Here is a 230,686-nt window from a genome sequence, read left to right on the forward strand (position 1 = left end):
CTTATATGCGGCCCGCCCCAAACCGCGCAAGCACTTTTTTCAGTGCCATGTCGATTTTTCGAGCGACCCGCTCAGAAGGCGGCCGATGGGATCTCGTCGTCGTGCCAGGTGCGGCCGTCGCGTTCGATCAGGGCGATGGACTGCGAGGGCCCCCAGGTACCGGCGATATAGGGCTTCGGCATCTCGTGCCGGGCCGCCCAGCCGTCGATGATCGGCTCCGCCCACTGCCATGCAGCCTCGACCTCGTCGCGGCGCATGAAGAGGGTGGAGTTGCCGCGCACCACATCCATCAGCAGCCGTTCATAGGCATCGGGGAAGCGGCCGCCGAAGGTCTGGGCGAAGCTGAGGTTGAGAGCGGCCGGACGCAGACGCATGCCGCCCGGTCCCGGCTCCTTCGTCATCAGGTGCAGGCGGATGCTCTCATCGGGCTGCAGCCGGACGATCAGGCGGTTGGCCTGCAACTCGCCCGCTGCCTGTGGGAAGATCGAATGGCGGATCGGGCGGAACTGGATGACGATCTCCGACATCTTGGCCGGCAGGCGCTTGCCGCTGCGCAAATAGAAGGGCACGCCGGCCCAGCGCCAGTTGTCGATCTCCAGCTTCAGCGCGACGAAGGTCTCGGTGCCGCTGCCGGGCGGGATGCCGGGCTCGTCGAGATAGCCGGGCACCGCACCGCCGGCTACCGCACCGGCGCGATATTGCCCGCGGACGGTGCAGCCGCCGATCTCGTCGGTCCCGATCGGCTTGAGCGAACGCAGCACCTTCAGCTTCTCGTCGCGCACCGATTCCTGGGCCAGCGAGATCGGGCATTCCATGCCGACCAGACAGACGAGCTGCAGCAGATGGTTCTGCACCATGTCGCGCAGGGCGCCGGACTGGTCGTAGTAACCGCCGCGCTCCTCAACGCCGACAGTCTCGGCGACGGTGATCTGCACATGATCGATATGGCTGGCGTTCCACAACGGCTCGAACAGGGAGTTGCCGAAGCGCAGAGCCAGCAGGTTCTGCACCGTCTCCTTACCCAGATAGTGGTCGATGCGGTAGATCTGCTGCTCGGAGAAGACGGCGCCGACCTGATCGTTGATCTCCTGCGCCGAAGCGAGGTCGCGACCGATAGGCTTTTCCAGAACGACGCGGGAGTCCGCGGTGGCCAAACCGAAGGCACGCAGCTGATCGCAGATCGGGCCGAACAGGCCGGGCGAGGTCGCGAGATAGAAGATGCGCACCGCGCCGGCGCGTTGGGCCGGCGGGTTTTCCAGCCGTTCCGCCAGTTCGCGCCAGCCGTCGTCGGAGGTGGCATCGACCGGAACATAATCCAGCCGTTCCAGGAAGCGCGCGATCAGGGCGATGTCGCGCTCGTCGGCGTGGACATGCTGTAGGATCGCCTGCTCCGCCTTCGCGCGGTAGTCGGACGGGCTCAGCGGGCTGCGCGAGACACCGATGATGCGGCTGCCGTCGGCCACCTGCCCCGCCTTGTCGCGGAGATAGAGTGCCGGCAGCAGCTTGCGCAGGGCCAGATCGCCGGTGCCGCCGAACACGGTGTAGTCGAAGGGAGGCAGTGCGGGAGCGGCGACGGTGGAGCGGGGTTGCATCTTCGGACCTCTCGACATCGGTGGCACGGTGCCTCACGCAACCCGTGCGTCATGGTGCCACAGGGATGGGCCGGTCACAATCCGGGCCGGCATGGCCCGGCGCCGGCCCGAACGTCCATGGAATTCCGCCGGATCAGCCCAGCAGGTTGAGAACCGAGGCGCCGCTCTCCGCTGGGCCGGCATTGTGGCGGAACAGGGAGAACAGCTCGCGACCGCAGCCGTGGGAGGCATCCTCGCTCGGCGGCGGTGGGGCGCCGCGGCTTTCCCACTCCGCAGCGTCGACCAGGGCGTCGAGCGTCCCGGACTCCGCGTCCAGTCGCAGCATGTCGCCGTCGCGCACACGGCCGAGCGGGCCGCCGCCCTGCACTTCCGGCGTGACGTGGATGGCGGCCGGCACCTTGCCCGAGGCCCCGGACATGCGGCCGTCGGTCACCAGCGCGACCTTGAAGCCCTTGTCCTGCAGCACGCCCAGCGGCGGCGTCAGCTTGTGCAGCTCCGGCATGCCGTTCGCGCCGGGCCCCTGGTAGCGGACGACCACGATCACATCGCGGTCGAGTTCGCCGGCACGGAAGGCAGCCTGGACGGCTTCCTGGTTGTCGAAGACACGGGCCGGGGCCTCGACGACGCGATGTTCCGGCTTGACCGCCGAGGTCTTGATGACGCCGCGGCCGAGATTGCCGGTCAGCACGCGCAGGCCGCCTTCGGCCGCGAAGGGTGCCGCGGTGGTGGCCACGACCGTCGGGTCGCCGCTCTGGTCGGTGCCGGCACGGGTCCAGGTCAGGGCGCCGCCCTCGTCGAGGTCCGGCATGCTGCGGTAGGGCTCCAGCCCGCCCTCGCCCAGGATGGTGGAGATGTCGGTGTGGACGAGGCCTGCGTCGATCAGCTGGCCGATGACGAAGGGCATGCCGCCTGCCTGATGGAAGCGGTTCACGTCGGCGCTGCCGTTGGGATAGACGCGGGTCAGCAGCGGCACGACCGCCGACAGCTCCGAGAAATCCTCCCAGTTCAGCTCGATGCCGGCGGCGGCAGCAATGGCCGGGATGTGCAGGGTGTGATTGGTCGAACCGCCGGTCGCGAGCAGCCCGACGATGCCGTTGACCAGCGCGCGTTCGTCGACGATGCGGCCGATCGGCGTGCCGGCGCCGGGGGCCGTCATCGCCACCACCCGGCGGGCGGCGGCGTCGGTCAGCGCATCGCGCAGCGGCGTGTTGGGGTTGACGAAGCTGGCGCCCGGCAGGTGCAGGCCCATGATCTCCATCAGCATCTGGTTGGTGTTGGCCGTACCGTAGAAGGTGCAGGTGCCGGGCGCGTGGTAGGACTTGGACTCGGCGTCCAGCAGCTCCTCCCGCCCGACCTTGCCCTGAGCGTAGAGCTGGCGCGCCTTTGCCTTGTCGGCATTGGACAGGCCGGACGGCATCGGGCCGGCGGGCACGAAGATCGTCGGCAGATGGCCGAAGGCGAGCGAGCCGATCATCAGGCCGGGGACGATCTTGTCGCAGATGCCCAGGCACAGCACGCCGTCGAAGGTGGCGTGGGACAGCGCCACGCCGGTCGCCAGCGCGATGACATCGCGGCTGAACAGCGACAGCTCCATCCCCTCATAACCCTGGGTGACCCCGTCGCACATGGCGGGCACGCCGCCGGCGACCTGCGCCACGCCGCCGGCCGCACGCACCGACTCCCGGATCATGGCGGGATAGCGCTCGTAGGGCTGGTGGGCGGAGAGCATGTCGTTGTAGGCGGTGACGATGCCGATCGACGGCTGCTTCTCACCCCGCAGAGCCGCCTTGTCGTCCGCCGCGCAGGCGGCGAAGGCGTGGGCGAGATTGGCGCAGCCCAGGCGATGGCGGCGGGGCTTCCCGCCGGCGCTTTCCAGCCGGGCCAGATAGGCCGCACGGCGGTCGCGGCTGCGTTCGGCAATACGCTCCGTCACGCGGGCGACGACAGAATTCAGGGGGGCGGGCTTGCTCATGATCGCGTCTCGACCGTTAGAGGGAGGCGATGATTTCCGGACCGGACCATACGCCAGGGGCGGCAGCGTGTGAAGAAAATTTTTTTCATACATGGAGTTCCGGCACTGGATTTCTCGCCATGTGCGGAAAAATTCTTCATAGTGAACGCCGCCTTCCGGCAGGGATGCCGTCCCCCGCGGGGCTTTCCAGGAAAGTAACTTTACGCCATGCCACCCCCGGTCAACAGCGCTGCCGCCATCACTGCACCATTGGATATACTGGATGAGATCCGCCGGCTGCGAGGCGCGTTGAAGCGGTCGGAGGGACAGATCGCCGATCTGGTGCTGGCCGAACCGCGCCGGGTGCTGGATCTGAACGTCACATCGCTCGCTCAGGCGGCGGAGGTGAGCGAGGCTACGGTGGTGCGCTTCTGCCGCAGCGTCGGCTGCGCCGGTTTTCCGGATTTCAAGCTGCGTCTCGCCGAATGCCAAGCGCGCGACGCCCTGCGCGACGAGGTGCGGAGCGGAACGCCCTATGTCAGCCAGGATGTGGCGCCCGACGACGATGTCGGCACGCTGGCGCGAAAAATTTTTTCATCGAGCGCCGCGGCACTGACGGCCGCCTCCGCCACGCTGGACGAACAGGCGCTGGATCGGGCCATCGCCCTGTTGGCGGCGGCACCGCGGGTGCTGTGCGTCGGCACCGGCGGGTCCAACGCGTTGGCCCAGGATGCGGCGCACAAGCTGCTGCGCTTCGGCGCCGATGCCCAGCCCTGCGCCGACCCGGTGCTGGCGCGCATGCTGCTGGTCAACATGGGAGCCGGCGGGGTGCTGCTGGCGCTGTCCAACACAGGGCGCAGCGGGGCGATCAACGAGTTGGCGGCGGCGGCGCGGGCACAGGGCACGGCGGTGGTCGCGATCACCGCCCCGCGGTCTCCGCTGGCCAGCATGGCGAGCGTGGTCATCGCCAGCCAGCCGGTGGAGGATACGGAGATGTACACGCCGATGGCGTCGCGGCTGGTCCACCTGACGCTGATCGACGTGCTGTCGACTGGCGTGGCGCTGCGGCTCGGCGATCCGGCGGTGCGGCAGCTGGCGAAGGTGAAGGCGGCGATCAATGCCGGGCGGCTCCCGCCACTGGCGTGACCGGAGCGCGCGACCCTGCCGCATGCGTCATCCGACCATCGTTCAGGTTGCCGCCGGACGGTTCGGCCGGGCTTGAGCATGGCGGCGCCTCGCGGTCTTGTACCATTGTCGAATAATTAAGCGAACGAACGATTGCTATCCTCGGCCGCAATCCGGCCTTGCAACCGTCCCGCATGCCCGCAAATCCTTGGACAACGGGCGATCGGACTGCGGCGGGGCCACAAGCAAGGATGCAGGAAGAGGACGCACCGATGACGCTCAGCCCCGCCACGCCGCCTCCCCTCCCCCGTCGCCGTCCGGCACTGCATGCCGCCGCCCTGGCCGGAGTGCTGGCACTGGCGCTGCCCGGTCCGGTCCATGCCCATGGCGATGTCGTCCCGCAGGCGGTCGACACCAGCGGACTCGAGAAGCTGGGCGACAAATGGCGCGACAGCAATCCCTACCGCAGCAACCAGCGCGCCATCGAGATCGGGTCCTCCGCCTTCAACCAGAATTGCGCACGCTGCCATGGGCTGGGCGCCGTGTCCGGCGGCATCGCACCCGACCTGCGCTATCTCGAAAAGGGCGATGCCGGCGACGAATGGTACAAGGAGCGCGTGATCAACGGCTCGATCCGCAACGGCGTCACCTACATGCCGGCCTTCGGCGAGGCGCTGGGGCAGGAGGCGCTGTGGGCCATCCGCTCCTGGCTGGAAACCGTGCACGAGGAGTGATCACAGAGGCCGGGACCGAAGGGAGTAACACTGATGGCGGTGCGGCATGTTCGCGCACAAAACAATTCGTGTCATTCGCGGTGTTGCGCCCCCCCATTTCGGTCTGACACAATGAGCGAGAGACTTTTTACCATATCCCGCCCCGCCCGCCGCTGCACAGGGAACCGCAGGCCATGACCCGGATCCTGATTGCCGATGATCACCCGATGGTGCGCGACGCTTTGCGCAGCGCGGTTCTCTATTCCTGCCAAGCCACCGACGTGATGGAGGCGGACCGCCTCGACAGCGTCATGCAGGCGCTGGAGGAGCGCGGCGACCTCGACCTCGTGCTTCTCGACGTCAACATGCCGGGCATGAACGGGCTGGGCGGGCTGCGCACGCTGCGCCAGCGCTTTCCGGCGACGCCGGTCGTCGTCGTGTCCGCCCATGAGGAACGGCGCTGGGTTCGCGAGGCGATGGAGAGCGGAGCCGCCGGCTTCATCCCCAAATCGACCCCGCGCGATGCCATTGCAGCGGCCCTGCGGCAGGTGTTGAACGGCGAGCTTTACGTTCCGCCGTCCGCCGGGGAAGAGACCGCCGCAGAAGAGGCGGAGGACGCCGAAACCGCGGAGATCGCGCGGCGCATCGCCACCCTGACCGCACAGCAGCTGCGGGTGCTGGAGTTGCTCGGCACCGGCAAGCTGAACAAGGAGATCGCCTTCGACCTCAGCATCACCGAAACGACGGTGAAGGCGCATGTCTCCGCCATCCTGCAGAAGCTGAAGGTCTACAGCCGCACCCAGGCGGTGGTGATCGCCAACCGCGTGCTGGCCGAGCGGCGGTGAGAGTCGACGACGAATTGCCCCCACCCCGACCCTCCCCCGCTGGGCGGGGGAGGGAGATTGGCGCAGGAGCGGCGGAGTTCCCTCTCCCGCCCAGCGGGGGAGGGTTAGGGTGGGGGTCTAACTTCTCAAAGATCACCGCACTCCTTCTTCTCCTCGCAGTCTCCACCCCCGCCCTCGCCGCCGGTATCCCCCAGCCCGACGGCTACCGCCTGTCCGACTACCGGTCCCCCACGCCGGACGGCATTGCCGGCGGCGAGACGGTCGACACGCCGGCGGTGCAGACCCTGCTGTCGCAAGGCCGCGTCATCCCGATCTTCGTACAGCGGCTGGAGCGCAGCACGCTCCCCGGTGCTCCCTGGCTGCAATCCAAGCCATACCGCCAGATTCCCGGCAGCGTGTGGTTGCCCAATGTCGGCATGGGTGCGCCCGACGATGCGACCCTGGCCTGGTTCGAATCACAGCTGGAGCGGCTGACCGCAGGCGACCGGACCCGCGATCTGCTGTTCTATTGCCTGTCCGATTGCTGGCTGTCGTGGAACGCCGCCAAGCGTGCGGTGTTGCTTGGCTATGCCCGTGTCCATTGGTACCCGACGGGCATCGACGGCTGGATGGAGGCCGGTCTGCCGACGGAGGAGGCGCATCCGCTGCCGCCCCCGCCGCCCGGCGCCGCACGCAACCCGTCCGCGCCCTGACTCGCCTGCGGACGGTGTCGCCGAAAGGGGTGGCGGATTGCACCATCGTAGCATGGCGGTCCTCCGCCCCGGCCCGCTACTCTTCATCTCGCCAACCATCTTGGTCAGCAACAGTCAGCAAGCAGGAGCATCACGCAATGAAGACCTGGCGCAAACCGAAGACCACCGAGATCGCCGTCGGCACCGAAATCAACGCCTACGCCTGCGCCGGTCTCTAAGCCGGTCGATGCGGAGCCGGGGGGACGGGGTGCTCGCATCCCCTCCCCGGCATCCAATCCAAGAAACCGCGGCAAGACGGTTTTCAGATAAGACGTGAAGGCAGTGGCGATGAAGATTCTCGTCCTCGGATCGGCGGCCGGCGGGGGCTTCCCGCAATGGAACTGCGCCTGCGAGGGCTGCCGCCGCGCCCGCACCGGCGATCCGGCGGCCAAGCCGCGCACCCAATCGTCGCTGGCGGTGAGTGCCGATGGCGAGCGCTGGCTGCTGCTGAACGCCTCGCCCGACCTGGGCGCGCAGCTGCTCGCCAACCCGCAGCTTCACCCGAAGGAGGGCCTGCGCGGCAACCCGATCGCCGCGGCCCTGCTGACCAACGCCGACATCGACCATGTCGCGGGTCTGCTGACCCTTCGCGAATCCCATCCCTTCGCCGTCTATGCCACCCCGCGCGTCCATAGCGTGCTGGCCGCCAACAGCGTCTTCAACGTGTTGAGCCCGGAATTCGTCGCCCGCCGTCCGATGGCGCTGGGCGAGCCGTTCCACCCCGCCGGAGCCGACGGCCGCCCGCTGGGGCTGGAGGTGGAGGTCTTCGCCGTGCCGGGCAAGGTTGCGCTTTATCTGGAGGATGCCTCGGCCGGTCCCGGTTTCGGTTCCGTCGCCGAGGACACGGTGGCGCTGCGCATCCGACCGACCGACGGGTCGAAGAATGGCTCCAATGAGGGCTTCTTCTACATCCCCGGCTGCGCCGGCATGCCCGGCTGGCTGGCCGACCGGCTGCATGGCGCGCCGCTGGTGCTGTTCGACGGCACCACCTGGACCGACGACGAGATGATCCGCAGCGGCACCGGGGTGAAGACGGCGGGGCGCATGGGTCACATGCCGATGTCGGGGCCGGCCGGCAGCATGGCCGCCTTCGCGCCGCTGAACGTCGCCCGCAAGATCTACATCCACATCAACAACACGAACCCCGCCCTGCTGGAGGATTCGCCCGAACGGGCGGAAGCCGAGGCGGCCGGCTGGCGCATCGCCCATGACGGGCTGGAGCTGACCCTATGACCGACCATGCAACTGCCCCGATGTCCGGCGCCCTAATGTCCCATGAGGAGTTCCGCGCCGCTCTCTATGCCATCGGCGAGCGGCAGTATCACGACCTCCACCCCTTTCATCAGCTGCTGCACGGCGGCGTGCTGAAGAAGGGGCAGATCCAGGCCTGGGCGCTGAACCGCTTCTATTATCAGGTGTCGATCCCGCGCAAGGACCTGACCATCATGTCCCGCATGGACGACCCGGCGTTGCGCCGCGCCTGGCTGCAGCGGGTGCTGGACCATGACGGGCTGACCCAGTCCGGCGAATTGGACGAGACCAGGGTCGGCGGGATCGAGCGCTGGCTGCGGCTGACCGACGGTCTGGGGCTGGACCGCGACTACGTGAAGTCGCTGGAGGGCATCCTGCCCGCCACCCGCTTCGCAGTGGACGCCTATGTCAACTTCGTCCGCGACCATTCCCTGCTGGAAGCGGTGGCGTCCTCGCTGACCGAGTTGTTCGCGCCGTCGATCCATCGCGAGCGCATCGCCGGTTTCGAGCGCAACTACGCCTTCGCTAACGACAGCACCCTGTCCTACTTCCGCAAGCGGCTGGACGAGGCGCCGCGCGATGTGGAGTTCGGGCTGGAATATGTGCTGACCAATGCCCATACAGCGGAACAACAGCGCCAGTGCCTGCGCGCGCTCCGTTTCAAGACGGAACTGCTGTGGGCCCAGCTGGACGCCCTGCATCACGCCTATGTCACCCCCAACCTGATCCCGCCCGGCGCCTTCGTGCCGGAGGACATGGAACCGACACGGTACAGCCGGTGAACGCACTCACTCCCCATATCAGCCCCCATATCGGCGAAACCGACCGGCTGCGGCTGGCGCCCGGCGTCATGCTGCGCAACGACCGCCGCCGCGGCGAATGGATGCTGATGGCGCCCGAACGGCTCCTGGTGCTGGACGAGATGGCGCTGGCGGTGGTGCGTGCCTGCGTCGGGGCGGAGGTCGCCGACGTGGCCGCCGGAATCGACCGGCTGACGGCGGAATACGACGCCCCGCGTGGGGAGGTCGCCGCCGACGTGCTGGAGATGCTGACCGACCTGCGCAACAAGGGCTATGTCGTCACATGAGGTGCCCCAGGAGGCGCGTCCCCAGGAGGTGTTTCCAATGAGCTGCGCCCTGCCCGCCTTCGCCGCCGCGAACCAAACTGACCCGGCACCGCCCTTCGCCGTGCTGATGGAGCTGACGCATCGCTGCCCGCTGCGCTGCCCCTACTGCTCCAACCCGGTGGCGCTCGATGCCGCCAGCGCGGAACTGGACACCGCCACCTGGAAGCGGGTGCTGGACGAGGCCGCCGATGTCGGCGCCCTCCAGGTCCATTTCTCCGGCGGCGAGCCCTGCGTCCGCAAGGATCTGGAGGAGCTTGTCGCCCATGCGACGGAAATCGGGCTCTACAGCAACCTGATCACCTCCGCCGTCCTGCTCGACCAGCCTCGGCTGGAACGGCTGCAGCGCGCCGGGCTTCAGCATGTGCAGATCAGCCTGCAGGATTCGGAGGCCACCGGCGCCGACCGCGTCGGCGGCTTCAAGGGCGGTCATGTGAAGAAGCTGGAGGTGGCACGCGCGGTGGTGCGGCAAGGCTTGGCGCTGACCATCAATGCCGTGCTGCATCGCCACAACATCGACCGGGTCAACGACGTCATCGATCTGGCGATGGAACTCGGCGCCGGTCGGATCGAGATCGCCAATGTGCAGTATTACGGCTGGGCGCTCGCCAACCGGGCGGCGCTGATGCCGTCGCGCGAACAGCTTCTGGCGATGGACGCCGCGGTGCGTGCGCGCCTGCCGGAACTGGCCGGGCGGATCGTCGTCGATTACGTCGTGCCCGATTACTATGCCCGCCGGCCGAAAAGCTGCATGGGCGGCTGGGCCCGGCGTTTCATGAACGTTACCCCGCGCGGCCGCGTCCTACCCTGCCATGCCGCCGAGACCATCCCGGGATTGGAGTTCGAGACGGTCCACGACCGCAGCCTGTCCGACATCTGGCGCGACGGCCCGGCCTTCGCCCGCTACCGCGGCACCGCCTGGATGCCGGAACCCTGCCAATCCTGCGACCAAAAGGAAGAAGACTGGGGCGGCTGCCGCTGCCAAGCATTGGCGCTCGCCGGCAGCGCGGACGCGGCCGACCCGGTCTGCGAACTGTCTCCGGCCCATGCGGAGGTCGCCGTCCTGCGCGACCGCGATGCGGCGGCGCTGGAGGCGGAGTGGCGGTATCGGGGGGTTTGAGGGTCGTCGGTTTCGATTGCCCCAACTCCAACGCTCCTCCGCTCTCAGCGGACCTGCGGTCCGCCTGCCGCGTCAGCACATGGCGGAGCTTTGTGCGAGAGCTGGGCGGGAGGTTAGCTGGGATCTAACTGGGCACAAGCACACACTCCCCCTCAATCCACCATCGGTTCGTCGCCCAGCAGCAAATCGATGCGGCGGCGCAGGCTGATCAGTTCGCGGCGCTGCATGTCGTCGACATAGGCGCGGTGCTCGCGCGGATCGCCCAGCTTGGCGGTGGCGCGGCGCAGCGCGTCGAGGAAACGGCCGACCGCCGACATGGTGCGCAGCGACGGCTCCTTGGCGGCATCCTTGCGGCTGCGGGCGGCCTGGACGGTGCCGTCACCGGCCTTCACCTGCTCCCACAGCGCCATCTGCTCTTCCAGGTCCTTGATCCAGGCGATCTCGATCAGGGTGGAGCGGGAGACGTCGTGGTGGGCGGCGGCATATTCCTGCTTGATCGTCTCCGGCAGGCTGTTCAGCCGCAGGGTATGGCTTATGTTGCTCTGGCTCTTGCCGATGATGCGGCCCAGCTGCTCCTGGGTGTAGCCGAAACGGTCGATCAGCCGGGCCAGCGCCTCCGCCAGTTCCAACGCGTCCAGGTCGACGCGCTGCACATTCTCCACCAGCGACAGCTCGTCCGGATTGCCGGAGGTGACCAGCGCATAGATGGTCGCCAGCCCCAGCATCTCATGGGCGCGCAGCCGGCGTTCGCCGGCGACCAGCCGGTGACCGCCCACCGTCTCCTGCACCAGAATCGGCTGTTTCAACCCGTAATGCGCGATCGAGTCGGCCAGCCCCTGCATTTCCTCCGGGTCGAAATGGCGGCGCGGCAGATGCGGGTTGCGAAGGATCCGTGAAACATCGAGTTCCAGCAGCCGGGGCGGTTTGCCCGCATCGTCGAACAGGTCCGAATGATCGGGCGCGAGCGTCGGCATGTCGTGTTCTGGTCCCTTGGTTCCCAGTCCTTCCGGTTCCGCAACGGTGCCCCGGCGATCCCGGCCATGTCAACGGTGGAGTGGAAGAAAAGGAGAACATTGCAGCGGCGATTCGCGAATGGAACGGCTGTTGGCGGCCCCGCGTCGCCACGGAGTACCCCTTTCGGCCAAGCGTACCGAAATACTCGACGACCATAATGCTTCATGGCTTCGTCACGGTTTTGTTAAACGATCATTCAAAATCCATTCGGCTGGCGCAACGAAACGTAACTCAGTAGAAAGGGTTGAAGCAGAGCCGAGGAATTGATCCGGCGTCTGTTGGGAGGTCGGTCGATGTCACTTGCTGAACGCAAGCTTTTTGTCGAGCGCTGGATTCGCTCACCCCTTAAGGTCGCATCGGTAACTCCAAGCGGTCCCGAACTGTGCCGTGCCATGGCGAAGGCCGCCCAATGCGGTCCCGACCGCCGCGTGGTTGAGCTTGGCCCCGGAACCGGCCCCGTCACCTCCGCCCTGCTCGGCCATGGCGTCATTCCCGGCAATCTGCTGATGGTCGAGTTGGACCCCGCCTTCGTCGACCATCTGTCGGTGCTGCATCCGGATGCGACTGTGGTGCGCGGCGACGCGACGCGGGTGCATCGGATCGTCCAGGCCCATGGTTGGGAGACCTGCGACGCGGTGGTGTCCGGCCTGCCGCTGATCGCCATGCCGCTGTCGGTCCAGGCGCGGATCGTGCGCGGCGCCTTTTCCGTGCTGGCGCCCGACGGGGTTTTCGTGCAATTCACCTACGGCCCCTTCGCCCCGGTGAACCCGGAGTTGATCCGGCGGCTGCGGCTGAAGCCGCGGCGCCATGCCTGGATCGCCCGGAACCTGCCGCCGGCGTCGGTGTGGACCTTCCGCCGGCTGCCCCAATGAGTCATTTTGACCGCTGAACCTGTCCTGGTATCCAACCTGTTGGACGAGGCGCGCGCCCTGATCGACGCGCGCCGTTACCGCCCCGCCCTGCGCCTGTTGCGCAGCGACGCCATTCCCACCGGTCTGGAGCGGCTGCATCTGTTGGGGCTGGCCCTTCTCGGCCACCGCGACGCCCCGGCGGCCATCGCCTGCCTGCGCCGGGTGCTGGCGGACCGTCCGGACGACGTCGATCGCCTCGCCGCCTTGGCGCAAGCCCATCAGGCTGACAACGCCCCCTTCCCCGCCGTCCGCTGGTTCGAGCGTGCGGTTCGAGTTTCCCCCGGCTGCCCACCCCTGACGGCGGCACTGGCCGGCGCGCTGCGCCGCGACGCCCGTTATGACGACGCGCTCGTCCTGGCGCGCAAGGCGCTGGCAAGCGGCGATACCTCCCCGGACATCCGTTACGAGGCGGCGATGGCCGCCGCCTATCTCGGCCGCGACGGCGTATCGCTGGCCCATTTCGATGCGCTGCTGGCCGACGATCCCGAACATGCGGCCGCGTGGTTCGGCAGCCATGCACAGGCGCTGCACGGTCACGGCTCCGACGAGGCGCTGCGCCGCCTGCGCCGTGCGACGCGCTGCGGCGGGGCCAATGGGAAATACTGGGGCTATCTCGCCGCCACCCTGCGACTGCTCGGCCGCGATGCCGAGGCGGATGCGGTCGAGGCCGCGGAGATCGGCGACAACCCGAAGCGCCGGCCGCTGCCGGACGGGACCAGGGCGCTGCTGCCGAAGCTCTCATCCGACTTCCGCCTGTTCGGCAACAGCGGCCGTCTGCTGCGCCATGCGCTGGCCTGCGCCGGCACGCCCGGTCTGGTGCTGGAGTTCGGCGTGCGGCGCGGCACCTCGCTCGACCACATCGCCGACGCCGCCGGCCAGGAGGTCCACGGCTTCGACTCGTTCGAGGGGCTGCCGGAGGGCTGGGTGAACTCCCCCCGCGGCGTGCTGACCACCGACAGCCAGCTGCCGCCGGTGCGCGACAACGCCCGCCTGCATGTGGGGTGGTTCGAGGACAGCCTGCCGCCCTTCCTGGCGGGTCATGCGGGGCCGGTGCGCTTCGTGAATGTGGACAGCGACATCTACGCGTCGGCCCGCACGGTGCTGTCCGCGCTCGCGGACCGGGTGCGGCCGGGGACCGTCATCGTGTTCGACGAGTATATCGGCAATCGCAGCTGGCGCGACGACGAGTATCGGGCGTTCCAGGAATTCGCCGTGGAGAATGCGGTCCAGTACGAGTATTTCGCGGCCAGTCCCTACACCAAGCAGGTGGCGGTGCGGGTGTTGGGAGTTGGTGGGAAGCGACGTTAGACCCCCACCCTAACCCTCCCCCGCTGGGCGGGGGAGGGGATAAGTGCCGATGCGGGAGAGCAGCGGCAGTCCCTCCCCCGCCCAGCGGGGGAGGCTAGGTGGGGGTCTAACTGCTCCTTAACTCAGCCCCCTCACTCACCCCGCCGCCTTCACCTGACGGCGGCGCGCATGCAGGACCGGCTCGGTGTAGCCGTTCGGCTGGACACGGCCCTTGAACACCAGATCGCAGGCCGCCTGGAAGGCGATGCTGCCGTCGAAGTTGCCGGCCATCGGCTTGTACAGCGGGTCGCCGGCGTTCTGCTTGTCGACGACGGCGGCCATGCGCTTCATGACCTCCATCACCTGGGCCTCGGTGCAGATGCCGTGATGCAGCCAGTTGGCGATGTGCTGGCTGGAGATGCGCAGGGTGGCGCGGTCTTCCATCAGCCCGACGTCGTGGATGTCCGGCACTTTGGAGCAGCCGACGCCCTGGTCGATCCAGCGCACCACATAGCCGAGGATGCCCTGGGCGTTGTTCTCCAGCTCCTCCCGGATCTCGTCCTCCGACCAGTTGGGGCGGTCGGCGAGCGGGATGGTCAGGATGTCGGACAGGGCGGCGGCCTGACGCTTGGCCAGCTGGTCCTGCACCTCGGCCACATTCACCGAGTGATAGTGGGTGGCGTGCAGGGTGGCGGCGGTCGGCGACGGGACCCAGGCGGTGTTGGCGCCGGCCTTCGGGTGGCCGATCTTGGCGACCAGCATGTCGGCCATCAGGTCGGGCATCGCCCACATGCCCTTGCCGATCTGCGCGCGGCCCTTCAGACCCGCCTTCAGGCCGACATCGACGTTGTTGTCCTCATAGGCCGAGATCCACTTGGTGGCCTTCATCGCCGCCTTGCGGACGACCGGGCCGGCCTCCATGGAGGTGTGGATCTCGTCGCCGGTGCGGTCCAGGAAGCCGGTGTTGATGAACACCACGCGGTCCTTGGCGGCGCGGATGCACTCCTTGAGGTTGACGGTGGTGCGCCGCTCCTCGTCCATGATGCCGACCTTGAGGGTGTTGCGGGCCATGCCCAGCAGGTCCTCGACGCGGCCGAACAGCTCGTCGGTGAAGGCGACCTCTTCGGGGCCGTGCATCTTCGGCTTCACGATGTAGACCGAGCCGGCGCGGCTGTTGCGCAAGCCCCCATCAGCCTTCAGATCGTGCAGCGCGATCAGCGAGGTGAAGACGCCGTCCAGGATGCCTTCCGGCGCCTCGCTGCCGTCGGACAGCTTGACCATGTCGATGGTCATCAGGTGGCCGACGTTGCGGACCAGCAGCAGGCTGCGGCCGTGCAGGGTGACGCTGCCGGTCGGCGTGGTGTAGGTGCGGTCCGGGTTCAGCTTGCGGATGACGGTCTTGTCGCCCTTGGGGAAGCTGGCCTCCAGCGTGCCCTTCATCAGGCCCAGCCAGTTGCGGTAGGCGACGACCTTGTCCTCCGCATCAACGGCGGCGACGGAATCCTCGCAGTCCTGGATGGTCGACAGGGCGGCTTCCAGTACGACGTCGGCGACGCCGGCCGGATCGTCCTTGCCGATCACGCTGCTGCGGTCGATGCGGATCTCGATGTGGGTGCCGTTCTGCACCAGCAGCACGGCCGACGGCGCCGAAGCCTCGCCCTGCCAGCCGACGAAGGCGGCCTTGTCCTTCAGCCCGGTCTTGCCGCCGCTCTTCAGCGTGACCGCCAGCGCCTCGCCCTCGACCGCATAGCCGGTGGCGTCGGCATGGCTGCCCTCGGCCAGCGGAACGGCGTCGTCCAGGAACTTGCGCGCCCAGGCGATCACCTGCGCCCCGCGGGCGGCGTCATAGCCGCCGGCCGCCGGAGTGCCCGGAATGGCGTCGGTGCCGTACAGCGCATCGTACAGGCTGCCCCAGCGCGCATTGGCGGCGTTCAGGGCATAGCGGGCGTTGGTGATCGGCACCACCAGCTGCGGGCCGGCGAGATAGGCGATCTCCGGATCGACGTTGCCGGTGCCGACGGCGAAGTCGCCACCCTCGGGCACCAGATAGCCGATCTGGCGCAGGAAGGACTCGTATTCGGCCTGATCGAAGACCTTGCCGCGGCGGGCGGCATGCCACTCGTCGATCTGGGCCTGCAGGCTGTCGCGCTTGTCCAGCAGAGCCTTGTTGCGCGGCGCCAGCTCGTGCAGGAGTTGGTCGAGGCCGGTCCAGAGACGGTCGGCGTCGACACCGGTCCCCGGCAGCGCCTCGTCATTGATGAAGTCGTACAGCGGTTGGGCGATTTCGAGGCCGCCACGGCGGATCCAGTTGCTCATCTCGTTGCGTGTCCCATTCTCTTGCGCTCGGTTCGCAGACTCCTCTCCGGGAGTCTTGGTTCATCGGTTATCGCGTCTTCCGCGCGAGCCGGTCAACACAATGTCGCACCGCAGCGTATGGAGAAATGGTAGCAGACGGCTGGTGTCCGCCGGGCCCGGTCAGGCGAGCAGATCGAGGGCCGCAGCCGGCTGGGCAATGGAGGCGACCGGCGACGACACGCCCGGGATCTCCGCCGCGTCCGCATCGCCGCCGCCCAGCAGCCCGGCCGCGCCGAGCGCCTCGCCGGACCCGAAGGCGGCGGCGCGCAGGGCGTTCACCTCCTTCTGGGCGGCTTCGACCATCTTGTCGTCCGCCTTGAAGCCTTCGCGCCGCTCCCGCCGCCGTTTTTCCGATTCCTCCAGCATGTTGGCGGCCTTGGCCTCACCGATGATGCGCTTGGAGGTGGCAAGCACGCCTTCCACCCGCTGGCCGAAAGCATCGGCCTCGCGATAGCGCGACATCTTCATGGCGTTGTCGGCCATCATCTGCTGGATCATCGGACCGTGGCCGCTGATTGGTCTGCCGGCGGCCACGCCATGTCCGGTCATCCCACCGGCGCCCAGCCCGGACAGAACATCCTCGACCAGCCGGGCAATGTCGTCGGGCAGTGCGCCGTCCTGGGACGCGGTTTGGGCAGCGGACTCGGCATCGGCCGCGGCACCGGCTGCCATCAGGTCGGCGGTTGTTTCGGCCGCGTTTTGGACGGCGCTTTGGGCCGGAACCCCCTCCCCCGCCGAAATGTCGATGGTCAGCGTCAGTTCGGTCTGCTGCAGGGTCAGGCTGGTGGTGCTGCGCGTGATGGTGGTCTCGCTGGACAGCATCGTTCCGCCGGCCGCGGCGGCGCTGTCGCCGGGCAGACCCAGTTCCGCCGCGGCCTTGATGCCGGCGCCGTACTCCTTGGCAGCGCGCCCGGCCTCACGCGCCAGCAACGCGGCTTCGCGCGCCAAGGCCGCCAGCTTCTGCGCATCGCCCTGGGCGAAGCGCATCGCCAGCTTCAATTGCTCAATTTTGCGTTCGACCTGCTCCAGCCGGGCCGCTGCGGCCTCCTTGGGCCCGCCGACACGCCGCGCCTCCTCCAAGGCGGCCCTGGCGGCGGAGTTGTCGCTCTGCCATTTGGCCGATGGCTGGGTCATGGCATGCGCACGCTCCGCCTTCTGGGCGAGTTGGCCCTTGGCGTCCTTCGCCTCCAGTTCCTTCTCCCAGGGCTTCTTCGCCTGCTGCAGCCGGAAAAGGCCGGACTGGCCGTCCGCCACCACGCTGAAGACGCTCATGCCGCCACCCTCCGGCCCGGCCGAACCAAGTTGTTCGCGGCAAAGTTTAGCACAATCGCCGCAACTGTCCATTTCGCGCAGGCCCTGCGTGGAACCCCAAGGCTTGGCTGGTGTTTCACTTCCCGACACCCGATTCCGCAACGGGCGGTGCGAAACCGCAGGCGCGGAGCCGCGGAATACCGGAATCCCGAGGAGGAAAGACACGATGCCGAACCGCGACATGACCGGCACCGGCGGAACGACCCCGACCGGCTCCACCACTGGACATTCGACCGCCGGCAGCAGCTCCACCACCGCCAACACCCCGTCGGGCGGGCGCGGCAGCGTCGAGGACATCAAGAAGACCGTCAACCGTGCCGCCGACGACGCCATGGAGACCGGCCGCGAAACGCTGGGCCAGGCCCAGGGCCGCATCCGTTCGCTGCTGGAGCAGCAGACCGGCCGCGCCGCCGACCAGTTGGGCGGCGTCGCCAACGCCCTGCACAAGGCCGCCGAGCAGCTGAACCAGGAGAATGGCGGCGTGGTCGCCGATTACGCCGTGCAGGCGGCCGACCGTGTGGAGCGCGTCGCCGACATGCTGCGCGACGCCACGGTCGACGACATCGTCGGCGAGGTGGAAGGCTTCGCCCGCCGCCAGCCGGAGGTGTTCATCGGCGCCGCCTTCGCCGTCGGCTTCCTGGCCGCACGCTTCATCAAGAGCTCCGGCGAGCGCCGGATGCACCGCGCGTCCACCTCGTTGCGCGGCAACGCCCACCCGTCGCAGTCCGTGCGCAGCACCCGCGGCACCGCGTATGACGTCGGCCGCGACCGCGGCCGCGACATGAACCGCGATTCCGACCGCACGCCGAGCCGCGGCATGGCCGGCGGCATCGCCGAGTCCGTCAGCCGCGGCACCCCGTCCCACAGCGCGGACACCCCCACCACCGGCTCCACCAGCGTCAACACCGGCAGCCTCGCCGGTCGCATGGAGTCGGAACGCGGAGCGGAGCGCCTGGGTGAGCCGAAGCCGGCTGCCGCCGGCCGCATCGGCATGCCGCTGTCCACCGCGCCGGCCTCCGTCACCGGCCGCACCGCGTCGCCGTCGGCCGATACGGCGCTCGGCACCAGCACGGTCAGCACGCCCGCCGGAGTTTCGGGCGCCACCGGCAGCGCCGGCAGCTCCGTGAATGCCGGCACCACCGGCGTCGGCACCACTGGAGTCGGCGGCACCGGCAACACCACCGGCACCAGCGGAACCCAGGGCGGGGCCGCCGGCACCACCTCCTCCACCTCCAAGCCGCAGGGACAGCGTCCATGAGCGCCGCCGAGAACCGCTATGACGAGCCGCGGGATCCGCGGCAGGACCGGCCGCTCGCCGGCCTGTTCGCCGATCTCGCCCGCGAATCCGCCAACCTCGCCCGATCCGAGATCGCGTTGGCGAAGGCCGAGCTGACCGACAAGGCCACCGAGGCCGCCGGCGGCGTGGCCTTCATCGCCGTCGGCGGACTGGTCGCCTTCGCCGGCGTCCTGGTCCTGCTTGCCGCTGCGGTTCTCGGCCTGTCCAACGTCCTGGCCCCATGGCTGTCAGCGCTGATCGTCGGCGTGGTGGTTCTGGCGGTGGGAGGCATCCTGGCTTACGTCGGCAAGAACCGGCTGAGCCCCGCCAACCTCCGCCCCCGCCGCACCATGAACACGCTGGAAGACGACAAGCGTTGGGCCAAGTCCCAGCTTGCCCGCTAGGGGCCGGCCGATGGCGGACGACAAAAGCACTCCCGCGGCCGGGCAGGCAGCCACGCCGCAGGATCTCGACGCCCTGGAGGGCGACATCCGCGCCAGCCGCGCGCGCATCGGCGGCACCGTCGATGCGCTGCGCGACCGCACCGCACGTCTGCGCGGCAGTCTGGCGCGGTGGTCGCCCCAATCCCTGATGGAGAACACCATGAAGCACACCTACACGCCGGCGACGCCGGAAACCCCGTCCCAGCGTTCCCACCAGCATCAGTCGGACCGTTACGAGAGCGGCCAGACCGTCCACTACAAAGGGTCGCGCTCGCGCTCCGCTTCGGACGGCTCGATGCTGAGCAGCGTCACCAGCAACCCGATCCCGCTCGCCCTGGTCGGCATCGGGCTGGGCTGGCTCGCCCTGTCCAGCACCGGCTACGACCGCCGCATCGCCCGGTCCAGCACGGTTCGGTCGGCCCGCCACCGCATGGGCGACGCCGTCGATTATGCCCGCGAGTCGCTGAGCAGCGCCTCCGACAGCGTGCGCAGCGCCGCCAGCTCCGCCTATGACAGCGCGTCGGGCGCGGTCGGTTCTGCCTACGACAGCGCCTCGGGCACCGTCAGCGGGATGATGGGTGGCTCGGACGACGATCATGCGTCGGGCCGGGGCGACATCCATGGCCAGCGGCAATCGCAGGGCAACGCCGGCCGCGGCATGTCGCGTCTCTCCTCCATGGCGCCGTCGACCGATCATCTGCGCCACCGCGCCCATGACATGACGACCGGCTTCTGGGACCTCGTGGAGGATCACCCGATCGTCGCCGGGGTCATGGGTGTCGCACTGGGCGCGGCCATCGGCGCCGCCCTGCCGGGCACCCGCTATGAGAAGCAGTGGGTCGGCGAGTATGCGGACGAGGCGACCGAGCGCGCCAAGGCGATCGCGATGGACGCGCTCGACCGCGGCACCCGCGCCGCCCAGGCCGCGGCCCAGACCGTTGTCGAGTCGGCCAAGGAGGACGTCCGCGAGGTCGTTTCGGAAGCCACCAACGCCGCCCGCGAGGAAGTCAAGAAGCCGGGCTGACCCCCGCTTCCCAACTGAATCGGACCGACCCCGCGCCCTTCCGGCGCGGGGTTTTCCGTTTCTCCACCCAGATTGCGACAAACCGCCGCACCATCGCCAACGGGCGCCGCCTTGGCTGTAGCGTGATGGATGGAGCGACGCTATAACCAAGTAGGCTTGATGGGTATTCCCGGCGGATCAGCTATGCATAGGCGCCAAAGCCGCGGAAACCCTGCACTTTAATCGACAAACGCCCCTTGCCCCCCGGATCAATCAGGACTAAATTGGTCCTGTATTCGAAACCGGGGTGAAACGGGGTGCGGTCATGATCCGGCTGAGCAAGCTGACCGACTATGCCATCGTCGTGTTGAGCGAGATGGCGCGGCAGGTGGGTGCGGTCCATACCGTCGCCCATCTGGCCGATCGCACCGGCGTGCCCGCCCCGACCGTCGCCAAGCTGATGAAGGCGATGACGCCGGCGGGCCTCACCACCTCGCAACGCGGTGCTGCCGGCGGTTATGCGCTGAGCCGCCCGGCCGATGCAATCTCCATCGCGGAAATCATCACGGCGCTCGACGGTCCCATCGCGCTGACCGCCTGCGTCGACGGCGCCGACAGCCAATGCGGGGTGGAGCAACTTTGCCCCATGCGCGGCGGTTGGGAAAAGGTGAACCGCGCCATTCGCGGCGCGCTGGAGGAGGTGACGCTGGCCGACATGATGGCCCCCATCACCTTCCCGGCCCCGGCAGCCGCAACGAATTCCACTGCCGCCCAGCCGGCCCGCCCTGCGCATTGAACGGCGCGCACCGAACAGCATTCTTGAGAAGGACGAGGCAAAGCCATGGCCGCCCAACCGGAAACCGTCGAGCAGGTCCGCGCCGTCACGGAGCAGAAGTACAAGTACGGCTTCACGACCGACATCGAATCCGACGTCGCGCCGAAGGGCCTGAACGAGGACATCGTCCGCTTCATCTCCGCCAAGAAGGAGGAGCCGGAGTGGCTGCTGGAATGGCGCCTGAAGGCTTTCCGCGTCTGGCAGACGATGGAGGAGCCGCAATGGGCCGCCGTCAGCTTCCCGCCCATCGACTATCAGGACGCGCATTACTATGCCGCGCCGAAGCAGAAGGTCGGGCCGAAGTCGCTGGACGAGGTCGATCCGGAACTGCTGAAGACCTACGAGAAGCTGGGCATCCCCCTGCGTGAGCAGGAGATCCTGGCCGGCGTCGAGGGATCGGAGGGCAAGAGCCCGGCCATCGCCGTGGACGCCGTGTTCGACAGCGTGTCGGTCGCCACCACCTTCAAGGCGAAGCTGGAGGAGATGGGCATCATCTTCTGCGCGATCTCCGAGGCGGTGCAGAAGCACCCGGAACTCGTGAAGAAGTATCTCGGCTCGGTGGTGCCCTACACCGACAACTACTATGCGACGCTGAACTGCGCAGTGTTCACCGACGGCAGCTTTGTCTACATCCCCAAGGGTGTGCGCTGCCCGATGGAGCTGTCGACCTACTTCCGCATCAACCAGGCCAACACCGGCCAGTTCGAGCGGACGCTGATCATCGCCGACGAAGGGTCTTACGTCAGCTATCTGGAAGGCTGCACGGCACCCCAGCGCGACGAGAACCAGCTGCATGCCGCGGTGGTGGAACTGGTGGCGATGGACGACGCGACGATCAAGTATTCGACCGTCCAGAACTGGTATCCCGGCAATGCCGAGGGCGTCGGCGGCATCTACAACTTCGTCACCAAGCGCGGCGCCTGCCGCGGCAGGAACTCCAAGATCTCCTGGACGCAGGTGGAGACCGGCTCGGCGATCACCTGGAAGTATCCGAGCTGCATCCTGCAGGGCGACAATTCGGTGGGCGAGTTCTATTCGGTCGCCATCACCAACAACTTCCAGCAGGCCGACACCGGCACCAAGATGATCCACATCGGCAAGAACACCCGCTCGACGATCGTGTCGAAGGGCATCTCGGCCGGCAAGGCGCAGCAGACCTACCGCGGGCTGGTGAAGATCCTGCCCAAGGCGGAGGGTGCGCGCAACCACACCCAGTGCGACAGCCTGCTGATCGGCGACAAGTGCGGCGCCCACACGGTCCCCTACATCGAGAGCCGCAACCGCTCCGCCCGCATCGAGCATGAGGCGACGACGGCCAAGATCAGCGAGGACCAGCTCTTCTACTGCCGCCAGCGCGGCATCTCGGAGGAGGACGCGGTGTCCCTGATCGTCAACGGTTTCTGCAAGGAGGTCCTGAAGGAACTCCCCATGGAATTCGCCGTGGAGGCGCAGAAGCTGGTGGGCATCAGCTTGGAAGGCAGCGTGGGGTAAGAGCGTGCCCTCCCCTCTCCCTCGTGGAGAGGCGGAGGACAGAGTGAAGCCACCGGACGGCGTGCCGGCAGCCAGAAGACGACAACGAGGCGAAGACGATGATCGAAATCAAGAACCTGCACGCCACCGTGGACGGCAAGGAAATCCTCAAGGGCGTCGACCTGACCATCCGCCCGGGCGAGGTCCACGCCATCATGGGGCCGAACGGCGCCGGCAAGAGCACCATGTCCTACGTGCTGGCCGGCCGCGACGGCTATGAGGTCACGGAGGGTTCGGTCACCTATTACGGCAAGGACCTGCTGGCGATGGAGCCGGAAGAGCGGGCGGCCGAAGGCGTCTTCCTGGCCTTCCAGTATCCGGTGGAAATCCCCGGCGTCGGCAACACCACCTTCCTGAAGACGGCGATCAACGCCATCCGCAAGCATCGCGGCGAGAAGGAACTGGACGCCATGCAGTTCCTGAAGCTGATCCGCGCCAAGACCAAGGCTCTCGGCATGTCGGACGAGATGCTGAAGCGCGCGGTCAATGTCGGCTTCTCCGGCGGTGAGAAGAAGCGCAACGAGACGCTGCAGATGGCGGTGCTGGAGCCGAAATTCGCCATCCTCGACGAGACGGACAGCGGCCTCGACATCGACGCGCTGAAGATCGTTGCGGAGGGCGTCAATGCGCTCCGCTCGCCGGAGCGGTCGATGCTGGTCATCACCCACTACCAGCGCCTGCTCGACTACATCGTTCCCGACTATGTCCATGTGCTGGCCGCCGGCCGCATCGTGAAGTCGGGCGGCAAGGAACTGGCGCTGGAGCTGGAGAAGAACGGCTACCGCGACTTCGGCGCGAGCGAGGCGGCGTGATGACGGTGCAACATCCCTCCCCCCTTCACCCTATGACCTACTCGACGCGCGGTGCCGATCCGGCGACGGCGCCGGCCTTCCTGGCGCCGCTCGACGAGATGGGCGCCGGCCTGCCCGGCAGCGGTCTGTCCTGGCTGAACGAGCTGCGCGCCGCGGGGCGTGAGCGCTTCGCCGCCGTCGGCCTGCCGACGATCAGGAACGAAAGCTGGCGCTACACCAACCTGCGCGACCTCGCCAAGGTCAGCTTCCAGCCGGCGGCCCCGGCGGCGGCAGCCATCGACCTGCTGCCGACCGTGCGGGCCGAAGGGCAGGACGGTCCGCGTCTGGTGTTCGTCGACGGCCGTTTCCGCGCCGACCTGTCCTCGGTCGAAAGCTTGCCGCCGGGTGTGGAACTGCTGAGCCTCGCCGCCGCGCTGACCAGCCATGCGGACCTGTTGGCCGACCACATCGGCCGCCTCGCCGCTGCCGACGACCGGCCGCTGGTGGCGCTGAACAGCGCCTACCTCGCCGACGGCCCGGTCCTGCATGTGCCGGCCGGCGTCCGGGTGGAACGGCCCATCGAGCTGGTCTTTGTCTCCGTCGGGTCCGAGGCGCAGGCGACCACCTGCCATCCGCGCATGCTGCTGATCGCGGAGGCCGGATCGAAGGCGGTGGTTGTCGAACACCATGTCGGCCGCGGCGCCGGCACCACGCTGTCGAACCACGTCACCGAGGTGTTCGTCGGCGAAGGCGCCATCCTGCACCATTACAAGTCGCAGCGTGAGGGCGCCGGCGCCATCCACCTGTCGCACATCGCGGCGACGGTGGCGACCGGCGGCTGCTACGACAACTTCATCCTGACGACGGGCGCCAAGCTGTCGCGCAACGAGGTGGTCAGCCGCCTCGACGGGACCGAGGCGCGGACGCATGTCAGCGGCGGCTATCTGGTCCGCGGCACCCAGCATGCCGACACCACCACGGTGATCGTCCACGCCCAGCCGAACGGCACCAGCCGCGAGGTCTACAAGGGCGTCATCGACGACACCGCCCGCGCGGTGTTCCAGGGCAAGATCACCGTCTGCCCGGATGCGCAGAAGACCGACGGCTACCAGCTGAACCGGGCGCTTCTGCTGTCCGACGGGGCCGAGATCGACAGCAAGCCGGAGCTGGAAATCCATGCCGACGACGTGAAGTGCAGCCACGGCTGCACCGCCGGCGAGTTGGACGACGACGCGCTGTTCTACCTGCGCGCCCGCGGCATCGACCGCGACACCGCCCAGGGCCTGCTGATCGGCGCATTCCTGTCGGAATCCCTTGAGGAGATCGCCGAGGAGTCGATCCGCGACGCCTTCCAGGGGATCATCGCCGGCTGGCTGGAGGAGCAGAAGTAACCATGTCCGATGCCATCCTGAACCAAGCCTACGACGTGCAGCGGGTGCGGGAGGATTTCCCGATCCTCGCCCGCAGCGTCCACGCCAGGAAGGGAAAGCCCGGCAAGCCTCTCGTCTATCTGGACAGCGGGGCGTCCGCCCAGAAGCCGCGTCAGGTCATCCAGGCCATGACCCGCTTCCTGGAGGAGGACTATTCCAACATCCACCGCGGCGTTCATTTCCTGTCGCAGACCGCCACCGACCAGTTCGAGGCGGTGCGCACCAAGGTCGCGCGCTTCCTGAACGCGCCGAGCGACCGCTGCATCGTCTTCACCCGCAGCTCGACCGAGGCGATCAACCTCGTGGCCGCCAGCTATGGCCGCACCTTCCTCAACGAAGGCGACGAGGTCATCCTGTCGATCATGGAGCATCACGCGAACATCGTTCCGTGGCAGTTGCTCCAGGCCGAGAAGAAGATCGTCATCAAGGTCGTGCCCTGCGACGAGGACGGCGTCCTCGACATGGACGCATACAAGAATCTGCTGTCCGACCGCACGAAGCTGGTGGCGATCACCCACTGCTCCAACGTGCTGGGCACCGTCACCCCGGCCAAGACCATCGCGAAGCTGGCGCATGAGCGCGGCGTGCCCGTCCTGTTCGACGGCAGCCAGGCGGTGGTGCATGGCACGGTGGACGTGCAGGACATCGACGCCGACTTCTACGTCTTCACCGCGCACAAGCTCTATGGCCCGACCGGTCTCGGCGTGCTGTACGGCAAGTACGACCTGTTGAAGAAGATGCCCCCCTACCAGGGCGGCGGCGACATGATCGAGAGCGTCAGCTTCGAAGGCACCACCTTCAAGGCGCCGCCGTCGCGCTTCGAGGCCGGCACGCCGCCGATCACCGAGGTCATCGGGCTGGGCGCCGCCATCGACTATGTCGAGGCGCTGGGCCGCGACGCCATCGCCGCGCACGAGCACGATTTGCTGCAATACGCGACGCAGCAGCTGTCGCAGATCGACGGCCTGCGCATCGTCGGCACCGCGCCCGGCAAGGGGCCGATCATCTCCTTCGCGCTGGAGGGCGTGCACCCGCACGACGTCGGCACCATCGTCGACCAGTATGGCGTCGCCGTGCGCGTCGGCCGCCATTGCGCCGAGCCGCTGGCCGAGCGGTTCGACGTCGGGCCGACCGTCCGCGCCTCTTTCGGCCTGTACAACACGCGGGAGGAAGCCGACGCCCTCGTCCAGTCCCTCCAGGCGGTCAAGGAGTTCTTCGGAGCATGATGGACGATCTGCGCGAGCTGTATCAGGAAGTGATCCTGGACCACGGCAAGAATCCCCGCAACTTCCGCCATCCCGACGACTCCAACCGCGAGGCGAAGGGCGAGAACCCCATGTGCGGTGACCGCTTCATGGTCTATCTGACCCTGAAGGACGGCGTGGTCGACGACGTGGCCTTCCAGGGCCGCGGCTGCGCCATCTCCACCGCAAGCGCGTCGATGATGACGGAGCTGGTGCGCGGCAAGACGGCGGCGGAGGCGGAGACGCTGTTCCACGCATTCCATGAACTGTGCACTCAGGACGAGCCCGACATCCCCGATGGTGTCGATGACGAGACCATGGAAAAGCTGATGGTCATGTCCGGCGTGCGCCAGTTCCCGGTGCGGGTGAAGTGCGCGACGCTGGCCTGGCACGCGATGAACGCGGCACTCCACGGCGAGGCTGCGGCCTCCAGCGACCAGTATTGAGGGAAGGGGGATCGAAATGCCCGATGAAACCCTGACGCAGCGCCCGATCGCTCCGAACCCGGCCGAAGCCGAGGCGCAGTTGAAGGCCGACGCGGCGACCGAGGCTTCCGAGTCCAAGGACTTCGCCCCGATGCCCCAGCCGCCCGAGGGCTACGACCCGCGGGAGGAGATCATGGATCGCGTCGTGGCGGCCATCAAGACCTGCTACGATCCCGAGATCCCGGTCGATATCTGGGAACTGGGCCTGATCTACCGTGTGGACATGGATGGCCAGCGCAATGTCGAGATTGATATGACGCTGACCAGCCCCATGTGTCCGGTGGCCGGCGAACTGCCCGAGCAGGTCCGTCAGGCCGTGCTGGGCGTCGAGGACGTCAACGAGGTCAAGATCGAACTGGTGTGGGAGCCCCCCTGGCACCAGGGCATGATGTCCGAGGAAGCCCGCCTGCAACTGGATATGTTCTGAGCCGTATTGAGCCGTATTTAGGAGACCGTCACCATGGCCCGTTCCCTGCCCAAGGCGCTCACGATCACCGACGCCGCCGCGGAGCGCGTCAAGGCGCTGATGTCCAAGGCCACCGACGACATGGTCGGCCTGCGCATCGGCGTGAAGGCGCGCGGCTGCTCCGGCCTCAGCTACGACGTTCAGTATGCCAAGGAGAAGATGAAGTTCGACGAGGTGGTGGAGGACAAGGGCGTCACCATCCTGATCGACCCGGCCGCCGTCATGTTCCTGATCGGCAGCGAGATGGACTATGTCGACGACAAGTTCCAGACCGGATTCGTCTTCAAGAACCCCAACGAGAAAGGCCGCTGCGGCTGCGGCGAGAGCTTCCACGTTTGAGGTCGGCAGAGCCTCCACCGCTGCTCGCGGCGGTGGAGGAAACATCGTTATAAATCCCGCGCAATTTTTACTCATATCCGCGCTTGCGCTATGGTGATCGCATCGCCACGCAAGGTTGGGGATGTGAGATGGTGCAGAGCGTTTACAGCAACGCCTGGGCGGCGCTGACCGGCAAGTCCACCACAACCGCAGCGACCCAGCTGTTTTCAAGCAAGGCCGCACCCTCCCCTTCGCCAGCCGCACCGGCAGCCGCGGCCGGCGATACCGTCTCCGTCAGCAAGCTTGGCAAGGCTCTGACCGGCATGGCGGCGAAAGCCTTCGAACATCTCGACTCCGACAGCAAGAAGCAGTTGGAAAGCTTGGTGGAATCCGGCCGCGTATCGGCGGATGACGCGGTGAAGGGCCTGCGATCCCTGGCGAAGAATGCACTGTTCAATCGCTTCGTAACCGAGGGCGGCCATAGCGCTGAAGAGCAGCAGATGGCTGAACGCATGAAGGTACTGCGCGAACAGAACGCCGCCGCGGCCAAAGCGGCCGAGAATCCGGACCATTGGGCGGCGCTTGAGGATCTCGACCGGTTGGGCGAAGCCTGGAAAAGCGGATCGGTCAGCCAGGAGGAAGTGAGCGCCATGCACCGATCGATCTCCGAGCGCCTCAAGGGATTTGGACAATCCGGTAAGCTGCATTTCTCCCAAGAGGAGGGCGCTTTGATGGGGTCGGTCTTCACAAGCAAAACCAACCGCTTCGCCGATCTCGACCTTGGCGAAGACGATCACGAAACCAGCGCGACGACCAACAAGATCCAGAGCGACGATGAGATGGCGGCCGCTGAACGGCTCTTCGCCGCCGGCTTCAAACTCGAGAACAACGCAATGGCGCGCTTTGCCGCCGATTACGACATTCCAGGCCTGGGCAAGGGAACCATGCCGGCATGGCACAGCTTCACGCCGATCAGCCGGTGAGCGTCCCCAACTCAGTTTCTGGAAATAAGAATCGTTCGCGTTCTAAGGTCAGTGCGGCTATACCGATGTAACTGGCATCCCAGGCGATGAGCCCACGGATGCCGGTTCCTTCGCATCCGCCATTCCGCGCACCCGTGACCGATACGCTCCGCCCTGCCCTAGTCAACGACCTCTGTTCCTGGCGCGCCCGATGACCGGCGCTGTCGGAACCTGGGCGCGCAGGATCGCGGAGCTGTTCGATGCACACCGGCTGCGGGTGGAGCGTGCCATCGCCCGGCGGACCGGCGATCCACAAACGGCTGGCGATCTGGCACAGGATGCCTTCCTGCGGCTGGCCCGCCTGTCCGATGGCGAGGCGGTGCAGAACCCGGCCGGTCTGCTCTATGTGGTGGCCGACCGCATCGCGCTCGACCATTGCCGCGCCGCCAAGCGCCAGCGCCTGCGCGAGGCAGGGCCGCCCGACGACGATCTGCCCGCCGCCGGCCCCGGCGCCGATGCGGTGGTGGAGCGGAACCAGACCATGGCCCGGCTGCGTGGCGCCATCGATGCCCTGCCGCCCAAAACCCGCGAGGTCTTCCTGCTCTACCATGTGGAAGGCCTGCCCTACCGCGCCATCGGCGAGCGGCTCGGCATTTCCCCGCGCACCGTGGAGTACCATCTGCGCACGGCGCTGGAACAGTGCCGCGCCCACATGAGGCGGCGCCCGCCGCGATGATCGGCAGAGCCCATTTCCCGGCAGGTCATTTTCTTTGAGGGATCGGCCTCCGCAGGTCGTCTTATCAGACACGAGGCAACAGGAGCTTGCGGCAAGACACGATGGATCACCGGGATGAACAGCACAGGAAGCCGGCAGACGGCGGACCGGATGAGGACCGGCTGTTCTCGGAAGCCAACGCGTGGTTCTTCCGCCTTCAGTCCGACGACCTCAGCCCGGCAGAGCGTACCGCCTTCGCCGAATGGCTGGCCCGCAGCCCGGCTCATGCCCACGCCTGGAGCGAACTGCGAACCCTCCTGCACGACCTGAAGGAACCCGCCCGCGCCGCCTATGCCGAAACCCGCATCGCGGCACCCCGACGCCCGGCGGCCGGCGTGCGGCGCTTCGCGGCGGCGATGGCGGTCATGCTGCTGGTCGGCGGGTTCGGCGTCTGGCGCGGACCGGTGCTCTACCAGAATGCCGTTGCGGATCAGGTGACCTCGACCGGGCAGAGGCGGACATTGACCCTGCCCGACGGCTCCACCGCTGAGATGAACGGCGACACCGCTCTGGCACTCGACTTTCATGACGGGGCAAGGCGGGTCCGGATCCTGCGCGGGGAGGCATGGTTCCGCGTCACCCGCGATCCCGATCATCCCTTCGTCGTCGAAGGCGGGGCGGGTGCCGCCCGTGTGCTGGGCACCCAATTCAGCGTCCGGCGCGAGGACGACCGCACCACTGTCACGGTCGGCGAAGGGCTGGTGGAGGTCGCTGCCCATCCGAACGCCGACAACCACGCACCTTGGCCCGGCAGCGTCCGCCTGCGCCCCGGTGAAAGCGCGGAGGCCGGCCCCCGCGGCCTGACCGGTCCACGGGCGGCGGATCCCGCCGTCGCCTTCGCATGGCGCCAAGGCCAGATCGTCTTCCGCCAGCAGTCGCTCGCCTCGGTCATCACCGCGCTGAACCGGCAATGGCCGGGCCGTGTGGTCCTGCTGAACGACGAGGCGGCGGAGCGCGTGGTCTCCGGCGTCTTCGCGCTCGACCGGCCGGATGCCGTGTTCGATGCGCTGGAGCGCGGCCTCGGCGTGCGCGCCACCCGCATCACCCCCTACCTGACACTGCTCCGCTGAAAAAAACTTGGTGGACTGAAAAATACTTCCCAGGGATCTCCGTCCGCCCATCGTCATGTCCGGGAAAGAAGAGAATGAGACGCAGTCGCAGAAAGCGGCGCGGTCTCTCACCGGATGACAGAGGCGAGCGATGGCATCGGCAAAGTTTGGAATGACGGGTGTGACGACCGGGCGCCGGGGCAGCGTCCAAGGCGGCTTGTTCGGCCGCAGGTTCCTGGGGCGGCTTCTTGCGACGACGGTGCTGATCGCGCCCGGGCTGCTGCTGTCCACCGTCCCCGCGGCGATGGCGCAGACGAACCCGGCGGGCGCGGTGACCTTCGCCATCACGCCGCAATCGGTGGACGGGGCGCTCGCCGCCTTCTCCGCCGCCACGCGCATCCAGGTGCTGAGCCCCGGCGCGGTGACGCAGGGCGTCAACTCCCCCGGCGTCAGCGGCTCGATGTCCGCGCGCGAGGGGCTGAACCGCCTGCTGTCGGGCACCGGGCTGACCGCCCGTTTCCTCAACACCGACACCGTGACGGTCGAGCGCGTGGCTGCCGGCGGCGCCGTCCAGCTCGACCCGGTGCAGATCGAAGGCAGCCGGGCTGCGACCGGTCCCGGCGCCCTGCCCCCTGCCTATGCCGGCGGTCAGGTGGCGCGCGGCGGGCGCATCGGCGCGCTGGGCAACCAGGACGCGATGGATGTTCCGTTCTCCGTCACCGGCTACACCGCCGAGACGATCCGCAACCAGCAGGCGGATACCATCGCCGACGTGCTGGCCAACGACCCGGCGGTGCGCAGCAGCCTCGGCTACGGCAACTTCGCGGAGAGCTTCGTCATCCGCGGCTTCCAGCTGGCGGGCGAGGACCTGTCGATCGACGGACTCTACGGAACCGCACCGCGCCAGATCGTCGCCACCAACATGTTCGAACGGGTAGAGGTGCTGAAGGGTGCCAACGCCTTTCTGAACGGTGCGGCCCCCAGCGGGTCCGGCATCGGCGGCGGCGTGAACCTGGTGCCCAAGCGGGCGGAGGATGAACCCCTGACCCGCCTGACCGCCAGCTATGCCATGGACAGCCGCTTCGGCCTGTCCGCCGATGTCGGCCGCCGGTTCGGCGACGCCAACCAGTTCGGCGTGCGCGTCAACGCCGCGGTCCGCGGCGGCGACACCGCCATCGACGACGAGGAGCGGACGCTGAAGCTCGGCTCCCTGGCGCTGGACTATCGCGGCGAGCGCGCCCGCGTGACGCTTGACGTCGGCACCCAGACCCAACGGGTGGAGCAGGGCCGCCCCGTGGTCTATTTCGGCAGCTTCGTCCCGGCGGTGCCGTCGGCTTCGCAGAACTACGCGCAGCCCTGGAGCTATTCGCAGATGCGCGACACCTTCGGCCAAATGCGCGCCGAATACGACATCCTGCCCAACCTGACCGCCTATGGCGCCTTCGGCATGCGCAGCATGCGCGAGGACGGCGACTATGCATCCCCCACCATCACGCGGGTCGACGGCACCGGCACCGTTAGGCGCCTGACCGTCCCGCGCGAGGATTTCACCAGCACCGGTCAGGCCGGCATTCGGGCCGACCTGCACACCGGCCCGGTCAGGCACCAGTTGAATGCCGGCGCCTCCGCGCTGCGGACGACGAACAACAACGGCTTCGAATTCGGCACGATCACCGCCGTCAACCTCTACAACATGGTCGGCTTCCCGCGCCCGGCGACCACATCGGCCAGCGGCATGGTCGGTGATCCGCCGAAGGTCAGCGAGTCGGTGCTGCGCAGCGTCTATGCGTCGGACACGCTGTCGATCCTGGACGACCGGGTGATGGTGACCGTGGGCTTGCGCCAGCAGAACATCCAGGTCCGCGGCTACAACAGGGCCAACGGCGCCCGCACCTCCGATTACGACCAGTCGGCGCTGACGCCGGTGGTCGGGCTGGTGGTGAAGCCGATCAAGGAATTGTCGCTCTACGCCAACCGGATCGAGGGGCTGGCGCAGGGGCCGACCGCCCCCTCCACGGCGGCCAATGCCGGAGAAATCTTCGAGCCCTACCGCTCGGTCCAGTACGAGGTCGGCGGCAAGCTGGACTTCGGCGGCTTCGGCGGCTCGCTGTCGCTGTTCCAGACCACCCAGCCCAGCGGCGTCACCGACGCGTTCACCCGCATCTACAGCGTGTCCGGCGAACAGCGCAACCGCGGCATCGAGCTGATGCTGTACGGCGAACCGGTGCAGGGCGTCCGGCTGCTGGGCGGCGCCACCTTCATCGATCCGGAGCTGAGCGACACCGGCAGCGCCGCGACCGAGGGCAAGGATGCCGTCGGCGTGCCGCGCCACCAGTTCAACGCCAACGTCGAATGGGACCTGCCCTTCCTCCCCGCGTCATTCCCCACCGTGACGCTGACAGGCCGTGTGATCCACACCGGGTCTCAGTATCTCAATACCGCCAACACGCTGAAGATCCCCAGCTGGACCCGCTTCGACATCGGCGCGCGGATGATCACCGACATCCAGAACCGTCCGGTCACCATCCGGGCGGCGGTGGAGAACGTGACCGACAAGGCCTATTGGGCGTCGGCCTATGGCGGCTACCTGAGCCAGGGCGCTCCGCTCACGGCCAAGCTGTCGTTGTCCGTCGATTTCTGAACGGCGGATGTCTGATCTGCCATGGCATGACGGCGGCATGAGGGGCTCCCGATGACCAATCGAACCATCCGGATCTGGACGCTGATCCACAAATGGACCAGCCTGATCTGCACGGTCTTCATGCTGCTGCTGTGCCTGACCGGCCTGCCGCTGATCTTCCATGACGAGATCGAGGCGCTGACGGAGGAAGACAACCTTCCGCCCATGCCGGCCGATACGCCCTTGAAATCCTTGGACGACGCCGTTGCCTCGGCACTGGCCACCTATCCCGGCGAGCGCCCGTTGTTCCTCAGCTTCGATGTTGACCGGCCGGTGGTGAACGTCACGACCGGACCCGGCGCCCGCCCGCCGGTGTCGCAGATGCACATCTCCGCCATAGATCTGCGCACCACGCGGATTCTGGCCGACCTGAACGACGACCAGGGCTTCATGCATGTGATGCTGCGCCTGCATGTGGACATGTTCGCAGGCCTGCCCGGCGAGCTGTTCCTCGGCTTCATGGGGTTCCTGCTGTTCCTCGCCACCCTGTCGGGCGTGGTGATCTATGCCCCCTTCATGCGCAAGCTGTCCTTCGGCACGGTGCGGGCCGGGCGCAGCAGGCGGCTGAAATGGCTCGACCTGCACAACATGCTGGGCATCGTCACGCTGATGTGGGTGGTGGTGGTCGGGCTGACCGGCGTCATCAACACCCTGTCGGTGCCGCTGGTCGCCTATTGGCGCGCCAACGAACTGGCGGAGATGATCGCCCCTTATCAGGGCAAGCCGGTGCCGGCGCGCTTCGCCTCCGTCGACGCGGCCGTCCGCACGGCCATGGAGGCCGCGCCCGGCATGCGCCCGCAGTTCGTCGCCTTCCCCGGCGTTCGCTTCTCCAGCAACCATCATTACGCGGTGTGGCTGAAGGGAGCCACGCCGGCCACCAGCCGGATCCTGACCCCCGCCCTGATCGACGCGGAAACCGGGGCCTTCACAGACATGCGCTCCATGCCCTGGTACATGCTGGCGCTGCGGCTGTCGCAGCCGCTGCATTTCGGCGATTACGGCGGGCTGCCGATGAAGATTCTGTGGGCGGTGCTGGACGTACTGACCATCGTCATCCTCGGCAGCGGCCTGTATTTGTGGGTCGCGCGCCGCCGCGGCGCCCAGGATCAGGCCGGCGCGGCCCACAGCCTGCGCGCCGTCGCCGGGGAGGCCGCGGAATGAAGCCGCGCACTCGCCTCCCCCTAATGGCGATCTTCGCCATTCCCACAGCAATCGCGCTCGTCACCGCCGCCGGTTTGGTCACCGCCCTGCTGGACGACGGACTGGTGGACGCCGTGTCCTGGGCGGCTCTGTCCGTCCCCGTGCTCGCCGCTGCGTGGTGCTGGCGGAGACGCGAGCGTTGAAGCGGCCATCTACGACATGGGGTTGGCGGGCGGCTTCGGTATTTCCGGCAGGGGGATGAATTCGCCGCTGTCCAGGTCCGGCAGTTTCATCCGGCCGGCGCGCCAGTCGGCCTTGGCCTGCTCGATCCGCTCCTTCGACGACGACACGAAGTTCCAGTCGATGAAGCGCTGCCCCAGTGGTTCGCCGCCGACGGCCATGACGATGGAGTGCGTGGAGGCGGTCAGCACCGCCGGATGGCCGGGCGCGAAGACGGCCATCCGTCCCGCCTCGAAGCGCTGCCCCTCGGCCTCGACGGAGCCTGCCACCACATAGGCGGCCCGCTCCCATCCGTCGGCCGGCAACTCCACCCTGGCGCCGGGGGCGAGATCCCAATGGATGTAGAACAGCGGCGAATGGGTCTTCACCCCCGCCCTGGCCCCGAACGCCTCGCCCGCCACCAGCCGGCCGCGCACGCCGCCCTGTTCGAAGACCGGCAGGTCGCCGGTGCCGTAATGGCTGAAGGCGGGGTCGGTCTCTTCATCCGATTCGGGCAGGGCGACCCAAGCCTGGATGCCGTGCATCCATCCACCCTCCATCCGGGCGCGCTCGAAGCGTTCGGAATGGGTGATGCCGCGGCCGGCGGTCATCCAGTTCACCTCGCCCGGCCGAATCGCCTGTTCGGAGCCCACGCTGTCGCGGTGCATGATCTCGCCCTCGAACAGGTAGGTGACGGTGGACAGCCCGATGTGTGGGTGGGGACGCACGTCGACGTCGCGCGGCAGGCCCGGCTGGAAATCGACCGGCCCCATATGGTCGAAGAAGACGAAGGGGCCGACCATCCGCCGCTGAACGAAGGGCAGGACCCGCCCCACCTCGAATCCGCCCAGGCTCTTTCGGCGTTGATCGATGACCAGTTCCAGCATCGGATTCCCTCCCGGCGAATGGTGTGGCGGCCCGATTTGCGTTCAGGCGTTCGGATTGCGCGGCACGGTCTGGATGACTTCGAATCCTTCGAATTCCGGCGGCCCGACATACAGGGGCTTGCTGGTGCCGGCCTTGCCGTGGGCGGCGCGGAAGGCCTCCGACCGCGTCCAGTCCTGGAAAGCGGCTTCCGAGTCCCAGACGGTGTGGGAGGAGTAAAGCCTGTATTCCTCCCGGTCGGGTCCGCGCAGCATGTGGAATTCCACGAAGCCCGGAACCTTGTGCAGATGGACCTCGCGGTTCAGCCAGACCTCTTCGAAATCCTGCTCCGCCCCGTGGCGGACCTTGAAGCGGTTCATCGCGATGAACATGCGGATTTCCTTCCCGGCATTGTCTGTAAGCATGGCCTTGGCCCCGGCCTTGACCAGGATAGAGGTTGGGACCGCCGCCCGGCAATCAACCCGGCCTGACACCGACAGTCTTCCCGATTGCTTACGATCCGTTAATGCAAAGAAGCTCTAATATGAGAAAAGAGGTATAATGGCTGCCGGCCGGATCGGCCGAGCACGCAGCCCCGGGGGAACGGCATGACCGGAACAAGCGTAGCGCAGACGGCGGCGGACAGGTTCCGCTCCAAGCCGCCCGGCACCATTTCGACCATTCTCACCCTGGCCGTTCCCTTCCTGCTGGTCCTCGAAGCGACGTGGCTGACCGGCCCGGTCGATCTTGCCCATTACCTGCCTCTGCACACCTTCTTCGAGATTTTCGCCATCGCCGTGGCCGCCTTGGTCTTCGCGATCGGCTGGCATTCCCACACGGACGAAACCCCGCCGGCCCTGCTGGCCCTGTCCACCGGCTTTCTCGGGGTCGCGCTTCTGGATTTCGGACATCTGATGTCCTATGCGGGAATGCCCGATTTCGTCACCCCGTCGGGGCCGGAGAAGGCGATCGCCTTCTGGCTCGCCGCCCGTGGGATGGCGGCCGCGGCACTCCTGCTCGCCGCCGTCCTGCCCTGGCGCCCCGGGTCGGCGGCGTTGCGCTTTCCGCTGATCGGTGCGGTGCTTGCGATCACCGCGGCGGTCTATTGGATCGTGCTTTGGCATCCCGGCCTGCTGCCGCGCACCTTCATCGCCGGCGAGGGGCTGACGCCGTTCAAGATCGCGGTCGAATACGGACTGGTCCTGCTCTATGGCGGTGCCGCCCTGGTCTTCCACAGGCGGCGGCGCGAGGCCCGCACGCTGGACGTCCACCGCATGGTGATCGCCGCCATCGCCATCGCGATCAGCGAACTGTGCTTCACGCTCTATTTCAGCGTCTACGACCTCGCCAACGTGGCCGGCCACATCTACAAGGTCATCGGTTATTGGTCCCTGTACCGGGCGGTGTTCGTCACCGCGGTCCATCACCCCTACGAGGCGCTGCACCAGTCCGAGCGCGACCTGTGGCGGGAGAAGGAGCGGGCGCGCGTCACCCTGCTGTCGATCGGCGACGGGCTGATCGCGACCGACACCGCCGGGCGCGTGACCCTGATGAACCCGGTGGCCGAGCGGCTGACCGGCTGGAGCGGCGGCGAGGCGGCCGGCCGGCCGGTGACCGACGTCTTCGACATCGAGAATGCCGAAACCGGAGAGCGGGTTCCGGTGCCGGTCCAGGAGGTGTTGGAGAATGGCCAGCTGGTCGGGCTCGCCAACCACACGGTGCTGGTGGCGCGCGGCGGACGCCGCAGCCACATCGCCGACATGGCCTCGCCGATCCGCGACCGCGACGGGACCCTGCACGGCGTGGTCATGGTCTTCCAGGACGTGACCGAAACCTATGCCAGCCGCGAGGCGCTGAAGGACAGCCTGTCGCTCAATACCGGCATTCTCGAAAGCGCCGCCTGCGGCATCATCGCCACCACGCTGGACGGCATCATCCGCGTCTTCAACCGCGAAGCGGAGCGGATCTTCGGCTATCCGGCCGACGAGATGGTCGGCACGGCGTCCCTGCCGCGCCTCTACGACGGGGAGGAGCTTCGCGCCCATGCCGACCGGCTTGCCGCAGAGCTGGGGGGCGCGACGCCCGCGGGCTTCGAGGCGCTGGTCGCCCGCACCCGCGACGGCGGCCTGCCCGATTCCGGCGAATGGACCGGACTGCGGAAGGACGGCGCCCGCGTCGCCCTTTCCGCCGCCACCAGCGTTCTGCGTGACAGCGGTGGGGCGGTGCGCGGCTATCTGACCGTGGTGATGGACGTCACCGAGAGGAAGCGGGCGGAACGGCAGATCGAAAGCCTCGCCTACTACGACCCGCTGACCAACCTGCCGAACCGGCGCCTGCTGCTGGAACAGCTGGACGGCCAACTGCGCACGGCACGGCAGAACGGACGGTGCGGCGCCTTGATGTTCCTCGACCTCGACGACTTCAAGGGGCTGAACGACGCCCGCGGCCATGTCGCCGGCGATACGCTGCTGCGCGAACTGGCGGCCCGGCTGAACGCCACCCTGCGCCGGGACGATCTGGTCAGCCGCCTGAGCGGAGACGAGTTCGTCATCCTGCTGCCCGACCTGGGTGCGACGCCGGAAGAAGCCTCCAAGGTCGCATGGCGGGTGGCGGAGAAACTACGACTGGCCGTCGCCCAGCCCTTCCGCCTGGACCGCTATGAACACAGCATCTTTGCCAGCATCGGCCTGACCGTCTTCCCCAAGACGGCGGAGGAAACGGTCGAGGACCTGCTGAAACAGGCCGACACCGCCATGTATGCCGCCAAGGACGGCGGACGGAACACCATCCGCGACTATGATCCCGCAATGCTGGTGGACGCCCAGGCTCGCTTGGCGCTGCAGCAGGATCTGCGCAAGGCGGTGGATGCCGGAGAGTTCACGCTGTTCCTGCAGCCGCAGACCGGCGCCGACGGCACCCTGGTCGCGGCCGAGGCGTTGATCCGCTGGCAGCATCCGCAGCGCGGCTTCGTGGCGCCCGGCGCCTTCATCGCGGTGGCCGAGGAATCGGGCCTGATCCTGCCGCTGGGCGACTGGATCCTGATGGAGGCCTGTCATGTCCTGCGCCGTCTGGCCGATGCGGGCAGCAGCTGCCACCTGTCCATCAACATCAGCCCGCGCCAGTTCCGCCAGCAGAACTTCTGCGCCGGTGTCATCGCCGCGGTCCGCGCCAGCCGCATCGACCCGCGCCTGCTGACGCTGGAGATCACCGAGGGGATCGCCATCGACGACTGTGCCGACACCGTCGCCAAGATGTCGGAACTGGCGGCGGTCGGGATATCCTTCTCGTTGGACGATTTCGGCACCGGCTTCTCGTCACTGTCCTACCTGAAACAGCTGCCGGTGGGAGAGCTGAAGATCGACCGTTCCTTCGTCCAGGATGTGGACCGCAACAGCCACAACGCCGTGCTGGTGGAAACCATGCTGTCGATCGCCAGCCGGCTTGGACTGAAGGCGGTGGCGGAGGGGGTGGAAACCGCAGCGGAGCGGGATTTCCTGCGCGACCACGGCTGCGCGATCTTCCAGGGCTACTACTTCGACCGGCCGATGCCCGTCGACGACTTCATGCGCAAATATATCCAGCCAGCCGAGCGGGCCGTTAACGAAGAGCCGGCGCTCGCCTGAAGCCGTGACGCGTGAAGAGGCGGGGGGAAGCCGCTTGGACCTCCCCCCGAACCGGCATATCGGTTACTTCTGGGCGACCATCTTGGGCTGGCCGTTGCTCCAGACATACATCACGTAGTTCGGCTTGGTGATGTCGCCCTTCTTGTCGAACTCGACCGGGCCGACGACGGTGTCGTAGCTGCCGGAATGCAGCGCGGTCGACAGCTTCTTCCCGTCAGGGCTGCCGGCCTTCTGCAGGCCCTGCGCGATCACCTGAACCGCGGCGTAGCTGTAGAAGGCGAAGTTGCCCGGCTCCGGCAGGCCGGCCGCCTTGAAGGAAGCGATCAGTTCCTGCGCCTTGGGATCGCTGGCGGCCGACGGGCTGTCGGTGTACAGCGTGCCCTCGCCCGTCTGGCCGGTGATCGCCCAGTATTCCTGGTTGTTCAGGCCGTCGCCGGCGATGAACTGCGGCTTCAGCCCCTGTTCCTGCGCCTGACGGACGATCAGCCCCAGTTCCGGGTGATAGCCGCCGTAATAGACGGCGTCGATCTTCTTGTCCTTCAGGCTGGTGATCAGCGCCGAGAAGTCGCGCTCGCCGGCCGTGACGGAGCCGCGGTAGGCGACCTTGCCGCCGGACTTCTCCAGCGTCTCGACCACGACGTCGGCCAGCCCCTTGCCGTAGGCCTGCTTGTCGTCGAGCACCGCGACGTTCTTGCCCTTGAAGGTCTCGGCCAGATATTTGCCGGCGACCACGCCCTGCTGGTCGTCGCGGCCGCAGACGCGGAAGATGTTCGGGTGGCCCTTGGAGGTCAGCAGCGGGTTGGTGGCGGTCGGGGTGACCATCACCACGCCTTCCTCCTGGTAGACGTCGGCGGCCGGGATGCTGGCGCCGGAGCACAGATGGCCGACGACCGCCGCGACCTGGTCGCGGACGAACTGGTTGGCGACCGCCACCGCCTGCCGCGGGTCGCAGGCGTCGTCACCCACCTTCAGCACCAGCTTCTGGCCCAGCACGCCGCCCTTGGCGTTGATGTCCGCGACCGCCTGCTTGGCGCCGTACACCGACTGCTCGCCCAGCGCCGCCACCGGACCGGTGGTCGCCGTGCCGAGTCCGATGACGATGTCCGCCTGCGCCGTGCCGAAGCCGGCCAGCAGTGCCGTCGCGCTGACGAAGGAAAGGACGGTGAGACGCATTTTATTTCTCCTGGGATGACCATTTTGCGCCGGTCCACGACCAACGGCCCCGGCACAATCCCATTTCTGACCCAAGCGACAGGATTTTGAAAGCGCGATCATGGATGTCGCAGCGCTTCAATCACCCCCGCGACCGTTCGTCGCCATCCGCAACATGTCCCACTATTTGGCACCATGCAAAACTATTTGACACATCTTGGGACATGCGCGAGCATTCGAAAAACAACGGTAACAAACAAATCATGGGCGGAATCATCCAAGCGACCGAGCAGGAGGCGGAGGCCGGCAAGCCGCAGGCCACCGGAACCCAAACCCTGCTGCGCGGACTGGCTTTGTTGGAGTGCGTGGCCGCCGGCATCGGCGACGTGAAGGGAATCGCGGCCCGGCTGGGCACCCCGCGCAGCACCACCCACCGCATGCTCGTCAGCCTCGTGGCGGAAGGGTATCTCCATCACATCCCGTACAAGGGCTATCTGCTGGGTCCGAAGCTGATCCAGTTGGGGATGAAGGCGCTGGAGCAGCGCCCCCTGGTCGCCGTCGCCCGCCCGCATATCGAGGCGCTGGCACAGGCCACCGGCGACACCGTCCATCTCGGCGTCGAGGACAACGGCGAGGTCTTCTATCTCGACAAGATTCCCGGCACCCGGGGGCTGGAGATGCGGTCCCGCACCGGACAGCGCATGCCCATCGCCTCCACCGGACTGGGCAAGGCGCTGATGCTGGGCATGGCGCCTGCGCGCTGGGCATCACTGCACGCGCTGCTCTGCTCTCCCGACGCGCCGGCCGATCGGCCGTGTCCCGCAGACTGGCCGCAGTTCCAAAAGCAGCTGGACCGCTACGTCGCCCAGGGCTGGGCGATGGATTTGGAAGAGAACGAACTCGGCATCCGTTGCGTCTCCGCACCGGTACGCGACGGCCGGAATCTGGTGGTGGCGGCGATCAGCGTCGCCAGCGCCGTCCCCTACATGCCTGACGACCGCATGGCCACTCTGGGACCGCTGGTCCGTGCCACGGCGGACGCGATATCCAAGGATCTGGGATGGATCGCACCATAACCTCCTCCGCCGACTCCCCCACCGAACCGGCGCTGATCGCGCTGGACTGGGGGACGTCGAGCCTGCGCGGCTTCCTGATGGACGGCGGCGCGCGCGTGCTTGCCGAACGGGCGTCCGCCCACGGCATCCAGAACCTGCCGCAGCCCGGCCCCGCCGGATTCGACGCCGCCCTGGCCGCCCTGTGCGGGGACTGGCTGGATGCGCATCCCGGCCTGCCGGTGGTGGCGGGCGGCATGGTCGGCAGCGCCCAGGGATGGATCGAGGCGCCCTATGTCACCACCCCGGCAGACGCGACGACCCTGGCCGACCGGGCCGCGCGGGTGGAGACGGCGGCCGGCCGCCGCATCCTGATCGCCCCCGGCGTTCTGCACGACCCGGCCGGCGCGCCCCCCGACGTGATGCGGGGAGAGGAAATCCAGATCGCCGGGGCGCTGGCCGAGAATGCCGACTGGGCGCGAAACGCCTGCATCGCCATGCCCGGAACCCATTCCAAATGGGTCCGCGTCACCGATGGGCGCATCGCCGCCTTCTCCTCCTACATGACGGGGGAGCTGTTCGCGGTCCTGAAGACCCATTCGCTGCTCGGCCGCCTGATGCCCCCCGACCGCGAGGCATCGCCCGAGGATGAGGCGGCGGCCTTCGCCGTCGGAATCCGCGCCGCGCAGTCCGCCGGTCCCGGCGACCTGCCCCACCAACTGTTCGCGACCCGCACGCTGGGCCTGACCAGGCGCATGCCGGCCGAGGCGCTGGCGCATTACCTGTCGGGCCTGCTGATCGGGCACGAGCTGCGCTCCGGCCTCGCTGTGCTGGCGGAAATGCCGGCGGGCACACCGCTGCTGCTGATCGGCGCCCCGGCGCTGTGCATCCGCTATGGCCGCGGGCTCGCGGCCTTCGGCGTCACGCCGGCGGCACAGCTGGGCAATACCGCCCCGCGCGGCCTGTTCCAGTTCGCCGCCGCGGCCGGGCTGCTTGCCACCGGCACCACCCCCAGCACGATGAGCGCGCCATGACCGAGCTTTCGCTTTCCGCCCGCTTCGATGCCGCCTTCTCCGCCCTGCCGCTGGTCGCGATCCTGCGCGGGCTGACCCCGACCGAGGCGGAGCCGGTGGCGGCGGCACTCTACGAGGCGGGATTCCGGCTGATCGAGGTGCCGCTGAACTCGCCCGATCCCTTCGACAGCATCGCCACCATCCGCAGCAGCCTGCCGTCCGACGCGCTGGTCGGGGCCGGCACGGTGCTGACGCTGGACGCCGTGGACCGGCTGTCCGCCATCGGCGCCGATCTGGTGGTGATGCCGCATGCCGACACCGCGATCATCCGTGCCGCGAAATCGCGCTCGATGGTCTGCACCCCCGGCGTCGCCACCGCGACGGAGGCCTTCGCGGCGATCGCCGCCGGGGCCGACGCGCTGAAGCTGTTCCCGGCCGAGCAGATCGCGCCGCCCGTGGTGAAGGCCCTGCGCGCGGTGATCCCGCACAGCGTGCGGCTTCTGCCGGTCGGCGGCATCACGCCCGACACCATGCAGCCCTTCCGCACCGCCGGTGCCTCCGGCTTCGGGCTGGGTTCGGCGCTCTACAGCCCCGGCCTGCCGGCGGCGGAGATCGCGGCCCGCGCCAAGCGCTTCGCCCAGGCCTGGGCGGAGGGATCGTCCGGCCGCTGATCACCAGCCCTTTCTTGATCGTCGCCTTTCAACGACCGGCGCACAAGCCGGCACACCCAGAGGGAATGCCATGAAGGTCTCTACCCGCCTGACCCGTACCGTTCTGACGGCCGGCCTGTCCGCCGGCATGCTGTTCGCCGGAACCGCGACCATCACCGGCGCCGCCCTGGCCGCCGAATATCCGGCGAAGCCGGTCGAGCTGATCGTCCCCTATGCCGCCGGCGGCGGCACCGACCTCGTAGCCCGTGCCTTCGCCGATGCGGCCAAGAAGCAACTGCCTCAGTCGATGGGCGTGGTGAACAAGACCGGCGGCGGCGGCGCCGTCGGCCTGACCGAGATCATGGCCGCCCGTCCCGACGGCTACAAGATCGGCATGGGCACGGTGGAGATCACCCTGCTGCCGCATATGGGCGTCGCCCGCTTCACGGTGGAGGACTTCACTCCGATCGCCCGCCTGAACGCGGAGCCGAGCGCCATCACCGTCAAGGCCGACGCGCCGTGGAAGACGGTGGAAGAGTTCCTGGAGCATGCCAAGGCCAATCCGGGCAAGGTGCGCATCGGCAACTCCGGCACGGGCGCCATCTGGCACCTCGCGGCCGAGGCGCTGGAGGAGAAGTCCGGCACCACCTTCAACCATGTACCGTTCGACGGCGCCAACCCGGCCGTGACCTCGCTGCTGGGCGGCCATATCGAAGCGGTGTCTGTCAGCCCGGCCGAGGTGTCGAGCCAGCTCGCCGCCGGCCAGCTGCGCATGCTCGCCGTCATGGCCGAACAGCGCAGCAAGACCTTCCCCGACGTGCCGACGCTGAAGGAGAAGGGCATCGACCTGTCCGTCGCCACCTGGCGCGGCATCGTGGTGCCGAAGAAGACGCCGGCCGCGGTGGTCGACACCCTGCGCACCGCCAGCAAGGCCGCGGCGGAAGACCAGGCCTTCCGTGACCAGCTGGCCAAGATGAACCTGACCTGGGCCTATGCCGACGGTCCGGAGTTCGGTCAGGTCATGCAGAAGGACAATACCTTCTTCAAGGACCTGATGACCAAGCTGGGCATGGCGAAGTAACGCCGGACCGACGCCGTTCCCGGCGGTCCGCCGCCGGGAACGCCTTCATCGGTTGAGGAGACCGGACCATGAGCAACGCACCCGCAGGGGGCGAAGGCCCCGGCTTTGGCAATGCTATGCCGCTGACGACCAAGATCGCCAACCTCGTGATCTCCGTCGTGCTGATCGCGATTGCGGCCTCGGCCATCGCCGCGACCGGCGATTTCCCCAAGAGCATGCTGGCGGCCGATGTCGGCGCCGCCCGCTTCCCGATCATCCACGCCGGCGCGCTGATCGTGCTGTGCCTGATCCTGATCGCCAACACGCTGCGCACCCCCACCGCCCCGGCAGCCACCGGAGAGGCGCCGGTCGGGATCGCCGGCTATGCCGGCGTGGCGCTGGGCATGCTGGCGACCGCCGGCTGCATCGTCGCCATGGAGTATGTCGGCTATGGCGTGGCCACCGCCGTCTACATGGCCGTGATCATGGCGCTGATGGGGCAGCGCAGCCCGGTCTGGAACCCGGTGCTGGCGGTCGGCGTGACGGCGATCGTCTACGGCGTCTTCCACTATGCGCTTCAGGTGCCGTTGCCGGTGGGGAGCCTGTTCGAATGACCGCCCGCGCCCTTTTCATGGCCGCACCGTACGTCGTGGAGGACCGCCGCCATGCATGAATTCGATCTTCTGATGAACGGCTTCGCCATGCTGGCGGCGAACCCTCTGGCGCTGTTCCTGGCGCTGGTCGGCGTCACGCTCGGCATCATCATCGGCGCCCTGCCCGGCCTGACCGCGACCATGGGTGTCGCCATCCTGCTGCCCTTCACCTTCGGCATGGATCCGGTGTCGGGCCTGCTGATGATCTCCGGCGTTTTCTTCGGCGGCGTCTATGGCGGGTCGGTGACGGCGATCCTGCTGCGCATTCCCGGCACCCCGGCCGCCGCCGCCACGGCGATGGACGGATTCGAACTGACCAGGAAGGGCATGGCCGGCGTGGCGCTGGGCACCGCGACCCTGTCCTCCTTCCTCGGCGGCACCGCCAGCATCATCGTCCTGATCTTCCTTGCCCCGGTCCTGGCCGGCTTCGCGCTGAAGTTCAGCGCGTCGGAGAGCTTCGCGCTTGCCGTCTTCGGCCTGAGCATCATCGCCAGCATTTCCGGCCGTTCGGTCATCAAGGGGCTGATCGCCGGCTTCCTGGGACTGCTGATCGCCACGGTCGGCATGGACCCGATGGACGGGTTCCCCCGCTTCACCGGCGGCTATACCGAGCTGTTCAACGTTCCCTTCATTCCGGTGATGATCGGCCTGTTCGCCGCAGCCGAAGCCTTCAAGTCGCTGGAGGACCCGAAGGTCCGCCTGGGCATGGCCGCGGCGCTGGGCCGCATCATTCCGGAATGGGCGACCTACCGCCGGATGCTGGGAACGGTGGGGCGCTCCACCGGCCTCGGCGTGGTGATCGGCATCATCCCCGGTGCCGGCGCCGACATCGCCGCCTATGTCGCCTACAACGAGGCCAAGCGGTTCAGCAAGACGCCGGAGAACTACGGCAAGGGCGAACTGGCCGGCGTCGCCGCCTGCGAAGCCGGCGCCAACGGCTGCACCGGCGGCGCGCTGCTGACCATGCTGACGCTGGGCATTCCGGGCGACGCCGTCACCGCGGTGATGCTGGGCGCCCTGACGCTGCAGGGGCTGCAGCCAGGACCGCTGCTGTTCAAGGAGCATGCGGACCTGGTGTTCACCCTGTTCGCCGGCATGCTGTTCTGCTACGTCGGCATGCTCGTGATCGGGCTGGGCTTGCTGCGCGTCATGGGCCGCGTCCTGCAAATGCCGAAGTCGGTGCTGACGCCGGTGATCCTGGTCCTGTGCGTGGTCGGCACCTACGCCATCAACAACAGCCTGTTCGACATCGGCATCATGCTGGCGGCCGGCATCGCCGGCTACTTCATGCAGAAGTGGGACTTCCCGGCATCGCCGGTGGTGCTGGCGCTGATCATGGGCCCGATGGCGGAGGCCAACTTCCGCCGCGCCCTGTCGCTGTCGGGCGGAAGCTATGACTTCCTCTACACCCGGCCGATCACCGTGGTGCTGCTGACCATCGCCATCCTGACCCTGTTCCTGCCGCTGGTGAAGCGCTGGCGCAGCCATCGGGCGGAGACGCGGCAAACCGGCGCCGCCAGTTCCCTGAATCAAGCCTGATTATAAGGAAAGACAGCCATGTTCGACGATCTGAAGGGCCGCCGCGTCCTGATCACCGGTTCGACCCAGGGGATCGGTCTGGCCGCGGCGCAGGCCTTCGCCCGCCACGGCGCCAAGGTCGGCATCAACGGCCGCAAGGCGCCGGCCGATCTCGACGCGACCCTCAAGGCGATGGAAACGACGGGTGGCGAGGCGGCCTTCTTCGCCGGGGATCTGTGCAGCAGCGCCGCCTGCAAGGCCGTGGTCGACGCCTTCGTCGAGCGGTTCGGCGGCATCGACGTGCTGATCAACAATGCCGGCGGGCTGGTCGCCCGCAAGCCGCTGGAGGAGATCGACGACGAGTTCTTCGACGCGGTCACCGACCTGAACGCCCGTTCCGCCCTGATGACCACCAAGCATGCCCTGCCCCATCTGCGCCAGTCGGCCAAGGACAGCGGGCAGACGGCGTCCGTCATCCTGGTCGGGTCGGTCGCCGGCTATACCGGCGGTGGGCCGGGCGCCGGTCTGTATGGCGCGGCCAAGGCGTGGCTGCACAACATCCAGAAGAACTGGGTCGCCTTCCACACCAAGGAAGGCATCCGCTTCAACACCGTGTCGCCGGGCACCTTCGACACCGCCTTCCATGCCGACAAGGACGAGGCCGCCAAGGCCCGCGTGTCGACCGGCATCCCGATGGGCCGCTTCGGCAAGCCTGAGGAATGCGCCCCGACTTTCCTGTTCTTCGCCTCCCATGGCTGCTCCGGCTACATCACCGGGCAGATTCTGGACGTGAACGGCGGCCAGTTCATGCCGTAAGGGCCCGACCGGCAGGGGACTGCAGGACAAGCACCGTTTCCCGCTGTTGTCGGAAGACACGGGTAGGAGATGGACGACCATGGCCTCGCAGATTCCCCTGTCGGAAGACAGCAGCGCGATCGATCCGGCGCTCGATGCGCTGCGCAGCGACCATACGCACGAGATCGCACCCGACCTCGCCTATCGGCGGCTCGGCATCGTCAATGTGGTGTTCTGGGGTCCGCCGGGCGCCGGCGACCGCGAATGGGTGCTGATCGATGCCGGGCTGATGGGCACCAAGGGTTTCATCCGCAGCGCCGCGGCGGAGCGGTTCGGCCGCGACTCCCGCCCCGCCGCCATCGTCATGACCCACGGCCATTTCGATCATGTCGGCGTGCTGGAGGATCTGGCGGAGGAGTGGGATGCCCCGGTCTACGCCCACCCGCTGGAACACCCCTATCTGAACGGTCAGGCCGCCTACCCGCCCGGTGACCCGTCCGTTGGCGGCGGAGCGATGGCGGCGCTGGCACGCTTTTACCCGCGAAAGCCGGTGGATGTCGGATCGCGCCTGCGCGCATTGCCGGAGGATGGGTCGGTGCCGGTCATGCCGGGCTGGCGCTGGGTCCACACGCCGGGGCACAGCGTCGGCCATGTCTCCTTCTGGCGGGAGCGCGACCGCTCGATGATCGTCGGCGACGCCTTCGTCACCACGGGGCAGGAATCGGCCTACGCCGTCGCCGTGCAGCGGGCGGAGATGCACGGCCCACCAATGTATTTCACCGTTGAATGGGACAAGGCGCGGGAATCCGTCGCCCGCCTTGCAGCACTGGAACCGGAACTGGTGATCACCGGCCACGGCGAACCGATGCAGGGGGCGGAAATGCGCGCCGCGCTGCACCGGCTGGCGGACGAGTTCGACAGCATCGCCATTCCACGCCAGGGCATCTATCTGGAAAAGCCGGCACGGGCGGAGGATGGGACCGCCTATTGCGGACCGGAAGGGTGAGTTTATGTGCTTGGAATGAAGGCACCAGGGCACACTGCCCCGGCTTTCGCGTGATGAGCCGCGGCAGGTGCCCAGGGGCCAAGTGGACGACTATCCGATCCGGAGCGCTGGTCTTTGCCTCAGGCGTATTGCGCAACGCCATTGCCGAGCGACCAGTTCTCTTTCGCCACTTCGACGATGTTGACGAACACGTCCTGCGGCCGAATGCCGGGGTCGTCGCCGAGCAGTTCCACGATCCGCGCGAACAAAGCCTTTTTCTGTTCCACAGTGCGGGTATTGTTCGCGGTGATCTGGATGTATACGAGGTCATCTCCTCGTGATACGCCAAGATAAGATGAACTGTAGCGGAAGTTCACTGCATCATGCTCGGTGATGGTCATGAACTGATCATCTTCCGGCACGTTGAAGGTTTCGTGCATCGCGCAGTAAAGGCCGTCGAAGATTGCCTGCCGGTAGGCCTCAGACTTTCCAGTGCGCAGGGAGATGTGAACGAGCGGCATCGTATTTCCTTTCGATGATGTCGTCGTTCAAAATAGCCGTGGTGCAGTCATTTCCATATGCTATGATTTTTTATATCTAAGATAACGGTTGGAAATGATGGACCAACCACTCGACCTCGATGCGGTTCGGGCCTTCGTGCGCATCGCCGAATTGGAGAGCTTTACGCGCGCGGCCGAAGCCATGCGGACGACGCAAGCGGCGGTCAGCCTGAAGCTGAAACGTCTCGAAGAAAGGCTGGGGTGTCGCCTGTTCGAGCGGACCCCGCGGTATGTGCAGTTGTCGCCACGCGGCGCCGCCTTTCTCGATCACGCTCGTGACCTGCTGGAGGCGCATGATCGCGCGCTCGCCTCGCTGAGTGAGGGGCGCCAGCGCATCGCCATCGGCATCAGCGACCATGTGGCGGGGCCGGAGCTTCCCGCCCTGATTGCCCGGATGAACGCGCAAGATCCGCAGTTGGTGATCGAAATCCGGATCGGATCGTCCGGGGACCTGCTGCAGAGCTTCGACCGACGGGAACTCGACAGCGTGATCGTCCGCCTGCATGCAGGGCGCAACGACGGCCAACTCCTCACCGAAGAACAGTTCGGTTGGTTCGCGGCGCCAAGCTGGCAGCATCGGGCGGACGAACCTCTGCCAATCGCAACCATGGCCGAGCCTTGCGGGGTGCGGGCGTTGGCCGGGCAGCTTCTCGACGGAGCCGGAGTGCCTTGGACGGAGATCTTCGTCGGCGGCGGCGTGACCGCGGTGGCGGCGGCCGTCACGGCCGGGCTCGGCGTCGCGGCATTGTCCCCGCGCATGGTGCCATTCGGTGCCGTCGACGTCGGTCCCAGACTAGGGCTTCCGACCCTGCCACGGCTGCCCGTGGTCCTGCATACCAGGGTGAAGGATGGACGACCGCGCGAGGCGCTCGCCGGACTGGCGGCCGCCTTCAGGAGTGCGGTGCGAGGCTGATGCTCCCACAAATGAAAACCCCCGCCGGATCGCTCCGGCGGGGGTTTTCGTCAGTGACCGCTGTGTCCGGCTATCAGGCCGGGACGGCGACCTTCTCCGCGACGTCCTGGAAAGCCGGGATCTGGTCGAAGTTCATGTAGCGGTAGACGTCGGCGGCGGCCTTGTTCACCACGCCGACCTGGGCCAGATACTCCTCGTTGGTCGGGATCTTGCCCAGCAGCGCCGCGACGGCGGCCAGTTCGGCCGACGACAGGTAGACGCGGGTGTCGATGCCCAGACGGTTCGGGAAGTTGCGGGTCGAGGTCGAGATGGCGGTCGAGCCCTTGCGGATCTGCGCCTGGTTGCCCATGCACAGGCTGCAGCCCGGCATCTCCATGCGCGCACCGGCCTTGCCGAGGGTGGCGTAATAGCCTTCCTCGGTCAGCATCATCGCGTCCATCTTCGTCGGCGGGGCGATCCACAGGCGGGTCGGGATGTCCGACTTGCCGTTCAGAATCTTACCGGCGGCGCGGAAGTGGCCGATGTTGGTCATGCAGGAGCCGATGAACACCTCGTCGATCTTGTCGCCGGCGACCTCGGACAGCGTCTTCACGTCGTCCGGATCGTTCGGGCAGGCCAGGATCGGCTCCTTGATGTCGGCCAGATCGATCTCGATCACCGCGGCATACTCGGCGTCGGCGTCGGGCTTCAGCAGCTGCGGATCGGCGATCCACGCCTCCATCGCCTTGATGCGGCGCTCCAGGGTGCGCGCATCGGCGTACCCGTTGGCGATCATCCACTTCATCAGCGTGATGTTGGAGGTCATGTACTCGATGATCGGCTCTTTGCTGAGCTGCACGGTGCAGCCCGCCGCAGACCGCTCGGCCGAGGCATCGGACAGTTCGAAGGCCTGCTCGACCTTCAGTTCCGGCAGACCCTCGATCTCCAGGATGCGGCCGGAGAAGATGTTCTTCTTGCCCTTCTTCTCGACCGTCAGCAGGCCGGCCTTGATCGCGTAGAGCGGGATGGCGTTGACGAGGTCACGCAGGGTGACGCCCGGCTGCATCTCGCCCTTGAAGCGGACCAGCACCGATTCCGGCATGTCCAGGGGCATGACGCCGGTGGCGGCGGCGAAGGCGACCAGACCGGAACCGGCCGGGAAGCTGATGCCGATCGGGAAGCGGGTGTGGCTGTCGCCGCCGGTGCCGACGGTGTCCGGCAGCAGCAGGCGGTTCAGCCAGGAGTGGATGACGCCGTCGCCCGGACGCAGCGCGACGCCGCCGCGGGTGGAGATGAAGTCCGGCAGCTCGTGGTGCATCTTCACGTCCACCAGCTTCGGATAAGCGGCGGTGTGGCAGAAGGACTGCATCACGAGGTCGGCCGAGAAGCCCAGGCAGGCCAGGTCCTTCAGCTCGTCGCGGGTCATCGGGCCGGTGGTGTCCTGCGACCCCACCGTGGTCATCTTCGGCTCGCAATAGGTGCCCGGACGGACGCCCTTGCCTTCCGGCAGACCGCAGGCGCGGCCGACCATCTTCTGGGCCAGCGTGAAGCCCTTGCCGGTGTCGGCCGGGGATGCCGACTGGCGGAACAGGGTCGACGGCGCGAGGCCCAGCGCCTCGCGGGCGCGGGCGGTCAGGCCGCGGCCGATGATCAGCGGGATGCGGCCGCCGGCACGCACCTCGTCGAAGATCACCTCGGACTTCACGGTGAACTCGGCGATGACCTCGCCGTTCTTCAGGGCCTTGCCCTCATAGGGGCGCAGCTCGATGACGTCGCCCATCTCCATCTTGTTGACGTCCAACTCGATGGGCAGGGCGCCGGCGTCTTCCATCGTGTTGTAGAAGATCGGGGCGATCTTGGTGCCGAGGCAGACGCCGCCGAAGCGCTTGTTCGGGACGAACGGAATGTCCTCGCCCGTGAACCACAGCACCGAGTTGGTGGCGGACTTGCGCGAGGAACCGGTGCCGACCACGTCGCCGACATAGGCGATCAGGTTGCCCTTCTTCTTCAGCTCTTCCAGCTGCTTGGTCGGTCCGCGCTGGCCCGGCTCGTCGGCCTCGATGCCCGGACGCGGGTTCTTCAGCATGGCGAGCGCGTGCAGCGGGATGTCCGGGCGGCTCCAGGCGTCCGGGGCCGGCGACAGGTCGTCGGTGTTGGTCTCGCCCGACACCTTGAAGACCGTCAGCGTCATCGACGCCGGGACTTCCGGACGCGAGGTGAACCACTCCGCATCGGCCCAGGACTGCAGCACCGCCTTGGCGTTGGCGTTGCCCTTGTCGGCCAGTTCCTTGACGTCATGGAAGAAGTCGAAGACCAGCAGGGTCTTCTTCAGGCCTTCCGCGGCGGCGGCGCCGCATTCGGCGTCCGACAGCAGGTCGATCAACGGCTGCACGTTGAAGCCGCCGAGCATGGTGCCCAGCAGTTCGGTGGCCTTCACCTTGGAGATCAGCGGCGAGCTGTCGTTGCCCTTGGCGACGGCGGCCAGGAAACCGGCCTTGACGCGGGCGGCATCGTCGACGCCGGCCGGAACGCGGTGGGTGATGAGGTCGAGGAGGAACGCTTCCTCGCCCGCCGGCGGCGCCTTCAGCAGGTCGATCAGCTCCGACGTCTGCTTCGCGGTGAGGGGCAGGGCCGGGATTCCGAGGGCGGCGCGTTCGGCCGCGTGCTGGCGGTAGGCTTCGAGCACGGCAGGGTTCCTCATAAATGAAAGGCCGGCCCTTGGATGGGAACCGTGAGACGGCCCGCTTGAACTCAGGTCGGGTTTATATGCCCGCTTAAATGAAAGTGCAAGGGGGCGCCCCGCTTACGTGAAGCGGACAGGACGAAATGGCCTCTGCTTCTGCACTGGTATTACCGGTGCTTGGTATGACCACTTCTTTGCCCCGGCTTTATTTCAGCGCGGCTGCCTGCTCCGGCGTCAGGACGACGATGCCGTCCTCGTCGGCGAACAGGATGTCACCCGGCTGGATGACCGCGCCCGGCAACTCCACGGCCACATCGACCAGCCCCTGGTCGCGCCGGGTCGAGGCGCGCGGAATCGACGTCAGCGCCTTGATGCCCAGCGGCATGGTCGCCAGTTCGGCCACATCGCGGACGCAGCCCCAGATCACCACGCCGGCCCAGCCGTTCTTGACCGCGGAGGCGGCGATCATGTCGCCCATCAGGGCGCAACGCAGGCTGCCGGCGCCGTCCACCACCAGGACACGGCCGGCACCAGGGGTCGCCAGCAGTTCCTTGACGCGGGAATTGTCCTCCAGGCACTTGACGGTGACGACCTCGCCGCTGAAGCGGGTGACGGCGCCGAAGTCGCGGAAGCCCGGCAGGACATAGCGGGCGGCATCCTTGAAGCGGTCGAACAGGTCGCAGGTGGGGACGAAATTCTGGCCGGTGGACATGGCTTGCGGCTCCGCAGCGTCGACGTTGCAGGGATTTCTCCCTCCACCTCTTGCGCCAAAGGCGAGCGGGAGGCAAGACCCGCAATCGGCCGCTGCCGGCGGCCGGCGATCATGCCGCAGGAGGCTTGCCGAACGTGCAATCGTCGGACCGGCGACGCGCCCCCATATTCGGGCAAGTGCCCCCGTTTTTCGGGCAAGTGCAAAGAGAAAGAACGGTACCCCGTATGAAAACGCCGACGATCCCGGCCGCGGCGGCCGGCGCACTGACCCTGATGCTTGCCGCCTGCGGGTCCATCGCTCCGCCGCCGGTCGCCACCCCCGACCCCGCCGTGCTGGCCGCGCTGGACCGCAACGCCTCGAACAGCTGCAACCCGTCGGTGGCGTCCGTCCTGACCGGTGCCCGCATCCCGGCCTCGGACATCCGTGGGCTCAGCTACGGCATCTACCGTGACGAGTTCCGCGACATCATCGTCCGCTGGGATGCCTGGGTGTACCTGAACAGCCAGCCGGGCGCGGTGGTGGTTACGGTCGACGAGGACTGCCGGCCGATCCAGATCTATGCCCGTGGGGGAGCGAAACTGCCGGGCGGACGCTGAATGCCTGCCCCGAGGCCGCATTTCCGTGGCCGCCTCGCCCACCGGCAGGCGGCTCCACGGGGATGGCTTCGGTCTGCATACCATCGCCGGCGAATCTCTGACCTGTCTTAACTTTGGCACGCCGATATTTAGTGACCCTGGATTTCACAATCCCGGAGCCTCGCTTCGACTTCTAAGTTTTATCTAAGGCACCTCTTCATACAATCATATGTTTTACTTAAGGGGGCCGAATTTCACCTTGACGCGTGAATTCGATGTGAGCTAATCATAATCCCATATTCTGTTTGTGGTCATGCTGACCACCACCGCCTGCGCTCCGCATCGCCTCGATCCGTTCGTCAGCCGATCTTCGTCGATGGCCGCAGGCCTCCCGCGACGACGGCTTGTGCCCCGGTGTCGTGATGCAGCCGGAGCAGGCGGCGGAACAGGACCGGCCACTCGGAAAATGGAGCCACGTCAGGGGGAAACATGACGGAGCAGGGATCGACGCGCGCGGTCGGAATGGCCGCGATCTTCGTGGCTGCCATCCTGTTCGGTGCCGCAGGCGCGGCGGCGAAGGTGCTGTTCGTCTCCGACATGTCGCCGCTGGACCTGACGGCGATCCGCAGCTTCGTGGCCTGCGCCGTCCTGGGGCCGATCATGATCCTCCTGCCGGGCCGGCCGTTCCACGTCCCGCCTGCTGCCCGGCGGATGACGGTGGCGGCGGGCGTCATGTTCGTCGTCGTGAACGCCACCTTCTATCTGGCGATCGACATGATGAACGTCGCGGCGGCCATCACGCTGGAATACACATCGCCCTTCTTCGTCCTGGTACTCGGCGCGCTCCTCGGCACCCGGCGCATCGGCCTGCGCGACTGCGCGATCGTCACGCTCAGCCTTGTCGGCTGCTTCCTCCTGACGGGGGGCGGCGGCGAGTGGGTCAGGCTTTCCGCCGGTCTGGCCGTCGGGCTCGCCTGCGGGTTCGCCTTCGCCGTCTTCAACATGATCGGCAACGCCTGCAAATCGCGGGGCATCGGCGCCACGACGCTGACCTTCTGGAATTTCGCAATTTCCTCGCTGATCTGGGCCGCCGCCCTGCCCTTCCTCGGGGTGCACAGGCTGGAACCGACGGCGGAGATGATGGCCTATATCGTGTTCATCGCGGTGGTCGCCACCATTCTTCCCTATTGGCTGCTCCTGTTCGGCCTGCGCCATGTCGATGCGCTGCCGGCGACTGTGATCGGGTTGCTCGACCCGCTGGCGGCCGGTCTCATGGCTTATGTCCTGCTGGGAGAAACGCTGACCCCCGCCAACATGGTGGGCATCGCGCTCGTCTCCCTCTCCGTCATCTTCGTGACGCTTTCGGAACGGCAGGCGAGCTGCGCGCCGGCCAAGTCGCCCCGCAGCCCCGCCGAAGGCGTCCCTCAGCTGGAGGCAAACAATGGTTGATACCCCGGCGCCCGCGGCCTCGCCGCTCGATCATCTCCGCATCGAACCGGATCTTGATCGGCGCTCCCTCCCCCATATCCGGGCGGCGGGAAAGCGGCTGGAGGATTTATGGGCGAAAGGAACCGATCACTGCCCCAGCCTGATCGGCGCCGCGGCGGCAAGCGGGCGGATGATCCATCTGGACCTGGACCTGACCGGCGAATGCGCCCTGAAATGCTTCTACTGCGACCGCACTCCCGACCGCTACAACGGCGTCCCCAACCGGCAGGAAATGACCACCGAGGAGCGCAAGGACATCATCCGGCAGGCACGGGCGCTCGGAGCCACGACGGTGGAGTTCCCCGGTGCCGGCGAGCCGATGCTGGATCCGGGGTTCTGGGAGATCGTCGAATTCATCCATGACCTGGGCATGACCAGCGTCGTCTTCACCAGCGGCTATCACCTGGACGAGGCGGCGGCAGACCGGCTGTACGACCTGGGTGCGACGATCTTCCTGAAATACAACAACATCGACACGATCGTGCAGGACCGCATGGTCGGTCTCCGCGGCTATGGCGAGAAGGCGCACGAGGCGATGCGCATCCTGCTTGCCCGCGGGTTCAACCGGACCATTCCCACCCGGCTGGCGATCGACGTCGTCGTCACGCCGAAATACCACGATCTGGGCGGCGTCGCCGACCTGTTCCGCTGGTGCCGGGACAACAATGTCCACAGCTATATCGTCACCCTCATTCCCGAAGGCATGGCCGACCACAAGTCGATCCTGCTTGAACGCAACCGGGCCGACGAGCTGATCGAACTGATGCGGACCATCGACGAGACGGAATACGGCATCGTCTATGAACCCAGCCGGCCGATGGGCGGCGGATACCGCTGCCGGCAGGTGAATTGCGGACTGTTCGTCAATCTTTTCGGCGAGGTCTACGATTGCAACGGGCTTTCCCGCCTGATCGGCCATGTGCGTACGGATTCGCTGGAGGCGATCTGGAATTCCGCCTATGCGCGCCATGTGCGGCAACCGGACCAGGATGGCTTCTGTCTGGTGCGTGAACGCCAGTGGGAGGGACGGGACCTGTCGGCGATGGATCGCAAGCTGGAGGATTATCACCGCTGGCAGGCGGCCAACGCACCGGACGACATCGTCGAACGTGCAAAGGAGATGGTGGGCGTCGGCCGCATCGAACTCGCCCGGACCGGCGCGGTTCCGGTCGGTGCGGACACCTGATCGATGGCGGCCGGCATGAGCACGCGCGTCGTCGAGGATTCCACCGTCCGCTGGATTGGCGGAGCGTGGAACTATCCGGGAAATGACTTGGACGGCAATCGGCCGGAGGTCGAACCCGGCACCGGACTCCTGTTCCTGGAAATCCCGTTCGACCATGCGGTCAGCCACCGGCCGGGCACGCGGTTCGGACCGGCTGCGATCCTGGGGGTGCTGGACGGCTTCAGCCTCTACTGCACGGACAAGCGGGTCGACTTGGGTCCTTTGCGACTTCGCCGCTTCGGGGAGGTCGACGTCTCCAACGACATCCACGCGACCTACCGGCACATCGCGGACACCGTGGCCGGCCTGCCCTCCGGCGACACCCCGGTCTTCCTGGGCGGCGACCATTCCATCACCGATCCGATCCTGCGCGGCCTGCTGCGACGCCATCCGGAGCGCAAGCTCGGGCTGATCGTCTTCGACGCCCATTTCGATTCGCGCGTTCCCGTGCCGGGGAAGGAGCATTCCGGACATTGGATGCATACGGTGGCCGAGGTGTTCGACCACCGCCACAGCGTCCAGCTTGGGATCGATGCGCCGATCTACTCCCGCGATTACATGGAGCAGACGGAAGCGGCCGGGATCATGGTGCGCACCCCCTGGGACATCCGCCGCGCCGGGCTGGCCGGGACCGTCGAGGAGACGATCCGGCATGCGGTGGAGCCGACCGACGCGGTCCATATCTCCATCGACATCGACTGCCTGTCGGCGGCCTTCGCACCGGGAACCAGCGTTCCCAACGCCGCCGGGTTGATGCTCTGGGACGTCGCCGACGCGGTGTTCGAGATTGCGCGCAGCGCCGACCATGCCAGCCTGGACATCGTCGAGGTCAGCCCTCCACTGGACGCCGGCGGGATAACCGCCCAGTCCGCGGCCCATCTCGTGATGAATTTCCTGGCCGGAAGGGCGGCCCGCCTCCGGCAGGGCTGATCCGGTCGCCTATCTCTCCGTCGCCTTTTCCGACACATGGGCATCCACGGCGCGGTCATGCCGCTTCAGGCGCTCCTGCAGCGTATCGCCCATGCGCAGCGCCACGGCGATCGACAGGATGTCGCCCAGCACCAGATGCGCGATGCGGACGGTCATGGGAGAGTGGATGTCGAAGTCGTCGGCGATGTCGGCCACGAGGCTGACCGTGGCCATCTCCGCCAGCGGCGTGCCGGAGCGGGTCAGGGCGATCACGTCGGCGCCGGCCTTGCGGGCGTTCTGGACGGCGTCCAGGATGTCCCGGGTCCGGCCGGTGCTGGACACCGCGACCACCGCATCGCCCTGCGTCAGCGTAAGGGCGGACGCGAAATAGATGTGGGAATCGGTGTAGGCGACGGTGGGGATGCCCAGCCGGAAGAACTTGCGCTGGATGTCCTCCGCCACCGTGCCGGAATTGCCGGACCCGTAGAACTCGATCCGGCGCGAAGCCGCCAGCATATCGGCGGCGCGGTCCACCGCATCGGCCGGCAGGTTGTTGCGCACCTGCATCAGCGTGGCGATGGTCCGGTCGAACAGCTTGCCGGCCAGCACCGCCCCCGGCACTCCGCCATCCGCATTCAGTTCTCCATCCACCGACAGGTCCTGATGCAGGAAGGGCATGCCGCCGGCGATGTCCTGCGCCAGCTTGATCTTGAACTCACGGAAGCCTCGGCATCCCAGCGCCGAGCAGAAACGCGCCACCGTCGGTTCGCTGACCCCCACCCGCTCCGCCAGTTCGGCCATGGACAGGTTGATCACGTCGCCCGGATGGGCCATCGCATAGTCGGCCAGCTTGCGTTCGGAGGGGCGGATCTGGTCGCGGACCGCCGCGATTCTCGCCAGCATCTGGGGTGTCTCCCTTCTGATTGTGCGTCAGCCTAGCACATGTAGCAAAGCTACATATACAGCGCTGCGAACGACCGAATCCATCGCACGCCGGTTAGCCAGTTTCCAAGGATTTCCAATCTGCTGCGCCCTGCCCTGCGACAAAATGTCGAGGCTGCGCGCCTTGTTCGGAGGCCCGCCAGGGAGTATGTAGTAAAACTACAGGGCGGGACACAACGGTGTCGGTATCCGGGGTTCGAAGGCCGGATCGGCGCGATGGCCCCCGCCCTGAAAATATGACGTGTATCAACGATTCCGGCGCCCGATGCGCCTATGGTTTCAATCGCTCCGCTTGCTCGCGGGCCCCACACGACCGCCGACACGGCCCCTGACCGCGCCGACGTCTATAGCTCTAAGGAGACATCATGGACACCCTGCTGATGGACGGACTTGCCCAGGCCCCGGAGCAGCAGTCCGCCGCCGACCCCTGGCGCGGTTTCGCCCCGGGCGTCTGGCGCCGATCGGTCGACGTCCGCGATTTCATCCAGCGCAACCTGCAGCCCTATGAAGGGGACGCGGGCTTCGTCGCCGGTCCCACCGCCCGCACCACCGCGCTGTTCGCCAAGGTCACCGACCTGCTGAAGCAGGAACGCGCCGCGAAGGGCGGCGTTCTGGATGCCGACACCGAAATCTTCGCCTCGATCACCTCGCATGCCGCCGGCTACATCGACCGCGAGCTGGAAGTCATCGTCGGCCTGCAGACCGACAAGCCGCTGAAGCGCGCGATCATGCCGTTCGGCGGCTGGCGCATGGTCAAGACCGGCCTGGAGGCCTACGGCTACACCCCGTCGCCGAAGCTGGAGGAGGTGTTCCCGAGCCTGCGCAAGACGCACAATGACGGCGTGTTCGACGTGTACACGCCCGAGATGCTGCGCTGCCGCAAGTCCGGCGTCATCACCGGCCTGCCCGATGCCTACGGCCGCGGCCGCATCATCGGCGACTATCGCCGGCTGGCGCTGTACGGCGCCGATTTCCTGATCAAGGACAAGAAGGCCCAGCTGGCCTCGCTGGAAGTCAGCCGCATCGACGAGGACGTGCTGCGCCTGCGCGAGGAGATCTCCGAGCAGATCCGCGCGCTGAAGGAGCTGGTCCAGATGGCCGCCTCCTACGGCTTCGACGTCAAGCGTCCGGCCGCCACCGCCCGCGAGGCTGTGCAGTGGACCTATCTGGCCTATCTGGCGGCGGTCAAGGAAGCCAACGGCGCGGCCATGTCGCTGGGCCGCGTGTCCAGCTTCCTCGACATCTACATCGACCGCGACCTGCGCGACGGCGTCATCACCGAGGCCGAGGCCCAGGAGATGATCGACCACTTCGTCATGAAGCTGCGCCTCGTCCGCTTCCTGCGCACGCCGGAATACGACCAGCTGTTCTCGGGCGACCCGACCTGGGTGACGGAATGCCTGGGCGGCATGGGGCTGGACGGCCGGACGCTGGTCAGCAAGACCAACTTCCGCATGCTGCAGACCCTGCACAACCTGGGCCCGGCACCGGAACCGAACCTGACGGTCCTGTGGTCGGAGAAGCTGCCGGAAGGCTTCAAGCGCTTCTGCGCCGACACCTCGATCAAGACCTGCTCGGTCCAGTACGAGAACGACGACCTGATGCGCGGCTATTGGGGCGACGACTACGGCATCGCCTGCTGCGTGTCCGCGATGCGCATCGGCAAGCAGATGCAGTTCTTCGGCGCCCGCGCCAACCTGGCCAAGACGCTGATGTACGCCATCAACGGCGGCAAGGACGAGGTTTCGGGCGAGCAGGTCGGCCCGGCCTTCGCCCCGATCAACGGGGACGTTCTGGACTATGACGAGGTCATGGCCCGCTTCGAGCCGATGATGGAGTGGCTGGCCAAGGTCTACATGAACGCGCTGAACGCCATCCACTACATGCACGACAAGTACATGTACGAGCGGATGGAGATGGCCCTGCACGACCGCGACATCCTGCGCACGATGGCCTGCGGCATCGCCGGCCTCAGCGTGGTGGCGGACAGCCTGTCGGCGATCAAGCATGCCAAGGTGAAGGTCATCCGCGACGAGAACGGTCTCGCCACCGATTTCGAGATCGAGGGCGACTATCCGGCCTTCGGCAACAACGACGCCCGCGTCGACGACATCGCGATCTGGGCGGTCGAGCGCTTCATGACGGCCCTGCGCAAGCAGAAGCCCTACCGGAACGCGTTGCCGACCCAGTCGGTGCTGACGATCACCTCCAACGTGGTCTACGGCAAGAAGACCGGCAACACGCCGGACGGCCGCAAGGCCGGCCAGCCCTTCGCGCCGGGTGCCAACCCGATGCACGGGCGGGACAAGAAGGGTGCGGTCGCGTCGATGGCCAGTGTCGCCAAGCTGCCCTACGCCCATGCGCAGGACGGCATCAGCTACACCTTCACCATCGTCCCCGGCGCGCTCGGCCGGACGGAAGACGAGCGCGTGGACAATCTGGTCGGCATGCTGGACGGCTATGCTGCCCAAGGCGGCCACCACATCAACGTCAACGTCTTCGACCGCGAGACGCTGCTGCACGCCATGGACCATCCGGAGCTGTATCCGCAGCTGACCATCCGGGTGTCCGGCTATGCGGTGAACTTCATCAAGCTGACGCGCGAGCAGCAGCTCGACGTCATCAGCCGCACGTTCCACGACAAGCACTGAGGGACGTGGACGGCTACCCCCCGCCGAGAAGCGAAAGCCCCTCTCCCCTTGCGGGAGAGGGGTTGGGGTGAGGGGGAAGCGTGGCAGCCCTTTATCGAGAATCCACCCAATGCATCCCCCTCACCCCGACCCTCTCCCCGGGGGGGAGAGGGGGTTTACCTGCATGTACCGTGACTTACATGCGTAGGGCGCAGAGTTTTCAAATTGGATCCCTGAAGTATGACACAGCCCCTCACCCAGGCCCGCCCCGGCTCCGTCTCCGGATGGATCCACTCGGTCGAAACCGGCGGCACGGTGGATGGGCCGGGGATCCGCTACGTGCTGTTCATGTCCGGCTGTCCGCTTCGCTGCCTCTACTGCCACAATCCCGACACCCAGCACATGCATGACGGGACGCGGACGACCTCCGCCGAGGTGCTGGACGACATCAAGCTCTATGCCGAATTCCTGAAGCGGGCCCATGGCGGGCTGACGCTGAGCGGCGGAGAGCCGCTGGTGCAGCCGGAATTCACCGCCGCGATCCTGCGCGGGGCAAAAGCGATGGGTATGCACACCGCGCTCGACACCTCCGGCTTCCTCGGCAACCACGCCGACGACCATCTGCTTGAGGACGTCGACCTCGTCCTTCTCGACATCAAGGCCTTTTCGGAAAAGACCTACCGCCATCTGACCGGCGTTCCGCTGCGCCCGACGCTGGAATTCGCCGAACGGCTGGCCGGGCTGAACAAGCGCATTTGGCTGCGCTATGTGCTGGTCCCGAACCTGACCGACGACGCGGCCGAGATCGACGGGCTGGCCGATTTCGTGGCCGGGCTCGGCGTCGTCGACCGGGTCGACGTGCTGCCCTTCCACAAGATGGGCGAACACAAATGGAAGGCGCTCGGCCGCAAATACATGCTGACCGATACCGAGCCGCCGTCGCGCGAACTTGTCGAGCGCGTGCGCGGGCAATTCCAGGCGCGGGGGCTGCGGGCCGACTGATCCCGCAAGCCCCCTTTGACGCTCAAGCCGAGCGGATCGCCTGCGCGAAGGTGAAGAGCATGGCGGGATCGACCGCCTTCTTCACCTCGGCCAGCTTGGCAAGGTTCTCGCCGTAATAGGCCCGCTGCCAATCGGCCAGCGACGGGTCGGGGAAGTTCTGGAAGGCGCCGGCCGCCCTGGTGCGGCGGTTGACGTCGTCGTAGAAGCGCTGCTGCCACTCCAGCGCCTGCTCGATCAGCAGGGCCGAATCCGTCGGCCGCCACCAGTTGGCCTCGATCGAGAACAGCCAGTCATAGCCGCGGTGGACATAGGCGGTCTCGGTCGCGCCGACCCGGTTGATGGCGCCGCCGACCTGGAAGAACTTGAAGGCCACCGGCATCGAGGTGGCGGGCATCCTCCCCGCCCAATCGAACATCGCGGCGATGGCCTCGTCGCCGATTTCCGCCGCCTTCATATAGCTGGACTTCTCCTGGTAGTAATAAGGGAAGGTGGTTTCAACCAGGAAGTCCTGCGCCGTCCAGTAGGGCACCTCCTCCATCACCTTCGACTTGGACCAGTCGATCCATTCCCAGGTGGATTTGAAGATCTCCTTCAACGTCACCTTCGACTTATGGAGCTGGCCGAGGACGGAGATGCTGATTGGCACCTTGTCGCACTGCTCCTGCCGGCTGGGGATGGTGACGTTGATCTTGCTGCCGAAATCGTCGGGCGCGGTCGCCAGTTCGGTCAGCAGAAGCTTAAGGACCTTCGGCAGCTTGTCGGTCCAGGTCAGGTTGAAGACCGTCACCGCTTCCACCGGGCGGGTTTCCAGGGTGAAGGAGGTGTTGATGCCGAAATTGCCGCCGCCACCGCCGCGGCAAGCCCAATAAAGGGCGGAGTCCGTATTTGCATCGGCCTTGACGTGGCTGCCGTCGGCGGTCACCAGTTCTGTGGCGCGCAGCAGGTCGGAGGCCATGCCGTACTTGCGCATGTTGAAACCGATGCCGCCGCCCAGCAGGAAACCGGCGGCGCCAACGGAATCGCAGCGCCCATGGGTGATGGTGCGGCCCAGCCGTTCCATCTGCTTGTAGACGGCGGAGTTGAGCGTGCCGCCCAGGACCTTGACCAGCCCGTCCTTGCCCGGCAGCAGTTCCGCCCCCGCCATCTTGGTCATGTCGATCAGCAGGCCGGGCGTGGTGGAGAAGCCGGCGTAGCTGTGGCCGCCGGAGCGCACGGCGAAAGGCATGGCCTGCTGCTTCACCCACTGGATGCAGGCCTGGACATCCTCCGGCCGCGAGCACCGGGCGATACCGGCCGGCAATGTGGCACCGTAGCGCAGGTTGTTGGGGCGGCAGACGTCGGCGAAGAACGGATCCTCCGGCCGCAGCACCCCGCCCTTCACCGCCTTCGCCAGGTCGGACCAGGCCGAGGGCGGCGGGCAGTACGCCCCACCCGCCTCCGCCGCGAAGGCGGAACCCGGCATCAGCCGAACCGCGGCGGCGGCGCCGGCGAAACGGCCGGCCCCGACAAGGAAGTTGCGGCGGGATGAGTGAAGTCCGAGTGCCATGAGCCAGTCCACCCTGCGTTACGGGTTGTGTTTGATGCTGCTTATTAGCCTAATGATAACAAACAGCGTCAACCGCACGCGCAAACAGGCATGAGAAAGGCCATCGCACCTCTCGGAGTATGGGGTCCCAGGCCTCCTACCCCTTCCCCACCGGCCGGGTGCTGCCGCGGATCACCAGCTCGCATTCGAGGTTGTGGTGCTGGGGCGCAGTGCGCGCTCCATCCAGTGCCGCGAGAATTTGCGTCGCGCTGAGGCGGCCGATTTCGCGCTGGGGCGGGCGGACGGTCGTCAGCGGCGGCGGGCAGGAGTTGCTGAAGGGCAGATCGCCGAAGCCGACCACCGCCAGATCGTCCGGCACCCGCAGGTCGCGGCGTGTCACCTCGAACAGAACACCCAGCGCCAGCGCGTCGTTGGAGCAGACCACGCCATCGATGTCGGGGTGACGCGTCAGGATCTCGTCGATCAGCCAGCGGCCGACCTCCGTCGTGGCGGCATCGGGCACTGTGAAGTCGATGGGGTCGTGCAGGCCCCGCCGCATCACCTCCGCCTCATAGCCGTCGGTGCGACTGCGCACGCGCAGGTCCTGATGGGCGGCGGCGCCGATATAGGCGACCTTGCGGCTGCCCTGGTCGTAAAGGTGGCTGGTCTGCATGCGGCCGACCTCGAAATGCGAGAAGCCGACGCTGATGCCGATGGCCTCGCCGGGATGGCTGGGCATGTCCCACATCTCCACCACCGGCACCCCGCAGGACGCCAGCATGGCGCGGGTCCGCTCGGTGTGGTGGAAGCCGGTCACCACCATCGCCGCCGGCGACCAGGCGAGGAAGGCACGGATCAGGCTTTCCTCCTCCTCCGGGCTGAATTCGCTGACGCCGAGCAGGGTCTGGTAATGCGCCGCCTGGAACATGCCCTGCAGCGTGTTGTAGGTCTCCGCGAAGAAGGAGTTCAGGATGGAGGGCAGGATGACGCCGACGGTGCGGCTGCGCGCCGCGGCGAGGCTGCCGGCCACAAGGTTGGGCACATAGCCCATCTCGTCGATGACGCGGGCGATGCGCTCGGCAAGGTGCCGGGACACCGCCCCCGGACGGCGGAGATAGAGCGACACGGTGCTGGGCGACACGTCGGCGGCGTTCGCCACGTCGGTCATGGTCACCCGTTGGGTGCCGCGGCGTGTCCGCTTCCTCGATTCGGTCGTCTGCATCGTCGGTCTTCCTCACGCATCGTAAATCGCTGCCCGTCAGTGGCGGGTCGGCAGGTCTGCGAGAGCCAGCACGGACAGGGATTGGATCGCGTCATGGACGAGCTGATAGGCCGCTTCGATCCGGCTGATCGCCTGATCGCATTCGTCCTCGTCGCCGCTGTCGCGGGTTTCCTGCCGGACGGCACGGAACAGGCTCAGCGCCTGCCGCCCGATCGTCCTGTGGCTCGCCCACAGGCCGCAATCTTCCTGCATCGCCAGGGGGATATGCAACAGGCGATGGCGAAGCACCGCCGCGTCGAGTTCCAACTCGGCGATGCGAAGGGTCAAGGTCGGTGTCATCGATGCCGTGCCTTGCGGAGCGCAACCAAACGGCCACGCTCCGCTCTGCAGTCACGCAAGCCGGATCAGCCGGCAACCAGATCGGCCATGGCGGCCTTCATGCCCTTCGCCTCGATGGCGGCGAGGCTGTCGGCGACGCGGGCAGCCAGGCCGGGGATCCCGGTCAGGTCTTCCTTCCACAGCCGGACGTCCGACAGGATCGCGACCACCAGCGCCCGCAGATCGCCGGCATTGGCCGCCAAGGCGGCGCTCATGGCGGCGATCACCTCGGCATTGTCGCTGATCGGGTAGGATCCCGCCTCGCGCTCGCCGGTATAGGCGCCGTTGGCGAGCGTGCCGCGGTAGAAGCGCAGCAGCGCCGCCAGCGAGAAGGACAGGCCGGCCGGAGCCTGCCCGTTGCGGGCCACGGCGTCCTTCAGGCTGGGCAGCACGCGCACCTGCCATTTCGACACCGAGTTGAGCGTGATGGAGATCAGCTCGTGCCGGATATAAGGATTGCCGAAGCGCTCCATGATGGTGCGGGCATAGTCCTGCCGCTCCGCCTCGGGCAGCGGAACGTAGGGGACGATCTCCTCGAACATCACCTTGTTCAGGTAGGCCGACACGGTGGGGTCGTCCATCATCGACTTGACGGTGTCGAGCCCGGCGCAATAGGCGGCCAGTGCGCTGGCGGTGTGGGCGCCGTTGAGGATGCGGACCTTGCGGGTGCGGTAGGGCTGCAGGTCGTCGGTCCAGACAACGTTCAGGCCGGCCTTGTGCAGCGGCAGTTCCTCGGCCAGATGGGCCGGTCCCTCGATCACCCAGACATGGAAGGGCTCGGCGGCGACGGCCAGACGGTCCTCATATCCCCACTTGGCGCTGAGCGCAGCAGCCTCGTCCTTCGGGTAGCCGGGGACGATGCGGTCGACCAGCGTGTTCAGGAAATGGTTGTGCGTCTCGACCCAATCGGCGAAGCCGGCCTCCAGCCCCCAGCGCTTGGCATGGGTCAGCACGATGCGCTTCAGGTTGGCGCCGTTGGCCTCGATCAGTTCGCAGGGCAGGAAGACGAGACCGCTGTCGGCGCTGCCGCCCAGCGCCTTGTAGCGGGCATGCAGCAGAGCCGCGACCTTGGCCGGGAAGCTGTCCTGGCAGGCCCCGGGGGTGTAGGGCTCCTCGCGATCGGCGATGCCGGCCTCGGTCGTGTTGGAGACGAAGAAGCGCAGAGCCGGCGAGGAGGCCAGTTCCACCATCCGCGCCCAGTCGGCATAGGGATTCAGCGCTTCCGAGACGCAGGAGACAACGCGGCGGGATTCGACCTCTCGCCCGCCCTCGATGCCGCGCAGCAGCACCGTATAGAGGTTGTCCTGCGCCTTCAGCAGGTTGGCGATGCCCTGGTCCAGCGGCTGGGCGATGGCGACACCGGCTTTGGTCAGCCCCTGGCCGTTGGCGACATCGACCATCCAATCGACGAAACCGCGCAGGAAATTGCCGTCGCCGACCTGGAGGATGGTCACGGGCAGGGTCGGCGCACCGCCGGTATGGGCGACGTCGAACGCGCCGTCGGCAAGCTGGTCACGGGTCAGGGAACGCATGACTGGGCATCCTTACAGGAGCAGAAAGGCTGGGCCGGCGCCATCGGAACAGGCACGGGCGATGGGTTCAATATACTAATATATTAATCTTGGGCGCAAGGGGAAAAGGGTGCGGCAATTGTGGTTGGGGGGTCAGAGGTGTCGGCGTTAGACCCCCACCTATCCTTGTATGTTTGTTTTTCGTTATAGTGCCTTGGACGGATCGCGCTGCTGGGGGTGGCCACCCCCAGCAGCGCGGGCCGGCTGGCAGGCCGTCCTATCCGAGGCTGCTTGAGGCCGTGGGGGAGCGAGGTCCCAGCCGGTTGTCTTCCAACAAACCCGAATGGTTGCGCGGGCCATGAGCCCGGATTTGCAAGGCAGGGGCTGGGAGATGGCTGCTTTTTCCAAGACACTTGGCCTGGATGTCTCCAAACGCCAGCTGGATGGCCATTTCTGGCCCGATGGCGTGAGCGTCAGCGTCGGAAACAATGAAGCAGGGTTCACCACCCTGCTGCGTCACTTGGCCGAACGGGCGGTGGATGCCATCGCGGTCGAGGCATCGGGTGGCTATGAACGCAAACTGGTCGAGGCGATGCGGCAGGCCGGCTTTCGCGTGCTGGTTCTGCAGCCCCGCGACGTGCGGCTGTTCGCCCAGATGCGGCGCCGGCATGCCAAGAATGATCGGCTGGATGCCCGCGTGATCGCCGAGTTCGCCGCACTGTTCGGCGAGGAGCGTCCGGCACGCTCCCCGGTTCTGGAGCGTCTGGCGGCTTACCTGACCTACTACGAACAGCTCAGCGCTGCCGCAGCACAGACCAAGACCCAGCTTGAGGGCTTTGTCGACGACGAGGTGCGGGCGCTGGTTGTCGAGCAGATCAGGCGCCTGACCGCCGACAAGCGGACGTTGCTCGCCCGCATCCGGGCTCTGGTCGAAGAGGACCAGGACTTGGATAAGCAGGTGAAGCGCCTCCAGAGCATGCCGGGCATCGGCTTCCTGAGTGCGGTCACGCTGGCTGTCCGTTTGCCCGAACTCGGCCGGCTGACGCGACACGCCATCGCCTGTCTGATCGGTGTCGCTCCCTTCGACGACGAGAGCGGCCAGCATAAGGGACGACGATACTGCAGTGGCGGCCGAGAACGGGTCCGAACCATGCTCTACATGGCCGCCACCACCGCCAAACGATGCAATCCCATCATCAAGGCTTTCTGCGAACGCCTCAAAGCCGCTGGAAAGCCACATAAACTCATCATCGTCGCCGCAATGCGAAAGATGATCGTCACCCTCAATGCCATGGTCCGAGACAACAAGGAATGGCAGGACAACCTAGCCTCACCATGAAAAACAACATGGTTGCTCCCCCGCTGGGCGGGGGAGGGACTGCCGCCTTTCTCCCGCATAAGCACTTACTCCCTCCCCCGCCCAGCGGGGGAGGGCCGGGGTGGGGGTCTAGCGCCGACACCCCTTGCGCCCTCCCCTACTCCTTGAACCCGGCCATATGCTCGAACAGGTGGCGCTTGCGGCGGATCTCCGCCTCGGCCTCGTCCAGCAGGGCGTGGTAGCGCTCGGGGTTGCTGCGCTCCACCGCGCTGAAGCGGGACTCGCCCGCCATGAACGCGGCGAGGCCGGCGGAGGGGGCGCCGCTGTCCAACTGCAGGGCGGTCTTGCCGGCGGCAAGGCGGCGCGGATCGCGGCGGTAGAGCGACCAGTGGCCGCTGTCCACCGCCAGCTTCTGATGCTCCAGCCCGTGCGACAGCTCGAAGCCGTGGGCGACGCAATGGCTGTAGGCGAGGACCAGCGACGGACCGCGGTAGGCCTCCGCCTCCATCAGGGCGTTCAGCGTGTGGCTGTCGCGGGCACCGAAGGCGGTGCGGGCGACATAGACATGATCGTAGGCCATCGCCATCAGCCCCAGTTCCTTCTTGGCGGCGGACCGGCCGGCGGTGGCGAACTTGGCGGAGGCGCCGATCGGCGTCGCCTTGGACTGCTGGCCGCCGGTATTGGAATAGACCTCCGTGTCCATCACCAGGATGTTGACGTCGCGCCCGGACGCCAGCGCATGGTCGAGCCCGCCATAGCCGATGTCGTAGGCCCAGCCGTCGCCGCCGACGATCCACACGGATTTGCGGACGAGATAGTCGGCCAACTGCTCCAGCCGGCGGGCCAGCGGGTCCTTCACCGCGGCGAGCTGCCCCGTCAGGGCGGCGACGCGGCCGCGCTGGACGGCGATGCCGGCCGAGTCGGACTGGTCGGCCTGCAGCAGCTCCGTCACCAGACCGGGTTCCAGCTGGGCGGACAGAAGCGCCAGGGTATCGCGCGCCTGTTCGGCCATCTGGTCGATAGCGACGCGCAGGCCGAGCCCGAACTCCGCATTGTCCTCGAACAGCGAGTTGGCCCAGGCCGGACCGTGGCCGGTGGCATCGGTGGTGTAGGGGGTGGTCGGCAGGTTGCCGCCGTAGATCGACGAGCAGCCGGTGGCGTTCGCCATCACCATGCGGTCGCCGAACAGCTGGGTCAGCATCTTGATGTAGGGCGTCTCGCCGCAGCCGGCGCAGGCGCCGGAGAACTCGAACAGCGGTTCCAGCAGCTGGGTGTGCTTGACGGTGGCCGGCACCGACTCGCGCGGGATGGCCGGCAGGCTGCGGAAGAAATCGAAAGCCTCCTGCTCGCCGGCCAGCGCCTGGATCGGCCGCATCTCCAGCGCCTTGCGGCCGGAGCCGCCCTTCTCAGGGGCCTTGTCATGCGCCGGGCAGGCGGCGACGCAGAGCGTGCAGCCGGTGCAGTCGGCGGGCGAGGCCTGCAGGCGATAGCGCCCACCGGGAAACTCGCGGCCCTTGTAAGGGGTGGTCTCGAAGCCGGCCGGCGCGTCGGCCAGGGCCGACTCCGGAACCACCGTGGCGCGGATGGCCGCGTGCGGGCAGACCAGCACGCATTTGTTGCATTCGATGCAGAGATCGGCATTCCAGCCCGGCGCCTCCGCCGCGATGCTGCGGCGTTCATATTTGGAGGTGCCGGTCGGCCAGGTGCCGTCCACCGGGAAGGCGGACACCGGCAGCCGGTCGCCATGGCCGGCGATCATCATGGCGGTGACACGCTTGACGAAATCGGGCGCCGTCTCCGGCACCGGGGCCGGCCGGTCATGGTCGGCAGTGACGTGATCGGGCACCGGCACGGCGCGAAGATGGGCGAGCGCTTGATCGACGGCGGCGATGTTGCGCCTCACCACCTCCTCGCCGCGGCGGGAGTAGGTCTTTACGATGGCGGCCTTGATGCCGGCGATGGCGTCCTCGACCGGCATTACGCCCGACAGGGCGAAGAAACAGGTCTGCATGATGGTGTTGACGCGGCGGCCGAGCCCGACCTCGCGCGCGACCGCGCCGGCGTCGATGGCATGGAGCGACAGCTTGCGCTCGATGCAGATGCGCTGCACCTCCGCCGGCAGTGCGTCCCACACCTGCTGCGGCGTTCCGGGGGCGTTCAGCAGGATGGTGGCGCCGGGGGCGGCCATCTCCACCACCTCCACCCGCTCCATCAGCGGCAGATGGTGGCAGGCGACGAACTCGGCCTGACCGATCAGGTAGGGCGCATGGATCGGCTCCCTCGCGAATCGCAGGTGCGACACGGTGGTGGAGCCGGACTTGCGGCTGTCATAGACGAAATAGGCCTGGGCATGGCCGCCGGTTCCGGATTTGGCGGTGCGGGCCTGGATGATCTTGATCGAGTTCTTGTTGGCGCCCACCGTGCCGTCGGCACCAAGCCCGAAGAAGACCGCGCGGGAGACGCCCGGCTCCTCCATCCCCCAGGCCGGATCCCAGGGGATCGACTGGTGGGTGACGTCGTCGGTGATGCCGACGGTGAAGCGGCGCTTCGGGCGCTCGCGCTTCAGCTCGTCGAACACGGCCTTCGCCATCGCCGGGGTGAATTCCTTGGACGACAGGCCGTAGCGGCCGGCGATCACCATCGGCTCGGCGAGCGCCGTGTCGGCGGCGCGGGCTTCCGCCAGGGCGGCGACCACGTCGAGGTAGAGCGGGTCGGCGACGGCGCCCGGTTCCTTGGTGCGGTCGAGCACGGCGATCCGGCGGACGGTTGGCGGCAGCGCCGAAACGAAGTCGGCGATGGCAAAGGGGCGGAACAGGCGGATGGTCAGGCAGCCGACCCGCTCCCCCTCCTCCACGAGTCGCCGGACCGCGCCGGCGCAGGTCTCGGCACCGGAGCCCATGACCACCACCACCCGCTCCGCCTGCGGATGGCCGGCATAGTCGAACAGGCGATAGGCGCGGCCGGTGCGCGCCGCCAGCTGGTCCATCATCTCCTGCACGATGGCCGGGCAGGCGTCGTAATAGGGGTTTGCGGCCTCGCGCGCCTGGAAGAAGACGTCCGGATTCTGCGCGGTGCCGCGGACGACGGGATGGTCCGGCGTCAGGCCGCGGCGGCGGTGGGCATCGACGCAGGCGTCGTCGACCAGCGCGCGCAGATCCTCGTCCGACAGGGTCTCGACGCAGTTGAATTCATGCGAGGTGCGGAAGCCGTCGAAGAAATGCAGGAACGGCACTCGTGCCCGTAGCGTCGCGGCATGGGCGACCAGCGCCATGTCGTGCGCCTCCTGCACGTTGGCCGAGGCCAGCATGGCGAAGCCGGTCTGGCGGCAGGCCATCACGTCGGAATGGTCGCCGAAGATCGACAGCGCATGGGTCGCCAGCGTGCGGGCCGCCACATGCATGCAGAAGGGCGTCAGTTCCCCGGCGATCTTGTACATGTTGGGGATCATCAGCAGCAGGCCCTGCGACGCGGTGAAGGTCGTCGCCAATGCGCCGGCCTGCAGCGCGCCGTGGACGGCACCGGCCGCACCGCCCTCCGACTGCATCTCCACCACGTCGGGAACACTGCCCCACAGGTTGGGACGGCGCGCCGCCGACCATTCGTCGGCGAACTCCCCCATCGGCGAGGACGGCGTGATGGGGTAGATCGCGATCACGTCGCTGGCGCGGTAGGCCACCGATGCAGCCGCCTCGTTGCCGTCCATGATTCGGGCGGAGGCAGGGGCGGAGCGCGATGCGGCCTGGGTGGATGCGGCCTCTGTGGATGCTGTGGGCGTCGGGGTATTGGTCATGCCGGAAAAGTCCTCTTGCGTGGCGACGGTCGTCTCCGTGGGGCGTCTCTGATGGGCAGGGCCGGCAGCGATGAAAGCCGGCGGAAAACGCGGCAGGAAACGGCGGTCGACCGGGGAAAAGGGTCTGCTTCCCGATGGGTCGACGCAATGACACGTGTCAGTCCGCAGCGGATTTTCCGCCCGCCGCCGCTCTGCGCTGCACAACGGTCTGATATATTACTTTTGCAAGGAAGGTCTCAATTTGTCGCACCGCAACATGCGCTGCCGCCCAGGCGTGCCATGGGAAATCCCCGGTGCAGGCACGCGAAGCCGGCAGTCCGCGTGGATGTCGAGCGCGCACAGGCCATTGATCCAGATCATTTATCGCTGCCGGCTGCCATGGCCTCCTACATGCGGATGCGGAAGGCCGGCCGTTCTTTCGCAGAAATCCGAACCGAAAGACCAGCCTCTCATCCCCTGGAAAAGTTGCGTTGCAGCAAAGAAAAGGCCGCCGGCACCGGTCCTGATTACGCTGCAACTGCGAAGAGATCAGCGCACCGCAACATTGGCCTGCGACATTTTCGCTAAGGCCGAAGCAGGTCCCGGAAAACCACTTGATGCCTTCACTGATATATTAATATAACGCCTTCAACGCTGCTTCCGCCCTCTTGAAATCATGCGGAAGCGCACCCGTCGCCCGGCACCGAACACCCGCTGGCATGGCATCCCGGCCAAGGAAAGCCGCCCAGGGCCTGTACGTGCGCACCGGCGCCTGCCGAAGCAGGCTTGTGAGGAAAGAATGAAGAAGATCCGTGGTTTGCGGTGGCAAATCCTTGCCCTGATGATGCTCGGCACCGTGGTCAACTACATCGACCGCAACACGTTGGGCATCCTGGCGCCGACGCTCAAGGAACAGCTCCACTTCACGACCGAGCAGTATTCCTTCATCGTCAGCGCCTTCCAGCTCTGCTACAGCCTGATGCAGCCGGTCGCCGGTTACATCACCGACCTGATCGGCCTGAAGCTCGGCTACGCCATGTTCGCCTTCGTCTGGGGCACCGCGGCCGCCATGCATGCGCTGGCCGGCGGCTGGCAGTCGATGGCCTTCTTCCGCGGCCTGCTGGGCATCAGCGAGGCGGCCGCCATGCCGTCGGGCGTGAAGACCTCCACCCTGTGGTTCCCGGCCAAGGAGCGTTCGATCGCCACGGGCTGGTTCAACACCGGCAGCTCGATCGGCGCGATGGTCGCCCCGCCCTTCGTCATCTGGCTGTCGCTGACCTATGGCTGGCAGGAAGCCTTCCTCGTCACCGGCCTGCTGGGCATCGGCATGTCCGTCCTGTGGTACATGCTGTACCGCAACCCCGAGAACCATCCGCGCCTGACGAAGGAAGAGCACGCCTACATCCTGGAAGGCCAGGAGCATGTCGAGCTTCCGAAGCCGTCGGTGAAGCGCGTGCTGAGCAAGGGCAAGTTCTGGAGCATCGCCGCCGCCCGTTTCCTGACCGAGCCGGCGTGGCAGACCTTCAGCTTCTGGATCCCGCTGTACATGGTCACCACGCGTGGCATGGACATCAAGCAGTTCGCCCTGTTCGCCTGGCTGCCCTTCCTGTTCGGTGACCTCGGCTGCATCCTCAGCGGCTACCTGTCGCCCTTCTTCGTGAAGCGCTTCAAGATGTCGCTGGTCAACTCCCGCATCGCCGGCGTCGGCATCGGTGCGGTGTGCATGGTCGGCCCGGCCCTGATCAGCTTCTCTGCCAGCCCGATCACCGCCATCTTCCTGTTCTCGCTGGGTGCCTTCGCCCACCAGATGCTGTCGAGCCTGCTCTACGCCCTGGTCACGGACACCTTCGAAAAGCAGGACGTCGCGACGGCGACCGGCTTCGGCGGCATGGCCGGCTACATGGGCGGCATGATCTTCTCGCTGATCATCGGACAGCTCGCCACCACGATCGGGTACGAACCGCTGTTCGCCTGCCTGACCGTGTTCGACCTGATCGCCTTCGTGATCATCGTCCTGGTCCTGGGCGAGCGCGGCAAGAAGGGCGCCCCGTCGGTCCCGAACGCCGCCACCGGCACCGCGGACTGAGCATCCGTCAGTCCCGCGATCCCGAACGCCCCCCGGTCTTTCCGCCGGGGGGCGTTTTTCTTTTTTCGCCTCGGTCGAACGGCAGCCGGACAAAAAAGCTCACGAGCGGCCGAACATGCTTGCCAAGGGAATAGGATATTAGTATATTAGTCCTCGTACCGCTGGATGCGCCGTGGTCTGATCGCGGCACAACTTGTTGGACGTTCCTCTCGGACTTCAGAGCCGCCGGTTTTCCGACGGCTCTTTTTTTGTGTCGGATCAAGGCCGGACGGCACGCGGCAAGCCCTTGGTTGCTCAACGGCGCCCGCTCAGCGGCGCCCGCCGACCTCGTCCAGATGCTTCAGCATGTCGGCGGGATCCTCGTAGACGCGCAGGGCGCCGGAGCGCTCCAACTCCTCCCGGCCATAGCCGCCGGACAGCAGGCCGATGCCGAGCGCACGCGCCCGCTGGGCCGCGATCATGTCCCAAATGCTGTCGCCGACCACGAAGGCGCTTGCGATGTCCACGCCGATGCGGGCGGCGGCGGCCAGGAACAGGTCGGGATCGGGCTTGGCATATTGGACCTCGTCACGGGTCACCACCGCGGCGCGGCCGGGATCGACACCCAGCTTTTCCAGCGCGGGCCTTGCGGTTTCCATCCGGCCGCTGGTGGCGATCGCCCATGGGATGCCCATGCCCGTCAGCGCCTCCAGCAGGTCGCGCGCACCGGGCAGCGGCACGACTCCGGCGGCCAGCCGCTTGTAAGCCTCCGCATGACGGCGGCGCAGCCGGTCGAGAAGATCCTGGTCGATGGCAAGCCCGGTTTCCCGCAGCAGCATGTTGGTGAACAGCCCGCCGCTCATGCCGATCTTGCGGTGGATGCGCCACACCGACAGCGCGATCCCCTCCTCGTCGAGCGCCTCCTTCCAGGCCAGCACATGCTGGTACACGGTGTCGGTCAGCGTCCCGTCCAGGTCGAACAGGAAGGCGTTGGTCGTGTGGGGAAAGCTGGTCATGTCCCTCTGGTCCATCGGTTGACTGGGCAAGATCGCCGATGCCGGCATGCCGGACAGGAACAGACGTGGGGGCGCCGGCCACGCTTCGCCAAAGATTTGCGATGGGTCGCGATGGATTTCCTTCACCGATAATCCGCGCGAACTTCACCACCTCTTTCACCACGCCTGCGCGAACACTGCCGCTTCCGCTGGCGTATTGACTCCGATACAGTCCCCGACAAAGCTTGCGGCCGGTTGGTTCGGCATGATGTCGGGAGTGGGAGACGCGCGTGTTGGAAACGCCGCAGGGCGACGGGTGGTCTGCCGATGATGATCTGGTCACCCTGCTGGATCACGTCAGCAGGCTTGTCTATGGCATCGGCTTCGCCGACGGGCTTTTCCCGGCGCAGTGGGTGGCGTTGCGCTATTTCCACGACTCGCCGGAACCGGCACGCACCCTGACGGCACTGGCCCGGTTCCAGCGAATCCATCTCGCCCCGGTCTCGCGCACCGTCTCCACCCTGGTGGACAAGGGGCTGCTCACCCGCCGGCCCCATCCGGGGTTCAAGCGCGGTTGGCTGTTCGACCTGACCGACGACGGCCGGGCACTGCTGGTCCGCGACCCGTTGCGCCAGTCGCTGGGTCCGCCCATCGCCGGACTGGCGGAGGACGAGCGGGCGATGCTGGGCCGCCTGATGAAGCGGATCATCGCCCACATGCAGGCCGGGCCGGAGACGGAAGACAAGGCGGAAGACAGGGCGGAAGACAAGGCAGACGGCCCGCCGGTCGCCTGAGGCGACGGGCGCGCCAACCTTTCGCGCCCGCCGCACGCCCGCATCAGTAGGTCAGCCTTTCGATGTTCTGCAGAACCAGCTGGTGCTGGTTCTGGTCCTCCAGCGTGACCGTCGTTTCGGTGTTGAAGGTCAGGCCGTGGCCCGACGGGTCGACGGTGTAGTGAGCTCCTTGGGCGTCGAGCTGCTGCAGCCAGTTGCCGCTGACATTGGCGACGAAGGCCCCGACCTCGACCACATCGGTCCAGTTGCCCACGCCGCCGTTGATCGTCAGATCGCCGTTGCGCGGCGCGAAGATGAACAGGTCGTCGCCATCGCCGCCCGACATGCTGGTCGTGGCGCTGCCGGCATAGAGGATGTCGGCACCCGCGCTTCCCGTCATCGTCGCATCGCCCGAAACCAGCACCTCCAGCGCCATCGGGTCGCTGGACAGACCCTGGCCGTCGCTGACCGTTACCTCCAGCGTCCGGGCACCGGTGCCGCCGGGCGTCAGGGCCATGTGGCGGAGGATGTCGGTGTAGGTGGCGGTGGATGCGGTTCCGGCCAGCGAGAGCTGGTGGGTGGCGTCGTTCCAGCTGACCTCGATCCCCGTGCCGGACACGGTCCTGTGGCCGGTGGCCGGATCGGTGTCGATGGTCAGGCCGGCCAAGGTCAGCGTGTCGCCGGTCTGCGAGCCGGCCGCGATGCGGATCGACATGCCGGACATGACGCTGCTGTCCACATCGGTGATCGTCGCATCGGCAGCCACCGCCGGATGGTCGGTGGCGCCTGCAGCGATGACGGCGGTGGCGTGGCCGGCGGCCAGGGTCGGCTTGTCGTTCACCGGATCGACGGTAACCGTCACGGTCTCGGTCACCGAGGCGCTGTCGGCCCCGTCCCGCGCGGTCGTCGTGACCGACAGGATGACCTGTCCGCTCGCATCGGCCGGCGGGGTGTAGGTCAGTCCCGCCAGCTGCGCGGTGGTGAGGGTCCAGCTGCCGTCGGCATTGTGGGTGCCGTGGTTCAGGCTGGCGCCGTTCGGCACGCCGGTGATCCGCACCGTCACCGTTTCCGACCCGTCGACGTCGATGGAGGCGGCGGTGATCGTCAGCGCGACCGCCGTGTCCTCCCGCCCGTTGACGGTGGGATCCACCACCAGTTTGGGAGTGTCGGCCACCGGGCTCACCGTAACCGCCAGCGTGCCGGAGGTGGTGGCCGCCGCCGCGGTACCGTCCTTCGACGTGGCGGTGACGGACAGGGTGAAGCTGGCGCCGCTGTCGGGAGCCGGCTGGATCGCCAGCCCGGCCAACTGGTCCGGCGTCAGCGTGATCGTCCCGTTGGACGGGGTCAGCGTCTCGCCGGCCGTGTTGGACAGGGTGGCCCCGGCCGGGATGTCCCTGATGGTGACGGTGAGCGTCTCCGACGCGTCGGTCAGCGCCGGTGCGATGGACAGCGGGATCGTCCCGTCCTCCGTCCCCGAGGCTGGCAGGAGGGCCAGGGTCGGCGCGTCGGAGACGGCCGCCACCGTGACCGGCAACTGCGCCACGATGGAGGCCGGGGTGGCGCTGCCGTCGGTGGAGGTGGCGGTCACGGTCAGGGTGAAGTCGGTGTCGTCGTTCGACGGCGGCTTGATCTTCAGACCGGAGAGCTGCGCCGCGGTTAGGGTGACGCTGCCGTTGACGACCGTCAGCGCGCCGTTGGCGGTGTTGGTCAGCTGCGCCCCCGCAGGAATGCCGCTGATGGTGATGCTCAGCGTCTCCGAACTGTCGGTCAGGGCGGAGCTGATGGTCAGCGGGATCGCCGCGTCCTCGTTGCCGGAGGCTGCCGCGACGGTCAGGGTCGGGGTGTCGGATACGGGGTCGACCTTTACGGACAGCGTCTTGCTCACCTCGACCGCGTTGGCGTTTCCATCCTTGGCGGTGGCCTTGACGGTCAGGGTGAAGTCGGTGTCGCTGTTCGACGGCGGCTTGATCGCCAGACCCGCAAGCTGGCCCGGATTGAGCGTGATTGCACCCCCGCTGATGGCGAGGGTGTCGCCGGCGGTGTTGGTCAGGGTGGCACCGGTGGGGATGCCGCTGATGGTGATCGTCAGCGTCTCCGACCCGTCGATGTCGCCCAGCAGCGCGCTGATCGACAGCGCGATCCGGGTGTCCTCGTCCCCGGTCGCGGGCAGGACATCCAGGGTCGGGGTGTCGGTCACCGGCGCGATGGTCACCGCCAGCTGCGCGCTGGTGCTGGCCGGGGTGGCGGTTCCGTCGGTGCTGGTCGCCGTCACCGTCAGGGTGAAGTCGGCGTCGCTGTTGTTCGGCGGCTTGATCGTCAGACCGGAGAGCTGCGCCGGAGTCAGGGTTGCGGTGCCGTTCACCACCGCCAGCACACCGCCGGCATTGCGCAGCACCGCCCCGTCGGGAATGCCGGACAGGGTGATGGTCAGCGTCTCCGAGCCGTCGGTGTCGGTCAGCGCCGGATTGATCGTCAGCGCGATCGCCGTGTCCTCGCTCCCGCTGGCGGCGGTGACCGCCAGGGTCGGGGTATCGGACGCCGCGTTCAGCGTGATCGGCACGGTCACCACCTTGGTCGCCGTGCTGCCGTTGGACTCGATGCTGACTGCGGTGACGGTCAGGGTGATGGCCGCATCGCTGTTGGCCGGCGGGGTCAGCGACAGGCCGTTCAGCTGGGCAGGCGTCAGGGTCCAGCTGCCGTCACCGTTGCGGGTGCCGGCCGACAGCAGCGCGCCGGTCGGCACGCCGGTGATGGTCACCAGCCCCAGACGCTCCGATCCGTCGGTGTCGGACAGGGCGACCGACAGGTTCAGCGGCAGGACGGTGTCTTCCGTCCCGGTCAGCGGACCCGCCGTGATGACGGGCTGGTCGGCGACCGGATCGACGCTGACGCGGAACAGCTGGCTGGTGGTGGCGGTGGTGCCGCCGCTCTCCTTCGTCGTCGCGGTCAGGGTCAGGTTGAAGTCGGTGCCGCTGTTGGCGGGCGGCCGCAGCTTCAGCCCGCTCAACTGCGCCGCGGTCAGGTCGACCGCACCGGAGATGGGCGTCAGCGTGTTGCCGTTCGCATCGATCAGCACCGCGCCGGCGGGAAGGCCGGACAGGACGATGGTCATCGTCTCCGACCCGTCGGTATCGACCAGGGACGCCCTCAGGTTCAGCGCGATTTCCGTGTCCTCGCTGCCCGAGGCATTGGCGACGATGACGGTGGGCGCGTCGGTCACCGCCGTGACGTCGACATGGATGTTGGCGGTGGTGGTGGCTGTGCTCTTGTTGGAGCTTTCCAGGCTGGTGGCGGTCAGCGTCAGGTCCATGCCGCCGGAATAGTTGCGCGGCGGCGTGACGGTCAGGCCGGACAGTTCCGACGGCTTCAACGTCCAGGACCCGTCGCCGTTGTTGGAGCCCTTGTTCAGCACCGCGCCGTCCGGCAGGCCGGACAGGATGACCGCCATCGTCTCCGACCCGTCGGTATCCATGAGGCTGGCCGACAGGTCCAGTGTGATGGCCGTGTCCTCCGCGCCCATCGTGTTCTGGACGTTGACGTCCGGCGCGTCGGCGACGGCGGTGTAGGTGACGTTGAGCGTCTTGGACGACCAGGCCTCCGCCACCGTGCCGTCCTTGGCGGCAGCGTCGATAGTCAGCGTCACCGTGCCGGAGAAGTTGGCGGGCGGCGTCAGGGTCAGGGCGGAACGTTGCGCCACCGTCAGGCCGGACAGGTCGTAGACACCATTGCCGAGCAGCGTACCTGCCGACAGGGTGAAGCCGGCCGGAACCGTCACCTTGAGCGCGGTGATCACCTCGCCGCCGCCGACCAGATCAGTAACCGCGGCGGAGATCGACAGGCTGGCGGCGTGGTCCTCCTGCGCCGTGACCGAACTGGCGGAAATGGACGGGGCGTCGCTGACCGGCGCCACGTCGACGGTCAGGGTCTTCGTCGTCGTCGCCCGGTCGGCGTTGCTGGTCTCGCGCGAGACGGCGGTCACGGTCAGTTGGAAGGTGCCGCTGGCGTCGGCCGGCGGGGTGAATTTCAGCCCGGTGAGCTGGTTGGGGGTAAGCACCCAACGTCCGGTGGTGGAGTCCAGATATCCGGCCGACAGCGTGGCGCCCGCAGGTACCCCTTCGATGACGACGCTGGCCAGGATTTCCGAGCCGTCGGGGTCCTCCAGGGCGGCGGCGATGTTGAGCGCAATGGCCGTATCCTCGTTGCCGGAGGCCGCCTGGACAGTCAATTTCGGGCTGTCGGCCACGGCGGTGACGGTCACGTCCTGCGTCAGCGTGGTGTGGGCGCCGTTGCCCGAGGTCACATCAAGGGTGATCCTGAAGTCGGCATCGCTGTTGGAGGCCGGCGTGAGCGTCAGGCCGGCCAGTTGCGCCTTGGTCAGCGCGATGGAGCCGTCGGTGATGGTCAGCGTGTCACCGGCTGTATTGGTCAGGCTGGCACCTGTCGGGATACCCGACAACGTGACGAAGGTCACATTCTGCCAATTCGCCAACCCGGCCTCGATGCCCAGCGCGACCGCCGAATCCTCTGCGGTGGTCACGGCTGCCGGCCGGTTGCTGCCGACGCTGGGGTCCAGTGGCGGCGGAGGCGGAGGCGGGGGAGGCGGCGGAGGGCTGGTGCCGCCGCCGTTGTTCCCTCCGGTCGAGCCACCCGGATCCGTCGAACCGCCGCCGGGGTTGGTCGAGGTCGTCCAGCTCAGCACGAAGCTGTCGGACACGCTGGTGTTGCGGTCCCCCTCGCTTTCGATGCTGTAGGGTTTGACCGTCAGCGTCACGCTGGCCGTGTCGACGTTGGTGGTGGTGTTGACGCTGTGGGCGATGCCGGCGGCATTGGCATCCTTGACGGTCAGCTTCAGACCGCCTTCAGCCAGCGCCGCGGCATAATCCTCCGCGGTCAGCGTCCAGGTGCCGTTGCCGTTGTCGAGGCCGCGCGACAGCACCGTGCCCTTCGGCATGCCGGAGATGGTGACCGCCAGCTTTTCAGACCCGTCCGTATCCTGCAGGAAGGCGTTCAGGTTCAGCACCAGATCGGTCGGCACGGCGCCCGTCACCGTGTGATCGTCGACGTGGTAGGCCTCGACCGCGTTGTTCGTCCCATGCGACACCGGCGCGTCGGCCACCGCGGTGATGGTGACGGTCGGGGTGTAGGTCTTGGTCAGGCTGTCGGTGCCGTCGACCACCGTCACCTTCACGGTGATGGTGAAGTCGTCGGCACGGTGCTCCGGCACGATCAGCCGCAGGTTGCCGAGCTTGGTCGGATCGACTGTCCAGCTGCCATCGGCATTGTGGGTCAACGCACCCACATCCGTGCTGGTCAGCGTCGCCCAGGACGGCAGATCGGAAATGACGATCGCGGAGATCTGCTCCGAGCGGTCGATGTCGCTGGTGAGCGCCGAGATGGTCAGCGGAATGCCGCCGACCGCATCCTCCAGCGCGCTGGCGCCGATGGAGACCTTCGGTTCGTCGGCCTTGGGATCGACGGTGACGATCAGGTCGCGGGTTTCCTTCAACATCCCGCCGGAGGTCACGCCGTTCACCGTGATGATCGGCGCACCGTTGCTGTCGGTGGTGATGACGTCCACCTTCAGCGAAACGGTTCCGGCGAAGTCCTTCTTCGTCGTCAGGGTCAACTCGTCGCGATAGGCGACATCCACCGACCAGCGGCCGTTGCCGAGATAGACCAGCCCGCTCTCGTGCCCGGCCGCCAGCGACAGCCAGGAGTCGGCCGGCAGGTTGCTGATGACCAGCGACAGGCGCTCCGACGTGTCGTTGTCCAGCATCACCAGATCGCCGAGGCGCAGGTTGATCGCCGTGTCCTCGTGACCGCTGGCGCTGAGCGCGCCGTTCGGCGTCACGGCGTCGGCGACGCCCTGCACCTCGACATGGACGGTCACCGGGGTGGCATCGGCAATGCTGCTGTTGGAGGCTTCCGTCGCCCGGGCGGTGAAGGTCAGGTTGAAGCCGGTGTTGGAATTGGCCGGCGGGGTGATGGTCAGCCCGGTCAGGTCGGCCTGGGTCAGCACCCATTTGCCGAGAGCGGCATCGTAGTGGCCATGGTTCAACGTGGCGCCGGCCGGCACGCCGCCGACCAGGATGCTGAGGGATTCGGACCCGTCGCGGTCGGTCAGGGCGGCGACCACCGACAGCGGAATGGCGGTATCCTCGCGCCCCACCGCGTCGGAGGCCGACAACACCGGCGTATCGGCGACCGCGGTGACAGACACCACCAGGGACACCGGCGCCGAGGTGGCGGTGGTCGTGCCCTCCACCGAGGTGGCGGTGATCTTCAGCGTCACAGCGCCGGAATAGTTGGACGGCGGCGTGAAGGTCAGGTTGCTCAACTGGGCCGGCGTCAGCGTCCAGCTGCCGTCGGCGTTGTGGATGCCGGCGGACAGCTTCGCCCCTTCCGGAACGCCCGTGATGGTGATGTGGTCCAGCGTTTCCCCCGTCAGGTCGGACAGCCGGGCATCGATGGCCAGCGCGATGGCGCTGTCCTCGGGCCCGGAAGCGGCCTGCGGGGTGACGATGGGGGCGTCGGCCACGCCGGTGACGGTGATCGTCAGGTTGGCCTTGGCCGAATTGGCGGTGGAGCCGTTCTCCCTCTCCTCGGAGGTGGCGACGACGCCCAGCGTGATGGTGCCGGAGAAGTCCTTCGGCGGGTTCAGCCGCAGCCCCGACAGCTGTGCCTGGGTCAGCGTCCAGGTGCTGCTGCCGTCCGAATGGGTGACGGATGTGCCGGCGCTGAGGCTTGCGCCATCCGGCACGCCGGTGATGGTGATCAGGCTGATGGACTCGGACCCGTCGGTATCGGTCAAGGACGGCGCGATGGTGAGAAGGACCGAGGTGTCCTCGGTCGTCCCGGCCGGAGCGGCCGTGACCGTGGGAGCGTCGGCGACGGCGTCCACGGTGATGGTGCCGGTCGCCGTCTGCTCGCGGCGGCTCGCGGTGGCGCCGCTGCCATCGATCGTCCCGACCTTCAGCGTGTAGTTGAGGTCGGCATCGGAATCGGGATCGGTGACGATCTTCAGGCCCTGGATTTTCCAGACCCCGGCTGTGGTGCCGTCGGCCTGCAATGCCGTGGTCGGAATCGTCCAGCTGTAATTGCCGTTGGTGGGACCGCTGCGCGTCAGAAGCGCGCCATTGAGGGTGAGCGTGGCGCCGCCGGCATCCAACTGGTTCGATGGGATCAGCAGGGTGATGCTCTCCACCTTCTCCGGGCTGGCCGCATCGACGTCGCTCAACGTGATGGTGGGGGCGAGGGCGATGCCGCCTGCCAAATCCTCGTTGCCGCGCGCGGCGAGCGTGGTGATCTGGAACGGGTCGGCGACCGGGGCGACCGTGATCGTCTGAACGGCGGTGGAAATGCCGCCGAAGGCGTCCGTCACCGTGAAGGTGAAGGTCTCCGTCCCGCTGAAATCGGCGTCGGGGGTGTAGGAGAAGCTGCCATCGGCATTCACCACCAGCGTGCCGTGCGTCAGGCGCACCGGCTGGCCGTTGTCGCCGGGTCCCTTGTAGGTCAGCGTGTCGTCGGTGCGGCCGTTCGCCGTGTCCTGGTCGGTCGCACGCAGGGTGCCGGTGACGGCCGTGTCCTCGTTGGTCGAGGTGCTGGCCGCGGTGGCGTTCGGGGCGTAGTTCAGCGCCGTGCGGACGCTGACCGGCTGGCCGTCGACGTAGAGTTCCAGCTTTTCGAAATCCGCCACCTTGATGCCGAGCGCGGACAGGGTGGCGGCGTTGGCGACGTCGGTGTCGGTCGTCGCGGCGGTCGGGTTGGCTGCCGCCGTCTCGATCCGGTCGCGCAAGGTGCGCAAATCGGCCAGGATCGACGGGTTCGACAACTGGGCCGTGGTCAACATGACCCGGAAGGTATCGATCCCGGTGTCGCCGTCCTGAAGTTCGGGACCGGTCGAGGTGCCGCCATCGGTGCCGACGGTGAAGATCGACAGGTCGTCGCCCGCCCCGCCGCTGACGGTGTCGATGCCGGCCCCGCCGGTGATGGTGTCGCTGCCGGCGCCGCCGATCAGGATGTTGGCGACACCGCTTCCGGTGATCACGTCGTCGAAGGCCGAGCCGGTGACGTTCTCCAGGTTGCGAAGAACGTCGGTGCCGTCGCCGGTGCCGACGCCGGTCGTCAGATTGGCATTCACCGGACCCGCGGACGAAGCGTAGGTCACCGTGTCGTTGCCGTCTCCACCGTCGATGGTGTCGTTGCCGGGACCGCCGGCCAGCAGGTCGTCGTCGGTACCGCCCTCCAGGCTGTCGTCGCCCAGACCACCGAGCAGGGTATCCTTGCCGGCACCGCCGAAGATGGTGTCGTTGCCATCGCCGCCCTCCAGGCTGTCGTCGCCCTTCGGGGTATTGGTGAAGCTGATGGTCAGCGTCTTGGCCGTGCTGTCGGCGGTGCTGGTGTTTTCCTGCTCCTTCGACGTGGAGACGACGGTGAGGGTGATGGAGTTGTTGGCGTCACCTTCCCTGGCGGTCAGCGTCAGACCGGACAGCTGGGCCTCGGTCAGGGTCCAGGTACCGTCGGCATTTCGGGTGCCGGCGCTGAGCGTTGCGCCGGTCGGTACGCCGGAGATCGTCACCTTGGAAATGGACTCCGACCCGTCGGTGTCCTTCAAGGCAGCGGTGATGGACAGCGCCGTGGTGAAGGTTCCGGAACCGTCGCCATAAATGACGTCGTCGCCGCTGCCGCCCAAGATGGTGTCGTTGCCCGCACCGCCGGACAGCGTGTCGGCATTGTCGGTGCCGGTCAGCGTGCCATTCTGGCCGACAGCCAGATCATAGGTGACCGGGGTGACGGAGACCGTCGGCGTATCGGCGACCGCGACGACGGTGACGGCCAGCGTCTTTTGGACCGAAACAGGGGAAATCCCCCGGTCAAGGGCGGTCGCGGTGACGGTCAGGGTGAAGTCGTCGCCGCTGTCCTGCTTCGGCTTGATCTTGAGGCCGGCCAACTGCTCCGCCGTCAGGGTGATCGAGCCGTTGGTGACGGTCAGCGTGCCGTTCAGCGTGTTGGACAGCGTGGCACCGCTGGGAATGCCGCTGATGACGATGCTCAGGGTTTCCGACCCGTCCAGATCGGTCAGGGCGGAGGTGATGTCCAGCGCAATGGTCGTGTCTTCGTTGCCGCTCGCCGGCTGAACGGTCAGCGTCGGCGTATCGGTGACGGGATTGACGGTCACGACCAGGGATTGCGTCTTGGTCGCTTCCTGCGCGCTGCCGTCCTTGGCGACCGCGGTCACGCTAAGCGTGAAGTCCACGTCGCTGTTCGGCGGCGGCGTGATCGTCAGCCCGGCAAGCTGCTCCGGCGTCAGGGTGATCGAGCCGTTGGTGACGGTCAGCGTGCCGTTCAGCGTGTTCGCGAGCGTGGCGTTGTTGGGGATACCGCTGATGCGGATGGTCAGCACCTCCGACCTGTCGGTGTCGGTCAGGGCCGGATCGATCGTGAGCGGAATGGCCGTGTCTTCGTTGCCCATCGCAGCGCTGACGGTCAGGGTCGGCGTGTCCGATACCGGGTTCACCGTCACCACAAGCGGTTCGCTCTTGGTCGCCTCGACGGCGCTGCCGTCCTTGGCGATGGCGGTGACGGTCAGGGTGAAGTCGACGTCGCTGTTGAGCGGCGGCGTGATGCTCAGGCCGGTCAGCTGGTCCTTGGTCAACGTCCAGGTGCTGGTGCCATCCGTCTGGGTGCTCGTCTTGGTGCCGGCGCTGAGGGTCGCCCCCGAAGGCACCCCGGCGATGGTGATCTTCAGCACCTCCGAGCCGTCGGTGTCCATCAGCGCCGACGTGATGACCAGCGGGATCGCGCTGTCTTCGTTGCCGGAAGCCGCCGCCGCTGTCAGCGTCGGCATGTCGGTCACCGGATCGACGGTGACGCGCAGGGCCTCGCTCTTGGTCGCCTCGACCGCGCTGCCGTCCTTGGCGATGGCGGTGACCGTCAGAGTGAAGTCGACGTCGCTGTTGAGCGGCGGCGTGATGCTCAGGCCGGTCAGCTGGTCCTTGGTCAGCGTCCAGGTGCTGGTGCCGTCCGTCTGGGTGCTCGTCCTGGTGCCGGCGCTGAGGGTCGCGCCCGAAGGCACCCCGGCGATGGTGATGCTCAGAGCCTCGGAGCCGTCCGTATCCGTCAGGGCCGGATTGATCGTGAGCGCAATGGCCGTGTCTTCATTACCGGTCGCGGCGCTGACGGTCAGCGTCGGCGTGTCTGACACCGGGTTCACCGTCACCACAAGCGGCTCGCTCTTGGTCGCCTCGACGGCGCTGCCGTCCTTGGCGATGGCGGTGACCGTCAGAGTGAAGTCGACGTCGCTGTTGAGCGGCGGCGTGATGCTCAGGCCGGTCAGCTGGTCCTTGGTCAGCGTCCAGGTGCTGGTACCGTCCGTCTGGGTGCTCGTCCTGGTGCCGGCGCTGAGGGTCGCGCCCGAAGGCACCCCGGCGATGGTGATGCTCAGCGTCTCGGAGCCGTCCGTATCCGTCAGAGCCGGATTGATCGTGAGCGCAATGGCCGTGTCTTCGTTGCCCGTCGCAGCGCTGACGGCCAGGGTCGGCGTGTCCGACACCGGGTTCACCGTCACCACAAGCGGTTCGCTCTTGGTCGCCTCGACGGCGCTGCCGTCCTTGGCGATGGCGGTGACGGTCAGCGTAAAGTCACGGTCGCTGTTCAGCGGCGGCGTGATCGTCAGGCCAGCCAGTTGGGCTTTGGTCAGGGTCCAGGTGGTCGTGCCATCCGTCTGTGTAACGGAAGTGCCGGCGCTGAGGGTCGCGCCCGAAGGCACTCCGGCGATGGTGATGCTCAGCGTCTCGGAGCCGTCCGTATCCGTCAGAGCCGGATTGATCGTGAGCGCAATGGCCGTGTCTTCGTTGCCCGTCGCAGCGCTGACGGCCAGGGTCGGCGTGTCCGACACCGGGTTCACCGTCACCACAAGCGGTTCGCTCTTGGTCGCCTCGACGGCGCTGCCGTCCTTGGCGATGGCGGTGACGGTCAGCGTAAAGTCACGGTCGCTGTTCAGCGGCGGCGTGATCGTCAGGCCAGCCAGTTGGGCTTTGGTCAGGGTCCAGGTGGTCGTGCCATCCGTCTGTGTAACGGAAGTGCCGGCGCTGAGGGTCGCGCCCGAAGGCACTCCGGCGATGGTGATGCTCAGCGTCTCGGAGCCATCAGTATCCGTCAGGGCCGGGTTGATCGTGAGCAGAATGGCCGTGTCTTCGTTGCCCGTCGCAGCGCTGACGGTCAGCGTCGGCGTGTCGGTGACCGGATCGACGGTGACGCGCAGAGTCTCGCTCTTGGTCGCCGCGACGGCGGTGCCGTCCTTGGCGATGGCCGTGACAGTCAGGTCGAAATCGACATCGCTGTTCAGCGGCGGCGTGATGGTCAGCCCGGTCAGCTGGGCCGGAGTCAGAGTCCAGGTGGTGGTGCCGTCCGGCTGGGTGACGGGCGTTCCGGCGCTGAGGGTCGCCCCCGCCGGAACACCGGCGATGGTGACGCTCAGCGCCTCCGACCCGTCGGTGTCGGTCAGGGCCGGGCTGATCGTCAGCGGGATTGCCGTGTCTTCATTGCCCGTAGCGGCCTGGACCGTCAGCGTCGGCATGTCGGTCACGGCGTTGACGGTGACCCGCAGGGTTTGAGCGACCGAGACCGGGGCGGCGACGCCGTCCTTGGCGGTGGCGGTCACCGTCAGGTCGAAATCGACGTCGCTGTTCGACGGCGGCGTGATCTTCAGCCCGGCCAGCTGCGCCGGCGTCAGGGTGATCGACCCGTTGCCGATGACCAGCGCATTCCCGGCGGTGTTGCTGAGGCTGGCGCCGGTCGGAATGCCGCTGATGGTGATCGTCAGCGATTCCGACCCGTCCAAATCCGTCAGGGCGGGGGTGATCGTCAGCGGAATGCCGGTGTCTTCGTTGCCCGTCGCAGCGCTGACGGTCAGCGTCGGCGTGTCCGTGACCGGATCGACGGTGACGCGCAGAGTCTCGCTCTTGGTCGCGGCGACGGCAGTGCCGTCCTTGGCGATGGCGGTGACGGTCAGGTCGAAATCGACATCGCTGTTCAGCGGCGGCGTGATGGTCAGCCCGGTCAGCTGGGCCGGAGTCAGAGTCCAGGTGGTGGTGCCGTCCGGCTGGGTGACCGACGTTCCGGCGCTGAGGGTCGCCCCCGCCGGAACACCGGCAATGGTGATGCTCAGCGCCTCCGACCCGTCGGTGTCCGTCAGGGCCGGGCTGATCGTCAGCGGGATGGCGCTGTCTTCGTTGCCCGTAGCGGCTTGGACCGTCAGCGTCGGATTGTCGGACACGGGATCGACGGTGACGCGCAGGGTCCGGCTCACCGGCACGGCGGTGGCGACACCGTCCTTGGCGATGGCGGTGACGTTCAGAGTGAAGTCGACATCGCTGTTCGACGGCGGCGTGATGGTCAACCCGGCCAACTGGGCCGGAGTCAGAGTCCAGGTGGTGGTGCCATCCGGCTGGGTGACGGACGTTCCAGCGCTGAGGGTCGCCCCTGCCGGAACACCGGCAATGGTGATGCTCAGCGCCTCCGACCCATCGGTGTCGGCCAGGGCCGGGTTGATGGTCAGCGGGATCGCCATGTCTTCATTGCCCGTCGCGGCGCTGACGGTCAGCGTCGGCGTGTCGGTGACCGGGTCGACGGTGACGCGCAGAGTCTCGCTCTTGGTCGCCTCGGTCGCCGTGCCGTCCTTGGCGATGGCCGTGACGGTCAGGTCGAAATCAACGTCGCTGTTCAGCGGCGGCGTGATGGTCAGCCCGGTCAGCTGGGACGGAGTCAGAGTCCAGGTGGTGGTGCCATCCGGCTGGGTGACGGACGTTCCGGCGCTGAGGATCGCCCCTGCCGGAACACCGGCGATGGTGACGCTCAGCGCCTCCGACCCGTCGGTATCCGTCAGGGCCGGGTTGATCGTCAGCGGGATGGCGGTGTCTTCGTTGCCGGTGGCGGCGGTGACGGTCAGCGTCGGGGTATCCGACACCGGGTTCACCGTCACCTGCAGCGCTTCGGTCCTGGTCGCCGCGACAGCCGACCCGTCCTTTGCGGTGGCGGTGACGGTCAGGGCAAAATCGACGTCGCTGTTCAGCGGCGGCGTGATCTTCAACCCGGCGAGTTGCTCCGGCGTCAAGGTGATGGAGCCGCCGGTGACCGTCAGCACCCCGTTCAGATCGTTGGCGAGGGTGGCGCCGGACGGGATGCCGGCGATGGTGACGGTCAGAACCTCCGTGCCGTCGGTATCGGTCAAGGCCGGGCTGATCGTCAGCGGGATGGCGCTGTCTTCATTGCCCGTAGCGGCCTGGACCGTCAGCGCCGGAGTGTCCGACACGGGGTTGACGGTCACCGACAGCGTCTTGGCGATCGAGACCGGGGCGGCGACGCCGTCCTTGGCGGTGGCGGTCACCGTCAGGTCGAAATCGACATCGCTGTTGAGCGGCGGCGTGATCTTCAGACCAGCCAGCTGCTCAGGAGTCAGGGTGATCGACCCGTTGCCGATGACCAGCGCGTCGCCGGCCGTGTTGCTGAGGCTGGCGCCGGCCGGAATGCCGCTGATGGTGATCGTCAGCGCCTCCGACCCGTCCAAATCCGTCAGGGCGGGGGTGATCGTCAGCGGAATACCGGTGTCTTCGTTGCCGGTCGCAGCGCTGACGGTCAGCGTCGGCGTGTCCGTGACCGGATCGACGGTGACGCGCAGAGTCTCGCTCTTGGTCGCAGCGACGGCGGTGCCGTCCTTGGCGATGGCCGTGACGGTCAGGGTGAAGTCGACATCGCTGTTCAGCGGAGGCGTGATCGCCAATCCGGCCAGTTGGCCGGGCGCCAGCGTGATGGTGCCGTTGCTGATCGTCAGCGTATCGCCGGCCGTGTTGCGCAGGCTGGCGCCGGACGGGATGCCGCTGATGGTGATGCTCAGCGATTCCGAACCGTCCGTATCGGTCAAGGCCGGATCGATGGTCAGCGGAATCGCCGTGTCTTCCGCCCCCGTGGTGGCGGCGACGCTCAGCGTCGGGGTGTCGGACACCGGATTGACCGTAACGCGCAGGGGCGCGCTGGTGCTGGCCGGGGTGGCGGTTCCGTCGGTGGCGGTGGCCGTGACGGTCAGGGTGAAGTCGGCATCGCTGTTGTTCGGCGGCGTGATCGCCAGACCGGCAAGCTGCGCCGGAGTCAGGGTTGCGGTACCGTTTACCACCGCCAGCGCACCGCCGGCATTGCGCAGCACCGCCCCGTCCGGAATGCCGGACAGGGTGATGGTCAGCGTTTCCGATCCGTCGGTGTCGGTCAGGGCCGGGCTGATCGTCAGCGGGATCGCCGTATCTTCGCTGCCGCTCGCCGCCTGGACGGCCAGGGTCGGCATGTCGGAGACCGGATTGACCGTGACCAGCAGCGGCGCGCCGGTGCCGGCCGGAGCCGCGGTTCCGTCGGTGCTGGTCGCCGTCACCGTCAGGGTGAAGTCGGCATCGCTGTTCAGCGGCGGCGTGATCGCCAATCCGGCGAGCTGGCCCGGCGCCAGCGTGATGGAGCCGTTGGCGATCGTCAGCGTCTCGCCGGCCGCATTGGTCAGGACCGCGCCGGCCGGGATGCCGCTGATGGTGACGTTCAGCGTCTCCGACCCGTCGGTGTCGGTCAGGGCCGGGCTGATGGTCAGCGGAATTGCCGTGTCTTCCGCCCCCGTGGTGGCGGCGACGCTCAGCGTCGGGGTGTCGGACACCGGATTTACGGTGACCGGCAGGGTGGCGGTGACGCTGGTCGCGGCTGCGGTGCCGTCTGTGCTGGTCGCCGTGACGGTCAGGGTGAAGTTGTCGCCGCTGTTCGGCGGCGGTGTCAGGGTCAGGCCGGGAACCTGCGAAGAGGTCAGCAGGATGGTGCCGTTCACCACCGTCAGGACGGTGCCGGAGGCGTCGCGCAGGACCGCTCCGTCCGGAATGCCGGACAGGGTGACGCTCAGCACCTCCGTCCCGCCGGTGTCGGTCAGGGCGGCGTCGATGTTCAGGGCGATGGCCGTGTCTTCGTCGCCGGACACACCGTTCACCGTCAGGTTCGGCGTGTCGGACACCGGGGCCGGAGTCGCGGCGGCATCGTCGTCGGTGGTCTCCGCCGCATCCTGGCCAACGGGCGCCGCGATGTCGGGGAGAGCTCCGTCATCGATCACCTGGTCGGGCGTCTCCGGCACCGGGATGTCGGACAGGGCGGCGGGCAGTTCGGTGAAGGCCGTGGTCGTGCGCACGTTGGACAGCAGGTCCACCCGCTCAACCGTCGTGGCGACCGTTTCGCGGCGCTCCTCCGTCGAAATTCCGGACCCGTCCGGTCCGGGTGGGCCGGAGCCCAGCGTGCCTTCCGTGCGCAGCACGTCGCCGGCCAGCAGGGCAGCCACCGCCGCCTGATCGGTCGCCACCGCCACCGACTCGCCGACCACCTCGCCGGTCTGCACGACTCCGCCGATCATCAGTTCCTCGGCGCCGCGATAGTCGGTCTGGACATAGCCGAGCGTGTCGTCCGGGCGCTGAAGCTCCACGGAACTGGCCTCGTGGATCACGCCACCCAGCCGGGTGGCGTCGACCTGCTGCAGGAGAGTCAGATCGTCCAGGATCTGACGGTCGTCGACCGCCGGGGTGTTGCCCTGAACCGCTTCCTCAGCCATCGGACCGCTCCATAAGTCGGGTGCAAAATCGCGCCACGCTACTCGTCACGACCCTAGGTTCTAACCCTCTTAGTTGCTTGTGATAAGAAACTTCCTGTGATGATTTTCAACAGCTTGGCTGACGTCACCCTCGCCGCCGCCCCTGCATTGATAGGTACACGAACAACAGAAAACCGTTGAAAGATAACGGTTTAATCCCTCTTTCGCGCAGTTTCGAAAGGGTTGAGCGCAGAAAGCTTTGTCACTCGGTTGCCATTTGTTGCTATTCGTCGATTTACCTATCACTAGCAATTATGCTGTTGATTGTCTGCTCGGTTAACCCTGTGCACAGGTTGGTCGTTTTGCAGTCCGCATCCCCGTCTACCACCCGCATCGAACAGTCCGCCGCTTCCGCATCGGCGAAGACCGCATCGGCGAAGTCCTCTGCCGCCCGCGACCGGGCGGCGGAGAAGGCCGCGCGCCGCCTGCTGTCCGGCATGCTGGGGCCGCGCCGGGACCGGGCGATGCTGGTGCTGGCCTCCTTCGCGCTGAACATCTTCGGGCTGGCGCTGCCGGTGACGCTGCTGCACGTCTACGACCGCATCCTGCCCAACGAGTCCTACGGCACCATGCTGCTGCTCGGTCTCGGATGCGGGGCGGCGGCGGTGATGGAGGCGATCCTGCGGGTGGCGCGCTCGGCGCTGACCACCTGGATGGGTGCCCGGATCGAACACCGGTCCAGCGCGTCGCTGATCGACCGGCTGATGCACATGCCGCTGAACGCCTTCTCCCAGCAGGGAATCGGCACCCATTTCGAGGTCTACCGCGCTATCAAGATGGTGCGCGAGTTCTACTCCGGCCAAGCGCTGCAATCGGCCATCGACATCCCCTTCGCCGCGCTCTACCTGGGCCTGATCGCATTGCTGGCCGGCTGGCTGGTCGTGATCCCGCTGGGCGTGCTGGCGCTGTTCCTGGTCGTCGGCGCCGTCCTGGGCCGGCGGATGCGCCGGGCGCTGGAGAACCGCCATGTGCTGGAGGAACGCCGCCTGAACTTCATCAGCGAGGTGCTGAGCGGCGTCCACACTGTCAAGGGACTGGGGGCGGAGGCCGGCCTGCTGCGCCGCCACGAGCGCCTTCAGCAGGGCTGCAGCGAGGAGGACTTCAACGTCGCCCGGCTGAGCGGTTCCGCCTCCGTCGTCGCCACCACCCTGTCGCAGGCGACGATGATGCTGGTGGTCATCCTGGGCAGCGTGTCGGTCATCGACGGTATGATGACGACCGGCGTGCTCACCGCCTGCTCGATGCTGGCCGGGCGCTGTGTCCAGCCGGTGCAATCCCTGTTCGACCGCTGGGTGCGCTATCAGTCGGTGTCGCTGTCGCTGCGCCGCATCGGCCATGTCCTGCTGGAGGTCGGGTCCGACGGCGGCACGTTGCGGGCCGGGGATAGGACCGGGACCGCAGGCGCGGTGGCGGAGCCGCTCGTCCCCGGCACGATCGAGATGGACAAGGTTCGTTTCGCCTACGACCGCGGGCCGGAGATCCTGACCGACCTGTCGCTGACCGTCGGACCGGGCGAGTTCCTGGGTGTCGTGGCGACCAATTCGACGGGCAAGACGACCCTGCTGCGCCTGATCCTGGGCGTGCTGCGGCCGAACTCCGGCGAAGTGCGGGTGGGCGTGCGCAGCACGACGGAAACCGACGCCATGATCGGCATCGGCGGCGTCGTTTATGTCGGCGAGCATCCGGAGCTGTTCAAAGGCACCATCCTGCAGAACCTGACCCTGTTCGACCCCGGCCGGGCCGATCTGGCGATGGAAGTCTGCCGGCGACTCGGGCTCGACCGCCGCATCGCCAGCCTGCCGCAGGGCTATGAGACCATCGTCGGCGACGCCTCGCAGGAGGCGCTGCCGCGCGGCGCCCGCCAGATGATCTGCCTCGCCCGCGCGCTGGTCCGCGAGCCGGCGGTGCTGCTGCTGGACGAGCCGAACTCCTCCCTCGACACCGAGTCCGACAAGCTGTTCCGCCGCGCGCTGGAGGAACTGCGGGGCAGCGTCACCATCCTGCTGGTCACCAGCCGCCCGTCGCTGCTGACGCTGGCCGACCGGGTGGTGCAGATCGTCGACGGCCATGCGGTCAGCCGCGGCCCGTCGGGCGGTGAAGCCACAGGCGCCCAGCCCGCCCTCGTCTCCTCCAATCCGGGGGCCTCCAATTCCGGCACGCTGCCGGCTGGCGGGTCCGCCGCGCCGGATGCCGAACCCATCCGCGCCGCCCATGACGACGCCGACATCCTGCGCCGCCGCCTGTCGGAAGCGTCGGCTGTGGGTGCCTGCATGGTGCCGCTGCTGGATGCGCTCGGCTGGCGTGGCGCCCCGCAGACCCTGGCGGAGGCGCTGCCCCATTTCTCCGAGGTTCAGACGGTCGAGGAGCTGTGCGACGTCCTCCAGCGCCTGCATTTCGAGGGGCGCAGCCTTCGCATCGACCTCGCGCGGCCCGATTCGTCGCTGATGCCCTGCCTGTTCCGCAGCCGCGACGGCGGCGTCTACACGCTGCTGTCCGCCGATGCCGACGGAGTCGTCGCCTTCAGCGGCCAGTCGCGCGAGACGGTGACGCTGAATTACGGCAAGGGCACCGCCTATGCCTTCACCGCGCTGGAGACCACGGCCGGCGCCGGGACGCAGAACTGGGTCGGCACGGTCATCCACGGCTATGTGCCGCTGCTGTGGGCTGTGCTGGGGCTTAGCGCCGTCATCAACCTGCTGTCGGTCGCCGCGCCTCTGTTCACCATGGCGATCTACGACAAGGTGATCGCCACCGGCTCCTTCGACACGCTCGCCACCATCGCCGTGGGTGCGGCGCTGGTGATCGGTGGCGATTTCGCCCTGCGCCAGATCCGCGGCCGGGCGCTGGCCCATGCCGGATCGCGCATCGCCCGGACCATCAGCAACGCCACCATCGACCGCATCCTGATGCTGCCGGTGGGCATGAGCGAGCGCGCCGCCATCGGCACGCAGATCGCCCGGGTGAAGGATCTGGAATCGATCCGCGACTTCATCAGCCAGGGGCAGGTGGCGGCGCTGTTCGACGTGCCCTTCGCCCTGTTCTACCTGGGCGTGATGGCGGTTCTGGGCGGGCCGCTGGCACTGGTGCCGCTGGGCGCCGTGCTGATCACCGCCGCCATCGGCGCCGCCGTCCACCCGCTGGTGCGCGCCCGCACCGGAACCACCGCCCGCGCCGACACCGAGCGGCAGGAGTTCTTCGTGGAGATGGTCGCCAAGATGCCGGCGCTGCGCGCCATCGGCGGGCTGGCCCATTGGCGCGACCGCTACGACCGCCTGTCCGCCCGCACGGCACGGTCGGGCCACACCGCCGCCAACCTGTCGGCCACCCATGCGGCGCTGGCCGGTCTCGTCGTTCCGGTCGCAGGATTGGCCACCGTCGGCGTCGGCGCGCTCCAGGTCTTCACCGGCGCGATGACGCCGGGCGCGCTGATGGCATCGATGATGCTTCTGTGGCGGGTGATGGTGCCGCTGCAGACCGCCGTCTCCATGCTGCCGCGCATCGAGCAGCTGCGTGCGAACGCCCGCCAGATCAACGGTCTGATGAGCATCCGGCCGGAGCGCGAGCCGCGTTGCGCCACCCTGCAGCCCCGCAAGCTGAAGGGCGAGGTGTCCTTCTCCCGCGTCTCGTTGCGCTACCGGAACGATGCCGATCCGGCACTGGTCGGCGTGTCCTTCACCGTCAAGCCGGGACAGATCGTCGCCATCGTCGGACCGGACGGCGCCGGCAAGTCGTCGCTGCTGAAGGTGATGCTGGGGCTCTACGCGCCGCAGGCCGGCAACGTTCGTATCGACGGCGTCGACATCCGCCAGATGGACCCGATCGACCTGCGCAAGTCGGTCGGCTATGTCCCGCAGGCCAGCACCCTGTTCTACGGCACCATCGCGCAGAACCTCCGCTTCGCCGACCAAACCGCCGGAGATTCCGAACTGCGCTGGGCGCTGTCGCTTGCGGGCGCCCTGGACGAGGTGGAAGCGCTGCCGCGCGGCCTGGACACCCGCATCGGCGACAACCAGTCGCTGCGCCTGTCACCCAGCCTGACGCAGAAAATCTGCCTGGCCCGCGCCTATATCCGCCGGCCGCGCATCCTGCTGCTCGACGAGCCGGCCAGCCGGCTGGACTTCGACGGCGACAAGGCCCTGCATGCGGCGCTTTCGGCGTTGCGCGGGCACAGCACCATCTTCCTGGTCACCCACCGGCCGAGCCACCTGACGCTGGCCGACACGGTGCTGACCATGGATGCCGGCATGATCGCCCCCGCCAGCCCGGCCGGCGGCCTCCCCGGCCCCCGCCCCATCGGTCCGGGGACGGGTCCCGGCGCCGGTCCGGCGGGTGGTCCGGCCGGCGGCGGCAACAGCGTCGCCAACGGCATCGCCGGAGCGCTGCTGGGCGGGATCGGGCTGCAACGCCCGCCCGGCGTCGCCGCCAATCCCCAGCGCTGATCCGCCTTTCCCATTCCTCTCCGATCCTGTGTGAACCGCAAGATGGCCGCTTCAGACCTCGCCCGCCCCACCGGCAAATCGCTCAGCGCCGACGATGCGACGCTGTCGCTGGTCCGCGCCACCATCCTCGTGCTGGTCCTGCTGATGGCGGCGCTGCTGGCCTGGGCCACGCTGATGCCGGTGAAGGAGGCCGTCGTCACCGCGGGGCAGGTGGTGCCGTCCGGCAACGCCCAGGTGGTCCAGCACCTGGAAGGCGGCATCGTGTCCACCATCCTGGTCAAGGAAACCGATCTGGTGGAGGCCGGCCAGCCCCTGATCGTCTTCGATCCCAAGCAGGTCCAGGCGGAGCGGGAGCAGATGAACGCCCGCCTGCTGACGCTGGAACTGCGGGCGGAGCGGCTGCGCGCCTTCGCCGCCGGGCGGGAGCCTGATTTCGTGCGCGTCGCCGGTACCGACACGCCGCAGACGGACGCACAGATCGCCGACCAGCGCCTGATCTACGACACCCAGCGCCAGGCCCGCGACACCGCCATCGCCGTGCTGCGCGCCCAGGTCTCCCAGCGCGAGGCGGAGCTGGCGCTGTATGAAGGCCAGCTCGCCAGCATCAAGGACCAGATCACCTTTATCACGGGATCGGTCGACATCCGCAACAAGCTGGAATCGATGGGCCTGTCGTCGAAGCTGCAGTCGCTGGAGACCCAGCGCGAGCAGTCCCGCCTGATGGGAGAGCAGCGGCGGATCGAGGGGCAGATCATCGCCACGCACCAGGCGATCACCGAAGCGGGCAACCGCATCCTCGACCAGACGGCCAAGCTGGCGCAGGACGCGGTGAACGAGATGGGCACCGTCACCGCCGAGATCGCCCAGCTGCGCGAGGCCCGCGCCAAGCTGGACGACCGTTCCCAGCGGCTGACCGTGCTGTCGCCGGTGCGCGGGCTGGTGCAGGACCTGCGCGTCAACACCATCGGCGCCGTGGTGCCGGAGGGCGGCGTCCTGATGCAGATCGTCCCGGTCGACCATGAGATGACGGTGGAGGCCCATGTCACCCCGCGCGACGTCGGCCACCTTCATGTCGGGCAGGAGGCGACGGTCAAGGTGCTGACCTATGACTTCGCCCGCTATGGCGCCATCACCGGCAAGCTGCTGCGCATCTCGGCGTCCACCTTCCTGGACGAGCAGCACCGCCCCTACTACAAGGCGGTCATCGCGCTCAGCCGCAACCATGTCGGCCGCGACGATGTCCAGCACCCGGTTCTGCCCGGCATGACCACCCAGGTGGAGATGACCACCGGCGAGCGGTCGCTGCTGGAATATCTGCTGAAGCCGATCTACTTCGCCCTTTCCGACAGCTTCAACGAGCGGTGAGGATCGCCCTGCGCCAGCCACGCCCGACAAGTGGCCGGCGATTGTTCATCCCAGCCGAATTGTGTTGCCGCTGACCCGGTATTTATTCGTACGCCCATGGAGGCCACACTCCACCGCAGTGCAATGCGGGAGGGGTGCCACGGCACCGGATGGCGATGGGACGGTCGACGAGGACACACGGGACGGGCACGGAGCGCGGCGGGGCACAGGGCATGGCGCCCTGCCCCTTCGCGGTCGATGACCGGACCATCGCCGGCCATGCCCAGGATATCCGGCTGCGTCTCTACCGGCCGCTGATCGGGCTCGCGGTCCCGGCACTGCTCTACCTGCATGGCGGCGGCTTCACCTCCGGCTCCCTGGAGGAGGCGGATGAGACGGCGGCGGCCATCGCCGCCGAAACCCCGGCGCTGGTCGTGTCGGTCGGCTATTCCCTGGCCCCCGCCCACCCCTTCCCGACCGCCGCGCAGGATGCCTACCGCGCGGCGCTGTGGACCGCCGACGCGGCGCCGTCCCTGGGCGTCGCCCGCGGCGGGCTTGGCGTCGTCGGCTATGATGCCGGCGGCCATGTCGCCGCCTCCTTGACCTTCCTGGCCCGCGACCTGGGCGGGGTGAGCCTTGCCGCGCAGGCGCTGCTCGGCCCGATGCTGGACCCCAGCCTGACGCGGGCCAGCCGCGGCGGCATCGGCGATGCCGACGGGAAGGACGGCGGGAAGGTCGGCGCGACGGCCCGGTTGCTCGACAGCACCATCGCCGACTGCGCCCGCTGCTACCGCGCCTATCTGCCCGAGGCCGCGCAGCGGCTGCACCCCTATGCCGCGCCGCTGGAATCGCGCCGGCTTGGCGGGCTGCCGCCGGCCCTGATCGTCACCGCCCAGAACGACATGCTGCGCACGGAGGCCGAGCAGTATGCCGCCGGCCTGATCGCCGCCGGCGTGCCGACCGAGGTCACCCGCTTTCCCGCCATCTCCCACGACGCCCTGCCCGGCCACCGGCCGGCCCTGCAGGCCGTCACCGACTTCCTGCGCCGCCGGCTGCCCGCCGCGCGCGCCTGACATTTTCCTCCCCATCCGGAGACAGATCTCATGACCAAGTCACGCTCCAAGCTCGCCCTTCTCCTGATCGCCGGGGTCGCCGCGGCGGGCGCCGTCGGCATCGTCGTCAGCCAGGGCCATGCCGACGCCCCGCAGACGGCGGCAGCCGCCCCGCCCCCGCCGGAGGTGGATGTCGCCCCCGTCGTGGTCCGCAAGATCACCGACTGGCAGTCCTATTCCGGTCGCCTCGAAGCGGTGGACCGGGTCGAGGTGCGGCCCCAGGTGGCCGGTGCCATCACCGCGGTGCATTTCCGCAACGGCGCGCTGGTTCGCCAGGGCGACGTGCTGTTCACCATCGATCCCCGCCCCTTCGCGGCGGAGGTCGCCCGGCAGGAGGCGCAGGTCGCCGCCGCCCAGGCCCGCGTCCGCTTCACCGCGGCAGACCTGGAGCGCGCCCAGCGGCTGGTCCGGGACGACACCATTTCCCGCCAGTCGCTGGAGAGCAAGGAGAACGAGGCCCGGTCCGCCGCCGCCAACCTGAAGGCGGCCCAGGCGGCGCTGGAAATCGCCCGCATCGACCTGGAGCACAGCCAGGTCCGCGCCCCCGTTTCCGGCCGCGTGTCGCGCGCCGAGGTGACGGTCGGCAACGTGGTGGCGGCCGGGGCCGCGGCGGCGCCGCTGACCACGCTGGTCTCGGTCTCGCCGATCTACGCCTCCTTCGACGTGGATGAGCAGACCTACCTGACCCACATCGCGGGGGTGAAGGACGCATCCGGCGTGCCGGTGCAGCTGGGTCTCGCCAACGAGGCCGGCTATTCCCGCGACGGCGCGGTCGAGCATGTCGACAACCGCATGGACGCCGCGTCCGGCACCATCCGCGTGCGCGCCCGCTTCGACAATGCCGACGGGCTGCTGGTGCCCGGCCTTTACGCCCGCATCAAGGTCGGGGGCAGCCAGCCGCATGACGCGCTGATGGTGGAGGACCGCGCCATCGGCACCGACCAGGACAAGAAGTTCGTCCTGGTGGTGGCGGAGGACGGCACCGTCAACTACCGCGCCATCATCACCGGTGCCCAACAGGCCGGCCTGCGGGTGGTGAAGAGCGGGCTGGAGCCCGGCGAGCGCATCGTCGTCAACGGCCTGCAGCATGCCCGCCCCGGCAGCCGCGTCAGCCCGCGCGCGGTCGCGATGAACGGCACGCCGGAACCCATCCGCACCGCATCCACGGCGCATTAATCCACGCCCGCCGGGAGAGCCGTCATGAACATCTCGAAATTCTTCATCGACCGCCCGATCTTCGCGGGGGTCCTGTCCGTGGCGCTGTTCCTGGCGGGTGCGATCTCGCTGTTCCAGCTGCCGATTTCCGAATACCCGGAGGTGGTCCCGCCCTCCGTCGTCGTCCGGGCGCAATATCCGGGCGCCAACCCCAAGGTCATCGCTGAGACCGTCGCCGCGCCGCTGGAGGAGCAGATCAACGGCGTCGAGAACATGCTGTACATGCAGTCGCAGGCCAACAGCGACGGCAACATGGCGCTGACCGTCACCTTCCGGCTCGGCACCGACCCGGACAAGGCGCAGCAGCTGGTGCAGAACCGCGTCTCCCAAGCCCTGCCCCGCCTGCCGGAGGATGTGCAGCGGCTGGGCGTGACGACGGTAAAGAGCTCGCCGACGCTGACCATGGTCGTGCATCTGCTGTCGCCCAACGACCGCTATGACATGACCTACCTGCGCAACTACGCCATCCTGAACGTCAAGGACCGGATCAGCCGCATCCAGGGCGTCGGCGAGGTGCAGGTCTGGGGTGCCGGCGACTATTCCATGCGCGTCTGGCTCGATCCCAACAAGGTGGCCGAACGTGGTCTGACCGCAACCGACGTGGTGGCGGCGATCCGCGAGCAGAATGTCCAGGTCGCGGCCGGCGTCATCGGCGCCTCGCCCAGCCTGCCGACCACGCCGCTGCAGCTGTCGATCAACGCGCAGGGCCGCCTGAAGACGGTGGACGAGTTCGCCAACATCGTCCTGAAGATCGGCAAGGACGGCGGCGTCACCTACCTGCGCGACGTGGCGCGGGTGGAACTGGCGGCCTCGCAATACGGCCTGCGGTCGCTGCTGGACAACAAGTCGGCGGTGGCGCTGGGCATCAACCAGGCGCCGGGCGCCAACGCGCTGAGCATCGCCGACAATGTCCGGGCGACGATGGCGGAGCTGAAGGCCGACATGCCCGACGGCGTCGATTTCAGCATCGTCTACGACCCCACCCAGTTCGTGCGGTCGAGCATCGAGGCGGTGATCCACACCCTGCTGGAGGCCGTCGCCCTGGTGGTTCTGGTGGTGATCGTCTTCCTGCAGACCTGGCGGGCGTCGATCATCCCGCTGCTGGCCGTGCCGGTGTCGATCGTCGGCACCTTCTCCCTCATGCTTCTGCTGGGCTATTCGATCAACGCGCTGTCGCTGTTCGGCATGGTGCTGGCCATCGGCATCGTGGTGGACGACGCCATCGTCGTGGTCGAGAACGTCGAGCGCAACATCGAGTCCGGCCTGTCGGCCAAGGAAGCCACCTACAAGGCGATGCAGGAGGTCAGCGGGCCGATCATCGCCATCGCGCTGACGCTGGTCGCCGTCTTCGTGCCGCTGGCCGCCATGACCGGCCTGTCCGGCGAGTTCTACAAGCAGTTCGCGATGACCATCGCGATCTCCACCGTCATCTCCGCCTTCAACTCGCTGACCCTGTCGCCGGCCCTGTCGGCGGTGCTGCTGCGCGGCCATGACCAGCCGCAGGACTGGCTGACCCGCGCAATGAACCGGGTGTTCGGCGGCTTCTTCCGCCTGTTCAACCGGGTGTTCCACCGCGCTTCAACCGGCTACGGCCGCGGCGTCGGCGGGGTGGTGCGGCACAAGGGCATGATGATGCTGGTCTATGTGCTGCTGCTGGGCGCCACCGTCCTGCTCGGCCGCGCGGTGCCGATGGGCTTCGTCCCGGCGCAGGACAAGGAATACCTGATCAGCTTCGCCCAGCTTCCCAACGGCGCCTCGCTCGACCGCACCGAGGCGGTGATCCGCGAGATGACGGACATCGCGCTGAAGCGCCCCGGCGTGCAGAGCGCCGTCGCCTTCCCCGGCCTGTCGGTCAACGGCTTCACCAACAGCTCCAGCGCCGGCATCGTCTTCGTCACGCTGAAGCCCTTCGCCGAGCGCGGCGACGCCAGCCTGTCGGCCAACGCCATCGCCGCCGACCTGCAGAAGCGCTATGCCGGCCTGAAGGAGGCCTTCGTCGCCATCTTCCCGCCGCCGCCGGTCATGGGCCTGGGCACGCTGGGCGGCTTCAAGATGCAGTTGGAGGACCGCGGCGCGCTGGGCTACGAGGCGCTGAACGCGGCGGTCAACGCCTTCGTCACCAAGGCGATGCAGACGCCGGAGCTGGGGCCGACCTTCTCCAGCTACCAGATCAACGTGCCGCAGCTCGACGTCGATCTCGACCGGGTGAAGGCCAAGCAGCAGGGCGTGGCGGTCGGCGAGGTGTTCGACACCATGCAGATCTATCTGGGCTCGCTCTACGTCAACGATTTCAACAGCTTCGGCCGCGTCTACCAGGTGCGGGTGCAGGCGGACGCCCCGTTCCGGGCGGAGTCCGGCGACATCGGCCTGCTGAAGACCCGCAACGACCGCGGCGACATGGTGCCGCTGTCCTCGCTGGTCCGGGTGTCGCCCAGCTACGGGCCGGAGATGGTGGTGCGCTACAACGGCTACACCGCCGCCGACATCAACGGCGGGCCGGCGCCGGGCTTCTCCTCCGGTCAGGCGCAAGCGGCGGCCGAGCGCATCGCGGCCGAGACCCTGCCGCGCGGCGTCCGGTTCGAGTGGACCGACCTGACCTATCAGCAGATCCTGGCCGGCAACTCCGCGCTGTGGGTGTTCCCGATCAGCATCCTCCTGGTCTTCCTGGTGCTGGCGGCGCAGTACGAGAGCCTAACCCTGCCGCTGGCGATCCTGATGATCGTTCCGATGAGCCTGATGTCGGCCCTGGCCGGCGTGTGGATCACCGGCGGCGACAACAACATCTTCACCCAGATCGGCTTCATGGTCCTGGTCGGCCTGTCCGCCAAGAACGCCATCCTGATCGTCGAGTTCGCCCGCGAACTGGAGGAACAGGGCCGCAGTACCGTCCAGGCCGCCATCGAGGCCAGCCGCCTGCGCCTGCGCCCGATCCTGATGACCTCCATCGCCTTCATCATGGGCGTGGTGCCGCTGGTGACCTCCACCGGCGCCGGATCGGAGATGCGGCACGCCATGGGTGTGGCGGTGTTCGCCGGCATGATCGGCGTCACCCTGTTCGGCCTGGTGCTGACCCCGGTCTTCTACGTCCTGCTGCGCCGGCTGGCCGGCGCGAAGGCGGAGCGGTCGGCGGACATCCCCGCCACGCCGGCGGGAGCGGTGACGCACCACTGACCGCTTACCGTCTGAACACTTCCTCCGCCACGGCATCCAGCAGGGCCTCGTCGCTCTGCTGGTTTCCGTTCGTCAGGAAGATCAGCGCGGTGCGGCGGCCGGGGTAATAGCGGACATCGGCCTCGAACCCGTCATAGCGGCCGTCATGGCCGACGCCGCGCCCCCAGCGGTCCTTCCACAGCGCGACGCCCAGCCCCTGCCCCTCCTCGTTCTCCGACGGGGTCATCATCCGCCGGACCGTCTCGGGTTTCAGCAGCCGGTTGTCGCGGAACAAGGCGAAGACGAAGCGTTCCAGATCGCCGGCGGTGGTGACCAGCGGCCCGTCGCCGGTGGTCGCCGCCCAGGACCGGCGGCTGACGTCGCCGTCGTCGTTATAGCCATGGGCAAGGCTGCGGTCGCGCGGATCGGCGCCCACGGTGGTCGAGCCCATCCCGGCCCGCTCCAGCACCCGGCTCCGCAGCACCTGCGCGAAGGGAACGCCGTCGCGCAGAGCCGCGATATGGCCGAGCAGGACATAGTTGCTGTTGGAATACTCGTAATGCCCGCCGACCGGCCCGGTGGCCTCCTCCCCCGCCGCATAGGCGAGCAGGGCGCCGCTGCGCGGCAGCCGTTCCGGCTTGGCCGCCTCGTCCTCCTCATAGGCATCGGTGATGTAATCGGGAATGCCCGAGCTGTGGTCGAGCAGATGGACCAGCCGCGCCCGGTTGGCATTGGCGACCTTGCCCAGCGGCAGGTCCGGCGCCAGTTCCCGCACCGGCCGGTCGAGCGAGAGCAGCCCCTCCTCCACCTGCTGCATCACGGCGGCGGCGGTCGCCATCTTGCCGACGGAAGCGACATAGAAGCGCGTCTCCTCCGTCACCGGCCTGTCCCCTTTGCGGTCGGCAACGCCGGAAACGACGACCCGCCGGAGGTCGGGGCCGGACACCAGCAGGACGCCGCCGTCGAGTTCCTCTTCGGCAATGAAGCGGTCGAGGAGGCGCTGCAGGCGGTCGGAGTTGGCGGCGTGGGCGGGTGCGACCGCGAGGCTGAACACGAGCGCCGAAATTAGTACCAGCACATGCGTCAACGCGCGCATAGCCAATAGGGAGAGGTAATCCTGTCTGCTCCGTTTATGCGGTCGCATGCCTCAGCCTCTTCTTGTCCAAGGCACGAAGAAAGCAAAAATGGCGACCTAAATCATACCCGGTTCCGGAAAACATGTTGTCTACTCACCAACCTGAACAGATGTTTGTTTAAATAAAACTGTTGAGGACTACCTCTCTATTACCCCTCTCGCTCGGCCAATATATCACCAAAAAATTTCATGGAGAGTTTTCCGCGTTTGCATTTCTTTCAGCAACTATTTTTTTAAACTCGCTGTCGATTAACTTTTGCACTGCTTTATCGACAATCAACTTTATAGATTTCTTTGCATCTATGTTGGCCCGTTTACCCATCTGCACGCTTGCGATTTCCCAGACAAGTTCATGGTTCTCAACATCCTCATCCGCTTTTGCTGAAACAAAAAGGTAACTAATTCTCACGCACCCTGAGTTTGCGTCAATTTTAAATGGATAAGTTATATCGATCCTTGGTACATGATAGAATTTGTAGAAAGATTCATCTGCAAACAGAAATACTTCATTAAGTCTGCTTCCGTCTATTCTCATCTTTCGCACAGCATTAGCCATCCACGAAATGGCGGGATCTTTAGGAAGTGGAACGTTAATGCGCTCTCTTGTAATTTCCATATCGTTTACGTCGCCAATGCCAAGAATATCTTCGTATTTACTCGTCATTCTTTTAAAGAACCGAAGTCGCTCGACATCATCAAAATCTCCAGTAATTGCTCAGGGGGCTGGCCGGTAATGAGAGTGGCCGAGCTTGAGCTGGGTCGGAGGTGCTCCTAACGGGCCGTTGCCTCGGGAGGCTGGATATGAGTCATGTGTGGACGACCGCTGCGGTGCAAGGGAAATCGGTGCGGTTGGCAATGCGGGCGGGTGCGGTCATGTGTCCGGCCTCCAGAGTGCGGCGCTTATGACCGCGGGCCATGATGAAATCCGCGGATAGGGTCCCAATCAACCGAACGCGCCTTGGGCGCATTGACTCATGCGGGTCTTCCCCATCCTCGGCTCGAACCGTATCGCCATCACCTCACTCGTCACCCTCGCACGTGCTTTTCCCGGTCTCTGGCGCGCCCTCTGCTTCAAGCGGCGGCTGGAACGGGAAAATCTTTCCGATAGACCTCGCCTCTGGTCAGCACAGCCCAGGCGATGCGGGCCATCTTGTTGGCCAAGGCCACGGTGACGAGCCGGGCCGGCTTGCGATCAAGCAGGCCCTTCAGCCAATCGGCGTCTCCCGGCGCCCGAGTGCGTGCGTGGCGAATGACGCAGGTGGCGCCGATCACAAGCAGCCTGCGGATTGAGCGGTCCCCGGTCTTGGTGATCGGGCCCAACTTGTCCTTGCCGCCACTGGAGTTCTGACGCGGAACCAGGCCTAGCCAAGCGGCCAAGTGGCGTCCGGTCCGGAAGGCCGCCGGCTCCGTAATCGTCGCGGCCAGCACCGAGGCAGTGATCGGGCCAATCCCGGGAATGGTCGCAAGATTGCGGCTCGCCTCGTTCGTCCGATGCCAGGCGATGATCTCCCGCTCAACGGTCTCGATCCGGGCATCGCAGCTCGCGATCTGTCCCGTCAATTCCTGCAAGGCAATGCGGGCCATCTCCGGAATGCCCAGTTCATCCAGCCCTGCGATCAGCTCGGCGGCCTTCTTGCGGCCTTGGGCGGCAACGATGCCGAACTCCGCCAGATGGGCGCGAAAGGCGTTGATCAGCATGGTCCGCTGACGCACCAACTGGTCGCGAACGCGATGCAGCATCAGAACGGCCTGTTGATCTTCGCTCTTCACCGGAACAAAAGCCATGTGCGGGCGCGCCACCGCCTCGGCGATGGCCGCTGCGTCGGTGGCATCGTTCTTCTTACCGCGCTGCACGTACGCTTTGACGCGTGCCGGCGGGATCAGCCGGACCTGATGACCGAATGCCATGATCCGCCGAGCCCAGTGATGAGCTGTGGCGCATGCCTCCATCCCGACCAAGCAGGGCGGCAACCCCTTGAAGAACCCATCCACGGCGTCACGTCGGAGCTGACGGCGAACCACAGCTTTCCCGGCCTCGTCAACGCCGTGGACCTGGAAGACGTGCTTGGCAAGATCAAGACCGACGGTGACAATGCTCATGTGGACGGCCCTCTCGTAGGTGGGATTCAGCAACCACCAGTCTATGGCACCTCGATGCCGGGAGCAGCGGTCGTCCACACCATCAACCTATCCATGACTCGCCCCGATCTGTCCCGCCTGAGTTCGGAAGAGAAGGACGCGCTGATCCTGGCGCTGCTGGAGCGCGTCGCGGCGCTCGAGGCGAAGCTGAACCAGCCCGCCAAGACGCCGAGCAACTCCAGCCTGCCCCCCTCACGCGGCCAGAAGGCGAACCGTCCGCCGCGTCCTAAGAAGCCGCGGCGTAAGCGCAACGGCCCCGGAGTGACGCGCGCGTTGGCCGCCGATCCCGATCAGGTCGTGGACTGCCATGCGCACGCCTGCGCCCACTGCGGCACCGCGGTGGGCGCCGAAACTCAACGGCTGCGCCACGCCTACGATCACATCGACCTGCCGCCGATCCGGCCGGTGATCACGCGAGTGCGCCTCTTCGGTCAGCGCTGTCCGGCCTGTCGGCGCCGGGTGCGCGGCATGCCGCCCGAAACCATGCCGACCGGCTCGCCGTTTGGCCCGTCGATCATAGCGATGCTGGCCTATCTGCATCACCAGCACGCCGTCGGCTATGATCGGCTGGCCCGCCTCATGGCCGAGCTGTTTGGGCTGCGGATCAGCGAGGGCGCCATCGCCAATGCGCTGCGCCGGGCGAGCCGCCCACTCGGCCAAGCCGAGGCGGCCATCGTAGAGCGGCTGCGCCAAGCCCCCGTCATTGGCTGCGATGAAACCGGGGCGCGGCTCACTACGGTGGATCAGGGCACGCGCATGGGCTGGGAATGGGTGCTGGTCAGCGACAAGGCCGTCCTGCATCGCATCCACCCTTCGCGTGGGCGCGAGGTCATCACCGAGGTGCTGAGCGAGCATCGGCCGCGCTGTTGGGTGTCGGATCGCTGGGGCGCCCAGCAGGGCCATGCCGACACCCACCAGGTCTGTCTCGCCCATGTCTTGCGCGACGTGCAATACGCCATCGATGCCGGTGAGATCAGCTTCGCCCCGGCCCTACGTCGGCTGTTGTGCTGGGTGATCGCGGTGGGGCGACGACGGCCGGACTTGAAGGACAGCACGCTGGCCCAGTATCGCGCCAAGGCCGAGCGGCGGCTCGATCACCTGCTGGGCCTGCCGACCATCACCGAGGCCGGCGCCGAGGTGCTGCGCCAGACCAAACGCTGGCGCTCCCAGTTCTTCACCTTCATCACAGACCGTGCCGTGCCGCCGACCAACAACGCCTCTGAGCAGGCGCTGCGCCCGAGCGTCATCTTCCGCAAGGTGACGAACGGGTTCCGGTCGCTCTGGGGCGCCGATGTCCACGCCCTGATCCGCTCCGTCATCGGCACCGGGCGCCTCAACGGCCTCTCGGCCCATCAGGCCATCTCACGCGCCATCGCTGGACAGCCAATCTTCGCCGACTGACCAGCCCCCTGAGCAATTACAATCTCCAAACGTGATTGACTTCGGCTTTTCCTGACTTGTAATTCCTTCTCTCTTCAATTCATTAATGACAGTTCGTAGGATTGATTTATTTATTTCATCGGTTTCTCTACATGTGTGTGAAGAAGACACCTCCAGCTTAAGGTTCTCCCCACACTCTTGAAGGTTTATTTCTCCAGAAAAAATTATTTCTCTCTCAATCCAATCCTTGCTAAAATCTTTCCTTCTCACTTTGTACGGAATTTTGACCTCATTCTTTTTTATGAAAATTATTTTTGGCGGATCGACAAATGATATATTCCCACCTAACTTGCATGTGCCGATTATACTTTCACTAGTAATGCCTCGTATCGTAGAACTCCATTGACCGCCAGAACCGGTAAGTTCAATGCTAGAGATTTTAGTTTTCGGCCGTTGCTCCCGATCCACTGACTGTTCAATGAGATAGTTAAACTCGGACGGCGTAAGTATAGTTGCCGACAATAGTGGTACCGTTATAGACTTATCTGAATTGGCGACAAATATCCCCTTCATCTTTAATACATCCTGTATATCACCATAAGATACGCGCTCGCTACTAAGCAAGATACGCAATTCCGTCCCAGTAGGTATTTTCTTTAAATAATCAAAAGGAGTTGCCATTTCATCCCTCATCCATAAGGTTTAGAAGAGACGCGTTGATTGAAAATGGACAGATATCTTCCTGACGATCTGAAAAAGCAAGCCTGACGCTGTCAGACTCTTCTCTGTGCTGAGCTGGGTTATATCCTGGCATTCCAATACTAATCTTTCCTACAAGACCAGCAGAAAAATCCAAGCCATAACCGATTAGCCGTTTATACGATTCGGGAGTATATTGGTGATTAGTATAAATAACAAATTCCTTAGCATCACCCTTCTGTATTACGGCAGGAATAGTATCCGACGACAGCAATTCTATTGGAAGAAATCTGCCAGACCTGTCGATATCAATGTTTACGGATGTTCCAATACTCGGATAATAAATTCTGTAATTATCGTCTCTGCTCTCCAAGTCATTTATAGACTTTAATAGAAAAGATGCTCTAGCGTTGTCTACCAGATAAATTGGATCGTCGCTTCCTTGCTCAAGGCGCACATTAGCCAAATCAAGTTTTATGTCTTTTTCTATATCATTATGGTCATTATGTATCCATATCAGAAGGCCAGAATGCATCCTATTCTTGCGAGCAGAAAAATTTTCACAGTAATCTTGTACTTTCTGGCTAAGCTTTGCACACTCCATCGTCTGCTGTAGTTCACGAAGATAGTTCTTGAAATTTGTTTTCAACGATGCTTGGGACGGGTATTTCTTAATATTATTCTTGTTGGAGACATGAACAATGCAGGTGCTCTCATCATGAAAAGGTGAATGATAAAGGAAGATCTGGTCTTCCCCGTGTGTATGGCGCTGATTTCCCTCTGCATTCACATGAGAATTAATCATGCAGTCGATTGGGACATTCTTTATCTGCAGCCGCCAACCAATTTTTTGAAGAAGAGTGGATGAGATTGTCTCGCCAATTTCTCCAGACTTCTTTGAAGTCTCACCAGACATTATTTATATTTCCTTATATTTGAAATATCCAACGAAACTCGAAAACCAGAACTAGTGACATTGATAGATGCATAGTCAATGCGGGTTTCTGATCCGGTCAATGTTAGCACTATATCATCAGAAATCTTCAGAGAAGAACGTTGTTTCCGTGTATGTTTCTGAATAATTTCTTTATCTATTTCAAGGTCCATAAATGAGGTATCGCGCAAATCATGATGGGTATCTTCAATAATGGAGCTCAAGCGTTCTGGTCCAATATATTCACTAGCAATCGCGCGTATTGTATTAATCGAAGTTCCTTTCCCTCCCATGACATCGGCATAAATATCTTTCGCGAATAGTATTTCTTTTTCGGGATCTGATATGGCGTTGGATACTTTCCTTACGACAGAGCTTGCAACCTTCGCCAAAGAGCGTGACGTCGCAGCAGGAGTGGCTTTCAAGAAGCCGTCAATCCAGTACTTTGTCTTAGAGCCCAATGAATCAACAGCATAGAGGGCCTTACTTTTCGAAAGAATAACCGCTCCTTTATGAATCCTTTCCAAAGAAATGCCAGATTTTTCAATAAGTTTAATAGAACCATCAGATTCAATCGTGTCGAGATAGTCGGTTCTGCCTTCGACCCGGAAAAGCCCCAATCCTTGTTCTGGACCCGAGGCCCCTCTAATATCATCAAATATAATGATTATAAAGTCTCCTCCTCCTATATTGGGATGTACTGAAGCGCTGTATAAATGCTTTGCTATGCTAGACGAATACTCTGCAAATCTACTATTACTTTCAAATATAGCTCGGCTATAATGATATATAGCATTTAATTCTAAGTTAGTTTCATGATAAAAATTAAAACAATTTCCCTTGAGAACGGTTGGCGCCAAGTAATTCCGCAGGACAAGCCCTTTAACTATCTCAGTTGGCGCCGCTTCGTTTTCGGATATGTGCATTCCTTCCGAACGATATTTATTGCCAACTCTATGGACAACCATGCGATTTATTCTTGCTGAGCTTATATCAATCATCTCTGTCCCTTCAAAGGCAAGTAGTCAATGTTCATTCTAGCGGCACTATCCATTAGCACTATGACGTGCCTGATCGTTGCATAACGAATGGTGATCATCAAGGAGCTTTGTAGCTCCAATGAAAGGGACTTTTGTAGGTGGCATCAAATGCGACATTAGCTACTGCGGCATTCTGTAGCAAACTGCCCCACACTAGAGATCAGCCATATGTACAAAAAGAGCTTTTGATCTAAGTGGCACCTAAACACAGTTGTGAGTTAGACGTAAGAACTTTCACGAATTTCTCAAATTTAGCGCATTCAAATGTCTAGTTCCTCTCAGCAGGAGTGTCGATCAAGACTCATACAGATTTTAGATGTTAGCCGCGCGAATATTTTTATCGCCCAATTCATCCACCTTTTTCAGTCAATATTGTGCGCTTGCCTGTAATCTGAGCCCCTCAATGCGCCTCTTCCCAATTGTCCCCGATCCCCGCCTCCGCCACCAGCGGCACGCCGAGATGCGCGGCGCCCTCCATCACCCCGCGCACGATGCGCGCCGCGTCCTCGGCCCCCGCTTCCGGCACCTCGAACAGCAGTTCGTCGTGCACCTGCAGCAGCATCCGCGCGCTGCTCCCCGCCGCGGCCAAGGCCGCCGGCATGCGGTTCATGGCGCGCTTCATGATGTCGGCGGCGGTGCCCTGGATGGGGGCGTTGATGGCTTGGCGCTCGGCGAAGGCGCGGCGGGCGGCGTTCTTGTCCTGGATGCCGGGCATGTAGCAGCGGCGGCCGAACAGCGTCACCACATAGCCGTGCTGGCGGGCGAAGGCCTTGATCGACTCCATCCACACCTTCAGCTCGTGGAAACGCTCCAGATAGGTCTTGATGAAGCTGTTGGCCTCGCCGGGCGCGATGCCCAGCTGGCGGCCCAGGCCGAAGCCGGAGATGCCGTAGATGATGCCGAAGTTGATCGCCTTGGCCTTGCGGCGGATGTCCGGCGTCATCTGCTCCAGCGGGATGCCGAAGACCTGGGCGGCGGTGGCGGCGTGAATGTCCAGGCCGTCGCGGAAGGCGTCCTTCAGCGCCTGGATGTTCGCCATCTCCGCCACCAGACGCAGCTCGATCTGCGAGTAGTCGACGCTCAGCAGCTTGTGGCCGGGCGAGGCGACGAAGGCGCGGCGGATCTTCTTGCCCTCCTCCGTCCGCACCGGGATGTTCTGCAGGTTGGGATCGGTGGAGGACAGGCGGCCGGTGTTGGTCGCCGCCAGCGCGAAGGCGGTGTGGACGCGGCCGGTGACGGGGGAGATCTTCTCCTGCAGCGCGTCGGTGTAGGTGCTCTTCAGCTTGGCGAGCTGGCGCCAGTCCAGAACGCGCTGGGCGATGGTGTGGCCCTGCTCCGCCAACTCCTCCAGGACGCTGCTGTCGGTGGAATAGGCGCCGGTCTTGCCCTTCTTGCCGGTGCCGAGCTTCAGCGTGTCGAACAGGATCTCGCCCAGCTGTTTGGGCGAGCCGATGTTGAAGCTCTGGCCGGCAAGGGCGTGGACGTCCTTCTCGATCTCGGCGAGGCGGACGGACAGGCTCTGCGACAGGTCGGACAGCGCCTTCTTGTCGATGCGCACGCCGGCCCGCTCCATGTCCGCAACCACCGGGACCAGCGGGCGGTCCAGCGTCTCATAGACGGTGACCATGCGGTCGTCGACCAGCCGCGGCTTCAGCAGAGTCCACAGGCGCAGCGTGATGTCGGCGTCCTCGGCGGCATAGGCCAGCGCCTTGTCCAGCGGCACGCGGTCGAAGGTGATCTGGTTCTTGCCGGTGCCGCAGACCTCCTTGAAGGGGATCGGCGTGTAGGCGAGGTGCATCTCCGCCAGCTCGTCCATGCCGTGGCCATGGGCGCCGCCGTCCAGCACGTAGGAGATCAGCATGCTGTCGTCCACCGGCGACACCGCGATCCCGTTGCGGGCGAACAGCTGGTGGTCGAACTTGAAGTTGTGGCCGATCTTCAGGACCGACGGGTCCTCCAGCACGTCCTTCAGGATCGCCATCGCCTCGGCCGTCGGGATCTGCACCGGCGGCGGCGGGGCGTCGAAGTCAAGCTGGCCCGCGGCGGCAGCGGAGGCGCCATGGGCCAGCGGGATGTAGCAGGCGATGCCCGGCTCGGTCGACAGCGACACGCCGACCAGCGTGGCGGTGGCTGGGGTCAGGCTGTCGGTCTCGGTATCCACCGCCAGCACGCCGGTCTCCCGCGCGCGCTCGACCCAGCGGCGCAGCGCGGCGGCATCCTGCACCAGCTCGTAGCGCACCTCCGGCACATTCAGCACTGTCTTGCGGGCCGGGCGGTTTTCTTCGGCCGGGGTATGGGTGGGCGCGGGGGATTTCGCGGCGGGCGTGGGTACGGAACCGGGGGACGGGAGCCCACCGCCGGCGCCGTCGGCGATGCGGCCGTCCTTCAGCATCTCCATCTCGACGCGCGAGACGATTGTGCGGAAGCCCTGGGCCTTCAGGAAGTCGATCAGGCGCTGGTGATCGGGTTCGCGCACGCGCAGCTCGTCCAGGGGCTTGGGCGGCGGCACGTTCTCGTCCAGCAGGACCAGACGGCGGGAGACGCGGGCCTGATCGGCGAATTCGATCAGCTTCTGGCGGCGGGCCGGCTGCTTGATCTTCTCGGCATTGGCCAGCAGGGCTTCGAGATCGCCATATTCGGTGATCAGCTGGGCGGCGGTCTTCACGCCGATGCCGGGCACGCCGGGGACATTGTCGACGCTGTCGCCGGCCAGCGCCTGGACGTCCACAACCTTTTCCGGCGGCACGCCGAACTTCTCGAACACCTCGTCGGGGCCGATGGTCTTGTTCTTCATCGGGTCGAACATGCCGACACCTGGGCGGACCAGCTGCATCAGGTCCTTGTCCGACGACACGATGGTCACCGGCCGGCCGGCCTCCTGCGCCAGACGGGCATAGGTGGCGATCAGGTCGTCGGCCTCATAGCCCTCCAGTTCCAGGCAGGGCAGGCAGAAGGCCTCCGTCGCCTCGCGGATCAGGGCGAACTGGGGCTTCAGCTCTTCCGGCGGTTCCGGGCGGTGGGCCTTGTAGTCGGGATAGAACTCGTTGCGGAAATTCAGGCGCTTGCTGTCGAAGACGACCGCCACCGCTTCCGCCCTGGCATCGGCCAGCAGCTTCAGCAGCATGTTGGAGAAGCCCAGCACCGCGTTCACCGGCGTGCCGTCCGGCCGCGTCAGCATCGGCAGCGCATGGAAGGCGCGGAAGATGAAGCCGGAGCCGTCGACCAGATACAGCCCGCTGCCGTCACCGTTGGAGGCGGCGGGGAGCCCGGCGGCGTCGTTCTGGGAGGCAGCGGTGGCGTCGGTCATGATGGTCTCTCGTCCCTTCCTTGCGGGCGCTACCATCGCCGAAGGAGGCCCGTGAGTCGAGTGCCGAGACCGGATATCAGGGGTCGGGGATCAAGGCCCGGATATCAGGGCGCGCTGTCCTCGACCACGCTGCTGACGACCGGGCCGACGAAGGCATAGCCGACGCCGTGGACCGCCTGAACCGGCAGGGCGCAGCCGCTGCGCTCCTCCACCTTGATGCGCAGGCGGCGGACCAGCGAATCGATGGAGCGGCTGTAGGGATCCCAATCGCGGCCGGTCAGCGCCACGGAGATGTCCTGGCGGGTCACCGGCTCGCCCGGCGCGGTGACCAGCAGGGAGAGGAACTTGTACTCGGTCGCGGTCAGCGGCACGGCGGCGCCGGTCGGCGGCTGGATGCGCCATTCGATGTCGTCGAACACCCAGGCCTTGCGCGCGTCGGCCGCAGCCGCGGACGCAGCGGCAGGCGCCGGTTCCGGTGCCGTGAGCGGAGCGGTCCCCTTCTGCATCCGGCGCATCAGCGCCTTGACCTGCGCCTCCACCTCGCGGAAATCGACCGGCTTGACCAGATAGACGTCGGCCCCCAGCTCCAGCCCGATGACCCGGTCGATCAGGCCGGACCGCGCGGTCAGCATGATGATGGCGGCATGGGACGAGGCGCGGATGCGCCGCGCGACCGAGAACCCATCCTCATCGGGCAGGTTGATGTCGAGCACGATGACGTCGGCCGGGCCGCTTTCCAGCAGCCGGTCCAGCTCCGCACCGCGCGACGCCCCCCGCACCTCGAACCCGCAGCGGTCGAGATATTCGACGAGATCGTCACGAAGGTCGGCTTCGTCTTCGACCACAATGATCCGGGCCACGACGCCTATGCCCCCATTCACATTCGTATGAGGTTATATTAATCACCCAATCGGGTTACGCAAACCCAATCGGTTCGACCGGACCAAACCGGCTCCGCGCAAGATCGGTTCCGCAGCTTTACCTATGGGACAGGTACTGGTCGCCCACGGTCGCGGAGTAGCGCACGACCGCGGCCTTGTCGATGGCATCGATCCGGCCCTTCCCCTTCAGCTCCGCAAGGCAGCGGTCGAAGTCGCCGCGCAGCGACTCGTCGCGGAACACCATGCTGTAGGGTGTCGGTGGAAAGATGGCGGTGAACTGCACCGGCTGGGCCGGGTCGAAGGGCAGGCCGCCGCCAGCCTTCGCCTTGTCCTGAAGCTGGCGGTTGTATTCGGCGAAGATCAGACCGTCGGCCAGGACCGCGTCGACCCGGCCGGCGAACAGCAGGTTCGAATGCACCATCTGGTCGGCGCGCTCGCGGAAGTCGCCGAAGCTCGGGATCGCATCCCGCAGGCCGGGCAGGACATCGGGCGCGCCGGAGAAGGTGATCACCCGCTTGCCCGCCAGATCGGCCAGCGACTTCACGGTCAGGCCGCTGCTCTTCAGAACCGACGCGCCGTTCTGGTACAGGATGTAGGGGACGGAGCGCGCGCCCGGCATCTCCATGCCGGCCGGCACGGTGGTGACGGCATCGACCTGGGCACCGTCGCGGAAATCATTCCAATGGCGGCCGAACGGCACGACCTTGAAGCGCGCCTCATGGCCGCAGGCCGCCAGAGTCTCGGCAATGATGGAGGCCTCCCGCCCGGTGCCGTCGGCGGTCATCATCGGCGGCAGTTCGGGCGCCAGCACCGTCACCGGACGGGCCGCGGCGGGTGACGCCGCCATGTGAAGGGCCGAGGCGAGCGTGGCGGAAAAGATCCCTGCGGCACAGAATGCACGAACACCGAACGCCATCCTTCGCCCTCCACCATTGCGGTCCAGGCCGCGACCGTCCTACCGGCAAGCGGCGGGCCGGGAAGCGGCGGGCGGGAAGGTAGCATGGGCAACTGTGCGGCCGTCCACCGAAAATCCCATACCGGGCAACGGCTTCGCTCCACCCAAGGCACTATTCGGCCGGCGTCCGTTACAGTTCGTCGCAATTGGACGACATTGGTCGCCCCTGGTTGCCGGTCGTTCCCATTCTCTTGGGCTTTCTGACAATGAAGAAAGCCATTGCCGAATGTTATTTCACGACTGGCTAAAACGATCGTGCTATGGATAGGCTCATCCGCCACACGCATCATGCCCGCCGGCCCTTTCGATGACTGTCGGCGCATTGCACGCAGGGGTGGATTTACTGATGGGCGTGGGACTACCGCACTCCCGGTCGACCGGACCGGGGCTGCCATGAAGACCGTCATGAACGAACGCGCCCCGGTCACCCGGGTCAGGAGGATGTGGATGAGCGTCACGGGATGGGACGACACCGAATCCTATACGCTTCGCGGCTCCGGCCCCCGCGGCACGGACGAGGACGCCGCCCGCGCCGGCGGATCGTCGCTGCTGACCCGCGTCATCCTGATGATCGTCGGCTGCACCCTGCTGGTCGGAATGGTCGCCATGGGCGTTTCGTCCGTCCTGGTCGGCCGCCAGCAGCGCGACGCGGTGACCCACCGCGCCATGCTGGTCGGCACGCTCCAGGCCTCGGCCATGGGCCAGGCGGTGTGGGAGTTCGATACCCGCGCGGTGGAGGGAATGATCCGCGGCCTGATGGCCGAAGATGCCGCGGTGCGCAGCGTCAAGGTGTGGGCGGCCTCGGGTGGCCGCGGCGGCCATGGCGAGCCGCTGGTGGCGCTGGAGCGCCCCGCCGGACGGGCGGAGCTGACGACTGTCGAACGGCAGATCGCCATTTCCGGCAGCGGCGGCGAACGCACCATGGTCGGCCTGCTGCGCCTGACCTATTCGCTGGAAGAGGCGGAAAGCGCCACCATGACCGCGCTGGCCCCGATGGCCGGGCTGGTCTTCTTCTCCCTGCTGGCCGTCATCGGCATGATCAGCATCCTGCTGAACCGGCTGGTCCTGGCGCCGCTCGCCCGGTTGACCCGTTCGGCCGGCGCCATCGCGGCCGGCGACTACCGGGTGCGGCTGCGCAACCGCCGTGCCGACGAGATCGGACAGCTGACCGTCGCCTTCAACCACATGGCGGAAACCGTCCACGACTATACCGAGCGGCTGGAACAGCGCGTCGCCGAACGGACGGAAGAGCTGCGCCAGTCCAACGAACAGCTGGCAGTGGTGAACCGTCAGGTCATGGACAGCATCCAGTATGCCAGCCTGCTGCAGTCCGCCATCCTGCCGGACGAGCGCGAGATGGCGCGGCGGCTGGACGGTGTCTGCGTGCTGTGGCGCCCCCGCGACGTGGTGGGCGGCGACTTCCACATCTTCCGCGAACTGGAGGACGGCCGCTTCCTGATCGGTGTCGCCGACTGCTCCGGCCACGGCGTGCCGGGCGCCTTCATGACGATGACGGTTTCGGCCATCCTCGACCATGTGCTGTCCGACACGCCCGACAGCGATCCCGCGGCGATCCTGGGCCGGCTGAACCGCATGGTGCGCGCGGCGCTGGCCCGCGGGCGGGACAATCCGCGCTTCGACAACGGGCTGGACATCGGGCTTTGCCTGGTGCGGCCGGACCGCGGCGACCTGCTGTTCGCAGGCGGCCGGATCGGGCTGCACATCGTCGATACCCAAGGCGGCAATGCCCAGGTCGGCGGCTCCACATCGGTCAGCGAGGTGAAGGGCGACGCCCAGAGCCTGGGCTATCGCCGGTCGGACATCGGCCACCGCTTCACCACCCACCGGGTGGAACTGGCGCCGGGCCGCAGTTTCTACCTGACCACCGACGGTTTCCTCGACCAGGCAGGCGGCGCCCGCGGGTTCGGGTTCGGCAACCGGCGCTTCAACGCCATGCTGCTCGAACACGAAGCCATTCCCATGGCGGACCGCAAGGCCGCCTTCGCGCAGGCTCTGGCCGACCACCAGGGCGACCGTGCCCAGCGCGACGACATCACACTGATCGGCTTCTCGCTGTCGCCGGCATCGGCCGCAGCGGTTTCCGGGGCCGCCGGCCCCTCCTCCCAGTTCATCCACCCGTAAGGCAGGTCGTCAAGGTACGATGAAAGGCAACGAACTCTTCAACCTGCAGGAGCTGCTGTCGCGGCAGAAGCTGCTGATCTGCTTCAGCGGACCCTTCAGCCACAGCGTCATCGAAGAGCTGGGCAAGGCGGTCCGCAATCACCTGGAAAATGAGCAGATCGAGAAATCGGCGATCATGGACGTCTTCTCCGTCTATGTGGAGCAGGCGCAGAACGTCCGCAACTATACCGCGTCCCGCGAAGCGCTGGGCCGACCGATCCCCGCGAACAGCGGCATCGTCGTGATCGGCAAGGAGGACGAACATTACGTCGTCAGCTCTGGCAATCTGGTCGAGGCGGACGACGTTCCCGGCCTGTCGGCGATGCTGGAGAAGCTGCGCGGCCTGGACAAGGCGGGGCTGAAGGCCGCCTACAAGGAACAGTCGCGCAAGCCGCGCGAAGCGGGCGCCAGCGGCGCCGGCCTGGGCCTGATCGACATGGCGCGCAAGGCCACCCGGCCGCTGGAATATTCGCTGCGCGCGGTGGACGAGCGCTATTTCTTCTTCAGCCTTGAAGTCCAGCTATAAGAAATCACGGAACACGCATAATGGACAGTTTGCGGATCGAGGCAACCTCCTGCTCGCCCCTGATCGATTTCGATCCGGCGGCCGGCCTCCTGCGCATCGAAGGGGAGTCCTACCCGGAAAACTCCTTCGATTTCTACGCGCCGGTGTTCAGCTGGCTGGAGGAGTATTTGAAGGAACCGGCGCCTTCGGTGGTGCTGGACATCGGGCTCAGCTATTTGAACACCAGCAGCATCAAATGCATGATCGACGTGCTGGAGATGCTGGACGTCGCCCATCAGAAGGGCCAGACGGTATCGGTGCGCTGGCATTACGACAGCGACAACGACCGCGCTCTCGACATGGCGGAGGAGTTCGCGGAAGACGTCTCCCTGCCCTTCGAGATCCTCGCCCATTGATGACGCGTCCATCAGCCGAAATGAACTGAGCACCCGAGATGACGATGCGGTCGCAGGAACAGGAGCTTCGTCAGTGGATCGAGCGGCTGGCCCAGGATCCGGCCAATGCCGACAATCCTCTGCTGGCGGAATTCCAGAAGCTGGCGGAACGGCATGGCAAGCTGTTGCACCAGTTCCGCAAGATCGCCAAGATCAGCGACCGGCTGCAGACCGAGACCAAGGAGATGGCGCTCCAGCAGCGCCAATTCGTCCTGATGGTCAGCCACGAGTTCCGCACGCCGCTGGCGATCATCGACAGCGCCTCGCAATTGCTGGAGCTGGAGCCGAAACTGCCGGTCTCGGCCATGCCGCGGGTGGGAAAGATCCGCAACGCGGTGCAGCGGATGCTTCACCTGATCGAGCGCTGCCTGACCGATGAACGGCTGGGGACCGCCGCCGCCCGGCCGACGGCCTTCGACCTCGCCGCCATGCTGACGGGGCTGGTGGGGGACATGGGGGCGTCGGCGGCCGGCCACAGGGTCGAACTGCAGGGCGTCGATCGGCCGGTGCCAATTCCCGGCGACCGCGACCTTTTGGCCGTTGTGTTTTCCAACCTGCTGGAGAACGCTGTGAAGTACTCGCCGAACGGAGGGACGATCCGCCTCGACCTCTCCATCGGCGAGGGGCACGTGACGGTGCGGGTGGCGGACGAAGGGATCGGCGTCAATGCGGCCGACGCGGCGCGGCTGTTCGACAAGTATTTCCGGGCGTCCAACGCCGCCGGCACCACCGGCGCCGGTTTGGGGCTGCATCTCGCCCGCTGCATCGTGGAGACCCACGGCGGCGGGATCACGGTGGCGAGCCAGCCCGGTCAAGGCGCCGCCTTCACGGTCCGCCTGCCGCTCGCCCGCACCGCCCCCGCTCAGGCGGCTGCGGCTTCGGCTGCGGTTGCGGCGGAACCGCCTGTACCGGAGCCGTCCATGACGGAGCCGGCGTCATGAGCGGCGGCGCGAAGTCCGGTGACGCAAGGGTAACGGGCCTGCCCAGGCGCTGGGCACTGCGGCGGGGAACGGTGGGGATGATGCTGCAGGAACAGAAGCTCCAGGACTGGCTCGCCCGCCTCGCCGAAAACGAGGATTATGCTGCCCACCCGCTGATGGCCGAATTCCGCGCCCTGGCGGACGAACACCTGAAGCTGATGCGCCAGCTGACGAAGATCGCCAAGATCAGTGACCGCATGCAGACCGACACGCGGCAGATGGCCCAGGCGCTGCATGCGGCCTCGCAGACCGATCCGCTGACAGAACTGCCCAACCGCCGCCATATGGTCGATCGCCTGGAAGCCGAGCTGTGCCGCGTCGGCCGGAACGGCGGCGGTAGCGGCGGCTTCGCCCTGATCATGCTGGACATCGACCATTTCAAGGAGGTCAACGACGCCTTCGGCCATGCCGCGGGCGATCACGTGCTGGTGGAGGCCGCAGGTCTGTTGCGCCGGAACCTGCGCGGGCATGACCTGTGCGCCCGCTGGGGCGGGGAGGAATTCCTGATCCTTCTGCCGGACACCGATCAGATCCAGGCGGAAGCGGTGGCGGAAAAGCTGCGCGGGCTGATCGCCCACCAACCCATCGCCCACCAGGGGAACAGCATCGCCGTCACGCTCAGCCTGGGCGTCGCCGCCTACCGGTCCGGGAGGACCGCGGACGACTGCATCCAGGCCGCCGACGATGCGCTCTACATTGCCAAGCGCGCCGGACGAAACAGGTGGGCCACAGCGGCATAAGCCGCCGTGATGCCGGCCTTTCTCAATCCACCCTTTCTCAATCCGCCCCCTCTCAATCCGCCCCTTCTCAATCCGCATCGACCTGCGGCTCGGCGGCTGCCGGTGCCGCAGCGCCGATCTGCAATTCCTCCAGCTGCGCCAGGGCGCCGGCCATCCCGGTGGCGACCAGATTGGCATCGGTCTCCGCACTTGCGCGTTCCGGCACTTCGGCATCGGGGTGGGCGCTCCACAGGCAGAGCAGGATCGGCAGGCGGGGACCGAAATGCAGGCGCAGCCGGCGCAGCAGCCGGCGCGAATGACCCAGCGACGAGGGGTTGAGGGAGGACAGAACCACCGCGTCGATGCCTGCCGTGCCGAGGCTGGCGATGGCCCTGGTCGACACCTTCTCGCACGGGATCACATCGGTGCGGATGCCGCGGCCGGTCAGCAGGTAAGCGAGCAGCCCGGCCGCCGCCTCGTCCAGATTGTTGCGGGCGCCGATACAGAGCACCCGTGGCGCATCCTCCGGGGGAGTGCCGGTGTCGGACAGTTCGTCCAGCAGGCTTGCCATCCCGTCCGCCACCGCCTGACGGCCCTCGGGGTTCAGGGTCCCACGCTGGCGGTCCTGCTCGGCCAGTGACAGGGCGGGCAGCAGCAAGCCGTCCGCCATTTCCACCGGGGTGCCCTTGCCGAGCCGTTCCTCCGCGATCTCGGTCGCCTCGACCGGATCGCGGGCCAGCAGGCGCTGGTAGACCTTCGCCTCGTCGGGCAGGACGGGGCGGTCGCCCAGCATCACCTCCAGGAAATGCAGCTGCGGCACGTGGCGGCCCAGCACCACGAGGCAGACGGTCAGCGGCGTGGCCAGCAGCAGGCCGACCGGCCCCCACAAGGTCGTCCACACCACCGCCGCGATGATGATGGCGAGCGAGGACAGGCCGGTCGCCGTCCCGTAGAGCCAGGGCTCCACCACATTGTTGGAAAACAGCTCCACCGCCACGAACAGTGCGATGCACAGCAGCGGCAGGGTCCAACCGGTGTCGACCGCAAAGGACAGCAGGATGGGAAAGGCCGAGGCGATCACCGGCCCCAGGAAGGGGATGAAGCGCAGCACCGTCGCCATCAGCCCCCAAAGCAGCGGATTCGGCACGCCGAGCAGCCACAGGCCGATGCCGATCGGAATGCCGTAGGTGACATTGACCACCACCTGCATCAACAGGTAGCGGCTGACCCGCTCGCCCGCATCGTTCATCGCCTCCGTGGTGCGGCTGAGATCGCCGGACCCGACCAGCCGGATCAGGCGGTCGCGCAGATCCTCGCGCTGCAACAGCATGAAGATGGTGAAGACCAGCACCAGGCCGGCCATGGCGATCGGCGTCATCGCCGGGCCAAGGACCCGGCGCACGAGGTCGAAGACGCCGGCATCGGATTGGTCGAGGCGGACCGGCACCGGCTCCCGGCGCGGCGGGCTGGCAGTCGTGCCGGAGGGCGTGCCGGATGGTGGCGCGGCCGGAGCGGCACCGGCCGCGGGTTGCGCCGGCTGTTCGCCGGCGGTCGCCTTCTCCAACTCCTGCTGAAGGTCGCGGAAGGCGTCGGTCGCCTGCTTCAGCGCGCCGCGGTCCCCGGTCGACGAGGTGGCGGTGCGCAGGGTTTGGATCTTGGTGTGGATGTTGCGCTGGTAGGTCGGCAGATTCTCCGCCAGATCGCCGAGCTGGCTGCCCACCACCGCGCCGAAGCCGATGATGGCCATGAACAGCAGGACCACCACCGCCAGCACCGACGGCACCCGGCCCAGATGCCAGCGTTCCAGCCGGCTGACGATGGGCGTCAGCACGAAGCCGAGCAGCACCGCCAGCGCGATCGGTATCAGGATGTCCGCCGCCAGATACAGCGTCACCACGATCAGCGTGATGATCAGCAGGATCGTCTGGGTCGAGGCGGGAGGCGCGGCCTTGGTCACCGCGATGGGGCGTGCCTGCAGCCGGCGGGCGGTGTCCTCGGCCATGATCGTCGGGCTTTCCGGAAGGGAGAATGCCCCACAGGAACACCGGCCATACCGACGCGTTCCCTCGCCCGCCGAACGCAGTGACGGAGAGGGAGCCGCAGCCAGGAAGTCGTCGTCAGGGACCCGCCGTCAATACCCCGCCGTCAGGGAAGCGGCTGCTGTTGCGTAATGCAGTGGATGCCGCCGCCGCCGCGAACGATGTCCATGGCCGCGATCTGCACCACCTCGCGGTCGGGGAAGGCCTTGCGGACGACGCGGTAAGCCTCGTCGTCGGCCGGATCCTCGAAGGCCGGCATGACGATGCCGCCATTGGCGATGTAGAGGTTGGTGTAGGACAGGGTCAGGCGCACGCCGTTCTCGTCGCGGCGGGCGGGCTGCTGGATCGGGATGACCTCCAGCGCGCGGCCCTTGGCGTCGCGGGCACGCTTCAGCCGGTCGAGATTGTCCTGGAAGGCCTTGAAATTGGCGTCGCGGGGATCGTCGGTGGTGATCGCCATCACCACGCCCGGGCGGACGAACAGCGCGATTTCGTCGATATGGCCGTCGGTCTCGTCGTCCTGATAGCCCTCGCCCAGCCAGATGACCGTCTCGATGCCGAGATGGTCCTTCAGGTTCCGCTCGATCTCGTCCTTCGACAGGCGGGGATTGCGGTTGGGGTTCAACAGGCATTGTTCGGTGGTGATCAGCGTCCCCTCTCCGTCCACATGGAACGAGCCGCCCTCCATCACCAGCGGGGCGGAAATGCAGGGAAGCTTGAGGTGGTCGAGAATCAGGCGGCCGACCTGTTGGTCCTTCTCGCAGCCGTCGTAATTGCCGCCCCAGGCGTTGAATCCCCAATGGACGCCGGCCAACCCACCCTTGCCGTCGACGACGAAGCTGGGACCGGTATCGCGAATCCAGGAATCGCTGATCGGCAGCGGCAGGATCTGCACGCCGGGACCGCAGGCGAGCGAGGCTTCGGCCACATCCGCCGGGTCGCACACCATCGTCACCGGCTCGAACCGGGAAATGGACTGCGCGACCTCGGCGTAGGCGTCGCATGCCGCGTCGAAAGCGCCCTCCGGCCAGGTTTCCGGCCGGCACGGCCACGCCATCCAGCAACCGCTGTGGCGAGCCCATTCGCCGGGCATGTGGAAGCCTTGACCCGTCGGCGTCGGGGCGTTCGGTGTCGTCATGCGTCGATCCCTCTACCCTTTTGTTCTCTGCGCATATCCCTTGGGCGCATATCCCTTGGCCCATTACGGCGGCGGCACCAAAGCCGGCCGGCACACCGTATGGTCGGGACATTTTTCATCCCAACCCACCCTAACCACGGGAGCGCGCGTTTGGCAATCGCGTCCACGGCAGCGGGCACTTGGCCTGATGGCAGAGGAACTTTTCAAAGGACGCGATCGAGGGGTCGCGTCGGCATGCCGGGAGAGGGAGCCGGCATGAAGTCCGGTCAGTGGCCGGACGGCGGGCGCAGGGCGCGGCGGGCGGTGACCGTACGGGTGGTCGAATAAGCAGTGGAAACGGGATTGAAGAATCCGAGCCTCAACAAGGGGAACCACAGGAGCGCGCGCATGGCACAGCCTCTTTCGCTGTTGACGATGGCTTCAACATAGCAAAAGAAACGGGCAATTGCCATCCGTAGCGGCACGGGTCTGCCGAGCGCGGATGGGTAGGCTGGTGAAAACGACTGCGGACCGGCCGGCATATGCTTCCGGCCGGCCCGCGCTGAACCTCAATCCTCGAGGCTCAGCCGTTCTGGATCGCCATCTGCTCGTCGCGTTTGCGCTGGCGCTCCTGGCGGGCCATGACGATGCTGGCGACGAAGATGCCGGTCGCCACCACCAGCACCATCAGGGTGGCCAGCGCGTTGATCTGCGGGCTGATGCCGAACTTCACGCTGGAGAAGATCACCATCGGCAGCGTCGTCGAGCCGGGACCGGAAACGAAGCTCGCCACCACCACGTCATCCAGCGACAGGGTGAAGGCCAGCAGCCACCCCGCGACCAGCGCCGGGGCGATCAGCGGCAGGGTGATGACGAAGAACACCTTGGCCGGGCGGGCGCCCAGATCCATCGCCGCCTCCTCCAGGCTGCCGTCCATGCCGGCAAGCCGCGACTGGATGACCACCGCGACGTAGGACATGGTGAAGGTGGTGTGGGCGATGGTGATGGTGGTGATGCCGCGCCCGTCGGGCCAGCCCAGCCACTGCTCCATCGCCACGAACAGCAGCAGAAGCGACAGGCCGGTGATGACCTCGGGCATGACCAGCGGCGCCGTGATCATGCCGCCGAACAGCGTCCGGCCGCGGAACCGCCCGAACCGGACCAGCGCCAGCCCGGCGCAGGTGCCCAGCAGCACCGACAGCGTCGCCGACACCGCCGCCACCTGGAAGGACAGCAGGGCCGCGTCCAGCAGGGTGTCGTTGTGGATCAGCTCCGCATACCATTTGGTCGAGAAGCCGCTCCACACCGTCACCAGCCGCGACTCGTTGAAGCTGTAGACGATCAGCAGCGCGATGGGGACGTAGAGGAAGGCATAGCCGAACCACAGCGCCCAGGACAGGAACCCGATCCGTTTCATCGGCCGGCCTCCGCCTGTTTGCCCTGCACATGCTGGAAGATCATGATCGGCACCACCAGGACCAGCAGAAGCGCTATGGCGACGGCCGACGCGACGGGCCAGTCGCGGTTGGCGAAGAACTCGTTCCACAGCACGCGGCCGATCATCAGCGTGTCGGGACCGCCCAGCAGTTCCGGAGTCACGAACTCGCCCACCGCCGGGATGAAGACCAGAAGCGAGCCGGCGATGATGCCCGGCAGCGACAGCGGCAGCGTGATCGACAGGAAGGACTTGAAGGGCCGCGAGCCGAGGTCGGCCGCCGCCTCCAGCAGGCTGGGGTCCATCTTCTCCAGCGTCGAATAAAGCGGCAGCACCATGAAGGGCAGGTAGCAGTAGGTCATGCCGATATAGACCGCCCAGTCGGAATAGAGGATTTCCACCGGACCGCTGGTGATGCCCGTCCATTCCAGCAGGTTGCTGATGACCCCGTTGCCCTTGAGGATGCCGATCCAGGCATAGATGCGGATCAGGAAGCTGGTCCAGAAGGGCAGGATCACCAGCATCATCAGCGGCCCGCGCCGCGAGGGCTCGGCCTTGGCGATGGCGTAGGCCATGGGATAGCCGATCGCCAGGCACAGCAGCGTGGTGACCGCCGCGATTCTCAGCGAGTTCAGGTAGGCGAGGATGTAGAGATCGTCCCCGCCCAGCCGGAAGTAATTGCTGATGTTCAGCAGGACCTGCAGCTTCGAGGTGCCGGCATCCTCGTCGGTCAGCCATTCCACCAGCGACGAATAGGGCGGCTGGGCGATGATCGATTCGGAGAAGCTGATGCCGAAGACGATCAGGAAGGGTACCATGAAGAACAGCAGCAGCCACAGATAGGGGACGGCGACGACCACGCCGCGCCCCCACAGCCCGATCCGGCTGAGGCCAGAAACGAGGATGGCGACGACCGTCCTCATTGGGTCAGCACCACGCCGGCGAAGGGACGCCAGGTCAGGGTCACCTCGTCCTCCCAGGTGATCGGCATTTCGGTGCGGCGGGTGACGTTGGGGGCGGTGACGCGCACCGTCTTGCCGGTCGGCAATTGCACCAGATAGATCGACACGTCGCCGAGATAGGCGATCTCCCGCACGATTCCGGTGGTGCGGTTCCGGCCGTCGCCGTCGGGGCCCGGCTCCTTCGACAGCGCGATCTTCTCCGGCCGGATGGCGACGGAGACCGGGGAGCCGGCCGGCGCCGGGGTGGCGTGGGCGATCAGCAGCTCGCAGCCGGCTTCCTCCGACGCGACGATCACCTGATCGCCGTCGGTCTCCACGACGCGACCGTCGAACATGTTGATCGAGCCGATGAACTCCGCCACGAAGCGGTTGTGCGGGTATTCATAGATTTCGGTCGGCGTGCCCACCTGCGCGATGACGCCATGGTTCATCACGGCAATGCGCGAGGACATGGTCATCGCCTCTTCCTGGTCGTGGGTCACGACGATGAAGGTGACGCCCAGCTTTTCCTGGATGTTGACCAGTTCGAACTGCGTGCGCTCGCGCAGCTTCTTGTCGAGCGCCCCCAGCGGCTCGTCCAGCAGAAGCAGCTTCGGCCGCTTGACCAGCGAACGGGCGAGCGCGACGCGCTGGCGCTGGCCGCCGGACAGCTGGTGCGGGCGGCGCTTGCCGAAGGCCGACAGCTGGACCATCCCCAGCATCTCCTCCACCCGGTCGCGGATCTCCGCCTTCGCCACCCCGTCCTGTTTCAGGCCGAAGGCGACGTTCTGCTCCACCGTCATGTGGGGGAACAGGGCGTAGGATTGGAACATCATGTTGACCGGCCGCTCATAGGGCGGGATGCCGGCCATATCGACGCCGTCGATGTAGATCTTGCCCTCGGTCGGCTGCTCGAACCCCGCCAGCATGCGCAGCAGCGTCGTCTTGCCGGAGCCCGAGCCGCCGAGCAGGGCGAAGAACTCGTTGCGGTAGATCGACAGGCTGACCTCGTCCACCGCGACGAAGTCGCCGAACGTCTTCGTCACCTTTTCGATGCGGACATAAGGCGTCTGGCCCGCGTCCTGCCACGGTTCCAGGCGGGTGGGCTTGCGAATCGGCTGACCGGCCATCCGGTATCCTCTTTCATGACAACGCCCCGGCAGTTCCCCATCGCTGGGGATCGGCCGGGGCGGGCCGGCGCCACGAAACGGCGCCTCAGGGGGCGGCTTACTTGCCGGTCTTGACCTTGGTCCACACGCGGGTGCGGGTGCGGTCGGTGGCCTGCTTGATCTGCTTCAGCGAGAACAGCTTCAGATTGCTGTCGGCCGGCAGGAAGATGCCGGGGTTCGACTTGATGTCGTCGGCGACCGTCGCCAGCGACCCAGGCACCGCGTTGGCGTAGCTGACCTTGTTGGAGATGTTCGCCATGTTGGCCGGATCGAGCGCAAAGTTGATGAACTCGTGCGCACCGTCCTTGTTCGGCGCATCGGCCGGAACCGCCAGCGTGTCCCACCAGACCTGCACGCCTTCCTTCGGCGTGATGTATTCCACCTTGGCGCTCTTGGCCTCGGCGGCGCGGGCGGCACCCTGAATGGCGTCGCCGTTGTAGGCCATCACGACGCAGGCATCGCCGCCGGCGAGGATGTTGATGTTCTCACCCGTGACGAAACGCTTGATGTAGGGGCGGACCGCCATCAGCGTCTTTTCGACCTTCTCCAGATCCTCCTTCTTTTCGGAGTTCGGATCCAGGCCGAGATAGTTCAGCACCGACGGGATGACGTCGATGGCCGAATCCATCACGGTGATGCCGCAGGCCGAAACCTTCTTCGCCACTTCCGGCTTGAAGATCAGGTCCCAGCTGTCCAGCGCAACGTCGGGGGCGACGGCCTTGATCTTTTCCGGGATGATGGCGATGCCGACGGTCCCGCCGAGGTAGGGTACGGCGAATTTGTTGCCGGGATCGGAATTCTCCAGCAGCTTCAGGACCTTGGGGTCGATGTTCTTGTAGTTGGGGATCTTCGACTTGTCGAGCGGCCCCACGACCTTCGCCTGGATCAGGCGCGACAGGGTCGGCTCCGCGGTCGGCACGATCACGTCGTAGCCGGACTTGCCGACCAGCACCTTCTGCTCCAGCAGTTCCAGGCTGTCGTACAGGTCGACCTTCGTCTCAGCGCCCGTGGCCTTGGTAAAGTCGGCGAGGGTCGTCTCACCCAGATAGTCGTTCCAGATGTAGATGTTGACCGGCTTCTTGGCCTGGGCCATCGCCGGGCCGGCGATGGCGATCGCCGCGACCGCGCCGATGAGGCTGAGAGCGAATTTCTTCATGGTTTGCCCCGACCTGTTCGTCTGTGTTGCGGGCGCCGCCACATCCCAACGGCACACCCGGCTCGCGGGCGCTATTGCACCCAGGCCCGGGTGTGTTGTCAACGGTTTGGGTCGAGTTTTCAGGTGCCTGCGACTGACGCCTGCGGAGTTGGGGCATGCCGAAAGGAAGGTGGCGGCCGGCCGCGCTGCCCAAGGGCCGAAAAGCCCATGTTGCAGGTATCGCGGCCGGCAAGGCAAAGCCTCTCCCCGTTTGATGGCCTGACGGCCGGCAACCGGGTCGCCCACGCTGAAATTGCATACGCCAGTATTTTCGCTCGCGAGTATGCGGTCAGTTATATCCCTCGCAACTTTCGGGTCAATGCCACAATTGTCGCGGTTTGTTTCCGAACTGAAAGACGAGACGACACAAGGCGTTTCCGGACAATGGCATGCATTTCGACGGGTGCGGATGGAGCCCGCGGCCTCCCCGCCACCTCCCTCAGCTCTGCGCCGTCAGCACCACGCCAAGCACGACCAGCAGCGTGCCGATCACGCGGGTCAGGCTCATGCTTTCGCCCAGCAGCAGGACGCCGAGCGCCAGCGTGACCAGGAAGCCCAGACCGACGAAGGGATAGGCCATGGTGACCTCGACCTTCGCCAGAACGGCCAGCCACACGACCATGCCCAGCCCGTAGCAGGCGAGGCCGGTCAGGACATGCGGCGTGGCGACGACCGACAGGGCGATCCGCCCGGCTTCCCCCTGCGCCAGGGCGGTCGACACCGCCGGGCTGGACATGCCGATCTTCAGGGAAATCTGAGCGATGGCGGACAGCGTGACGCTCAGCAGGATCAATCCGACGACAGCGATAGGCATGGGAACTCCGGCAGGATTGCGGAAGACAGGGGACCGGCTGTTCAGGTCCGGCCGAAGACGAGCACGACGGCGCAGACCAGACCGATGGCGAGGCTCCACTTGTCGCGGGCGGCGAACACCACCGGGTCGTCGTGCATCAGCCCGCGGTGGGTCTGCAGCCACACCCGCCCGATCCAGAAAAGCAGAAGCGGGCAGATGATCCACAGCGCCTGCGGCTGGTCATAGATGCGTCCGACCTCCGGGCTGTTGATGTAGAGCGCCATCACCAGCACCGAGAGGAAGCCGGCGGAAACGCCGATGGATTGCAGGACCGGCATGTCGGCGGTCAGGTAGCCGCGCCCCTCCGCCTGCCCCAGCCCGAGCTTCAACATGCTGTCCATCTCCGAATAGCGCTTCACCATCGCGAGGCTGAGGAAGAGGAACATGGAAAAGGCCAACAGCCAGAAGGACGGGACGATGGCCGTCGCCGTGGCACCACCAAGCACGCGCAGCGAATACAGCCCGGCCAGCAGCATCACGTCCCAGATCACCCGGTTCTTGGCGAACAGGTTGTAGAACAGCGACGAGGCGGCATAGGTCGCCAGCGCCGCCAGGAACAGCGGCGGCAGGGTCAGCACCGACAGGACGACGCTCGCCAGCAGGAGGCCGGGGATCAGCGACAGGCCGAGGTCGAGCGGCAGGTCACCCGCGGCGAAGGGCCGCCGGCACTTGCGCGGGTGGCGCCGGTCGGCGGGCAGGTCGAGCAGGTCGTTCAGCACATAGATGCTCGACGCGCACAGCCCGAAGGCGAGGAAGGCCGCCACCGCCTGCAGAGCCGGCCCGATCTCGCCCAGCTTTTGGCCGGCAAGCAGGGGCACGAAGACCAGAAGGTTCTTCAGCCACTGGTGCAGGCGCAGCGCCCGCAGCATCAGCAGCAGGCGCGGCCGGCGCGGGGTTGCGATGGTCTCGATCGGGCACAGGGTCGCGGCATGGCGCACCACGGCGGCGGACGCGTCCACCGCGATGCCGCGGCGGGCCGCGCGCCAGACGGCATAGTCGGCCTCGTCATTGCCGATGTAGTCGAAGACGCCGGACGGCACCTGCGCCCGGATCGCCGCCAGTTTGCGCTCGCTCTTCAGGTTGATGCCGTCGCTGCTGGCGAGGACCTGATCGAACAGGCCCAGATGGCGGGCGATGGCATCGGCGTAGCGGTGGTGTGCGGCGGTGGCCAGCACCAGCCGGCGACCGCGTTCGCGCTCCGCCTGCAGCCGCTCCAGAACGGCTTGGTTATAGACCAGACCGGCCGGATCGATGTCCACCCGCCGGGCCAGTTCCGCCTTCAGCCGCGCCTTGCCCCCGGCCAGCCAGACCGGCACCAGCAGCGCGGTCCAGGGCTGTGCCTTGATCAACCCGAACAGCGATTCGTAGAGCAGGTCGGTCCGCAGCAGCGTGCCGTCGAGGTCGACGAACAGCGGGGGCTCCGCGGCGACCGGCGATGCCGGCCGCTCTGCTTCGGCAGCCGGGGCAAAGGCCGCGACGTTGGGAGCGGGAGCGGGAGCGGAAGCACCGGCAACGGCGGCACCTCCTTCGGCCGCCTCGCCCCGGCCCGGCCCGGACGTTGCGGTACGGTCATGCCGGGCGGTCAGCACCCACACCAGGCCCAGCAGCATCAGCGTGGCGAAGAACAGGTAGGACTGCAGGATGTTCAGCGGCGTCGCCGCCAGCGCATTGACCGGCCAGAACAGCAGGTTGCCGGCCAGGAAATAGGCGGTCGCCAGCAACGCGAAGGCACCCGCAGGACGCCTCACGCCGGGCGCCAGCAGGATGAGGAAGGCCAGCGCGAAGGCCGGCAGAAGGATGCCGTAATGATGCACCCAGGCGACCGGAGACCCGGTGGTGAAGCAGAGGCCGGCGATGGCGAAGGCGACGATCCGGTCCGCGCCGCGGTCGCGGCGGCGCCACAGCAGGCCGAAGGCGAAGAAGGCGATGCCGGAAAGCTGGGTCGCGATGTGCACCACGGGGTGGTAGGGGGCGAAGGCCTCCGCCGACCAATCCAGATTGTTGCCGTTGTGCAGCAGGCGGTTGACCAGCCCGTTGACGGTTTGGTTGACGTGATAGCTCTCGCCATGGCGGCCGATGAACAGCAGCACGTCGAGGTAATCGATCATCGGCGCGAAGCCGTAGAGCAGGGTCGCCACCGCCACGCCGGGGACCACCACAGCCGCCCAGCCGGCCGCCATGCGCCAGTCCCCCCGCAGGACCGCCCAAGCCAGGAACAGCGACATCTGCGGCTTCATCAGCGTCGATGCGCCGAGCAGCGCGCCGCACAGCGCCCGGCGGTCGCGCAGCAGGGCGATGCAGGCGAAGACGAAGGCGGCATTCAGCCAGACCTGCACCTGCCCCAGCGAAAAAGCCTTCAGCACCGGATAGAAGCACAGGGTTGCGGCGAAGCCGAACCCGCCCAGCAGCACCTGGGTCAACCGGTCGTCCCGTTGGTCTGGGCGCAGTCCAGGCAAGCGCAGCCATGCCGCCATCTCCAGCATCAGGATCGCCATGCCGGCCGCCGTCGCCAGAACGAACATCAGGTTGATGCGTTCGAACGCCGCGAGGTTCAGGATGCCGAACGCCTGCATCGCCTCCAACGGCAGAAGCGATGTCACGGGATACTGGAACTTGATGTGCTGTTGGAAGAACACGCCTTCATAGACGTTTTCGCCGGGGCGGTCGTGCAGCCAGTTCAGCGCCGCGATCATCGGATCCCACGAATCGACCGGTACCAGATCCGGATTTTCCAGCACGAACAGATTCTGGATGTCGGTCAGGTTGCTGGCATGGCCGCCACGGTGAAGCGCCAGCCCGAGCAGGCCGGTGGTCAGCACGACGAACAGCAGCGCGAGAACGACGACGCGCTGGATCCGCCCGGCTCGATGGACACCTGTTGGAAGGGATGTGATCGCGGGCTGCATGCTCATACTTGGCCATCCATCGGTTGCGTCGAGACGGTGCGTTTCCGCCGGCTCGACAAGCCGGCAGAGCAAAGAGGGCGCACACCACGGCGACGCGGCGCGCAATGCCCACGGCAGATGCGGTCGAAAAGCTTGACTGTTTTCAAAGGAGATAACAAATTGGCCACTGCGGCATTGCCGGGTGGCGCCGGCACTTCCTTTTTCAGCCCGACGGTATGGTTGAAAAATACATCACTGTTTTATTTTGAAAGTCTTCGATTTCGTGTGCGGCCGCCCATAATCGAGATATCGGCAACCTCGCGTTTTTCTGCTTTCTGCCCACGACCGGGCAGCGCGGACGTGGAAAGCCGCGGCACCGGGCGCCTGGACGGGGTGGGAATGCCTCCCCGCCGGGTTAAGACTTGGGCCGGGATGGGCCGGGATGCGCCTGCAGGCTGGAGCGTTCCGCCGGATGTCGGGAAAATCCGGATGGATGGGCACACGAAAGGAGAGTCGGCGGGCGCGAAGCGGCGGACGGCGGTCGGCCTTGGCCAACGCGGAGATGCGCAGGAAAAGGGTTCCGGATACGTAGAGGGGCGGCCCGCGGGAACCCCGCTGGCCGCCCCTGTCCTCTACCGGGCCCCTGTTGTCTACCGATAGGTTCGGATCAGACGTTCAGCAGCAGGTTCTCGCGTTCCCACGAGCTGATGACGCGGTTGTAGGCCTCGTACTCCGCCTCCTTCACGCAGGTGACGGCGTCGATGAAGCGTTCGCCGAGGATTTCCTTCAACGGCTTGCAGGCGTTGAACTTGGTCAGCGCCTCCGACTGGTGGCGCGGCAGGGTGAAGGCGAGGCGATAGGCGGACCCCTTGATCGGGTCGTTCGGCTCCAGCCCCTGGGTCATGCCGATGTAGCCGCAGGCCAGCGACGCGGCGATGGCGAGATAGGGGTTGGCGTCGGCGCCGGCCACCCGGTTCTCCACCCGGCGGGCGTCGGGCTGCGACACCGGCACGCGCAGGCCGGTGGTGCGGTTGTCGCGGCCCCAATGCACGTTGATCGGCGCATCGGAGTTCGGGACCAGCCGGCGGTAGCTGTTGACGTTGGGCGCCAGCAGCGGCATCACATAGGGCAGGTATTTCTGCAGCCCGGCGACATGCGACATGAACAGGTCGCTGTCGGTGCCATCGGGGTTGGAGAACAGGTTGCGGCCGCTGTCGGCGTCCACCACCGATTGGTGGATGTGCATGGCGCTGCCGGGTTCGCCCTGCATCGGCTTGGCCATGAAGGTGGCATAGATCTGGTGGCGGATCGCCGCCTCGCGCGCCGTGCGCTTGAACAGGAAAGCCTGGTCGGCCAGTTCCAGAGCGTCGCCGTGGTTGAAGTTGATCTCGATCTGGGCGGCGCCGGCCTCGTGGGTCAGCGTGTCGATGTCGATGTCCTGCTTTTCGCAGAAATCGTAGACCGCCTCGAAGATCGGATCGAATTCGTTGACGGCGTCGATGCCGAAGGCCTGCCGGCCGCTTTCCATCCGGCCGTTGCGACCCACCGGCGGCACCAGCGGATAATCGGGATCCTTGTTGACCTGAACCAGGAAGAATTCCAGTTCCGGCGCCACCATCGGCTTCCAGCCGCGTTCCTCGTACAGCGCCAGGACGCGCTTCAGAACATGGCGGGGCGAGACGTCGACCGGGCGGCCGTCGGCATAGACGCAGTCGGTGATGACCTGCGCCGTCGGCTCGTTGTACCAGGGGACGAAGCGGATCGTGCGTTCGTCCGGGATCATGTAGATGTCGGAATTCTCGTCCGACGTGATGTCCTCGTCGTCGGGAAATTCACCGGTCACGGTCTGGACGAAGATCGCCTCTGGCAGGCGCAGGCCGCGGTCGCGCAGGATGCGGAGGAACTTCTCGGCGGGAACGATCTTTCCCCGCGCGATGCCCGACATGTCGGGCACCAGGCATTCGACTTCGGTAATGCGGTTCTTCTTGATGAAGTCTTCCATAAAACCCATGGGTATGGCGGACCGCTCCGGGCGATGGGCAGCCCCCTCCGTGCTGTGGACGACAGCGACACTATGACGCCGTTCCGGCGGGCCGCGCCAGAGGGTTCAGCATGACCGTTCGGTGAAACATCCGCCTTTCCGTTGACCTCCCCCATCGGCTGGGACTTAACTGCGGCCATGCCGAAAGCCTCATACCTGAACAGCTGGTACGCGGCCTCCGCCGCTCCCCGAGCCGACCGCCCGATCCTGGAAGGAGAGGTCGCCTGCGACGTCTGCATCGTCGGCGGCGGCTATACCGGCCTGACCGCGGCGCTGGAACTGGCTGAACGCGGCTTCGACGTGGTGCTGCTGGAGGCGGAGCGCTGCGGCTGGGGTGCCTCGGGACGCAACGGCGGGCAGATCATCACCGGCTACAACAAGCCGATGGCGACCATCGAAAGCTGGGTCGGCAAGGAGGATGCCCGCCGCCTGTGGGAGTTCGGGGAGGAGGCGAAGGCCCAGTTGGCGGAGCGGGTGGAGCGCCACGCCATCGCCTGCGACCTGACCTGGGGCTTCGCCTATGCCGCGCTGAAGCCCCGCCACATGCAGGACGTGGCGGCGCTGGAGCGCGAGATGCGCGACGGCTACGGCTATGACCGGGTGCGGAGGCTGGACGGCGCCGGCATCCGCGAACATGTCGGCAGCGAAGCCTATATCGGCGGGTTGCTGGACGAGGGCAGCGGCCATCTGCACCCGCTGAACTACGCGCTCGGTCTTGCCCGTGCCGCCGATGCCACCGGGGTGCGCATCTTCGAGAACAGCCGCGCCATCGCCATGGACAGCGGGTCCAAGCCCTGGGTGAGCACCGGACGCGGCCGGGTGACGGCGAAGCACCTGATCCTGGCCGGCAATGCCTATCTCGGCGGACTGGTGCCGACGCTGGACCGCACCATCATGCCGGTCGCGACCTACATGATCGCCACCGAACCGCTGGGCGAGGAGCGAGCGCTCGCTCTATTGCCGACGAACATCGCGGTATCGGACATGAAGTTCTCGCTGGACTATTTCCGGCGGTCCGCCGACCACCGGCTGCTGTTCGGCGGCGGCGTCAGCTATTCCGGGGTGGACGCGCCGGGGCTGAAGCAGGCGATGCGGCTGAAGATGCTGGCGATCTATCCGGAGTTGAAGGACGCCCGCATCGATTACTTCTGGGGCGGGCGGGTCGCCATCACCATGAACCGCATGCCGCATCTGGGCCGGCTGTCGCCCACCACGCTCTACGCCCACGGCTATTCCGGGCATGGCGTGGCGCTGGCCGGCATGGCCGGGCGGGTGATGGCGGAGGCGGTCGGCGGCAGCGCCGGGCGCTTCGACGTGTTCGCCCGCATTCCCCACACGCCCTTCCCCGGCGGGCGGCGGTTCCGCACCCCGGCGCTGGTCCTCGCAATGATGTGGTTCCGTCTGCGCGATCTGCTGTAGGCTGGGGAAGCAATCCGCAGTCTTCCCCCCTCCCCCGCCCCTTCATACTGCCGAGTACCGCCCCCGCCCATGACCGACACCTCCAGCAGCGACGAGACCACCCCCTCTCCGGAGACCGCCCCGGCCGCGGATGCCGCCCCGGATGATGCCGTCGCCGAGAAGGCCGCGCAGGAGAATGTGCTGGTCCAGCCGATGCGGGACACGCATTTCGACTTCCAGCACAAGGTGTTCAGCCTGCCCGGCGCCTTCTTCTGCCAGGAGCCGAACAGCAAGGAACCGGTGCTGAACATCCTGCTGGGCGACCTGAAGGCGGCGCTGGCCTTCCCCACCCTGATGGAGTCCTTCCAGATCGAGGACGGCACCCACGACGCCCGCCTGCTGGAAATCATCGAACAGGGATTGGCCTTCGTGAAGCAGATCCGTCCCGGCGAAGAAATTCCGGGAGAACTTCTGGACGGGCGCGCGTCCTGGTCGGTGGAGGACAAGCACCGCATCATCGCCAAGGGCCGGCTGACCGTGCAGATCGTCTCGTCCTTCACCGGCAACGAGATGATCGTGTCCGACATCGACGAACTGGAGCAGGTGGTCGAGGATCCGCAGACGAAGGAGCGGATGAAGGCCGCCTTCGCCAAGATCGCGGAGCGGCTGAAGCTGACCAACGACTATGAACAGTACCTGACCGACCGCATCGACGACCTGGCGCAGGAGTTGTCCTACATCGAGGCCCTGCGCGACCGCTTCAAGCACATCCGCCGCATCGACCAGGCGATGGCGAAGCTCGCCACCATCTACCGTACCGACCGCACCTTCTGCAGCGAGCTGAACCGGATGCAGGGGCTGATCCGCAAGCCCTTGCGCGAATACGACCTGATCTTCGACCAGGCCGACGCCCAGACCGGCGACATCGTCGGCGCGCTGCGCAACTTCCACCCCACCATCCAGTTCATCCGCAAGATTCGCGACGATTTGCGGGCCAAGCTGCTGGAATGGGAGGAACTGCTGCAGGGCTGGGACGAGGTCACGATGGAACGCTCGCCGAAGGTGGAGGCGCTGCAGAAGCAGACCTACCGGTTCCTGGCGAGCCGGTACATCGAGACGACGGTCTGGAAGCGGGGGGGATGAGGGTTTGGGGGTGCGGAGGTGCGGAGTTAGACCCCCACCTATCCTCCCCCGCTGGGCGGGGGAGGGACTGCCGCCACTCTCACGCCTAAGCACTTGTCCCCTCCCCCGCCCAGCGGGGGAGGGTCAGGGTGGGGGCATCGTCAGCCGACGTCTTCACACATCCCTCAAGCCACCCCCCGCAATTCCTCCGCCCGGCTCAGATCCACGCTGACCAGCTGCGACACCCCTCGCTCCACCATGGTCACGCCGAACAGGCGGTCGACGCGCGCCATGGTCAGGCGGTGGTGGGTAATGATGAGGAAGCGGGTGTCGCCTTCGCGGGCGATGTCCTCCACCAGATCGCAGAAGCGCCCGACATTCGCCTCGTCCAGCGGGGCGTCGACCTCGTCCAGAACGCAGATCGGCGCCGGATTCGACCGGAAGACGGCGAACAGCAGCGACAGCGCGGTCAAGGCCTGCTCCCCGCCCGACAGCAGCGAAAGCACCTGCAGCTTCTTGCCCGGCGGGCTGGCGTAGATCTCCAGGCCGGCGTTCAGCGGGTCCTCGGCATTGACCAGTTCCAGATAAGCCTTGCCGCCGCCGAACAGGCGGGTGAACAGTTCCTGGAAGTCGCGGTTCACCACATCGAAGCTGGCGACCAGCCGTTCACGGGCCTCGCGGTTCAGGCTGGAGATGCCCTGGCGCAGGCGGGCGATGGCGGCGGTCAGGTCCTCGCGCTCGCCATGCAGGCCGGTGATCTGGCTTTCCAACTCCTCCGCCTCGATTTCGGCGCGCAGATTGACCGGCCCCATGTTCTCGCGCTCGCGCGTCAGCTTGTCGAGCCGCGACTCCACCGCCGTCGCGTCGGGCATCGGTTCGGTGGGGTCGAGATCGGCGGCGGCGCGGGTATCCTCCGGCCGGCAGTCCAACCGCTCGGCGATGCGCTCCGTCAGGGTGCGTTCCTGCTGCTGGGCCGCCGAAACGGCGGCTTCGGCACGGGCGCGCGCCTCGCGGCCATCGGCCAGTGCCTCCTCGGCATCGTGCAGCGCCTGTTCGGTCTCCGCCAGCCGGGACTCGGCCTCGGCCAACCAATCGGCGGCGCGCTTGCGCTCGCGCTCCGCCATGGTGACGCGGTCGAGCAAATCCAGGCGTTCCGCTGCGATCGCCGCCGGTCGTTCGGACAACTGTGCAAGTTCTCCTTCGGCCTCCTCCGCGCGCTGGCGCAGTTCCGCCACCCGTCCCCCGGCCCCGGCGGAGCGGGTGTCCCACGACGTGGTTTCGGCTTGAATGGCGTCCAAGCGCTGGCGCCGGGCCTGCGCCTCGCGCGTCAGGCGATCGACCGCATTCTGCCGCTCGGCCAGCACGGCGCGGCGTTCGGCCAGTGCGGCGCGCTGGTCGTTCACCCGCTCACGTCCCTCGCGCGGATCCGGCAGCGACTCCAGCAATTCCAGCGCTTCATCGCGGCGGGCGGCAGCCTCGCGCTCGTCGGCGGAGAGCCGCTCGACGGCCTCAACCAATGCCGCAAGGCGCGAGGATGCGGCATCGGCCTCGCGCGCCAGCTTGGCGTGGCGGTCGCGGGCGACGTTCAGCGCGGCGAATCCTTCGCGGACGGCATCGCGGGCAAGGCGGTCGGCCCGAGCCGCCTCTTCGACCGCCAGTTTCGCGGCGTCCAGAGTCTCGCGCGCCAGTTCGACCCGTTCCTCGGCAAGCTCCAGTTCGCCGCGCAGTTCGGCCAACCGGTTGCGCTGTTTCAGGCGAACGGCCGCGGCGGTCGGCGCGCCGGCCTGAACGGTCAGGCCGTCCCAGCGCCACGCGCCGCCGTCACGGCTGACCAGCACCTGACCCGGCGCCAGCGCCGCGGCCAAGCCCCCGGCAACGGCGGCATCGTCGACCACTCCGACATGGGCGAGGGCGCGGGCGGCGGCCCGCGGCCCCTCCACACGGCTCGACAACGGCTCCACCCCATCCGGCAGCGGCGCCACCGAACCATAGGCCGGCAGCGTGCGCCAATGCACCGGCGCTTCCTCGTCCAACGGAGCAGTCAGCGCATCGCCGAGCGCGGCGGCCAGTGCCCCCTCATAGCCGGGCGACACCGCCACCGCATCGACCAGCGGCGGGAAGGGCCCGCCGGCTCCGGCCTCCAGCAATTCGGCCAGCGCGCGTTCCTCGGCACGCAGCTTGGCACAAGCGGACTCGGCGGCGGACAGTGTCTCACGGGCGCGGGATTGGGCCGGTTCGGCCTCCGCCTTCGCCTGTTCAGCGGCCTCGGCCGCCTCGCGGGCCTGCTCCAGCCGCTGTTCGGCAAGTTCCACCGCCAGTTCGGCGTCCGATAGGTCGGCGCGGGCGGCGATCTCCGCCTCCAACGCAGCCCGCTGGGCCTGCTGCTCGGCCAGCCGCTTGGCGAGGCCGGCGGCGCGGGTTTCCAACTCGGCGGCCTGACGCTGGGTCGCGGCGCGGCGGGCCTCGTCGGTGGCGACCGATTCGGTCAGGCGGGTCAGTTCGCGGTCGAGGGCATCGACCTGCTCGCGCGCCTCGGCCAGAGCCTCCGCCGCGGCTTCCTCAAGCATCTCCTCGTCGGATTGTGCGGCGATCAGGCGGTCGCGTTCGGCCATCAGCCGGGCCAGCGCTTGCCCAGCATCCGCGGCCAGAGCCTCCTCACGGCCGAGGTCGCCGGCGATCTGGCGCAACCGGGCCTCCAGCGCGCGCTGATGTTCGGCGACGCGCTTTTCCTCGGCGTCGAGCTGTTCGCGGGCGATCACCAGGCGTTGCAGGGCGGATGCCGCGCGCGCCTCGTCCTGGCGTTTCTCCGGCAGGCCGGCGGCGGCTTCCGTTCGGCGGGCGGTCAGCTGGTTGACGGAGAGCATGCGGTCGCGCACCGCGGCCTCGGCTGCGGCGAAGGCGGCATGGGCGCGGGCGCGCTCCTCCTGGGCGGCGATCCAGCGCAGGTGCCACAGCACGGCTTCCGCCTTGCGGATCTGGTCGGACAGGTTGCGGTAGCGGGATGCCTGCCGCGCCTGCTTCTTCAGGCTTTGCAGCTGGGTGTCCATCGCCCCGATCACGTCGTCGAGACGGGTCAGGTTGCCTTCCGCCGCCTTCAGTCGCAGTTCGGCCTCGTGCCGGCGGGAATGCAGGCCGGTGATGCCGGCGGCCTCCTCCAGCAGGGCGCGGCGGTCCTGCGGCTTGGCGGAGATGATCTGCGCGACCTTGCCCTGGCTGACCAGGGCCGGCGACGCGGCACCCGAGGCATTGTCGGCGAACAGCAGCTGGACATCGCGCGCCCGCACCAGCTTGCCGTTGATGCGGTAGTCGGAACCGGAGCCGCGCTCGATCCGTCGGGTGATCTCGAGCTCGTCATGCTCGTTGAAGCCGGCGGGCGCGGTGCGCGACCGGTTGTCCACCGCCAGCGTCACCTCGCCCAGGTTCCGGGCCGGCCGGCTGGAGGTGCCGCCGAAGATGACGTCGTCCATGTCGCCACCGCGCATGCGCTTGGCCGACGTCTCGCCCATCACCCAGCGCAGCGCCTCCACCAGATTGGACTTGCCGCAGCCGTTGGGGCCGACGATCCCGGTCATGCCGGGTTCGATGACCAGTTCCGTGGCATCGACGAAAGACTTGAAACCCGACAGGCGGAGACGCGTGAACTGCACTGGGGAAGAACCTTCGGTGTACTGGGCTTAGGACAGCATGAGCATTGGAAAACTGTTGCCCCCTCCCTAACCCTCCCCCGCTAAGGCGGGAGAGGGAACTCCGCCGCACTTGCACTCAACTCCCTCTCCCGCGAGAGCGGGGGAGGGTCGGGGAGGGGGCAAGACGCCGGCGCTTACTTCAACAGCTTGTCGATTTCCTTCGAGAACTCCTCGAATGACTGGGCGCCTTCGATGCGGGCCTTGCCGTCGTTGAGGATGAAGGTGGGGGTTGCTTCGATCTTGAACTGGTTCTGGCCGGTCAGGCGGGTGTTCAGGATGGCGTCGGCCAGTTCCTTGTTGGCGAGGCAGGCATCGATGGTCTCCTGGGTCATGCCGGCCAGCTTGCCGTACTGCGCCAGCGCCTTGGCCGGGTCGGAGGAGCGGCTCCAGTTCGGCTGGCTCTTGAACAGGACGTCGGTCAGCGGGAAATACCGCTCGGGCGGGGCGCAGTGGGCCAGCATGGCGGCGCTGAGCGCGGCCTGATCGAAGGGGAAGTCGCGGAAGACCAGCTTGGCCTTGCCGGTGTCGATGTAGGCTTCCTTGATCTTCGGCAGCACGTTGACGTGGAAATTCGCGCAGTGCGAGCAGGTCATCGACGAATAGTCGAGGATCGTCACCGGCGCCTTCGGGTCGCCCAACACGCGCTCGGCCATCATCTCCGAGACCGGCGGCAGGGTGGCCGCGGCCTGTGCGGCCGTGGACGCCGCGGTCATGGCGGTGCCGAACGCGGCGGTGAAGCCGATGGCCAGAAGACCGGCGATTCCCAAAATTTTGCGGTTCACTTTGCCCTCGTTCCTACCAGATGTTGACGTATAGACAATGACGTACCGATGCGTCCAGCAAGCCGGCTATCGCGCGGCGCGTTTCGGCCGGGCCATCAGCGAACGGCCGAAGCGTTCCAGGGTGGCGCGCAGTTCCTCGTCCTCGATCGCGGCGGTGGTGGTGGTGATGCCGATCTCCTCGTCCATCGTCAGGGCGCGGGGGCGCACCACCGGCGAGGGGGTGGACGGCAGCGCTGCGTGGATCAGCTTGATCTTCGCCACGGCGCGATAGCCGAAGAAGCTGTTGATGCGTTCGATGATCTGCGGTTCCAGATGCTGCAGCTCCAGCGCGATGGCGCCCATGGCGCGGATGTGCAGCGTCGCCTCCTCCCGCTTGCCGCGGGGAAAGCTGAGCTTGTCGGGCGCCGTGCGCAGCGACAGCTGGTGGCCGACGATGGACGGCCAGTCGGTGATCAGCGCGCCGAAGGCAAGTCCGCGCTTGCCCAGCACCTTGCCGGCGACCTCCGGAACGGATTGGCCGATGCGACGCGGTCCGCTCATGCTCTGCGATCACTCCTGTGCGGCCCCGGTCCGGGAACCGGTTCCGGGTCATGTGGGATGGCGGCACCCTAGCGCAAGCGTGGGCCGATGCCCAGCATCCGGCCGTGGATATGGCCAGCTCCCTTCCCCAGACGCTCCCGGCCCTCTATTTCTTCCCATCATGATTCCAAATTCGATCGAGGCCGCCCGGCGGCTGCTGTCCTGGTACGACCGCCACCGCCGCGACCTGCCCTGGCGCGCCAAGCCGGGGGAGACCGCCGATCCCTACCGGGTCTGGCTGTCGGAAATCATGCTGCAGCAGACCACCGTGCCTGCCGCCGCCCCTTATTTCCGCAGCTTCACCGAACGCTGGCCGACCGTGCGCGATCTGGCCGACGCGCCGCTGGACGACGTGCTGGTGGCCTGGGCCGGGCTCGGCTACTACGCGCGCGCCCGCAACCTGCACAAATGCGCCCGCGTGGTGGCGGACGGGCATGGCGGGCAGTTTCCGGACAACGAGGCGGCGCTGTTGGATCTGCCGGGCATCGGCGCCTATACCGCCGCCGCCATCACCTCCATCGCCTTCGACCGCAAGGCCACCGTGGTGGACGGCAATGTCGAGCGGGTGATCGCCCGCATCTTCGCGGTGGAGGAGCCGCTGCCTAACGCCAAGCCGACACTGCGGCGGCTGGCCGCCACCCTGACGCCGGATTTCCGCCCCGGCGACTATGCCCAGGCGATGATGGACCTGGGCGCCACCATCTGCACCCCGCGCAAGCCGAAATGCATGCTGTGCCCCTGGGCGGAGTATTGCGAGGCGCGCGCCGCCGGCATCGCCGAAAGCCTGCCGCGCAAGGCGGCCAAGGGCGAGAAGCCGACCCGGCGCGGCGTCGCCTATTGGCTGCTGAACCCCGACGGCGCCGTCCTGCTGCGCCGCCGGGCGGAGGAAGGGCTGCTGGGGGGCATGGCGGAGGTGCCGTCGACCGCCTGGGGGCCGGAACTGCCCGGAGAGGCCGCGGTCGCGGCGCAACAGCCCCTGCCTGTGCGCTGGCGCCGGCTGCCGGGACTGGTCCGCCATACATTCACCCATTTTCACCTTGAGCTTGAGGTGGTCGCCGCACAGGCCGGTCCGGACTGGCAGCGGGCCGACGGGAATTGGGTGCCGGTGGACCGCCTGGGCGATCAGGCGTTGCCGTCGGTGATGGTGAAGGTGGTGCGTCACGCGCTTGCCAATGCGTGACGGGCCGGCCGCTCAGCCGATTGCGTGATGGAGTGGCGATGGGAATGCCGCGTGCCGTGATGACCGTTCTGTTCGTCCTCCTGGCCCTGACCGGAGTTGCGCAAGCCGCGCCGCCGGAAAAGGAAGGACAGGCGGGCGTGGCGCTGGTGCTGGCGCTCGACGGGTCGGCCTCCATCACGACCGGCGATCTGGAATTCCAGTTGCAGGGCCATGCCGCCGCCTTCCGCGACCCGGCGGTGGCGGATGTGCTGGCGTCGGCCAGGACGCGGGTGACGCTGGCCGCCTATTCGGGGCCGAACAGCCTGAAGGTGCTGATCCCCTGGACGGCTCTGACCACGCCGGAGGATGCCGGCCGTTTCGCTGACCGCATCGACGCCCTGCCCCGCGGCTTCCAGGGCGACTCGACGGCCATCGGCAGCGCCATCCTGGAGGCGGCGAAGCTGTTCGACCGCGGCGGCAAGGCGCCGCGGCAGGTGATCGATCTGGTCTCCAACGGCTTTTCCAACGGCGGGATCGAGCCGGCCGAGGCCCGCGACCGGGTGACCAAGCGCGGAATCATCGTCAACGGCCTCGCCATCCTCGACGAATTCTCCTGGCTGGAGGAGTATTTCGAGGAGAGCGTGATCGGCGGTCCGGGAAGCTTCGTGAAAAGCGCCATGGACAAGGACAGCTTCGTCGCCGCACTGCGGCAGAAGCTGATCCTTGAAATGGTCGCCCTGCCCGATCACATGCCACCACAAAGCGCCGCCAGCCAATAGGCGGCCGATAAGACTCTGAGGAGCGGGACAGTTGGAAAGCGTCGATTTCCTGGTGGTCGGGGCCGGCATCGCCGGTGCGTCCGCGGCCTATGAGCTGGCCGCGCATGGCCGGGTACTGGTGCTGGAGCGCGAATCGCAGCCGGGCTATCACTCCACCGGCCGGTCCGCGGCGCTCTATACCCAGACCTACGGCCCGGCGCCGATCCGCGCCCTGACGGTGGCGAGCTGGGATTTCTACACCAGCCCGCCCTCGGGATTCGCCGAACACGAAATGCTGACACCCCGCGGCGTGCTGATCATCGGCCGCGACCATGAGATCGATCGGCTGGATGCGGAGTACGAGCAGGGACGCCGCCTGACGCCGTCGGTCGAGCGTTACGACCGTGATCAGGTCCTGGCCCGGGCACCATTCCTGCGTCCGGACTATGTTGCCGGCGGCGTGTGGGAACCCGATGCCCGCGATATCGACGTGCATGCCCTGCATCAGGGTTATCTGCGCGGGCTGAAGGCGCGCGGCGGCCGGGTGGTGACCGATGCCGAAGTGCGAGCGCTCGCTCGCCGCGACGGCCTGTGGGTGGCGGAAACCAACTCCGGAACCTTCGCGGCACCGGTGGTGGTGAACGCCGCCGGGGCCTGGGCCGACGAGTTGGCGAAGTTGGCCGGAGTCGCCACGGTCGGGCTGGTGCCGAAGCGGCGCACGGCCATCACCTTCGATCCTGTTTTCGAGGAGCCGGCCGACAAGGCGGGGCTGGACGGCTGGCCGATGGTATCGGACGTGGCCGAGTCCTTCTACGTCAAGCCCGATGCCGGCCGCCTGCTGGCCTCGCCCGCCGACCAGACGCCGGTGGAGCCCTGCGACGTGCAGCCCGAGGACATCGACGTGGCGGAGACGGTGGACCGGCTGGAACAAGCGTCGCGATTCTCCGTTCGGAGATTGGCCCACCGCTGGGCGGGGCTGCGCAGCTTCGTGGCGGACAAGGTGCCGGTCGTGGGGTTCGCGCCCGATGCGGAGGGGTTCTTCTGGCTGGCCGGGCAGGGCGGCTACGGCATCCAGACCGCGCCGGCCATGGGCCGGGTGGCGGCCGGGCTCGCCACCGGAGGAGGCCTGCCGGAGGATGTCCGGGCGTTGGGTGTCGCCGAGTCCGACCTGTCGCCGGCCCGGCTGCGGTAAACGACTGCAGGATATGGGGAGGCGTGCGATGGCTGTGCGTCGGATGTTCGGGCGTCTGATGGTGGAAAGCGGGCCGGCCCGTCGGCTTCCGGCCGTGTCGGCGTTGTGCGTCGCCGGGGCCTTGGCCGGCTGCGCCAGCCCGGCGGCGGACGAGGCGCTGGTGGCGCAGACCGCCCTGATCGGCCTGCCGAAGGAAACCCTGCTGTCCTGCGCCGGCGTGCCGGAACGTCAGGCCGCGGTCGACAATCGCGAGTTCTTCACCTACCGCAGTTCACGCCTGGTCTCCTACCCCAGCCCGCCGCCCATCGGCTATTACGGCGGCTGGGGATGGCCCCATTACGGCTATGGCTACGGCTGGCCGGCATATGGTTATGAAGTCAACAGCTTCGACTGTGAAGCAACCTTCAGTTTGAGAAACGGCGTGGTCGAGCGCGTGGTGTATGGTGGCGCATCGGGCGGGTCGGCACGACTTGGCCAATGCTATGCCATCGTCCAGAACTGCATGGCGCTGGTTCCGCAGCGAACGATCAAACCAACCCCTTGATTTCCTTGTCCATGCGACAACTCGTCACTGTTGCATAGCTGCTGCATAAGGAGAGGAAGGGTTGTAGCCCCCTAGTACCCGCACACGGTGTCTGGTAATAGCTCCATCGGCTGATGCCACAGAACAGCAACAACGCATTGCCTGGAGCAGACCCCATGACCATCCTGTCGCGCGCCGCCGCCGCCCTGCTGGCGACCTCGGCCCTTGTCGCCATCGCTTCCCCGTCGCTCGCTCAGGACTTCAAGGGCAAGTCGGCCGGCGACATCGTCGTCCGCGCGCGCGGCCTGGCCGTGCTGCCGCAGGAAAAGGGCACGATCAACAACACGACGCTGGGTGACGTCGGCTCGGCCAAGGTCGGCAACGACTACATTCCGGAAGTCGATTTCACCTACTTCTTCACCGACAACATCGCCGCCGAGCTGATCGCCGGCACCAGCCGCCATCGCGTGAAGGGCAACCTGATCGCCGCCGCCGGTGGCGTGACCGAAATCGGCAAGGTGTCGCTGCTGCCGCCGACCCTGACCGTGCAGTACCACTTCATGCCGAAGGAGCGCATCAGCCCGTACATCGGCGCCGGCGTGAACTACACGCTGTTCTACAACGAAGACGCGGCCAACAACCCGAACGCCGGCGGCCTGCGCATCACCGACACCAACTACAAGAACCGCTTCGGCTGGGCCCTGCAGGCCGGTGTCGACGTTGCGCTGACCGGCAACTGGTCGCTGAACTTCGACGTCAAGAAGGTCTTCCTGAAGACCGACGTGACCGCCAATGCCCATGTGGGCACCGCCGTCCTGCCGGTCACCTCGAAGGTCACGCTGGACCCGTGGCTGGTCGGCGTCGGCATCGGCTACCGCTTCTAAGAACGGGTTCCGGGACCAGTCCCGGACATCCGAAAGGCGGCCTCTCCCATCCGGAGAGGCCGCCTTTTTCTTTGAACAATCTGTCTTGCAGATTGTACGCGCATCCCCATGATTCCAGTATCAGGGTCATCGGAAGGGAGGCCGTACAGCCATGCATGTTGCAGCCGTCTTGAAGCGCAAGGGCAACCGGATCGTTTCCGCCGCACCGGACGATACCGTGGCCGCCGTCACCCGCCTGCTGACCGAGCACCGGATCGGCGCCGTGCTGGTGATGGACGACGATGGCCAGCCGGTCGGCATCCTGTCGGAGCGCGACATCGTGCGGGCCGTCGCCCGCGACAGCGCCGCGGCACTCGACCGCCCGGCGGCGGACCTGATGACGCGCGACCTGATCACCGCCACCCCGACCGACACCGTCGCCGACATGATGGCGGTGATGACCGAACGGCGCATCCGCCATGTGCCGATCGTCGATGCCGGTCGCGTCGTCGGGGTCATCAGCATCGGCGACGTGGTGAAGGCCCGCATCGACGATGCCGAATTGGAGGTCGAATCGCTGCGCGGCTATGTGGCCGGAATGGGCTGAGGCGAACAATCCATCCCCAATGCGAAAAGACCCGCCGGGCTGCCCCGGCGGGTCTTTTCGCATCGATGTCCGGAATGCGGCTTTACGCCGAATGCGACTGCGGAAAGGCCATGGCCGCCTGGGTGCGGTTGCGCACGCCCAGCGACTTGAAGATCGCGGTCATGTGGATCTTCACCGTGCCTTCGGACAGCCCCAGTTCATGGGCGATCTGCTTGTTCGACTTGCCTTCGCGCAGGCGGTCGAGCACCTCGCGCTGACGCTGGGTCAGCAGCTGCTCCAACTGCGGGTCGCTCGGCGGCATCACCGAACCGCCGCGCTGGTCGGGTTCGATCCCCTCGCGAAGAACCGTCGCCGGCACATAGACGCCGCCGGAGAAGATCAGATCGAGCGCGCTCAGCATGATCTTCACGCTGGACGATTTCGGGATATAGCCGGCGGCGCCGTTCTCCAGCGCCTCCCGCACGTCGGAGTGCGCCTCGGACGCGGATACGACGACGACCTTCGAATTCGGCTGCCGGTCGCGCAGCATGCCAATTCCGGAAAAACCGGGCCAGCCCGGCATGCGCAGGTCGGTCAGGATCAGGTCATAGGCCTCATCCTTCACAGCCGCCATGTCCAGAAGCTCGTCGAAATTGCTGGCCTCCGCAAAGGTAGCGTTTTCGCGCAGCTGCTCAAGCAGACGGCGAAGACCTTCCCGGAACAGGACGTGATCATCACCGATCAGGATCTTCATCGCTCAAACTCCCGAACCATGCCTGCCCCTCCGAAAGTCGCCCCAGAGGCTTGAGAAAAGGAGGGGGCTGTCGCCACCCGCATATTCCCTAAAATCCAAAGGATATAGCAGGCACCGGCCGAACGTAATCTCTATTGAGATGTAACACGCAGGGACGAGATGGAACAACCCGAAATTAACTTTTGTCACGGCTCCGAATGCTGATCGGCTGAGGCAAGAGCTTCCCGAGGGTGATATTTCCAATGGGGTATGACAATTTTAGGTCACTGTGCGAATGCGTGCTTCCAGCTTGTGCAAAGGCAAAAAAATGGCCGGAACGGCCCCTTGCGGGCACCGGTCCGGCCTGGAATCGCGCGCCCCTGTGGGACGGTCGACGTGTGTCAGAAAGCGGCCTCTTCCAGTTCCATCAAAGGCTTGGCGCCGGCGGCGATGGTGATGAACAGGCTGTTCGTCTGCGGCAGCAGTTTGGTCATGTAGAAGCGGGCGGTCTTGATCTTGGCCTCATAGAAGGCGGCATTGCCCTCCCCGGCTTCGAGCTTGGCCTGCGCCTTCTCCACCATGGTCAGCCAGCTCCAGCCCAGCGCCACCAGCCCGAACAGGCGCAGGTAGTCGCTGGCGGCGGCACCGGCCTCCTCCGGATCCTTCAGGCCCTTCTGGGCGATCAGGGCGGTGGCCTGCTGCAGCTTGGCGAAGGCCTTGGCCAGCGGCATCACGAACTCGCCCAACTCGTCCTTCTCCATCGCCGCCTCGATGTCGCGGCCGACGGGGTGGAAGAAGTGGCGCAGCAGCCGGCCGATGTCCTGCGGCAGCTTGCGGCCGACGAGGTCGAGCGCCTGGATGCCGTTGGTGCCCTCATAGATCTGGCAGATGCGGGCGTCGCGGACATATTGCTCGACACCGGTCTCCCAGATGAAGCCGTGGCCGCCATGGACCTGCACGGCGATGTTGGCCGCGTCGAAACCAATGTCGGTGAACAGCGCCTTGACGATCGGCGTCATCAGCTGGACGAACTCGTCGGCGTCGCGGCGGGTACGGGCATCGGGGTGCTTTTCCGCCACGTCGAGCTTGTAGGCGGTCAGCGCTCCCAGGGCACGCGCACCTTCGGTGAAGGCACGGGCGGTCAGCAGGTTCTTGCGCACGTCCGGGTGGACGATGATCGGGTCGGCTGGCTTGTCCGGCGCCTTCACCCCCGACAACGACCGGCCCTGGAGCCGTTCGCGGGCGTAGTTGACGGCGTTCTGGTAGGAGACCTCGGCCAGACCCAGCCCCTGGATGCCCACGGCCAGACGGGCCGCGTTCATCATCACGAACATGGCGCGCATGCCCTTGTGCGGCTCGCCCACCAGCCAGCCGGTGGCGTCCTCGAAGTTCATGACGCAGGTCGACGATGCCTTGATGCCCATCTTGTGCTCGATGGAGCCGCAGGCGACGCCGTTGCGAGCACCCGGCGTGCCGTCGGCGTCGGGCATGAACTTCGGCACCAGGAACAGGCTGATGCCGCGGGTTCCGGCCGGGGCGTCCGGCAGGCGGGCCAGCACCAGATGCAGGATATTCTCGGTCAGGTCATGCTCGCCGGCCGAGATGAAGATCTTGGTGCCGGTGATCTTGTAGCCGCCCTGCTCGTCGGGGATCGCCTTGGTGCGGATGATGCCGAGGTCGGTGCCGCAATGCGGTTCGGTCAGGCACATGGTGCCGGACCAGGTGCCGTCGACCAGCTTGGGCAGGAAGCGCTGCTTCAGCTCGTCCGAGCCGTACATCGCCAGTGCGTTGTAGGCGCCGAGCGACAGGCCGGGATACATGCCGAAGCTGAGGTTGGCGGAGCAGATGAACTCCTCCAGCATGATGTTAACCAGCTTCGGCAGCCCCTGCCCGCCATAGGCGGGGTCGCAGGCCAGCCCCTGCCAGCCGGCCTCGATATAGGTGCTGTACGCCTCCTTGAAGCCCTTGGGCGTGCGGACCTCGCCATTCTCGAAATGGCAGCCCTCGCCGTCGCCGGACTGGTTCAGCGGGAACAGCACCTCCTCGCACAGCTTGGCGCCTTCCTCCAGCACCTGGCCGACGAGTTCCGGCGTGGCGTCCTCATAGCCCGGCAGGGCCGACAGCTTGTCCAGGCCGACGATCTCGTCCAGGACGAAGCGCACATCCTCAAGCGGAGCCTTGTAGATCGGCATCTCTCGTTCCTCCCCCTCAGTTCCGCAGCGGCTTGCCGGTGAGCAACATGTGCTCGATCCGGTCAATGGTGCCGCCGGTGCGCACCAGACCCATGAACGCCTCGCGCTCCAGCCGCAGGATGTGGTCCTCGCCGACCGGCTTGGAGACGTCGGCCTCCTCGCCGCCGCTCAGCACCTCGGCCAGCGCGGCGCAGACCACCTTGTCGTGCGGCGTGACCTTGCCCTGCAGGGCGAAGCCTTCCACCGCCAGCTCCATCGCCGCCTTGGCGCTGGGGCCGGGCAGGACATAGGAAATAGCCTTTCCTGGGGTCTTCTCCGGCGGGGTGTAGTCGGCCGCCAGTTCCAGCGCCTTGGCCTTGGCGTCGGCCAGCAGGCGGTCGCGGTTCATGGTGATGCCGTCGGTGGCGCGGAAATACAGCAGCTCCTTGGCCTCGGCCGCCGACTTGGCGACGGTGGCGGTGCTGATGATCTCGAAGGCCTTGGCGATGCCGGGCATCGGCCCGCGCGGCGCCTTCGGGTTGGCCTGATGGCGGGCCAGCATTTCGGTGCAGCCGCCCCAGGCCGGGATCAGGCCGACGCCGACCTCGACGAGGCCGACATAGGTCTCGGCATGGGCCTGGACATGGTCGGAATGCAGCAGGATCTCGCAGCCGCCGCCCAACGCCATGCCGCTGGGCGCCGCCACCACCGGGAAGGGTGCGTATTTCAGCGCGCGGTAGGTGCGCTGGCCGCCCTCCACCATCTCCTCGATCTGCGGCCACAGGCCGATGTTCAGTGCGAACAGGGCGAGACCCAGATTGGCGCCGACCGAGAAATTGTCGGCCTCGTTGTGGATGACAAGCGCCTTCCAGTCGCCTTTGCCGTCGCCGATCAGGCGCATCGCCTTCTCGTAGGCGGCCATGATGTCGGCATCGACCGCGTTCATCTTGCTGGTGAATTCGACGCACAGCACGCTGTCGCCGATGTCCCACAGGCTGGCGGAGCCGTTCTTCCACACCGGCTTGCCGGCGGCGCGCTTGATGTCCGACAGCAGCAGGACGCCGTCGGGGCGAACCACCGTGTCGTAGACCCCGGATGTCGTCAGGTGCTGGAGCTTGCCGTCCTCCACCCGGTAGAAGGGACGGCCGGATGCCGTCTCGACCAGCGCCGGAACCGGGATGCCTTCCGAGCGGCACAGCTCGGCGAACCAGTCGGTGCCCAGCCGGTCGATCAGCTCGAACGGACCCTGCTTCCAGTTGTAGCCGAGGCGCATGCCCTCATCGACGGCGACGATGCTGTCGGCGATCTCCGGCACCAGGCTGGCGGCATAGGCCAGCGTCTGGGCCAGGACACGGCGGGCGAAGCGGCCACCCTTGTCCGGGTGCTCGCACAGCTTGCGCAGGTCGCGGCCGGCGGAGGAGACGCTGTCCAGCCGGGCCTTCTCCGACGGGGCGTACTCGCCGGTCTGGAGATCGACCGACTCCTTCACCTTGCCGCCGCCGGCCTTGTTGATGCGGTAGAAACCGCCCTTGCCCTTGCGGCCGGTATAGCCCTCCGCGATCATCCGGGTGATGACCGGGTGCTCGCGCATCTGGCCGCGATAGGCGTCGTTGGCCGGCAGGGTGGCCGACATGCTCTTGGCGATGTGCGGCATCAGGTCCAGCCCGACGAGGTCCATCAGGCCGAAGACGCCCGTCTTGGGGATGCCCATCGGACGGCCGCCGACGGCGTCCGCCTCCTCCACCGTCAGGCCCAGATCGACGGCGGCGTTGACCGCAGCCTGGATCCAGAAGACACCGATGCGGTTGGCGATGAAGCCCGGCGTGTCCTTGCAATGGACGACGCCCTTGCCGAGCCGGCGGTCGCAGACGTCGGCGATGGCCGCCATGGCATCGGCCCGTGTGTCGGCACCGCCGACGATCTCCAGCAGCCGCATGTAGCGCGGCGGGTTGAAGAAGTGGGTGATCAGGAAGTCCTTGCGGAACTGCTCGCTCTGCCCCTCCGTCAGCACCACCAGCGGGATGGTGGAGGTGTTGGACGACACCACCGACCCCGCCTTGCGCACCGGATCGATGCGCTTGTAAAGGTCGGCCTTGATCGCCGGGTTCTCGACGATGGCCTCGACGATCCAGTCGACATCGGCCAGCAGGCTCAGGTCGTCCTCAAGATTGCCGGGCGTGATCAGCTTGGCGTTCTTGGAATGCATGAAGGGGGCCGGATCGGTCTTCAGCATCTTCGCCACGGCGCCCTTGGCGATGGCGCTTCGGTCGGCACCTTCCTTTGCCGGAATGTCGAGCAGGACGCAGGGGATGCCGGCGTTGGCGAAATGGGCGGCGATGCCGGCGCCCATCACGCCCGCACCGATCACGGCGGCGCGTTCGATCTTCATGGTCGTTTCCTCCCCGATCCCGTTCGTCAGACCGCTTCCAGGATGGTGGCGATGCCCTGGCCGCCGCCGATGCACTGGGTCGCCAGCGCGAACTGCTTGCCTTCGCGCTTCAGCAGGGCCGCGGCCTTGCCGGTGATGCGGGCGCCGGTGGCCCCCAGCGGGTGGCCGAGAGCCAGCGCGCCGCCGTCCGGATTGATGCGGGACGGGTCGATGTCGAGGTCGCGCATGCAGGCGATTGCCTGGGACGAGAAGGCCTCGTTGATCTCAATGATGTCGATGTCGTTGATCGACAGGCCGGCGCGGGCCAGCGCCTTGCGGGTGGCGGGGACCGGACCCAGACCCATCAGCTCCGGCGCGCAGCCGGCGACGGCGACCGAGCGGATCTTCGCCAGGATCGGCAGGCCGTTGGCACGGGCATACTCCTCCGTCGTCACCAGCACGGCTGCGGCGCCGTCGGTCAGCGGCGAGGAGGTGCCGGCGGTCACGGTGCCGTCGGCGGTGAAGGCCGGCTTCAGGCCCGACAGGCTGTCGGCGTTGGTGCCGGGACGGATGCAGCCGTCCTTGTCGACCAGGCCGGCGGGGGTCTGGATGCCGACGATCTCATCTGCCATGCGGCCGGAGGCCTGGGCCTCTGCCGCCTTGGCGTGGGAGGCGACGGCGAGCGCCTCCTGCTCGGCGCGGGAGATGGCGTATTGGCGGGCGACGTTCTCCGCCGTGATGCCCATGGAGCAGTAGGCTTCCGGATAGGACGCCTTCAGCGCCGGGTTCGGCATCGGGTTGAAGCCCATGATCGGAACGCGGGTCATCGACTCGACGCCGCTGCAGATGAAGACCTCGCCGGCCCCCATCTGGATCGCGCCCGCCGCCTGATGGATCGACTGCATGGAGGAGCCGCAATAGCGGTTCACCGTGGTGGCCGCCGCGGTCTGCGGCAGCTTGGCCAGGAAGGAGATGGTGCGGGCGACGTTCAGCCCCTGCTCGCCTTCGGGGAAGGAGCAGCCGACGATAACGTCCTCGACATCCTCGGTCTTCAGGCCGGTGCGCTCCACCAGCGCCGCGATGACGCGGGCCAGCAGTTCGTCGGGGCGGACCTTGGTCAGTTCGCCCTTGTGGGCGAAGGCGAAGGGCGAACGGGCATAACCGGCGATGACGACCGACTTCATGAGTGCTTCTCCTCCATGTCCTGCGTCTCCGTGATGCCGTTGCGGCGAAGATGCTCGGAGATCTGGGTGTCGATGGTGCACAGCTCCGACAGCGTCTGCTGGACGTCGGCAAGCTGCTGCTCAAGTGCGTAAATCCGGCGGCGCGCGATGGAGCGCATGTAGCGCATCTGTTCGATCTGGGCGTCGTCGGTGTCGTAGAGGTTCAGGAAATCCTTGATCTCGGCCAGGCTGAAGCCCAACCGCTTCCCCCGGCAGATCAGTGCCAGCCGGGCGCGGTCGCGGTGGCCGTAAACACGGGTACTGCCGATCCGCTCCGGCGCCAGCAGCCCTTCGTCCTCGTAATGGCGGATGGTGCGGTGGGTCAGACCGAACTCCCCGGCCAATTCGCCGATGGCAAGCCGCGGGTCGGACATGAGGCCGTTTTCAGCGCCCTCCCCCGTCTCCGCCATGCCGTAGCCGACCGAAAGCCGATCCACTCCGTTCGCTCCCTTCCTTGACGTTTACGTAAAGGTAAGGTCGATGCCGCATGCTGTCAACAGACTTGTTGACCAAGCCAACCAGTTTGGCGAGCCGCCCGGCCATACCCTTGGGCGGACAACTGTTCAGCCACTAACAGGTGCGGCGCGCCCGCGCAGTGACAGGATGCCACGCCCTGTTCCGCTTTGCGGCTGTGGCAGGCTTTGCCCAGGACACGACGAGCCCCGCCGGCTCCCCGATTCCATATGGGAAGTGGATGCGGCGCCGGACAGACGGCCAGAAGGCCGCGGCGGGTTCAGGGTGGATCGACTGTTTTCGGCGGATCAGGACAGGGGATAGGAGACAACCCATGTCGGCGCGCGCCATCGTATCGCTGGGCGTCTGGATATTGGCCATGGTGCTGCTCGGCACCATGACGGTCGGCCTTGCGCTGGCCTTCTACGTGCTGCTGACCCTGTGCTTCGCGGTGGTGGTCGCAGGCCTGACCCTGCTCGTCCGGCGGCGCGACAACCATCGGGGCGAGCAGAGCTATTTCTAGGTTTGGCCTTGAGGAAGGGGCGCCGGCTCCGGCGCCCCTTCACTCCGGTCCCTTCACTCCGGCAGTACGCGCAGGCGGGACACCGCGGTCCGGGCGGACAGGTGGGGCCGCTGCAGGTCCTGCACATGGGCGCCGGGGGCCGCGAAGTCGCCGGGGGTGACGGCGCGGACCAGATAGACCAGCCGGAAGCGGGGGGCCGCCTTCGGCAAATCGACGGCGGCCAGGAAGCGGTCGTCGCGGAACTCCACATTGCGGACGGACGACAATTCGCCCAGCCAGGACAGCTTGCCGAGCTGGCCGCTGTTGGCGAGCCGGACATTCTCGATCTCGAAGCCGGCCGGCAGCGGGTCGCTGACCAGCACCGAGTGATCGAGCGGGTCGCCGACCTCACCCTCCAGGATCACCACCAGCAGGTCGTTGTGGCGGACGCCGGCCGGGTCGACCGGGCGGCCGGCCATATCGAACAGGCGGCGGCGAATGGTCATGCCCTGCTCTTCCGCGCCGGCCGGCTGGTCGGGCACGCCGGCCACCGATACGGTCTGCCGGACTTCGCCGCCCAGGTTGCGGATCGCCGGCGGTGCGGCCGGATCGATGCGCAGGATCTGGGGCTTGGCGTTCTCCACCGTCTGGTCGCCGATGGCGAGCTTCATCGGGGCGGCCCGGTCGATCAGAGCCTTGGACGCCAGCAGCAGCCAAGCCTGTTCCTGCGGGTTGGTGGTGCGGACCGCGGCGAAGGTCTTCGCCACGCGCTCCGCCGCCTGGAAGATGCGGTCGCGGTCGACCGCCCCGCTTTCCGCCATCAGCGCCACCACGCCGGCCTCGTCCCGCAGGGAGGACCCCTGGTCGCGCAGACTGGCCGTCACCATCCGGGCGCCGGTCAGCTTGGAGAAGGCGTCGGCGGCAGCCGGCTGGTCGCCCAGCACGGCGGCGGCGGCGGCGATCTGCGCCCGGCCGAAGTCGGTCGGCAGCCGGTCCCAGTAGTTCTCGCGGAAATAGCGCACCGCGCCGGCATCGATCAGCTTCGCCCGCGCCAGCACATACAGGGCATAGGCGCGGCCCGGCAGGTCGGCGGTCTCGACCCAGGCGTTGTCGACCGCCTGCTTCATCCAGTCCAGCCCCTTGCGGTAGGGCTGGTCGGGGATGCGGTAGCCCGCCGCCTTGGCACGCCCCAGCACGTCGACCGCATAGGCGGTCAGCCACGGGTCGAGATCGCCCTTCGGCGACCATGCGGCGAAGGCGCCGTCGGCACGCTGGAAGGTCAGCAGCCGGTCGATGCCGCGCTGGACACGCGCCTTGATCCGGTCCTCCGGCGCGATGCCCAGGCCGGCGGCGATATCCGGCATCGACAGCAGCGGCAGGATGCGGCTGGCGGTCTGCTCCGCCCCGCCCGGTGCCGCCCGGTCGAGCGCGAAGAGCAGGCCCGGCACGTCCAGGTCCGGCAGCGGAGCCACCACGGCACCGACGGACAGGGTTTCCGGCCGCAATCCGGCGGCGATGTCGGCCGGGAGGGCCAGGCTCTTGTCGGTGGGCAGGGAGGAGGCGGTGCGGCGCGAAATCGGCGGCGAGGCCGGGCGCACGGTGACGTCCCAGCGCCGGGTGACGCGGACGCCGTCCGGACCGGTGACGTCCAGCGTGACGTGGCCGGCGCCCACGGCGGTGGCGGTCAGCACCCGGCCGGCGGTAGCCCGCTTGCCGCGCGCCAGCTTCGGCACCTCCAACCCGGCACCGCCCTCGCCCTGGAGGATAGAGACGGCGCCCTCGGCGGTCAGGGTCATGCGGTAATCGCCGGACGGGCCGTTCAGGTTGTCGAGCGACAGGATAACCTGCGCCGAATCGCCGGGGGCGAGGAAGTGCGGCAGCACCGCATCGGCGACGACCGGATCGCGGACCAGCATCTGGCTTTCGGCATGGCCGATCCGCCCCTCGCTCCAGGCCACGGCCATCAGGCGCAGCCGGCCCTGGAAGTCGGGCAGGTCGAAGGGAACGGAGACCTTGCCGTCCGCCCCAACGGTCAGGATGCCGGAATAGAGCGAGACCACCCGCTCCGACTTGGGCGGCACCAGCCCGGCGACCTGACGCAGGCGCGGCGTGGGCGGAGCCGGCGGCCGGGCGGCGTCGAGGCTGGCGGGATCGATCAGGCGGCCGTAGGAATCGCGCAGTTCCACGGTCAGCGGCCGCTTGCCCAGATAATGGCGGGCCGGATCGGGAGACGGCTGGTCGGTCAGCTGCATCACCGATTCGTCGACGGCGGCCAGCGTCACGAAGGCCTGCTTGCCCTCGGCGATGCCGTCCACCGTGATGTCGGCGGTCATGGCGCGGCGCGGCTCCGTCTCCGCCGGGGCGGACAGGCGGATGTCCAGCGTGCGCGGCGCCTTGTCCATCGCCAGCCAGGCGAGGCCCACCGCGCGGCGCGGCGGCTTCTTCGACTGCGGGTCGGAGGTGGCGAAGGCGGTCGCCAGCACATGGGCGCCGCTGGTCCAGCCCTGCCCGACCGGGATCTCCAGGAAGGCGCCCTGGGTGCCGATGGCGCGGGTGACGGCATAGGTCACGCCCCGGTCGGCCACCGCCACCAGGACCTGGCTGTCATAGGGCGGCTTGACGAAGACCCAGGCGCTTTCCCCGGCGCGGTAGGCCGGCATCATCACCGAGACGTCGACGGCGTCCGGCCGCTCCCCGGCGGTCGGGGTCATCCACCAGCCGGCGGCGAAGCGGACGCTGGTGGCGACGCCGGTCTTGGGATCGAACACCTCCAACCGGTAGCGTCCGGCGGCGACCGGAGCCTCCACCGCGGTCGGGCTGCCGGCCTGGGCCGACAGGGTGCCGCCGGTCACGCGCTGGTCCTTCACCGTCACCTTGTAGTCCCAGCGGCCGTTGGCCTCGTACCAGGCGTAGTCGTACTCCTCCTCGAACAGCTCGTAGGAGAGGTCGGCGTGGTCGGTCGGCTTGCCGTCCGGGCCGACGGCGATCACCTCGAATCCGGCGGTGGCGCCTTCCGGCACGCCGTCGCCCTCGAAGCGCGGCTTGATGCCGATGGCGAAGGGCTGGTGGCGGACAGGCAGGACGAAGTCGCGGCCGACCGGACGGCCGCCGATGTCGAACAGGGTGGCGCGCACCACCGCTTCCAGCGGACGGGTGCTTTCGGGCGGACGCGGCAGCTTGACCTTCAGGCGGGCCGAGCCGTTGGAATCGGTGATGAAGCCCGGCAGATCGGCGCGGGCCGGCTTCACGTCCTCCTGCGCCAGACCGAAATGATAGCCCGGCAGGTTGGGATAGGGGTTGACCGCGGCACGCAGGGCGACCGTCAGCTCTCCCGGCAGGCCGGATGCCGGCGCGCCGTAGAGATAATGGCTGTCGAGAGCGACATCGGCCTCTCCATCGGCCGCCAGCTCCGTCATCGGGGAGGACAGCGACAGGTCGAGCCGCGGCGGCACGAAGTCCTCCAGCAGGAACTCGGCCTTGCCGATGGCCGGACCGTCCGGCTCGGCATGGGCGGTGACGATCCAGTTGCCGGGGAAGGCGTTCATCGGCAGGTCGATGCGGGTGGCGAAGCCGCCGGCCCCGCTGTCGGCCAGGGTGCGCCGTTCAACCTCGAACCCGTCGGGACGCAGGACCCGGATGGTCAGCGCCTTGCCGGCGGGCGGATTCAGGTCGGTGTCGCGCAGCAGGGCGGTCAGCTGCACCGTCTCGCCCGGGCGGTAGATCCCGCGCTCGGTATAGAGATAGGCGTCGAACCCGCCGGTCATCGGACGGGCGATCGGAGCGGGCTTGTCCGGCGACTCCGCCGAGGGAGCGCCGCCGGCGGTCAGGTCGAGAACGGCGAAGTCGCCGTCGCCGCGCGCGGCGAACAGGGCCTGCACCGGCTCGGTCCCGGCGGCGCGCAATGCCGCGAGGTCGAAGCGGCCGAGCCCGTCTTCCCCGGTCTGGACGCGGCCCAGTTCGGACCCGTTGCGGGCGACCAGACGCAGTTCCACGCCCGCCGCGGGGCTGGCGCTCTGGACGGAGCGAGCGAAGACCACCAGCGAATCGTCGCCGAGAATGGTGTTGAGGCCGAGGTCGGACACCACGAACCACTGGGTCGCCTTGCGGTCCCAGCCGCCCGGCTTGATCTCGTCGGCGCCGGCGACGGCGACATAGACGCCCGGCTCCAGCTTGCCCAGCACGGCGTCGATCGGGAAGGCGGTGGTGACGCTGCGGTTCGGCTGGTTGCCGATGCCCATCTCGCCGCGCCAGACCTCCTGCCCCGACTTGTCCAGGATCTCGCCGATGTCGTAGTCGGTCATCTGCTGGGTGATGCGGCCGAAATAGATCTTCTCGACCAGCGCCCGGTCGGCGATGCGCAGCACCTGCAGCTTCGCCCGGTCCAGGTTGATCGAGCGCAGCGGCAGCCCGTCCGACCCGACGCGCGGCAGGATGTAGCCGGCCCCGCGGAAGGCCAGCGAGGGCTTGCGGTTGGGCACCTGCACCTCGCGGGTGTCGGCGGCCGGCAGGCGCTTGCCGTCGATGCCCGGCAGCCCGTCCTTCAGCGTGACCCGGTAGGCCTCGCCATGGCGCAGCCCTTCCACGCAGAGCGTACGGTCGCGGGCGATGGCGGCACCGTCGACCGCCGGCTCCACCGCGACATAGTCGCGGTAGTTGACGGCGCGCGAGCGCTCCAGCCGGTCGGTGAAGGTGAAGCAGGCCTGGGGCGTATCACGCTCCGCCACCACCTCCACGCCCGACACGCCGAAGGGCACGGGCTCGGCCGGGGGATCGGCGGCGAGGGTCCGGGAAACGGTGTACGTGCCGGAGCACGCGACGAGAACGGCACAGACACGCGCCAGCGCACGCAACATTCGAGACAGGCCCCAATTCCGCGGGTGGGTCCGATACCGCGAGACCGGGGACAGCCCTGGCGTCGGCTCGGACCTGGACAAAACCGGCGGGAGTATGCCCAAGCGGCTGGGGTTTCGCCATGGCTTTGCGGCGGGGGCGCGCAGATCGCTCCCGCCGCGGCAACGCCTAGCTGCCCGCGAAGCGGTTCCGCAGGCGGGCGATGGCCTCGTCGAGCACCTCGTCCCGCTTGGAGAAGCAGAAACGCACGACGCTGGTCGGCGCATTCTCCACGAAGAAGGCGCTGACCGGGATGGCGGCGACCTTCGCCTCCGCGACCAGCCAGCGGCAGAAGGCCTGATCGTCACCGTCGAAGCCGAAACGGCCGATGTCGGCGGCGACGAAATAGGTGCCGGCGCTGGGCAGTACGTCGAATCCGACGGAGGCGAGCCCCGCGGCCAACCGGTCGCGCTTGGCCTGCAGCCCGGCGGAAAGGCCGGTGAAGTAGCCCTCCTCCTTGCCCAGCCCGTAGGCGACGGCAGCCTGAAGGTTCGGCGGGGTGGTGAAGGTCAGGAACTGGTGGGCCTTGGCGACCGGCTGCAGCAGATGCGGGGCGGCGGTGACGTAGCCGACCTTCCAGCCGGTCAGCGAGAAGGTCTTGCCGGCCGAGCCGATCTTCAGGCAGCGGTCGCGCATGCCCGGCAGGGTCATCAGCGGGATGTGGCGGCGGCCGTCGAAGACGATGTGCTCGTACACCTCGTCGCAGACGGCCAGTGCGTCATGGCGCTGGACGAACTCGGCGATCAGCTCCAGCTCCGCCCGGTCGAAGACCTTGGCCGCCGGGTTCAGCGGGTCGTTGATCAGCACCAGCTTGGTGCGCGGCGAGAAGGCAGCCTCCAGGTCGGCGCGGCTGAAGCTCCAGTCCGGCGCCTTCAGCGAGACGAAGCGCGGCACGCCGCCGGCCAGCCGGACGATCGGCAGGTAGCTGTCGTACATCGGCTGGAACAGCACCACCTCGTCGCCCGGATTGATCAGGCCGAGCAGACAGGCGGTCAGCGCCTCGGTGGCGCCGGAGGTGACCATCGTCTCGGTCTTCCAATCGACGTCGAGGCCGTAGAAGCGCCGGGCATGGGCGGCCAGCGCCTGCCGCAGGTCGGGAGTGCCCATCATCGACGGATACTGGTTCCAGCCCTGGAGCAAAGCGTCGGCCGCGGTCTGCAGCACGTCGGCCGGCCCACGGTCGTCGGGGAACCCCTGGCCCAGGTTGATCGCGCCATGCTCTTCCGACAGGCGGGACATGACCTCGAAAATGGTGGTGCCATAGCTGGACAGCAGCGCGTTGCCCGACTTCACCGCAAACCCTCCTCATGCGAACGGACGCACAAGATGGAGGCTGCGGGGCGACGCTGTCCAGTGCCCGCTTCCGCAGGGCAGACCGCGGGCGGCCGATGGGGCGAATGGAACGTTTGAAACGGTGTGGAACGGTTTTCCGGGGATGTTCCACTGTTCAACCGGCCAAGCCGGCCGCGCCGCGCGAAGAGGGGGACGAAGGTATCGGCACCATGAGGTCCGCAGAACACGCTGGAGAACACACTGGCCCCCTTCGCAAACGGGAACGGTCGTGTTCCTTTTTATCACCGGACGGGCCGGCGGGTAAGGGATGGAGGAAAAAGCGGCGGGTCAGCCGCGGTTCATCTTGCGCAGGCGGCGGGCGCGCAGTTTCAGGCGGATGCGCTCCACCGGGCTGAACATGCGGGGATAGCGGCGCTTGCTGCGCACGAACAGGCGGCGGGCATCGGCGGAGTTGCGCAGCACGAGAATGCCGCCAAGCAGCATCACCGGCAGCCCGCCGGGACCGGGCAGAGGCGCCAGCAGCAGGCCGAACAGGATGATGGTGCATCCGGCGCCGATCAGTGCCAGCTGGCGCACACGCGCGAAAGACAGCGTCTGGGCGGTATCGGGAGGACTCATCTGTGGTTCGCTAGGCTCCATGCTTCCGTTGGCCTGCATATGGGCCGGAGGATGGCAGCCGAAAAGGCCCCCCTCCCCTTGCGCGGGCCGATCGCACTTGGGTTTCGAGCGACAGCGATCCGCTTCGGATGCCCTTCTCCCCTTGCGGGAGAAGGGTTGGGATGAGGGGGGCTGGCGGCTGAAAGCCGTTGAAACAATTGGATTTGCGCCCCTCACCCCAACCCCTCTCCCGCAAGGGGAGAGGGGCTTTGCCAGCGAACAGATTCAGATGCGATTACCCCACCGGGGGAGAGGGGGATTTTGCGCCCCAACCCCTCAATGCAGCGTCCGCGCCGGTTCCGAACGGGCGATGCGCAGGCGGGCGGGGTCGAGGCGGCTGAGGGCGGCGTCGCGCTCGTCGGGCTTGGGTTCCCAGCCGAATTCGCGGATCAACTGGTCGCGGGCGGCACCGGCACGCCGGGACAGGCGGTCGCAATCGCTATGCCCGGCGTCGTTTCGGGCGTCCTTTCGGGCGTCCGGCCGGGGCGGCGTGCAGCGGCGGTCAGCGCAGCTTTCCAGCATCAGGCGGATCATCCGCTCGCGCTTGGCGGCGTCGACATAGCCCATCTGGTCGAAATACAGCTTGGTGAAGGCCAGTTCGGTGACGCGGGCGTGGGTCTTGCGGTCGCCGACGATCACCGCGGCCACGAGTTCCACGCACCGGCCGGCGAAATGCGGCAGCGGGGCAATGCCGTCGTCGGCCCGGTCGAGCACGCTGCTCGGCAGGTCGACCAGCCGGCCCGTCACGTCCTTCACCAGATAGCGGCGCCAAACCGACATATCGGCCTCCCGTCAGGCATTCGCCCTGCGACGAAGCCTACACCAGACGAAGGGAAGACGGAACCGCCCGCGCACCACACAAATCCGTGAGGAGACGAGATTTTCAGCGCGGCGTCAGCGGCCAGAACACCGAGATGGCCGCCGTGCCCAGGATCACGACCATGATCGACAGCGGCAGCCCCAGCCGCCAGTAATCGCCGAAGCGGTAGCCGCCCGGCCCCATCACCAGCGTGTTGCACTGGTGCCCGATGGGGGTGAGGAAGTCGCAGCCGGCCCCGATGGCCACCGCCATCAGGAAGGCATCCGGCCGCAAGCCCAGATGGGTGGCGAGGCTGGCGCCGATCGGCGCCATCACCAGCACGGTCGCGGCATTGTTCAGGAAGGGCGTCACCGCCATCGCCGCCACCATGATCATGGCGAGAGCGCCGATGGGCGGCAGTCCCTGCGACGCCTCCGACAGCAGGCCGGCGATCAGTTCGCTGCCGCCGGTGGTGCGCAGGGTCTCGCTGACCGGGATCAGGGAGCCGAGCAGGACCAGGATCGGCCATTCCACCGATTCGTAGGCCTCGCGCAGGCTGACCACCTTCAGCGCCATCATCGCCACCGCCGCCCCGAAGAAGGCGATGGTAACCGGGACCAGCCCGGTGGCGACCAACACCACGGTCAGTCCCAGAACCGCGACCGCCGCGGCGCGCTTGGGCGTGCGGCCGATGGCGAGGTCGCGTTCGGCCAGCGGCAGGCAGCCCAGCTCGGCCAGCGTGTCGGACATGGCGGCCTGCCGGCCCTGCAGGACCACCAGATCGCCCGATTGCAGGCGGACGCGGCGCAATCGCTGGCGGATCGGCCGTCCGCGCCGGCTGATCGCCAGCAGGTTGGCGCCGAAGCGCTCGCGCAGGTTCACCTCCTCGATGCTATGGCCGATCATGGCGGAGCGCTGTTCCACCACCGCCTCGACCACGGAGATCTCGTCCTCCTTCTCGACCCCCTCCAGATCCTTGTCGTGCACCATCTTCAGGCCGGCACGCTTGACCAGTTCGGCCAGCGCCGTGGTGTCGCCCTCCAGCACCAGGATGTCGTCGGCGAACAGCACCCAATGGCCCGACGGTACATAGCGGCGGTAATTCTCGCGCACGATGGCGGCAAGCGTGATCTCGCCCTCGCTGACCGCCTCCAGTTCCGCGACCGTGCGGCCGACGAACTGGGAACCGGCCGGCAGCCGCGCCTCCGCCGTGTAATCGTCGATGTTGAAGGCCGGTCCGGCCGCCGCGGTCCGCCCCTTGGGCAGCAGCCGGAAGCCCACCGCCAGGAAGGCGACGCCGAATACCGCGATCACCAGCCCGACGGGCGTGAAGTCGAACATGTGGAAGGGTTCGCCCGTCATCTCGGCGCGGACGCGCGACACGATGATGTTGGGGGAGGTGCCGACCAGCGTCATCAGCCCGCCCAGCAGCGACCCGAAGGCCATCGGCATCAGCAGCATCGACACCGGCGTGCCGGTGCGCCGCGCCACCTGCAGGGCGATCGGCATGAAGATGGCGAGCGCGCCGATGTTCTTGACGATGGCGGACAGCAGCGTGACCGCCCCGGCCAGGATGGCGACCTGCGTCCACACCGTCGTCATGCGCGCCGCCAGCGGGCGCATCGCCGCCTCGACCACGCCAGAGCGGCCGACGGCGGCACTGATCACCAGGGCGGAGCCGACAATGATGACGATGTCGTCGGAAAAGCCCTGGAAAGCCTGCTTGGCCGGAACGATCCCCACCGCGACCGAAGCCAGCAGGGCGATCATCCCGACGAGGTCGTAGCGCAGCCGGTCCCAGATCAGCAGCGCGATCACCGCGCCGATGATGCCGAACGATAACATCTGGTCGATGGTCATTGGGAGAGGCGGCGTCCTTCCTGTCCGTTTTCCCGGGCCGCCCCGTTCAAGGGGAGCCGGACAGAAAGGACGCGGAACAGGCGTTCAGCGCGCCGAACCCGACGCCTTGCCCTCCCCGCGGCCATTGCCCGACTTGCCGGACGCCGGCGCTCCCTTGTTGGGGGAGCGGGCATCCTGCACCAGCCGGCCACACTGTGGCTGCTCATCACTGCCTGGGTCAAGGAAGGGCAGCACGCCGGCCAGCGGGGTCAGCAGCACGCCCAGCGCCACCGCCGCGGCGCCGCGTGCCGCGGACTCGGTGGGATCGACGCCGATGTCGGGGTTGCCCAGCGTTCCGCCGACCAGCACCGGCACATGGGTGGCGAACATCTGCGGCGACTTGGAATCGCCGACGATCCGCAGGTCGAGCGCCTCGTTGCGCAGGCTGATCGTCCCCTTGCCGGTGACCAGGGTTTCGGGCGTGTCGAGCACCAGCGCCTCGGCGCGGGCGATGCCGTTCTCCACCGACAGGTTGCCGACCAGACAGTTGAAGGGCATCGGTTCGGAACCGGAGATCACCACACCCAGCGTCTCCAGGATGTTGGTCTTCAGCCCCTTGACCGCGAGGCTGGTGATTCGCCCGCCATCGACCGAAACGCCGACCTTGCCGTCGGAGGTCGCCAGCAGGTCGGCCACTGTCTTGCCGGTGCCGGCCAGCTGGATGCGCCCCGCCACCGTACCGCCGATCTGGCCGGCGAAGGAGGTTTCGCTGAAGAAGGACGACAGCTTCATGGAGCGGATGTCCAGGTTGGTGCGCAGCGCCGGAACCTTGCGGCTGCCGTCGACCTGCACCGTGCCGGCGATCCGCCCGCCGCCGATGCCCAGCGACAGCGGGTCGAAGTGCAGGTCGCCGGCGGTCAGCTTGACGCGCATGTCCAGGTCCTGGAGCGGCGCGAAGGGCGCCTCCACCCGCTTGCCGCGCAGGCGGACGTCCATGTCGGTGTTGCGCAGCTTTTCCACATTGATCGGGGTGGCGGGGATGACCCGGTTGTTGCCGCGGGTCGGGTAATCGTCGCTGCCGCGCGGCGAGGCGCCGACAAGGCCGGCCAGATCCTGCGCCGCCAGCCGGTTGGAGGTCAGGTCAGCCTTCACCATCGGCCGCTCGCCGTTGGTGTCGACCGACAGGTCGCCGGACAGGTCGCTCTCGCCGACCTTGCCGTTCATGCCGTGGAAGGCCCACAACCCGCCTTCGCGCGACAGGTGGCCCGAGATGGAATAGGGGCGCGTCTTCGGCGTCGGGATGCCGAGGATCGGGAAAATCTCCGCCAGATCGTTGCCGCTGAGCGCCACGGACAGGTCGATGCCCTCCATCTTCACCGGCTCCGCCACCGAGCCCTCGATGCGGCCCTTGGTCTTGCCGATCGCGGCCTCGATCTTCATCGGATAGGGCTTGGGGTCGTCGCGCAGATAGAGCAGCGAGCCGCCTTCCGCCGCCAGGGTGAAGGGCTTTCCGGCGAAGTTGCCCTTGCCGTTCAGCTGCACCGTGTCGCTGTCGTTGCCGCCGGTGGCGGTGTTGATCGTGTTGTCGATATCGATGTCGCTGGTGGGATCGCGGTAGCGGATCCGGCCGTCGGCGATCACCAGCCGTTCGATCACCGGAATGTCGCCGCGGTCGTCGGGGGTCGCGGCCTCCTTCGCCACCTCCTTCTCCGCATTGGGCGGGCCGAAGTTCCAGTTGGCCTCGCCCTTGTCGTTCTTCTCCAGGATCACTTTGGGTCCCTGGAATTTCAGCTCCGGCAGTTCCCAGTCGCCGCGCAGCAGGGGCCAGAGCCGCAGCGTGGCGTCCAGCGCCTGGATCGCCACCATGTCCTTGTCCTCGCCCCGCTCCTGCGCCCATTGGGCGTTGGCGACGCGCAGGCCTTCGACATGGATGCGGATCGGATCGCCGAGATGGACGCGCAGGTCGCCGTCGATGGCGACCTCGCGGTTCAGCGCGGCCGAGGCGCGGCGGGCGACAAATCCGCGGGCGTCGTTCCAGTCGAACAGCAGAAGCACCGCGCCGACGCCGACCACGGCGAGGCCGACCAGGCCCAGCAGGCCGTAGCCGATCCACTTGAACACCGATCCCGCTCCCGCTGCCATTCCGCCGGCCCTCCGCAAACCGTCATTTCCTGTCAACGTCCGCCAGAGAGGAACGGCGAAGGGTCGGGGCCGGGAGTACCGCAAGAGAGCCTCGCGTCTAGCTCTAAGGTTATATATTTCCGTTGTGGCTTATATTGGATTTAACGCAAAATTCAGCTTCCCCGGTCCGTAATCCGATGATCCGGTTCGACTCTCCCTGGCAGACACGGCCGCAGGACACGATGCGCTCCCTTACCAACTTCGCCCCGTCCACCTTCGAGGAACGCGGTGCCGCGGTGGCCTTCACCACGCCGGTGCTGGCGCAGACGCGGGTGCGCAAGGACAGCCGCGACCAGCTGGAGGTTCTGGTGCCCAACCTGTCGGAGGGGCGCGGCGTCTATGTGGTGCCGTGGAAGTCGTTGCCGCTGGCCTTCCCGATGACCGTGCACGACCGCATGCTGCATGACCTGATCGCCAAGGCCGACGGCTGCTCCCCCGACGACATCCGCAAGGCGGTTCTGGAGGCGGCTCGCTGCGGCCTTGCCGGCGGCGGTGCCGTGGCGGCGGCGGAAGCGGCGCTCAGCGACGACGACGAGCAGCGGCTTCTGATCAACTACCAATTGATCGTGGAGGCGCTGAAGGCGGTCGGCCTGGAATCGACGGAGATCCTGCGGGTCGGCCTGACCTCCGCCGAGGGGCAGAAGCTGACCCGCGACCTGATGATGAAGGCGGCGCAGCGCCTCTCGCTGGAGCCGACCGAACTCTATGGCCGCATCGCCGAGCTGGCGGTGATGATGGAGTCGATCGGGATCGCCACCTCGCCCAAGCCGGCACGGCTGCGGCGGCTGATGCGCGACCTGCAGGGCTTTCGCGACAGCATGACCGACTGGGCGACCGACAACGTGTCGGAAGCGGCCCCCATCGGCGGCTTCTGCGCCGAGGTGGCGGAGCACACGGTCAACCACGCCCGCAACGTCATCGGCCAGCTGGATCAGGCGATGGCCTCCTTCGAGACGCTGCTGCGCCAGTGGGAGACCAAGCGGCCGCAGATCCGCAAGGCGTGCAGCCGGCTGTCCTGGCTGCTGGACGGCTGGGAATACCTGATCCTGCTGTGGAGCGACGCGCTGACCCAGGACCGCCACACCCAGGACATGGCCGTTCACGACATCTTCCGCGTCATCCCGCTGCTGCCCCGGGACGAGGGGCGGATCGACCAGTCGCTGATGGCCGACAAGCTGATCACCAGCCAGAAGCGGTCGGTGCGCGCCTATGTCGACTGGCGCAGCGGCCAGTTGGACGTCGATCTCGTCATGCGCATCGAGACGCTCAAAGGGAAGGCGGCCTGACCATGGAGATGAGGGATCTGGTCGCGCTGGGCGACAAGCTTCTGGACATCGACGAGGCCAAGTTCCGTCAGGTGGTCGAGCTGCTGGAGCAGATGAACGAGCATCCCGACATCCAGCGCACCATCGCCGTCATCCGCCCCCGGCTGGTCGAGCTGCGGCTGCACCGCCGCCCCGCCCTGAAGCGCCTGTTCTGCGACCCGTTCGAGGATCTGTTCGAAGCGCTGGGCAAGGCCGACCCGGTGCCGCTGAGCGTGATCGAGCGGTCGCTGATGAACAGCCTGTGGCCGCTGGTGGAGGCCGAGATCGGCAAGGACCGGCTGCGCAGCTTCCGCCCCGCCCTGCAGGACGGGCCGCAACGCAAGGCGCTGACGGAGGCCTTCTGGGCGGAGTGCGGGTCCGCGGTGGCGCGGATCGCCGAGGGTGCGGTCGCCGGCCATTACAGCGACGCGCTCGAGTTGCGGATGAATCCGGCGCGGATGCGGGCGCTGACCGACATCGCCACCATCCTGTCCATCGCGCCCGAGGTGGCGGAGATGAAGGCGGCGCTGTCGCCCAAGCCGGTGCCGAAGCTGCACGCCGACCATGTCGAGGCGATCCAGGCGGTCGGCCGCCGCGTCACCCGCGCCCGGCCGGAGGCGCTGAAGATCTTCGTCCTGATCGCCACCTCGCGCCTCAGCGACCCGACGGTGCTGCTGAGCGGATTGTGGGACATGGATCTGGGGCAGAAGTCGGCCGACCGCGCCGCCCTGTTCATGGCGCTGAGCGGAACGATGGTCGCCCAGATGGAGGACCGCTCGCGCGCCTTCCAGAGCGCGCCCGGCACCGGCACCGACCGCATGGCGGTGGCCGACCTCGCCCTCGACCTCGTCGCCAGCCTGGACGCCACCCGCGCGGCGATGGAGCACAGCCGCAACAAGGATTTCGACCAGCGGCTGAAGGTGGTGCGCAACTCCGTCCACGCCATGGTGAAGACCCAGGTCCTGCAGGACGCCGACGCCGGCATCGTCGCCGCCATCGGCGCGCTGGACGGCGGCGCCGACGGGCGGGCCCAGCTGGCCCAGGCGGAGAACCAGGCGCGGGCCTTGCGCAAATGCGCGACGATCGCCGATTCGCTGGGCCTGCGCGGCGAGCTGCGGGAGATGACGCAGAAGACCACCGCCTCGCTGACGGAAAAGGCGCAGCAGGCGCTGGGCGGCCCCGCCGGCAACGCGCGCACCGGCTACACCGCCATCCGCATGATCGAGCTGATTGCCGGACCCGCCGAAGCGAATAAGATCATGGACGGGATCATGAACGGCGGCCGGCGTTGAGTCAGTCGGGCGTTTGCGGATCGGAGGGTCGGGTGATGGGAGCGGGATACACCGGCTGGGAACTGCCTGCGGAGGAGCGCGGCCGGCTGCTGGCGCTGATCCCGCAACGTTACGAGCGGCTCGTCGCCGACCATGTGACCCAGAAGTTCGGCGCCGGCCAGCACGAGCCGCTGCCGGCCGCCACCGAGGCGGAAGTGATCGGCTGCGCCGACGACGGCGAGGGGGTGCAGGCGGTCGTCGTCGCCATCGAGGGCACCAGCGACCGGCCCGACGGATCGACCTACCACATCACATGGTCGCTGGCCGCCGGGCGGCGGTCGGTCGAGTCCAACGACGTCATCCGCGACTATGGCTGGCGCCCGGTGGAGCCGGTGACGATCAGGCTGGTGCCGCGGTTCTTCGGCGGGTGAGGCGGGGGTGAGGCTTCGCCTCACGGCACCTCCGCCACCCCTTCAGCCGCGACGCCGCGCTTGAGGCGCTGTTCGCGGTAGACGATGAACAGGCCGCTGCCGATGATCAGCGCGGCCCCAACCCCCATGCGGGCGGTCGGCGCGGTGCCCCAGACGGCGAGGTCGAGGATCACCGCCCACAGGATCGACACATACTGGAACGGCACCACCACCGCGGCCGGGCTGAGCTGCAGCGAGCGGTTCATCATCGCGTGGCCGGCCAGTGCGGTGATGCCCAGCAGCCCCAGCAGGAAGAAGCCGAGCCAGCCCGGCGCCGACCAGGACCAGGGCAGAGCCGCACCGCCGATCAGGATGCCGCCGACCATCTGGTTGCCGACCAGCGTCAGGCTGGAAGCGGAGCGCAGGACGCGGGTGGAGATCACGCCGCCGGAGAAGATGACGGCGCCCAGCAGCGCCACCAGCGACGGCCACAGATCGAAGCGGCCGGTCGGATTCAGCACGATGACGACACCGACGAACCCCACCAGCACCGCGGCCCAGCGGCGCCAGCCAACGCTTTCCCGCAGGATCACCACCGAAAGCGCGGTGACGATCAGCGGCGCCGACATGTAGATGGTCATCACGTCGGCGAGCGGCAGATAGCCCACCGCCCAGTAGAAGCAGGCGACGTCCACAGTCATCAGGAACACGCGCAGGATGTGCAGCGGCAGCCGGTCGACGGCGAAAACCGCGGCAAGCCCCTCGCGCCGGATCATCGGCGCCAGCACCGCCAGCCCGAACAGGCTGCGCACGGCGATCAGCATGGCGACGGAATGGTCGGCCACCAGCCATTTGCCGAGCGCGTCGTTCAGCGTGAAAAGCGTCATCCCGCCCAGCATCATCAGGATGCCGAGGCGGGTGTCGGTCGCGGGTGCCGCGGTCATGGAATCGCCCGGAGATGGTTGAGTGTGTGATCGATGGGGGCGGCAGAGTAACCGAAGCACCGCCCCGCTTTCACACCCTCAGATCACACCCCTGTCCCGCAAGGACGCGATATCGGCCTCGCTCAAGCCCAGTTGATCCGCCAGGACGGCGTCGGTGTGCTGGCCCAGCGTCGGCGGGGCGGTGTCGTGGACCAGCGGCGTGCCGCTGTAGCGGATCGGGCTCGCCACCGTCGGCACGCTGCCCTGGGTCGGGTGCGGCAGGTCCTGGTGGATGTTGCGGGCCTTCACCTGCGGGTCCTCGAACACCGCGGTCAGGTCGTTGATCGGGCCGCAGGGGACGCCGACCTGCTCCAGCGCGCTCAGCCAGTCGTGGCTGTCGCGGGTGCGGATCAGCTCCTCCAGCAGGGCCACCAGCTCCTTGCGGTTGGCGACACGGGCCGGGTTGGTGGCGTAGCGCTCGTCCTTGGCAAGATCGGGACGGCCGGCGACCGTGCAGAACTTGGCGAACTGGCCGTCGTTGCCGACCGCCAGGATGATGTAGCCGTCGCGGGTGGCGAAGGCCTGATAAGGCACGATGTTGGGATGGGCGTTGCCGAGCCGCTGCGGCGCCTTGCCGCCGACCAGGCAGTTCATCGCCTGGTTCGCCAAAACCGCCACCTGGACGTCGAGCAATGCCAAGTCGACCTGCTGCCCCTCGCCGGTGCGGTCGCGGTGGGCCAGCGCGCCCATGATGCCGATGGTGGCGTAGAGGCCGGTGAAGATGTCGGTCACCGCGACGCCGACCTTGACCGGACCGCCGCCCGGCTCGCCGTCGGGCTGGCCGGTGATGCTCATCAGCCCGCCCATGCCCTGGATCATGAAGTCGTAGCCGGCACGGTTGCGGTACGGCCCGGTCTGGCCGAAGCCGGTGATCGAGCAATAGACCAGCCGCGGGTTGACCGCCTTCAGGCTGTCATAGTCGAGGCCGTATTTGACCAGCCCGCCGACCTTGAAATTCTCGATGACGACGTCGGCCTGGGCGGCGAGCTTGCGGACGAGCTCCTGGCCCTCCGGCCGTTCGAAGTCGATGGTGATGGAGCGCTTGCCGCGGTTGGTCGACAGGAAGTACGCCGACTGGTCGCCGGCCCAGGGCGGACCCCAGGCGCGGGTATCGTCGCCGGCGCCCGGCCGTTCCACCTTGATCACGTCGGCGCCGAGATCGGCCAGCGTCTGCGCCGACCACGGCCCGGCGAGAACGCGCGACAGCTCCAGCACCCGGATATGCGACAAGGGTCCGGCCAAGGTCACTTCCTCCTGTTTTAATTGGCACTCCCCCGCCCTTAAGTCCCCTCTCCCCCCTGGGGAGAGGGTCAGGGTGAGGGGGATGCGTTGCGGAGCGCCGGTGATGGTGCTGGCGCTCCGCGTTCCTTCAAAATCCTCGCCACGCGTCCCCCTCACCCTTCCCAAGCTTCGCTTGGGCCCCTTCCCTCTCCCCGGGGGGGAGAGGGGATATGGGAGAGAGGGAGCCTGTTACGCCGACACCAGTTCTTCCAGCGAACGCTCGATGATGTCCAGGCCTTCGTCGACCAGGGCGTCGGAGGCGGTCAGCGGGACCAGGACGCGGATGACGTTGGCGTAGGTGCCGCAGGACAGCAGGATCAGGCCCTTCTCCGCCGCCTTGGCGACCAGCGCCTTGGTCAGGTCGGCCGCCGGCTCCTTGGTCTCGCGGTCGGTGACCAGCTCCATGGCGACCATGGCGCCCAGGTTGCGGACGTCGCCGATCACCGACAGGCTGTTGCGCTGGGCCATGGTGCGGAAGCGGCCGGCGATGCGCTCACCGAGCTTCTCGGCGCGCTCGATCAGCTTCTCTTCCTCGATGACGTTGATGACGGCGAGCGCGGCGGTGGTCGCCAGCGGGCTGCCGGCATAGGTGCCGCCGAGGCCGCCGGGGATCGGGGCGTCCATCAGGGCGGCCTTGCCGGTCACCGCCGACAGCGGGAAACCGCCGGCCAGGCTCTTCGCCATGGTGACGAGGTCCGGCTCGATCCCGGCATGCTCGACGGCGAACATCTTGCCGGTGCGGGCGAAGCCGGTCTGGATCTCGTCGACGATCATGACGATGCCGTGCTTGTCGCAGACCGCGCGGATCGCCTGCAGGAAGGACGGCGAAGCGATGTTGAAACCGCCCTCGCCCTGTACCGGCTCGATGATGATGGCGGCGACGCGGGCCGGATCGACGTCGGACTTGAACAGATTGTCCAGCCCCTTCAGGCTTTCCGCCTCGCTGATGCCGCGATAGGCGTTGGGGAACGGCACATGGAAGATTTCGGCCGGGAAGGGACCGAAGCCGACCTTGTAGGGCACGACCTTGCCGGTCAGGCCCATGGTCAGCAGCGTGCGGCCGTGGAAGCCGCCGGAGAAGGCGACGACGCCGGGACGGCCGGTGGAGGCGCGGGCGATCTTGACGGCGTTCTCCACCGCCTCGGCGCCGGTGGTGAAGAAGGCGGTCTTCTTCGGGGTCGGGCCGGGGACCAGCGCGTTCAGCTTCTCCGCCAGCTCGACGAAGCTGTCGTACGGCGTGACCATCGCGCAGGTGTGGGTGAAGCGGTCGAGCTGGCCCTTCACCGCCTCCATCACCTTCGGGTGGCGATGGCCGGTGTTCAGCACGGCGATGCCGCCGGCGAAGTCGATGAAGCGCTTGCCTTCGATGTCCCACATCTCGGCATTTTCAGCGCGGTCGATGTAGAAGGGCATGCCGGCGGAAATGCCACGGGAGACGGCGGCCTCGCGACGGGCGACGAAGGACTGGTTGGTGGTCATGGTCTGTTTTCCTTTGTCTTTTCCCTTGGGGGTCAGGCGCCGAGGCCGACGCAGAGATACTTGACTTCCATGAAATCATCGAGGCCGTACTTGGAGCCTTCGCGGCCGATGCCGGACTCCTTGACGCCGCCGAAGGGAGCCACCTCGGTCGAGATGATGCCCTCGTTGATGCCGACGATGCCGTATTCCAGCTTTTCCGCCACGCGCCAGACGCGGCCGATGTCGCGGCTGTAGAAATAGGCGGCGAGACCGAATTCGGTGTCGTTCGCCATGCGGATGGCGTCCTCTTCCGTCTCGAACTTGAACAGCGGGGCGACCGGGCCGAAGATCTCCTCGCGGGCCACGCGCATCTCGGTGGTGATGCCGGTCAGGATCGTCGGCTCGAAGAAGGTGCCGCCCAGCGCGTGGCGCTTGCCGCCCAGCGCGACCTTGGCGCCCTTCTCCAGCGCGTCGCCCATCAGCTCTTCCACCTTGGCGATGGCATCGGCGTTGATCAGCGGACCCTGGGTGACGCCGGCCTCCGCACCGTTGCCGACCTTCAGCGCCTTGACGGCCTCGGCCAGCTTGGCAGCGAAGGCGTCGTAGACGCCGGCCTGGACCAGCAGGCGGTTGGCGCAGACGCAGGTCTGGCCGGCGTTGCGGTACTTGGACGCCATGGCGCCCTTGACCGCCTCGTCCAGGTCGGCGTCGTCGAAGACGATGAAGGGGGCGTTGCCGCCCAGTTCCAGCGACACCTTCTTGACCGTGCTGGCGGCCTGCTTCATCAGCAGCTTGCCGACCTCCGTCGAGCCGGTGAAGCTGACCTTGCGGACGATCGGGCTGTGGGTCAGCTCATGGCCGATGGCGGCCGGGTCGCGGCCCATCACGATGTTGAAGACGCCGGCGGGGAAACCGGCACGCTCCGCCAGCTCGGCCAGCGCCAGGGCGGACAGCGGGGTGTCCTCGGCCGGCTTGACCACCACGGTGCAGCCGGCGGCCAGCGCCGGGGCGACCTTGCGGGTGATCATCGCGTTCGGGAAGTTCCACGGCGTGATCGCCGCGACGACGCCGATGGCCTCCTTCAGCACGACGATGCGCTTGTTGGCGGCGAAGCTGGGGATGACGTCGCCATAGGCGCGCTTGCCCTCTTCCGCGAACCACTCGATGAAGGAGGCGCCGTAGACGACCTCGCCGCGCGATTCGGTCAGCGGCTTGCCCTGCTCGGCGGTCATCAGCTGGGCCAGATCCTCCTGCGCCGCCAGGATCAGGTCGTACCAGCGGCGCATGATGGCCGCGCGTTCCTTGGCGGTCTTGGCCTTCCAGGCCGGCAGGGCGGCGTTGGCCGCGTCGATCGCCTCGCGCGTCTCGGCGGCACCCATGTCGGACACTTCGGCGATGACGGCGCCGGTGGCGGGGTTGGTGACCGGGAAGCTCTTCCCGGAGTCGGCCGCGCGCCACGCACCGTTCACGTAGCCCTTGGTTCGGAGAAGGCCCTGGTCGTTCAACGACAGCATGTTCGATCCGCCCTGGATGAAGGATTGTGGAACCGTCCGGCCGCGCCCGGCGAAATTCCCCTTGCACATCAAGGGCTTCCTGCCGGGGGCCTGGACCATGGAAAGAAGCGTACCATGTTTAATAAATTAAACAACCCCTGTTTAACTGTTCATATTCTGATGACGGGGTTGCGCGGATGAGCTATTGCCTAGACGGGTGTGGAGCAGGAGTCCGATGATGGAATTCGACGTCGGCGCAAGGTTGAAGCAGATCCGCGAGCAGCATGGGCTGTCTCAGCGGGCGCTCGCCCAGCGAGCCGGAGTGACAAACGGTACAATTTCCCTGATCGAGCAGAACCGCAGCAGCCCGTCCGTTTCGTCGCTGCGCAAGGTGCTTCAGGGCATCCCGATGACTCTTGCCGAATTCTTCTCCTCCGACGATTTGCCGCCACCCGAGCAGATCTTCTTCAAGGGCGACGAACTGATCGAACTGGCCGGCGAGCTGAAGGGCACCGTCGGCCAGGTCTCCTTCCGGCAGGTGGGCGACCTGCGCAGCCGCAACCTGCAAATCCTCCACGAACGCTACGCCCCCGGCGCCGACACCGGCCGCACCATGCTGCAACACGAGTCCGAAGAAGGCGGCATCGTCATCAAGGGACAGATCGAGCTGACGGTCGGTGACCGCAAACAGCTGCTCGGCCCCGGCGACGCCTATTTCTTCGACAGCCGCGTGCCCCATCGGTTCCGCAACATCGGCGACGTGGAGTGCGTGCTGATCAGCGCCTGCACGCCGCCGTATTTGTGAGCGGGGGCGTGGTGCCCCCTCCCTTCCCACGGCTGCGCCGCGGGCCCCTTCCCTCCCCCGCCCTCGGTCGGCCAAGGGCCGATCCGACCGCGGGAGAGGGTGGATTAGCAGAGCGGCGGCAGTTCCCTCTCCCTCGAAGAGGGGGAGGGTTAGGGAGGGGGCACCAGTACATTCCCCCTCACCACCCCCCTACCCCACGTTCCCCTTCAGCCGCTCGTTGCGCCGGCGCAGGTATTCCAGCGTCGACAGCATGCAGACCGAGATCACCGTCAGCACCACCGCCACCGCGGTGATGGTGGGGCTGATGTTCTCGCGGATGCCGCTGAACATCTCTCTAGGCAAGGTGCGCTGCTCCGGTCCGGCGAGGAACAGCACCGTCACCACCTCGTCGAAGCTGGTGGCGAAGGCGAAGAGCGCGCCCGACGCCAGGCCCGGCAGGATCAGCGGCAGGATCACCTTGCGGAAGGTCAGCAGCGGCGGCGCACCCAGCGAGGCGGCGGCGCGGGCCAGCGTCATGTCGAAGCTCTGCAGGGTGGCCGACACGGTGATGACGACGAAGGGCGTCGCCAGCGCGGTGTGGACCAGGATCAGGCCGAGATAATTGCCGGTCAGGCCGAGCGGCGCGAAGAAGAAATAGACGCCGACCGCGGTGATGACGACCGGGACCACCATCGGCGACAGCACGAGGGCAAGCACCAGCGGCTTCCACTTGCTTTTCCACTGGGCCAGCCCCAGCGAGGCCAGCGTGCCCAGCACCATCGACAGCATGGCCGAGGCCACGCCGATGATCACGCTGTTCTTCAGCGCGTTCATCCAGCGCGCGGATCCCAGGAAATCCTCGTACCAGCGCAGCGAGAAGCCCGGCAGCGGATAGGTCAGGTAGGTGCTGGAGCTGAAGGACAGCGGCACGATCGCCAGGATCGGCGCCATCAGGAAGAACAGCACCAGCGTGCCGACGACGACCGTCGCGATCCAGGCGATGCGCTGGCTGGCGGTCTGGGGGGAATGGTTCGCGCTCAATTCTTCAGACCTCCCGTCGTCTGGCGGCCGAGCGCCAGCTTGCCGTAGAGCAGCGCCAGCACCAGCGTGGACAGCAGCAGCACCGCACCCAGCGCCGAGGCGAGGCCCCAGTTGACCGTTTCCGTGGTGTAGAAGGCGATGAAGGACGAGATCATCTGGTCGGCCGCCCCGCCGACCAGCGCCGGCGTGATGTAGTAGCCGATGGCCAGGATGAAGACGAGCAGGCAGCCGGCGCCGATCCCCGGAATGGTCTGCGGCAGGTAGATGCGCAGGAAGGCGGTGACCGGCGGCGCGCCCAGCGACGCGGCGGCCCGCATGTAGGCCGGCGAGATGCCGCGCATGACGCTGTACAGCGGCAGGATCATGAAGGGCAGCAGCACATGGGTCATCGCCATGTAGACGCCGAAGCGGTTGTAGATCAGCCGCATCGGCTCTTCGATGATGCCCAGCCACTGCAGGGAGCCGTTGACGATGCCCTCGCTCTGCAGGATCACGATCCAGGCGCAGGTGCGCACCAGAAGCGAGGTCCAGAAGGGCAGCAGCACGAAGATCATCAGCAGGTTCGACCGGCCGGTCGGCAGGCTCGCCAGCATGAAGGCGACCGGGAAGCCCAGGATCAGGCAGAGCGCGGTGACGCCGAAGCCGATCTCGAAGGTGCGCAGGAAGACGTCGCGGTAGATCGACTGGTCCGCCGGGGCATGGATGACGTCGCCGTCCGGGTTGCGCGTCAGGTCGACCGCCGCCAGCAGGTAATAGCTGGTGACCGGACCGCTGGCGCTCTTGATCGCAGCCCAGCTCTCGCGCTCGCCCCAGGCCGGGGCGATCTCGATCATCGTCGCCTTCGCGGTGCCGGGAGCGGGCTGCTCCTTCAGCTTGCGGCCGGTCGACAGCAGCGTGGTGCGGAAGCCGTTGACGACATAGTTCAGCCTCTTGGCGGCGACGGCCAGCGTTCCGGCCTCGCGCGCGGTGCGGATGTCGGCGGCGAGCGCGGCGAAGGCGGCCTCGTCGGGCAGGCCCTGGCCGTTCCACTGCTCCAGCGCCGCGACGGTCTGCGGCATCACCTGCGGCACTTCCCAGTCGTCCACCGACTTCCAGATCATGCCGGCGAGCGGCACGACGAAGGTGAACAGCAGGAAGGCCAGCAGCGGCAGCACCAGACCCAGCGCACGGAACTGCCGGGCGCGCTCGGCCCGTTTCAATCGACGCTTCAACGGCACGTCGGCGCCGGCAACGAAGGCGGCTGTCATCGGCATTGTCCTGTTGAGAAGACGCAGGTGCACAAGGCCCCGTAACCCGGGACCATCCCCTCTCCCCCCCGCTTACGCGCAAACGAAGTTTGCGCTGCCGCGACAGGCGGACCATAGGTCCGCCGAAAGCGGGGAGAGGGTCAGGGTGAGGGAGACGCATGGCGTCCGGTCACCGAAGGGCGGAAAATGGTCCGCCGGAAAGCATGTTGGGGAAGCCGTGTTCGGCCCCATGCGTGCCGTTGTGCATCCCCCTCACCCCGACCCTCTCCCCGGGGGGGAGAGGGGGTAAAGGGCGAATTACAACAAACTGCTTACTTGGCCGCCCACTTGTTGAAGCGTTCGGTCAGGCGGTCGATGTTCTCCAGCCAGAAGTCGGTGTTGATCTCGATCGCGTTCTTCATGTTGTCCGGCGCGGTCGGCAGGTCGGTCAGGACCGCCTTCGACAGCAGCGACGGAGCCTTCTTGTTCGACGTGCCGTAGGCGATGCCTTCGGACAGCTTGGCCTGGTTCTCCGCCTTGCCGACGAAGCTCAGGAACTTGTAGGCGGCTTCCTGGTTGGGGCTGCCCTTCAGGATCACCCAGCTGTCGATGGTGTAGAGCGCGCCGTTCCACACCATGCCGAAGTTCTTCTTCTCGTTCTTGTTGGCAGCGTCGATGCGGCCGTTGTAGACCGAGGTCATCGCGACTTCGCCGGACGCCAGCAGCTGCGGCGGCTGGGCGCCGGCCTTCCACCAGACGATGTCGTTCTTGATGGTGTCCAGCTTCTTGAAGGCGCGCTCCACGCCGGCCTCGGTGCCGAGAACCTTGTAGACGTCGGCCGGGGCCACGCCGTCGGCCATCAGCGCGATTTCCAGCGTGGTCTTGGCACCCTGGCGCAGGCCGCGCTTGCCCGGGAACTTCTTGGTGTCGAAGAAGTCGGCCCAGCTCTTCGGCGCGTCCTTCAGCTTGTCCTTGTCGTAGCCCAGCACGAAGTCATAGACGATGGCGCCGACGCCACAGGCGTTGACGGTGGACGGCAGGTAGGCGTCCTCGCCGCCGATCTTGGAATAGTTCAGCTTCTCGTACAGGCCTTCGTCGCAGCCGAGCGCCAGCTCCTCGCTCTCGACCTGCACCACGTCCCAGGTGGAGGCGCCGCCCTGGACCTTGGCGCGCAGGACGCCGACGCCGCCGTCCCACGATTCGTCGTTCATCGCGGTGCCGGTGGCCTTGAACGGCTCGAAATAGACCTTCTTCTGGACTTCCTGATAGGCGCCGCCCCACGACACGACGGTCAGGTCGCGGGCGCTGGCGGCCGAAGCCAAAGCCGTGAGGGCGGTGAAGGTCGCAGCGAAACCGAGAGCCACCTTAATCTTCGACATGATCCCCGTCCTTATTCGTCGTGGTTGTTGTTGCTGGTAAGGCACCCTGGCGCCTGAGGAACCACGTCCTCAGACCGGATCGAGCGCCCGGCAGTCCTCCGGGCGGAAAGCGATGTAGACGTCCTGGCCGGGTGCCAGACCGGCATAGGAGCCGGCCGGCAGCTTGACCATGAATTCCGGGTTGGACGGCGTGGACAGAATCGCCAGCGTGTGGTCACCGACATAGATCAGGTCGGTTAGCGAGGCCGGCAGGCGGTTGGTGGTCGCATCGCCGCTGTCGCCGGTCTCGATCGCCACGCGCTCCGGACGGATGGACAGCGAGGTGCGGCTGCCGGCACCGCCGACATTGACCGCCTGCGCCACCACGGAGCCGCCGGCATCCAGCGCGACCCGCGCCCAGCCGTGTTCGATATTTTCAACAACCCCGCTCAGAACATTGTTCTCGCCGATGAAGTTGGCGACGAAGCTGTTCACCGGCCGCTCGTACAGCGCATCCGGGCGGTCGATCTGCTGGACGATGCCGTCGTTGAACACCGCGATGCGGTCGGACATCGTCAGCGCCTCCCCCTGGTCGTGGGTGACGTAGACGACGGTCAGGCCCATCGTCTCGTGCAGGCGCTTGATCTCCAACTGCATATGCTCGCGCAGGCGCTTGTCGAGGGCGCCCAGCGGCTCGTCCATCAGCACCAGGGCGGGATTGAACACCAGGGCGCGCGCCAGCGCCACGCGCTGCTGCTGGCCGCCCGACAGCTGGCCGGGGCGGCGCGACGCCAGGTTGCCGAGCTTGATCATGTCGAGCGCGGCCGCCACGCGTTCCTTGGTTTCCGCCTTGGAAACGCCGCGCACCGACAGCGGGAAGGCGACGTTTTCCTCGATCGTCAGATGGGGGAACAGGGCGTAGTTCTGGAAGACCATGCCGATGTCGCGCTTGTGCGGCGGAACGTTCTTGATCGGCCGGTCGCCGATGAAGATGTCGCCATGGGTCGGCACCTCGAACCCGGCCAGCATCATCAGCGTGGTTGTCTTGCCGGAACCCGACGGTCCCAGCAGCGTCAGGAATTCGCCCTTGCGGATGTCGAGATCGAGGCTTTTCACCACCAGATGCTCGCCATCGTAGGTCTTCTGCACCCCGGTGAAGCGCACCAGGGTATCTGTCGTCGCGATCATCCCGCCGTCCATCCGTCCGCTCCCGTCACAGGCGACCTGGAACCGGGTACGCCACCCCGGCCCGGTCCGTCTTTGTGGCCCTGACGGTAACACGCGTTTAAGAAAATAGACAAGAGGAATGACTATGACTTGATCAATTCAACAGTCTGCCGATTTTTTGTGCAAATGCGAAGGCCCTGCCCACGCTTCGACCGGCAGTGTGCTCCATTCGCATGCGATTGAGAAGACCAATGATCGATATCGCGGACAGACGGAAGTATGAAAATCAGCTCCTGCCGCGAAGAGAGGGGGCGAATCGCCGCAGGCGATCCGCCCCCGGGTTAGCTCAGCGCTGCTGGGCAGCCTGGGAGTAGACGAAGCTGTCGAAGCCGTTCTCGGCCACGCGGAACCACAGCCGCTCCTGCTCCAGGAAGGGCTTCCAGCCGTCATAGACCTTCTTGAAGCGCGGGTTGCCGGCGGCGAGCTTGTCGTAGAATTCGAACGCCGCCTTCTCGCAGGCCTGCATCATGTCGCGCGGGAAGGGGCGCAGGATGGCGCCGCCGGCGACCAGCCGCTTCAGCGCGGCGGCGTTCAGCGTGTCGTATTTGGCGATCATCCAGGTGTTGGCCTCCCAGCAGGCCTGTTCCAGGATGGTCTGGTAGGATTTCGGCAGCGATTCCCAGGCCTGCATGTTGAACATCAGCGGGATCTGGGCCGAGCCCTCCCACCAGCCGGGGTAGTAGTAGTATTTGGCGACCTTGTGGAAGCCGAGCTTCTCGTCGTCGTAGGGGCCGACGAACTCCGCCGCGTCGATGGTGCCGCGTTCCAGCGCCGGATAGATGTCGCCGCCGCCGAGCTGCTGCGGAACCAGACCGAAGGGCGTCAGGATCTGGCCGACCAGACCGCCGATGCGCATCTTCAGGCCTTTCAGATCCTCCAGGCTCTTGATCTCCTTGCGGAACCAGCCGCCCATCTGGGCACTGGTGTTGCCGGCGGGGATGTGGTGGATGTTGTAGTCCTTGAACACCTCCCGCATCAGCTCCAGCCCGCCGCCATGCATCATCCAGGCGATGTGCTGGCGCGTGTTCAGGCCGAAGGGCATGGCGGTGTCGAAGCAGAAGGTGGGATCCTTGCCGACATAGAAATAGGCCGCCGACTGCCCGCACTCGACGGTGCCGTTCTGCACCGCGTCCAGCACCTGCAGGGCCGGAACGATCTCGCCGGCGGCGAAGGTGCGGATCTGGAACTTGCCGTCGGTGGCGTCGGACACGCGCCTGGCGATGAACTCCGCCGCGCCATAGATGGTGTCGAGGCTCTTGGGATAGCTCGACGCCATGCGCCACTTGATCTCGGGCTGGGAGCTCTGGGCGATGGCCGGGGCCGCAATGGTCCCGGCGGTTCCGGCGGCGGCAAGGCCGACGCCGGCGCTGGAGAGGAACGCACGCCGTTTCATGATGACGAATCTTCCCGACTGTATGGTTCGTTGGGCCGACATGATAGCGTAACCAACCGTTCGGGGAATCCCCCTTCCACCGGGGCAACACGGAATGTGTGGAAGATCCTTGCGCCGGAAACGAAAAATCCAGCCGCATTGGGCTGGATTTTCGGCGACGCAGCATTATTTGTTGTTTCGATCGCCTTTCAGGCGTTTCCTCCCTAAACTCGGGCCGCGGCTCAATAGCTAGCGGCCTTTTCCTTTTTCTGCAATATGCTGAAAGTCAGCTTTGCAAACTTTTTTGGCAAACGCACGACTGGCGCGTGCTAAACGCCAGAACCGGCACGCCCTTACATTGTGAATATCCGCGCCTGTTTTGCTTGACGCTTTATAAAGGGCTGGGATGATACAGTGTCTTCACTGGTCGATCCCTGCCCACCCCTTGTGATTCCCGAAAGGACGATGCCGCGATGACGCCCCTTGGACAGCCAAGCGGCAAGGCCCAACGCCACAGCTGGGTGCTTGGCCTGCGCGCCACGGTCGCCGTCACCGTGGCGATTCTCGTTCTTGGATCGACGATGGTGAAAGGGCTGGTCGTCGGCGATGGCGCCGCCGATGCCCTGGAGCAGGAGATCGGCGATTCGATGACCGGCCTGGCGCAGTCGCTGGCGCGGCAGCTCGATTCGACCATGTGGGCGCGCGCCAACCAGATCGCCGCGTTGTCGCGAATCGAAGCGCTGAAGGACCCGGCGGTGGCGCAATCGACCATCGACGAGTTGAAGCGGCGCGACCCGACCATCGCCTGGATCGGCATGACCAATGCCGACGGCCGGGTGATGGCGGCCTCCGGCGGGCTGCTGCTGGGCGCCGACATTTCCCGCCGGCCGGTGCATCAGGAAGGCATGAAGGGTCTGTTCGTCGGCGACGTGCACGAGGCGGTGGCCCTGCGCGGCAAGGTGCCGTACCTGGAAGGCGAAACGCCAAAGTTCGTCGATGTTTCCGCCCCGCTGCAGAAGGCCGACGGCACCCCGGTGGGCGTGCTGGCCGCCCATTACAGCTGGGAGTGGGCCTACGCCTCGATCCGCCAGTTGGCGGAACCGCTGTCCGACCGCAAGGGATTGACGCTCTATATCCTGTCGGCCGACGGCAGCGTCCTGATCGGTCCGGATCAGACGGTGGGAAAGCCTCTGCCGGTCCCGACGCTGACCGCGAAGCTGCGCGACGGCTGGAGCGCCGACCGCTGGCCGGACGGCGTCACCTATGTGACCGGCGTGGCGCATGGCCGGGGGTTGCACGACTATGCCGGGCTCGGCTGGACGGTGATCGCCCGCCAGCCGGCCAACGTGGTGTTCGCCGAGACCAACCGGCTCCGGCTGTCCATCATCGGATCGGGCATCCTGCTGGCCCTGCTGTTCAGCGTAATCGGCTGGTTCGCCGCCGGGCGGATTGCCCGCCCGCTGGGCTCCATCGCCAGCGCCGCCGAACGGATCGGCGATGGCGAGCGCGGCGTCACCATCCCCGATGTCGGCGGTGCCGCGGAGATCCGCCGGCTGTCCGTCTCGCTGCGGGACATGGTGGACAGCCTGACCAACAAGGACGCCGCATTGATGCGGCTGGAGGACATCGCCTACGAGGACCGGCTGACCGCGCTGCCGAACCGCCGCTATTTCGAACAGTATGTCGAGGCGTCGACCGGCAGCGGCGGCGGATCTGCGACGATGATGTACATCGACCTGGACGGTTTCAAGCCGGTGAACGACCGGCTGGGTCACGATGCCGGCGACGCCGTCCTGCGGCAGATCGGCGGGCGGCTTGCCAGCATCTTCCGCGACGACGACGTGATCGCCCGGCTGGGCGGCGACGAATTCGCCGCCGTTCTGCCGCGCCGCGCCGGCCGCCCCGCCCCCGATACCGGGGAACTGGCGTCCCGCATCATCGCCGCGGTGAACGAGCCGGTTTCGATCAACGGCGAGAAGGTGCGTGTCGGCTGCTCCATCGGCATTGCCTCCTGGCCGGAGGACGACAGCGACATAGCAACCGTGATGCGCCATGCCGACGCCGCGCTCTACAAGGCCAAGCGCGACGGGCGCAACCGCGCGGTGCGCTGGACCAGGGTCGAGGTGGGGGCGGAGGGGTAGGATGCTTGGGGAGTTAGACCCCCACCTAACCTCCCCCGCTGGGCGGGGGAGGGACTGCCGCCGAGCGTCGACAAAGGTCCAATCCCCTCCCCCGCCCAGCTCTCGCACAAAGCTTTGCTTTGTGCTGACGCGGCAGGCGGACCGTAGGTCCGCTGAGAGCGGGGGAGGGTCAGGGTGGGGGTTTAACGCCCCTCCAGCCCCCGGACCATCCCGTTCATGAACCCCAGCTTTTCGATCACCGAGGCCGACAGGATGAAGGGATAGAGGTCCGGCTGGCCCATGCTGCGGTTCAGGCTGTTCACCGCGTAGGTCAGGGGTAGCCAGGGTTCGATCAGATCCTCGATGTGCCGGGCCTTGTGGGGGTTGAAGTCGATCTCCGATTCCAGTTCCGCCCCTTCGCTGATGCGCGGGCGGATCCGCAGGCCGAAGGCACGGGCGGTCTCCAGCGTGTCCACGATGTGGAGGTAATGCGCCCAGGTCTCGGCGAAATCCTCCCACGGATGGGCGGTGGCGTAGGAACTGACGAAGTTGGCCTGCCAGTCGGCCGGCGCACCGTTGGCGTAGTGGCGCTTCAGCGCCTCGCCGTAATCCTCGCGCTCGTCGCCGAACAAAGCGCGGAATCGTTCCAGCAGCGCCGGGTCGTCGCGCACCAGACGGTCCCAGACATAATGGCCGATCTCGTGCCGGAAATGGCCGAGCAGCGTGCGATAGGGCTCGCCCATGTCGGTGCGGCGCTTCTCGCGCTCGGCATCGTCGGCTTCGGCGACGTTGATGGTGATCAGGCCGTTGGCGTGGCCGGTCAGCACCGGCGTCACCGTGCCGTCGGGACCAACGGTGTCGGACAGGAAGTCGAAGGCCAGACCTTCCTCCGGGTTCTCGATCCGGGTCTGCAGCGGCAGCTTCAGGTTGGTCAAGGTGTAGAACAGGTGGTGCTTCGCCATCTCCAGCTTGCGCCAGAGCGTCAGCTTGGCGGTGTCGGACAGGTCAGGGATGGTGCGGTTGTGCCGGCAGGCGGCGCAATGGGTGTCGGATGAGTCGGCCGGCAGCATCCAGTTGCAGGCATCCAGTTCGGCGTTCGCACAGAATTTGTAGAGAGGTTCGGTGGTGGCGAGCGCGCTCCACACCCCGTCATGGTCGGTCGGGTCGATGGCCGACAGGGTGCCCACATCCGGCAGGTAGCCCAGCCGGTAGCCGCAGCGCTCGCACAGCGTGTTCTCGAAGTAGAGCGGCTGCTGGCAGTTCTGGCATTCGAAGAGCTTCATGGCGGGGATCCGGGGGCCGGGGGGATCCCCTCTCCCCGGGGGGAGAGGGGGATTGAGCGTCGGTTCAGGTGGGCTTCTTCGCTTCGGGCTTGGCCTCGGCAGCCGCTTCCACCTTTTCCGGTTCTTTTACCGCTTCCTTCGCCATCGCCTCCGCCTCGACCGGTTCCTTCGTCTCGGCTGGTTCCGCCGGTTTCTCCGCTTCGACGGTCTCCTCGCCGAAGGACAGGGTTGGGCTTTCGGCGACGCTGCGCAGAGCGCGTGCGGCGCGGCGCAGCGCGAAGGAGGTCTTGCCGTCCGGCTCCAGGGCCAGCAGCAGCAGCGAACGGCCGGTCACCATGTAGCCGTCGCCGGTGTTGACGCGCGGCACCTCGTCGGGGTCGGGCAGGTTGGTGTCGACCAGACAGCGCCAGACGCTGCCGCCGGTCACCTCCGGCAGGGTGAACTCCACCACGTCATGGTGGGAGTTGATGACCAGCAGCAGGGTGGCGTCCATCGCCGGGCGCTTGATGCCGCTGGCCTGCCCGCGACCGTCCAGCAGCATGCCCAGGCAACGGGCGTTGCCGTCGTGCCAATGGCCTTCCTCCATCTCGTCGCCGCCGGGGGTCAGCCAGGTCACGTCCTTCACGTCGAACTCGGCATTGTATTCGCCCGACAGGAAGCGGCCGCGCCGCAGCATGGGGAAGGACTGGCGGACCGCCACCACGCGGCGGACGAACTCGATCAGAGCCTGCCCGTCCTCGTCGATACCGTCCCAGTTCAGCCACGCCGTCTCGTTGTCCTGGCAATAGGCGTTGTTGTTGCCGTGCTGGGTGTTGCCGAACTCGTCACCGGCCAGCAGCATCGGCGAGCCCTGGGACAGCAGCAGCGTCGCCAGCATGTTTCGCTTCTGCCGTTCGCGGAGTTCTTTGATCTCGGGGTCGTCGGTCGGCCCCTCCACCCCATGGTTCCAGGACAGGTTGTGGGAGTGGCCGTCGTTGTTGTCCTCGCCGTTCGCCTCGTTGTGCTTGTCGTTGTAGGAAACGAGGTCGTTCAGCGTGTAGCCGTCATGGGCGGTGATGAAGTTCACGCTGGCCCAGGGCTTGCGGCCGCGCTTGTCGAACAGGTCGGCGGAGCCGCACAGCCGCGGCGCCACCTCCGGCAGCTTGCCCTCGTCGCCCTTCCAGAAGGCGCGGACGGTGTCGCGGTAGCGGTCGTTCCACTCCGCCCAGCCCGGCGGGAAATTGCCGACCTGATAGCCGCCGGGGCCGCAGTCCCACGGCTCGGCGATCAGCTTGACGCTGTTCAGGATCGGGTCCTGCAGGCAGCTGTCGAGGAAGCCGCCGCCCTCGTCGAAGCCGTAGGGCTCGCGCCCGAGGATGGTGGCGAGATCGAAGCGGAAGCCGTCGACATGCATCTCCGTCGCCCAGTAGCGGAGCGAATCGGTGACCATCTGCAGGACGCGCGGATGGCTGAGGTTGACGGTGTTCCCGGTCCCCGTCTCGTTGATGTAGTAGCGCTTCTGGTCCGGGATCAGGCGGTAGTAGGAGGCGTTGTCGATGCCCTTGAAGGACAGGGTCGGCCCGCGCTCGTTGCCCTCGGCGGTGTGGTTGTAGACGACGTCGAGGATCACCTCCAGCCCGGCATTGTGGAGATGGGCGACCATCTCCTTGAATTCCTTGATGGCGTTGCCGGACGCGGCATAGCGCGGTTCCGGCGCGAAGAAGCCGATGGAGTTGTAGCCCCAGTAGTTCGCCAGCCCCTTGTCGACCAGATGCTGGTCCTGGACGAAGGCATGGACCGGCAGCAGCTCCACCGAGGTGACGCCGAGCGACTTGATGTAGTCGACCACCTCCTTCACCGCCATGCCGCCATAGGTGCCGCGCAGGCTGTCGGGCACCGCGGGATGCAGCTTGGTGAAACCCTTCACATGGGTTTCGTAGAAGATGGTGCGGTCCCAGGCGGTGCCGGGCTTGTGGTCGCGGCCCCAGGTGAAAGCCGGGTCGATCACCTTGCATTTCGGCATGAAGGGCGCGCTGTCGCGCTCGTCATAGGTCAGGTCGTCGCCCGATTCCATCACATAGCCGAAATGGGCCGGGTTCCAGCGGATCTCGCCGACCAGCTCCTTGGCGTAGGGGTCGAGCAGAAGCTTGTTCGGGTTGAAGCGGTGGCCCTGCTCCGGCTCGTACGGGCCGTACACGCGGTAGCCGTAGAGCAGGCCGGGGCGGGCATCGGGCAGGTAGCCGTGCCAGATCTCGTTGGTGAATTCCGGAAGCTCGATCCGCTCGAGCTCCTCCTCGCCGTTTTCATCGAACAGGCACAGTTCCACCTTGGTGGCATGCGCGGAAAACAAGGCGAAGTTGACGCCGAGGCCGTCCCATGTCGCGCCCAGCGGAAAAGGCAATCCTTCACCGAGCCGCGTTGCCTGTTTCAGGATGTTTGCCATGATCGCCCACTTCTCCGCCTGGATCGAAAGTCGTGCCCTCGCTCCTGGACAGTGAGAAGCGCGGGCCGAGCCTTCAACCCGGCCGATGGGCGCTTGTTCCTTCCCGAAATTCCCCAGCCCTTCAGGATAGGACCGGGCTGGTGCCCGCCGGCATTCCGCGGCGCAGCAAGGCCGCCAGGTCGCGCAGGCCGCGGTCGCGCGGATCGCTGGCCCGCCAGACGAGGCCGATGACGCGGCCGGGCGGGCGGGAGCCATTGGAAGAGCCGTCGGAGGACGCATCGAAGGGGCGGTAATCCACCAGCCCGCCGACGCTGGCGGTCCGGCCGGTGTCCCCCCGGGTCGCCAGCAGCGGCATCAGCGTGCAGCCGGCCCCGGCGGCCACCATGTGGCGCAGGGTCTCCAGCCCGGTGGCGTGGACGCCCCCACCGCGGGCGCTGAGGCCGCAGGCCGCCAGCGCCTGATCGCGCAGGCAGTGCCCCTCCTCCAGCAGCAGAAGCTCGGACGGATCGAGGTCGTTCAGCGACAGGGTGGGCGCCGCACAGAGGCGATGGCCGGCGGGATGGGCGAGCAGGAAGGGCTCGAAGAACAGCGGCTCCGCCACCATCCCATCGGTTTCCACCGGCAGGGCCAGCAGCACGGCATCGAGCTGGCCGTCGCGCAGTTCCTCCAGCAGGCTGTCGGTCCGCCCTTCCGACAGGATCAGCGTCAGGTCGGGCCAAGCCTCGCGCAACGGCGGCAGGATGTGCGGGAACAGGTAGGGACCCAGCGTGTGGATCGCCGCCAGCCGCAGCCGGCCGGTCAGCGCGCCGCCCGACCCGTCGGCCAAGGACAGCAGGCGCCGCGCCTCCTCCAGCACCACGCGGGCCTGGGCGACGATGGCCTCGCCGCGCGGGGTCAGCAGGACCTTGCGACTGGTCCGCTCGAACAGGGAGAGGCCGAGGGCCTCTTCCAGCTTGCGGATCTGGGCGCTCAGCGACGGCTGGCTGACGGCACAGCGTTCGGCGGCCCGGCCGAAATGGCGCAGCTCGGCGACGGCGACGACATATTCCAGATCACGCAGGGACAGGGCGGAGAGATTCATAGACGGTGCCTATGGGAGCATTTCCTTCAATGTCTTGGATATATCGTTCAAGACGCCGGATAACCAGGGGCGAGACAATGATGGCGCTTCAAGCGACACCGCCCCAACGAGGATGACCCGGATGAGCACCCTGACCACCAGCTTCGGCCAGCCCGTTCCCGACAACCAGAATTCGCTGAGCGCCGGGCCGCGCGGTCCGCTGCTGCTGCAGGACTTCCACCTGATCGAGAAGCTGGCCCATTTCAACCGCGAACGCATTCCGGAGCGCGTGGTCCACGCCAAGGGCGCCGGCGCCTACGGCAGCTTCCGCGTCACCCGCGACGTCACCGGCTGGACCAAGGCCGCCTTCCTGTCGTCGGTGGGCAAGGAGACGCCGGTCTTCCTGCGCTTCTCCACCGTCGGCGGCGAGAAGGGCTCCGCCGATGCCGAGCGCGACCCGCGCGGCTTCGCCGTGAAGTTCTATACGGAAGAGGGCAACTACGATCTGGTCGGCAACAACACGCCGGTCTTCTTCCTGCGCGATCCGCTGAAGTTCCCGGACTTCATCCACACCCAGAAGCGCAACCCGGCAACCAACCTGAAGGACCCCACCGCGATGTGGGACTTCTTCTCGCTGTCGCCGGAGACGATGCACCAGCTGACCATCCTGTTCAGCGACCGCGGCACGCCGCGCGGCTATCGCCACATGGACGGCTTCAGCAGCCACACCTTCTCGTGGATCAACGCGGCCAACGAGCGCTTCTGGGTCAAGTACCACTTCAAGACCCGCCAGGGCATCCAGAACTTCACCGCCGAGCAGGCGACGGTGATGGGCGGCATCGACCCCGACCACGCCACCCGCGACCTGTTCGCCTCGATCGAGGACGGCGACTTCCCGGCCTGGACCGTCTCGGTGCAGATCATGCCGGAGGCCGAGGCCGACGGTTACCGCATCAACCCGTTCGACCTGACCAAGGTCTGGCCGCATGCCGACTACCCGCTGATCGAAATCGGCGAACTGGTGCTGAACCGCAATCCGGAGAACTTCTTCGCGGAGACCGAGCAGGCCGCCTTCAGCCCGGGCAGCGTGGTGCCCGGCATCTCCTTCAGCCCGGACAAGATGCTGCAGGGCCGGCTGTTCGCCTATGCCGACGCCCACCGTTATCGGCTGGGCGGCAACTACGCGCAGATCCCCGTGAACAAGCCGCAGGGCTGCCCGGTCCACAACCATCAGCGCGACGGCGCCATGCGCACCGACGGCAACGGCGGCGGCCGGCCGAACTACGAGCCGAACAGCTTTGGCGGCCCGGCCCAGACCGGCGTGGCGAGCGAGCCGCCGCTGCGCATCCGCGGCGACGCCGCACACTACGACCATCGCGAGGGCAATGACGACTACGCCCAGGCCGGCGCGCTGTTCCGCCTGATCGGCGGGGAGGCTCAGGCCCGCCTGATGGACAACATCGCCGGCAGCCTGGGCAAGGTCCCGCTGTTCATCCAGCAGCGCCAGCTGAAGCACTTCCTGGCCGCCGACCCCGCCTATGGCGAGGGCGTCGCCAGGCGCCTGGGCCTGACCGTGGCGCAGGCCGCGGAGTGAGGTGACGTTGAGGTGAGTTTCCCGGCCCTTCCGCGAGGCTGCGAAGGGGCCGGCTTCGAGATGCCGCGCCCATCCCCCTGGGCGGCGGCATGATTGCCGGCATCCAGCCGCGCATTTCCCCGATTGACTTGCAGCCCTCTTCCCGGCGACGGGGGAGGGCTTTTTTCGTCGACCGCAGCGCCACCGTCACATGCTCGCCTAAGCAGCACTAGCTGTGGTGCATTCACAAAAAGTGATGTAGATACGGGCCATGCCCGATCGCCTTCCAAACCTGATCGCCGCAACCAAGCAACTCGCCACATCAACCAAGTGGGGCGTGCACGACGACCAGTTTCGTGTCGTCTCCGCCCTTGATATCGATGGAGTGACGATCGAAGGCTTTTGGCTGCGCGGTCAATGCATTCGTGAAGTCGCGGATCGTCGCGTTACCTTTCAACTGGAATGGATGGCGCCAGGCCTACGACGCGGTGCGGTCGCACGGTTGGACTGGAGGCCGGACTCTCCGCACGGGAACAAGAACATTGGACCGGTTCATCTCCGCCTGATGCTGATTGAGGGCAGCCATCACCACCCATTTGCGCTCAACTGGCCTCTTGGCTTCCAACGGATGTTCGGAGAGAATTTGCCGATTGCGGAGCCGCTGGACAGTGAGCCGGCGTCCTTCCGCGACCTGACGGTTTTGGCAGGCCGACTGTTCAACATTCAGGGCATGGAGGCGTTTCCGATGCCGCCATGGGAACCGAGGCTTGGAAGGCTATGATCGGGGTGGTCGAAAAGAACATCACGTTCCGGCAGATCGTGGAGGAAACGGCCCGCTTGCTGAGCGCCGTGCGCCACGATGAGGATGCGTCGTACCTGCGCACGCCGGTGATGTATCCTGGCGGCTCGATGGTCGTCGTCCGTGTCGCCGCATTGGGCGCCGGAAGCGGGTCTTCCGCCGACCGCTTCCTCGTCTCCGACATGGGTCTCGCCCGGCAGGAAGCCGACCTGATGGGCGCGGCCCCTCTGTTTACCCGTTGGGCATCCAAGGTGGCGGAAAGGGCCGGCGTCTCCTTCGACCATCGCGACTTCTTCCTGATGGAGGTCAGCCGTCCACAGCTTGCCGGGGCGGTGGCGACGGTTGCCGCCTGTTCGCAGGAAGCGGTGCAGCTGACGGCCTTCAAGCTTGCCGAAAGGCGCCAGCAGGACGCGACGGAGCGCCTTTACGAACGGCTCGTCACCGTCTTCTCGCGGGAGCGGGTGGCGAAGGATGTGGAAGTCCTTGGTGCCTCCAACACTCCCTGGCATGTCGCGGCACTGGTCAGCTCTGACGGGCACAAGGCGGTGTTCGAACCGGTCGCCAACCATCCGACGGCCATCGCCGCCGCCGTCACCAAGTTCTTCGACATCGCGCAGCTGGAAAACGGCCCGGCGCGCATCGCTGTGGTCCGCAACAAGGAAGCCTTCGGCACCAAGCTGGCTGTCATTGCCGGCGCCGCCAAGGTGGTGGACGAGTCGATCTCCGACTCCACCCTGCACCGGCTGGCGGACGCCGCATAATTTCTCCCCCCACCCGAATGGTGTGGTCTCCGCATGGGGGCAGACAAATCCTGTCGAGCCGTCCTAAAGTCCGCCTTCAGCGCGACAGCTTCGATGACGGAATGGGACGGGACCGCGACACCGAACGATCGACCGGCGGGCAATCCACCAGCGGACTGACCGGGAAGGGGCTGGATACCCTGCTGGCGGCGGCGGAGACGCTGCCGCATGCGCCGGAGGATGCGTGGCGGCTCGACCTGTTCCGGGTGGCGCTGCGCATCGCGCGGTCCACCGAGTCGGTGGCTGACCTGGAACGAGCCAACCTCGCCTTCAAGGCGCTGCCGCACCGGCTGCGCAACCCGCTGGTCGACCGCGCCGCCATGCTGGCCCGGCGCGAGGCGGAGCGCGCGCAGGTGACCGCGGAGCCGGAGGACGAACCGAAATCCGGCGGGCTGCTGGGCGGGCTGTTCGGACGGGAGGGAGGGCGGCCGAGCCGGAAGACCGCCAAGGAACGGCTGATGCGCGAACTCACCACCCGCCGCGACCCGGACGATGACCGGGAGATTTGAAGACCCGATCGCCGAAAGACCCGGGCAAGGGCAATCCCGGTAGAGGACGATCCGGACGGCAGATGCCCGTCCGGCCGCTTGTCCGTCCGAAGGGCTCCGATGCCCTCCCCCCTCCGCGTTCTCCGGCCGCGTCGAAGGTCACAGCCGGGACGGTTTACGGCGGAGCGGGAATGTGCAAAGGTCGCTACCTCCAAATCGGGCTTATCCTGACGTTGTAACTGAACGATGACCGGGGGTTCCGTGCGTCGCCTGAAGCCGTTGCTGACCTGCGCCGCCCTGACCGCCCTGCTGAGCGCCTGCGCCAGCGGGAGCGGATCGCACCGTACCGCCACCCCGGCGGAGATCGACGCCCACGTCGCCGAGGCCTCCAAGCGCTTCGACATGCCGGAGCTGTGGATCCGCGAGGTCATCCGCCAGGAAAGCGGCGGGCGCACCACCGTCAACGGCAAGCCGATCGTCAGCAAGGCCGGCGCCATGGGCCTGATGCAGGTGATGCCCGGCACCTATGAGGAGATGCGGCGCAAGCACGATCTGGGCTCCGACCCGTTCGATCCGCATGACAACATCATCGCCGGCACCGCGTATCTGCGCGAGATGTACAACCTGTTCGGCGCGCCGGGCTTCCTCGGCGCCTACAACTGCGGGCCGGGCTGTTACGGCGACTATCTTGCCGGCAAGCGCAGCCTGCCCGGCGAGACGCGGCGCTACATCGCGTCGGTCGGCCCGCGGCTGAACCGCACCCCGGCCCCCAACGGCGCCGACATCGTGCTGGTCAGCGCGCCGTCCTCCGATTCGCCGCCGGACTTCGGGTCGTCCTACTCGTCGTCGCGGCCAACTCCCTCCTACGCGCCGCCGGCCAACAGCCGCCCGGCACCGAGCCGTCCGCCGATCGCCGTGGCGGCGCTGCCCTCCCCTGCCCCTGCCCCAGCGGCGGCGGCGGCGCCTACGGTACGGGTGGTGGCGCCCGACACCTCCACCCCCGACGCTCCGGCGCCGCGTCCGGTGGCGACGATGGCCGGGCCGGCAACGGCCGGCGGCGGGGTGTGGACGGTCCAGCTCGGCGCCTTCCGCTCGCCCGGCGACAGCCAGCGCGTGATCGACCGCGCCCGCAATTCCATGCCGGTGCTGTCGCGCTCGCAGCGGGTGGTGCAGGCGGTCGATACCCAGACCGGGCCGCTCTACCGCGCCCGCCTGTCCGGCCTGTCGCAACAGGATGCGGCCAGCGCCTGCAACGGGCTGGTCACCATCGGCATGGCCTGCTTCGTGGTGGCGCCGGGGGCGTGACCGGCATGGCCGGGCAAGTCCCTGCCGCATGGATGACGCCCATCGGTTGGTTTGCCGCCCGGCCGGTGCCCCTGCTATCCTGATCGCCGAGCAATAGCGCTTAGGGGCGCTGAGGGGGCGGGCGTGGCGGAGCCGGACGGTCTTCAGCTTGGGACGGGAGTGGGCGCTGCGGTCCTGCGCTTCCTGGACCGCAGCCTCAGCGTCAACGTCGCCAGCAGCGACCGCGCGAACCGGCCCCTGGTGGCGCGGGCCGTGGCTGCACGGGCGAGTTGTAGGGGAGAGCGGCTGACCGTTCTGCTCGACGGGCGGGCCAATGCCGAACTGGTGGCCGCCGTCGCCGACACCGGCCGGCTGGCCGTGGTCTTTTCCGAACCCAGCACCCACCGCTCGCTCCAGGTCAAGGGCGCCGGCGCCGTCGTTGCCGCCCCGACGGCGGAGGAGGCGGCGCTTACCGGCCCCTACCTGGACGGCTTCATCGCCGAGTTGACCGGCATCGGCTTCACCGAGCCCTTCATCCGGGCGGTGATGACCTGCGATCCGGCCGATCTGGTGGCGCTGCATGTCCGCCCGGCGGCGGTGTTCGACCAGACGCCGGGCCCGAAGGCCGGCGAACCGGTGCCGGCATGAGCGACCCTCAGACCCACGGCACGCTGACGCTGGATGCCATCCGGACCTGCCTGGAGGGGGTGATCCCCGCCACCATCGCCACAGTGGCGCCGGACGGCACGCCCAACGTTTCGCAACTGTCGCAGGTCCATTACGTCGATCCCGGCCACATCGCCCTGTCCTATCAGTTCTTCAACAAGACGCGGGCCAACATCCTGGACTGCCGGGACGCGCTTCTGGAGGTCATCGACCCGTCGACGGGGGCGCAGTACCGGCTGCGGCTGGACTATCTGCGGACCGAGACCGACGGACCGCTGTTCGAGAGCATGAAGGCCAAGCTGTCGGGCATTGCCTCGCATGTCGGGATGGCGGAGGTGTTCCGGCTGCGCGGCGCCGACCTGTTCCGGGTGACGGAGATCGAGGCGGTCCCCGGCGGCCGTCCCCTGCCCGCGCGCATGCGCCCGCGCAGCCTGCTGTCGGCCGTCCGGCGCGCCTGCGAAGGCTTGCACGGCTGCGCCGACCTGTCCGATCTGCTCGACCGCGCCATCATGGCCCTGCGCGACCTATTCGGGGTGGAGCATGCGTTGATCCTGCTGCCGGACGCCGCCAGCGGACGGCTGTTCACCGTTGCTGCACTGGGTTACGAGACAAGCGGGGAGGCGAGCGGGCGGGGCAGCGGCATCGGGTGGGAGGTGGCGCCCGGCGACGGCGTCATCGGGGTGGCGGCGCGCGAGCGGGTGCCGATCCGCATCACCCATATGACCACCGACGTCGCCTACAGCATGGCGATGCGGCAGGGGACGACGGCGGGTCCTCCGCTGCGGGAGATCCCCTTTCCCGGTCTGGAGCGGCCGCACAGCCAGTTGGCGGTGCCGATCCTGGCGCATCAGGCCGGCGACGCCCGCGGCAAGCCGGGTGGCGCGCTGGCCGGGGTGCTGGCCGGAGTGCTCTTCGTGGAGAGCACGCAGGAGATGCGCTTCACCTACGACGACGAAGATGCTCTGGCGACTCTCGCCGCACAGTTGGGCGCACTGATGCGCAGCCTGCCCATGGCCCCGGCGACGGAGGTGGAGGACACGCCGGTCGAGACCATGGCGGCACCGGCGGGCGGGCCGCCGATCACCGTTCGCCATTATGCCACCGACGACAGCGTCTTCCTCGACCACGACTATCTGATCAAGGGCGTGGCCGGGGCGATCCTGTGGAAGCTGGTGCGCGACCACACCGCGCTGGGGCGCACCGACTTCACCAACCGTGAACTGCGGCTGGCGCCCGACATCCCGTTGCCGGACTTCGCCGAGAATCTGGAAGCGCGGCTGATCCTGCTTCAGCGCCGGCTGGACGACCGCCGCGGACCGTTGCGGATCGAGAAGACCGGGCGCGGGCGGTTCCGGCTGCTGGTGGAAACGCCGTTGCGGCTTGAGGAGATGCAGTGATGGTTACGGGTGCCACCTCGCTTCCCCCTTACCCACTTGCCCCCGCCAGATCCCGCGCCGGGGCGGTGGCGAGCGCCGTTTGCAGATAGTCCAGGAAGGCGCGTTCGGCCCGGTTCAGCTTGGCCTGTTCGTTCCAGATCAGGTGGACGTTGACCGGGGCGATTCCCTCGTAGGGGGGCAGTTCCCACAGCAGGCCGTCGTCCACGTCGCGCGCGGCGATGTGTTCCGGCAGCGGGCCGATGCCAAGACCGCAGACGATCATGCGGCGCACCTCCTCCAGATTGGCGGAGGACGCCACGACGCGGCCGGCGAAGCCTTCCCGCGCACGGAACAGCGTCAGGGGCGACAGGGCGCCGTCGATCTGGTCGGAGGTGAAGGAGACGAAACTCTCGTGCCGCAACTCGGCAATGTCGATGTCGCGCTGTCCGAACAGCCGGAAATCGGGGCCGCAATAAAGGCGGTAGGTCTGGCGCAGGAACACTTGGGCGGACAGCCCGGGAATCGGTTCGCGCAACAGGCAGATCGCCATCGCGCCGACCCGCTGCTGCAACGCGATGTGGGCATCGGCCGAGGCCATCACGTCGATGCGGAAGGTCACCTGCGGGTACATCCGGTGGAATTCCCGCAGCGACCGGTCGAGCAGCGGCGTCTGGATGCGGCTGGTCATCAGGATGTGGACATGGCCGCTGATCTCGTCCTTGGCGTCGCGCACCAGGGCGCCCAGGCGTGACACGGTGGCATGGATCGCGACCGCCTCGTCATAGACCTGCTCGCCGGCGGCGGTGACGGCGAAGCGGCCGGGGCCGCGGTCGATCAGGGTGCGGCCAAGCTGCTCCTCCAGCCGCTTCAGGGCGAGGCTTACCGCGGGCTGCGTCAAAAACAGGCGGACGGAGGCCTTGGTGATGCTCCCCTCCTGCACGATCACCATGAAGGTGCGCAGCAGGTTCCAATCCATCTGCTGACCCAGACGGGCCAAAGCCTGCCGTTCCGCCTCGTTTTCGTTCACTCCCCTGCCCTCTCCATCGGCGCCCGATTCCGGTGCATTCGTTCTGCCGCCCAAATTCTACGCACATGAACGCGCTGTGAGCAACTGCGGCATAAATCAAACTCATGGGCCAAATGAAAATTGCTTATTTGCCACGTCGCTTTCGTCATCGCCTAATCGACACATGGCGGCCTGCAAACATCGCCAAGCCGGACATGCATAACGTCGCATTATAGCGGTCATATCCATTTGGGATAGTCCGCAAGCCAGCCGCTTTGTCTTTTTTCAACCGACCGCGCAATCCTGCCGCAGCGGCGAAGAGGATTCGGAATGACACGAGAAACGGCAGACCGTCTCGACCATGCGTTGCCGGACCCGGCCCTGCGCGCCGCAATCCTCGATGCCGCCGACGCGGCGCAGGGTGAGTGCGTGGCCATGCTGTCCGACCTCGTGCGCCAGCCGTCGCTGCTGGGGGACGAATCCGGGGCACAGGCGCTGATGGCCGACCGCTTCGCCGCGCTGGGTCTGGAGGTCGACCGGTTCGACGTGGACGAGGAGGCGATTTCCCGCATGCCGGGCTTCTCGCCGCCGGTGCGGCCGGGCGCCTATGCCGGGCGCGAGAATGTGGTCGGCGTCCATCGCCCGCGCGAGGCGAAGGGGCGCTCGCTGATCCTGAACGGCCATATCGACGTGGTGCCGGCCGGCCCGGCGGAACTGTGGACCACCCCGCCCTTCGAGCCGCGCATCGCCGACGGACGGCTCTACGGCCGCGGGGCCGGCGACATGAAGGCGGGCATCGCCGCCTACACCGCCGCCTTCTCCGCCCTGCGCACGCTCGGCTACCGGCCGGCCGCGCCCGTCTATCTGCAGTCGGTGATCGAGGAGGAGTGCACCGGCAACGGCGCGCTCGCCTGCCTGCACCGCGGCTACCGCGCCGACGCCGCGGTGATCCCGGAGCCGTTCAACCATTCCATTTCCGTCGCCCAGGTCGGCGTGATGTGGGTGAGGCTGGTGCTGACCGGCACGCCGGCCCATGTGCTCGACACCTCGGCCGGCGTGAACGCCATCGAGGCAGCCTATGCGCTGGCGGCGCATCTGAAGGCGCTGGAGGTGCGCTGGAACGAGCCGTCCTGCCGCCATCCCGCCTTCTGCGGCCATGCCCATCCCGTCAACGTCAATCTCGGCCGGATCGAGGGCGGCGAGTGGCCGTCGTCAGTCCCGACGCGCTGCGCGCTCGACCTCCGGCTCGGCTTCTTCCCCGGGCAGGAGCCGGAGGCGGTCCGCGCCGAGGTGACCCGGGCGGTGGAGCAGGCGCGCTCCACCGACCCGGCTCTTTCCAACGTGGGCGTCGAGTTGCAGTGGAACGGCTTCCAGGCCGCCGGCTGCGAAATCGACCCGGCCCATCCGCTGGTGACCATGCTGGCCGACAGCCACCGCGCCGTGCGCGGCGGCGACCCGGAGCTGGTGGCGCTGACCTGCACCACGGATGCCCGCTTCTTCCAGCTCTACGGCGACACGCCCGCCACCTGCTACGGCCCCGAGGCGACGCGCATCCACGGCATCGACGAATCGGTGTCGCTGGACAGCCTGCGCGACGTGACCCGCGTGCTGGCGCTGTTCATCGCCGGCTGGTGCGGCCTGGAACCCATCTGACCCCTTCCTTCCCGACGAGACCCGCCCGATGATCGCCGAGACGCTGACCGCCAACGCCGCCCACGCCCCGCGCGCCACCCGCGACTGCTCCGACGTGGAGTGGAAGGTGCGCACCGATCTTGCCGCCGCCTACAAGCTGTTCGACCGGCTGGGCATGACCGACCTGATCTACACGCACATGTCGGCGCGGATTCCCGACACGCCCGACCATTTCCTGATCAACCCCTATGGCCTGATGTTCCACGAGGTGACGCCCGACAACCTCGTGAAGGTCGACATCGACGGCAATCTGGTGGACGGGCGCGAGGGTGACGCCATCAACCCCGCCGGCTTCACCATCCACAGCGCCGTCCACCACGCCCGCCCCGATGTCGGCGCCGTCATCCACCTGCACACCGACGCCGGCATGGCGGTCAGCGCGCAGGCCGACGGGCTGCTGCCGATCACCCAGCATTCGCTGCGCTGGTACAACCGCATCGCCTATCACACCTACGAGGGCATCGCGCTCGATTTGGCGGAGCGGGAGCGGCTGATCGCCGATCTCGGCAGCCATCACAGCATGATCCTGCGCAACCACGGCCTGTTGACCGCCGGCCAGGACGTCGCCGAGGCGGCGGTGCTGATGTACTACCTGGAGCAGGCCTGCAAGCAGCAGATCATGGCGCTGGCCGGCGGCCGTCCGCTGGTCTACCCCTCGCCCGAGGTCTGCGAGCATACAGCGCAGCAATATGAACGCGCCTATCCGAAGGCCGGCGTCCTGGAATGGGACGCCATGCTGCGCTGGCTGGACGGTACGTCCGGGCCGGTGGGGCCGCGGTGAGTGGGTAAGTTAGACCCCCACCTAACCTCCCCCGCTGGGCGGGGGAGGGACTGCCGCCGGTCTCCCGCCTGAGCACCTGCCCCCTCCCCCGCCCAGCGGGGGAGGGTTGGGGTGGGGGCATCCGCCAGCCGACGCCTTCCCAACAAAAAACACCGACACGACAGGGTCGCTGACACCACCGACAACTTCTGGAGACGAGGACACCCGATGACCAGACGCCTTACCGGTATCCCCGCCAGCTTCCGCCGCAGTTTTCAGGGCGGTTTCACCCGCGGGTTCCACCGCGCCGCCGCCGCAGGCCTGCTGGCCGCCGTGCTCGCCGTTCCCGGCACCGCGGCACTGGTTGCCGCCCCGGCCATGGCCCAGGAAACGCCGGTGCGCGGCGGTGTCCTCAACTCCATCGTGCAGCCGGAGCCGCCGACCCTGATGCTGGGCCTGAACCAGCAGGGGCCGACCCAGACGGTCGCCGGCAAGATCTACCAGGGCCTGCTGACCTACGACCAGAAGCTGAACCCGATGCCGTCGCTGGCCGAAAGCTGGACGGTCTCGCCGGACGGGCTGACCTACACCTTCAAGCTGTTCCAGAACGTCAAGTGGCATGACGGCAAGCCCTTCACCGCGAAGGACGTCGTCTTCTCCACCTCCAAGTTCCTGATGGAGGTCCACCCGCGCGCCCGTGCCGTCTTCAGCCGCTGCGAGTCGATCACCGCGCTGGACGATTACACCGTCGAGTTCAAGCTGAAGGAAGCCTTCCCCGCCTTCATCCAGGCCTTCGAGGTGTCCTCCGCCCCGATGGTGCCGGCCCATCTCTATGAGGGGACGGAGTTCCGCGCCAACCCGGCCAATGCCACGCCGATCGGCACCGGTCCCTTCAAGCTGAAGGAATGGGTCAAGGGCAGCTACATCCAGCTCGTCCGCAACGAGGATTTTTACAAGAAGGACCTGCCCTACCTCGACGGCATCACCTTCCGCGTGATCCCGGACGCCGCCAGCCGCTCGCTGGCGCTGGAGAGCGGACAGGTGCAGCAGACCCAGTACAGCGATCTGGAGCCCTTCGAGGTTCCGCGCATGAAGGCCCTGCCCAACCTGACCATGACCACCGCCGGCTATGAGTTCGTGGCGCCGCTGTCGTGGCTCGAGATCAACCACCGCGTCAAGCCGCTGGACGACAAGCGCTTCCGCAAGGCCATCGCCTACGCCATCGATCGCAAGTTCATCCGCGACAAGATCTGGTTCGGGCTGGGGCGCGTGCCGACCGGTCCGGTCAACTCGGTGGTCAAGTTCTACGATCCGAAGGTCACCACCTACGAGCCCGATCTCGCCAAGGCCAAGGCCCTGCTGGACGAGATGGGCCTGAAGCCCGACGGCAAGGGCGTGCGCGCCACCGTCAAGATCATGCCGATGCCCTACGGCGAGACCTGGACCCGCCTGGGCGAGTATCTGAAGCAGTCGCTATCCAAGGTCGGCATCGCCGTCGTCCTGGAAAGCACCGACGCCGCCGGCTGGAGCCAGCGCGTCGCCAACTGGGACTACGAGATCACCACCAACTTCGTCTACCAGTACGGCGATCCGGCGCTGGGCGTGGCCCGCACCTACATCTCGTCCAACATCCGCAAGGGCGTGATGTTCTCCAACACCATGGGCTATTCCAACCCGAAGGTGGACGAGCTGTTCGCCAAGGCGTCGCAGGAGAACGACCCGGCCAAGCGCCAGGAGCAGTACAGCGAGGTCCAGCGCATCCTGGCCGACGAGCTGCCGGTCGTCTGGCTGCTGGAGATGGAGTTCCCGACCTTCCTCGACAAGCGGGTCAAGAACGCCAACAAGACCGCCATCGGCGTGAACGAGACGTACGAAGACGTCTGGTTGGCGAAGTAACGAGACGCGTCGCTGCACTTGCCCCCACCCTAACCCTCCCCCGCTTCGCAGGGGAGGGAACTGCCGCCGCCCTCCCGAATCAGCACTTAACCCCCTCCCCCGCCCAGCTCTCGCACAAAGCTATGCTTTGTGCTGACGCGGCAGGCGGACCATAGGTCCGCTGAGAGCGGGGGAGGGTCGGGGTGGGGGCATCGGGTGCCGGGGCTCCGCACACAGGATTTACGCCCATGCTGGGATTCGCCCAAATCTTCGCGAGCCGCCTGGTCAAGGCCGCCGTGATCCTGATCGCCATCGTGGTGATGAACTTCTTCCTCGTCCATGCCGCCCCCGGCGACCCGGCCATGGTGATGGCGGGCGAAGCGGGGGCCGCCGACGAGAAGTTCGTCGCGCAGCTGCGCGAGCAGTTCGGGCTCGACCGCCCGATCCTCGAACAGCTCGGCACCTATGTCGGCAAGGTCGTGCAGGGCGATCTCGGCTTCTCCTACCGGCAGCAGCGGCCCGTCTGGGACATCCTGGCGGAACGGCTGCCGGCCACCCTGGTGCTGACGCTGACCGCCTTCCTGCTGGCGCTGGCGCTGGGCGTGGCACTGGGCACGCTGGCCGCCGTCACGGTCGGCACCTGGGCCGACAGCGCCATCACCGTCGTGGCGCTGCTGGCCTACGCCACGCCGATCTACTGGATCGGGCTGATGCTGAGCCTGCTGTTCTCGATCCAGCTGGGATGGCTGCCGGCCTTCGGCTACGAGACGGTCGGGGCGGGCTATACCGGATTGGCGCATGTCGCCGATGTGGGCAAGCACCTGATCCTGCCGGTCATCACGCTGGCCCTGTTCTACATGGCGAGCTACGCGCGCCTCACCCGCGCCTCGATGCTGGAGGTGCGCGGCCTCGATTTCATCAAGACCGCCAAGGCCAAGGGCCTGTCGCAGAGCCGCATCGTCACCCGCCATGTCCTGCGCAACGCCATCCTGCCGGTCATCACGGTGGCGGGCATCCAGGCCGGGCAGCTGGTCGGCGGCTCCATCCTGATCGAGACGGTGTTCGCCTGGCCCGGCATCGGCCGGCTGGCCTTCGAGGCGGTGCTGCAACGCGACTATCAGGTGCTCCTGGGCATCTTCCTGGTCACGTCGATCATGGTCATCCTCTTCAACATCCTGACCGACATCCTCTACGGCCTCGTCGATCCGCGCATCCAGGTGTCCCAATGATGAAGTCCGAATTCTGGCGGGCCTTCGCCCGCAACAAGGGCGCGGTCCTGGGCCTCGTCATCCTGGCGGCCATCGTCGTCCTGGCGGCCTTCGCCTCCTTCCTGTTCCCCAACGATCCGTGGGACATGGCGACCGCCCCGTTCCAGCCGCCGCTGTCGGAGGACGCGCTGCTGGGCTCCGACATGCTGGGACGCGACATCGCCGCCGGCATCGCCCACGGGGCACGGGTGTCGCTACTGATCGGCCTGACCTCCACCGCCGCGGCGCTGGCCATCGGCGTCACGCTGGGGGCGCTGGCCGGCTTCCACGGCGGCCGGGTGGACGACGCCATCATGCGCTTCACCGAGCTGTTCCAGACCATCCCCAACTTCGTGCTGGCGGTGGTGCTGGTCGCCATCTTCACCCCCAGCCTGACCACCATCGTTGCCGCCATCGCCATCGTCAGCTGGCCGCCGCTGGCGCGCCTCGCCCGCGCCGAGTTCCTCAGCCTGCGCACCCGCGAGTTCGTGCAGGCCGCCATCACCACCGGCCAGAGCAACACCACCATCATCCTGCGCCAGATCCTGCCCAACAGCCTGTCGCCGATCATCGTTTCGGCCTCGCTGATGGTGGCGACCGCCATCCTGCTGGAAAGCTCGCTGAGCTTCCTCGGCTTGGGCGATCCCAACGCCATGAGCTGGGGCTACATGATCGGCGCCGCCCGCACGGTGATCCGGCAGGCGTGGTGGATGAGCGTCTTCCCCGGCCTCGCCATCGTGCTGACCGTGCTGGCGCTGAACCTCGTCGGCGAGGGGCTGAACGACGCCCTGAACCCGAAGCTCGCCCGGTCGCGCGGGTGACCCGATGAGCCTGTCCGAACTGACCCGCACCGCGACGGAGACCGCAGCCATGACGACCACGCCTCTTCTCGATGTGCGCGGCCTCAGCATCGCGCTGCCGCCGGGCGCCGACCGCCCGCTGGCGGTGGACAATTTGACCTTCACCCTGAACCCAGACGAGATCCTGTGCGTGGTCGGCGAGTCCGGCTCCGGCAAGTCGATGACCGCGCACGCCATGATGGGCCTGCTGCCCGCCCCGCATGTCCGCGTCGCCGGCGGCAGCCTGCTGTTCAAGGGCAAGGACGTGCTGACGATGCCGGAGGCGGAGCAGCGGTCTTTGCGCGGCGGCCGCATCGCCATGGTGTTCCAGGAGCCGATGACGGCGCTGAACCCGCTGATGCGGGTCGGCCGGCAGATCGGCGAGTCCTTGCGCGAGCACACCGACCTTCCCGCCCCCGCCCGCCGCGCCCGCGTGGTGGAGTTGCTGGCCCAGGTCGGACTGCCAAACCCGGCGGAGCTGGCCGAGGCCTATCCCTTCCGCCTGTCGGGCGGCCAGCGCCAGCGCGTGATGATCGCCATGGCGCTGGCCTGCCAGCCCGACATCCTGATCGCGGACGAGCCGACCACGGCGCTGGACGTCACCACCCAGAAGCAAATCCTCGACCTGATCCGCTCGATCCAGGCCGAACGCCACATGGGCATGATGTTCATCACCCACGACTTCGGCGTGGTGGCGGAGATCGCCCACCGGGTGGCGGTGATGCGCCACGGCAAGCTGGTGGAATACGGCCCGGCGTCCGACGTGCTGAACCGGCCGCAGCATCCCTACACCCGGCAGCTGATCGCCTCGGTCCCTCACTACATCGAACACCGCGACGACCACGCCAAGGCGGGTGCCCCGCTGCTGGTCGCCGACAAGGTGCGCAAGGTCTTCCATGTCGGCGGCGGTCTGTTCAAGAAGTCCAAGGAGGTGGTGGCCGGCGACGACCTGTCGCTGACCATCCATCCCGGTGAGACCGTCGGTCTGGTCGGTGAATCCGGGTCCGGCAAATCGACGCTCGGCCGCTCCATCGTCGGGCTGATCAAGCCGGATTCGGGACGCATCCTGTTCGAGGGCACCGACCTGCTGTCGCTCGACCGCAGGGGCTTCCGGCCCTATCGCCGGGCGGTGCAGATGGTGTTCCAGGACCCCTACGCCTCGCTGAACCCGCGCCACCGCGTCGGCGACATCGTGGCCCAGGGGCCGGTCGCCTTCGGTGAGAACCGGGCCAAGGCGCTCGCCCGCGCGCGGGAACTGCTGGCGATGGTCGGCCTCGACGGATCGGCCGCCGACCGCTACCCGCACGAGTTCTCCGGCGGCCAGCGCCAGCGCATCGGCATCGCCCGCGCGCTCGCCATGGAGCCGAAGCTGCTGGTGGCGGACGAGCCGGTGTCGGCGCTCGACGTTTCGGTGCAGGGGCAGGTGCTGGAACTGCTGGACGACATCCGCAAGCGGCTGAACCTCGCCATGCTGTTCATCACCCACGACCTGCGGGTGGCGGCGCAGGTCTGCGACACCATCGCGGTGATGCGCCGCGGCAAGATCGTGGAGCTGGGTACCGCGCGGCAGGTGTTCACCCATCCGCGCGATGCCTACACCCGCAGCCTGTTGGACGCCATCCCCGGCAAGGCCTGGCACATCCCGGACGACCTGCAGCAAGCCAAGATGGGCTCCGGCTTGGCGGGAGCGCACTGAATGAAGGTTGCCATCATCGGGGCCGGTGCGGTCGGTGGGCTGCTGACCGCCCGGCTGGGTGCCACGGAAGCCGAGGTGACGCTGGTCGCACGGCCGAACGCGGCAACCGCCATCCGCCGCAACGGCCTGACCATGGTGACGCCGCTGAACCGCGTCGCCCGGATCACGCCGCGCGTCACCGACGACAGCCTGTCGCTGGGGCCACAGGACGTGGTGTTCCTGTGCGTCAAGGCCCATGCCCTGCGCGGGACCATCGACACGCTGACCCCGCTGCTGGGGCCGGAGACCGCAATCGTTCCGATGATCAACGGCATTCCCTGGTGGTATCCGCACCGCCAGCCAAAGCCGCTGGCCGACCGGCCGCTCGCCAGCGTCGATCCGGACGGGCTGCTATGGCGCTCCATCGATCCCGACCGGGTGGTGGGGGCGACGACCTTCGTCGCGGTGGAGGGCGACGGTCCTTGCCGGCTGCGCCATGTCAGCGACCAGCGCTTCGTCTTCGGCGATGCGGCAGGCCATGCTGGGGGCCGCGACAATCCGGCGGTGGACCGCATCGTGACGCTGTTCGGGCAGGCGGGCTTTCAGCCGGCGAAGACCACCGACATCCGGCAGGCGATCTGGGTGAAGCTGTGGGGCAACCTTGCCTTCAACCCGCTGAGCGTGCTGACCGGATCGACGCTGGGCCGCCTGTGCAACGATCCCGGCACGCGGGAGACCGGCCGCGCCATGATGCTGGAGGCGAAGGCGGTGGCGGAGCGGCTGGGCGTGGTCTTCACCACCAGCGTGGACGAGCGCATCGCCATGGCCGCCGGCGTCGGCGACTTCAAGACATCGATGCTGCAGGACTATGAGGCCGGCCGCCGGCTGGAGTTGGAGGCGATCCTCGGTTCCGTCATCGAGTTGGCGGAGCGGACCGGCGTGCATGTGCCGATGCTGCGCGCGGTGTTGGCGATGGTCGATCTCAAGGCGCGGGAGCGGCGCGAGGTGGCGGCTTAGCCAAACTCTTGCCCCCACCCTAACCCTCCCCCGCTTCGCAGGGGAGGGGACCAGTGCTGATGCAGGAGAGGGCGGCAGTCCCTCCCCCGCCCAGCGGGGGAGGTTAGGTGGGGGTATCGCCAGCCGCCGCCTCCTCACTCAAACACAACCAATAAACACCACCCGGAGCCACCCATGTCCCTCCCTTCCAACCTGCCGATCGACGCCGACCGCCTGTGGGACAGCCTCGCCGAAATGGCGAAGATCGGCGCCACCGCGAAGGGCGGCAGCTGCCGCCTTGCCCTGTCGGACGAGGACAAGGCCGGACGCGACCTGTTCGTCTCCTGGTGCGAAGCCGCCGGCTGCACCGTTGGCGTCGACCGCATCGGCAACATCTTCGCCCGCCGCAAGGGCCGCGACGACAGCCTGCCTCCGGTGGTGATGGGCAGCCATCTCGACACCCAGCCGACCGGCGGGCGCTTCGATGGCGTATTCGGCGTGCTGGCGGCGCTGGAGGTGGTGCGCTCGCTGAACGACCGCGGGGTGGAAACCCTGCACCCGGTCGAGGTCGCGGTGTGGACCAACGAGGAAGGCTCGCGCTTCTCGCCGCCGATGATGGGATCGGGCGTCGTAACCGGCGTCTTCACGCTGGAGGAGATCCTCGACAAGGTGGCGCAGGACGGTGCCCGTCTGGGCGACGAACTGGTCCGCACCGGCTATGCCGGCGAGGCTCCGGTCGATCATCCGATGCACGCCTATCTGGAGGCCCACATCGAACAGGGGCCGGTGCTGGAGGTCGAGGGCAAGGAGATCGGCGTCGTCACCGGCGCGCAGGGCCAGCGCTGGTACGAGGTTACAGTGACGGGGGTGGAGGCGCATGCCGGCCCGACCCCGATGCGCCTGCGCCGCGACGCGCTGGTCGCCACCTCCGCCATGGTGCAGGCGGTGCAGCGGGTCGGGCTGGAGACCGCCGGCGATCCCTGCGCTACGGTGGGCATCCTCGACGTCCATCCGCATTCGCGCAACGTCATTCCCGGCCGGGTCTTCTTCACCGTCGACCTGCGCCATCCGAATGCCGAGACGCTGGCTGACATGGACCGCCGGTTCCGGGCCGCCGTCGCCGCGATTGCCGAAGACCAGGGCGTGAGCGCCGAGATCGCCGATTTCTGGCATTTCCCGCCGACGCCCTTCGCCAAGCCACTGGTCGATAGGGTGCGCGAGGCGGCGAGCGGCTTCGGATTCAGCCACCGCGACATCGTGTCGGGCGCCGGCCATGACGCCGTGTATGTGGCGGGCAAAGTGCCGACGGCGATGATCTTCATCCCCTGCGAGGACGGCATCAGCCACAACGAGGTCGAAAACATCTCCCCCGCCGACGGCGCGCGCGGCGCCGCCGTGCTGTTCGAAACGCTGGTCGCCACGGCCGGCCGGCCCTGAGCGCATAAGCTCCCGGAGTCCCTCCCATGAAGTTCGTCCATCACCCCGACGCCGCCCTGCACCGCCCCGCCACCTACTTCAACAAGGGCCTGCTGCGCGCCCTGCCGGAGAAGCCGGAGCGGGTCGGTGCGCTGGCCTCGCTGATCGAAAAGCGCGGCGAGACGCTGATCCGGCCCGACGACTACGGCTCCGCCCCGCGTGCCGCCGTCCACACGCCGGCTTATCTCGCCTTCCTGGAAACCGCCCATGCGCGCTGGGTGGCGAAGGGCGACATGGGCGACGTGGTGCTGCCCAACGTCCACCGGATGCAGGCCGCGCCCAACTATCCCACCTGCATCGTCGGGCAGGCCGGCTGGCATATGTTCGACACCGCCTGCCCCATCGGCGCGGAGACCTGGACCGCCACCTGCGCCGCGACCAACGCCGCCATCCATGCGGCCAAGCTGGTCGCCACCGGGGCGGACCGCTCCGCCTACGCGCTGTGCCGGCCGCCGGGGCACCACGCCACCCGCGATATGGCCGGGGGCTTCTGCTATCTGAACCATGTCGCGGTCGCGGCGGAATCGGTGCTGCCGATCCTGCGCGCCCAGGGCCGGGCGGCGCGGGTGGCGATCATCGACGTGGACGTCCATCACGGCAATGGCACGCAGGACATCTTCTATGACCGCGACGACGTGTTCTTCGTCTCGGTCCATGCCGATCCGGCGGAGTTCTATCCGCACATGGCGGGCTATGCGCAGGAGCGCGGGACCGGCCGCGGCGAGGGCTACAACCTGAACCTGCCGCTGCCCATCGGCAGCGACGAGGCCACCGTGCTGGCGACCATCGGCAAGGGGTTGGAGGAGATCCGGCGTTTCGGGCCGGACATGCTGTTCGTTTCGCTGGGCTTCGACACCTTCATCGACGATCCGCTGGCCGCCTTCGGCGTCACCACCCCGGGCTTCGCCCGCATGGGCGCGCTGCTCGCCGCCGCCGGCCTGCCGACGGTGCTGGTGCAGGAGGGCGGATACGCCATCGACGCGTTGTCGGCCAACCTGTCGAGCTTCCTGGATGGCTTCGAAGGCAAGACGGCCTGATGACCGCCATCGCCGCCACCGGTGCCGGCCGCGATCCGGTGAAGTATCTGCTGATCGTCGCCATCAGCCTGTTCTGGGGCATGAACTGGCCGGCGGTGAAGACGATCCTGACGCAGATGCCGATCTTCAGCCTGCGCGCCATCGGCTTCACCGCCGGGGCCGTGCTGCTGCTGGGGGCGGCGCGGCTGGCCGGGCACCGGCTGCGGGTGGAGCGGGCGGAATGGCCGGCGCTGGCGGCGGCAGGGCTGTGCAACGTGCTGGTCTTCAACCTGTGCACAGCACTGGGCCAGAGCCTGATGGCGACCTCGCAGGCGGCGATCATCGCCTTCACCATGCCGGTGTGGGCGACGCTGCTGGCGATCCCGCTGCTGGGTGAGCGGCCGGGCGCGCGGCAGGTCGTCGGGCTGGCCTGCGGGCTGGCCGGGCTGATGGTCCTGCTGGGGCCGGAGGCGCTGTCGGCGCCACCCTCGCAGCTGGCCGGCCCGGCGGTGATGCTGGTATCGGCGCTGGCCTGGGCGCTGGGCACCATCGTGATGAAGCGGCGGGTCTGGCGCAGCAACCCGATGGTCATCACCGGCTGGCAGTATGTGCTGTGCGCCCCGCCGATGATCCTGCTGGCGGCGACGGAGGCAAGGCCGGCGCTGGCCGAGATCCACCCGGCGGTGTGGGCCGGCTTCGCCTGGCACATCGTCTGTTCGATCTGCGCGGCGCAGGCGCTGTGGTACGTCACCGTCCGCCGCCTGACGGTGGGAGAGGCGGCGGTCAGCACCCTGCTGATCCCGGTGGTCGGGGTCGGCGGCGCCGTGCTGCTGCTGGGCGAGCCGGTGACGCTCCGGCTGATGGCGGCGCTGGTGCTGATCCTCGCCGCCGTCGCCTGCGTGCTGGCCGTCAGGCCGAGCCGGCGCTGAGCCCCGGCCCTTACTCCTCGGTGAGGCGGCGGCAGCGCCGCTTCATCATCGCCAGCGCCTCGTCGGCACGGGTGCCGGAGAGGTCGAAGGTCCGTTCGTCGAGCAGCACGCCGTCGGAGTTGTAGGCGCGCACCTGCATCCCCTCCGGCGACTGGGCGACCGACAGGTCAAGGATGCCGTCGCCGGTTTCGTTGCCGGCGATGTCGAGGAAGTCGTTGACCTCGTCGAAGTTGGTGTCCACGTCGTCGGGCCAGACGCCCTCGGCGGTGAAGTCCAGGAGGTCGTTCAGCCCGCCAACCGGCTCGCAGCGCTTCACCCGCGGGTCGGCGGCCCCGACCGCCTCGGCGAAGACGACCATCGACTGGCGGATGCGCTCCTGCTCGATCGGGTCGATCTCCAGCTCCTGCCCATCGTCGGCGAAGCCGAGCTTCAGCGGGTCGGGCATCCCCTCCCCTTCCAGCTCCGCATCCTCCTCGATCACCAGACCGACGACGCCGACCAGCCGGGTGCCGGTGTCGTCGGCGGCGGCCACCAGATCCTGTTCGCGGGCGAAGGTCTCCGCCTCCTCCGGCGAGGAGATCAGGCGGCGCAGCAGGGTGCGGCGGTCGGCGGCCTCCAGGTAGGACAGCGGCTCCGGATCCAGCCACAGCGGCAGAAGCCGCATGTCGGCGGCCTTTTCCAGCAGACCGGCCGAATCGAGCGCCTCCTCGATGATCCCCACCGGCGGCGGCGCGTCCAGCGGACCGTCCACCTCCAGCGCCAGCCAGAACAGGGTGGAGAGGGTCGGGTCGCCCTGCTCGTCGGTGCCCTGCGCGGTTTCGGAGAACGCCTCGACCTCGTCCATGAAGTCGTAGCCTTCCTCCTCGCGCAGCTTGCCCAGGGCCGCTTCGATCACGCCCTGGCGGTTGGCGTCCAGCACCTCGTCCAGCAGGGCGCCGAAGCGCTCGTCGTTGTTGCGCCACAGCCGGACCAGCCGGTCGGCCGGCGTCCCGCTGAACTGGCCGCCCTTGCCGTTGACCCCGTCCTTTTTCGCCATGATGCGCCCGTTCCTTTCTGAATCGCTCGTCCGGTCGGCGAGACCATAGGAGCGGCGCGCCATCCTGTCGACCGCGATATGGTGACGGACCATCCGCCGGAAGGTGGTGCCCGCCGACGGTCCGCGCAGCGACGATTGGCCCCTTCCACCCGGACGGGAAAGAGGTAGGATCCGATCACCCTTTCCTGGCCTTCTTTCGGGTGATCCGCCATGACCGACCGTCCGGTTTTTCCCAAGGACTTCCTGTGGGGCGCCTCCACCTCCGCCTACCAGATCGAGGGCGGGGCCGAGGCCGACGGGCGGGCGCCCAGCATCTGGGATAATTTCTGCAAGCTGAAGGGCCGGGTCGACAACGGCGAGAGCGGCGACGTCGCCTGCGACCACTACCACCGGATGCCGGAGGATGTGGAGCTGATGGCCGCGCTGGGGCTGCAGGCCTACCGCTTCTCCGTCTCCTGGCCGCGGGTGCTGCCGCGCGGGCGGGGGGCGCCGAACGAAAAGGGGCTGGACTTCTACGACCGGCTGATCGACCGGCTGCTGGAGAAGAACATCGAGCCCTGGCTGTGCCTGTATCACTGGGACCTGCCGCAGGCGCTGCAGGACATGGGCGGCTGGACCGGCCGCGACAGCGCCGGCTGGTTCGCCGATTACGCGGCGCTCTGCGCCCGGCGCTATGGCGACCGGGTGAAGCGCTGGGCCACCTTCAACGAGTTCTCCGTCTTCACCCTGTTCGGCTGGGCCTTCGGCTGGGGCGCGCCCAGCATCGCCGACCGCGCCAGCCACCTGAAGACGATCCACCACGTCAACCTCGCCCATGGCGCCGGGGTGGACGTGCTGCGCGCCCTGGTGCCGGGCGCCTCCATCGGCGCGGTGCACAGCGTCCAGCCGATGCGGCCCGAGACCGACCGGCCGGAGGATGTCGAGGCCGCCGCCCTGTTCGACGAGCATTGGAACCGCGCCTTCCCCGACGCCCAACTGCGCGCCCACTATCCGCGCCGCATCGCCGAAGCCATCGAGCCCTATGTGCAGCCCGGCGACATGGCGCGCATCGCCCGGCCGCTGGACTGGTTCGGGCTGAACCATTACGCCCCGGTCTATGGCCGCAAGGACGACAGCCTGATCTGGGGCTTCGGCTTCGGATCGCCGCCGGCGGGGATGAAGCGGACGGCCATCGACTGGCCCTATGACCCCGGCTGCTTCCGCGACACGCTGATCGACCTGACCCGCCGCTACCGCCTGCCGATCTATGTGACCGAGAACGGGTACGGCACCAAGGCGGCGGAGGCGCCGGACGCGGAAGGGTGCGTGGCGGATCCCGAGCGGCTGGCCTACCTCCAGGCCTACATCGCCGCGATGGCGGAGGCGAAGGCGCAGGGGGCCGACGTGCAGGGATATTTCGTCTGGTCGCTGCTGGACAATTTCGAATGGGGCGGCGGCTATGGCACGCGGTTCGGCATCGTCCATGTCGATTTCACGACGCAAGCGCGGACCCTGAAGGACTCGGCGTGCTGGTATTCCGACCTGATCCGCGGGAACTGACGCGGCGCCGGCCCGCCGCCCGGCCGGGAGCGGTGGCGGCGGTTGGAACATCATGGAACGGTTTCGCGGCGCTGTTCCATCCGCCCGCTGCCACGGGGGCGGTTGCGGGGACCGGCGCGGAGGCCGGCTCCGGAGCGCGCGGGCTGTCGCCGCCGGGGGCGACGGTCAGCGCGACCGGCGGGGGCGCGGGGTCTGCCGGTTCGGGCGGCGGGGGCGGTTGCGGGGCCGGCGTCGGGACCGGGGACGGGGCGGGCCGGTCGGACTGCCGGGCGTGTGCCGCCGGTCTGGCCGGGGCGTCGAGGCCGGCGAACAGGCCGAGCCGCTCGGCAAGCCAGCGCACCGTCTTCGGGTCGCCGAGCGACACCAGCCGCTCGATCTGTTCCGTCACCAGGATGCGCAGCGAGGACAGGCGCAGTTCCGCCTCCCGGTTCAATGCCTGCCGTTCCCACCAGACGCGATGGCGGAAATCCCGCGATCCGTAATAGGCCCGCCACAGGGTGGTGCGGCTGCATCCCATGGCGCGGGCGACGTAGAGGAAGGAACTGCCGCGCGCCAGCATCCCGGCGGCCATGATCCATTGTTCCTCGTGGAACTGCGATCCGGGCACCAGCGTCCCGCAGGCCGGCACCGGTGGCTCCTCCGCCCAGCAGGGGAAATGGTCGTCGGGGAGGGTGCGGCTGTCGAGCGGCATGGCGTGGCTCCGCGGGTGGATGGGACCAGCGGGGGAGGGTATAGGAATTTTTTCTGGCTGGGAGTTCTTTTGCCAAAATGATGGGGATTGGTGGTATTCCCGGATCAAGACTATCTAACGGAGGTCTGCAAAGCTCCGAGAACTGGCACGACACCTATGGACTAGGAGACTGGCGGCATTATACTCACCGCCAGCCTCGCCGGGGCGTTACGCTGTTATGCTTTGGCGGGCCTCACCCAGCCTTCGGCCAACTTCTCCATCACCTTCTCAAGCCAACCTTCATACCAGTACCAAGCAGTCGCAACCTGAACGCCATAGCCCTTTGTGGGGTTACGGGCGTCGAGTTGTTCAGCGAGCTTCGAGTGATCGTACATACTGAAAGTAGGGAAGCCAGAATCCTGAACTTTCTTAACGATTTGCGAGGGGAGAAATTTCGGCCGCTCTATCTCCTTCAGAAGAACGCGCTCAACTGCTTCCGCCTCGGGCGAACCTGCCTTCACGAACTCTACAGCCAAATCGGATTTCGCCGCCTTTCCAGAGATCTTGGGCACAAAGGCTACTCGAAAACGAAACTGCGGATCCTTTTGTTCTTCCTCAGTAAGAGCAGTATGAAAGTTATCCATTGCCGTAGCAATATTTGGCGGAAGACTAGAGCCTAGAAGCGTCTTTCGCTGGAGCCCATCAAAAGTCACAAATTGAAGCGCAATTGGCAATCTCTTTTCTAGAGCGAATTGGCGCCCGAACAGTCGTTTTATGGCATCGTTAAAATTTAAACAGCAAGCTTGTAGCTTTGCGCTCAACGCATCATCTATTCTATTGGTAGATCGGTGCTCGATCTCGTTTCTAATTTCGATCAAGAACTTGAGGTTATTGACGACACCAGAGGCAAGCGGACATGATCCAGTTGTGATACACTGGGTTAATTCCCAGTATTTCTCTGCGCCGCTGGGCGTGCGTTCCACCTCACCGCCACGCTTGTGACGATAGTCAATCCCCTCGCGCTTGTAATAGGCATGCATCAAATAAGTCCATGCGATAATCGCCGTGACGATGAACAACTCGGCACGGAAATAGAGCCCAGCGCTGTTGAACGTATGGACCGCTGCAACCATCGCTTCGCGACCCTTTATTAGCAGCTCATCACCTTGGAGATGAAGTCCAGTGTCGGGGTCGATGTTGGGCCAAGCGTCGAGGTAGGCATCCAACTCGTCATCTGTCGCGGCTTTGATGGTCCTATGCTTAGCGCCATCACGAATCTCAGAGATCCTAGCGTGATTTATGGAGCGGGTGGGTCGCGAGAAATAAGCTTGGATATCTTGAGGTACATATGCACGAGCGAGCATCGTCTTAACGAGCGCGACTTCCCATTTCTCAAGCGTGTTTCCGGGTCTCCTTGGCATAGGCCCCTCTCATAAATGACTTACGGAAAAGTTTAGTAGTGTTATCAAGCACAATTGGTAAACAAAAAGTGCAATTTTACTCTTAATTCGCCGATATGCTTAGGAAAAGGTCGCAACGCGCAAGTGACTGTGAGGCGTAAAATCCACCGTAAATGATGGTAGCTTCGGCTAAAAATCTGCCTCCTGTGGAAGGCACGATACTGCTCCCTTTGGAACCTTCTTAACCAGTCTATCGCCTGGAAGACCGCGACAGCCGCACAGGGGGCACACAGGTCCAACTGTCGGGAGCCAGCGCCGATCCGGCCACCGCTGCTCCACGCGGAGAGCCCCCGGCAGACCGGAACACTCCGCCAACGGCATTTGAGCACGATCAATTCGGCAGGAATGCGGTTTGAAGGACGCCTCGGATTGTGGCGATCATTTGCCGGCGCTGGACCGCTGGAGGGATCAGCCACCGACCGAGGAGACACGACATGCAGACCACCGCCGCCATCAAGAAGGAAGCCGCGTATCTGGGCGTTCCGTGGGAAGACGCCTATGGCTATGCCCAGGCGATCAAGGTTGGGAACACCATCCGCGTCTCCGGCCAGCTGAGCCATGACAGCGATGGGAAGCTGGTCGCGCCCGCCGCCCTGAACGACCAGGGCCGGCCCGCCGATTTCTCCACGATGGAGCAGCAGATGCGCACCACCTACGCCAATGCGGCCAAGCTGCTGGCGCAGTTCGGCGCGAGCCTGGACAATGTGGTGGAGGAAACGCTGTTCGTTCTGGACGTCGATGCCGCGTTCGCCGTCGCGGCCAAGGTCCGCGGCGAAGCCTACAACACGGCGCGTCCGCAATGCGCCAGCAATCTGATCGGCGTGACGCGCCTCGCCTTTCCCGAACAGATCATCGAAATCACCTTCACCGCGGTGCTGCCGGAAACCTGAGCGGACGCCAGGGGCCATCGGGCTCGGCGACCGGGCCGGACGGGTTTCCCAGACGGCCCTCGACGAGATCGCGGTGTTGGCCGATGGCCTCGATGCAATGGCTCATGAACGCATAGACACGGCCCGACCGGCGGATATCGGGATGGGTCAGAAGCCACAGGTCGTCGTCGAGCGCCGGCTCGACCGGTCCGACGCGTTGGATGTCGGGCGACAGGTCGCCAAGCATGCAGGGCAGATAGCCCACGCCCAGGCCGGCGGCGATGGCCGCCGCAGCACCCGCGACCGAATCCGTGCGGTAGCCGATGGCGTCCCGCGGCACGCGCGCCTCGACGAACCCGGACGCCTTCAGGCCCGACAGCTTGCCGCCGTACGACACCCATTGCCGGTCCGCCATCGGCAGGGCCCCGGACAAGGGCGCGGCGGACCCGGAACAGGCGGCGTAGGGAGCCCAGGCAATGGTGGCGACCTTCCGCCCGAACAGGTTCTCCGGGGGCGTTTCGGTGGCGCGGACCGCGATATCCGACTCGCCGCGGGCAAGGTTCAGCGCCCCGTTTCCGACGGTCACCTCCACGCTGACCGCGGGATTCCGCGCTTTGAACGACGCGATGACGGGCGTCAGGAAGTAGAACAGGATCGAATCACTGGTCGTGATGCGCAGGTCGCCTGCATGGCCCTGGGTGTGGCCGGACACCCGCCTCGCCACGCTGACCACGTCCAGTTCGACGCGCTCGGCGAGGGCGACGATCTCCTCGCCCTGCGCGGTCGCCACATATCCCGTCCGGCGCCGGTCGAAAAGCGCGACGCCAAGAACCTCCTCGACCTTCGCCAAACGTCGCGCGATGGTCGATCCGTTGAGGCCGAGCATCCCGGCGGCCGGCGCCAAGGCTCCGGTGTGGGCGATGGCGCGGACGATGCAGAGGTCGTCCCAGGACAGCCTGTCGATCAGAGCGCTCATGCAGTTCCTTGACCCTGCAGGGTGTTTGAAGGCGAAGCTCCCCCCTCCATGCCACAAGGCCCGCCTCCGGCGGCGCAAAAACTTCGCTGGATATTGCAACAATCCGCAACAGGATTTTCCGGACACCCTCGTTCCCCGCCCAACCCGCAAAATCATTTGCCTGCGAAGGGCGCACACTCGTCCCAACGAACGATAATCGAGGGAACGAGACATGGACGGCATGCCGACGGGCCTGCGGGCGGAGCGCGATCCCGGCCAAACCCCTGAGCGGATCGACCGCAGCTATCGCCTGGACGACCGCTACAGCCGCGCCGGGGGGCAGGTCTATCTGTCGGGGACGCAGGCGCTGGTCCGGCTGCTGCTGCTCCAGGCGGAGAGCGACCGGCGGGCCGGGCTGAACACGGCGGGATTCGTCAGCGGCTATCGCGGGTCGCCGCTGGGCGGGCTGGATCAGGCGCTGTGGCAAGCGCGCGCGCATCTGGACGCCCATGCCATCCGCTTCGTCCCCGGCGTCAACGAGGATCTGGGCGCCACCGCCGTCATGGGGACCCAGCAGGTCGAATCCTCGGGCGAGGGCACCGTCGATGGTGTGTTCGGCATGTGGTACGGCAAGGGGCCGGGGGTGGACCGCTCCGGCGACGTGCTGAAACATGCCAACGCCTATGGCAGCTCGCCGCGCGGCGGGGTGCTGGCGGTGGCCGGCGACGACCATGGCTGCGTGTCGTCCAGCATGCCGCACCAGAGCGACCTCGCCATGATCGCCTGGTCGATGCCGGTGCTGAACCCGGCCGGCATCCGCGACTATCTGGACTTCGGGCTGTACGGCTATGCCCTGTCGCGCTTCTCCGGCGCCTGGGTCGGGTTCAAGGCGATCTCGGAATCGGTGGAAAGCTCTGGCACCGTGCGGATCCCGGCGCTGGAGGGCGGCTTCCTGCCGGTGGCCTTCGATCCGCCGCCGGGGGGCCTGCATTACCGCTGGCCCGACCTGCCCAGCCTCGCCATCGAGGAACGGCTGGCCGCCAAGGTCGCGGCGGTGAAGGCCTTCGCCCGCGTCAACCGCATCGACCGGACGGTGCTGGGCCGGGGCGGCTGGCTGCGCATCGTCACCACCGGCAAGGCGCATCTCGACCTGATGGAGGCGCTGCGGCTGCTCGGAATCGGGCCGGCGGAGGCGGAGCGGATCGGGCTGTCGGTCCACAAGATCGGGCTGTCCTGGCCGCTGGAGCCGGACTTCGCACTGGCCGCCGCCCGCGGCGCCGACGAGGTGCTGGTGGTGGAGGAGAAGGCGCCTGTCGTCGAGGGGCAGCTGAAGGACCTGCTGTTCCACCTGCCGGCCGGGGAGAGGCCGCGCGCCGTGGTCGGCAAGACCGACGAGTTCGGTGCGCCGCTGCTGCCCGCCACCGGGGAGCTGCGGCCGTGGATCGTCGCCAAGGCGCTGGTGGAGCGCATCCGCCACCGCTTTCCGGAGAAGGATTTTTCGGCGCGGCTGGCGGAGCTGCTGCCGGGGGAGGCGCCTATCGCCCCTGCAATCAATCCTGCTCTGGCGCGCACTCCCTATTTCTGCTCCGGCTGTCCGCACAACAGCTCGACCAAGGTGCCCGACGGCAGCAAGGCGATGGCCGGCATCGGCTGCCACTTCATGGCGTCGTGGATGGACCGCGACACGGTGGGGCTGAGCCAGATGGGTGGCGAGGGCGTCAGCTGGATCGGGCAGGCACCGTTCAGCAAGCGGCCGCACATCTTCCAGAATCTGGGCGAGGGCACCTATTTCCATTCCGGCCTGCTGGCGATCCGGCAGGCGGTGGCCGCCAAAATCAACATCACCTACAAGATCCTGTTCAACGACGCCGTCGCCATGACCGGCGGCCAGCCGGTGGACGGTCCGATCTCCGTCGACGCCATCACCCGCCAGCTGGCGGCGGAGGGCATCACCCGCATCGCCGTGGTCAGCGACGCGCCGGAGAAATACGACAGCCGCAGCGGCCTCGCCCCCTTCACCACGGTGCATCACCGCGAGGAACTCGACGCCGTGCAGCGCGAGATGCGCGATATTCCCGGCGTTACGGCAATCGTCTATGAGCAGACCTGCGCGGCGGAGAAGCGGCGGCGGCGCAAGCGCGGCACCATGGCCGACCCTGCGCGGCGGATGGTGATCAACGATCTGGTCTGCGAAGGCTGCGGCGATTGCGGCAAGAAGTCGAACTGCCTGTCGGTGCAGCCGAAACAGACCGAGTTCGGGGTGAAGCGGCAGATCGACCAGTCCAGCTGCAACAAGGATTATTCCTGCGCCGACGGCTTCTGCCCCAGCTTCGTGTCGGTGGTGGGCGGCAGTTTGCGCAAGCCGGACCCGGACCGGGTGGCCGCGCGCTTCGCCGAGGATCTGGCGGCGCTGCCGCTGCCGCGGTATGGCGCGGCCGGAGATTTGGCGGAGGATTTGGCGGAGATCCTGATCGTCGGGGTCGGCGGCACCGGCGTCGTCACCATCGGCGCGGTGCTGGCGATGGCGGCGCATCTGGAGGGCAAGGCGTCCTCGGTGCTGGACTTCATGGGCTTCGCGCAGAAGGGCGGCGCGGTCTACAGCTATCTGCGGGTGGCTGGGGATGCGGCGCTGCTCCATCAGGCGCGGATCGACCCGAAGCGGGCGCAGCTGGTGCTGGCCTGCGACACGGTGGTCGCGGCCTCGCCCGACGCGCTGAAGACGGTGCGGCTGGGGCGGACGCGGGTGGTGGCGAACGCCCATGTGGCGCCGACCGGGGCCTTCACCCGCGACGGCGCCAAGCTGCCGGATGCGGGGGCTCTGCTGCGCAGCCTGCGCCGGGCGGCGGGGGCCGAGCAGGTCGAGGTGGTGGACGCCAACCGGGTGGTGACCGCGCTGTTCGGCGACAGCATCCTCGCCAACGTCTTCCTGATGGGCGTCGCCTTCCAGAAGGGGCTGCTGCCGGTCGGGCTGGAGGCGCTGACCCGCGCCATCGAGCTGAACGGCACCGGCGTCGCCGCCAACCTGCGCGCCTTCGCCTTCGGCCGCCTCGCCGCGCACCGGCCGGAGGTTCTGGCGGGGCTGGGGGTGGAGGAAGAGGCACCGGCCGGCGATCTCGCCGGCATCGTGGAGCGGCGGGCGGCGTTCCTGGCGGAGTATCAGGACGGCGCCTATGCCGAGCGTTATTACGCGCTGGTGGAGCGGGCGCGGCAGGCGGAGGACCGCGTGGCTCCCGGTTCGACCGCGCTGGCCGAGGCGGTGGCGCGCAGCGCCTTCAAGCTGATGGCCTACAAGGACGAGTATGAGGTCGCCCGGCTGCACAGCGATCCGGCCTTCGCCAAGAGCCTGAAGGAGCGGTTCGAGGGGGATTGGAAGCCGGTCTTCCACCTCGCCCCTCCCCTGCTGTCGCGCGACACCAACGGCTATGGCGAGCCGCGCAAGATGGCGCTGGGCGCCTGGATCCTGCCGGTGTTCCGCGGGCTGGCGGCTTGCAAACGGCTGCGCGGCACGGCGCTCGACCCGTTCGGCTACACGGCGGAGCGCAGGATGGAACGCGCGCTAGTCGCCCGCTATGAGGCGACGGTGGCGGAGATCGCGGAGCGGCTGTCAGCGGACAGGCTTGCCACCGCGGTGGAACTGGCCGCCCTGCCGCATGAGATCCGCGGCTTCGGGCCGGTCAAGCAGCGCGCGTGGGAGGCGGTCGAGCCGCGCTGGCGGGCGCTGGAGGAGCGGCTGCGGCGGGGCGAAGCGCGGGCGGCGTGATCCTCTCCTACAGGCCGCCCAGGTCGAGGGATTCCAGCACGGTTTCCGGCAGGGTCAGCGTCATCGCCTCGAACGGCGCCAGCAGGGCGCGGATGTTGGAGCCGACGCCGCAGACCCGGTAGTCCAGCCGGATCGCCTCGATCCGTTCCGGCAGCGTGCGCTTGTGGTCGGTGATCAGCTGCCACGCCAGCACGCAGCTGTTCTCGCCGTCCTGGGCGGTCACGTAGTCGTAGTCGCCGTAACGGTTGCGGCGGGCGCCGTCGGCGACCTTGATGCGCATGTCCGGGAACTCGCGCTTCGTCGTCTCGGTCAGCGTCTCCATGGTGTAGAGCGGGACCGGGAAGACGCGCGCCGGCTGGACCAGGGCGCCGAACAGGCTGTCGGGCAGGGTTTGCACGTCCACGGTCAGGCGGTTCTCGCCCGGCAGCACGGTGGGGTTGCCCAGCGCCACGACGTAGCTCTTGTAGACGGTGCCGGTGTCGCGCATGCGGGCGGCGACGATGGGGAAGTCGCGGCTGTCCGGCAGCGTCACCGGCAGTGCCGTCGGCTGGATGCGGCGCCAGGGGGTGGGCGCCTGGGTCAGGTTGTCGCGCACCCAGCCGGCGCAGCCCGAAGTCAGCAGGGTGACGGCGGCCAGCGTCGCCAGCAGGACGGTGCGTGACTTCAAAGTCTCGGGCGGAGTCTCGGGCATCGGGGCTCCCTTACCAGTCATGCCCTTACCAGTCATGATAGATCGTCTTCCAGGTGATGGTGACGCCTTCGCGCGATTCCTCGGTGCTCAGCCGGTCGTCGATGGCCTTGAACTGGTCATAGGCCTCGTCGTAGCGCATCAGGTTGTAGAGCGCCCAGCCGCGCAGGATGCCGAGATTGCGCGGTTCCGGCTCCAGCTGCTTGCGGGCGTCGAGCAGGCGCAGCACGTCGTTGTAGCGCTTGTCCTCCAGCGCCCGGTTGGCCTCCGTCGCCATCAGCGAGGCGCGGATTTCCGCCTTCTGCGCCGCCGTCATGTTGGCGCGCGGCAGGTCGCGGGCCAACCCGGCGACATCGCCGGTCGCCAGACGCGCGATGGCCTGCCCGTAGGCGTTCTCCTGCGCCAGGGTCGCCGTCTGCGGCAGGCCGCCGGCCGACGGTGTGCGGGAGGGGGCTTGCGCTCCGGCCGAAGCAGCGCCGGCCGACGCGCCGCCTTTTGCCGGCTCGCGCGCGGCCAGCACCTGCGCCTCGGCGAAGGCGGCTTCGGCCTCCGACGGACGTTTCAGCTCCAGCAGGCACCAGCCGCGCTGCTGAAGCAGGGCGGCGGTCGGGCCGCTCTTGGCGATGGAGGCGCGGATGATGGCGATGCAGGCGGCGTAGTCCTGGCGGGCCAGCGCCCGGTCCAGCTCGCTCGGCCCCTGCGGACCGCCGCGCCCGCCGCCGGCGGGTCCGCGCGGCGGGTCAACCGCCTTCAGTGCCTGATCGACGCGATTCGACTTGCCCTTCCACGGCGCGGCGGCGGCGCGGGCCTGCGCCTTCTCGCCCAGGCCGTTGTAGGCCAGCACCAGACCTTCCGCCGCCCGGTCCGACGGCGCCCAGCCATTGGCCTGGGAGAACCAGCCCTGCGCCTCGGCAAAGTTCTTCTGCTTCTGGAAATACCAGCCGAGCGCGATGGCGCCGTCGGCGTCCTGCTTGTCGCGGATGATGCCCTGGACGCGCGACAGGTCGGCGGCGGACAGGGCGCCGGCCTTGGCGTTGCCCAGGCGCTCCAGCAGGCGGCCGGTCTCCAGTTCCGCCTCGGCGGCACGGACGGTGGAGTAATCCTCCCCCGTCGCCGGGTTGGCGGTGGCGCCGAGCGCCGTCAGTTCGCGCAGCCGGTCGGGGCTGAGGTAGCGCGATGCCTTGAAGATGGTGTCGCGCCGCTCCTTGGCCTTGGGGCAGCTGGTGACGATGGTCTTGTAGGTCTCGAAGGCCCGGTCGGTCTGCTTCAGCTCGGCATGGGCCTCGGCGAGGCGCCAGGCATTGTCCAGCCGGTTGCAGGCCACCGCCTCCGGGTTGGCGGCGGCGGCGTCGACCACCTCCTGCCAGCGCTTGGTGTCGCTGGCCGAACGGATGCGCCCGGCGCTCTCGGCGAGGTCGAGTTCCTGCAGAAGCTTGTCCGACGGCTGCCAGGAGGGCGAGTTGCGGCGCTGCTCGGCGATGGCGGCGCGCGCCTCCGCCACCTTGCCGGCCGATACCAGATTCCAGAACGGGGTCTCGTCGACACCGGGGGTGGTCGCCTGTGGTGCGAACAGGTCCTTGGGCGGTTCCCAGGTCGGATCGAGGGCGCGCAGGCGGGCGATCTCCGCCTCCAGCCTTTCGCCGTCGCCGATGCGGGCGTAATAGCGCAGCGCCGTCTCGTCCACCTTGCCGGCGGCGGGGGCGGAGCCGCTGCCGGGGGCCGGCGCCACCTCCACCTTCACGCCGGGGGCAAGCGCGCGGCCGCCGCCGTGCGATTGCGCCCAGGCACCGCTCCCGCCGCCGAGCGCGGCGATGCCGGCAAGAAGAAGGGTCGAAAGAAGGACGGGACGGGTCACGGGTCGATCCCCAGGCTCTGGGCCGCCAGCGCGGAGAGGTGGAACAGGGTGGTGGAGTAATAGTCTTCGTCGGGCGCCAGCGGCGGCACGGTCACCATGTCGCCGGCTCCTGCCCCAGCGCCGGCAAGTCGGCAGGCCAGCCGGTAGACCGCGAGCATGCCGACCGATGCCGCCACCTGCGTGGTGGTGCCGCCCGGCAGCGAGACGGTGGCGGGTACCGTCGATCCGCCGAACTTCGCCACCAGATCGGCGTAGGGGCGGAAATAATAGGGATCGCGGTAGCCGTCCCAGGCCAGATAGAGCGGCACGCGCACGGCGTCGTAGCCATACTGCTTCTTGAAGCCGTCGGCGACGGTGACCGTGCCGGCGGCGTCCAGCGCCATCCAGTCCGGCGGCAGCTGGAACCCGCCGAAGCGCGCCTTCGACAGCAGGACCAGACCGGCGTCGGTCAGCTTGCCCCAGCGTTCCCCACCCGGCAGAGCGGCGAAGGCGCGGATGGCCGGGAAGATCCAGTAGCTGGGGTTGAGGACCAGCGTGTCGCCCTTGCGGAAGCCGTCGCGTCCCGGCAGCAGGACGGTCAGCCCGGCATGGTCCACCAAAAGCCCGGATTCGAGCGCCTTGACGATCGCGACGGCGGCGGTGCGGTAGGCCTCGGTCTTCCACAGCTCGGCGGCGCGCAGCAGGGCCCAGGCGATCAGCATGTCGCCGTCGGATGCGTTGTTGCGGTCGGTGACGCCGCCGTCCGGCGTCCAGCGCCATGCCACCAGCCCGTCGCCGCGCACCATCAGCGTGCGCTGGGTCCAGCCCCACATCCGGTCGAAGGCGGCGCGGTCGCCCGCCGCCACGGCCAGCAGCATGCCGTAGCCCTGCCCTTCGGAATGGCTGATGCCCTTGTTGCCGGTGTCGACGATCCGCCCGTCCGGCTGCAGGAAGCGGTCCGCATAGCGCCGCCATGACGCCGCGTCGAAGGGGGCGGCGAAGGCGCCGGCCGGAAATGCCGCCGACAGACCTGCCGCCGCCAATCCCAGGGATGCCGTCCCGATCAGCACGTCACGCCGCGATGGGGTCATGGCCCGCTCCGTTCCTGGTGTCCATGCTTCAGCAGAAGACGCATGCTGACCGTCAGCACCACCGCCGTCCCCAGCAGCAGGGCGAACAGAAGCTCGATCCGCTGCGACAGGTTGCGGGCCAGGATCAGGATCAGGTTGCCGATGTCAAAAGGATTGAGAATGATCTGGTAGGGGTGGGACGCCTCCAGCGTGGTGACGGCCGGCGCCGCACTGCTCCACAGCGCCCCGCCGCCGCGCAGCTTGTCCCACAGCCCGGCCTCCCCCAGGCTGCGCATGGCGCGGTCGATGGAGCGGGGATCCGACGCGGTCAGCAGGGTCCAGGTCAGCGGATCGGCACCGGGCGCGCGGTATTGCAGCAGGGCGGCTTCCGGCAGCTGGTCGGCATTCTCGGTCAAGGCGACGACATCGACCGGCGCATCCTCCACCGTCCAGTGGTTGATGTAGCGGGCGGCGGCGGCCATGACCCGCCGCGCCCAGTCGGGAACCCAGCCGGCGGAGGCGGACGAGGCGTCCTTGGCCTCGCCGGCCATCCGCTGCCAGCGGTTCTGGGCGCCGCCGTCGGCGGCCTGAGCCGTCCCGGCGAAGCCCAGCGGCGACGGCACGGCACCGGGCCGCGCTATGCCCGGACGGGCGGCGCTGCCCGACCAGCCCAGCCGCAGCCGGTCCACCAAAGCGCGGCGGTCGGCCGCCGCCATCGGCTCCCCCCGCGCGCTGGCCTGGGCGATCAGGGCCCCGGCCTCCAGCAGGCCGGCGAGACGGTCGGCGGGAAGGGGGGCGGAGGCGAAGACGGCCTGCGGCAGGGCCGCGACCGGGCCGACGATCAGGGCGTTGTCGTCCGGCGCGCCGTCCCAGCCGGTGTAGGGCACCACCGCCATCAGGTCGCCCGCCCGCTGCGCCAGCCGGGCGGTCAGGCTCCAGGCCGCGCCGAACCAGGCGGGCTCGCGTCCGACGACCACGAGGTCGAAGGGGGCCGCCGGCTCCCCGCCGGCGAGGCCGCCATAGGGATAGGCGGTGTTGGCGAAGCCGCCCAGGCTGGGCAGCGTGACGAGCCGGGCGAAGCCGGGGATTTCGATGCTGGAGCTGTCGAGCAGGGTGAAGGTCGGGCGCCGTACCGCGAAGACGCAGTCGGTGCCGCCGGCCGGCGGCAGTTCGGCCTCGACCTCGATCACGTTGGGGCCGGGACGGAACATCGCCATCGGCAGCGGCATCTCGCCATTGTCGATCACGCCGCTGGACCGCTTGTCGACCTCGATGGCGCCCGCCGACTTGCCGTTCACCCGGACGTTCAGCACGGCGCCGGGGCCGAGATTGCCCTCGAACGCGGCGTTGACGTGGAACAGGATGGAGCGGTCGCTGACCGGGGCGAAGCCGGTGGGCAGCGTCAGGGTGAAGCGGCCGGCATAACGGTAGCCGCTGTGCTGGACGGTCGGGAAGCCCAGCTCCGACAGGCGGTAGCGTCCCTCTGCCTGTACCGGCGGATGCGGCAGGGGTGCCGGCGGGCCCGCGTCGGTGACGATCATGGCGGATTGGGTCGGCAGCGGCCGGGAAACGTCGGCCAGCCGCATCACCGCCAGATCGACTTCCTGCTGCGTGCGGCCGGAGGCGACGGCGACGAAAGCCCCGCCGCCGGAAGCGGGGAGCGGATAGATTGCCAGGAAGGGGCCGGTGATGGCGGCGGCCCGCGCCTCGCCCAGCAGCGGGGCGATGCGGTCGCGGGTGCCGATCAGCACGTTCTTGCCGCCCGGCAGCGGAAGGGTTTCCAGCGACGGCGCGCCGGAGGCTCCAGGCTTGGCGGCGGACTGTGCCGGCACCGCCATCACCTGCGGAGTCTGGTCGCCCAGCAGCAGGCCGTAGGACTGCGCCACCATCGCGCCCCAGCCGAGATGGTCGGCATCAATCTCGTTGCCGGGATGGAGGATGGCCAGCGGTTCGCGCGCCCGGTCGGCCGCGACCAGCAGATGCCGCATCATGGCGAGGTCGGGTTGGGGAACGCCGCCGTCCGACACCAGCGTCAACGACGAGGCGGCGAGGTTCACCCGCGCCCACAGGTCGTAGGTGCCGCGGACCGTGCAGATGGCGCGGTGCTGCGCGTTGGTCTGGAAGACGATCTGGTTCTCGCCCGGCCGCATCAGGCTGGCCGGCAGGGTGATCGAGGCGTTGACCGGACCCTTGAAGGCGGACAGCGGCAGGTCGGCCACCGGCGAGCCGTTGATGTAGACCGACATCGATCCCTTTTCGGGCAGGATGTCGATGCCGTTCTCGTAGGTCAGCGCCAGAACGACGGAGGTCAGGCCCACCACCGGCGGCAGGACGGCGCGCAGGGCCGCCGTCTCCGTCTCGCCATGCAGGGTGACTTCCGGCTGGCCGTCGCGCAGGTTCGACAGGGGGATCACCCGCTTGTCGGCCGCCATCACGGGCGCAGCAAAGCCGATCCACAGGGACAGCAGAGCCAGCAGGACCCAGCCGGACCGGCAGATGCCGGTATGATGTCGCATGCCCGCCATGCCCGTCACGGAGCCTGGAAGCTCAGGATGCGCCGCAAGGCGCGCGGCAATGCCAGCAGGACATGCCCCAGCCGCGGCACCACCCGCGTGGCGAAGAACAGCAGCCCGCCGAAGAAGGTCGGGGCGGCCACGCGCTTGCGGTCGAGGAAGACGTCCCAGCCGACGCTGTTGCCGAAGACGAAACGCGCCATCTCCACGATGTCCTGGCGGTCGCGCGGGGCGAAACCGGCGCCGACCGCCAGTTCGCCGCTGCGCATTTCGATGCGGGAGATGCGCACGCCGGTGGTGGTCGCCGCCTCCGTCTCCGTCGCGGTGATGGTGAGGACCGGTGTCTGGTCCGGCCGGGAGATTTCCTCGCGCCATTTCGGATCGACCAGCAGGCCGACGCCGCCGGCCGACACGTCGGCGACGGTCAGGTCGATGCTGGTCCCATCCGCGAGATTCAGCACGGCGGGACGGTCGACGGTGAAGCGTTCCTGGCGGCGGACGCGCTTGCGTTCATAGACGACGGCGAGGCCGCCGAGCGCCAGCAGGAAGCTGAGCGAACACCAGACCGCCACCGGGACGATGGCGGCGCGGTGTTCCGGGAAGATGGAGTAGCGCCATGCGCAAGCCGCCAGCCCGACGGCCAGCAGCAGGGTGGTGACGATGAAGGGGGTCGCCAGCGGGGAGAAGCCGTCCTCGTCCACCGATTGGCCCTTGGCGGTGACCTTGAAGACCGGGTCGCGCGGCCGGATCATGGTGGCCAGCGCCGCGCGGGAGACGTGGAAGGACTGCAGATACTCGTACAATTCCGAGAACAGCGGCCAGCGCATCCGCCCGTGCAGGAACTGCGACAGGAAGGCGGCGGCGAAGACGTGCGGGATGACGAAGCAGGCGAAGTCCGGCAGGTTGATGCGGTAGATCTCCAGCCCGAACAGCGCGTAGCACAGCGGCGACAGCAGGAAGATCGGCCGCCAGAACCAGAAGAACCAGTACAGCATCGTGCTGGTGTAGCAGAGCCGCTGCGCGATGGTCAGGCCGCGCTTGAACAGCGGGTTCTTCAGCAGGAACAGCTGGATCATGCCCTGGGTCCAGCGCGAGCGCTGGGCGATGAAGCTGTCGAAGGTTTCCGGCTGCAGCCCGGCGATCAGCGGGCGCGGCAGGTAGACGCTGCGCCAGCCGCGCGAATGCAGCTCCAGCGCGGTTTCGCAATCCTCCGTCACGGTGTCGCCGCTGAAGCCGCCGACCTCCTCCAGCGCCGCACGGCGCAGGATGGCGGCGGACCCGCAGAAGAAGGAGCCGTTCCAGCGGTCCAGCCCCGGCTGGATCGAGTAGTAGAACATCTCGTTCTCGCTCGGCATCCGTTCGAAGGTGCCGAGGTTGTATTCAACCGGGTCGGGATTGACGAAGAAATGCGGGGTCTGGACCAGGAACAAGCCGGGATCCTGCTGGAAGAAACCCACCGTCGCCTTGAGGATGCCCACCGTCGGAACATGGTCGGCGTCCAGGATCAGCACGAGGTCGCCAGAGGTCTTCTGGAAGGCGTGGTTGATGTTGCCGGCCTTCGCATGCTCGTTGCGCGGCCGGGTCATGTAGGTGACCTGCAGCCGTTCGCACAGCGCGGTCAGCGTCTCGCGCCGGGCCGAAGCGGCGGCGGCCTGCTCCGGGTTGGCATGGGCCAGCTTCTGGTCGGTGCCGCCGTCGTCCAGCAGATAGACGCGCAGCTTGTCGCGCGGATAGTCGATGCAGACCGCGGCGGCCAGCGTCGTCTCCAGCAGTTCCGGCTCCTCGTTGTAGGAGGGGATGTAGACGTCGACGCTGGGCCAGAAGGCGGGATCGCCCGTCGGCTCCGACGGCTCGCGGGCGACGGGATCGATGATGACGAACAGCGAGGTCAGGAACAGCACGAAGGACAGCGCTTCGGCCGCGAACAGGGTGACGCCGGGAACGAAGTTTACCAGATCGTCCACCGGCGGCAGCGTGCCGGTCAGCCGCCAGAAGAAATAGCGGAAGGTGACGAAGGCCAGCAGCAGGACGGTCAGCGTGCGGGCATGCCAGAAGCGCCGGGCGAAGCGCCCCAGCACGAAGGCCGCCGCCACGACGCCGACCGAAATCGCGGCGCTCGCAAATCTTCCGACGGGCAACGCGGCGAGCGCAAGAAACAAACCGGCCGACAGCAACAAAAGAATCCAAAGCAGGACGGAACGCAGCGAAAACCGGCGGCTGTTCTGGTTCGGCTGTCTTTTGGTTTGCTGCGCCTTATTGTTCAGGGGTCGAACAACGGTCTTGGCGCCCGGGGAAGGTGTCATGCAGATCCGCGGAATGAGGCCATCCCACCATAGTGGGCGTCCCCTTATGGCTCAAGCTTCGTTACAAATCGTTACTCCTTCTTGATAAACATTGCGAAAATGCGATCGATTCCATGGCGTTGCATTCGGGCTACAGGTGTATGGCGGTGAGGCCACGCACAGTTCCGTCGGGCGCGCCGGCGAATCGAGCGGCGGACTCCCTCTCCCGGGACGGGAGAGGGAGCCGCAAGTGACTGCCCCCGGCGCGCGGCTGCTTTGCGCTGAAACTCGGGCTTGGGGGGATGACGGGGAAGGGGAATGCCGTCATCGTGGCGGACCATCCACCCATCCAGCGATTGCATGCCCACCCTCGCCCTTCTGTCCGATGCCTTCGCCGTGCTGGCCCCCGTGTTCGTGGTGGCGGCGCTGGGCTATGGCTGGACGCGCGCGCAGCTTCCCTACGACAGCTCCTTCATCACCACCTTCGCAATCAACGTGTCGTCGCCCTGCTTGGTGTTCTCGGCGCTGACCCGGCTGCACCTGTCGGCCGACGTGATGGCGGAGATGGCGGCGGCGGCGACCGCCTGCATGGCGCTGACCGCGCTGGCGTCGGTGCCGGTGCTGCTGGCGGCGCGGCTGCCGCTGCGGGTCTATGTGCCGGCGATGGCCTTTCCCAATGCGGGGAATCTGGGGCTGCCGCTCTGCCTCTTCGCCTTCGGCGAGGCCGGGCTCAGCCTTGCCGTGCTGTTCTATGCGGTGATGTCGGTGGGGCAGTTCACGTTGGGGCCGGCGCTGGCGGCGGGACGCTTCGATTTGGGGCAGATGGCGCGCACGCCCACCATCTACGCGGTGGCGCTCGCCGTGGCGATCCAACTGGCCGGGCTTCCCCTGCCCGCCTGGATCGGCAACACGACGACCCTGCTGGGCAACTGCGCGGTGCCGCTGATGCTGTTCTCGCTGGGGGTGGCACTGTCGAAGCTGCGGCTGTCGGGAGCGGTGCGGGCACTGTCGATGTCGGCCTTCCGGCTGGCCGCCGGCTTCGCCATGGGGCTGCTGGTGGCGTGGGCGATGGGGCTGACCGGGGCGGCGCGCGGCGTGGTGCTGGTGCAGAGCTCCATGCCCGTCGCGGTCTTCAACTATCTGTGGGCTCTGCGCTACGGCAATTCGCCGGAGGATGTGGCGGGCATGGTGCTGGGATCCACCGCCATGGCTTTCGTGGCGCTGCCGGCGCTTCTGATGGTGGTGATGCAATAGATCGCGAAGGAGAGGGAAGGATGGCGCACAGGGAACACCGCTATGCCGTGCGGGTCGACTGGACCGGCAATCTCGGCACCGGCACGTCGGGCTACAAGGCCTACAGCCGCGACCACACGATCGGCGCCGGCGCCAAGCCGGCGATCCCCGGCTCTTCCGACCCGGCCTTCCGCGGCGATCCGGCGCGCTGGAACCCGGAGGACATGCTGGTCGGCGCGCTGTCGGCCTGCCACCAGCTGTGGTACCTGCATCTCTGCGCCACCGCCGGGGTCGTCGTCACCGCCTATGCCGACCAGGCGGAAGGGGTGATGGAGGAGGGGCCGGACGGCGGCGGGCAGTTCAGCAGCGTCGTGCTGCGGCCGCGGGTGACGCTGGCGCCGGGATCGGACGCCGCGAAGGCGATGGCCCTGCACCACGAGGCGGCGGAGAAATGCTTCATCGCCCGCTCGGTCAACTTCCCGGTCCGGCACGAACCGGTGGTGGAGGTGGCGGGATGAGCGACATCCCTCCCCTCTCCGTGCTGGACGCCGTCGCCGGCCGGCGCAGCGTCCGCGCCTTTCTGCCGACGCCGGTGGAGCGGGAGACGGTGCTGCGCATCCTCGACCTCGCCGCGCGGGCGCCGAGCGGGTCCAACATCCAGCCCTGGAAGGTCCACGCCATCGCCGGAGAGGCGCGCGCCGCCCTGTCGGCCGATCTGCTGGCCGCCCATGAGGCGGGCGAGCCGGAGGTGCCGGAATATCCCTATTACCCGGAAAGCTGGCGGGAGCCCTATCTGGGCCGGCGCCGGGCGGTGGGCTGGGCGCTCTACGGCTCGATCGGCATCGGCAAGGGCGACCGCGAGCGGATGGCGCGGCAGCATGGCCGCAACTGGCTGTTCTTCGGGGCGCCGGTCGGGCTGTTCTTCGCCATCGACCGCGACATGGGCAAGGGCGCCTGGCTCGACCTCGGCATGTTCATGCAGAACGTGATGATCGTCGCCCGCGGCTTCGGGCTGGAGACCTGCCCGCAGGCTGCCTTCTGCTACCGCCACGCCATCACCGCCCGCCACCTGGGCCTGCCCGACACCGAGATCATCGCCAGCGGCATGGCGCTGGGCCATGCCGACTGGTCGGCGCCGGAAAACACCTTCCCGACGGAGCGCGAACCGGCGGAAGCGTTCACGCGCTTCACCGGGTTCTGATTCACCGGGTTCCGGGCGCGCCCTACAGGGTGACGAAGCCGTTGGGCGCCGGAGCGGCGGCGGCGGCACCGGCGGCGAGCAGGCTGCCGACGAAGGCCGCGGTCTGGACCAGGACGCGGGGGGAAAAGGGCTTGGCGATGTAACCCAGGCCGACCCCGCCCGCCTGCGCCTTGTTGGGCGGATTCCCGGTGGCGAAGACGCAGGCGATGCCCAGCGCCTTAAGTTCACGGGCGACGTCGAGCCCGTTCGATCCGTTGGCGAGCTTGATGTCGACGAAGGCCATGTCGGGCGGATGCCGCTTGGCCAGTTCGACGGCGGAGGGCAGATCCTCGGCGATCCCCGTAACCTCGTGCCCGGCCGACTGGAGCGTCAGGGACACGCCCTCTGCGATCAGGAACTCATCTTCAATTATCAATATCTTCATTGATTTTCTTGTAAATGCTGCACGATACCGGGGGAATCACGCCTGGGTAGGCGTTCGGGGTTTCATTGGGAAAGTTAAAAGGAACCGCGTCCCCGGAGTCAAACGTTCAATCTCCAACCGCCCCCTTATTTGCCGCGTAAGATTGCGGACCGTGTTCAGTCCGAAGCCGCCGCCTCCGCTGCTTGCGACTTCATCGGGAAGCCCGACACCGTCGTCGGTCACGTCGATGCGGACCTCGTTCCCCTCCACCCCCATGCCGAGCCTGATCGTGCCGGGCCGCCCATCGGGGAAGGCATGCTTGTAGGTGTTGGTCAGCAGCTCGTTCACGATCAGCGCCACCGGGACGGCGGTGTCGACCGGTGCCGGCAGCGGAGTGTCGACCGCCATGGTCATCGCCGGCTCGCTGGCGGCGGTCGCGGGGATGGCGTTCTCGGCGATGCTGCGGATCAGGTCCGACAGTTCGACCGTGTCGTAGACCGCCCCCTCGCCGTACAGGCGGCGGTGGACCTCGGCGATGGCGAGGACGCGGCTGCTGCTGTCCAACAGTTCCTGGCGCACATCGGCGTTGTGGTGCCGCAGCGCCTGGGTCCGCAGAAGGTTGGCGACGATCTGCAGCGAGTTCTTCACCCGGTGGTTCACCTCGTCGAGCAGGATGCGGTTCTCGTCGAGGGCGGCGGCAAGGGCCTTCCCCTCCGCCCGCTCGGCCTGGTAATCGCGCTCAAGCCGCCGCACGGTGGTGGTGCCGAGCCATCCCGTGACCGCCACGAAGACCAGCGCATAGGCGATCATCAGGATTTCGAGGATGGTGGCGTGCCGGCTGCGCCGGTCGAGCAGCGAATCCTCCTCCGCCCGCATGGTGACGGTCAGCTGCCGGATGCCGGTCATCAGGCTGGCGCCCGTTCCCTCGCGGAAGGTCGCCCGCGCCCGGTCCAGCCCCGGCCCGTCGACCTGCCGCAGGATTTCCGCCATGCGGTCCAGCTTGGCATGGGTGAGCGTGCGCAGGGACTTCACCTTGTCCTGCTGCCCCGGGTTGTCGGCCGTCAGAGATTGGACGCGGTCGAGAAGCTTGCGGCTGCGCTCCGTACCCTCGGCATAGGGGACCAGATACTGGCGGTCCAGCGACAGCAGATAGCCGCGGTGGCTGGACTCGGCATCGGACAGGCTGGACTGCAGTTCCTCGACGGTGGAGATCACCTTGTGCGTGTGGTCCACCCAGTCTATGGCACGGCGGTATTCCACGAACACGACGATCAACAGCAGGAAGCCGACGAACAGACCGGCCGACAGCAGCGCCGACACTCTGGCGGCGCGGGCGCGAACCCTCCGGCGTAACAGACTGGCATCGGTGTTGGTGGACATGAACCGGTCTCGCTTGCCGCCGTCGATCACTTGCTGCGTGGTCCGTACAGTCTGATTTCTCCTGTAATGGTAGCATTGACGTGAGTCAAAAAAGACGTCGCCGGGAAATACCTCGATAGATTATTCCGTTTCATAAGGGGCTTTTCTATGCAGGAGCATCCTTACCACCCGTTCAGCGCCGCACTCAGCGTGTCGCGCAGACGGTTGGGCTGGATGGGCTTGTGCAGCAGGGCACATTGGGCGCCGGCCGCTTCGCGCAGGCGGTCGGCGGAGGTGTCGCCGGTCAGCAGCACGCCGGGCACGTCGCGCGACAGGCGGCGGCGGACCATGTCCATCACCATCAGTCCGGTCGTGCCCTCGGGCAGGCGGTAGTCGGCGAGGATAACGTCGGGGGTCTGCCCGGACTCGATCAGCTCGTCCAGCAGGCCGTCCGCCTCGGTGCCGCTGCCGGCCTCCGCCACGCGGAACCCCCAATCCTCCAGCATCAGGGCCAGCGCCATGCGGATGACGGCATCATCCTCCACCAACATGATCAGCCGGTCTTCGTTGCCGTCGGGCATCGCGGCCGGTTCCGCTCCGCCGGCATGTGCTTGGCCGGCCCGTGCCGGCGTGCCGGGGCTGGGCTCGGTCAGCGGCAGGCTGACGGTGAAGCGGCTGCCGCGGCCGAGGGAGGAGGTCACGTCGATGCCGCCGCCCATCATGGTGACCAGCCGCTTGGCGATGCTCAGCCCCAGCCCCAGCCCTTCCCGGCGGTCGCGGGCGGCGTTGCCGACCTGATAGAAGTCCTGGAAGATGCGGTCGATGTGCTGGTCGGCGATGCCGATGCCGCTGTCCCACACCTCGATCTGCAGGCGGTCGCCGCGCCGGCGCGCGCCCAGCAGCACCCGTCCGCCGGGGGCATAGCGCAACGCGTTGGACAGCAGGTTGCGCAGCACCCGTTCCAGCAGGCCGGGGTCGGTCCGCGTCGCCAGCGGCGGCGCCACCAGACGCAGCTCCTGCCCGCCCCTCTCCGCCAGCGGGGCGAATTCC

Annotated in this window: 171 protein-coding genes (1 of these 171 running past the window's edge); 95 read left to right on the forward strand and 76 right to left on the reverse strand. The window is 67.3% G+C overall.

The window, feature by feature from the left end; genetic code table 11:
- Positions 1-71 precede the first annotated feature (71 nt).
- On the reverse strand, positions 72-1,592 hold the full coding sequence (zwf, locus tag ACWPKK_RS23790) for a glucose-6-phosphate dehydrogenase (RefSeq protein ID WP_324869978.1): 1,521 nt from the start codon (positions 1,590-1,592) through the stop codon (positions 72-74).
- 133 nt (positions 1,593-1,725) lie between these two features.
- Positions 1,726-3,564: a phosphogluconate dehydratase gene (gene edd, locus ACWPKK_RS23795; RefSeq protein WP_452009203.1), complete on the reverse strand. Its 1,839-nt coding sequence runs from the start codon at positions 3,562-3,564 to the stop codon at positions 1,726-1,728.
- A 207-nt stretch (positions 3,565-3,771) separates the two neighbouring features.
- On the opposite strand from edd, the gene ACWPKK_RS23800 reads away from it, so the two are divergent.
- The 9 genes from ACWPKK_RS23800 (at position 3,772) to pqqE (ending at position 10,451) form a co-directional block, all read left to right on the forward strand.
- The gene (locus ACWPKK_RS23800) at positions 3,772-4,689 is read left to right on the forward strand and encodes an SIS domain-containing protein (RefSeq protein WP_452009205.1); all 918 of its coding nucleotides are present in this window, start codon (positions 3,772-3,774) and stop codon (positions 4,687-4,689) included.
- A 251-nt stretch (positions 4,690-4,940) separates the two neighbouring features.
- Positions 4,941-5,402 carry a cytochrome c-550 PedF gene (pedF, locus tag ACWPKK_RS23805; RefSeq protein ID WP_324869975.1) on the forward strand — a complete coding sequence of 154 codons (462 nt, stop codon included), beginning with the start codon at positions 4,941-4,943 and terminating at the stop codon, positions 5,400-5,402.
- A gap of 173 nt (positions 5,403-5,575) precedes the next feature.
- Positions 5,576-6,226, forward strand: a complete 651-nt coding sequence (locus ACWPKK_RS23810; protein ID WP_324869974.1) for a response regulator transcription factor — start codon at positions 5,576-5,578, stop codon at positions 6,224-6,226.
- Positions 6,223-6,918, forward strand: coding sequence for a rhodanese-like domain-containing protein (locus ACWPKK_RS23815; protein ID WP_452009208.1), 696 nt, complete (start codon positions 6,223-6,225; stop codon positions 6,916-6,918). Before ACWPKK_RS23810 ends, ACWPKK_RS23815 begins: the two co-directional genes overlap by 4 nt.
- Before the next feature lie 137 nt (positions 6,919-7,055).
- On the forward strand, positions 7,056-7,136 hold the full coding sequence (pqqA, locus tag ACWPKK_RS23820; RefSeq protein ID WP_014249839.1) for a pyrroloquinoline quinone precursor peptide PqqA: 81 nt from the start codon (positions 7,056-7,058) through the stop codon (positions 7,134-7,136).
- Positions 7,137-7,245: 109 nt separating this feature from the next.
- Positions 7,246-8,190, forward strand: coding sequence for a pyrroloquinoline quinone biosynthesis protein PqqB (gene pqqB / locus ACWPKK_RS23825; RefSeq protein WP_452009210.1), 945 nt, complete (start codon positions 7,246-7,248; stop codon positions 8,188-8,190).
- Positions 8,187-8,990, forward strand: coding sequence for a pyrroloquinoline-quinone synthase PqqC (gene pqqC / locus ACWPKK_RS23830; protein WP_452009213.1), 804 nt, complete (start codon positions 8,187-8,189; stop codon positions 8,988-8,990). Before pqqB ends, pqqC begins: the two co-directional genes overlap by 4 nt.
- The gene (gene pqqD, locus ACWPKK_RS23835) at positions 8,987-9,295 is read left to right on the forward strand and encodes a pyrroloquinoline quinone biosynthesis peptide chaperone PqqD (protein WP_452009215.1); all 309 of its coding nucleotides are present in this window, start codon (positions 8,987-8,989) and stop codon (positions 9,293-9,295) included. The genes pqqC and pqqD overlap by 4 nt, the downstream gene beginning before the upstream one ends.
- Before the next feature lie 37 nt (positions 9,296-9,332).
- Complete coding sequence (pqqE, locus tag ACWPKK_RS23840) at positions 9,333-10,451, forward strand: pyrroloquinoline quinone biosynthesis protein PqqE (protein WP_452009217.1); 1,119 nt, start codon at positions 9,333-9,335, stop codon at positions 10,449-10,451.
- A 152-nt stretch (positions 10,452-10,603) separates the two neighbouring features.
- On the opposite strand, the gene ACWPKK_RS23845 is transcribed toward pqqE, so the two are convergent.
- A complete protein-coding gene (locus tag ACWPKK_RS23845) occupies positions 10,604-11,425 on the reverse strand; it encodes a ParB/RepB/Spo0J family partition protein (protein WP_324869969.1) in 822 nt (273 codons plus the stop codon).
- A gap of 432 nt (positions 11,426-11,857) precedes the next feature.
- Between ACWPKK_RS23845 and ACWPKK_RS23850 the strand changes: the two genes are divergently transcribed.
- Positions 11,858-12,337 carry a class I SAM-dependent methyltransferase gene (locus ACWPKK_RS23850; RefSeq protein ID WP_452009219.1) on the forward strand — a complete coding sequence of 160 codons (480 nt, stop codon included), beginning with the start codon at positions 11,858-11,860 and terminating at the stop codon, positions 12,335-12,337.
- Between the two features lie 6 nt (positions 12,338-12,343).
- Complete coding sequence (locus ACWPKK_RS23855; protein ID WP_452009221.1) at positions 12,344-13,684, forward strand: class I SAM-dependent methyltransferase; 1,341 nt, start codon at positions 12,344-12,346, stop codon at positions 13,682-13,684.
- Between the two features lie 135 nt (positions 13,685-13,819).
- Here ACWPKK_RS23855 and ACWPKK_RS23860 read toward each other — a convergent pair whose 3' ends face one another.
- Positions 13,820-15,979 (reverse strand): malate synthase G, encoded by a 2,160-nt coding sequence (locus ACWPKK_RS23860; protein ID WP_452009224.1) that lies wholly within the window; start codon positions 15,977-15,979, stop codon positions 13,820-13,822.
- A gap of 159 nt (positions 15,980-16,138) precedes the next feature.
- Positions 16,139-17,290, reverse strand: a complete 1,152-nt coding sequence (locus ACWPKK_RS23865; protein ID WP_452009226.1) for a hypothetical protein — start codon at positions 17,288-17,290, stop codon at positions 16,139-16,141.
- Positions 17,291-17,495: 205 nt separating this feature from the next.
- Here ACWPKK_RS23865 and ACWPKK_RS23870 point away from each other — a divergent pair, with 205 nt between their 5' ends.
- The 17 genes from ACWPKK_RS23870 to ACWPKK_RS23950 all read left to right on the forward strand — a co-directional run bounded on the left by ACWPKK_RS23870 (position 17,496) and on the right by ACWPKK_RS23950 (position 33,959).
- Positions 17,496-18,587 (forward strand): hypothetical protein, encoded by a 1,092-nt coding sequence (locus ACWPKK_RS23870; protein ID WP_452009229.1) that lies wholly within the window; start codon positions 17,496-17,498, stop codon positions 18,585-18,587.
- The gene (locus ACWPKK_RS23875; protein ID WP_324869963.1) at positions 18,584-19,009 is read left to right on the forward strand and encodes a phage holin family protein; all 426 of its coding nucleotides are present in this window, start codon (positions 18,584-18,586) and stop codon (positions 19,007-19,009) included. Before ACWPKK_RS23870 ends, ACWPKK_RS23875 begins: the two co-directional genes overlap by 4 nt.
- A 10-nt stretch (positions 19,010-19,019) precedes the next feature.
- Positions 19,020-20,072 (forward strand): hypothetical protein, encoded by a 1,053-nt coding sequence (locus ACWPKK_RS23880; RefSeq protein WP_452009233.1) that lies wholly within the window; start codon positions 19,020-19,022, stop codon positions 20,070-20,072.
- Between the two features lie 304 nt (positions 20,073-20,376).
- Complete coding sequence (locus ACWPKK_RS23885; RefSeq protein WP_324869961.1) at positions 20,377-20,847, forward strand: SUF system Fe-S cluster assembly regulator; 471 nt, start codon at positions 20,377-20,379, stop codon at positions 20,845-20,847.
- Between the two features lie 45 nt (positions 20,848-20,892).
- Entirely contained in the window at positions 20,893-22,377 is a 1,485-nt protein-coding gene (sufB, locus tag ACWPKK_RS23890; RefSeq protein WP_452009236.1) for a Fe-S cluster assembly protein SufB, read from the forward strand.
- A gap of 98 nt (positions 22,378-22,475) precedes the next feature.
- A complete protein-coding gene (gene sufC / locus ACWPKK_RS23895; protein ID WP_149225614.1) occupies positions 22,476-23,228 on the forward strand; it encodes a Fe-S cluster assembly ATPase SufC in 753 nt (250 codons plus the stop codon).
- Complete coding sequence (gene sufD / locus ACWPKK_RS23900; protein ID WP_452009239.1) at positions 23,228-24,598, forward strand: Fe-S cluster assembly protein SufD; 1,371 nt, start codon at positions 23,228-23,230, stop codon at positions 24,596-24,598. The genes sufC and sufD overlap by 1 nt, the downstream gene beginning before the upstream one ends.
- 2 nt (positions 24,599-24,600) lie before the next feature.
- A complete protein-coding gene (locus ACWPKK_RS23905; protein WP_452009241.1) occupies positions 24,601-25,863 on the forward strand; it encodes a cysteine desulfurase in 1,263 nt (420 codons plus the stop codon).
- Positions 25,860-26,327, forward strand: a complete 468-nt coding sequence (sufU, locus tag ACWPKK_RS23910; protein WP_452009243.1) for a Fe-S cluster assembly sulfur transfer protein SufU — start codon at positions 25,860-25,862, stop codon at positions 26,325-26,327. The genes ACWPKK_RS23905 and sufU overlap by 4 nt, the downstream gene beginning before the upstream one ends.
- A gap of 16 nt (positions 26,328-26,343) precedes the next feature.
- Positions 26,344-26,793: an iron-sulfur cluster assembly protein gene (locus ACWPKK_RS23915; protein ID WP_452009246.1), complete on the forward strand. Its 450-nt coding sequence runs from the start codon at positions 26,344-26,346 to the stop codon at positions 26,791-26,793.
- 33 nt (positions 26,794-26,826) lie between these two features.
- Complete coding sequence (locus ACWPKK_RS23920; protein ID WP_109865217.1) at positions 26,827-27,171, forward strand: HesB/IscA family protein; 345 nt, start codon at positions 26,827-26,829, stop codon at positions 27,169-27,171.
- Between the two features lie 128 nt (positions 27,172-27,299).
- Entirely contained in the window at positions 27,300-28,133 is an 834-nt protein-coding gene (locus ACWPKK_RS23925) for a hypothetical protein (RefSeq protein ID WP_452009249.1), read from the forward strand.
- A gap of 190 nt (positions 28,134-28,323) precedes the next feature.
- A complete protein-coding gene (locus ACWPKK_RS23930; RefSeq protein ID WP_452009251.1) occupies positions 28,324-28,848 on the forward strand; it encodes an RNA polymerase sigma factor in 525 nt (174 codons plus the stop codon).
- Between the two features lie 101 nt (positions 28,849-28,949).
- Entirely contained in the window at positions 28,950-29,957 is a 1,008-nt protein-coding gene (locus ACWPKK_RS23935) for a FecR family protein (protein ID WP_452009254.1), read from the forward strand.
- Between the two features lie 151 nt (positions 29,958-30,108).
- On the forward strand, positions 30,109-32,577 hold the full coding sequence (locus ACWPKK_RS23940) for a TonB-dependent siderophore receptor (RefSeq protein ID WP_452009256.1): 2,469 nt from the start codon (positions 30,109-30,111) through the stop codon (positions 32,575-32,577).
- Positions 32,578-32,628: 51 nt separating this feature from the next.
- Positions 32,629-33,777 carry a PepSY-associated TM helix domain-containing protein gene (locus ACWPKK_RS23945; RefSeq protein WP_452009258.1) on the forward strand — a complete coding sequence of 383 codons (1,149 nt, stop codon included), beginning with the start codon at positions 32,629-32,631 and terminating at the stop codon, positions 33,775-33,777.
- The gene (locus ACWPKK_RS23950; protein ID WP_452009261.1) at positions 33,774-33,959 is read left to right on the forward strand and encodes a hypothetical protein; all 186 of its coding nucleotides are present in this window, start codon (positions 33,774-33,776) and stop codon (positions 33,957-33,959) included. Before ACWPKK_RS23945 ends, ACWPKK_RS23950 begins: the two co-directional genes overlap by 4 nt.
- 9 nt (positions 33,960-33,968) lie before the next feature.
- Here ACWPKK_RS23950 and ACWPKK_RS23955 read toward each other — a convergent pair whose 3' ends face one another.
- Together ACWPKK_RS23955 and ACWPKK_RS23960 are read right to left on the reverse strand one after the other, a co-directional pair.
- A complete protein-coding gene (locus ACWPKK_RS23955) occupies positions 33,969-34,862 on the reverse strand; it encodes a pirin family protein (RefSeq protein ID WP_452009264.1) in 894 nt (297 codons plus the stop codon).
- A 42-nt stretch (positions 34,863-34,904) separates the two neighbouring features.
- Positions 34,905-35,231, reverse strand: a complete 327-nt coding sequence (locus tag ACWPKK_RS23960) for an antibiotic biosynthesis monooxygenase family protein (protein ID WP_452009649.1) — start codon at positions 35,229-35,231, stop codon at positions 34,905-34,907.
- Positions 35,232-35,447: 216 nt separating this feature from the next.
- On the opposite strand from ACWPKK_RS23960, the gene ACWPKK_RS23965 reads away from it, so the two are divergent.
- Positions 35,448-38,462 (forward strand): bifunctional diguanylate cyclase/phosphodiesterase, encoded by a 3,015-nt coding sequence (locus ACWPKK_RS23965; RefSeq protein ID WP_452009266.1) that lies wholly within the window; start codon positions 35,448-35,450, stop codon positions 38,460-38,462.
- A 63-nt stretch (positions 38,463-38,525) separates the two neighbouring features.
- On the opposite strand, the gene ACWPKK_RS23970 is transcribed toward ACWPKK_RS23965, so the two are convergent.
- Complete coding sequence (locus ACWPKK_RS23970) at positions 38,526-39,635, reverse strand: branched-chain amino acid ABC transporter substrate-binding protein (protein WP_452009269.1); 1,110 nt, start codon at positions 39,633-39,635, stop codon at positions 38,526-38,528.
- Between the two features lie 242 nt (positions 39,636-39,877).
- On the opposite strand from ACWPKK_RS23970, the gene ACWPKK_RS23975 reads away from it, so the two are divergent.
- The 8 genes from ACWPKK_RS23975 to ACWPKK_RS24010 all read left to right on the forward strand — a co-directional run bounded on the left by ACWPKK_RS23975 (position 39,878) and on the right by ACWPKK_RS24010 (position 47,361).
- On the forward strand, positions 39,878-40,690 hold the full coding sequence (locus tag ACWPKK_RS23975; RefSeq protein WP_452009272.1) for an IclR family transcriptional regulator: 813 nt from the start codon (positions 39,878-39,880) through the stop codon (positions 40,688-40,690).
- On the forward strand, positions 40,675-41,700 hold the full coding sequence (locus ACWPKK_RS23980) for a 2-dehydro-3-deoxygalactonokinase (protein WP_452009275.1): 1,026 nt from the start codon (positions 40,675-40,677) through the stop codon (positions 41,698-41,700). The genes ACWPKK_RS23975 and ACWPKK_RS23980 overlap by 16 nt, the downstream gene beginning before the upstream one ends.
- On the forward strand, positions 41,697-42,350 hold the full coding sequence (locus ACWPKK_RS23985; protein ID WP_452009277.1) for a 2-dehydro-3-deoxy-6-phosphogalactonate aldolase: 654 nt from the start codon (positions 41,697-41,699) through the stop codon (positions 42,348-42,350). Before ACWPKK_RS23980 ends, ACWPKK_RS23985 begins: the two co-directional genes overlap by 4 nt.
- Positions 42,351-42,420: 70 nt before the next feature.
- Positions 42,421-43,410 carry a tripartite tricarboxylate transporter substrate binding protein gene (locus ACWPKK_RS23990; protein WP_452009279.1) on the forward strand — a complete coding sequence of 330 codons (990 nt, stop codon included), beginning with the start codon at positions 42,421-42,423 and terminating at the stop codon, positions 43,408-43,410.
- 68 nt (positions 43,411-43,478) lie between these two features.
- Positions 43,479-44,003: a tripartite tricarboxylate transporter TctB family protein gene (locus ACWPKK_RS23995; protein WP_324869938.1), complete on the forward strand. Its 525-nt coding sequence runs from the start codon at positions 43,479-43,481 to the stop codon at positions 44,001-44,003.
- 51 nt (positions 44,004-44,054) lie between these two features.
- A complete protein-coding gene (locus ACWPKK_RS24000; RefSeq protein WP_452009282.1) occupies positions 44,055-45,581 on the forward strand; it encodes a tripartite tricarboxylate transporter permease in 1,527 nt (508 codons plus the stop codon).
- A gap of 18 nt (positions 45,582-45,599) precedes the next feature.
- The gene (locus ACWPKK_RS24005) at positions 45,600-46,376 is read left to right on the forward strand and encodes an SDR family NAD(P)-dependent oxidoreductase (RefSeq protein ID WP_452009285.1); all 777 of its coding nucleotides are present in this window, start codon (positions 45,600-45,602) and stop codon (positions 46,374-46,376) included.
- A gap of 79 nt (positions 46,377-46,455) precedes the next feature.
- On the forward strand, positions 46,456-47,361 hold the full coding sequence (locus tag ACWPKK_RS24010; protein WP_452009288.1) for an MBL fold metallo-hydrolase: 906 nt from the start codon (positions 46,456-46,458) through the stop codon (positions 47,359-47,361).
- A 119-nt stretch (positions 47,362-47,480) separates the two neighbouring features.
- On the opposite strand, the gene ACWPKK_RS24015 is transcribed toward ACWPKK_RS24010, so the two are convergent.
- The gene (locus tag ACWPKK_RS24015; protein ID WP_452009290.1) at positions 47,481-47,861 is read right to left on the reverse strand and encodes a tautomerase family protein; all 381 of its coding nucleotides are present in this window, start codon (positions 47,859-47,861) and stop codon (positions 47,481-47,483) included.
- Positions 47,862-47,955: 94 nt separating this feature from the next.
- Between ACWPKK_RS24015 and ACWPKK_RS24020 the strand changes: the two genes are divergently transcribed.
- Positions 47,956-48,813, forward strand: coding sequence for a LysR family transcriptional regulator (locus ACWPKK_RS24020; protein WP_452009293.1), 858 nt, complete (start codon positions 47,956-47,958; stop codon positions 48,811-48,813).
- 73 nt (positions 48,814-48,886) lie between these two features.
- Here ACWPKK_RS24020 and acnB read toward each other — a convergent pair whose 3' ends face one another.
- Together acnB and rraA are read right to left on the reverse strand one after the other, a co-directional pair.
- Positions 48,887-51,478: a bifunctional aconitate hydratase 2/2-methylisocitrate dehydratase gene (acnB, locus tag ACWPKK_RS24025; protein WP_452009295.1), complete on the reverse strand. Its 2,592-nt coding sequence runs from the start codon at positions 51,476-51,478 to the stop codon at positions 48,887-48,889.
- Between the two features lie 202 nt (positions 51,479-51,680).
- Positions 51,681-52,187, reverse strand: a complete 507-nt coding sequence (rraA, locus tag ACWPKK_RS24030) for a ribonuclease E activity regulator RraA (protein ID WP_452009297.1) — start codon at positions 52,185-52,187, stop codon at positions 51,681-51,683.
- Between the two features lie 224 nt (positions 52,188-52,411).
- Between rraA and ACWPKK_RS24035 the strand changes: the two genes are divergently transcribed.
- The 4 genes from ACWPKK_RS24035 to ACWPKK_RS24050 all read left to right on the forward strand — a co-directional run bounded on the left by ACWPKK_RS24035 (position 52,412) and on the right by ACWPKK_RS24050 (position 56,405).
- A complete protein-coding gene (locus ACWPKK_RS24035) occupies positions 52,412-52,783 on the forward strand; it encodes a hypothetical protein (protein ID WP_452009300.1) in 372 nt (123 codons plus the stop codon).
- A 468-nt stretch (positions 52,784-53,251) separates the two neighbouring features.
- Positions 53,252-54,211: an EamA family transporter gene (locus ACWPKK_RS24040; protein ID WP_452009302.1), complete on the forward strand. Its 960-nt coding sequence runs from the start codon at positions 53,252-53,254 to the stop codon at positions 54,209-54,211.
- Positions 54,204-55,436, forward strand: coding sequence for a radical SAM protein (locus tag ACWPKK_RS24045; RefSeq protein ID WP_452009305.1), 1,233 nt, complete (start codon positions 54,204-54,206; stop codon positions 55,434-55,436). The genes ACWPKK_RS24040 and ACWPKK_RS24045 overlap by 8 nt, the downstream gene beginning before the upstream one ends.
- Positions 55,437-55,451: 15 nt before the next feature.
- Entirely contained in the window at positions 55,452-56,405 is a 954-nt protein-coding gene (locus tag ACWPKK_RS24050) for an agmatinase family protein (RefSeq protein ID WP_452009308.1), read from the forward strand.
- A 9-nt stretch (positions 56,406-56,414) separates the two neighbouring features.
- Here ACWPKK_RS24050 and ACWPKK_RS24055 read toward each other — a convergent pair whose 3' ends face one another.
- Positions 56,415-57,287, reverse strand: a complete 873-nt coding sequence (locus ACWPKK_RS24055; protein WP_452009310.1) for a MurR/RpiR family transcriptional regulator — start codon at positions 57,285-57,287, stop codon at positions 56,415-56,417.
- A gap of 404 nt (positions 57,288-57,691) precedes the next feature.
- On the opposite strand from ACWPKK_RS24055, the gene pflB reads away from it, so the two are divergent.
- Positions 57,692-59,977: a formate C-acetyltransferase gene (gene pflB / locus ACWPKK_RS24060; RefSeq protein WP_452009313.1), complete on the forward strand. Its 2,286-nt coding sequence runs from the start codon at positions 57,692-57,694 to the stop codon at positions 59,975-59,977.
- 219 nt (positions 59,978-60,196) lie between these two features.
- Positions 60,197-60,958: a pyruvate formate-lyase-activating protein gene (gene pflA / locus ACWPKK_RS24065; RefSeq protein WP_452009316.1), complete on the forward strand. Its 762-nt coding sequence runs from the start codon at positions 60,197-60,199 to the stop codon at positions 60,956-60,958.
- 22 nt (positions 60,959-60,980) lie between these two features.
- On the opposite strand, the gene ACWPKK_RS24070 is transcribed toward pflA, so the two are convergent.
- The 4 genes from ACWPKK_RS24070 to ACWPKK_RS24085 all read right to left on the reverse strand — a co-directional run bounded on the left by ACWPKK_RS24070 (position 60,981) and on the right by ACWPKK_RS24085 (position 65,615).
- The gene (locus ACWPKK_RS24070) at positions 60,981-62,504 is read right to left on the reverse strand and encodes an FAD-binding oxidoreductase (protein WP_452009319.1); all 1,524 of its coding nucleotides are present in this window, start codon (positions 62,502-62,504) and stop codon (positions 60,981-60,983) included.
- Between the two features lie 136 nt (positions 62,505-62,640).
- Positions 62,641-63,705, reverse strand: coding sequence for a LacI family DNA-binding transcriptional regulator (locus ACWPKK_RS24075; protein WP_324869921.1), 1,065 nt, complete (start codon positions 63,703-63,705; stop codon positions 62,641-62,643).
- A gap of 36 nt (positions 63,706-63,741) precedes the next feature.
- Complete coding sequence (locus ACWPKK_RS24080) at positions 63,742-64,032, reverse strand: hypothetical protein (protein ID WP_452009322.1); 291 nt, start codon at positions 64,030-64,032, stop codon at positions 63,742-63,744.
- Positions 64,033-64,109: 77 nt separating this feature from the next.
- Positions 64,110-65,615 (reverse strand): tagaturonate reductase, encoded by a 1,506-nt coding sequence (locus ACWPKK_RS24085; RefSeq protein ID WP_452009325.1) that lies wholly within the window; start codon positions 65,613-65,615, stop codon positions 64,110-64,112.
- Between the two features lie 337 nt (positions 65,616-65,952).
- Here ACWPKK_RS24085 and ACWPKK_RS24090 point away from each other — a divergent pair, with 337 nt between their 5' ends.
- Positions 65,953-66,933: an IS110 family RNA-guided transposase gene (locus tag ACWPKK_RS24090; protein WP_452002605.1), complete on the forward strand. Its 981-nt coding sequence runs from the start codon at positions 65,953-65,955 to the stop codon at positions 66,931-66,933.
- Between the two features lie 136 nt (positions 66,934-67,069).
- Here the strand turns inward: ACWPKK_RS24090 and nifJ are convergent, their stop codons facing one another.
- The gene (gene nifJ, locus ACWPKK_RS24095) at positions 67,070-70,615 is read right to left on the reverse strand and encodes a pyruvate:ferredoxin (flavodoxin) oxidoreductase (protein WP_452009651.1); all 3,546 of its coding nucleotides are present in this window, start codon (positions 70,613-70,615) and stop codon (positions 67,070-67,072) included.
- A gap of 865 nt (positions 70,616-71,480) precedes the next feature.
- Here nifJ and ACWPKK_RS24100 point away from each other — a divergent pair.
- Positions 71,481-72,767 (forward strand): MFS transporter, encoded by a 1,287-nt coding sequence (locus ACWPKK_RS24100; protein ID WP_452009328.1) that lies wholly within the window; start codon positions 71,481-71,483, stop codon positions 72,765-72,767.
- Positions 72,768-73,075: 308 nt separating this feature from the next.
- Here the strand turns inward: ACWPKK_RS24100 and ACWPKK_RS24105 are convergent, their stop codons facing one another.
- The gene (locus ACWPKK_RS24105) at positions 73,076-73,762 is read right to left on the reverse strand and encodes an HAD family hydrolase (RefSeq protein WP_149225647.1); all 687 of its coding nucleotides are present in this window, start codon (positions 73,760-73,762) and stop codon (positions 73,076-73,078) included.
- A 269-nt stretch (positions 73,763-74,031) separates the two neighbouring features.
- Between ACWPKK_RS24105 and ACWPKK_RS24110 the strand changes: the two genes are divergently transcribed.
- Positions 74,032-74,535, forward strand: coding sequence for a MarR family winged helix-turn-helix transcriptional regulator (locus tag ACWPKK_RS24110; RefSeq protein WP_452009331.1), 504 nt, complete (start codon positions 74,032-74,034; stop codon positions 74,533-74,535).
- 43 nt (positions 74,536-74,578) lie between these two features.
- Here ACWPKK_RS24110 and ACWPKK_RS24115 read toward each other — a convergent pair whose 3' ends face one another.
- Complete coding sequence (locus tag ACWPKK_RS24115) at positions 74,579-90,133, reverse strand: tandem-95 repeat protein (RefSeq protein WP_452009334.1); 15,555 nt, start codon at positions 90,131-90,133, stop codon at positions 74,579-74,581.
- 341 nt (positions 90,134-90,474) lie between these two features.
- Between ACWPKK_RS24115 and ACWPKK_RS24120 the strand changes: the two genes are divergently transcribed.
- The 5 genes from ACWPKK_RS24120 to ACWPKK_RS24140 all read left to right on the forward strand — a co-directional run bounded on the left by ACWPKK_RS24120 (position 90,475) and on the right by ACWPKK_RS24140 (position 101,453).
- The gene (locus ACWPKK_RS24120; protein ID WP_452009337.1) at positions 90,475-94,611 is read left to right on the forward strand and encodes a peptidase domain-containing ABC transporter; all 4,137 of its coding nucleotides are present in this window, start codon (positions 90,475-90,477) and stop codon (positions 94,609-94,611) included.
- Positions 94,612-94,653: 42 nt separating this feature from the next.
- Positions 94,654-95,976 carry an HlyD family type I secretion periplasmic adaptor subunit gene (locus ACWPKK_RS24125; protein WP_452009340.1) on the forward strand — a complete coding sequence of 441 codons (1,323 nt, stop codon included), beginning with the start codon at positions 94,654-94,656 and terminating at the stop codon, positions 95,974-95,976.
- Between the two features lie 212 nt (positions 95,977-96,188).
- The gene (locus tag ACWPKK_RS24130) at positions 96,189-97,028 is read left to right on the forward strand and encodes an alpha/beta hydrolase (protein WP_452009343.1); all 840 of its coding nucleotides are present in this window, start codon (positions 96,189-96,191) and stop codon (positions 97,026-97,028) included.
- Positions 97,029-97,058: 30 nt separating this feature from the next.
- Positions 97,059-98,243, forward strand: coding sequence for an efflux RND transporter periplasmic adaptor subunit (locus tag ACWPKK_RS24135; protein ID WP_452009346.1), 1,185 nt, complete (start codon positions 97,059-97,061; stop codon positions 98,241-98,243).
- Between the two features lie 24 nt (positions 98,244-98,267).
- Positions 98,268-101,453 (forward strand): efflux RND transporter permease subunit, encoded by a 3,186-nt coding sequence (locus ACWPKK_RS24140; protein ID WP_452009349.1) that lies wholly within the window; start codon positions 98,268-98,270, stop codon positions 101,451-101,453.
- Positions 101,454-101,457: 4 nt separating this feature from the next.
- Here ACWPKK_RS24140 and ACWPKK_RS24145 read toward each other — a convergent pair whose 3' ends face one another.
- The 3 genes from ACWPKK_RS24145 to ACWPKK_RS24155 all read right to left on the reverse strand — a co-directional run bounded on the left by ACWPKK_RS24145 (position 101,458) and on the right by ACWPKK_RS24155 (position 104,667).
- Entirely contained in the window at positions 101,458-102,528 is a 1,071-nt protein-coding gene (locus ACWPKK_RS24145) for a serine hydrolase domain-containing protein (RefSeq protein WP_452009653.1), read from the reverse strand.
- 226 nt (positions 102,529-102,754) lie between these two features.
- The gene (locus ACWPKK_RS24150; RefSeq protein WP_452009352.1) at positions 102,755-103,231 is read right to left on the reverse strand and encodes a hypothetical protein; all 477 of its coding nucleotides are present in this window, start codon (positions 103,229-103,231) and stop codon (positions 102,755-102,757) included.
- 407 nt (positions 103,232-103,638) lie between these two features.
- Positions 103,639-104,667, reverse strand: coding sequence for an IS110 family RNA-guided transposase (locus tag ACWPKK_RS24155; protein WP_452000963.1), 1,029 nt, complete (start codon positions 104,665-104,667; stop codon positions 103,639-103,641).
- Between the two features lie 93 nt (positions 104,668-104,760).
- On the opposite strand from ACWPKK_RS24155, the gene tnpC reads away from it, so the two are divergent.
- Positions 104,761-106,107 (forward strand): IS66 family transposase, encoded by a 1,347-nt coding sequence (tnpC, locus tag ACWPKK_RS24160; protein ID WP_452009355.1) that lies wholly within the window; start codon positions 104,761-104,763, stop codon positions 106,105-106,107.
- Here tnpC and ACWPKK_RS24165 read toward each other — a convergent pair.
- The 6 genes from ACWPKK_RS24165 to ACWPKK_RS24190 form a co-directional block, all read right to left on the reverse strand.
- Positions 106,069-106,767 (reverse strand): hypothetical protein, encoded by a 699-nt coding sequence (locus ACWPKK_RS24165; RefSeq protein WP_452009358.1) that lies wholly within the window; start codon positions 106,765-106,767, stop codon positions 106,069-106,071. The genes tnpC and ACWPKK_RS24165 overlap by 39 nt on opposite strands.
- Before the next feature lies 1 nt (position 106,768).
- Positions 106,769-107,701 (reverse strand): GapS4a family protein, encoded by a 933-nt coding sequence (gene gapS4a, locus ACWPKK_RS24170; RefSeq protein WP_452009361.1) that lies wholly within the window; start codon positions 107,699-107,701, stop codon positions 106,769-106,771.
- The gene (locus ACWPKK_RS24175; RefSeq protein WP_452009363.1) at positions 107,701-108,720 is read right to left on the reverse strand and encodes a nucleoid-associated protein; all 1,020 of its coding nucleotides are present in this window, start codon (positions 108,718-108,720) and stop codon (positions 107,701-107,703) included. The genes gapS4a and ACWPKK_RS24175 overlap by 1 nt, the downstream gene beginning before the upstream one ends.
- A 439-nt stretch (positions 108,721-109,159) precedes the next feature.
- Positions 109,160-112,066 (reverse strand): DNA polymerase I, encoded by a 2,907-nt coding sequence (gene polA, locus ACWPKK_RS24180; RefSeq protein WP_452009365.1) that lies wholly within the window; start codon positions 112,064-112,066, stop codon positions 109,160-109,162.
- Between the two features lie 104 nt (positions 112,067-112,170).
- Positions 112,171-112,926: a response regulator transcription factor gene (locus ACWPKK_RS24185; protein WP_452009367.1), complete on the reverse strand. Its 756-nt coding sequence runs from the start codon at positions 112,924-112,926 to the stop codon at positions 112,171-112,173.
- 118 nt (positions 112,927-113,044) lie between these two features.
- A complete protein-coding gene (locus tag ACWPKK_RS24190) occupies positions 113,045-113,863 on the reverse strand; it encodes a substrate-binding periplasmic protein (RefSeq protein WP_452009370.1) in 819 nt (272 codons plus the stop codon).
- Positions 113,864-114,349: 486 nt separating this feature from the next.
- On the opposite strand from ACWPKK_RS24190, the gene ACWPKK_RS24195 reads away from it, so the two are divergent.
- The 5 genes from ACWPKK_RS24195 (at position 114,350) to ACWPKK_RS24215 (ending at position 118,763) form a co-directional block, all read left to right on the forward strand.
- On the forward strand, positions 114,350-116,044 hold the full coding sequence (locus ACWPKK_RS24195; protein ID WP_452009373.1) for a SpoIIE family protein phosphatase: 1,695 nt from the start codon (positions 114,350-114,352) through the stop codon (positions 116,042-116,044).
- A gap of 19 nt (positions 116,045-116,063) precedes the next feature.
- Complete coding sequence (locus tag ACWPKK_RS24200) at positions 116,064-116,609, forward strand: SiaB family protein kinase (protein WP_149225659.1); 546 nt, start codon at positions 116,064-116,066, stop codon at positions 116,607-116,609.
- A gap of 20 nt (positions 116,610-116,629) precedes the next feature.
- Positions 116,630-117,004, forward strand: coding sequence for a biofilm regulation phosphoprotein SiaC (gene siaC / locus ACWPKK_RS24205; protein WP_324866249.1), 375 nt, complete (start codon positions 116,630-116,632; stop codon positions 117,002-117,004).
- A 38-nt stretch (positions 117,005-117,042) separates the two neighbouring features.
- A complete protein-coding gene (locus ACWPKK_RS24210) occupies positions 117,043-117,984 on the forward strand; it encodes a sensor histidine kinase (RefSeq protein WP_452009377.1) in 942 nt (313 codons plus the stop codon).
- A 77-nt stretch (positions 117,985-118,061) separates the two neighbouring features.
- Positions 118,062-118,763, forward strand: coding sequence for a GGDEF domain-containing protein (locus ACWPKK_RS24215; RefSeq protein WP_452009380.1), 702 nt, complete (start codon positions 118,062-118,064; stop codon positions 118,761-118,763).
- A gap of 67 nt (positions 118,764-118,830) precedes the next feature.
- Here ACWPKK_RS24215 and ACWPKK_RS24220 read toward each other — a convergent pair whose 3' ends face one another.
- From ACWPKK_RS24220 to ACWPKK_RS24260, 9 genes are all read right to left on the reverse strand, one after another.
- Positions 118,831-120,744, reverse strand: a complete 1,914-nt coding sequence (locus ACWPKK_RS24220) for an AI-2E family transporter (RefSeq protein ID WP_452009382.1) — start codon at positions 120,742-120,744, stop codon at positions 118,831-118,833.
- Between the two features lie 143 nt (positions 120,745-120,887).
- Positions 120,888-121,919: an agmatine deiminase family protein gene (locus ACWPKK_RS24225; RefSeq protein ID WP_452009385.1), complete on the reverse strand. Its 1,032-nt coding sequence runs from the start codon at positions 121,917-121,919 to the stop codon at positions 120,888-120,890.
- Between the two features lie 562 nt (positions 121,920-122,481).
- Positions 122,482-123,315, reverse strand: coding sequence for an ABC transporter permease subunit (locus ACWPKK_RS24230; RefSeq protein WP_014249599.1), 834 nt, complete (start codon positions 123,313-123,315; stop codon positions 122,482-122,484).
- The gene (locus ACWPKK_RS24235; RefSeq protein ID WP_452009389.1) at positions 123,312-124,256 is read right to left on the reverse strand and encodes an ABC transporter permease subunit; all 945 of its coding nucleotides are present in this window, start codon (positions 124,254-124,256) and stop codon (positions 123,312-123,314) included. The genes ACWPKK_RS24230 and ACWPKK_RS24235 overlap by 4 nt, the downstream gene beginning before the upstream one ends.
- A complete protein-coding gene (locus ACWPKK_RS24240; protein ID WP_452009391.1) occupies positions 124,253-125,404 on the reverse strand; it encodes an ABC transporter ATP-binding protein in 1,152 nt (383 codons plus the stop codon). The genes ACWPKK_RS24235 and ACWPKK_RS24240 overlap by 4 nt, the downstream gene beginning before the upstream one ends.
- Positions 125,405-125,501: 97 nt before the next feature.
- Positions 125,502-126,599, reverse strand: a complete 1,098-nt coding sequence (locus ACWPKK_RS24245) for an extracellular solute-binding protein (RefSeq protein ID WP_452009394.1) — start codon at positions 126,597-126,599, stop codon at positions 125,502-125,504.
- Between the two features lie 478 nt (positions 126,600-127,077).
- Positions 127,078-127,452, reverse strand: a complete 375-nt coding sequence (locus tag ACWPKK_RS24250) for an EamA family transporter (protein WP_324866233.1) — start codon at positions 127,450-127,452, stop codon at positions 127,078-127,080.
- 41 nt (positions 127,453-127,493) lie between these two features.
- Complete coding sequence (locus ACWPKK_RS24255; RefSeq protein WP_452009397.1) at positions 127,494-130,403, reverse strand: UbiA family prenyltransferase; 2,910 nt, start codon at positions 130,401-130,403, stop codon at positions 127,494-127,496.
- A gap of 640 nt (positions 130,404-131,043) precedes the next feature.
- A complete protein-coding gene (locus tag ACWPKK_RS24260; RefSeq protein ID WP_324866228.1) occupies positions 131,044-132,387 on the reverse strand; it encodes a glutamine synthetase family protein in 1,344 nt (447 codons plus the stop codon).
- 168 nt (positions 132,388-132,555) lie between these two features.
- Here ACWPKK_RS24260 and ACWPKK_RS24265 point away from each other — a divergent pair, with 168 nt between their 5' ends.
- Together ACWPKK_RS24265 and ACWPKK_RS24270 are read left to right on the forward strand one after the other, a co-directional pair.
- Complete coding sequence (locus ACWPKK_RS24265; protein WP_452009400.1) at positions 132,556-133,836, forward strand: NAD(P)/FAD-dependent oxidoreductase; 1,281 nt, start codon at positions 132,556-132,558, stop codon at positions 133,834-133,836.
- Positions 133,837-133,905: 69 nt separating this feature from the next.
- A complete protein-coding gene (locus tag ACWPKK_RS24270) occupies positions 133,906-134,958 on the forward strand; it encodes a hypothetical protein (RefSeq protein ID WP_452009402.1) in 1,053 nt (350 codons plus the stop codon).
- 164 nt (positions 134,959-135,122) lie between these two features.
- Here ACWPKK_RS24270 and smc read toward each other — a convergent pair whose 3' ends face one another.
- The 3 genes from smc to ACWPKK_RS24285 all read right to left on the reverse strand — a co-directional run bounded on the left by smc (position 135,123) and on the right by ACWPKK_RS24285 (position 139,945).
- Entirely contained in the window at positions 135,123-138,584 is a 3,462-nt protein-coding gene (smc, locus tag ACWPKK_RS24275; protein ID WP_452009404.1) for a chromosome segregation protein SMC, read from the reverse strand.
- Positions 138,585-138,757: 173 nt separating this feature from the next.
- Positions 138,758-139,405: a DsbA family protein gene (locus tag ACWPKK_RS24280; RefSeq protein ID WP_452009407.1), complete on the reverse strand. Its 648-nt coding sequence runs from the start codon at positions 139,403-139,405 to the stop codon at positions 138,758-138,760.
- Positions 139,406-139,471: 66 nt separating this feature from the next.
- Entirely contained in the window at positions 139,472-139,945 is a 474-nt protein-coding gene (locus ACWPKK_RS24285) for a DUF721 domain-containing protein (protein ID WP_109151856.1), read from the reverse strand.
- 160 nt (positions 139,946-140,105) lie between these two features.
- On the opposite strand from ACWPKK_RS24285, the gene mutY reads away from it, so the two are divergent.
- From mutY to ACWPKK_RS24315, 6 genes are all read left to right on the forward strand, one after another.
- Positions 140,106-141,164: an A/G-specific adenine glycosylase gene (mutY, locus tag ACWPKK_RS24290; RefSeq protein WP_452009410.1), complete on the forward strand. Its 1,059-nt coding sequence runs from the start codon at positions 140,106-140,108 to the stop codon at positions 141,162-141,164.
- Between the two features lie 44 nt (positions 141,165-141,208).
- Positions 141,209-141,922 carry a DUF1194 domain-containing protein gene (locus ACWPKK_RS24295; RefSeq protein ID WP_452009413.1) on the forward strand — a complete coding sequence of 238 codons (714 nt, stop codon included), beginning with the start codon at positions 141,209-141,211 and terminating at the stop codon, positions 141,920-141,922.
- A gap of 31 nt (positions 141,923-141,953) precedes the next feature.
- Complete coding sequence (locus ACWPKK_RS24300) at positions 141,954-143,093, forward strand: NAD(P)/FAD-dependent oxidoreductase (protein WP_452009415.1); 1,140 nt, start codon at positions 141,954-141,956, stop codon at positions 143,091-143,093.
- Between the two features lie 28 nt (positions 143,094-143,121).
- The gene (locus tag ACWPKK_RS24305; RefSeq protein WP_452009418.1) at positions 143,122-143,637 is read left to right on the forward strand and encodes a hypothetical protein; all 516 of its coding nucleotides are present in this window, start codon (positions 143,122-143,124) and stop codon (positions 143,635-143,637) included.
- A 155-nt stretch (positions 143,638-143,792) separates the two neighbouring features.
- On the forward strand, positions 143,793-144,500 hold the full coding sequence (locus ACWPKK_RS24310) for an OmpW/AlkL family protein (protein ID WP_452009421.1): 708 nt from the start codon (positions 143,793-143,795) through the stop codon (positions 144,498-144,500).
- 151 nt (positions 144,501-144,651) lie between these two features.
- Positions 144,652-145,086 carry a CBS domain-containing protein gene (locus tag ACWPKK_RS24315; RefSeq protein WP_324869214.1) on the forward strand — a complete coding sequence of 145 codons (435 nt, stop codon included), beginning with the start codon at positions 144,652-144,654 and terminating at the stop codon, positions 145,084-145,086.
- An 82-nt stretch (positions 145,087-145,168) separates the two neighbouring features.
- Here ACWPKK_RS24315 and ACWPKK_RS24320 read toward each other — a convergent pair whose 3' ends face one another.
- The 5 genes from ACWPKK_RS24320 to ACWPKK_RS24340 all read right to left on the reverse strand — a co-directional run bounded on the left by ACWPKK_RS24320 (position 145,169) and on the right by ACWPKK_RS24340 (position 151,997).
- Positions 145,169-145,819 (reverse strand): response regulator, encoded by a 651-nt coding sequence (locus ACWPKK_RS24320; protein ID WP_149225682.1) that lies wholly within the window; start codon positions 145,817-145,819, stop codon positions 145,169-145,171.
- A gap of 380 nt (positions 145,820-146,199) precedes the next feature.
- Positions 146,200-147,990, reverse strand: coding sequence for an acyl-CoA dehydrogenase C-terminal domain-containing protein (locus ACWPKK_RS24325; protein ID WP_452009424.1), 1,791 nt, complete (start codon positions 147,988-147,990; stop codon positions 146,200-146,202).
- A 16-nt stretch (positions 147,991-148,006) separates the two neighbouring features.
- Complete coding sequence (locus tag ACWPKK_RS24330) at positions 148,007-150,358, reverse strand: 3-hydroxyacyl-CoA dehydrogenase NAD-binding domain-containing protein (RefSeq protein ID WP_452009426.1); 2,352 nt, start codon at positions 150,356-150,358, stop codon at positions 148,007-148,009.
- Positions 150,359-150,384: 26 nt separating this feature from the next.
- On the reverse strand, positions 150,385-151,521 hold the full coding sequence (locus ACWPKK_RS24335) for a thiolase family protein (protein ID WP_452009429.1): 1,137 nt from the start codon (positions 151,519-151,521) through the stop codon (positions 150,385-150,387).
- Positions 151,518-151,997, reverse strand: coding sequence for a MerR family transcriptional regulator (locus ACWPKK_RS24340; RefSeq protein ID WP_452009432.1), 480 nt, complete (start codon positions 151,995-151,997; stop codon positions 151,518-151,520). Before ACWPKK_RS24340 ends, ACWPKK_RS24335 begins: the two co-directional genes overlap by 4 nt.
- A gap of 350 nt (positions 151,998-152,347) precedes the next feature.
- Between ACWPKK_RS24340 and ACWPKK_RS24345 the strand changes: the two genes are divergently transcribed.
- Complete coding sequence (locus tag ACWPKK_RS24345) at positions 152,348-152,536, forward strand: hypothetical protein (RefSeq protein ID WP_324869209.1); 189 nt, start codon at positions 152,348-152,350, stop codon at positions 152,534-152,536.
- A gap of 53 nt (positions 152,537-152,589) precedes the next feature.
- On the opposite strand, the gene ACWPKK_RS24350 is transcribed toward ACWPKK_RS24345, so the two are convergent.
- The 6 genes from ACWPKK_RS24350 to ACWPKK_RS24375 form a co-directional block, all read right to left on the reverse strand.
- Complete coding sequence (locus ACWPKK_RS24350) at positions 152,590-157,368, reverse strand: alpha-2-macroglobulin family protein (protein ID WP_452009435.1); 4,779 nt, start codon at positions 157,366-157,368, stop codon at positions 152,590-152,592.
- Positions 157,369-157,534: 166 nt separating this feature from the next.
- Positions 157,535-158,698 (reverse strand): aminotransferase, encoded by a 1,164-nt coding sequence (locus ACWPKK_RS24355; protein WP_452009437.1) that lies wholly within the window; start codon positions 158,696-158,698, stop codon positions 157,535-157,537.
- Positions 158,699-159,025: 327 nt separating this feature from the next.
- Positions 159,026-159,316, reverse strand: coding sequence for a hypothetical protein (locus ACWPKK_RS24360; RefSeq protein WP_452009439.1), 291 nt, complete (start codon positions 159,314-159,316; stop codon positions 159,026-159,028).
- Between the two features lie 315 nt (positions 159,317-159,631).
- Positions 159,632-160,135 carry a hypothetical protein gene (locus ACWPKK_RS24365; protein WP_452009442.1) on the reverse strand — a complete coding sequence of 168 codons (504 nt, stop codon included), beginning with the start codon at positions 160,133-160,135 and terminating at the stop codon, positions 159,632-159,634.
- A gap of 103 nt (positions 160,136-160,238) precedes the next feature.
- A complete protein-coding gene (locus tag ACWPKK_RS24370; RefSeq protein ID WP_452009444.1) occupies positions 160,239-162,014 on the reverse strand; it encodes an SLC13 family permease in 1,776 nt (591 codons plus the stop codon).
- 84 nt (positions 162,015-162,098) lie between these two features.
- Entirely contained in the window at positions 162,099-164,135 is a 2,037-nt protein-coding gene (locus ACWPKK_RS24375) for an AsmA family protein (protein ID WP_452009446.1), read from the reverse strand.
- A gap of 221 nt (positions 164,136-164,356) precedes the next feature.
- Between ACWPKK_RS24375 and ACWPKK_RS24380 the strand changes: the two genes are divergently transcribed.
- Genes ACWPKK_RS24380 through ACWPKK_RS24390 form a run of 3 tightly spaced genes read left to right on the forward strand, consistent with a single transcriptional unit; the run spans position 164,357 to position 167,180 of the window.
- Entirely contained in the window at positions 164,357-165,460 is a 1,104-nt protein-coding gene (locus ACWPKK_RS24380) for a hypothetical protein (protein WP_452009448.1), read from the forward strand.
- 2 nt (positions 165,461-165,462) lie between these two features.
- Positions 165,463-166,770, forward strand: coding sequence for a hypothetical protein (locus tag ACWPKK_RS24385; protein WP_452009451.1), 1,308 nt, complete (start codon positions 165,463-165,465; stop codon positions 166,768-166,770).
- Between the two features lie 35 nt (positions 166,771-166,805).
- Positions 166,806-167,180: a hypothetical protein gene (locus ACWPKK_RS24390; RefSeq protein ID WP_452009454.1), complete on the forward strand. Its 375-nt coding sequence runs from the start codon at positions 166,806-166,808 to the stop codon at positions 167,178-167,180.
- A gap of 20 nt (positions 167,181-167,200) precedes the next feature.
- Here the strand turns inward: ACWPKK_RS24390 and ACWPKK_RS24395 are convergent, their stop codons facing one another.
- From ACWPKK_RS24395 to ACWPKK_RS24410, 4 genes are all read right to left on the reverse strand, one after another.
- A complete protein-coding gene (locus ACWPKK_RS24395; RefSeq protein WP_452009456.1) occupies positions 167,201-168,103 on the reverse strand; it encodes a DMT family transporter in 903 nt (300 codons plus the stop codon).
- A 78-nt stretch (positions 168,104-168,181) separates the two neighbouring features.
- On the reverse strand, positions 168,182-169,384 hold the full coding sequence (locus tag ACWPKK_RS24400) for a CaiB/BaiF CoA transferase family protein (RefSeq protein ID WP_452009458.1): 1,203 nt from the start codon (positions 169,382-169,384) through the stop codon (positions 168,182-168,184).
- Positions 169,385-169,612: 228 nt separating this feature from the next.
- On the reverse strand, positions 169,613-170,902 hold the full coding sequence (gene gabT / locus ACWPKK_RS24405) for a 4-aminobutyrate--2-oxoglutarate transaminase (RefSeq protein ID WP_452009460.1): 1,290 nt from the start codon (positions 170,900-170,902) through the stop codon (positions 169,613-169,615).
- Between the two features lie 32 nt (positions 170,903-170,934).
- Entirely contained in the window at positions 170,935-172,395 is a 1,461-nt protein-coding gene (locus ACWPKK_RS24410; RefSeq protein WP_452009656.1) for a succinate-semialdehyde dehydrogenase, read from the reverse strand.
- 217 nt (positions 172,396-172,612) lie between these two features.
- Between ACWPKK_RS24410 and ACWPKK_RS24415 the strand changes: the two genes are divergently transcribed.
- Positions 172,613-173,179, forward strand: a complete 567-nt coding sequence (locus ACWPKK_RS24415) for a cupin domain-containing protein (protein ID WP_324869216.1) — start codon at positions 172,613-172,615, stop codon at positions 173,177-173,179.
- A 189-nt stretch (positions 173,180-173,368) separates the two neighbouring features.
- On the opposite strand, the gene ACWPKK_RS24420 is transcribed toward ACWPKK_RS24415, so the two are convergent.
- From ACWPKK_RS24420 to ACWPKK_RS24440, 5 genes are all read right to left on the reverse strand, one after another.
- A complete protein-coding gene (locus ACWPKK_RS24420; RefSeq protein WP_452009463.1) occupies positions 173,369-174,199 on the reverse strand; it encodes an ABC transporter permease in 831 nt (276 codons plus the stop codon).
- A complete protein-coding gene (locus ACWPKK_RS24425; RefSeq protein ID WP_452009465.1) occupies positions 174,196-175,446 on the reverse strand; it encodes an ABC transporter permease in 1,251 nt (416 codons plus the stop codon). Before ACWPKK_RS24425 ends, ACWPKK_RS24420 begins: the two co-directional genes overlap by 4 nt.
- Before the next feature lie 311 nt (positions 175,447-175,757).
- A complete protein-coding gene (locus ACWPKK_RS24430) occupies positions 175,758-176,804 on the reverse strand; it encodes an ABC transporter substrate-binding protein (RefSeq protein ID WP_324869194.1) in 1,047 nt (348 codons plus the stop codon).
- Between the two features lie 69 nt (positions 176,805-176,873).
- Positions 176,874-177,983, reverse strand: coding sequence for an ABC transporter ATP-binding protein (locus ACWPKK_RS24435; protein ID WP_324869193.1), 1,110 nt, complete (start codon positions 177,981-177,983; stop codon positions 176,874-176,876).
- A 313-nt stretch (positions 177,984-178,296) separates the two neighbouring features.
- Positions 178,297-179,403, reverse strand: a complete 1,107-nt coding sequence (locus ACWPKK_RS24440; RefSeq protein WP_452009470.1) for a TRAP transporter substrate-binding protein — start codon at positions 179,401-179,403, stop codon at positions 178,297-178,299.
- Between the two features lie 452 nt (positions 179,404-179,855).
- Here ACWPKK_RS24440 and ACWPKK_RS24445 point away from each other — a divergent pair, with 452 nt between their 5' ends.
- Positions 179,856-181,523 carry a diguanylate cyclase domain-containing protein gene (locus ACWPKK_RS24445; RefSeq protein ID WP_452009473.1) on the forward strand — a complete coding sequence of 556 codons (1,668 nt, stop codon included), beginning with the start codon at positions 179,856-179,858 and terminating at the stop codon, positions 181,521-181,523.
- Between the two features lie 182 nt (positions 181,524-181,705).
- On the opposite strand, the gene ACWPKK_RS24450 is transcribed toward ACWPKK_RS24445, so the two are convergent.
- From ACWPKK_RS24450 to ACWPKK_RS24460, 3 genes are all read right to left on the reverse strand, one after another.
- Positions 181,706-182,785, reverse strand: a complete 1,080-nt coding sequence (locus tag ACWPKK_RS24450) for a zinc-binding metallopeptidase family protein (RefSeq protein WP_452009475.1) — start codon at positions 182,783-182,785, stop codon at positions 181,706-181,708.
- Between the two features lie 64 nt (positions 182,786-182,849).
- A complete protein-coding gene (gene glgX / locus ACWPKK_RS24455) occupies positions 182,850-185,207 on the reverse strand; it encodes a glycogen debranching protein GlgX (protein WP_452009477.1) in 2,358 nt (785 codons plus the stop codon).
- A gap of 121 nt (positions 185,208-185,328) precedes the next feature.
- Positions 185,329-186,288 carry a LysR substrate-binding domain-containing protein gene (locus ACWPKK_RS24460; RefSeq protein WP_452009479.1) on the reverse strand — a complete coding sequence of 320 codons (960 nt, stop codon included), beginning with the start codon at positions 186,286-186,288 and terminating at the stop codon, positions 185,329-185,331.
- A gap of 112 nt (positions 186,289-186,400) precedes the next feature.
- Here ACWPKK_RS24460 and ACWPKK_RS24465 point away from each other — a divergent pair, with 112 nt between their 5' ends.
- The 7 genes from ACWPKK_RS24465 (at position 186,401) to ACWPKK_RS24495 (ending at position 193,274) form a co-directional block, all read left to right on the forward strand.
- Positions 186,401-187,861, forward strand: a complete 1,461-nt coding sequence (locus tag ACWPKK_RS24465) for a catalase (protein WP_452009482.1) — start codon at positions 186,401-186,403, stop codon at positions 187,859-187,861.
- A gap of 250 nt (positions 187,862-188,111) precedes the next feature.
- A complete protein-coding gene (locus ACWPKK_RS24470; RefSeq protein WP_452009484.1) occupies positions 188,112-188,621 on the forward strand; it encodes a hypothetical protein in 510 nt (169 codons plus the stop codon).
- Positions 188,594-189,400 (forward strand): hypothetical protein, encoded by an 807-nt coding sequence (locus ACWPKK_RS24475; protein WP_452009486.1) that lies wholly within the window; start codon positions 188,594-188,596, stop codon positions 189,398-189,400. The genes ACWPKK_RS24470 and ACWPKK_RS24475 overlap by 28 nt, the downstream gene beginning before the upstream one ends.
- Before the next feature lie 101 nt (positions 189,401-189,501).
- Positions 189,502-189,948 carry a hypothetical protein gene (locus ACWPKK_RS24480; RefSeq protein ID WP_452009489.1) on the forward strand — a complete coding sequence of 149 codons (447 nt, stop codon included), beginning with the start codon at positions 189,502-189,504 and terminating at the stop codon, positions 189,946-189,948.
- Between the two features lie 225 nt (positions 189,949-190,173).
- Positions 190,174-191,232 carry a transglycosylase SLT domain-containing protein gene (locus tag ACWPKK_RS24485; RefSeq protein ID WP_452009492.1) on the forward strand — a complete coding sequence of 353 codons (1,059 nt, stop codon included), beginning with the start codon at positions 190,174-190,176 and terminating at the stop codon, positions 191,230-191,232.
- Positions 191,233-191,391: 159 nt separating this feature from the next.
- Positions 191,392-191,859 carry a hypothetical protein gene (locus ACWPKK_RS24490; protein ID WP_452009495.1) on the forward strand — a complete coding sequence of 156 codons (468 nt, stop codon included), beginning with the start codon at positions 191,392-191,394 and terminating at the stop codon, positions 191,857-191,859.
- Positions 191,856-193,274 (forward strand): GAF domain-containing protein, encoded by a 1,419-nt coding sequence (locus tag ACWPKK_RS24495; RefSeq protein ID WP_452009498.1) that lies wholly within the window; start codon positions 191,856-191,858, stop codon positions 193,272-193,274. The genes ACWPKK_RS24490 and ACWPKK_RS24495 overlap by 4 nt, the downstream gene beginning before the upstream one ends.
- Before the next feature lie 28 nt (positions 193,275-193,302).
- On the opposite strand, the gene ACWPKK_RS24500 is transcribed toward ACWPKK_RS24495, so the two are convergent.
- On the reverse strand, positions 193,303-194,280 hold the full coding sequence (locus tag ACWPKK_RS24500) for a LysR family transcriptional regulator (protein ID WP_452009501.1): 978 nt from the start codon (positions 194,278-194,280) through the stop codon (positions 193,303-193,305).
- Between the two features lie 309 nt (positions 194,281-194,589).
- Here ACWPKK_RS24500 and ACWPKK_RS24505 point away from each other — a divergent pair, with 309 nt between their 5' ends.
- From ACWPKK_RS24505 to ACWPKK_RS24550, 10 genes are all read left to right on the forward strand, one after another.
- Positions 194,590-195,912 carry a M20 family metallopeptidase gene (locus ACWPKK_RS24505; RefSeq protein WP_452009504.1) on the forward strand — a complete coding sequence of 441 codons (1,323 nt, stop codon included), beginning with the start codon at positions 194,590-194,592 and terminating at the stop codon, positions 195,910-195,912.
- 28 nt (positions 195,913-195,940) lie between these two features.
- Positions 195,941-196,732 (forward strand): class II aldolase/adducin family protein, encoded by a 792-nt coding sequence (locus ACWPKK_RS24510; RefSeq protein ID WP_452009507.1) that lies wholly within the window; start codon positions 195,941-195,943, stop codon positions 196,730-196,732.
- Positions 196,733-196,939: 207 nt separating this feature from the next.
- Positions 196,940-198,607, forward strand: a complete 1,668-nt coding sequence (locus ACWPKK_RS24515) for an ABC transporter substrate-binding protein (protein WP_452009510.1) — start codon at positions 196,940-196,942, stop codon at positions 198,605-198,607.
- A 227-nt stretch (positions 198,608-198,834) separates the two neighbouring features.
- Positions 198,835-199,815 carry an ABC transporter permease gene (locus ACWPKK_RS24520; RefSeq protein WP_324869178.1) on the forward strand — a complete coding sequence of 327 codons (981 nt, stop codon included), beginning with the start codon at positions 198,835-198,837 and terminating at the stop codon, positions 199,813-199,815.
- Positions 199,812-200,654 (forward strand): ABC transporter permease, encoded by an 843-nt coding sequence (locus ACWPKK_RS24525; RefSeq protein WP_452009512.1) that lies wholly within the window; start codon positions 199,812-199,814, stop codon positions 200,652-200,654. The genes ACWPKK_RS24520 and ACWPKK_RS24525 overlap by 4 nt, the downstream gene beginning before the upstream one ends.
- Before the next feature lie 4 nt (positions 200,655-200,658).
- Positions 200,659-202,368: an ABC transporter ATP-binding protein gene (locus tag ACWPKK_RS24530; RefSeq protein ID WP_452009515.1), complete on the forward strand. Its 1,710-nt coding sequence runs from the start codon at positions 200,659-200,661 to the stop codon at positions 202,366-202,368.
- Positions 202,369-203,364: a ketopantoate reductase family protein gene (locus ACWPKK_RS24535; RefSeq protein WP_452009518.1), complete on the forward strand. Its 996-nt coding sequence runs from the start codon at positions 202,369-202,371 to the stop codon at positions 203,362-203,364. It begins immediately after the preceding gene.
- 174 nt (positions 203,365-203,538) lie between these two features.
- Entirely contained in the window at positions 203,539-204,780 is a 1,242-nt protein-coding gene (locus ACWPKK_RS24540; protein WP_452009521.1) for a Zn-dependent hydrolase, read from the forward strand.
- 26 nt (positions 204,781-204,806) lie between these two features.
- Positions 204,807-205,856, forward strand: coding sequence for a histone deacetylase family protein (locus tag ACWPKK_RS24545; protein ID WP_452009523.1), 1,050 nt, complete (start codon positions 204,807-204,809; stop codon positions 205,854-205,856).
- Positions 205,856-206,764, forward strand: a complete 909-nt coding sequence (locus ACWPKK_RS24550) for a DMT family transporter (protein ID WP_452009526.1) — start codon at positions 205,856-205,858, stop codon at positions 206,762-206,764. Before ACWPKK_RS24545 ends, ACWPKK_RS24550 begins: the two co-directional genes overlap by 1 nt.
- A gap of 10 nt (positions 206,765-206,774) precedes the next feature.
- On the opposite strand, the gene ACWPKK_RS24555 is transcribed toward ACWPKK_RS24550, so the two are convergent.
- On the reverse strand, positions 206,775-207,800 hold the full coding sequence (locus ACWPKK_RS24555; RefSeq protein ID WP_452009528.1) for a hypothetical protein: 1,026 nt from the start codon (positions 207,798-207,800) through the stop codon (positions 206,775-206,777).
- 210 nt (positions 207,801-208,010) lie between these two features.
- Here ACWPKK_RS24555 and ACWPKK_RS24560 point away from each other — a divergent pair, with 210 nt between their 5' ends.
- Positions 208,011-209,339, forward strand: coding sequence for a GH1 family beta-glucosidase (locus tag ACWPKK_RS24560; RefSeq protein WP_452009530.1), 1,329 nt, complete (start codon positions 208,011-208,013; stop codon positions 209,337-209,339).
- Here ACWPKK_RS24560 and ACWPKK_RS24565 read toward each other — a convergent pair.
- Together ACWPKK_RS24565 and ACWPKK_RS24570 are read right to left on the reverse strand one after the other, a co-directional pair.
- Complete coding sequence (locus ACWPKK_RS24565; protein ID WP_452009532.1) at positions 209,272-210,030, reverse strand: hypothetical protein; 759 nt, start codon at positions 210,028-210,030, stop codon at positions 209,272-209,274. The two genes, ACWPKK_RS24560 and ACWPKK_RS24565, sit on opposite strands and share 68 nt — an antisense overlap.
- Before the next feature lie 215 nt (positions 210,031-210,245).
- The gene (locus ACWPKK_RS24570) at positions 210,246-211,430 is read right to left on the reverse strand and encodes a DUF3644 domain-containing protein (protein ID WP_452009535.1); all 1,185 of its coding nucleotides are present in this window, start codon (positions 211,428-211,430) and stop codon (positions 210,246-210,248) included.
- Positions 211,431-211,903: 473 nt separating this feature from the next.
- Here ACWPKK_RS24570 and ACWPKK_RS24575 point away from each other — a divergent pair, with 473 nt between their 5' ends.
- Entirely contained in the window at positions 211,904-212,359 is a 456-nt protein-coding gene (locus tag ACWPKK_RS24575) for a Rid family hydrolase (protein ID WP_452009537.1), read from the forward strand.
- Here ACWPKK_RS24575 and ACWPKK_RS24580 read toward each other — a convergent pair.
- Positions 212,334-213,314 (reverse strand): LysR family transcriptional regulator, encoded by a 981-nt coding sequence (locus ACWPKK_RS24580; protein ID WP_452009540.1) that lies wholly within the window; start codon positions 213,312-213,314, stop codon positions 212,334-212,336. The genes ACWPKK_RS24575 and ACWPKK_RS24580 overlap by 26 nt on opposite strands.
- Positions 213,315-213,525: 211 nt before the next feature.
- Between ACWPKK_RS24580 and ACWPKK_RS24585 the strand changes: the two genes are divergently transcribed.
- Positions 213,526-217,053 carry an indolepyruvate ferredoxin oxidoreductase family protein gene (locus ACWPKK_RS24585; protein WP_452009543.1) on the forward strand — a complete coding sequence of 1,176 codons (3,528 nt, stop codon included), beginning with the start codon at positions 213,526-213,528 and terminating at the stop codon, positions 217,051-217,053.
- Between the two features lie 7 nt (positions 217,054-217,060).
- Here ACWPKK_RS24585 and bcsN read toward each other — a convergent pair whose 3' ends face one another.
- From bcsN to bcsA, 5 genes are read right to left on the reverse strand one after another with little or no spacing between them, the layout of a single operon-like run.
- Positions 217,061-217,744: a cellulose biosynthesis protein BcsN gene (bcsN, locus tag ACWPKK_RS24590; RefSeq protein WP_452009546.1), complete on the reverse strand. Its 684-nt coding sequence runs from the start codon at positions 217,742-217,744 to the stop codon at positions 217,061-217,063.
- A 25-nt stretch (positions 217,745-217,769) separates the two neighbouring features.
- Complete coding sequence (locus ACWPKK_RS24595; RefSeq protein WP_452009548.1) at positions 217,770-219,596, reverse strand: hypothetical protein; 1,827 nt, start codon at positions 219,594-219,596, stop codon at positions 217,770-217,772.
- Positions 219,593-220,666 carry a glycosyl hydrolase family 8 gene (locus tag ACWPKK_RS24600; protein WP_452009550.1) on the reverse strand — a complete coding sequence of 358 codons (1,074 nt, stop codon included), beginning with the start codon at positions 220,664-220,666 and terminating at the stop codon, positions 219,593-219,595. Before ACWPKK_RS24600 ends, ACWPKK_RS24595 begins: the two co-directional genes overlap by 4 nt.
- Positions 220,663-223,161, reverse strand: coding sequence for a cellulose biosynthesis cyclic di-GMP-binding regulatory protein BcsB (locus ACWPKK_RS24605; RefSeq protein WP_452009552.1), 2,499 nt, complete (start codon positions 223,159-223,161; stop codon positions 220,663-220,665). The genes ACWPKK_RS24600 and ACWPKK_RS24605 overlap by 4 nt, the downstream gene beginning before the upstream one ends.
- 14 nt (positions 223,162-223,175) lie before the next feature.
- Positions 223,176-225,461, reverse strand: a complete 2,286-nt coding sequence (gene bcsA / locus ACWPKK_RS24610) for a UDP-forming cellulose synthase catalytic subunit (protein WP_452009555.1) — start codon at positions 225,459-225,461, stop codon at positions 223,176-223,178.
- 339 nt (positions 225,462-225,800) lie between these two features.
- On the opposite strand from bcsA, the gene ACWPKK_RS24615 reads away from it, so the two are divergent.
- From ACWPKK_RS24615 to ACWPKK_RS24625, 3 genes are read left to right on the forward strand one after another with little or no spacing between them, the layout of a single operon-like run.
- The gene (locus ACWPKK_RS24615; protein WP_452009557.1) at positions 225,801-226,694 is read left to right on the forward strand and encodes an AEC family transporter; all 894 of its coding nucleotides are present in this window, start codon (positions 225,801-225,803) and stop codon (positions 226,692-226,694) included.
- Between the two features lie 20 nt (positions 226,695-226,714).
- On the forward strand, positions 226,715-227,191 hold the full coding sequence (locus ACWPKK_RS24620; RefSeq protein WP_452009560.1) for an OsmC family protein: 477 nt from the start codon (positions 226,715-226,717) through the stop codon (positions 227,189-227,191).
- Entirely contained in the window at positions 227,188-227,874 is a 687-nt protein-coding gene (locus tag ACWPKK_RS24625) for a nitroreductase (RefSeq protein WP_452009562.1), read from the forward strand. Before ACWPKK_RS24620 ends, ACWPKK_RS24625 begins: the two co-directional genes overlap by 4 nt.
- Before the next feature lie 22 nt (positions 227,875-227,896).
- Here the strand turns inward: ACWPKK_RS24625 and ACWPKK_RS24630 are convergent, their stop codons facing one another.
- The 3 genes from ACWPKK_RS24630 to ACWPKK_RS24640 form a co-directional block, all read right to left on the reverse strand.
- The gene (locus tag ACWPKK_RS24630) at positions 227,897-228,298 is read right to left on the reverse strand and encodes a response regulator (protein ID WP_452009564.1); all 402 of its coding nucleotides are present in this window, start codon (positions 228,296-228,298) and stop codon (positions 227,897-227,899) included.
- A 36-nt stretch (positions 228,299-228,334) separates the two neighbouring features.
- The gene (locus ACWPKK_RS24635) at positions 228,335-229,657 is read right to left on the reverse strand and encodes a sensor histidine kinase (RefSeq protein WP_452009567.1); all 1,323 of its coding nucleotides are present in this window, start codon (positions 229,655-229,657) and stop codon (positions 228,335-228,337) included.
- Positions 229,658-229,818: 161 nt separating this feature from the next.
- Positions 229,819-230,686: the final stretch of a PAS domain S-box protein gene (locus ACWPKK_RS24640; protein ID WP_452009570.1), read on the reverse strand. Its footprint extends 1,769 nt past the window's final position; only the last 868 of its 2,637 coding nucleotides appear in the window; its start codon lies beyond the right edge, outside the window — the gene reads right to left on this strand; its stop codon occupies positions 229,819-229,821.

The sequence above is a fragment of the Azospirillum largimobile genome (genome assembly GCF_977007025.2).

Excerpts from the sequence above, each read along its gene's own strand:
- ACWPKK_RS23800 (WP_452009205.1), top strand. The coding sequence starts at position 3,772 with ATGCCACCCCCGGTCAACAGCGCTGCCGCCATCACTGCACCATTGGAT.
- bcsN (WP_452009546.1), bottom strand. The coding sequence starts at position 217,744 with ATGCCCGAGACTCCGCCCGAGACTTTGAAGTCACGCACCGTCCTGCTG.
- zwf (WP_324869978.1), bottom strand. The coding sequence starts at position 1,592 with ATGCAACCCCGCTCCACCGTCGCCGCTCCCGCACTGCCTCCCTTCGAC.
- ACWPKK_RS23975 (WP_452009272.1), top strand. The coding sequence starts at position 39,878 with ATGGGCGGAATCATCCAAGCGACCGAGCAGGAGGCGGAGGCCGGCAAG.
- ACWPKK_RS24460 (WP_452009479.1), bottom strand. The coding sequence starts at position 186,288 with ATGAATCTCTCCGCCCTGTCCCTGCGTGATCTGGAATATGTCGTCGCC.
- ACWPKK_RS24440 (WP_452009470.1), bottom strand. The coding sequence starts at position 179,403 with ATGAAACGGCGTGCGTTCCTCTCCAGCGCCGGCGTCGGCCTTGCCGCC.
- ACWPKK_RS24315 (WP_324869214.1), top strand. The coding sequence starts at position 144,652 with ATGCATGTTGCAGCCGTCTTGAAGCGCAAGGGCAACCGGATCGTTTCC.
- ACWPKK_RS23920 (WP_109865217.1), top strand. The coding sequence starts at position 26,827 with ATGGCCCGTTCCCTGCCCAAGGCGCTCACGATCACCGACGCCGCCGCG.
- ACWPKK_RS24410 (WP_452009656.1), bottom strand. The coding sequence starts at position 172,395 with ATGCTGTCGTTGAACGACCAGGGCCTTCTCCGAACCAAGGGCTACGTG.
- ACWPKK_RS24435 (WP_324869193.1), bottom strand. The coding sequence starts at position 177,983 with ATGGACGGCGGGATGATCGCGACGACAGATACCCTGGTGCGCTTCACC.
- pflA (WP_452009316.1), top strand. The coding sequence starts at position 60,197 with ATGACACAGCCCCTCACCCAGGCCCGCCCCGGCTCCGTCTCCGGATGG.
- ACWPKK_RS23950 (WP_452009261.1), top strand. The coding sequence starts at position 33,774 with ATGAAGCCGCGCACTCGCCTCCCCCTAATGGCGATCTTCGCCATTCCC.
- ACWPKK_RS24385 (WP_452009451.1), top strand. The coding sequence starts at position 165,463 with ATGGAGATGAGGGATCTGGTCGCGCTGGGCGACAAGCTTCTGGACATC.
- ACWPKK_RS24135 (WP_452009346.1), top strand. The coding sequence starts at position 97,059 with ATGACCAAGTCACGCTCCAAGCTCGCCCTTCTCCTGATCGCCGGGGTC.
- ACWPKK_RS24480 (WP_452009489.1), top strand. The coding sequence starts at position 189,502 with ATGGGACGGGACCGCGACACCGAACGATCGACCGGCGGGCAATCCACC.
- ACWPKK_RS24220 (WP_452009382.1), bottom strand. The coding sequence starts at position 120,744 with ATGGCCGAGGACACCGCCCGCCGGCTGCAGGCACGCCCCATCGCGGTG.
- ACWPKK_RS24125 (WP_452009340.1), top strand. The coding sequence starts at position 94,654 with ATGGCCGCTTCAGACCTCGCCCGCCCCACCGGCAAATCGCTCAGCGCC.
- ACWPKK_RS24100 (WP_452009328.1), top strand. The coding sequence starts at position 71,481 with ATGAAGAAGATCCGTGGTTTGCGGTGGCAAATCCTTGCCCTGATGATG.
- ACWPKK_RS24560 (WP_452009530.1), top strand. The coding sequence starts at position 208,011 with ATGACCGACCGTCCGGTTTTTCCCAAGGACTTCCTGTGGGGCGCCTCC.
- ACWPKK_RS23925 (WP_452009249.1), top strand. The coding sequence starts at position 27,300 with ATGGTGCAGAGCGTTTACAGCAACGCCTGGGCGGCGCTGACCGGCAAG.
- pqqE (WP_452009217.1), top strand. The coding sequence starts at position 9,333 with ATGAGCTGCGCCCTGCCCGCCTTCGCCGCCGCGAACCAAACTGACCCG.
- ACWPKK_RS23935 (WP_452009254.1), top strand. The coding sequence starts at position 28,950 with ATGGATCACCGGGATGAACAGCACAGGAAGCCGGCAGACGGCGGACCG.
- ACWPKK_RS24040 (WP_452009302.1), top strand. The coding sequence starts at position 53,252 with ATGACGGAGCAGGGATCGACGCGCGCGGTCGGAATGGCCGCGATCTTC.
- ACWPKK_RS24510 (WP_452009507.1), top strand. The coding sequence starts at position 195,941 with ATGATCGCCGAGACGCTGACCGCCAACGCCGCCCACGCCCCGCGCGCC.
- ACWPKK_RS23845 (WP_324869969.1), bottom strand. The coding sequence starts at position 11,425 with ATGCCGACGCTCGCGCCCGATCATTCGGACCTGTTCGACGATGCGGGC.
- ACWPKK_RS24470 (WP_452009484.1), top strand. The coding sequence starts at position 188,112 with ATGCCCGATCGCCTTCCAAACCTGATCGCCGCAACCAAGCAACTCGCC.
- ACWPKK_RS23985 (WP_452009277.1), top strand. The coding sequence starts at position 41,697 with ATGACCGAGCTTTCGCTTTCCGCCCGCTTCGATGCCGCCTTCTCCGCC.
- ACWPKK_RS24285 (WP_109151856.1), bottom strand. The coding sequence starts at position 139,945 with ATGAGCGGACCGCGTCGCATCGGCCAATCCGTTCCGGAGGTCGCCGGC.
- ACWPKK_RS24425 (WP_452009465.1), bottom strand. The coding sequence starts at position 175,446 with ATGACAGCCGCCTTCGTTGCCGGCGCCGACGTGCCGTTGAAGCGTCGA.
- ACWPKK_RS24145 (WP_452009653.1), bottom strand. The coding sequence starts at position 102,528 with ATGCGCGCGTTGACGCATGTGCTGGTACTAATTTCGGCGCTCGTGTTC.
- ACWPKK_RS24115 (WP_452009334.1), bottom strand. The coding sequence starts at position 90,133 with ATGGCTGAGGAAGCGGTTCAGGGCAACACCCCGGCGGTCGACGACCGT.
- ACWPKK_RS23940 (WP_452009256.1), top strand. The coding sequence starts at position 30,109 with ATGACGGGTGTGACGACCGGGCGCCGGGGCAGCGTCCAAGGCGGCTTG.
- glgX (WP_452009477.1), bottom strand. The coding sequence starts at position 185,207 with ATGGCAAACATCCTGAAACAGGCAACGCGGCTCGGTGAAGGATTGCCT.
- ACWPKK_RS24310 (WP_452009421.1), top strand. The coding sequence starts at position 143,793 with ATGACCATCCTGTCGCGCGCCGCCGCCGCCCTGCTGGCGACCTCGGCC.
- ACWPKK_RS24415 (WP_324869216.1), top strand. The coding sequence starts at position 172,613 with ATGGAATTCGACGTCGGCGCAAGGTTGAAGCAGATCCGCGAGCAGCAT.
- mutY (WP_452009410.1), top strand. The coding sequence starts at position 140,106 with ATGATTCCAAATTCGATCGAGGCCGCCCGGCGGCTGCTGTCCTGGTAC.
- ACWPKK_RS24535 (WP_452009518.1), top strand. The coding sequence starts at position 202,369 with ATGAAGGTTGCCATCATCGGGGCCGGTGCGGTCGGTGGGCTGCTGACC.
- ACWPKK_RS24260 (WP_324866228.1), bottom strand. The coding sequence starts at position 132,387 with ATGGGTTTTATGGAAGACTTCATCAAGAAGAACCGCATTACCGAAGTC.
- ACWPKK_RS24350 (WP_452009435.1), bottom strand. The coding sequence starts at position 157,368 with ATGTTGCGTGCGCTGGCGCGTGTCTGTGCCGTTCTCGTCGCGTGCTCC.
- ACWPKK_RS24265 (WP_452009400.1), top strand. The coding sequence starts at position 132,556 with ATGCCGAAAGCCTCATACCTGAACAGCTGGTACGCGGCCTCCGCCGCT.
- ACWPKK_RS24550 (WP_452009526.1), top strand. The coding sequence starts at position 205,856 with ATGACCGCCATCGCCGCCACCGGTGCCGGCCGCGATCCGGTGAAGTAT.
- ACWPKK_RS24605 (WP_452009552.1), bottom strand. The coding sequence starts at position 223,161 with ATGCGACATCATACCGGCATCTGCCGGTCCGGCTGGGTCCTGCTGGCT.
- ACWPKK_RS23955 (WP_452009264.1), bottom strand. The coding sequence starts at position 34,862 with ATGCTGGAACTGGTCATCGATCAACGCCGAAAGAGCCTGGGCGGATTC.
- ACWPKK_RS24005 (WP_452009285.1), top strand. The coding sequence starts at position 45,600 with ATGTTCGACGATCTGAAGGGCCGCCGCGTCCTGATCACCGGTTCGACC.
- sufD (WP_452009239.1), top strand. The coding sequence starts at position 23,228 with ATGACGGTGCAACATCCCTCCCCCCTTCACCCTATGACCTACTCGACG.
- ACWPKK_RS24525 (WP_452009512.1), top strand. The coding sequence starts at position 199,812 with ATGATGAAGTCCGAATTCTGGCGGGCCTTCGCCCGCAACAAGGGCGCG.
- ACWPKK_RS23915 (WP_452009246.1), top strand. The coding sequence starts at position 26,344 with ATGCCCGATGAAACCCTGACGCAGCGCCCGATCGCTCCGAACCCGGCC.
- sufB (WP_452009236.1), top strand. The coding sequence starts at position 20,893 with ATGGCCGCCCAACCGGAAACCGTCGAGCAGGTCCGCGCCGTCACGGAG.
- ACWPKK_RS23880 (WP_452009233.1), top strand. The coding sequence starts at position 19,020 with ATGGCGGACGACAAAAGCACTCCCGCGGCCGGGCAGGCAGCCACGCCG.
- ACWPKK_RS23990 (WP_452009279.1), top strand. The coding sequence starts at position 42,421 with ATGAAGGTCTCTACCCGCCTGACCCGTACCGTTCTGACGGCCGGCCTG.
- ACWPKK_RS23865 (WP_452009226.1), bottom strand. The coding sequence starts at position 17,290 with ATGAGCGTCTTCAGCGTGGTGGCGGACGGCCAGTCCGGCCTTTTCCGG.
- ACWPKK_RS24520 (WP_324869178.1), top strand. The coding sequence starts at position 198,835 with ATGCTGGGATTCGCCCAAATCTTCGCGAGCCGCCTGGTCAAGGCCGCC.
- ACWPKK_RS23965 (WP_452009266.1), top strand. The coding sequence starts at position 35,448 with ATGACCGGAACAAGCGTAGCGCAGACGGCGGCGGACAGGTTCCGCTCC.
- ACWPKK_RS24175 (WP_452009363.1), bottom strand. The coding sequence starts at position 108,720 with ATGATTGATATAAGCTCAGCAAGAATAAATCGCATGGTTGTCCATAGA.
- ACWPKK_RS24130 (WP_452009343.1), top strand. The coding sequence starts at position 96,189 with ATGGCGCCCTGCCCCTTCGCGGTCGATGACCGGACCATCGCCGGCCAT.
- ACWPKK_RS23970 (WP_452009269.1), bottom strand. The coding sequence starts at position 39,635 with ATGCGTCTCACCGTCCTTTCCTTCGTCAGCGCGACGGCACTGCTGGCC.
- rraA (WP_452009297.1), bottom strand. The coding sequence starts at position 52,187 with ATGTCCACCGGCCAGAATTTCGTCCCCACCTGCGACCTGTTCGACCGC.
- ACWPKK_RS24195 (WP_452009373.1), top strand. The coding sequence starts at position 114,350 with ATGAGCGTCACGGGATGGGACGACACCGAATCCTATACGCTTCGCGGC.
- ACWPKK_RS24020 (WP_452009293.1), top strand. The coding sequence starts at position 47,956 with ATGATGGACCAACCACTCGACCTCGATGCGGTTCGGGCCTTCGTGCGC.
- nifJ (WP_452009651.1), bottom strand. The coding sequence starts at position 70,615 with ATGGACGGCAACGAGGCGGCTGCATCGGTGGCCTACCGCGCCAGCGAC.
- ACWPKK_RS24360 (WP_452009439.1), bottom strand. The coding sequence starts at position 159,316 with ATGAGTCCTCCCGATACCGCCCAGACGCTGTCTTTCGCGCGTGTGCGC.
- ACWPKK_RS24530 (WP_452009515.1), top strand. The coding sequence starts at position 200,659 with ATGAGCCTGTCCGAACTGACCCGCACCGCGACGGAGACCGCAGCCATG.
- ACWPKK_RS23860 (WP_452009224.1), bottom strand. The coding sequence starts at position 15,979 with ATGAGCAACTGGATCCGCCGTGGCGGCCTCGAAATCGCCCAACCGCTG.
- ACWPKK_RS24090 (WP_452002605.1), top strand. The coding sequence starts at position 65,953 with ATGAGCCCGGATTTGCAAGGCAGGGGCTGGGAGATGGCTGCTTTTTCC.
- ACWPKK_RS24380 (WP_452009448.1), top strand. The coding sequence starts at position 164,357 with ATGCGCTCCCTTACCAACTTCGCCCCGTCCACCTTCGAGGAACGCGGT.
- ACWPKK_RS24395 (WP_452009456.1), bottom strand. The coding sequence starts at position 168,103 with ATGACCGCGGCACCCGCGACCGACACCCGCCTCGGCATCCTGATGATG.
- ACWPKK_RS24150 (WP_452009352.1), bottom strand. The coding sequence starts at position 103,231 with ATGACGAGTAAATACGAAGATATTCTTGGCATTGGCGACGTAAACGAT.
- ACWPKK_RS23995 (WP_324869938.1), top strand. The coding sequence starts at position 43,479 with ATGAGCAACGCACCCGCAGGGGGCGAAGGCCCCGGCTTTGGCAATGCT.
- ACWPKK_RS24575 (WP_452009537.1), top strand. The coding sequence starts at position 211,904 with ATGCAGACCACCGCCGCCATCAAGAAGGAAGCCGCGTATCTGGGCGTT.
- ACWPKK_RS24600 (WP_452009550.1), bottom strand. The coding sequence starts at position 220,666 with ATGACCCCATCGCGGCGTGACGTGCTGATCGGGACGGCATCCCTGGGA.
- ACWPKK_RS24620 (WP_452009560.1), top strand. The coding sequence starts at position 226,715 with ATGGCGCACAGGGAACACCGCTATGCCGTGCGGGTCGACTGGACCGGC.
- sufC (WP_149225614.1), top strand. The coding sequence starts at position 22,476 with ATGATCGAAATCAAGAACCTGCACGCCACCGTGGACGGCAAGGAAATC.
- ACWPKK_RS23870 (WP_452009229.1), top strand. The coding sequence starts at position 17,496 with ATGCCGAACCGCGACATGACCGGCACCGGCGGAACGACCCCGACCGGC.
- ACWPKK_RS24250 (WP_324866233.1), bottom strand. The coding sequence starts at position 127,452 with ATGCCTATCGCTGTCGTCGGATTGATCCTGCTGAGCGTCACGCTGTCC.
- ACWPKK_RS24010 (WP_452009288.1), top strand. The coding sequence starts at position 46,456 with ATGGCCTCGCAGATTCCCCTGTCGGAAGACAGCAGCGCGATCGATCCG.
- ACWPKK_RS24085 (WP_452009325.1), bottom strand. The coding sequence starts at position 65,615 with ATGCGTTCCCTGACCCGTGACCAGCTTGCCGACGGCGCGTTCGACGTC.
- ACWPKK_RS23960 (WP_452009649.1), bottom strand. The coding sequence starts at position 35,231 with ATGTTCATCGCGATGAACCGCTTCAAGGTCCGCCACGGGGCGGAGCAG.
- ACWPKK_RS24190 (WP_452009370.1), bottom strand. The coding sequence starts at position 113,863 with ATGGCGTTCGGTGTTCGTGCATTCTGTGCCGCAGGGATCTTTTCCGCC.
- ACWPKK_RS24105 (WP_149225647.1), bottom strand. The coding sequence starts at position 73,762 with ATGACCAGCTTTCCCCACACGACCAACGCCTTCCTGTTCGACCTGGAC.
- ACWPKK_RS24545 (WP_452009523.1), top strand. The coding sequence starts at position 204,807 with ATGAAGTTCGTCCATCACCCCGACGCCGCCCTGCACCGCCCCGCCACC.
- tnpC (WP_452009355.1), top strand. The coding sequence starts at position 104,761 with ATGACTCGCCCCGATCTGTCCCGCCTGAGTTCGGAAGAGAAGGACGCG.
- ACWPKK_RS24450 (WP_452009475.1), bottom strand. The coding sequence starts at position 182,785 with ATGAAGCTCTTCGAATGCCAGAACTGCCAGCAGCCGCTCTACTTCGAG.
- edd (WP_452009203.1), bottom strand. The coding sequence starts at position 3,564 with ATGAGCAAGCCCGCCCCCCTGAATTCTGTCGTCGCCCGCGTGACGGAG.
- gabT (WP_452009460.1), bottom strand. The coding sequence starts at position 170,902 with ATGACCACCAACCAGTCCTTCGTCGCCCGTCGCGAGGCCGCCGTCTCC.
- ACWPKK_RS24465 (WP_452009482.1), top strand. The coding sequence starts at position 186,401 with ATGACCCGGATGAGCACCCTGACCACCAGCTTCGGCCAGCCCGTTCCC.
- ACWPKK_RS24235 (WP_452009389.1), bottom strand. The coding sequence starts at position 124,256 with ATGAGGACGGTCGTCGCCATCCTCGTTTCTGGCCTCAGCCGGATCGGG.
- ACWPKK_RS24325 (WP_452009424.1), bottom strand. The coding sequence starts at position 147,990 with ATGCCGATCTACAAGGCTCCGCTTGAGGATGTGCGCTTCGTCCTGGAC.
- ACWPKK_RS24330 (WP_452009426.1), bottom strand. The coding sequence starts at position 150,358 with ATGAAGATCGAACGCGCCGCCGTGATCGGTGCGGGCGTGATGGGCGCC.
- ACWPKK_RS23850 (WP_452009219.1), top strand. The coding sequence starts at position 11,858 with ATGGCGAAGGCCGCCCAATGCGGTCCCGACCGCCGCGTGGTTGAGCTT.
- ACWPKK_RS24430 (WP_324869194.1), bottom strand. The coding sequence starts at position 176,804 with ATGTCGAAGATTAAGGTGGCTCTCGGTTTCGCTGCGACCTTCACCGCC.
- ACWPKK_RS24070 (WP_452009319.1), bottom strand. The coding sequence starts at position 62,504 with ATGGCACTCGGACTTCACTCATCCCGCCGCAACTTCCTTGTCGGGGCC.
- ACWPKK_RS24585 (WP_452009543.1), top strand. The coding sequence starts at position 213,526 with ATGGACGGCATGCCGACGGGCCTGCGGGCGGAGCGCGATCCCGGCCAA.
- ACWPKK_RS24505 (WP_452009504.1), top strand. The coding sequence starts at position 194,590 with ATGACACGAGAAACGGCAGACCGTCTCGACCATGCGTTGCCGGACCCG.
- ACWPKK_RS24495 (WP_452009498.1), top strand. The coding sequence starts at position 191,856 with ATGAGCGACCCTCAGACCCACGGCACGCTGACGCTGGATGCCATCCGG.
- ACWPKK_RS23810 (WP_324869974.1), top strand. The coding sequence starts at position 5,576 with ATGACCCGGATCCTGATTGCCGATGATCACCCGATGGTGCGCGACGCT.
- ACWPKK_RS24375 (WP_452009446.1), bottom strand. The coding sequence starts at position 164,135 with ATGGCAGCGGGAGCGGGATCGGTGTTCAAGTGGATCGGCTACGGCCTG.
- ACWPKK_RS24050 (WP_452009308.1), top strand. The coding sequence starts at position 55,452 with ATGAGCACGCGCGTCGTCGAGGATTCCACCGTCCGCTGGATTGGCGGA.
- ACWPKK_RS24215 (WP_452009380.1), top strand. The coding sequence starts at position 118,062 with ATGATGCTGCAGGAACAGAAGCTCCAGGACTGGCTCGCCCGCCTCGCC.
- ACWPKK_RS24140 (WP_452009349.1), top strand. The coding sequence starts at position 98,268 with ATGAACATCTCGAAATTCTTCATCGACCGCCCGATCTTCGCGGGGGTC.
- ACWPKK_RS24075 (WP_324869921.1), bottom strand. The coding sequence starts at position 63,705 with ATGCAGACGACCGAATCGAGGAAGCGGACACGCCGCGGCACCCAACGG.
- ACWPKK_RS24475 (WP_452009486.1), top strand. The coding sequence starts at position 188,594 with ATGGGAACCGAGGCTTGGAAGGCTATGATCGGGGTGGTCGAAAAGAAC.
- ACWPKK_RS24365 (WP_452009442.1), bottom strand. The coding sequence starts at position 160,135 with ATGTCGGTTTGGCGCCGCTATCTGGTGAAGGACGTGACGGGCCGGCTG.
- ACWPKK_RS23905 (WP_452009241.1), top strand. The coding sequence starts at position 24,601 with ATGTCCGATGCCATCCTGAACCAAGCCTACGACGTGCAGCGGGTGCGG.
- ACWPKK_RS24045 (WP_452009305.1), top strand. The coding sequence starts at position 54,204 with ATGGTTGATACCCCGGCGCCCGCGGCCTCGCCGCTCGATCATCTCCGC.
- ACWPKK_RS24000 (WP_452009282.1), top strand. The coding sequence starts at position 44,055 with ATGCATGAATTCGATCTTCTGATGAACGGCTTCGCCATGCTGGCGGCG.
- ACWPKK_RS24165 (WP_452009358.1), bottom strand. The coding sequence starts at position 106,767 with ATGGCAACTCCTTTTGATTATTTAAAGAAAATACCTACTGGGACGGAA.
- ACWPKK_RS23930 (WP_452009251.1), top strand. The coding sequence starts at position 28,324 with ATGACCGGCGCTGTCGGAACCTGGGCGCGCAGGATCGCGGAGCTGTTC.
- ACWPKK_RS24210 (WP_452009377.1), top strand. The coding sequence starts at position 117,043 with ATGACGATGCGGTCGCAGGAACAGGAGCTTCGTCAGTGGATCGAGCGG.
- pqqC (WP_452009213.1), top strand. The coding sequence starts at position 8,187 with ATGACCGACCATGCAACTGCCCCGATGTCCGGCGCCCTAATGTCCCAT.
- bcsA (WP_452009555.1), bottom strand. The coding sequence starts at position 225,461 with ATGACACCTTCCCCGGGCGCCAAGACCGTTGTTCGACCCCTGAACAAT.
- ACWPKK_RS24230 (WP_014249599.1), bottom strand. The coding sequence starts at position 123,315 with ATGAAACGGATCGGGTTCCTGTCCTGGGCGCTGTGGTTCGGCTATGCC.
- ACWPKK_RS24580 (WP_452009540.1), bottom strand. The coding sequence starts at position 213,314 with ATGAGCGCTCTGATCGACAGGCTGTCCTGGGACGACCTCTGCATCGTC.
- ACWPKK_RS24295 (WP_452009413.1), top strand. The coding sequence starts at position 141,209 with ATGCCGCGTGCCGTGATGACCGTTCTGTTCGTCCTCCTGGCCCTGACC.
- ACWPKK_RS24630 (WP_452009564.1), bottom strand. The coding sequence starts at position 228,298 with ATGAAGATATTGATAATTGAAGATGAGTTCCTGATCGCAGAGGGCGTG.
- ACWPKK_RS24615 (WP_452009557.1), top strand. The coding sequence starts at position 225,801 with ATGCCCACCCTCGCCCTTCTGTCCGATGCCTTCGCCGTGCTGGCCCCC.
- gapS4a (WP_452009361.1), bottom strand. The coding sequence starts at position 107,701 with ATGTCTGGTGAGACTTCAAAGAAGTCTGGAGAAATTGGCGAGACAATC.
- ACWPKK_RS24320 (WP_149225682.1), bottom strand. The coding sequence starts at position 145,819 with ATGAAGATCCTGATCGGTGATGATCACGTCCTGTTCCGGGAAGGTCTT.
- ACWPKK_RS24625 (WP_452009562.1), top strand. The coding sequence starts at position 227,188 with ATGAGCGACATCCCTCCCCTCTCCGTGCTGGACGCCGTCGCCGGCCGG.
- ACWPKK_RS24245 (WP_452009394.1), bottom strand. The coding sequence starts at position 126,599 with ATGAAGAAATTCGCTCTCAGCCTCATCGGCGCGGTCGCGGCGATCGCC.
- ACWPKK_RS24225 (WP_452009385.1), bottom strand. The coding sequence starts at position 121,919 with ATGACGACACCGAACGCCCCGACGCCGACGGGTCAAGGCTTCCACATG.
- ACWPKK_RS24055 (WP_452009310.1), bottom strand. The coding sequence starts at position 57,287 with ATGCTGGCGAGAATCGCGGCGGTCCGCGACCAGATCCGCCCCTCCGAA.
- ACWPKK_RS23885 (WP_324869961.1), top strand. The coding sequence starts at position 20,377 with ATGATCCGGCTGAGCAAGCTGACCGACTATGCCATCGTCGTGTTGAGC.
- ACWPKK_RS24515 (WP_452009510.1), top strand. The coding sequence starts at position 196,940 with ATGACCAGACGCCTTACCGGTATCCCCGCCAGCTTCCGCCGCAGTTTT.
- pqqB (WP_452009210.1), top strand. The coding sequence starts at position 7,246 with ATGAAGATTCTCGTCCTCGGATCGGCGGCCGGCGGGGGCTTCCCGCAA.
- ACWPKK_RS23980 (WP_452009275.1), top strand. The coding sequence starts at position 40,675 with ATGGATCGCACCATAACCTCCTCCGCCGACTCCCCCACCGAACCGGCG.
- sufU (WP_452009243.1), top strand. The coding sequence starts at position 25,860 with ATGATGGACGATCTGCGCGAGCTGTATCAGGAAGTGATCCTGGACCAC.
- ACWPKK_RS24155 (WP_452000963.1), bottom strand. The coding sequence starts at position 104,667 with ATGAGCATTGTCACCGTCGGTCTTGATCTTGCCAAGCACGTCTTCCAG.
- ACWPKK_RS24555 (WP_452009528.1), bottom strand. The coding sequence starts at position 207,800 with ATGGCGAAAAAGGACGGGGTCAACGGCAAGGGCGGCCAGTTCAGCGGG.
- ACWPKK_RS24370 (WP_452009444.1), bottom strand. The coding sequence starts at position 162,014 with ATGACCATCGACCAGATGTTATCGTTCGGCATCATCGGCGCGGTGATC.
- siaC (WP_324866249.1), top strand. The coding sequence starts at position 116,630 with ATGGACAGTTTGCGGATCGAGGCAACCTCCTGCTCGCCCCTGATCGAT.
- ACWPKK_RS24540 (WP_452009521.1), top strand. The coding sequence starts at position 203,539 with ATGTCCCTCCCTTCCAACCTGCCGATCGACGCCGACCGCCTGTGGGAC.
- ACWPKK_RS24270 (WP_452009402.1), top strand. The coding sequence starts at position 133,906 with ATGACCGACACCTCCAGCAGCGACGAGACCACCCCCTCTCCGGAGACC.
- ACWPKK_RS24015 (WP_452009290.1), bottom strand. The coding sequence starts at position 47,861 with ATGCCGCTCGTTCACATCTCCCTGCGCACTGGAAAGTCTGAGGCCTAC.
- ACWPKK_RS24570 (WP_452009535.1), bottom strand. The coding sequence starts at position 211,430 with ATGCCAAGGAGACCCGGAAACACGCTTGAGAAATGGGAAGTCGCGCTC.
- pedF (WP_324869975.1), top strand. The coding sequence starts at position 4,941 with ATGACGCTCAGCCCCGCCACGCCGCCTCCCCTCCCCCGTCGCCGTCCG.
- ACWPKK_RS24335 (WP_452009429.1), bottom strand. The coding sequence starts at position 151,521 with ATGAAGTCGGTCGTCATCGCCGGTTATGCCCGTTCGCCCTTCGCCTTC.
- polA (WP_452009365.1), bottom strand. The coding sequence starts at position 112,066 with ATGACCGACGCCACCGCTGCCTCCCAGAACGACGCCGCCGGGCTCCCC.
- ACWPKK_RS24240 (WP_452009391.1), bottom strand. The coding sequence starts at position 125,404 with ATGGCCGGTCAGCCGATTCGCAAGCCCACCCGCCTGGAACCGTGGCAG.
- pqqA (WP_014249839.1), top strand. The coding sequence starts at position 7,056 with ATGAAGACCTGGCGCAAACCGAAGACCACCGAGATCGCCGTCGGCACC.
- ACWPKK_RS24390 (WP_452009454.1), top strand. The coding sequence starts at position 166,806 with ATGGGAGCGGGATACACCGGCTGGGAACTGCCTGCGGAGGAGCGCGGC.
- ACWPKK_RS24445 (WP_452009473.1), top strand. The coding sequence starts at position 179,856 with ATGACGCCCCTTGGACAGCCAAGCGGCAAGGCCCAACGCCACAGCTGG.
- ACWPKK_RS24035 (WP_452009300.1), top strand. The coding sequence starts at position 52,412 with ATGAAAACGCCGACGATCCCGGCCGCGGCGGCCGGCGCACTGACCCTG.
- ACWPKK_RS24200 (WP_149225659.1), top strand. The coding sequence starts at position 116,064 with ATGAAAGGCAACGAACTCTTCAACCTGCAGGAGCTGCTGTCGCGGCAG.
- ACWPKK_RS23875 (WP_324869963.1), top strand. The coding sequence starts at position 18,584 with ATGAGCGCCGCCGAGAACCGCTATGACGAGCCGCGGGATCCGCGGCAG.
- ACWPKK_RS23945 (WP_452009258.1), top strand. The coding sequence starts at position 32,629 with ATGACCAATCGAACCATCCGGATCTGGACGCTGATCCACAAATGGACC.
- ACWPKK_RS24255 (WP_452009397.1), bottom strand. The coding sequence starts at position 130,403 with ATGAGCATGCAGCCCGCGATCACATCCCTTCCAACAGGTGTCCATCGA.
- ACWPKK_RS24345 (WP_324869209.1), top strand. The coding sequence starts at position 152,348 with ATGTCGGCGCGCGCCATCGTATCGCTGGGCGTCTGGATATTGGCCATG.
- ACWPKK_RS24635 (WP_452009567.1), bottom strand. The coding sequence starts at position 229,657 with ATGTCCACCAACACCGATGCCAGTCTGTTACGCCGGAGGGTTCGCGCC.
- ACWPKK_RS24485 (WP_452009492.1), top strand. The coding sequence starts at position 190,174 with ATGACCGGGGGTTCCGTGCGTCGCCTGAAGCCGTTGCTGACCTGCGCC.
- pflB (WP_452009313.1), top strand. The coding sequence starts at position 57,692 with ATGGACACCCTGCTGATGGACGGACTTGCCCAGGCCCCGGAGCAGCAG.
- ACWPKK_RS24565 (WP_452009532.1), bottom strand. The coding sequence starts at position 210,030 with ATGCCGCTCGACAGCCGCACCCTCCCCGACGACCATTTCCCCTGCTGG.
- ACWPKK_RS24305 (WP_452009418.1), top strand. The coding sequence starts at position 143,122 with ATGGCTGTGCGTCGGATGTTCGGGCGTCTGATGGTGGAAAGCGGGCCG.